The organism is Frigidibacter sp. ROC022, assembly GCF_024723735.1.
Taxonomy (GTDB): domain Bacteria; phylum Pseudomonadota; class Alphaproteobacteria; order Rhodobacterales; family Rhodobacteraceae; genus SLM-1.
Window position 1 is genome coordinate 1 of the sequence record NZ_JANQDU010000003.1, and the last position, 223,962, is coordinate 223,962.

212 protein-coding genes, 2 tRNA genes, 1 pseudogene and 1 riboswitch (1 of these 216 only partly in view) are annotated in these 223,962 nt (G+C 67.7%); of the genes and pseudogenes, 114 read left to right on the top strand and 101 right to left on the bottom strand.

Going from position 1 to position 223,962, the window contains the following annotated elements:
* Positions 1 to 4 precede the first annotated feature (4 nt).
* From NUW50_RS11765 to NUW50_RS11815, 11 genes are all read right to left on the bottom strand, one after another.
* Positions 5 to 466: a hypothetical protein gene (locus NUW50_RS11765; protein ID WP_258289331.1), complete on the bottom strand. Its 462-nt coding sequence runs from the start codon at positions 464 to 466 to the stop codon at positions 5 to 7.
* 622 nt (positions 467 to 1,088) lie between these two features.
* Entirely contained in the window at positions 1,089 to 3,410 is a 2,322-nt protein-coding gene (locus tag NUW50_RS11770; RefSeq protein ID WP_258289332.1) for a choice-of-anchor F family protein, read from the bottom strand.
* A gap of 198 nt (positions 3,411 to 3,608) precedes the next feature.
* Complete coding sequence (locus NUW50_RS11775) at positions 3,609 to 4,682, bottom strand: ABC transporter ATP-binding protein (RefSeq protein WP_258289333.1); 1,074 nt, start codon at positions 4,680 to 4,682, stop codon at positions 3,609 to 3,611.
* Positions 4,679 to 5,425, bottom strand: a complete 747-nt coding sequence (locus NUW50_RS11780; RefSeq protein WP_258289334.1) for a glycerophosphodiester phosphodiesterase family protein — start codon at positions 5,423 to 5,425, stop codon at positions 4,679 to 4,681. The genes NUW50_RS11775 and NUW50_RS11780 overlap by 4 nt, the downstream gene beginning before the upstream one ends.
* 10 nt (positions 5,426 to 5,435) lie before the next feature.
* On the bottom strand, positions 5,436 to 6,245 hold the full coding sequence (locus tag NUW50_RS11785; RefSeq protein WP_258289335.1) for a carbohydrate ABC transporter permease: 810 nt from the start codon (positions 6,243 to 6,245) through the stop codon (positions 5,436 to 5,438).
* A complete protein-coding gene (locus NUW50_RS11790; RefSeq protein ID WP_258289336.1) occupies positions 6,235 to 7,170 on the bottom strand; it encodes a carbohydrate ABC transporter permease in 936 nt (311 codons plus the stop codon). The genes NUW50_RS11785 and NUW50_RS11790 overlap by 11 nt, the downstream gene beginning before the upstream one ends.
* Positions 7,167 to 8,423, bottom strand: coding sequence for an ABC transporter substrate-binding protein (locus NUW50_RS11795; RefSeq protein ID WP_258289337.1), 1,257 nt, complete (start codon positions 8,421 to 8,423; stop codon positions 7,167 to 7,169). Before NUW50_RS11795 ends, NUW50_RS11790 begins: the two co-directional genes overlap by 4 nt.
* Before the next feature lie 155 nt (positions 8,424 to 8,578).
* Positions 8,579 to 11,626, bottom strand: coding sequence for an efflux RND transporter permease subunit (locus tag NUW50_RS11800; RefSeq protein WP_258289338.1), 3,048 nt, complete (start codon positions 11,624 to 11,626; stop codon positions 8,579 to 8,581).
* Positions 11,623 to 12,675, bottom strand: coding sequence for an efflux RND transporter periplasmic adaptor subunit (locus NUW50_RS11805; RefSeq protein ID WP_258289339.1), 1,053 nt, complete (start codon positions 12,673 to 12,675; stop codon positions 11,623 to 11,625). Before NUW50_RS11805 ends, NUW50_RS11800 begins: the two co-directional genes overlap by 4 nt.
* Positions 12,672 to 13,742 (bottom strand): efflux RND transporter periplasmic adaptor subunit, encoded by a 1,071-nt coding sequence (locus NUW50_RS11810; protein WP_258289340.1) that lies wholly within the window; start codon positions 13,740 to 13,742, stop codon positions 12,672 to 12,674. Before NUW50_RS11810 ends, NUW50_RS11805 begins: the two co-directional genes overlap by 4 nt.
* Before the next feature lie 190 nt (positions 13,743 to 13,932).
* Positions 13,933 to 14,838: a LysR family transcriptional regulator gene (locus NUW50_RS11815; protein WP_258289341.1), complete on the bottom strand. Its 906-nt coding sequence runs from the start codon at positions 14,836 to 14,838 to the stop codon at positions 13,933 to 13,935.
* A 173-nt stretch (positions 14,839 to 15,011) separates the two neighbouring features.
* Between NUW50_RS11815 and NUW50_RS11820 the strand changes: the two genes are divergently transcribed.
* The 9 genes from NUW50_RS11820 to NUW50_RS11860 all read left to right on the top strand — a co-directional run bounded on the left by NUW50_RS11820 (position 15,012) and on the right by NUW50_RS11860 (position 22,734).
* Positions 15,012 to 16,040 carry an ABC transporter substrate-binding protein gene (locus NUW50_RS11820; RefSeq protein ID WP_258289342.1) on the top strand — a complete coding sequence of 343 codons (1,029 nt, stop codon included), beginning with the start codon at positions 15,012 to 15,014 and terminating at the stop codon, positions 16,038 to 16,040.
* A gap of 5 nt (positions 16,041 to 16,045) precedes the next feature.
* Complete coding sequence (locus tag NUW50_RS11825) at positions 16,046 to 16,831, top strand: ABC transporter ATP-binding protein (RefSeq protein ID WP_258289343.1); 786 nt, start codon at positions 16,046 to 16,048, stop codon at positions 16,829 to 16,831.
* Positions 16,831 to 17,637: an ABC transporter permease gene (locus NUW50_RS11830; RefSeq protein WP_258289344.1), complete on the top strand. Its 807-nt coding sequence runs from the start codon at positions 16,831 to 16,833 to the stop codon at positions 17,635 to 17,637. Before NUW50_RS11825 ends, NUW50_RS11830 begins: the two co-directional genes overlap by 1 nt.
* 73 nt (positions 17,638 to 17,710) lie before the next feature.
* On the top strand, positions 17,711 to 19,075 hold the full coding sequence (locus NUW50_RS11835; protein ID WP_258289345.1) for an FAD-dependent oxidoreductase: 1,365 nt from the start codon (positions 17,711 to 17,713) through the stop codon (positions 19,073 to 19,075).
* Between the two features lie 2 nt (positions 19,076 to 19,077).
* The gene (locus NUW50_RS11840; RefSeq protein WP_258289346.1) at positions 19,078 to 20,253 is read left to right on the top strand and encodes a CaiB/BaiF CoA transferase family protein; all 1,176 of its coding nucleotides are present in this window, start codon (positions 19,078 to 19,080) and stop codon (positions 20,251 to 20,253) included.
* Positions 20,250 to 21,026 (top strand): enoyl-CoA hydratase-related protein, encoded by a 777-nt coding sequence (locus tag NUW50_RS11845; protein WP_258289347.1) that lies wholly within the window; start codon positions 20,250 to 20,252, stop codon positions 21,024 to 21,026. The genes NUW50_RS11840 and NUW50_RS11845 overlap by 4 nt, the downstream gene beginning before the upstream one ends.
* A 9-nt stretch (positions 21,027 to 21,035) precedes the next feature.
* On the top strand, positions 21,036 to 21,380 hold the full coding sequence (locus NUW50_RS11850) for an indolepyruvate ferredoxin oxidoreductase subunit alpha (protein ID WP_258289348.1): 345 nt from the start codon (positions 21,036 to 21,038) through the stop codon (positions 21,378 to 21,380).
* Between the two features lie 14 nt (positions 21,381 to 21,394).
* Positions 21,395 to 22,270, top strand: coding sequence for a dihydrodipicolinate synthase family protein (locus NUW50_RS11855; RefSeq protein ID WP_258289349.1), 876 nt, complete (start codon positions 21,395 to 21,397; stop codon positions 22,268 to 22,270).
* Entirely contained in the window at positions 22,270 to 22,734 is a 465-nt protein-coding gene (locus NUW50_RS11860; protein WP_258289350.1) for a deoxycytidylate deaminase, read from the top strand. Before NUW50_RS11855 ends, NUW50_RS11860 begins: the two co-directional genes overlap by 1 nt.
* Positions 22,735 to 22,753: 19 nt before the next feature.
* On the opposite strand, the gene NUW50_RS11865 is transcribed toward NUW50_RS11860, so the two are convergent.
* From NUW50_RS11865 to NUW50_RS11890, 6 genes are all read right to left on the bottom strand, one after another.
* On the bottom strand, positions 22,754 to 23,095 hold the full coding sequence (locus NUW50_RS11865) for a zinc ribbon domain-containing protein YjdM (RefSeq protein WP_258289351.1): 342 nt from the start codon (positions 23,093 to 23,095) through the stop codon (positions 22,754 to 22,756).
* Between the two features lie 66 nt (positions 23,096 to 23,161).
* Positions 23,162 to 24,439, bottom strand: a complete 1,278-nt coding sequence (locus NUW50_RS11870) for an amylo-alpha-1,6-glucosidase (RefSeq protein ID WP_258289352.1) — start codon at positions 24,437 to 24,439, stop codon at positions 23,162 to 23,164.
* Positions 24,440 to 24,458: 19 nt separating this feature from the next.
* Entirely contained in the window at positions 24,459 to 25,502 is a 1,044-nt protein-coding gene (locus tag NUW50_RS11875; RefSeq protein ID WP_258289353.1) for an ABC transporter ATP-binding protein, read from the bottom strand.
* Between the two features lie 33 nt (positions 25,503 to 25,535).
* Positions 25,536 to 26,375 (bottom strand): carbohydrate ABC transporter permease, encoded by an 840-nt coding sequence (locus NUW50_RS11880; RefSeq protein WP_258289354.1) that lies wholly within the window; start codon positions 26,373 to 26,375, stop codon positions 25,536 to 25,538.
* Positions 26,372 to 27,217: a carbohydrate ABC transporter permease gene (locus tag NUW50_RS11885; protein ID WP_258289355.1), complete on the bottom strand. Its 846-nt coding sequence runs from the start codon at positions 27,215 to 27,217 to the stop codon at positions 26,372 to 26,374. Before NUW50_RS11885 ends, NUW50_RS11880 begins: the two co-directional genes overlap by 4 nt.
* Positions 27,218 to 27,302: 85 nt before the next feature.
* Complete coding sequence (locus tag NUW50_RS11890; protein ID WP_258289356.1) at positions 27,303 to 28,571, bottom strand: ABC transporter substrate-binding protein; 1,269 nt, start codon at positions 28,569 to 28,571, stop codon at positions 27,303 to 27,305.
* Between the two features lie 312 nt (positions 28,572 to 28,883).
* Between NUW50_RS11890 and NUW50_RS11895 the strand changes: the two genes are divergently transcribed.
* Entirely contained in the window at positions 28,884 to 29,903 is a 1,020-nt protein-coding gene (locus NUW50_RS11895; RefSeq protein ID WP_258289357.1) for a LacI family DNA-binding transcriptional regulator, read from the top strand.
* 9 nt (positions 29,904 to 29,912) lie between these two features.
* Here the strand turns inward: NUW50_RS11895 and NUW50_RS11900 are convergent, their stop codons facing one another.
* Positions 29,913 to 30,371: a MarR family winged helix-turn-helix transcriptional regulator gene (locus tag NUW50_RS11900; RefSeq protein ID WP_258289358.1), complete on the bottom strand. Its 459-nt coding sequence runs from the start codon at positions 30,369 to 30,371 to the stop codon at positions 29,913 to 29,915.
* 142 nt (positions 30,372 to 30,513) lie between these two features.
* On the opposite strand from NUW50_RS11900, the gene NUW50_RS11905 reads away from it, so the two are divergent.
* The 13 genes from NUW50_RS11905 to NUW50_RS11965 all read left to right on the top strand — a co-directional run bounded on the left by NUW50_RS11905 (position 30,514) and on the right by NUW50_RS11965 (position 47,311).
* Positions 30,514 to 31,359 (top strand): FAD binding domain-containing protein, encoded by an 846-nt coding sequence (locus NUW50_RS11905; RefSeq protein WP_338001357.1) that lies wholly within the window; start codon positions 30,514 to 30,516, stop codon positions 31,357 to 31,359.
* Complete coding sequence (locus NUW50_RS11910; protein WP_258289359.1) at positions 31,356 to 34,091, top strand: molybdopterin-dependent oxidoreductase; 2,736 nt, start codon at positions 31,356 to 31,358, stop codon at positions 34,089 to 34,091. Before NUW50_RS11905 ends, NUW50_RS11910 begins: the two co-directional genes overlap by 4 nt.
* Before the next feature lie 238 nt (positions 34,092 to 34,329).
* Positions 34,330 to 35,766 (top strand): 6-hydroxynicotinate reductase, encoded by a 1,437-nt coding sequence (locus NUW50_RS11915; RefSeq protein WP_258289360.1) that lies wholly within the window; start codon positions 34,330 to 34,332, stop codon positions 35,764 to 35,766.
* Complete coding sequence (locus tag NUW50_RS11920) at positions 35,763 to 36,623, top strand: UPF0280 family protein (RefSeq protein WP_258289361.1); 861 nt, start codon at positions 35,763 to 35,765, stop codon at positions 36,621 to 36,623. The genes NUW50_RS11915 and NUW50_RS11920 overlap by 4 nt, the downstream gene beginning before the upstream one ends.
* On the top strand, positions 36,616 to 37,197 hold the full coding sequence (locus NUW50_RS11925; RefSeq protein ID WP_258289362.1) for an amino acid synthesis family protein: 582 nt from the start codon (positions 36,616 to 36,618) through the stop codon (positions 37,195 to 37,197). The genes NUW50_RS11920 and NUW50_RS11925 overlap by 8 nt, the downstream gene beginning before the upstream one ends.
* Complete coding sequence (locus tag NUW50_RS11930) at positions 37,194 to 38,531, top strand: hypothetical protein (RefSeq protein ID WP_258289363.1); 1,338 nt, start codon at positions 37,194 to 37,196, stop codon at positions 38,529 to 38,531. Before NUW50_RS11925 ends, NUW50_RS11930 begins: the two co-directional genes overlap by 4 nt.
* A 112-nt stretch (positions 38,532 to 38,643) precedes the next feature.
* Entirely contained in the window at positions 38,644 to 39,927 is a 1,284-nt protein-coding gene (locus NUW50_RS11935; protein ID WP_258289364.1) for an ABC transporter substrate-binding protein, read from the top strand.
* Positions 39,928 to 40,134: 207 nt separating this feature from the next.
* The gene (locus NUW50_RS11940) at positions 40,135 to 41,016 is read left to right on the top strand and encodes a branched-chain amino acid ABC transporter permease (protein ID WP_258289365.1); all 882 of its coding nucleotides are present in this window, start codon (positions 40,135 to 40,137) and stop codon (positions 41,014 to 41,016) included.
* Positions 41,013 to 41,957 (top strand): branched-chain amino acid ABC transporter permease, encoded by a 945-nt coding sequence (locus NUW50_RS11945; protein WP_258289366.1) that lies wholly within the window; start codon positions 41,013 to 41,015, stop codon positions 41,955 to 41,957. The genes NUW50_RS11940 and NUW50_RS11945 overlap by 4 nt, the downstream gene beginning before the upstream one ends.
* Positions 41,954 to 42,652, top strand: coding sequence for an ABC transporter ATP-binding protein (locus tag NUW50_RS11950; RefSeq protein ID WP_258290138.1), 699 nt, complete (start codon positions 41,954 to 41,956; stop codon positions 42,650 to 42,652). Before NUW50_RS11945 ends, NUW50_RS11950 begins: the two co-directional genes overlap by 4 nt.
* On the top strand, positions 42,652 to 43,347 hold the full coding sequence (locus NUW50_RS11955) for an ABC transporter ATP-binding protein (protein ID WP_258289367.1): 696 nt from the start codon (positions 42,652 to 42,654) through the stop codon (positions 43,345 to 43,347). The genes NUW50_RS11950 and NUW50_RS11955 overlap by 1 nt, the downstream gene beginning before the upstream one ends.
* Before the next feature lie 147 nt (positions 43,348 to 43,494).
* Positions 43,495 to 45,522 (top strand): hydantoinase/oxoprolinase family protein, encoded by a 2,028-nt coding sequence (locus NUW50_RS11960; RefSeq protein WP_258289368.1) that lies wholly within the window; start codon positions 43,495 to 43,497, stop codon positions 45,520 to 45,522.
* A gap of 88 nt (positions 45,523 to 45,610) precedes the next feature.
* Complete coding sequence (locus tag NUW50_RS11965; protein ID WP_258289369.1) at positions 45,611 to 47,311, top strand: hydantoinase B/oxoprolinase family protein; 1,701 nt, start codon at positions 45,611 to 45,613, stop codon at positions 47,309 to 47,311.
* Between the two features lie 298 nt (positions 47,312 to 47,609).
* On the opposite strand, the gene NUW50_RS11970 is transcribed toward NUW50_RS11965, so the two are convergent.
* The 10 genes from NUW50_RS11970 to NUW50_RS12015 all read right to left on the bottom strand — a co-directional run bounded on the left by NUW50_RS11970 (position 47,610) and on the right by NUW50_RS12015 (position 59,253).
* Positions 47,610 to 48,302, bottom strand: a complete 693-nt coding sequence (locus NUW50_RS11970) for a TetR/AcrR family transcriptional regulator (RefSeq protein ID WP_258289370.1) — start codon at positions 48,300 to 48,302, stop codon at positions 47,610 to 47,612.
* Positions 48,303 to 48,358: 56 nt separating this feature from the next.
* Entirely contained in the window at positions 48,359 to 49,171 is an 813-nt protein-coding gene (locus NUW50_RS11975) for a hypothetical protein (protein ID WP_258289371.1), read from the bottom strand.
* A complete protein-coding gene (locus NUW50_RS11980; RefSeq protein WP_258289372.1) occupies positions 49,168 to 49,560 on the bottom strand; it encodes a hypothetical protein in 393 nt (130 codons plus the stop codon). Before NUW50_RS11980 ends, NUW50_RS11975 begins: the two co-directional genes overlap by 4 nt.
* Before the next feature lie 236 nt (positions 49,561 to 49,796).
* On the bottom strand, positions 49,797 to 50,936 hold the full coding sequence (locus NUW50_RS11985; RefSeq protein WP_258289373.1) for a dynamin family protein: 1,140 nt from the start codon (positions 50,934 to 50,936) through the stop codon (positions 49,797 to 49,799).
* Positions 50,937 to 50,949: 13 nt separating this feature from the next.
* Positions 50,950 to 52,992: a dynamin family protein gene (locus NUW50_RS11990; RefSeq protein WP_258289374.1), complete on the bottom strand. Its 2,043-nt coding sequence runs from the start codon at positions 52,990 to 52,992 to the stop codon at positions 50,950 to 50,952.
* Positions 52,993 to 53,092: 100 nt separating this feature from the next.
* A complete protein-coding gene (locus NUW50_RS11995) occupies positions 53,093 to 54,355 on the bottom strand; it encodes a hypothetical protein (RefSeq protein WP_258289375.1) in 1,263 nt (420 codons plus the stop codon).
* Positions 54,352 to 55,365, bottom strand: a complete 1,014-nt coding sequence (locus tag NUW50_RS12000; RefSeq protein WP_258289376.1) for a PP2C family protein-serine/threonine phosphatase — start codon at positions 55,363 to 55,365, stop codon at positions 54,352 to 54,354. The genes NUW50_RS11995 and NUW50_RS12000 overlap by 4 nt, the downstream gene beginning before the upstream one ends.
* Entirely contained in the window at positions 55,349 to 56,476 is a 1,128-nt protein-coding gene (locus NUW50_RS12005) for an FHA domain-containing protein (RefSeq protein WP_258289377.1), read from the bottom strand. Before NUW50_RS12005 ends, NUW50_RS12000 begins: the two co-directional genes overlap by 17 nt.
* Before the next feature lie 19 nt (positions 56,477 to 56,495).
* Positions 56,496 to 57,767: a serine/threonine protein kinase gene (locus NUW50_RS12010; RefSeq protein WP_258289378.1), complete on the bottom strand. Its 1,272-nt coding sequence runs from the start codon at positions 57,765 to 57,767 to the stop codon at positions 56,496 to 56,498.
* 304 nt (positions 57,768 to 58,071) lie between these two features.
* Entirely contained in the window at positions 58,072 to 59,253 is a 1,182-nt protein-coding gene (locus NUW50_RS12015; RefSeq protein WP_258289379.1) for an alpha-D-ribose 1-methylphosphonate 5-triphosphate diphosphatase, read from the bottom strand.
* Between the two features lie 152 nt (positions 59,254 to 59,405).
* Here NUW50_RS12015 and NUW50_RS12020 point away from each other — a divergent pair, with 152 nt between their 5' ends.
* A complete protein-coding gene (locus NUW50_RS12020) occupies positions 59,406 to 60,086 on the top strand; it encodes a DUF1045 domain-containing protein (RefSeq protein WP_258289380.1) in 681 nt (226 codons plus the stop codon).
* Positions 60,087 to 60,229: 143 nt separating this feature from the next.
* Here NUW50_RS12020 and phnN read toward each other — a convergent pair whose 3' ends face one another.
* From phnN to phnG, 7 genes are all read right to left on the bottom strand, one after another.
* Positions 60,230 to 60,808: a phosphonate metabolism protein/1,5-bisphosphokinase (PRPP-forming) PhnN gene (gene phnN / locus NUW50_RS12025; protein ID WP_258289381.1), complete on the bottom strand. Its 579-nt coding sequence runs from the start codon at positions 60,806 to 60,808 to the stop codon at positions 60,230 to 60,232.
* On the bottom strand, positions 60,805 to 61,506 hold the full coding sequence (gene phnL, locus NUW50_RS12030; RefSeq protein ID WP_258289382.1) for a phosphonate C-P lyase system protein PhnL: 702 nt from the start codon (positions 61,504 to 61,506) through the stop codon (positions 60,805 to 60,807). The genes phnN and phnL overlap by 4 nt, the downstream gene beginning before the upstream one ends.
* A gap of 155 nt (positions 61,507 to 61,661) precedes the next feature.
* Positions 61,662 to 62,468: a phosphonate C-P lyase system protein PhnK gene (gene phnK, locus NUW50_RS12035; RefSeq protein ID WP_258289383.1), complete on the bottom strand. Its 807-nt coding sequence runs from the start codon at positions 62,466 to 62,468 to the stop codon at positions 61,662 to 61,664.
* On the bottom strand, positions 62,465 to 63,340 hold the full coding sequence (locus NUW50_RS12040) for an alpha-D-ribose 1-methylphosphonate 5-phosphate C-P-lyase PhnJ (protein ID WP_258289384.1): 876 nt from the start codon (positions 63,338 to 63,340) through the stop codon (positions 62,465 to 62,467). Before NUW50_RS12040 ends, phnK begins: the two co-directional genes overlap by 4 nt.
* Positions 63,337 to 64,455, bottom strand: coding sequence for a carbon-phosphorus lyase complex subunit PhnI (locus NUW50_RS12045; protein ID WP_258289385.1), 1,119 nt, complete (start codon positions 64,453 to 64,455; stop codon positions 63,337 to 63,339). Before NUW50_RS12045 ends, NUW50_RS12040 begins: the two co-directional genes overlap by 4 nt.
* Positions 64,455 to 65,021 (bottom strand): phosphonate C-P lyase system protein PhnH, encoded by a 567-nt coding sequence (gene phnH, locus NUW50_RS12050; protein ID WP_258289386.1) that lies wholly within the window; start codon positions 65,019 to 65,021, stop codon positions 64,455 to 64,457. Before phnH ends, NUW50_RS12045 begins: the two co-directional genes overlap by 1 nt.
* On the bottom strand, positions 65,018 to 65,485 hold the full coding sequence (gene phnG / locus NUW50_RS12055; RefSeq protein ID WP_258289387.1) for a phosphonate C-P lyase system protein PhnG: 468 nt from the start codon (positions 65,483 to 65,485) through the stop codon (positions 65,018 to 65,020). The genes phnH and phnG overlap by 4 nt, the downstream gene beginning before the upstream one ends.
* Positions 65,486 to 65,574: 89 nt before the next feature.
* Between phnG and phnF the strand changes: the two genes are divergently transcribed.
* Positions 65,575 to 66,321, top strand: a complete 747-nt coding sequence (gene phnF / locus NUW50_RS12060) for a phosphonate metabolism transcriptional regulator PhnF (protein ID WP_258289388.1) — start codon at positions 65,575 to 65,577, stop codon at positions 66,319 to 66,321.
* A 71-nt stretch (positions 66,322 to 66,392) separates the two neighbouring features.
* A complete protein-coding gene (locus NUW50_RS12065; protein ID WP_258289389.1) occupies positions 66,393 to 67,118 on the top strand; it encodes an NYN domain-containing protein in 726 nt (241 codons plus the stop codon).
* A 59-nt stretch (positions 67,119 to 67,177) separates the two neighbouring features.
* Here the strand turns inward: NUW50_RS12065 and NUW50_RS12070 are convergent, their stop codons facing one another.
* Positions 67,178 to 67,666: a bacterioferritin gene (locus tag NUW50_RS12070; RefSeq protein WP_258289390.1), complete on the bottom strand. Its 489-nt coding sequence runs from the start codon at positions 67,664 to 67,666 to the stop codon at positions 67,178 to 67,180.
* A gap of 336 nt (positions 67,667 to 68,002) precedes the next feature.
* Between NUW50_RS12070 and NUW50_RS12075 the strand changes: the two genes are divergently transcribed.
* Positions 68,003 to 71,062 (top strand): methyl-accepting chemotaxis protein, encoded by a 3,060-nt coding sequence (locus tag NUW50_RS12075; protein ID WP_258289391.1) that lies wholly within the window; start codon positions 68,003 to 68,005, stop codon positions 71,060 to 71,062.
* An 83-nt stretch (positions 71,063 to 71,145) separates the two neighbouring features.
* Here NUW50_RS12075 and NUW50_RS12080 read toward each other — a convergent pair whose 3' ends face one another.
* Genes NUW50_RS12080 through NUW50_RS21450 form a run of 7 tightly spaced genes read right to left on the bottom strand, consistent with a single transcriptional unit; the run spans position 71,146 to position 75,948 of the window.
* The gene (locus NUW50_RS12080; RefSeq protein ID WP_258289392.1) at positions 71,146 to 71,550 is read right to left on the bottom strand and encodes a hypothetical protein; all 405 of its coding nucleotides are present in this window, start codon (positions 71,548 to 71,550) and stop codon (positions 71,146 to 71,148) included.
* On the bottom strand, positions 71,547 to 71,933 hold the full coding sequence (locus NUW50_RS12085) for a response regulator (protein ID WP_258289393.1): 387 nt from the start codon (positions 71,931 to 71,933) through the stop codon (positions 71,547 to 71,549). Before NUW50_RS12085 ends, NUW50_RS12080 begins: the two co-directional genes overlap by 4 nt.
* Positions 71,934 to 71,968: 35 nt before the next feature.
* Complete coding sequence (locus tag NUW50_RS12090; RefSeq protein WP_258289394.1) at positions 71,969 to 72,811, bottom strand: CheR family methyltransferase; 843 nt, start codon at positions 72,809 to 72,811, stop codon at positions 71,969 to 71,971.
* A complete protein-coding gene (locus NUW50_RS12095; RefSeq protein WP_258289395.1) occupies positions 72,808 to 73,278 on the bottom strand; it encodes a chemotaxis protein CheW in 471 nt (156 codons plus the stop codon). Before NUW50_RS12095 ends, NUW50_RS12090 begins: the two co-directional genes overlap by 4 nt.
* A 4-nt stretch (positions 73,279 to 73,282) precedes the next feature.
* On the bottom strand, positions 73,283 to 75,301 hold the full coding sequence (locus NUW50_RS12100) for a chemotaxis protein CheA (protein ID WP_258289396.1): 2,019 nt from the start codon (positions 75,299 to 75,301) through the stop codon (positions 73,283 to 73,285).
* A complete protein-coding gene (locus NUW50_RS12105; protein WP_258289397.1) occupies positions 75,298 to 75,675 on the bottom strand; it encodes a response regulator in 378 nt (125 codons plus the stop codon). The genes NUW50_RS12100 and NUW50_RS12105 overlap by 4 nt, the downstream gene beginning before the upstream one ends.
* Before the next feature lie 9 nt (positions 75,676 to 75,684).
* Positions 75,685 to 75,948 (bottom strand): STAS domain-containing protein, encoded by a 264-nt coding sequence (locus tag NUW50_RS21450; RefSeq protein ID WP_258289398.1) that lies wholly within the window; start codon positions 75,946 to 75,948, stop codon positions 75,685 to 75,687.
* Positions 75,949 to 76,116: 168 nt separating this feature from the next.
* On the opposite strand from NUW50_RS21450, the gene NUW50_RS12115 reads away from it, so the two are divergent.
* Positions 76,117 to 77,361 carry a glycerate kinase type-2 family protein gene (locus tag NUW50_RS12115; protein WP_258289399.1) on the top strand — a complete coding sequence of 415 codons (1,245 nt, stop codon included), beginning with the start codon at positions 76,117 to 76,119 and terminating at the stop codon, positions 77,359 to 77,361.
* Here NUW50_RS12115 and NUW50_RS12120 read toward each other — a convergent pair.
* The 6 genes from NUW50_RS12120 to NUW50_RS12145 form a co-directional block, all read right to left on the bottom strand.
* Positions 77,358 to 77,888, bottom strand: coding sequence for a pyridoxamine 5'-phosphate oxidase family protein (locus NUW50_RS12120; RefSeq protein ID WP_258289400.1), 531 nt, complete (start codon positions 77,886 to 77,888; stop codon positions 77,358 to 77,360). The genes NUW50_RS12115 and NUW50_RS12120 overlap by 4 nt on opposite strands.
* A complete protein-coding gene (locus NUW50_RS12125) occupies positions 77,881 to 78,969 on the bottom strand; it encodes a lipocalin-like domain-containing protein (RefSeq protein WP_338001358.1) in 1,089 nt (362 codons plus the stop codon). The genes NUW50_RS12120 and NUW50_RS12125 overlap by 8 nt, the downstream gene beginning before the upstream one ends.
* Positions 78,959 to 81,367 (bottom strand): ABC transporter permease, encoded by a 2,409-nt coding sequence (locus NUW50_RS12130; protein WP_258289401.1) that lies wholly within the window; start codon positions 81,365 to 81,367, stop codon positions 78,959 to 78,961. Before NUW50_RS12130 ends, NUW50_RS12125 begins: the two co-directional genes overlap by 11 nt.
* Before the next feature lie 34 nt (positions 81,368 to 81,401).
* Positions 81,402 to 82,073 carry an ABC transporter ATP-binding protein gene (locus NUW50_RS12135; protein ID WP_258289402.1) on the bottom strand — a complete coding sequence of 224 codons (672 nt, stop codon included), beginning with the start codon at positions 82,071 to 82,073 and terminating at the stop codon, positions 81,402 to 81,404.
* Between the two features lie 56 nt (positions 82,074 to 82,129).
* Positions 82,130 to 82,567, bottom strand: coding sequence for a hypothetical protein (locus NUW50_RS12140; protein WP_258289403.1), 438 nt, complete (start codon positions 82,565 to 82,567; stop codon positions 82,130 to 82,132).
* Between the two features lie 102 nt (positions 82,568 to 82,669).
* Positions 82,670 to 83,182, bottom strand: coding sequence for a flavin reductase family protein (locus NUW50_RS12145; protein ID WP_443135110.1), 513 nt, complete (start codon positions 83,180 to 83,182; stop codon positions 82,670 to 82,672).
* A gap of 317 nt (positions 83,183 to 83,499) precedes the next feature.
* Between NUW50_RS12145 and NUW50_RS12150 the strand changes: the two genes are divergently transcribed.
* From NUW50_RS12150 to NUW50_RS12160, 3 genes are all read left to right on the top strand, one after another.
* Complete coding sequence (locus tag NUW50_RS12150) at positions 83,500 to 84,663, top strand: aromatic ring-hydroxylating oxygenase subunit alpha (protein WP_258289404.1); 1,164 nt, start codon at positions 83,500 to 83,502, stop codon at positions 84,661 to 84,663.
* Complete coding sequence (locus tag NUW50_RS12155) at positions 84,653 to 84,877, top strand: hypothetical protein (RefSeq protein WP_258289405.1); 225 nt, start codon at positions 84,653 to 84,655, stop codon at positions 84,875 to 84,877. The genes NUW50_RS12150 and NUW50_RS12155 overlap by 11 nt, the downstream gene beginning before the upstream one ends.
* A gap of 123 nt (positions 84,878 to 85,000) precedes the next feature.
* Entirely contained in the window at positions 85,001 to 87,409 is a 2,409-nt protein-coding gene (locus tag NUW50_RS12160; protein WP_258289406.1) for a GcvT family protein, read from the top strand.
* 105 nt (positions 87,410 to 87,514) lie between these two features.
* On the opposite strand, the gene NUW50_RS12165 is transcribed toward NUW50_RS12160, so the two are convergent.
* The 3 genes from NUW50_RS12165 to NUW50_RS12175 all read right to left on the bottom strand — a co-directional run bounded on the left by NUW50_RS12165 (position 87,515) and on the right by NUW50_RS12175 (position 90,400).
* Positions 87,515 to 87,853, bottom strand: a complete 339-nt coding sequence (locus tag NUW50_RS12165) for an ArsR/SmtB family transcription factor (RefSeq protein ID WP_258289407.1) — start codon at positions 87,851 to 87,853, stop codon at positions 87,515 to 87,517.
* On the bottom strand, positions 87,853 to 88,665 hold the full coding sequence (locus NUW50_RS12170) for a lytic murein transglycosylase (protein WP_258289408.1): 813 nt from the start codon (positions 88,663 to 88,665) through the stop codon (positions 87,853 to 87,855). Before NUW50_RS12170 ends, NUW50_RS12165 begins: the two co-directional genes overlap by 1 nt.
* Positions 88,666 to 88,774: 109 nt before the next feature.
* A complete protein-coding gene (locus tag NUW50_RS12175; RefSeq protein WP_258289409.1) occupies positions 88,775 to 90,400 on the bottom strand; it encodes an alpha-glucosidase in 1,626 nt (541 codons plus the stop codon).
* A gap of 412 nt (positions 90,401 to 90,812) precedes the next feature.
* Between NUW50_RS12175 and NUW50_RS12180 the strand changes: the two genes are divergently transcribed.
* Positions 90,813 to 91,787, top strand: a complete 975-nt coding sequence (locus NUW50_RS12180; protein WP_258289410.1) for a hypothetical protein — start codon at positions 90,813 to 90,815, stop codon at positions 91,785 to 91,787.
* A gap of 18 nt (positions 91,788 to 91,805) precedes the next feature.
* Here the strand turns inward: NUW50_RS12180 and NUW50_RS12185 are convergent, their stop codons facing one another.
* Positions 91,806 to 92,708: a LysR family transcriptional regulator gene (locus NUW50_RS12185; protein WP_258289411.1), complete on the bottom strand. Its 903-nt coding sequence runs from the start codon at positions 92,706 to 92,708 to the stop codon at positions 91,806 to 91,808.
* Positions 92,709 to 92,857: 149 nt separating this feature from the next.
* Here NUW50_RS12185 and NUW50_RS12190 point away from each other — a divergent pair, with 149 nt between their 5' ends.
* The 3 genes from NUW50_RS12190 (at position 92,858) to NUW50_RS21380 (ending at position 97,933) form a co-directional block, all read left to right on the top strand.
* A complete protein-coding gene (locus NUW50_RS12190) occupies positions 92,858 to 96,244 on the top strand; it encodes an indolepyruvate ferredoxin oxidoreductase family protein (protein ID WP_258289412.1) in 3,387 nt (1,128 codons plus the stop codon).
* An 82-nt stretch (positions 96,245 to 96,326) separates the two neighbouring features.
* Positions 96,327 to 96,914 (top strand): heme NO-binding domain-containing protein, encoded by a 588-nt coding sequence (locus NUW50_RS12195; RefSeq protein WP_258289413.1) that lies wholly within the window; start codon positions 96,327 to 96,329, stop codon positions 96,912 to 96,914.
* Entirely contained in the window at positions 96,911 to 97,933 is a 1,023-nt protein-coding gene (locus NUW50_RS21380; protein WP_275982104.1) for a GGDEF domain-containing protein, read from the top strand. The genes NUW50_RS12195 and NUW50_RS21380 overlap by 4 nt, the downstream gene beginning before the upstream one ends.
* 155 nt (positions 97,934 to 98,088) lie before the next feature.
* Here the strand turns inward: NUW50_RS21380 and NUW50_RS12205 are convergent.
* Positions 98,089 to 98,163 (bottom strand) — tRNA-Thr (locus NUW50_RS12205).
* A 264-nt stretch (positions 98,164 to 98,427) separates the two neighbouring features.
* Here NUW50_RS12205 and murA point away from each other — a divergent pair.
* The 11 genes and pseudogenes from murA to NUW50_RS12260 form a co-directional block, all read left to right on the top strand.
* Positions 98,428 to 99,699, top strand: a complete 1,272-nt coding sequence (gene murA / locus NUW50_RS12210) for a UDP-N-acetylglucosamine 1-carboxyvinyltransferase (protein ID WP_258289414.1) — start codon at positions 98,428 to 98,430, stop codon at positions 99,697 to 99,699.
* Positions 99,696 to 100,187: a DUF2948 family protein gene (locus tag NUW50_RS12215; RefSeq protein WP_258289415.1), complete on the top strand. Its 492-nt coding sequence runs from the start codon at positions 99,696 to 99,698 to the stop codon at positions 100,185 to 100,187. The genes murA and NUW50_RS12215 overlap by 4 nt, the downstream gene beginning before the upstream one ends.
* Positions 100,188 to 100,247: 60 nt before the next feature.
* Positions 100,248 to 101,552: a histidinol dehydrogenase gene (hisD, locus tag NUW50_RS12220; RefSeq protein WP_258289416.1), complete on the top strand. Its 1,305-nt coding sequence runs from the start codon at positions 100,248 to 100,250 to the stop codon at positions 101,550 to 101,552.
* A gap of 80 nt (positions 101,553 to 101,632) precedes the next feature.
* Positions 101,633 to 102,112: a UPF0262 family protein gene (locus NUW50_RS12225; protein ID WP_258289417.1), complete on the top strand. Its 480-nt coding sequence runs from the start codon at positions 101,633 to 101,635 to the stop codon at positions 102,110 to 102,112.
* A complete protein-coding gene (locus NUW50_RS12230) occupies positions 102,109 to 102,582 on the top strand; it encodes an arsenate-mycothiol transferase ArsC (protein ID WP_258290142.1) in 474 nt (157 codons plus the stop codon). The genes NUW50_RS12225 and NUW50_RS12230 overlap by 4 nt, the downstream gene beginning before the upstream one ends.
* Before the next feature lie 139 nt (positions 102,583 to 102,721).
* Positions 102,722 to 102,940, top strand: coding sequence for a translation initiation factor IF-1 (infA, locus tag NUW50_RS12235; protein ID WP_258289418.1), 219 nt, complete (start codon positions 102,722 to 102,724; stop codon positions 102,938 to 102,940).
* The gene (locus NUW50_RS12240) at positions 102,940 to 103,515 is read left to right on the top strand and encodes a Maf family protein (protein WP_258289419.1); all 576 of its coding nucleotides are present in this window, start codon (positions 102,940 to 102,942) and stop codon (positions 103,513 to 103,515) included. The genes infA and NUW50_RS12240 overlap by 1 nt, the downstream gene beginning before the upstream one ends.
* On the top strand, positions 103,516 to 104,553 hold the full coding sequence (locus NUW50_RS12245; protein ID WP_258289420.1) for a ribonuclease E/G: 1,038 nt from the start codon (positions 103,516 to 103,518) through the stop codon (positions 104,551 to 104,553).
* Positions 104,550 to 104,741, top strand: coding sequence for a DNA gyrase inhibitor YacG (gene yacG / locus NUW50_RS12250; protein WP_258289421.1), 192 nt, complete (start codon positions 104,550 to 104,552; stop codon positions 104,739 to 104,741). Before NUW50_RS12245 ends, yacG begins: the two co-directional genes overlap by 4 nt.
* 121 nt (positions 104,742 to 104,862) lie before the next feature.
* Positions 104,863 to 104,938 (top strand) — tRNA-Phe (locus NUW50_RS12255).
* A 119-nt stretch (positions 104,939 to 105,057) separates the two neighbouring features.
* Positions 105,058 to 105,452, top strand: a pseudogene (locus NUW50_RS12260) (transposase); the annotation flags it as partial.
* Here NUW50_RS12260 and NUW50_RS12265 read toward each other — a convergent pair.
* The 9 genes from NUW50_RS12265 to NUW50_RS12305 all read right to left on the bottom strand — a co-directional run bounded on the left by NUW50_RS12265 (position 105,447) and on the right by NUW50_RS12305 (position 114,431).
* Entirely contained in the window at positions 105,447 to 105,914 is a 468-nt protein-coding gene (locus NUW50_RS12265; RefSeq protein ID WP_258289422.1) for an SRPBCC family protein, read from the bottom strand. The pseudogene NUW50_RS12260 and the gene NUW50_RS12265 sit on opposite strands and share 6 nt — an antisense overlap.
* Before the next feature lie 154 nt (positions 105,915 to 106,068).
* Positions 106,069 to 106,872, bottom strand: coding sequence for an XdhC family protein (locus tag NUW50_RS12270; protein ID WP_338001359.1), 804 nt, complete (start codon positions 106,870 to 106,872; stop codon positions 106,069 to 106,071).
* Positions 106,863 to 108,041: a vWA domain-containing protein gene (locus NUW50_RS12275; RefSeq protein ID WP_258289423.1), complete on the bottom strand. Its 1,179-nt coding sequence runs from the start codon at positions 108,039 to 108,041 to the stop codon at positions 106,863 to 106,865. The genes NUW50_RS12270 and NUW50_RS12275 overlap by 10 nt, the downstream gene beginning before the upstream one ends.
* Positions 108,038 to 108,916 carry an AAA family ATPase gene (locus NUW50_RS12280; RefSeq protein ID WP_258289424.1) on the bottom strand — a complete coding sequence of 293 codons (879 nt, stop codon included), beginning with the start codon at positions 108,914 to 108,916 and terminating at the stop codon, positions 108,038 to 108,040. Before NUW50_RS12280 ends, NUW50_RS12275 begins: the two co-directional genes overlap by 4 nt.
* A 40-nt stretch (positions 108,917 to 108,956) precedes the next feature.
* On the bottom strand, positions 108,957 to 111,377 hold the full coding sequence (locus NUW50_RS12285; RefSeq protein ID WP_258289425.1) for an aerobic carbon-monoxide dehydrogenase large subunit: 2,421 nt from the start codon (positions 111,375 to 111,377) through the stop codon (positions 108,957 to 108,959).
* Positions 111,374 to 111,865, bottom strand: a complete 492-nt coding sequence (locus NUW50_RS12290; protein ID WP_258289426.1) for a (2Fe-2S)-binding protein — start codon at positions 111,863 to 111,865, stop codon at positions 111,374 to 111,376. The genes NUW50_RS12285 and NUW50_RS12290 overlap by 4 nt, the downstream gene beginning before the upstream one ends.
* Before the next feature lie 14 nt (positions 111,866 to 111,879).
* Positions 111,880 to 112,734: an FAD binding domain-containing protein gene (locus NUW50_RS12295; protein ID WP_258289427.1), complete on the bottom strand. Its 855-nt coding sequence runs from the start codon at positions 112,732 to 112,734 to the stop codon at positions 111,880 to 111,882.
* Positions 112,735 to 112,863: 129 nt separating this feature from the next.
* Positions 112,864 to 114,006 carry an MHYT domain-containing protein gene (locus NUW50_RS12300; RefSeq protein ID WP_258289428.1) on the bottom strand — a complete coding sequence of 381 codons (1,143 nt, stop codon included), beginning with the start codon at positions 114,004 to 114,006 and terminating at the stop codon, positions 112,864 to 112,866.
* Positions 113,997 to 114,431 (bottom strand): hypothetical protein, encoded by a 435-nt coding sequence (locus NUW50_RS12305; protein WP_258289429.1) that lies wholly within the window; start codon positions 114,429 to 114,431, stop codon positions 113,997 to 113,999. Before NUW50_RS12305 ends, NUW50_RS12300 begins: the two co-directional genes overlap by 10 nt.
* Positions 114,432 to 114,658: 227 nt before the next feature.
* On the opposite strand from NUW50_RS12305, the gene NUW50_RS12310 reads away from it, so the two are divergent.
* The 6 genes from NUW50_RS12310 (at position 114,659) to NUW50_RS12335 (ending at position 118,209) form a co-directional block, all read left to right on the top strand.
* Complete coding sequence (locus NUW50_RS12310; RefSeq protein ID WP_258289430.1) at positions 114,659 to 114,913, top strand: hypothetical protein; 255 nt, start codon at positions 114,659 to 114,661, stop codon at positions 114,911 to 114,913.
* Positions 114,910 to 115,221 carry a hypothetical protein gene (locus tag NUW50_RS12315; protein WP_258289431.1) on the top strand — a complete coding sequence of 104 codons (312 nt, stop codon included), beginning with the start codon at positions 114,910 to 114,912 and terminating at the stop codon, positions 115,219 to 115,221. The genes NUW50_RS12310 and NUW50_RS12315 overlap by 4 nt, the downstream gene beginning before the upstream one ends.
* A complete protein-coding gene (locus tag NUW50_RS12320) occupies positions 115,218 to 116,021 on the top strand; it encodes a CPBP family glutamic-type intramembrane protease (RefSeq protein WP_258289432.1) in 804 nt (267 codons plus the stop codon). Before NUW50_RS12315 ends, NUW50_RS12320 begins: the two co-directional genes overlap by 4 nt.
* Positions 116,012 to 116,404 (top strand): hypothetical protein, encoded by a 393-nt coding sequence (locus tag NUW50_RS12325; protein ID WP_258289433.1) that lies wholly within the window; start codon positions 116,012 to 116,014, stop codon positions 116,402 to 116,404. Before NUW50_RS12320 ends, NUW50_RS12325 begins: the two co-directional genes overlap by 10 nt.
* Positions 116,405 to 116,676: 272 nt before the next feature.
* On the top strand, positions 116,677 to 116,964 hold the full coding sequence (locus NUW50_RS12330; protein ID WP_258289434.1) for an SH3 domain-containing protein: 288 nt from the start codon (positions 116,677 to 116,679) through the stop codon (positions 116,962 to 116,964).
* A gap of 174 nt (positions 116,965 to 117,138) precedes the next feature.
* The gene (locus NUW50_RS12335) at positions 117,139 to 118,209 is read left to right on the top strand and encodes a succinylglutamate desuccinylase/aspartoacylase domain-containing protein (protein WP_258289435.1); all 1,071 of its coding nucleotides are present in this window, start codon (positions 117,139 to 117,141) and stop codon (positions 118,207 to 118,209) included.
* Positions 118,210 to 118,313: 104 nt separating this feature from the next.
* Here NUW50_RS12335 and NUW50_RS12340 read toward each other — a convergent pair whose 3' ends face one another.
* From NUW50_RS12340 to NUW50_RS12370, 7 genes are all read right to left on the bottom strand, one after another.
* The gene (locus NUW50_RS12340; protein ID WP_258289436.1) at positions 118,314 to 120,155 is read right to left on the bottom strand and encodes an ABC transporter permease; all 1,842 of its coding nucleotides are present in this window, start codon (positions 120,153 to 120,155) and stop codon (positions 118,314 to 118,316) included.
* Positions 120,145 to 121,269: an ABC transporter ATP-binding protein gene (locus NUW50_RS12345; protein WP_258289437.1), complete on the bottom strand. Its 1,125-nt coding sequence runs from the start codon at positions 121,267 to 121,269 to the stop codon at positions 120,145 to 120,147. Before NUW50_RS12345 ends, NUW50_RS12340 begins: the two co-directional genes overlap by 11 nt.
* A gap of 16 nt (positions 121,270 to 121,285) precedes the next feature.
* Positions 121,286 to 122,536 (bottom strand): ABC transporter substrate-binding protein, encoded by a 1,251-nt coding sequence (locus tag NUW50_RS12350; RefSeq protein WP_258289438.1) that lies wholly within the window; start codon positions 122,534 to 122,536, stop codon positions 121,286 to 121,288.
* A 351-nt stretch (positions 122,537 to 122,887) separates the two neighbouring features.
* A complete protein-coding gene (locus NUW50_RS12355) occupies positions 122,888 to 124,579 on the bottom strand; it encodes an ABC transporter permease (RefSeq protein WP_258289439.1) in 1,692 nt (563 codons plus the stop codon).
* The gene (locus tag NUW50_RS12360) at positions 124,576 to 125,682 is read right to left on the bottom strand and encodes an ABC transporter ATP-binding protein (protein WP_258289440.1); all 1,107 of its coding nucleotides are present in this window, start codon (positions 125,680 to 125,682) and stop codon (positions 124,576 to 124,578) included. The genes NUW50_RS12355 and NUW50_RS12360 overlap by 4 nt, the downstream gene beginning before the upstream one ends.
* The gene (locus NUW50_RS12365; RefSeq protein ID WP_258289441.1) at positions 125,679 to 126,686 is read right to left on the bottom strand and encodes a hypothetical protein; all 1,008 of its coding nucleotides are present in this window, start codon (positions 126,684 to 126,686) and stop codon (positions 125,679 to 125,681) included. Before NUW50_RS12365 ends, NUW50_RS12360 begins: the two co-directional genes overlap by 4 nt.
* Positions 126,687 to 126,759: 73 nt before the next feature.
* Positions 126,760 to 127,722 carry an extracellular solute-binding protein gene (locus NUW50_RS12370; RefSeq protein ID WP_258289442.1) on the bottom strand — a complete coding sequence of 321 codons (963 nt, stop codon included), beginning with the start codon at positions 127,720 to 127,722 and terminating at the stop codon, positions 126,760 to 126,762.
* Between the two features lie 149 nt (positions 127,723 to 127,871).
* Between NUW50_RS12370 and NUW50_RS12375 the strand changes: the two genes are divergently transcribed.
* On the top strand, positions 127,872 to 128,618 hold the full coding sequence (locus NUW50_RS12375; protein ID WP_258289443.1) for a glucosamine-6-phosphate deaminase: 747 nt from the start codon (positions 127,872 to 127,874) through the stop codon (positions 128,616 to 128,618).
* A 133-nt stretch (positions 128,619 to 128,751) separates the two neighbouring features.
* Here the strand turns inward: NUW50_RS12375 and NUW50_RS12380 are convergent, their stop codons facing one another.
* Positions 128,752 to 129,180 (bottom strand): MerR family transcriptional regulator, encoded by a 429-nt coding sequence (locus NUW50_RS12380; protein WP_258289444.1) that lies wholly within the window; start codon positions 129,178 to 129,180, stop codon positions 128,752 to 128,754.
* A 159-nt stretch (positions 129,181 to 129,339) separates the two neighbouring features.
* On the opposite strand from NUW50_RS12380, the gene NUW50_RS12385 reads away from it, so the two are divergent.
* Positions 129,340 to 131,538 carry a heavy metal translocating P-type ATPase gene (locus NUW50_RS12385; RefSeq protein ID WP_258289445.1) on the top strand — a complete coding sequence of 733 codons (2,199 nt, stop codon included), beginning with the start codon at positions 129,340 to 129,342 and terminating at the stop codon, positions 131,536 to 131,538.
* Between the two features lie 98 nt (positions 131,539 to 131,636).
* The gene (locus NUW50_RS12390; RefSeq protein ID WP_258289446.1) at positions 131,637 to 132,353 is read left to right on the top strand and encodes a DUF1003 domain-containing protein; all 717 of its coding nucleotides are present in this window, start codon (positions 131,637 to 131,639) and stop codon (positions 132,351 to 132,353) included.
* 123 nt (positions 132,354 to 132,476) lie between these two features.
* Here NUW50_RS12390 and NUW50_RS12395 read toward each other — a convergent pair whose 3' ends face one another.
* Positions 132,477 to 133,343 (bottom strand): MurR/RpiR family transcriptional regulator, encoded by an 867-nt coding sequence (locus tag NUW50_RS12395; RefSeq protein ID WP_258289447.1) that lies wholly within the window; start codon positions 133,341 to 133,343, stop codon positions 132,477 to 132,479.
* Between the two features lie 194 nt (positions 133,344 to 133,537).
* Between NUW50_RS12395 and NUW50_RS12400 the strand changes: the two genes are divergently transcribed.
* The 9 genes from NUW50_RS12400 to NUW50_RS12440 all read left to right on the top strand — a co-directional run bounded on the left by NUW50_RS12400 (position 133,538) and on the right by NUW50_RS12440 (position 142,115).
* Positions 133,538 to 134,302: an N-formylglutamate amidohydrolase gene (locus NUW50_RS12400; protein ID WP_258289448.1), complete on the top strand. Its 765-nt coding sequence runs from the start codon at positions 133,538 to 133,540 to the stop codon at positions 134,300 to 134,302.
* Complete coding sequence (locus NUW50_RS12405) at positions 134,302 to 134,808, top strand: TRAP transporter small permease subunit (protein ID WP_258289449.1); 507 nt, start codon at positions 134,302 to 134,304, stop codon at positions 134,806 to 134,808. Before NUW50_RS12400 ends, NUW50_RS12405 begins: the two co-directional genes overlap by 1 nt.
* On the top strand, positions 134,808 to 136,133 hold the full coding sequence (locus NUW50_RS12410; protein WP_258289450.1) for a TRAP transporter large permease: 1,326 nt from the start codon (positions 134,808 to 134,810) through the stop codon (positions 136,131 to 136,133). Before NUW50_RS12405 ends, NUW50_RS12410 begins: the two co-directional genes overlap by 1 nt.
* 47 nt (positions 136,134 to 136,180) lie before the next feature.
* Positions 136,181 to 137,212 carry a TRAP transporter substrate-binding protein gene (locus tag NUW50_RS12415; protein ID WP_258289451.1) on the top strand — a complete coding sequence of 344 codons (1,032 nt, stop codon included), beginning with the start codon at positions 136,181 to 136,183 and terminating at the stop codon, positions 137,210 to 137,212.
* Between the two features lie 64 nt (positions 137,213 to 137,276).
* Positions 137,277 to 138,641, top strand: coding sequence for a glutamine synthetase family protein (locus NUW50_RS12420; RefSeq protein ID WP_258289452.1), 1,365 nt, complete (start codon positions 137,277 to 137,279; stop codon positions 138,639 to 138,641).
* A gap of 96 nt (positions 138,642 to 138,737) precedes the next feature.
* A complete protein-coding gene (locus tag NUW50_RS12425) occupies positions 138,738 to 139,121 on the top strand; it encodes a VOC family protein (RefSeq protein ID WP_258289453.1) in 384 nt (127 codons plus the stop codon).
* Positions 139,118 to 140,503, top strand: a complete 1,386-nt coding sequence (locus NUW50_RS12430) for an aldehyde dehydrogenase family protein (protein ID WP_258289454.1) — start codon at positions 139,118 to 139,120, stop codon at positions 140,501 to 140,503. Before NUW50_RS12425 ends, NUW50_RS12430 begins: the two co-directional genes overlap by 4 nt.
* Positions 140,500 to 141,648: an iron-containing alcohol dehydrogenase gene (locus tag NUW50_RS12435; RefSeq protein ID WP_258289455.1), complete on the top strand. Its 1,149-nt coding sequence runs from the start codon at positions 140,500 to 140,502 to the stop codon at positions 141,646 to 141,648. The genes NUW50_RS12430 and NUW50_RS12435 overlap by 4 nt, the downstream gene beginning before the upstream one ends.
* A 278-nt stretch (positions 141,649 to 141,926) precedes the next feature.
* A complete protein-coding gene (locus NUW50_RS12440; RefSeq protein WP_258289456.1) occupies positions 141,927 to 142,115 on the top strand; it encodes a hypothetical protein in 189 nt (62 codons plus the stop codon).
* 26 nt (positions 142,116 to 142,141) lie between these two features.
* On the opposite strand, the gene NUW50_RS12445 is transcribed toward NUW50_RS12440, so the two are convergent.
* Positions 142,142 to 143,176, bottom strand: coding sequence for an aldo/keto reductase (locus NUW50_RS12445; RefSeq protein ID WP_258289457.1), 1,035 nt, complete (start codon positions 143,174 to 143,176; stop codon positions 142,142 to 142,144).
* 63 nt (positions 143,177 to 143,239) lie between these two features.
* Positions 143,240 to 144,022, bottom strand: a complete 783-nt coding sequence (gene truA, locus NUW50_RS12450) for a tRNA pseudouridine(38-40) synthase TruA (protein ID WP_258289458.1) — start codon at positions 144,020 to 144,022, stop codon at positions 143,240 to 143,242.
* A 199-nt stretch (positions 144,023 to 144,221) separates the two neighbouring features.
* On the opposite strand from truA, the gene NUW50_RS12455 reads away from it, so the two are divergent.
* The 4 genes from NUW50_RS12455 to NUW50_RS12470 all read left to right on the top strand — a co-directional run bounded on the left by NUW50_RS12455 (position 144,222) and on the right by NUW50_RS12470 (position 150,023).
* Complete coding sequence (locus tag NUW50_RS12455) at positions 144,222 to 145,607, top strand: YcjX family protein (RefSeq protein WP_258289459.1); 1,386 nt, start codon at positions 144,222 to 144,224, stop codon at positions 145,605 to 145,607.
* Entirely contained in the window at positions 145,604 to 146,128 is a 525-nt protein-coding gene (locus NUW50_RS12460; RefSeq protein ID WP_258289460.1) for a GNAT family N-acetyltransferase, read from the top strand. The genes NUW50_RS12455 and NUW50_RS12460 overlap by 4 nt, the downstream gene beginning before the upstream one ends.
* Positions 146,121 to 147,125: a YcjF family protein gene (locus NUW50_RS12465; RefSeq protein ID WP_258289461.1), complete on the top strand. Its 1,005-nt coding sequence runs from the start codon at positions 146,121 to 146,123 to the stop codon at positions 147,123 to 147,125. Before NUW50_RS12460 ends, NUW50_RS12465 begins: the two co-directional genes overlap by 8 nt.
* Positions 147,126 to 147,245: 120 nt before the next feature.
* Positions 147,246 to 150,023, top strand: a complete 2,778-nt coding sequence (locus tag NUW50_RS12470; protein WP_258289462.1) for a DUF2339 domain-containing protein — start codon at positions 147,246 to 147,248, stop codon at positions 150,021 to 150,023.
* A 52-nt stretch (positions 150,024 to 150,075) separates the two neighbouring features.
* Here the strand turns inward: NUW50_RS12470 and NUW50_RS12475 are convergent, their stop codons facing one another.
* The 6 genes from NUW50_RS12475 to NUW50_RS12500 form a co-directional block, all read right to left on the bottom strand.
* Positions 150,076 to 151,275 (bottom strand): FAD-dependent oxidoreductase, encoded by a 1,200-nt coding sequence (locus tag NUW50_RS12475; RefSeq protein WP_258289463.1) that lies wholly within the window; start codon positions 151,273 to 151,275, stop codon positions 150,076 to 150,078.
* Between the two features lie 20 nt (positions 151,276 to 151,295).
* Positions 151,296 to 151,748: a methylated-DNA--[protein]-cysteine S-methyltransferase gene (locus NUW50_RS12480; RefSeq protein WP_258289464.1), complete on the bottom strand. Its 453-nt coding sequence runs from the start codon at positions 151,746 to 151,748 to the stop codon at positions 151,296 to 151,298.
* Positions 151,749 to 151,855: 107 nt separating this feature from the next.
* The gene (gene ileS / locus NUW50_RS12485) at positions 151,856 to 154,786 is read right to left on the bottom strand and encodes an isoleucine--tRNA ligase (protein ID WP_258289465.1); all 2,931 of its coding nucleotides are present in this window, start codon (positions 154,784 to 154,786) and stop codon (positions 151,856 to 151,858) included.
* A 229-nt stretch (positions 154,787 to 155,015) separates the two neighbouring features.
* The gene (locus NUW50_RS12490) at positions 155,016 to 155,711 is read right to left on the bottom strand and encodes a CDP-alcohol phosphatidyltransferase family protein (protein ID WP_258289466.1); all 696 of its coding nucleotides are present in this window, start codon (positions 155,709 to 155,711) and stop codon (positions 155,016 to 155,018) included.
* A gap of 118 nt (positions 155,712 to 155,829) precedes the next feature.
* Positions 155,830 to 156,789, bottom strand: a complete 960-nt coding sequence (locus tag NUW50_RS12495; RefSeq protein ID WP_258289467.1) for a tyrosine recombinase XerC — start codon at positions 156,787 to 156,789, stop codon at positions 155,830 to 155,832.
* Entirely contained in the window at positions 156,777 to 157,484 is a 708-nt protein-coding gene (locus NUW50_RS12500; protein WP_258289468.1) for a DUF484 family protein, read from the bottom strand. Before NUW50_RS12500 ends, NUW50_RS12495 begins: the two co-directional genes overlap by 13 nt.
* Positions 157,485 to 157,706: 222 nt before the next feature.
* On the opposite strand from NUW50_RS12500, the gene NUW50_RS12505 reads away from it, so the two are divergent.
* From NUW50_RS12505 to NUW50_RS12515, 3 genes are all read left to right on the top strand, one after another.
* Positions 157,707 to 158,324 (top strand): class I SAM-dependent methyltransferase, encoded by a 618-nt coding sequence (locus NUW50_RS12505; RefSeq protein ID WP_258289469.1) that lies wholly within the window; start codon positions 157,707 to 157,709, stop codon positions 158,322 to 158,324.
* 164 nt (positions 158,325 to 158,488) lie between these two features.
* Positions 158,489 to 159,643 carry an ImmA/IrrE family metallo-endopeptidase gene (locus NUW50_RS12510; RefSeq protein ID WP_258289470.1) on the top strand — a complete coding sequence of 385 codons (1,155 nt, stop codon included), beginning with the start codon at positions 158,489 to 158,491 and terminating at the stop codon, positions 159,641 to 159,643.
* Positions 159,643 to 160,125 (top strand): DUF4411 family protein, encoded by a 483-nt coding sequence (locus tag NUW50_RS12515; protein WP_258289471.1) that lies wholly within the window; start codon positions 159,643 to 159,645, stop codon positions 160,123 to 160,125. The genes NUW50_RS12510 and NUW50_RS12515 overlap by 1 nt, the downstream gene beginning before the upstream one ends.
* A gap of 306 nt (positions 160,126 to 160,431) precedes the next feature.
* Here NUW50_RS12515 and fsa read toward each other — a convergent pair whose 3' ends face one another.
* Positions 160,432 to 161,085 (bottom strand): fructose-6-phosphate aldolase, encoded by a 654-nt coding sequence (gene fsa, locus NUW50_RS12520; protein ID WP_258289472.1) that lies wholly within the window; start codon positions 161,083 to 161,085, stop codon positions 160,432 to 160,434.
* Positions 161,086 to 161,163: 78 nt separating this feature from the next.
* On the opposite strand from fsa, the gene NUW50_RS12525 reads away from it, so the two are divergent.
* The 4 genes from NUW50_RS12525 (at position 161,164) to NUW50_RS12540 (ending at position 165,618) form a co-directional block, all read left to right on the top strand.
* Positions 161,164 to 163,356 carry a primosomal protein N' gene (locus NUW50_RS12525; protein ID WP_258289473.1) on the top strand — a complete coding sequence of 731 codons (2,193 nt, stop codon included), beginning with the start codon at positions 161,164 to 161,166 and terminating at the stop codon, positions 163,354 to 163,356.
* Positions 163,357 to 163,513: 157 nt separating this feature from the next.
* Positions 163,514 to 164,167 carry a peptide-methionine (S)-S-oxide reductase MsrA gene (gene msrA / locus NUW50_RS12530; RefSeq protein ID WP_258289474.1) on the top strand — a complete coding sequence of 218 codons (654 nt, stop codon included), beginning with the start codon at positions 163,514 to 163,516 and terminating at the stop codon, positions 164,165 to 164,167.
* Between the two features lie 77 nt (positions 164,168 to 164,244).
* Complete coding sequence (locus NUW50_RS12535; RefSeq protein ID WP_258289475.1) at positions 164,245 to 165,141, top strand: 50S ribosomal protein L11 methyltransferase; 897 nt, start codon at positions 164,245 to 164,247, stop codon at positions 165,139 to 165,141.
* A gap of 126 nt (positions 165,142 to 165,267) precedes the next feature.
* Entirely contained in the window at positions 165,268 to 165,618 is a 351-nt protein-coding gene (locus tag NUW50_RS12540) for a hypothetical protein (RefSeq protein ID WP_258289476.1), read from the top strand.
* A gap of 181 nt (positions 165,619 to 165,799) precedes the next feature.
* On the opposite strand, the gene NUW50_RS12545 is transcribed toward NUW50_RS12540, so the two are convergent.
* A complete protein-coding gene (locus NUW50_RS12545; RefSeq protein ID WP_258289477.1) occupies positions 165,800 to 166,009 on the bottom strand; it encodes a DUF1127 domain-containing protein in 210 nt (69 codons plus the stop codon).
* Between the two features lie 339 nt (positions 166,010 to 166,348).
* On the opposite strand from NUW50_RS12545, the gene ruvC reads away from it, so the two are divergent.
* The 13 genes from ruvC to ftsH all read left to right on the top strand — a co-directional run bounded on the left by ruvC (position 166,349) and on the right by ftsH (position 178,253).
* Positions 166,349 to 166,855 carry a crossover junction endodeoxyribonuclease RuvC gene (gene ruvC / locus NUW50_RS12550; protein ID WP_258289478.1) on the top strand — a complete coding sequence of 169 codons (507 nt, stop codon included), beginning with the start codon at positions 166,349 to 166,351 and terminating at the stop codon, positions 166,853 to 166,855.
* A gap of 10 nt (positions 166,856 to 166,865) precedes the next feature.
* Positions 166,866 to 167,537 (top strand): Holliday junction branch migration protein RuvA, encoded by a 672-nt coding sequence (gene ruvA / locus NUW50_RS12555; RefSeq protein WP_258289479.1) that lies wholly within the window; start codon positions 166,866 to 166,868, stop codon positions 167,535 to 167,537.
* A gap of 49 nt (positions 167,538 to 167,586) precedes the next feature.
* Positions 167,587 to 168,603: a Holliday junction branch migration DNA helicase RuvB gene (gene ruvB / locus NUW50_RS12560; protein ID WP_258289480.1), complete on the top strand. Its 1,017-nt coding sequence runs from the start codon at positions 167,587 to 167,589 to the stop codon at positions 168,601 to 168,603.
* Between the two features lie 76 nt (positions 168,604 to 168,679).
* Complete coding sequence (locus tag NUW50_RS12565) at positions 168,680 to 169,324, top strand: hypothetical protein (RefSeq protein ID WP_258289481.1); 645 nt, start codon at positions 168,680 to 168,682, stop codon at positions 169,322 to 169,324.
* On the top strand, positions 169,321 to 169,710 hold the full coding sequence (ybgC, locus tag NUW50_RS12570) for a tol-pal system-associated acyl-CoA thioesterase (protein ID WP_258289482.1): 390 nt from the start codon (positions 169,321 to 169,323) through the stop codon (positions 169,708 to 169,710). Before NUW50_RS12565 ends, ybgC begins: the two co-directional genes overlap by 4 nt.
* Positions 169,711 to 169,833: 123 nt before the next feature.
* A complete protein-coding gene (gene tolQ / locus NUW50_RS12575; RefSeq protein WP_258289483.1) occupies positions 169,834 to 170,529 on the top strand; it encodes a protein TolQ in 696 nt (231 codons plus the stop codon).
* Positions 170,530 to 170,532: 3 nt separating this feature from the next.
* Complete coding sequence (locus tag NUW50_RS12580) at positions 170,533 to 171,009, top strand: ExbD/TolR family protein (protein ID WP_258289484.1); 477 nt, start codon at positions 170,533 to 170,535, stop codon at positions 171,007 to 171,009.
* A 3-nt stretch (positions 171,010 to 171,012) separates the two neighbouring features.
* Positions 171,013 to 172,176: a cell envelope biogenesis protein TolA gene (locus tag NUW50_RS12585; protein ID WP_258289485.1), complete on the top strand. Its 1,164-nt coding sequence runs from the start codon at positions 171,013 to 171,015 to the stop codon at positions 172,174 to 172,176.
* A 100-nt stretch (positions 172,177 to 172,276) separates the two neighbouring features.
* Positions 172,277 to 173,617: a Tol-Pal system beta propeller repeat protein TolB gene (gene tolB, locus NUW50_RS12590; RefSeq protein WP_258289486.1), complete on the top strand. Its 1,341-nt coding sequence runs from the start codon at positions 172,277 to 172,279 to the stop codon at positions 173,615 to 173,617.
* Between the two features lie 88 nt (positions 173,618 to 173,705).
* Positions 173,706 to 174,212: a peptidoglycan-associated lipoprotein Pal gene (gene pal / locus NUW50_RS12595; protein WP_258289487.1), complete on the top strand. Its 507-nt coding sequence runs from the start codon at positions 173,706 to 173,708 to the stop codon at positions 174,210 to 174,212.
* Between the two features lie 7 nt (positions 174,213 to 174,219).
* A complete protein-coding gene (gene ybgF / locus NUW50_RS12600) occupies positions 174,220 to 175,032 on the top strand; it encodes a tol-pal system protein YbgF (RefSeq protein ID WP_258289488.1) in 813 nt (270 codons plus the stop codon).
* A 66-nt stretch (positions 175,033 to 175,098) separates the two neighbouring features.
* Complete coding sequence (gene tilS, locus NUW50_RS12605; protein WP_258289489.1) at positions 175,099 to 176,271, top strand: tRNA lysidine(34) synthetase TilS; 1,173 nt, start codon at positions 175,099 to 175,101, stop codon at positions 176,269 to 176,271.
* A gap of 68 nt (positions 176,272 to 176,339) precedes the next feature.
* On the top strand, positions 176,340 to 178,253 hold the full coding sequence (ftsH, locus tag NUW50_RS12610; protein ID WP_258289490.1) for an ATP-dependent zinc metalloprotease FtsH: 1,914 nt from the start codon (positions 176,340 to 176,342) through the stop codon (positions 178,251 to 178,253).
* Between the two features lie 89 nt (positions 178,254 to 178,342).
* Here the strand turns inward: ftsH and NUW50_RS12615 are convergent, their stop codons facing one another.
* The 4 genes from NUW50_RS12615 to NUW50_RS12630 all read right to left on the bottom strand — a co-directional run bounded on the left by NUW50_RS12615 (position 178,343) and on the right by NUW50_RS12630 (position 182,675).
* On the bottom strand, positions 178,343 to 179,521 hold the full coding sequence (locus NUW50_RS12615) for an NAD(P)/FAD-dependent oxidoreductase (protein ID WP_258289491.1): 1,179 nt from the start codon (positions 179,519 to 179,521) through the stop codon (positions 178,343 to 178,345).
* Between the two features lie 191 nt (positions 179,522 to 179,712).
* The gene (locus NUW50_RS12620) at positions 179,713 to 180,054 is read right to left on the bottom strand and encodes a DUF427 domain-containing protein (RefSeq protein ID WP_258289492.1); all 342 of its coding nucleotides are present in this window, start codon (positions 180,052 to 180,054) and stop codon (positions 179,713 to 179,715) included.
* 11 nt (positions 180,055 to 180,065) lie between these two features.
* Positions 180,066 to 181,859 (bottom strand): aminopeptidase P family protein, encoded by a 1,794-nt coding sequence (locus tag NUW50_RS12625; protein ID WP_258289493.1) that lies wholly within the window; start codon positions 181,857 to 181,859, stop codon positions 180,066 to 180,068.
* Positions 181,860 to 181,958: 99 nt separating this feature from the next.
* Positions 181,959 to 182,675, bottom strand: a complete 717-nt coding sequence (locus NUW50_RS12630; protein ID WP_258289494.1) for a glutathione S-transferase family protein — start codon at positions 182,673 to 182,675, stop codon at positions 181,959 to 181,961.
* A 146-nt stretch (positions 182,676 to 182,821) separates the two neighbouring features.
* Positions 182,822 to 182,899, top strand: a riboswitch (SAM riboswitch).
* Positions 182,900 to 182,931: 32 nt separating this feature from the next.
* Between NUW50_RS12630 and metZ the strand changes: the two genes are divergently transcribed.
* Positions 182,932 to 184,122, top strand: coding sequence for an O-succinylhomoserine sulfhydrylase (gene metZ / locus NUW50_RS12635; protein WP_258289495.1), 1,191 nt, complete (start codon positions 182,932 to 182,934; stop codon positions 184,120 to 184,122).
* 96 nt (positions 184,123 to 184,218) lie between these two features.
* Positions 184,219 to 185,331, top strand: a complete 1,113-nt coding sequence (folE2, locus tag NUW50_RS12640) for a GTP cyclohydrolase FolE2 (protein WP_258289496.1) — start codon at positions 184,219 to 184,221, stop codon at positions 185,329 to 185,331.
* 109 nt (positions 185,332 to 185,440) lie between these two features.
* On the opposite strand, the gene NUW50_RS12645 is transcribed toward folE2, so the two are convergent.
* A complete protein-coding gene (locus NUW50_RS12645; RefSeq protein ID WP_258289497.1) occupies positions 185,441 to 185,818 on the bottom strand; it encodes a hypothetical protein in 378 nt (125 codons plus the stop codon).
* A 203-nt stretch (positions 185,819 to 186,021) separates the two neighbouring features.
* Between NUW50_RS12645 and cobA the strand changes: the two genes are divergently transcribed.
* Both cobA and NUW50_RS12655 read left to right on the top strand, forming a co-directional pair.
* Positions 186,022 to 186,873, top strand: a complete 852-nt coding sequence (gene cobA, locus NUW50_RS12650; protein ID WP_258289498.1) for a uroporphyrinogen-III C-methyltransferase — start codon at positions 186,022 to 186,024, stop codon at positions 186,871 to 186,873.
* Positions 186,874 to 186,878: 5 nt separating this feature from the next.
* Positions 186,879 to 188,168: a cobyrinate a,c-diamide synthase gene (locus tag NUW50_RS12655; RefSeq protein ID WP_258290144.1), complete on the top strand. Its 1,290-nt coding sequence runs from the start codon at positions 186,879 to 186,881 to the stop codon at positions 188,166 to 188,168.
* 51 nt (positions 188,169 to 188,219) lie between these two features.
* Here the strand turns inward: NUW50_RS12655 and NUW50_RS12660 are convergent, their stop codons facing one another.
* The 5 genes from NUW50_RS12660 to NUW50_RS12680 form a co-directional block, all read right to left on the bottom strand.
* Positions 188,220 to 188,972 carry an ABC transporter permease gene (locus NUW50_RS12660; RefSeq protein ID WP_258289499.1) on the bottom strand — a complete coding sequence of 251 codons (753 nt, stop codon included), beginning with the start codon at positions 188,970 to 188,972 and terminating at the stop codon, positions 188,220 to 188,222.
* Positions 188,973 to 188,975: 3 nt separating this feature from the next.
* On the bottom strand, positions 188,976 to 189,776 hold the full coding sequence (locus NUW50_RS12665; protein ID WP_258289500.1) for an ABC transporter ATP-binding protein: 801 nt from the start codon (positions 189,774 to 189,776) through the stop codon (positions 188,976 to 188,978).
* Complete coding sequence (locus NUW50_RS12670) at positions 189,763 to 190,524, bottom strand: ABC transporter permease (protein ID WP_258289501.1); 762 nt, start codon at positions 190,522 to 190,524, stop codon at positions 189,763 to 189,765. Before NUW50_RS12670 ends, NUW50_RS12665 begins: the two co-directional genes overlap by 14 nt.
* A 76-nt stretch (positions 190,525 to 190,600) precedes the next feature.
* Positions 190,601 to 191,581, bottom strand: coding sequence for an ABC transporter substrate-binding protein (locus NUW50_RS12675; protein WP_258289502.1), 981 nt, complete (start codon positions 191,579 to 191,581; stop codon positions 190,601 to 190,603).
* Positions 191,582 to 191,666: 85 nt separating this feature from the next.
* Positions 191,667 to 192,341, bottom strand: coding sequence for a FadR/GntR family transcriptional regulator (locus NUW50_RS12680; protein ID WP_258289503.1), 675 nt, complete (start codon positions 192,339 to 192,341; stop codon positions 191,667 to 191,669).
* A gap of 183 nt (positions 192,342 to 192,524) precedes the next feature.
* Here NUW50_RS12680 and NUW50_RS12685 point away from each other — a divergent pair, with 183 nt between their 5' ends.
* From NUW50_RS12685 to NUW50_RS12695, 3 genes are all read left to right on the top strand, one after another.
* Entirely contained in the window at positions 192,525 to 193,211 is a 687-nt protein-coding gene (locus tag NUW50_RS12685; RefSeq protein ID WP_258289504.1) for a fumarylacetoacetate hydrolase family protein, read from the top strand.
* 99 nt (positions 193,212 to 193,310) lie between these two features.
* Entirely contained in the window at positions 193,311 to 194,846 is a 1,536-nt protein-coding gene (locus tag NUW50_RS12690; protein WP_258289505.1) for an acyl--CoA ligase, read from the top strand.
* Between the two features lie 18 nt (positions 194,847 to 194,864).
* On the top strand, positions 194,865 to 195,842 hold the full coding sequence (locus NUW50_RS12695; protein WP_258289506.1) for a 2-dehydropantoate 2-reductase: 978 nt from the start codon (positions 194,865 to 194,867) through the stop codon (positions 195,840 to 195,842).
* 29 nt (positions 195,843 to 195,871) lie between these two features.
* Here NUW50_RS12695 and NUW50_RS12700 read toward each other — a convergent pair whose 3' ends face one another.
* A complete protein-coding gene (locus NUW50_RS12700; RefSeq protein WP_258289507.1) occupies positions 195,872 to 197,083 on the bottom strand; it encodes a 2-isopropylmalate synthase in 1,212 nt (403 codons plus the stop codon).
* A 301-nt stretch (positions 197,084 to 197,384) separates the two neighbouring features.
* Between NUW50_RS12700 and NUW50_RS12705 the strand changes: the two genes are divergently transcribed.
* Positions 197,385 to 198,047: a GntR family transcriptional regulator gene (locus NUW50_RS12705; protein ID WP_258289508.1), complete on the top strand. Its 663-nt coding sequence runs from the start codon at positions 197,385 to 197,387 to the stop codon at positions 198,045 to 198,047.
* On the opposite strand, the gene NUW50_RS12710 is transcribed toward NUW50_RS12705, so the two are convergent.
* The 5 genes from NUW50_RS12710 to NUW50_RS12730 form a co-directional block, all read right to left on the bottom strand.
* Positions 198,044 to 198,910: a dioxygenase family protein gene (locus NUW50_RS12710; protein WP_258289509.1), complete on the bottom strand. Its 867-nt coding sequence runs from the start codon at positions 198,908 to 198,910 to the stop codon at positions 198,044 to 198,046. The two genes, NUW50_RS12705 and NUW50_RS12710, sit on opposite strands and share 4 nt — an antisense overlap.
* Before the next feature lie 10 nt (positions 198,911 to 198,920).
* Positions 198,921 to 200,228: a TRAP transporter large permease gene (locus NUW50_RS12715; RefSeq protein ID WP_258289510.1), complete on the bottom strand. Its 1,308-nt coding sequence runs from the start codon at positions 200,226 to 200,228 to the stop codon at positions 198,921 to 198,923.
* Positions 200,225 to 200,782 (bottom strand): TRAP transporter small permease subunit, encoded by a 558-nt coding sequence (locus NUW50_RS12720; RefSeq protein ID WP_258289511.1) that lies wholly within the window; start codon positions 200,780 to 200,782, stop codon positions 200,225 to 200,227. The genes NUW50_RS12715 and NUW50_RS12720 overlap by 4 nt, the downstream gene beginning before the upstream one ends.
* A gap of 29 nt (positions 200,783 to 200,811) precedes the next feature.
* Positions 200,812 to 201,885 carry a C4-dicarboxylate TRAP transporter substrate-binding protein gene (locus NUW50_RS12725; protein ID WP_258289512.1) on the bottom strand — a complete coding sequence of 358 codons (1,074 nt, stop codon included), beginning with the start codon at positions 201,883 to 201,885 and terminating at the stop codon, positions 200,812 to 200,814.
* Positions 201,886 to 202,094: 209 nt separating this feature from the next.
* Complete coding sequence (locus NUW50_RS12730; protein ID WP_258289513.1) at positions 202,095 to 202,760, bottom strand: malonic semialdehyde reductase; 666 nt, start codon at positions 202,758 to 202,760, stop codon at positions 202,095 to 202,097.
* Between the two features lie 199 nt (positions 202,761 to 202,959).
* On the opposite strand from NUW50_RS12730, the gene NUW50_RS12735 reads away from it, so the two are divergent.
* From NUW50_RS12735 to NUW50_RS12750, 4 genes are all read left to right on the top strand, one after another.
* Entirely contained in the window at positions 202,960 to 203,346 is a 387-nt protein-coding gene (locus NUW50_RS12735; RefSeq protein ID WP_258289514.1) for a YciI family protein, read from the top strand.
* Between the two features lie 12 nt (positions 203,347 to 203,358).
* Positions 203,359 to 204,603: a malonyl-CoA decarboxylase gene (locus NUW50_RS12740; RefSeq protein WP_258289515.1), complete on the top strand. Its 1,245-nt coding sequence runs from the start codon at positions 203,359 to 203,361 to the stop codon at positions 204,601 to 204,603.
* Between the two features lie 139 nt (positions 204,604 to 204,742).
* Positions 204,743 to 205,726, top strand: coding sequence for an NAD(P)-dependent oxidoreductase (locus NUW50_RS12745; protein WP_258289516.1), 984 nt, complete (start codon positions 204,743 to 204,745; stop codon positions 205,724 to 205,726).
* Between the two features lie 5 nt (positions 205,727 to 205,731).
* Positions 205,732 to 206,499, top strand: coding sequence for a class II aldolase and adducin N-terminal domain-containing protein (locus tag NUW50_RS12750; protein ID WP_258289517.1), 768 nt, complete (start codon positions 205,732 to 205,734; stop codon positions 206,497 to 206,499).
* Positions 206,500 to 206,649: 150 nt separating this feature from the next.
* Here NUW50_RS12750 and NUW50_RS12755 read toward each other — a convergent pair whose 3' ends face one another.
* Positions 206,650 to 208,092: an aldehyde dehydrogenase family protein gene (locus tag NUW50_RS12755; RefSeq protein WP_258289518.1), complete on the bottom strand. Its 1,443-nt coding sequence runs from the start codon at positions 208,090 to 208,092 to the stop codon at positions 206,650 to 206,652.
* A gap of 209 nt (positions 208,093 to 208,301) precedes the next feature.
* Here NUW50_RS12755 and NUW50_RS12760 point away from each other — a divergent pair, with 209 nt between their 5' ends.
* The 4 genes from NUW50_RS12760 (at position 208,302) to NUW50_RS12775 (ending at position 210,874) form a co-directional block, all read left to right on the top strand.
* A complete protein-coding gene (locus NUW50_RS12760; RefSeq protein WP_258289519.1) occupies positions 208,302 to 209,183 on the top strand; it encodes a LysR substrate-binding domain-containing protein in 882 nt (293 codons plus the stop codon).
* Between the two features lie 99 nt (positions 209,184 to 209,282).
* The gene (locus NUW50_RS12765) at positions 209,283 to 209,570 is read left to right on the top strand and encodes an ArsR/SmtB family transcription factor (protein WP_258289520.1); all 288 of its coding nucleotides are present in this window, start codon (positions 209,283 to 209,285) and stop codon (positions 209,568 to 209,570) included.
* Positions 209,567 to 210,625: a permease gene (locus NUW50_RS12770; protein WP_258289521.1), complete on the top strand. Its 1,059-nt coding sequence runs from the start codon at positions 209,567 to 209,569 to the stop codon at positions 210,623 to 210,625. Before NUW50_RS12765 ends, NUW50_RS12770 begins: the two co-directional genes overlap by 4 nt.
* A gap of 12 nt (positions 210,626 to 210,637) precedes the next feature.
* On the top strand, positions 210,638 to 210,874 hold the full coding sequence (locus NUW50_RS12775) for a thioredoxin family protein (RefSeq protein ID WP_258289522.1): 237 nt from the start codon (positions 210,638 to 210,640) through the stop codon (positions 210,872 to 210,874).
* A 63-nt stretch (positions 210,875 to 210,937) separates the two neighbouring features.
* Here NUW50_RS12775 and NUW50_RS12780 read toward each other — a convergent pair whose 3' ends face one another.
* Complete coding sequence (locus tag NUW50_RS12780; protein ID WP_258289523.1) at positions 210,938 to 211,435, bottom strand: AAA family ATPase; 498 nt, start codon at positions 211,433 to 211,435, stop codon at positions 210,938 to 210,940.
* Positions 211,436 to 211,644: 209 nt separating this feature from the next.
* Between NUW50_RS12780 and NUW50_RS12785 the strand changes: the two genes are divergently transcribed.
* Positions 211,645 to 212,052 (top strand): OsmC family protein, encoded by a 408-nt coding sequence (locus NUW50_RS12785; RefSeq protein WP_258289524.1) that lies wholly within the window; start codon positions 211,645 to 211,647, stop codon positions 212,050 to 212,052.
* A 22-nt stretch (positions 212,053 to 212,074) separates the two neighbouring features.
* Here NUW50_RS12785 and NUW50_RS12790 read toward each other — a convergent pair whose 3' ends face one another.
* Positions 212,075 to 214,603, bottom strand: coding sequence for a cation:proton antiporter (locus NUW50_RS12790; RefSeq protein ID WP_258289525.1), 2,529 nt, complete (start codon positions 214,601 to 214,603; stop codon positions 212,075 to 212,077).
* A gap of 337 nt (positions 214,604 to 214,940) precedes the next feature.
* Between NUW50_RS12790 and NUW50_RS12795 the strand changes: the two genes are divergently transcribed.
* The 9 genes from NUW50_RS12795 to NUW50_RS12835 all read left to right on the top strand — a co-directional run.
* On the top strand, positions 214,941 to 215,957 hold the full coding sequence (locus tag NUW50_RS12795; protein WP_258289526.1) for a YHYH protein: 1,017 nt from the start codon (positions 214,941 to 214,943) through the stop codon (positions 215,955 to 215,957).
* Positions 215,958 to 215,998: 41 nt separating this feature from the next.
* Positions 215,999 to 216,316 (top strand): hypothetical protein, encoded by a 318-nt coding sequence (locus NUW50_RS12800; RefSeq protein WP_258289527.1) that lies wholly within the window; start codon positions 215,999 to 216,001, stop codon positions 216,314 to 216,316.
* Between the two features lie 60 nt (positions 216,317 to 216,376).
* Positions 216,377 to 217,105 (top strand): hypothetical protein, encoded by a 729-nt coding sequence (locus NUW50_RS12805; protein WP_258289528.1) that lies wholly within the window; start codon positions 216,377 to 216,379, stop codon positions 217,103 to 217,105.
* A 40-nt stretch (positions 217,106 to 217,145) separates the two neighbouring features.
* On the top strand, positions 217,146 to 218,486 hold the full coding sequence (locus NUW50_RS12810) for a ferredoxin reductase family protein (RefSeq protein WP_258289529.1): 1,341 nt from the start codon (positions 217,146 to 217,148) through the stop codon (positions 218,484 to 218,486).
* A 72-nt stretch (positions 218,487 to 218,558) separates the two neighbouring features.
* The gene (locus NUW50_RS12815; RefSeq protein ID WP_258289530.1) at positions 218,559 to 219,779 is read left to right on the top strand and encodes an Lcl C-terminal domain-containing protein; all 1,221 of its coding nucleotides are present in this window, start codon (positions 218,559 to 218,561) and stop codon (positions 219,777 to 219,779) included.
* An 83-nt stretch (positions 219,780 to 219,862) separates the two neighbouring features.
* Positions 219,863 to 220,072 carry a 4Fe-4S dicluster domain-containing protein gene (locus NUW50_RS12820; RefSeq protein ID WP_258289531.1) on the top strand — a complete coding sequence of 70 codons (210 nt, stop codon included), beginning with the start codon at positions 219,863 to 219,865 and terminating at the stop codon, positions 220,070 to 220,072.
* Positions 220,073 to 220,075: 3 nt separating this feature from the next.
* Complete coding sequence (locus tag NUW50_RS12825; protein ID WP_258289532.1) at positions 220,076 to 220,753, top strand: ferric reductase-like transmembrane domain-containing protein; 678 nt, start codon at positions 220,076 to 220,078, stop codon at positions 220,751 to 220,753.
* Positions 220,750 to 222,501, top strand: a complete 1,752-nt coding sequence (locus tag NUW50_RS12830) for an FAD-dependent oxidoreductase (RefSeq protein WP_258289533.1) — start codon at positions 220,750 to 220,752, stop codon at positions 222,499 to 222,501. Before NUW50_RS12825 ends, NUW50_RS12830 begins: the two co-directional genes overlap by 4 nt.
* Positions 222,502 to 222,772: 271 nt before the next feature.
* On the top strand, positions 222,773 to 223,962 hold the 5' portion of the coding sequence (locus tag NUW50_RS12835; protein WP_258289534.1) for an MFS transporter. It continues 40 nt past the right edge of the window; only the first 1,190 of its 1,230 coding nucleotides appear in the window; it begins with the start codon at positions 222,773 to 222,775; its stop codon lies beyond the right edge, outside the window.

Genomic DNA, 223,962 nt, shown 5'->3' on the forward strand with positions numbered 1-223,962 from the left:
AGATCTACCCCTCAGGGCCGTGTGCGAGCCGATCAAGAAGTTTGCGGAGTGCTGAAGGATACGGCTGTTTCTTAAGGTTATGCAGCCCCTTCTTCAGTTCAGGGCATAAGCCGAGCAGCACAGCGGGATGGTGTGCACGCTCGCTTTCCGGAAGATCTTGGTTGGCCAGTGCTTTCTTGGCAGCCTTGCGGTCAGATTTGACCCATTCCTGAACTCGACCGAGAAGCCTACCCTCAGCATCGTGTGACTTTTGCGCGCTGCAGTAGACGTCCCGTGCGTCATCGAGCGAGATGCCATACACGTGACTGATCGTTGCTACCTGTTTGACCGCGTACCTTCGCTCCCGTCCTTGCTCAAATGTCAGTTTTGGCCCGGGCGCGAACTTGAACTCGCCACGGATTACAGCGGCCAGTCGCAGACTAATTTCCTGGCCAAATAGTCGCCCTTGCTCGATCAGTCTCGCCAAGCCCTCGGGTCCTTCCAGGTTCGGATACTGTAGCCAGGTTCGATCGATGGTTTGGAGATCACCCCATCGCTCTCGTTCAATCCGGACGGAGGAGCGCCATGGGTCTGTCGAATGGGGAAGCTCGCGGGCTATTAGCTCTAGTTGTGAACTCTCAGTAGGTTGTTCATCCTTCGGAATCCTCGGCTGTGGTTTGTCGATTGCAGCCTAACCCCGGATCGGATGAACAACCTACTGAGAGTTCACAACTAGATACAGACACCCGCCATCCCCGTACCGGCCGGCAGCTTCAATGCGATTGACCTTCGAAACCGTCAGTTTGCCGATCGGCATACAGCTACCATGATTGCTACCAAGAATATCGATAGCACCACCGGAACACGCAGGAAAGAGTGTGCATCTATGCCCTAAAGAAACTTGTGCGCGCCGCGACTGTAGGAACCTTCAGGAAACGCTGGAGTGCTTGATCTGCCAGACCTCGGCTCCACCAATTTCCCACCCAGATACGATTGATCGTCCGGGCAAGACCGCGCCTGTCGCGGTCTGTCCCGAAGTGGGGGCGGACGAGAATGCGCGGGGATTGCTCGCCGCGCAGTCTCTGGTTCCGGTGCTGCGGAGAGCGCTGTCAGAAGGTCATCTCGAACCCGACGCGGAGCGTGTGGCGCTCGTAGTCGTCATCGAACAGCGCACCGCGATACTCGATGCCGATGTTCGCGTTCTCGCCGATCTGCGCCTTCACCCCCGCGCCCAGGTCGAAATAGCCCGAGGAGGCGCCGTCGGCATAGGTGGTCCCGGTCAGCACCGAGCCGAAGCCGAAGGGCACCGCAAGGCTGCCGCTGTCCAGGATGGCATAGCCCGCGTGGCCGTAGAGCCGGACTCCGCCGGTCCGGGTCGGGATGTCGTAGCTGCCCTTGAGCGTCAGGCTGCCGTTCAGCACGTCGCTGCTGAACTTGTCCATGGTCACGTTGTAGAGCCCGGCCCCGGTCTCCGTGAAGCCATCGGCGCTGATGTGGTGCAGCTCGCCGGCGAAGGCCGGCCCGATCGACAGGGCGCCGAACCGCATCATCCATTCCGCCGAGGCGGCGACGAAGAAGTCCGAGGCGGTGTTGCTGGCCAGTGCGGTCGCGCTGATCCCGGCCGCGTCGATGGTGCGGGTGCTGTCGATGTCGCCGGTCTGGTAGCCGACCACGCCGCGCAGGGTCAGCCCGTTGTCGAGCTTGCGCTGGCCGAAGAACGCGCCGCCGAAATTGCGCGCCGAGAGGCTGCCGCGGTTGTCGTCGATCGTCGCGTCGGCCTCGCTGTAGCTGATCGCGAAGCCGGCCTCGATATCCGAACCGAGATCGGCAATCACGCCGGCGGTGGTGTTGAAGCCGTCGAAGGAATAGCCGATCGAATTGGCCGAGGTGCCGACCGTCCCGGTGCTTCCCGACATCGACAGGAAACCCTCCAGCCCATCGGCCAGGGCCCAGCGGGCCGCGCCGTCGTCCGGAGCGCCGTCACCGTTCTTGGTTGACAGGCCTGGCTGCGCGGGTCCGCCGAAGGCGACGCCCTTGCCCAGCGAGGTGCCGAAATACACGTTGCCGATGGTCTGCGAGCCCATCTCGTATTCCAGGTTCCGCTGCGCGCCCAGGAAGCTGTAGCCGATCCGTTCCAGCGCCTGTTGCTGTTCGGCTTCGGTCGGCAGCGCCATGATGTCGCTGATCGTGGTGAGATAGCCCGCATCCGCCCCCAGATAGGGAATGTTCGCGGCGTCGAGCGTGGCGGCCACGCCGAACTGATAGTCGGTGCCGGCGGCCGCGACGATCGGGAACAGCAGCGGGGTGATCCGGACGGTGAAGCCGCCAAGCGCGATGTCGCCCACGTCCAGCGAGAAGTTCAGGTTCAGGTTCGAGATATCCTCGATGCCGGCGACCTCCATGGCGTCGCTCGCCTGGATCAGCGCCATGATCTGGTCGGGAACCGCGACTCCCTGGGTCCCGGTATGGCCCAGATCGCCGACCGCGACGCCCAGTTCATCGGCCAGCGCCTGCAGGAACTCGGCCTGTTCGTCGATGCCGGCCGTGTCGGGATCGTCGGCGACATTGCCGTATTGCCACTCGTCGGCGCCGCTGTTGTACCAGGCGATGACCTTGGCTTCGGTGTCGGGGTCGCCATCCTGGTCCCAGAACACGCCATCGGGCAGCCGGCTGCGGTCCAGCAGGCCGTCCCCGAAGAGCGCCAGATGGTCGGCGTTGAAGAACACGCCGGTATCAAGTCGGGTGAGGTCGGCATTGGCGATCACCTCGAACCCCGCCCGGTCGGTGCTGAAGAAGCCGACGACGCCTTCCTGGCCGCCGTCACCGAACAGCCCGCCGGGGAAGAAGAACCGTTGCAGCGGGTTCTGCTCCAGATCGCCGGTCGAGACGGTCGGCCATTCCCCCGACTTGGAGGTGGCCGCGACGAGGTTGTCGAAGGACACGCCGTCGGCGCCCCCGGCCGCGACCGGCGTGAAATCGGCGCCGGAGCCGGTGCCCAGGACAAAGCTGAACCCGGCCACCCGGGCGCCGCTGAAGTTGGTCAGCTTGCCGTAGTTGAAATACTCGGTGACGCCGCCCGACGCGGCGGTCAGGAACATCATGTCGAATCCTGCCGGCCCCTGAAGCCAGGACTTCCAGCGCTTGCCGGTGCCCGAGGGGGAATCGCAGGTGTTGTCGTTGTTGGCCATCAGGCAGTTCTCCACGCCGGATGGCGAGAACCCGTTGGCCGAGGTGAAGTCGTCGTTGTTCAGCGTCCCGGTGACCGGCTTCAGCCCCGGCGCCACCACGTTTTCGCTTTCATCGATGTAGATGATGCCGTCACCGAAGGTGCCGTCGAAGCCCGTGATCTCGCCGCCGAACCCGGGGGAAGCCCCCAGAGTCGCTGACATGACCAGCGCGGTCGATGCATGCAGCATGCGTTTGGTCGTCATATCCGTCGTTCCCCTGGTTCAATTCGTTCGGACAACTCTGGGCGATGGCCGGGGGGCGGATTATGCGCCAGATCAAATTCATGAAAACAAATATGTTTTGCGGATCACGAAACAGCCGATTGCGGGTCCGATGCATCGCTCCGGGCCGGCGGGTCGTGACCCGGTCCGGTGCCTTGAAGACAGCTGGGCGGCGAGATGTCAGGCGATCACATTCGCCGCCTGCACCCGGCTGGCCGGGGCCCGCACCGGGGTCTCGATCCGGGCGCCGGTGGTCTGGTCGAAGCACAGCGCCTTGCCCGGATCGTGGGTGATCCAGACCGGCCCGGCCCCCGGCGGCAGCGCGCTGCGCGGCGCGGCCACGACCAGGCGGCCGGCATCGGTATCGCAATGCAGGACCAGCACCGCGCCGGTCATTTCCGACAGCGTCACCCGCCCGGCAATGGCGGGCCCGGCGGGGCGGCTGGCATGGACCGTCAGGGTTTCGGGTCTCAACCCGACGACGCAGCCCGAAGGGCCCTGCCAGCCCGGCAGGTCCATCGCCGGCAGCAGGTTGATCGGCGGCTGGCCCAGAAAGGCCGCCACAGCCTGGGTGGCCGGGCGGTCATAGATCGCCTCGGGCGTGTCGAATTGCAGCAGATGCCCGTCCATCATCACCGCGATCCGGTCGGCCAGGGTCAGCGCCTCGGTCTGGTCATGGGTGACGAAGATGATGGTGGCGCCGAGCTGTCGATGCAGGTCCTTGATCTCGGTGCGCATCTCGACCCGCAGCGCGTTGTCGAGGTTCGACAGGGGTTCGTCCATCAGGAAGGTCGAGCTGTCGCGGGCCATGGCGCGGCCCATCGCCACCCGCTGCCGCTGGCCGCCGGAGAGCGCGCCGGGCTTGCGGTCGAGATAGGGGCCGAGCTGCAGGGTCTGCGCCACGGCCTCGGCCCGGGCGATCCGTTCGCGCTTCGGCACCCGGCGCAGTTCCAGCCCGAAGCCGATGTTGTCGCGCACCGACATGTGCGGATAGAGCGCGTAGTTCTGGAAGATCATCGCGATGTCGCGGTCCTGCGGGGCCAGCTCGTTGGCGCGCCGGCCGGCGATGATGATCTCTCCCTGTTCGCAGGATTCCAGCCCCGCGATCAGCCGCAGCAGGGTCGATTTTCCGCAGCCGGAAGGGCCGACGATGACGATGAACTCGCCGTCGCGGATGTCCATCGAGACGTCGTGGAGCACCTGCGGCCCGCCGGGATAGGTCTTGCGGATGCGGTCGAGGGTGATCGCGCTCATGCCCCGGCCCCCCGATGGGCGCGGCGCAGGGCGATGGCCAGGCTGGGGCGGTCGGTGGTGAAGACCTTGACCCCGAGATCGAGCGCCTTGCCGATCCGAGCCGCGTCATGCGCCGCCCAGACCCCGAATTCCAGGCCCGCCGCCTGTGCCCCGGCCATCAGCGCCGCGTCGGCGGTATCGACATGCAGGCCGATCTCGGCCAGGTCCCGGCGCCGGGCAAGATCGAACAGCGCCGCGGGCCCAAGCTGGCGCAGGACCGGCGGGCTGACCAGCCAGAGCCTCGGCCGCGTCGTCTCGCTTCCCAGTTCGGTCAGCGTGTCGAGCAGGAAGGACGAGAAGACGGTGCGCTCCAGCATCCCTTCGCGCTTCAGCGTCGCGACCACTTCGGGCACGAAATCGCGATAGGCGAGGCCGTCGGCCCCGGGCTTGATCTCGCAGCGGAAGCCGACCCGGCCGGGCCGGAAGATCGCGCAGAGCTCGGCCAGCGAGATCGGGTGCCCGCCGGCGCCATAGTTTATGGTCGCAGCGCGGACCTCGGCCTCGGTCAGTTCGGCGATGGCGCCGCTGCGGTCGGTAGTGCGGTCCAGGGTCGGATCATGATGCACCATGATGGCGCCGTCTCGGGTCGGGTGCAGGTCGAATTCGACCTCTTCCAGCGCCATGGCGGCGGTGGCTGCAAATCCCTGCGGGGTCGAATCCCCGAACTCCAGGGTGCCGCCGCGATGCGATGCGATGCGGGTCATGTCTTGGTCCTCACTTCAATGCGCCCATGGTGATGCCGCGCACCAGGTGCCGTTCGATCAGCAGGAAGCCGGCCAGGACCGGCAGGATGGTGATGGTCGAGGCGGCCATGACCAGGGGCCAGTCCACCGCGCCTTCACCGGGGTTGAGCTTGTAGAGCCGGGCCAGCCCGATCTGCAGCGTGTAGAGATCCTCCCTGCCCACCGCGACCAGCGGCCAGATGTAGTTGTTCCACTCGCCGATGAAGATGAAGAGCCCCATCGACAGAATCGCCGGCCGGGCAATCGGCACGATCACCCGCCACAGCACCTGGATCGGGCGGGCGCCGTCCATGTAGGCGGCCTCGTCCAGCGCCCTGGGGATGCCCTTGATGTACTGCCGCAGGAAGAAGGCCGCGAAGCCGTTCGAGATCGCCGGCAGCACCAGCCCGGCATAGCTGTCCAGCAGCCCGACCCTGGCCAGCGACAGGTAGTTCGGGATCAGGGTGATGTGGCTGGGGATCATCAGCGTCGCCACGGTCGCGGCGAACATCAGGTTGCCGCCGGGAAAGTCGAACCGGGCAAAGGCGTAGGCCGCCATCGTCGCCAGGCTCAGCCCGATCAGCGTGACCAGGCCCGAGACGATCACGCTGTTCAGCAGGTAGCGGGCGAAGTCGTACTGGCCGATGGCGCGGATGAAATTGTCCAGGGTCGGGTCGAAACCGCCCTGGTAATAGCTCTGCGCGGTCTGGAACGAGACCGCGATGGAATAGAGCGCCGGCGACAGGAACAGCAGGCCGCCCAGCAGGGCGAGGGCGGCCAGCCAGCGGTTTTCACGAGCCATAGTGGATATTCCGTCCCAGGAAACGCGACTTGATCAGCGCCAGGGCGATCAGCAGCACGAAGAGCAGCACCGCCAGCGCCGACCCGGTGCCGATGTCGAACAGGGTGAAGCCGACCCGGAACAGCATGTTGACCAGCATGTCGGTGGCGCCGGCCGGTCCGCCATGGGTCATCACGTCGACGATGGTGAAGACCTGAAAGGCGTCGATGACCGAGATCACCAGCAGGAAATAGGTCGTCGGCATGACCAGCGGCAGGGTGACCCGGCGAAAGACATGCCGGCGCCGGCCTCCGTCGATCGCGGCGGCGTCATAGAGTTCCTGCGGGATCGCCTGCAGCCCGGCGATATAGATGATGATGTCGTAGCCGAGCTGTTTCCAGGTATTGACCAGGATCAGCACGAAGAGCGCCAGCTGCGGGTCCTGCAGCCACATGACCTTCGGCGCGCCCAGCAGTTGCAGCCCGGCGTTCATGAGCCCGTAATCGGTCGAGAAAATCCACGAGAAGACCACCGCGATGGCGACGGTCGAGGTCACCGAGGGCAGGAACAGGGCGCCGCGCAGGAAGCGCGAGGGCAGGGTCTCGCGCACCAGGTAGCTGGCGATGCCGAGCGCCAGCAGCAGCCGCAGCGGAACCGAGATCAGCGCAAAGACCGTGGTGACCTTCAGCGCGTTCCAGAACTCGTGCGAGGACAGCAGCAGCCGGTAGTTGTCCAGCCCGACGAAGGGCTTGTCGGGCGACAGGAAGTCCCACTCCCGGAAGCTCAGGTTCAGGCTGGCGGCGATCGGGATATAGGTGAAGGCGGCGATGAAGCCCATCAGCGGCAACACCATCAGATAGGGTGTCGCCCGGCGGCGCAGCCCGGCCCGGAACAGGCTGTGGCGGCCCCCGGAAGGGACCGCCGACGGATCGGTGAGGGTGCTCAATTTGTGCGCGCTTCTTCCTGGCGGGTCCGCTCGGCGAACGCGTCGAGGGTGTCCTGCACGCCGCGCTGGCCAAGCGCCATGGCCTGCCACATTTCGTATTCGGTGGCGCGCATCCAGGTGACGACCGGCGGGCGGGGCCGGCCCTTGGCGAAGGGCAACTGGTCGATGGCGACCCGGATGCCCGGCTTGGTCTTCAGCGCCTCGGCGGCCAGCGGTTGCTCGGCGGTGTGCTTGTTGATCGGCATGTAGCCGGTCACCGAGAACCAGAGCGCGTTCGATTCCGGCGAGGCGGCGTAGCTGATGAACTTGTAGGCGGCGTCCTGCACCTCTTTCTCGGAGGTCGAGAGGATGCCGATCCCGGCGCCCCCGATCGGCACCCGGCAGACCTTGTTGCAGGGCATCGGCCGCACCACGACATCGTCGCCCAGGGCCGAGATCGCCCCGCCGTAGTTGCCGGTGGAGTTCATCATCAGCCCGACCTTGCCGGCATAGAAGGCGTCGCGGCCGTTCTTCTCTTCGGTGACGCCGTCGGGCGAGGCGACCTTGGCCTCATGCACCAGCGAGGCCATCCAGTCGTAGGCTTCGACGGTGTTCGGCGCGTCGATCAGGATCTCCCCGGTGACCGAGTCGATCAGGTCGCTGTCGTTCGACATGATCAGGCCCCAGCGGGCGAACTGGCCCGGCGCGGCGATGCCCGTGATGCCCTGGTCGCCCAGCTTTTCGGTGATGGTCTTGGCGACGTTCAGCAGGTCGTCATAGGTCTTGAGCGGCGGTTCCTCGTCATAGCCGGCCTGCTCGAGGATCGCCTTATTGTAGTAGAGGACCGGGGTCGAGGAGTTGAACGGCACGATGTAGTTCTTGCCGTCATAGACCCCCACTTCACGGGCGAAATCGAAGAGATCGTCCTTCAGCGGATCGGCATCGAGATAGGGCGTCAGGTCCAGCAGCACGCCACGGTCCGCGAACAGGCCATAGCGGGTCACCTCCATGATCACCGCGTCCGGCGCCCGCCGGGCCGGGATCGCCGCCTGCAGCTTGGAGACGATGTCGTTGTAGTTGCCGACGTATTGGGCATCGATGTCGATCCCCGGATTGGCGGCTTCGAATTTCTCCACGATCTCGTTCAGCGCATCGCCCGATGCGCCGCTGAAGCTGTGCCAGAACTCGACCGTGACATCGGCCATTGCCGGTGCCGCGATCGAGCCGAGCGCAAGCGCCCCGGCCGCAATGACGGTTCTGTTCGAGTTTCTCATATCCTCGGCCCCCAAATGATGGATTGACGCAGCGCGGGAGGCGCTGTCGCCGCGAGTCTTTGGGGCGTGGATTTGGAGGTTGGGTGAAGCTTTCTTGAAGCTTTCGTGAAAACCGGCGGGTCCGCCGGCCCCGGCGGGGCCGGGGCCGGATGCGCCTATGCGTCGGGCGCGGGTTTCTTCACCCGGAACACGGCCAGGTAGAGCGCCGGCGCGAAGACCAGGGTGATCACGGTGCCGGCGATGATGCCGCCCATCATCGCATAGGCCATCGGACCCCAGAAGATCTGCCGCGAGATCGGGATCAGCGCCAGGCTGGCGGCGGCGGCGGTCAGCAGGATCGGCCGGGCCCGCGAGTCCGAGGCCTCGAAGACCGCATCCCAGGCCGAGCGGCCCTTTGCGCGCAGGGTCTCGATTTCATCGACCAGGATGATCGAGTTGCGCATCAGGATGCCGATCAGCGCCAGCGCGCCGAGGATCGCCACGAAGCCGAGCGGCGCGCCCGAGGGCAGCAGAGCCGCCACCACCCCGATCAGGCCCAGCGGGGCGACGCAGATCACCACGAAGGCGAGCCGGAAGCTCTGGGTCTGGATCATGATCAGAGTCAGCATGACCAGCAGCATCAGCGGGACCACGGCGATGATCGGCGCCTGGCTCTCGGCCGAGGATTCGACCGTGCCGCCGACCACGACCTGATAGCCCTCGGGCAGATCGGCGTTGAAGGCCGCGATCTGGTCGGAGAAATCGTCCACGATGGTCGCCGGCTGATCCGAGGTGCGGATCGCCGCCTTGACCGTGATGGTCGGCATCCGGTCGCGCTGATGGATCAGCGGCGCCTCGGTGTCATAGCTGAAGGTCGCGATCGAGCGCAGCGGGATGATCGCGTTGCCGGTGCCGGCCAGTTGCAACTCGCCCAGGGCCTGGACCGATTGCCGCGATTCGGCATCGCCCCGGGCCAGGATGTCGATCAGGTATTCCGAGTCCCTCAGCTGGGTGACGCTGGTTCCGTCATAGATCGCGTTCAGCGTGATGGCGATGTCCTGCGGGCTGATGCCCAGCTGGCGGGCCTTGTCCTGCAGGATGTCGACCCGAACCACCCGGGCCGGTTCGTTCCAGTCCATCACGATATCGTCCAGCCGGCTGTCGGTGGCGATCAGCGCGGTCAGGGCGCGGGCCTGGTCGCGCAGGGTCTCGGGGTCGGGGCCCGAGATGCGATACTGCACCGGACGCCCGACCGGCGGCCCGATCTCGAGCAGCTTCACGAAGATGTCGATGCCGGGGAACTCCCGTTCCGAAATCTCGTTCAGCTGCGCGCGCAGGGCGTCGCGCGCCTCGACCGAAGGTGTCTGGATGACGATCTGGCCGGTGTTGGGCCCCGGTGTCGGAACGTCATAGGCCAGCAGGAACCGGGGCGCACCGCGCCCGACATAGGAGGACCAGAACAGCACGTTCTCGTTGTCGTCCAGATAGGCCTCCATCCGGTCCATCTGCCGCGCGGTCTCGGTGATCGAGGCATTCTGCGGCAGGTTGAAGTCGACGATGAGTTCGGGGCGGTCGGAACTGGGGAAGAACTGGTTCTCGATGAACCGCATCCCGTAGAGCGAGACGCCGAACACCGCCACCGTGACCGTGATGGTGATCCAGCGGTGGTCCATCGCCCGGCGCAGCACCGCGTGGAAGACCCGCCGCATGGCACCCGGCTGTCCGTCATGGTGCTTCATGGTGGCGGGCAGGAAGGTCACGCCGAGGAGCGGCGCGAAGAGAACCGCGACGATCCAGGACACGATCAGCGAAATCAGGATGACGACGAAGAGCGAGAAGGTGAACTCGCCCGCGGCCGAGTTGTTGAGCCCCACCGGAATGAAGCCGGCGACGATGATCAGCGTGCCCGAGAGCATCGGAAAGGCGATCGAGGTCCATGCATAGGAGGCCGCCTTTGTCAGGGTCTCGCCCTTTTCCAGCCGGGTGATCATGGTCTCGATGGTGATCATCGCGTCATCGACCAGCAGCCCCAGGGCGATGATCAGAGCCCCCAGCGAGATCCGTTGCAGGGTGAAGCCGGTATATTGCATGATGGCGAAGGTGATCGCCAGCACCAGCGGAATGGTCAGCGACACGACCAGCCCGGCCCGCACGCCCAGTGACAGGAAGCTGACCGCCAAAACGATCAGGACCGCTTCCAGCAGCGCCCGCAGGAAATGCCCGACGGCCTCGTCCACCACATGCGGCTGGTCCGCGACCTGATGGATGTCGAGCCCGATCGGCAGCTTGGCCTGCGCCGCCGCGATCACCTCGTCCAGATGCTTGCCGAACTCGATGATGTTGGCGCCGTCCTTCATGCCCACCGAAAGGCCGACCGCTTCCTGCCCGTTGTAGCGGAACATGGTTTCGGGCGGGTCTTCGTAGCCGCGCTGGATGTCGGCCACGTCGGTGAGCCGGAAGAAGCGGTCGCCGACGCGGAGATTGATCTTCTCCAGGCTTTCGGCGCCCGAGAACTGTCCGCCGATGCGGACCAGGATCCGTTCCGGCCCGGCCTTGATCACGCCCGAGGGCACAATCGCGTTCTGTGCCGCCAGCGTCGCCTGCACCTGCTGTTGGTTCAGGCCCAATGCGGCCAGCCGCTGGGTCGAGAACTCCAGATAGATGACCTCGTCGCGCGTGCCGAAGATCTCGACCTTGCCGGAATCGTCCAGCGCCTGCACATCGCGCCGCACCTGTTCGGCATAGTCGCGGACCTCGCGCGGGGTGAACCCGTCGGAAGTGAAGGCGTAGATGTTGCCGAAGACATCGCCGAAACTGTCGTTGTAGACGAAGCCCGCGAATTCCGCGGGAAACTCGGAACGGATGTCCTCCATCATGTTGCGGACCCGCTGCCAGATGATCGGCAGTTCGGAGGATTTGGTCGTCGGCAGCAGCTCGACATAGACGATGCTCTGGCCCGGCCGGGTGACCGAACGGGTGAAGTCCAGCTCGTCCAGGTCCTCCAGCTTCTTCTCGATCCGGTCGGTGACCTGGGTCAGCGTTTCCTGCGTGTCGGCGCCGGGCAGGGCGGCCGAGACGATCATCGTCTTGATCGCGAAATTCGGGTCTTCCTCGCGGCCGATCTCGACATAGGCAAGGGCGCCCGCCACCAGCGAGACCAGCATGAAGAACCAGACCAGCGAACGGTGCCGCAGCGCCCAGTCGGACAGGTTGAAGCTCTTCATTCCGACACGCGCGGGCCGACAAGCTGCCCGTCCTCAACCAGGTGGATTCCATGGGTCAGAACCTCGTCGCCGGGGCTGAGCCCGTCGGTCACGATGACATAGGTCCCGACACGCTCGCCCAGGGTGACCTGGCGCAGGCCGACGGTATCGGTGGTGCGGTCGATCACCCAGACCGAGGCGGGTTCGAGCACCGCGGCGGCGGGCAGAAGGATGCCGCTGTCCGCGGCCAGTTCGGGCACCACATGGACCAGCGCGCCGAGGCGGAACCCGTCCGCCGCGTCCTGCAGCCGCAGGTGCACGCGCCGGGTCCGGGTCGTGCGTTCGGCGAGCGGGTCGATCCGGTCGGTGATCGCGGTGGCGGTGACGTCGGGGTTGGCGTCCAGTACGACCGTGAATTTCGTGCCCGGCTTCAGCAGCGCCGCGTCGCTTTCCGACAGGTCGATGACGACTTCGCGGGCGCCGGTGGCGGCCAGGCGCAGGACCGGCTCTCCGGCCGACAGCGTGGCGCCCGGCTCGGCGAATATCTGCGTCACCACGCCGTCGAAGGGCGCGGTCAGGGTCGCCAGGTTGCGCAGGTCGGTCGCCCGCGCCAGCGCCGCCTTGGCCTGTTCCACCGCCGCCTCGGCGGCCACCAGCGTCCGTTCGGCATCTTCCAGCCGGGTCTCGCTGCCGACCTCGCGGGCCAGCAGCTCGGCGGCCCGGTCGCGCGCATCGCTGGCCGATTGCCGCTGCGCCTCGGCGATGGTGACACTGGCTTCGGCCGAACGGAGATCGGCATCGAGATCCTCGGTGTCGATCCGGGCCAGCACGTCGCCCTCGGCCACCTGGTCGCCCAGATCGACGCCGCGTTCGACGATCGTTCCGATCAGGGGAAAGCCCAGGTCGGCCTCGCTGCTGGCGGTGACCGAGCCCACATAGGACAGCGGCAGGCCGGTCTGCTCTCCGACGATCACCGACATGACCGGACGTTTCACGGGCTCGGGCGCGGTGTCCTCGGCCAGAGCCGGCAGGGCGGCCAGGCAGGCCAGCAGGATCGCAAACGGTCTCATTCCGTCACCTCCACCTTCCGCACCTGTCGGTCGGGATACATCAGCTGTGCCCCGCGGGCGACGACCAGCGCGCCCTCTTCGAGCCCGCCGGACAGGACAATTCGGCCGTTCTCGTAGCGCTCGATCTGGATCGGGGTCAGCCTGACCCGCATCGTTTCGGGATCCACCTGCCAGACAGCGGGGCCGGCCGCGGTGGCGGAAATGGTGGTATAGGGCAGGGTGATGCGGTCGCTGGCGACCAGCGAGGCGGTGCCGCGCACGGCCTCGCCGAAGTTCAGCCCCTCGGGCGGGTCGGGAATGTAGATCGTCACCGCGACGGTGCCCGTCGCCGGATCGACAAGCGGCGAGATTCTCTCGACCGTGCCGGCGAACTGGACCTGCGGATCGTCGAGCCGGCTGAGCATGACCGTTCCGATCGGAATGTCGCCGGTCAGCAGCACCTCGGGCACGTCGAAGATCGCCTCGATCCCGGTATCCAGCGCCAGTTCAAAGAGCGGCTGCGCAGCGCCGACGACCTGGCCCGGCTCGGCGTTCCGCTGGGTGACTATGGCGGCGGCGGGGGCCAGAAGCTCGGTATCGGCGAGCGCCTTCCTGGCCTGGTCGAGCTCGGCCTGGGCCCGGGCCAGGGTGCCTTCCGCGACGCGCAGGGCATCGTCGGCGGCATCGCGGGCGGCGCGGGTGGTCGCGCCGCGCTCCAGCAGCGCCTCGGAGCGGGACAGGTCGGCGACCGCCTGACGGTGGTCGGCCTCGGCGGTCAGCAGGCCGGCCTCGGCGGCGCGCACCGCCTGTTCCTGCTGCACCGATTCCATCCGGGCAAGAAGATCACCCGCTGCCACCTGGTCGCCGACCTCGACCCGCACCTCGGCGATGCGCCCGCTGGCGGGAAAGGCGACCGGCAGGGTCTCGCGTGGTTGCAGTTCTCCGGTCAGCGAATAGTTGCGGATGTCGGGGGTGGCATGGGCGGTGACGATCTCGACGCCCAGCGGCTCCTGTGCCGTGGCCGGGCCCTGGCCGAGTGCCAGCAGCGCCACCGCGCCGGGCATCAGGGAACGGGCGACATGCCGCATCAGGCGTCGGACTGTGCGGGGCTTTTGAACCTGACCAATCAAGGGTTTCCTGCCTTTTCTTCGGGCATGTCGGCCTGGGGCCGCGAACAACGCTTGCCGTAGCGCAAGCCAGAGTGACACAACGGATGGCCGGGCAACTGTCAAGAGCGCCGTCGCGTCGATTCCCGGACGCGGAGCGGCGCCGGCCATCTCAGTTGTCCAGGCGCATCGGCGCCATGGTGCGCTGCACGGCGGCACAGAGCAGCCGCTTCGCCGGGTCGATGCCCTGGGTGGCCGAGACGAAGACCCCGATCCGGACATTGGTCAGGGTTTCCTGCATCAGGGGCACAAAGCAGAGTTCGCCGCGCATGATCTCATCGTAGAAGCCTATCTTGGTGTACAGCCCGATGCCCTGATTATCGAGGATCATCTGCTTGGCCAGGGTGAGCATGTTGGTGAAGATATGGGTCGACAGCGGCGAGGCCAGCGAGGCGATCGCCTGGTCGATGATCGAATTGCGCCCGCGCGCGTCGATGGTCCGCACCATCCGGTAGGGCGCGATATCGTCGATCCGCACGCTGCTGCGCCCGACCAGTGGATGATCGGGCCGGACCAGGATGCCGAAGGGCGCCGACTTTTCCGACAGGACCCGCGCGTCGGGGTGGGATTCGAAACTGAAGCTGATGCCGATGTCGGCACTGCCGTCGGCAACGGCCTGGATCACCTCGTCCGGCTGCGCCGTGGTCACCGAGATCGAGATGTCGGGGAAGGCGTCGCTGAATTTGCGAATCGCCTGCGGCAGGACGCTCAGCGCCACGGAATCGACCGTGTGGACGTTGATATGGCCGGTGCGCAGATCACGGGCGTCGTCGATCAGCACCTTGGCCCGGTTGTAGTCGTGCAGGGTGGTGCGGCAGTGCTCCAGCAGGATACCGCCGACGGCGGTCAGTTCGACGCCTTCCGGAGTGCGGGTGAACAGCGATACGCCCAGCTTGTCTTCGACGCTGAGGATCTTGCGGTTGACCGATGTCGAGGAAACATTGAGCACCAGGGCCGCCTTGCGGATCGACCCCTGGCGGGCGACCTCGTCGAAATATTTCAGGAAAATCGAGTGCATCTACCGGCCCCGGTGGTCCTGCACGGATCGGAGGGGTGATGCAAAAAATGCCTCACCGTTGGCAGGGGTTTATTCTTCTTGCATCGCCCCCGGTCACCGTAGAGTCAAGTATCAGGGCCACGTCAGAAGGGCCGCAGTCCCGAAAAACCCAATTCCGACTGGAGAGATAACCTATGACCCGCACGCCCGCTTCCCTTGACCGCCGCGCGTTCCTGACGGCCACCGGCGCCGCATTGGGCGGCACGATGATCGGTATCCGCCCCGGCCGCGCTCAAGACCTTTACGAAGTCCGGATGCAGCTTGGCTGGCTGGCATCGAACGGCATCCTCGGCGAAATCGCCGCCGACAAGATGGGCTTCTATGCCGACGAGGGGCTGAGCCTCGAGATCGTGCCCGGCGGGCCGAATATCGACGGCGTCGCCTCGGTCGCCTCGGGTCAGGCCAATCTGGGCTCGATCTCCTCCAGCCCCTCGCTGATGCTGGCCCGCTCGGCCGGGCTGCCGATCAAATGCATCGCGGTCGGCTATCAGCAGCACCCGTTCACCTATTTCTCGCTGAAGAAGAACCCGGTCCGCACGCCGCAGGACTTCATCGGCAAGAAGGTCGGAACCAACGGCACCGCGCGGATCCTGCTGCAGGCGCTGCTGGCGGCCAACAACATCCCCGAGGATCAGGTCGAGGTGCAGGTGATCGGCGCTGACATGTCGCCGCTGATGACCGGCCAGGTCGATGTCGTGACCGGCTGGAAGACCAACACCAGCGCGCTTGCGGTTCTGGGCGACCAGCGGGTCGATCTGTCGCTGTGGGATGCCGGGGTGCAACTCTACGCCAACCCCTATTACGTCAACGACTCGACGCTGGCCGATCACCCGGACAAGGTCGAGGCGATGCTGCGCGCCAGCGCCCGGGGCTGGGGCTATGTCCATGACAACCCCGAGAAAGCGGTGGAATACCTGCTGGAACGCTATCCCAACATGGACCGCGACAACGAAATGGCGACGGTCGATCTGGTGAATGCCTATTCCTTCGACGAGCACACCCGCGAAAACGGCTGGGGCACCATGACCAAGGAGAACTGGCAGCGGCAGATCGATACCTATGCGGCCCTGGGTCAGTTCCAGTCGGACCCGCCGAACGTCGATGACATCATGACGCTGTCGGTGCTGGAAGCGACCGCCGACGTCCGCCCGCACTACGGGTGAGCGAGATGACCGCGCAGGACACAATGCACGCGCCCGCCGCGGCCTCGCTGAAGGCAGCCTCGGTCCGGTTCGGGTCCTTCACCGCGATCGACAACCTGTCGCTCGAAATCGAGGCGGGATCGTTCTACACGATCCTCGGCCCCTCGGGCTGCGGCAAGTCGACGATGCTGCGGCTGGTGTCTGACCTGATACCGGCGGCGTCGGGCGAAGTGTCGATCTTCGGCAAGACGACCGAAGCGGCACGGCTTGCGCGGGAATTCGCCTTCGTGTTCCAGGACGCGACCCTGCTTCCGTGGCGCTCGGCGTTGAAGAACGTCGAGCTGCCGCTGGAAGTCGGCCGCAAGCGCGGGATCGAGCTTCCGGTCGGAAACCGCTCGCCGCGCGAACTGCTGGAACTGGTCGGGTTGAAGGGCCGCGAGAATGCCCTGCCGCACGAGCTTTCCGGCGGGATGCGGCAAAGGGTTGCCATCGCCCGGGCGCTGGTCTGCCAGCCGAAGCTGCTGCTGATGGACGAGCCCTTCGGCGCGCTGGACGAGATGACCCGCGACCACCTGAACCTGCAACTGCTGGAAATCTGGCGCGAGACCGGCACCACGATCCTCTTCGTCACCCATTCCATCGCCGAGGCGGTGTTCCTGGGGCAGAAGGTGGTGATGCTGGCCGCCCATCCCGGGCGGCTGCGCGAGGTCATCGACATCGACCTGCCCGAACCCCGCACCATCCCGATGCGCGACACCGCCGAGTTCACCCGCTATTCGGCGCGGCTGCGCGAACTTCTGGAGACATGCTGATGGCCGCTCTGGATACATTATCCCCGGACGCAGACTACGAAGAGGCCGAGCGCCGCGCCATCCGCCGCCGCCGCGTGGTTTCTGTCGCGGTGCCGGTGGGAACCGCGGTCGCGCTGATCCTGCTCTGGCAGGCCGGTGTCCGTTTCTTCGAAGTGCCGACCTATATCGCCCCGGCGCCCTCGGACGTGGCCGGCGCCTTCGTCGCCAAGTCCGACGTGCTGATCATGAACTTCTGGCCGACGCTGATCGAGGCCCTGTCCGGCTTCTTCGTCGGCAACATGGCGGCGATCCTGATTGCCATCGGCTTCGTCCACAGCCGCAACATCGAGCGCGCCTTCTTCCCGATCGCGGTCTTCGTCAACACGATCCCGATCCTGGCCATCGCGCCGATCCTGGTGCTGATCTTCGGCCCCGGCCTGACGGCCAAGGTGGTGATCGCGGCGTTGATCTGCTTCTTCCCGACCCTGGTGAACATGGTCCGCGGTCTGGAGTCCGTCAGCCCGCAGGCGCTGGAACTCGCGCGGATCCTCTCGGCCTCGAAAGCCGAGGTGTTCTGGAAGATCCGGCTGCCCTCGTCGCTGCCCTTCCTGTTCTCGGCCCTGCGCATCGCCGCGACGACATCGGTCATCGGTGCCATCGTCGGTGAATGGGTCGGCGCCGATCTGGGGCTGGGGGCGCTGATCATCGACTCGACCTTCAACTTCAACTCTCCGTTGCTCTACGCCACGGTCTTCATGTCCTCCGGTCTGTCGGTGCTGCTGTTCGCGGCCGTCGCCCTGACCGAGCGGCTGGTGATCCGCTGGTAGGAACTGTCCGTCCGTAACCGAAATCCGCGCGCCGTCCCGAAGGACGCGCCGCGCAACCGCAGGAGTTTGCCCGATGACCGAACGCAACACCGATCACGTCACGATGAAGAGCGAGCAGGTTCCGGTTGTCGCCGACACCGATGTGGTGGTCGTCGGCGCCGGCCCGGCCGGGGTCAGCGCCGCCGTCTCGGCGGCCCGCAACGGCTGCTCGGTCACGCTGCTGGAGCGCTATCACCACCTGGGCGGCATGGCCTCGGGCGGGATGGTCCTGGTGCTCGACGACATGGTGAACGAGGGCAACGAGGTCGTCACCACCGGGGTGGTCAACGAGTTCGTCGACCGGATGGCGGCCCAGGACGGCGCGGTGTTTCCGCCGCCCGAGGACTGCCTGACCAGCATGGAGATGTGGCAGAAGTGGTCCCGCTGGGGCTGCATCGACTTTCACAAGACCGGGCATCCGCAGCCGATCATCCATGCCGTCGCCTTCGATCCCGACGCCTGGAAGCGGGTCAGTCTCGACCTGGTGAAAGAGGCCAGTGTGAACCTGCGGCTGCATTCGTGGTTCTCGGACGCGCTGGTCGAGGATGGCCGCGTGACCGGTGTGGTCTGCCAGACCAAGCTCGGCCGCCAGGCGATCCGGGCGAAGATGGTCATCGACGCCAGCGGCGATCTGGATGTGGCCAGCGCCGCCGGGGCCGAGTTCATCCAGGGCCAGTATATCGTCACCACGGTGTTCCGGCTCTGCGACGTGGATACCGATGCGGCCGAGGCTTTCGAATATGCCAATCCCGAGGAATACAAGAAGCTCGACCGCCAGGCCCGGCGGATCATCGGCGGCGCATGGGGGATGTGGTGGCTGAAGACGCCGCTGCCGGGGATCGTCTGGTGCAACTGCCCGCATATGCCCGGCTACGACGGCCTGTCGCCCGAGGACATGGTGGCCGCCGAATACGAAGGCCGCGAGCGGATGATGAACCTGCTGGCCTTCGCCCGCGACAACATCCCGGGTTTCGAGAATGCCAAGATGCTGGGCGCCGCCGAGCAGATGGGCGTTCGCCAGACCCGGCTGCTGAAGGGTGAGTATGTCGTCACCAAGGACGACGTGAAGAGCCGCCGGCATTTCGCAGACAGTGTCTGCCGGGGCCGCGATTACTACACGCCCTACCGGGCGCTGCTGCCGAAGGGGGTCGACAACCTGATCGTCGCCGGACGGCATTACTCGGTCGAGAGCGAGGCCCAGAAGATGTCGCGCGAGATCCCGCCCTGCATGAGCCAGGGCGAGGCGGCCGGTGTTGCGGTGGCCCTGGCGCTGAATGCCGGCTCGGCGCTGCGCGACGTGGATGCCCGGGCGATCCAGAAACAGATGCGTGCGCAGGGTGCCGATCCGGGCGACGTGCCCTCGGCCAATGCGCTGGTGGAAGAGAAAGCGGAGGCCTGACCGTGACCATCGATATCAATACCCTGCCGCTGCACGGCACCCGCATCCTGGACTTCACCCAGGTCATGATGGGCCCCTGCGCGACCCAGGTACTGGCCGACTTCGGCGCCGATGTGATCAAGATCGAACGGCCCGGCGCCGGCGATCTGTCGCGCAACTTCTTCGGCGAACCCTCGGAAGAGGCGATGAACAACGCCGTCTTCGCCTCGCTGAACCGCAACAAGCGCTCGATCGAGATCGACACCAAGTCCGAGGCGGGCCGGCAGATGGTGCTGGACATGGTGCGCGAGGCCGATGTGGTGGTGGACAACTTCCGCGCCGGGGTGATGCAGCGGCTCGGCTTCGGCTACGAGGCGCTCTCGGCCATCAACCCGCGCATCATCTGCGCCTCGGGCACCGGCTACGGCGAGACCGGCCCCTATGCGCACAAGGGCGGCCAGGACGTGCTTGCCCAGGCGATGAGCGGCGTGATGGAGAAGACCCAGGACCCCTCGATCCCGAAGTCGATCTATCCGACGACGCTTTGCGACTACACCGCCGGAATGCATCTGGTGCAGGGCATCATGGCGGCGCTGTTGGCCCGCGAAAAGACCGGGCGCGGGCAGAAGGTCTCGGTCTCGCTCTACGACTCGATGCTGGCGATGCAGATGCAGGAAGCCGCGCAGTGGAACGCCCACGGCGAGGTGCTGAACTGGGCCGCGATGCCGCTGACCGGGGTGTTCGATACCACCGATGGCGCGGTCTGCCTGGTCGGAGCGTTCAAGTCGAACCCGCTGCGCGACATCTGTGCGGCGCTCGAGATCGACAACCTCGAGCCGGAATATCCGACCCTGGCGCATCAGCGGAAGGCCAAGTCGTTCCTGCAGCAGACCTTCCGCGAGCGGATCGCCACCAACACCACCGCCTATTGGCTGGAACGGCTGGAGGCGCAGGACCTGCTCTGCGCGCCGGTGCGCTCGCTCGGCGAGGCGCTGGAGGATCCGCAGACCGCGATGAACGGGATGCTGGTCGAGATCGAGCATCCGTTCCTGGGCCCGCTGACCCTGATCGGCAACCCGGTGCATCTGAGCGAGGCCCCGGTCGAGGTCCGGCACCTGCCGCCGAAACTGGGCGAGCATACCGAGGAGCTGATCCGCGAGTTCAACCTGAAGCCCGGCAACAGGAGCGCGGCGGAATGAGCGTTCTGTTCGATGTGAAGGACCATGTCGCGCGGGTGACGATCGACCGGCCCGAACGCATGAACGCCGTCGATCCGGCGACCGAGGTCGAACTGGAGCGGATCTGGACCGAGATCGAAGCCCGCGACGACATCCGCTGCATCGTGCTGACCGGTGCCGGGGACCGGGCCTTCAGCGCCGGGGCCGACATGAAGGCCGCCGGCGGGGCTTCGGGGCTCGATTACTGGGCCGGGCTGAACCCGAACGGCTTCGGCGGCATCGCGCTGCGCGAGAGCCTGACCGTGCCGGTGATCGCGCGGGTCAACGGGTTGGCGCTCGGCGGCGGAATGGAGATGGTGTTGGGCGCAGATATCGTCATCGCGGCCGAGACCGCCCGCTTCGGCCTGCCCGAGGCCAAGGTCGGCCGCCTGCCGCTGGATGGCGGCATGGTCGCGCTGCAACGGCTGATCCCGCGCAACATCGCTGCCGGACTGATGCTGACCGGGCGCATGCTCTCGGCCGCCGACGCGATGCAGTACGGGCTGGTCAATGCCGTCGCCCCCGCCAATGCGCTGGATGCCGAGGTCGATGCCTGGGTGGCCGATGTCCTGAGCTGCGCACCGCTTTCGGTCCGGGCGATCAAGGCCACCCTGCGCCAGACCGCGCATCTGACCGCGCGCGAGGCCCGTGCCCACAGCCACCCGGCGTTGATCGCGGCGCTGAACTCGGAGGATTCCGAGGAAGGAGTCACCGCCTTCCGCGAAAAGCGCGCCCCGGTCTGGCGCGGCAGATAGGCGGCTGAGATGGCGCTGGTCATCAAGAGCGAATGCATCGACGTCAAGGACGGCAGCTGCACGACGGTCTGCCCGGTGGATTGCATCTATGAAAGCGAGCGGATGTATTACATCCACCCGACCGAATGCATCGAATGCGGCCTGTGCGAAACCATCTGCCCGGTCGATGCGATCCGCTATGACGACGAGCTGGAACCGGGGGAGGCCGAATTCGCCCGGATCAATGCCGAGGCGTTCTTCGACGCCCTTGGCCAACTGACCGAACCAGGAGGCTGGTCCCGGGCCGACCCGCCGATGCCGGACCATCCGCGGATCGCCGACATCGCGCCGCGCTCCGGGCGCCAAACCAACTGAAGAAGGATCGACCCATGCAGGGCATCATTGCCGCCGTCCCCACCCCGATCGACGCCTCCGGGGCCCCGATCCGCGAGCTGTTTGTCGAACATTGCCGCTGGGCGCTGGCGAATGGCTGCGACGGGCTGAATGTCCTGGGCTCGACCGGCGAGGCCAATTCCTTCGACGGCGCGACCCGGGGGCGGGTGATGGGCTGGGCGGCGGAGGAACTTGGGGGCGAGCGGCTGATGGTCGGCACCGGCACCCCGTCTCTGGCCGAGACCGTGGCGCTGACAACCGAGGCCGACAGGCTGGGTTTCGCGGTGGCGCTGGTGTTGCCGCCCTACTACTACAAGCCCGCGACCGACGACGGTCTCTATCGCTGGTACATGGCGCTGCACGCGGCGCTCGGGGCGCGGCCGATCCGGCTCTACTTCTACAACTTTCCGCAGATGACCGGGATCGTGATCTCGCAATCGGTGATCGAACGCCTGCACCGCGCGGCACCGGAACGGTTCTGCGGGATCAAGGATTCCTCGGGCGATCTCGCCTATTGCCGCGGCATCGCTTCGGCGCTGCCGGGGTTCATCGTGCTGCCCAGTTCCGAGACATCCCTGCCCGAGGCCAGGAGTTCGGGGTTCGCTGGCTGCATCTCGGCCACCGTCAACCTTTCGGCACCGCTCTGCGGCCGGCTCTGGGCCGGCGAGACCGGGCTGGCCGACAGGATTGCCACGATCCGCGGCTCGGTCTCGGCGCAGCCGCTCATCCCGGCGATCAAGTATCTGGTCGGCCGGCGCAGTGGCGATCCCAGTTGGGAAGAGGTTCTGCCCCCCTTCACGGCCCTGACCGCCCAGGCGCGGGCGGCGCTGGACGCGATCGACCTGTCCCACGCCGACAGCGCGGTGGCGTGATGGCCGAGGAAACGCTCTGGACCCGCCGATTTCTCGACCTGGCCGATCTGATCGCCAGCTGGTCCGACGACCGCGACCGCCATGTTGGCGCGGTGATCGTCGGCGCGGCGCATGAGGTGCGGGCTTCGGGCTACAACGGCCTGCCGCGCGGCGTCGGCGGCCATGAGGATGCCCGATATGACCGGGCCAGCGGCGAGAAGTTCCACTGGGTCGAACATGCCGAGCGCAACGCGATCTACAATGCCGCCCGGGCCGGAACCGCGGTGGAGGGCTGCACGATCTACGTCAACCGCTTCCCCTGCGCCGATTGCGCCCGCGCCATCATCCAGAGCGGGATTGCCCGGGTCGTCTGCCCGCCGCGCCCGCAGAACGACGGCGCGCTGGACCACAGTTTCGTGGTCGCCGAAACGCTGCTGGCCGAGGCCGGCGTGGGGCTGAGCTTCTGCGAGGGGCGCGCCGAATAGGCAGGCCGGGCCGCCCGGGTCAGTCGGCCACCTTCTTGACGAACTGGGACTTCAGTCCCATCTGCCCGATCCCCGGCACCTTGCAGTCGATGTCATGATCGCCATCGACCAGCCGGATGCCGCGAACCTTGGTCCCGACCTTGAGCACCGTGGACGAGCCCTTGAGCTTCAGGTCCTTGATGACCGTCACGGTGTCGCCGTCCTTCAGGACATTGCCGACGCTGTCGCGCACCTCGGCGGCATCCTCGGACGCCGCATCGGGCGACCATTCATGGCCGCATTCGGGACAGATCAGCAGCGCGTCCATCTGATAGGTGTATGCGGAGTTGCATTCGGGGCAGGGGGGCAGGGTCTCGGTCATGGGTCCGCCTATAGTCGGCTGGCAGGCCGATGACCAGACAGGATCGACCGCCGCCGCCCGAAGCGCTCAGGCCGGGGCATCCCCGGCACCGGCATGGGTTTCGAGCATCTCGATCACCATCGCGGCGGTCCAGGTGAACTGCCCGCCGCCGCAGGGCTCGGCGGTGTTCGGGTCGTAATACTCGGCAAAGCCGCTCTGCCGGATCAGCCGCAGGCTGTCGGCCTTGATCCGGCCGGCGAGTTCCACCTGCCCGGCCTGCTCCAGCCCGTCGGCGATCATGTAGTTGACCACCAGCCAGACCGGCCCGCGCCAGTAGCGCAGGCTGTCGAACTCGGGCGTGGTGGGGTCGTGGCTGGGCACCAGGTAGCGGCAATGCTCGGCCAGCGACCCGATCCGGCGGGCAAGGGCCGCGACCCGCCCTGGGGGCAGCGGCGCGAAGGCCGCCAGAAGACCGCCGACCGAGGGGCTGTCGATCAGGCGGCCGATGCTCCGGTCGAGGCAGAGATACTGGCCGCGCGCGGCACTCCACAGGGTTTCCATCGCGGCGATCCCGCGCTCGGCCATGGCCCGCGACTCGGCCGCGATCCGCGGCTCTCCCAGTTCTTCGGCCAGGGCCGCCAGATCGGCGCAGGAGCGGATCAGGATCGCGTTGAACCCCGGATCGACGACCTGGAAGGGCGAGGCGTCATGCAGCGCGGCATTGTCCCAGCCGAGGCCGCGGAACCGCTGGACCAGCCAGATGTAGCGCTTGTATTGCTCGTCGGTCGGGCGATGCGCCGGGTCGGCATGGCTGGTGTCGCGGCGGTTGAACGGCAGCACGCCGTCGGTCGGCACCCGCTGGAAGGCGTCGTCCCAGTCAACTGAGTTGTCGCGCCCGGATTCCCAGGGGTGGATGATCGCCACCAGCCCGCTGTGCTGCGGATCGCGGCAGCGGAAGAACCACTGGTGCCAGGCATGGATGCGCGGCAGCAGCGCCCGCGCCCGCTCGGCCGCCAATGTCTTGTCCTGCGCCCGGTCGAAGATCCGCCGCACCGCAAAGCCGGCGACCGGCGGCTGGGTGATCCCCGAGGTCGGCACCTCGCGCCCGGTGTCCCAGACATCCGGCCCGGGATAATAGCCCTCGTCGCGCTGGTGGAAGATGATATGCGGCACCATCCCGTCGTCCCATTGATGGGCGAAGAGCGTGTCGATCTCGGTCCAGGCCCGGGGCTCGTCGAAATGCGCGAAGCCAAGCGCGCTCAGGGCGCTGTCCCAGTTCCACTGGAAGGGGTAGAGACCCTTGGTCGGAACGGTGTAGAAGCCGCGGTCGTTGTTGCGCAGCACCTGACGGGCTGTCTCGATCATGTCTTGTGTCATTGTGTTCTCAGGCAACCGCCAGGGTGGTTTCGGGGTCGAACCAGCGTATGCGGTCCGGTTGCGGGGCCAGGGTCAGGGTCTCGCCAGGGCGCACCTTCATGTCGCTGTCCAGGATGACCCGGAACAGCTTGCCTTCGACCTCGCAGGTCACCAGCAGATGCGCGCCCAGCGGTTCGACGACCTTGGCGAGCGCGGTCAGCCCCTGCTCTGCCGGTTGCATGTCCTCGGGCCGGATCGCGAATTGCAGCGCGGCCCTGTCGGCTTGCGGCCCGTCGAAGGTCTGGCCGGCGACGGTCCATCGTCCGGCACCCGCGGGCCGCGCCGGCAGGAAGTTCATCGGCGGATTGCCGATGAAGCTGGCCACGAATTCGGCGGACGGGTTGCGATAGACCTCGATCGGCGCCGCCGCCTGGATGATCTTGCCCTGGTGCATGACGCTGATCCGGTCGGCCATGCTCATCGCCTCGACCTGATCGTGGGTCACATAGATCGCCGTGGTCTTGCTGTCGGCCAGCACGCCCTTCAGCTCGGCCCGCATCTCCATCCGCAACAGCGCGTCGAGATTCGACAGCGGCTCGTCCATCAGGATCACGTCCGGCTCCATCGCCAGCGCCCGCGCCACCGCGACCCGCTGCCGCTGGCCGCCCGAAAGCTCGCCCGAATAGCGTTTCAGCAACTGCTCGATATGCATCAGCGTCGCGGTCTTCTCGACCCGGCGCGTCACCTCGTCATTGGGCAGTTTCTGCATCCGCAGCCCGAAGCCGATGTTCTCGAACACGGTCAGATGCGGAAAGACGGCATAGTTCTGGAACACCATCGCGATGCCGCGATCCTTGGGCGACAGGTGGTCGATCCGCCGGCCGCCGATCCAGACCTCGCCCGTCGTGGCGGTCTCCAGCCCGGCGATGATCCGCAGCAGGGTAGACTTCCCGCAGCCCGAGGCGCCGAGAAGCACCATGAACTCCTGATCCGCGATGGTCAGGTTGATGTCATGCAGCGCCTGATAGGCGCCGAAGATCTTGGCGACGTTCTTGATCTGGATTTCAGCCATAGCGCTGGTTCCTTTGACTGGCCGCCCCTCGCCTCAGCGGTTGGCGATGCCCCACATGGCGAAGAGGTATTTGCGCACCGCGAAGATGAAGATCAGCGCCGGCACGACGAGGATGAAGCCGCCGGCGAATTTCAGATGCAGCGGCGAGGTGTCGAGGTTCTGCAGCAGGAAGGCGGTCAGGGTCCGGTTCTCGATGGTCAGCACCGCGGCCGCAAAGACCTCGTTCCACGAGATGACGAAGGCAAAGATCGCGCTGGCCGCGATGCCGGGCAGGATCAGCGGCAGCACCACCTTGGTAAAGGCGGTCAGCCGGGTGCAGCCCAGCGTCCAGGCCGCCTCTTCCAGCTCGATCGGAATGCCCGAAAACAGCGAGAAGGTGATCAGCACCGCGAAGGGGATCGCCAGCGTGGTATGGACGATCGCCAGGCCGAAGGCGGTGTCGTCCAGCCCGGTGCGGATGAACAGCACCGCCAGCGGCAGCGCCAGAAGCGGCAGCGGAAAGGCCCGGGTCAGCAGGATCAGCAGCCGGAACAGCCCCTTGCCGCGAAACTCGAACCGCGACAGGGCATAGCCCGCCGGCGCCCCGATGACGATCGACATGACCATCGTCATGCCGGCGACGACCACCGAATTCTTCAGCGCCGTCAGGATGCCCGCGAAACCGGCAAAGAAGGTCAGGCTGCCCATGTCGAACTCTGGCAGGAAGGGTTTCGGAAAGCTGGTCACCGTCTCGGGAGAGGACAGGGTGTTGATCAGCAGGAAGTAGATCGGCACCAGCACCCAGGCGCAGAGAAAGACCACCGCCGAGACATAGAGAAACCGTGCCGACTTGCGGGTGTCGGCGCCCGGGGCGCTTGCGACGGCATCGGTCATATCGAGGCTCCTTTCGGGACCCGCAGCACGCGCAGGATGATCAGGGTGAAGCCGATCGAGATCCCCAGGATGATCAGCGCCATGGCGGCGGCGGCACGGCTGTTGAGCAGGTCGAACTGATAGGCATAGGTCTCGCCCATCAGCACCGGGAACAGGGTGCCGCCCAGTGCGGCGACCACGGCGAAAATCTCGAAGGCCAGGATCACGCGGAGCACCAACGCGGTCTGCAGGCTGGGCCGCAGCAGCGGCAGGGTGATGCGCAGGAAACGTTTCCAGGGCGAGGCGCCAAAGACCTCGGCCGCCTCGTAATATTCCTTGGGGATCAACCCGATGCCGGCCACCAGGATCACCAGCATGATCGCCGTCGCGCGCCAGATCTCGGCCAGGGCAATGGCCAGGAAGACCACACCGGGATGCTGGTAGGACAGCAGGTTCAGCGGTTTGTCGATGACCCCCAGCCCGTGCATCATCGAGTTCAGGAAGCCCGACTGATCGAAGATCGCCAGCCAGATGATCCCGGCGGCCAGATCGGAAATGCCCAGCGGAATCGTCCAGATGTAGAGCACCAGATCGCGGCCCTTGCCCATCTTGCTGACCATCGTGGCCATCAGCAGCGCCAGCGCCACCTGTATCGGCACCACCACCGCAGCCAGCAGCAGCGTGTTCTTCATCGAGATCGGGAATTTCCAGTGCGAGGTGACTTCGCGGAAATTGTCGAGCGTCAGCTCGGAGCCGTTGCTGAAGGCCTGCTGCGAGACAAGGATGAAGGGATAGAGAAAGAACAGGCACAGAAACAACGTGACCGGCAGGATCAGGACATAGGGCAATACCCGGGCGCTCATCTCTGTGCTCCTGACTGGCGCCGTGGCGCCGACTGCGATTTTGGGGGAGTCCGGGCCTTGTCGGCCCGGACAGGGTCAGTGGCGGTTACTCGACCGGGCAGGCGCCTTCCGAGGGCGCGTCAGGGGCCCAGCAGGGGGCGCCGGTCTCTTCCATGATCGCGGCCAGCTTGCCCTTCTCGTCGTCCAGCACCGCGCGGATGTCCTGGCGGGCCAGCACGATGCGCTCGAAGGCGTCGACGAAGACCCGGTTGAACTCGCCGCCCTTGTCGCCCAGGCCCGCGGGCAGCAGCCCGGGGTTGGCGTCGGGTGAGGCGCTCATCTTGGCGACGGCGGCCCCGGCAGCCTGCACCGAAGGCGGCAGGTCGTCGGGCAGCGCAACGTCAACGACCGGGAAGAAGTTGGTCGCGCGCAGCGTGGCGATCTGGGTTTCGGGGGCCAGCATGTATTTCACCAGGGCCTTGGCGGCCTCCATGTCGGGCGCGGTGCGCGGGATCGCGACCCCGGCGAGCACCGGCATGAAGCCCCGGCCGGCCGGACCGGCGGGGGCCGGGAAGGCGACGAAGTCATCCGGACGGTCATTGAAGGCCTGCGCCAGGCGCGAGGTGTGATCGAAGACGATCCAGGCATCGCCGGACAGGAGCTGTTCCTGCATGAACGAGAAATTGGTCGAGGCCGGGTTGGTATGTTCCCAGAGCTCGCGGAACTTCTCCCAGGCGACGACGGCGTCATCCGAGGCGAAGGTGCGGACCACGCCGTTGGTATAGGACGGATACAGATAGCCCTGGAAGAAGCGATGCTTCAGCCCCTTGGGGCCGGCGGGAAAGCCGAATTTCGGTTCGCCCGTCGCCTCGTGGACATTGGCCGCCCATTCGATCAGCTGGTCATAGGTCAGCGCGTCGATATCGGCCCCCTCCGGCAGATAGGGCAGCGCCTCCTTGTTGGCGGCCATGATGTAGCTGGCCTGCATCCAGGGGATGTAGAGCATCTTGTCGGTGCCCAGCATGGCCAGGGTGTTGAAGGTCTCGCTGGCGGAAGAGACGCCGAGGTCGCTCAGATCGACCAGGTCGTCGGGGCTCATCGCCGCGAAATCGCCATGCAGCCCGCCCAGCACGCCGATCGTGCCCGATCCGGATTGCAGCTCGGCGTTCAGGCGGGTCAGCCAGGGGCCGGCATCGTTCGGCTGGTAATCGACGCCTTGCCCGGCGCCGGCCAGGACCTGCTCGCGCATGGCCTGGCTTTCTTCCACCGGCTTGGCCTGGGTCGACCAGAACAGGACATCCGCCTGCGCCGCCATGGCCGTGCAGGAGAGGGCGACACCGGACGCAACGCCCGCGATCTTGGAGAATAGGGTCATGGTTCCTCCCGGAAGGTGAAGTTCGAACCCGGCCTCCCGCCGGACTCGTCGTCAGTTGGCCTTTTCCGCGCCGGGCACGGTGCGGCTTCGATGGATGGCGCGCCGGTCGGACTGTCCCCGGGACAGGCTGCGAATCCGGACACCTGATGCCTAAGTGTGATATAACGATATATCACGTGTCAACAGCATTTCTTCCGACGTTTTTGTCAAGAATGGGGGCAAATCGGGCTAGGATAGCAGTTCCCCGTTGCTTTCAAAGCCGATTTCGCGCAGTTTTTGCCTAATCGATATATCTGTCGAGCAGGGAGTCAGATGTCAGGCAAACCGACGTTGGGCACGGTCGCCAAACGGGCCGGTGTCTCGATTCCGACCGTCAGCCAGGTCCTGCGCGGCACTGGCCGCATTTCCGAACAGACCCGCGACAAGGTGCTGCGGGCAGCCAAGGATCTGCACTATGTGACCGACTCGCGCGCGGCCGCGATGCGTTCCGGCGAGAACCGGGAAATCGGCTTTGTTATCAACAACTTCCGGAACCCGTTCAATGCCGAGGTGGTGGGCGGCGTCGTCGATCTGCTCGAGGATGAAGGCTATATGGTCTCGATCCTCGACACCCGCGACGATGCCCGGCGCCAGAGCCGCCAGCTCGAAGCGGTGATTCGCCACGGCCGCGGCGGGCTGCTCTGGGTTCCGGCGCTGGACACGCCGGACGAGACCTTCGAGCTTCTGGCCGCGCACGGGATGCCGACCGTCACCTTCCTGCGCAAGGTGCGCCGCGACTTCGACCATGTCGGGATCCGCAATGCCGAGGCGACCGCCATCGCAACCGGCTATCTGGCCGATCTCGGGCACCGCAACATCGGTTATTTCGGCGGCACCGACATGACCATCGTCCGCAAGGAGCGGATCGAGGGCTATCGTCAGGCGGTCGCGGAACGGCAGCTCGGCCCCTGCGTGATCTGGGATTCCGAGGACAACAAGCTCGCCGGGCTGGATGCGATGCTGGCCCTGCACCAAGCCCATCCCGAAATCACCGCGGTGGTCTGCAACGGCGACATGGTGGCGCTCGGGGCCAGCCTGGCGCTGCTCCGGTCCGGCCTGCGCCCCGGGGCCGACATCTCGGTGATCGGCTTCGACGACATCCAGGATGCCGCCGTCGCGACCCCGCCGCTGACCACCATGGCGGTCTCGCCGCACCATTTGGGGCGCAAGTTGGCCCGGGTGTTGCTGGACCGGATCGAGGACCCGGGAATGCCGCTGACGGTTTCGGAAATCTCGGCCGAGCTCATCGTCCGCAAGACGACCGGCGCTCCGGTGCGGCCCGGCGGCGCCTGACCGGGCGGATCAGGTCAGCCGTGCCAGCAGGGCCAGCAGCCGGGCTTGTTCCGAGCGGTTGAGCGGCGCCAGGGTGCGGGCCGAGACTTCCAGCGCTTGGGCCTTCGTGGCGTCGAAGACCTCGGCGCCCTTTTCCGACAGCCGCACCGTCAGCCGGCGCCGGTCGTCGGGGTCGGCGGCGCTGGTCACCAGGCCCTGCGTCCGCAGCCGGTCGACCACGCCCTTGATCGTCGCGGCATCCATCGCCGTCTCGCGCCCCAGCCGGTTCTGCGACATCGGTCCCAGCTCGGCCAGCCGCGCCAGGGCGGCGAATTGCGTGGTGGTCAGCCCGGGGATCAAGGCGGCGAAGATCGACAGGTGCCGTTGCGTGGCGCGGCGCAGCAGATAGCCGATCTGCGCATCCAGCACATAGGCGGGGCGCGTGGCAGGGTCTTTCGGCAGGTCGAGTGGTTCGTCGGTATCGTCCACCCGAACGGGATAGCCTCCGGCGCCCCCGGCTGGCAAGTCCGATGCCCCGTCGCGACCCCGTTGACAGAGCCGCTGTCCCGGGCGCAGACTAATTTGCACGCAAACGAGTTTTTCCGGCACCGAAAGGGGACGCGCGCCCGCCATGCTGGACTTCAGCCGTCCTACGGCGTTGCCCGAAGCCCTGGCCCTGCTGGCCGAACACCGGCCGCTGATCCTGGCCGGCGGCACCGATCTGTTCCCCGCGACCGAGCGGGCGGGGTTGTCGGGCCGCGTGCTCTCGATCGACCGGATCGCCGGGCTTTGCGGCATCACCGAAACCGACGCGGGCCTGAGGATCGGCGCGGCGACGCCCTGGGCCGAGATCGCCCGGCATCCCGGCCCGCCCGGCTGGGCGGCGCTGGCCGAGGCGGCGGTCGAGGTCGGCGGCCGCCAGATTCAGAGCCGGGGCACCATCGGCGGCAATCTCTGCAATGCCTCGCCTGCGGCTGACGGGGTGCCGCCCCTGCTGGCCCTGGAGGCAGAGGTCGAACTGGCTTCGGCGCAGGCCACCCGGCGGCTGCCCCTGGCCGAATTCCTGACCGGCCCGCGCCGCACCGCCCTGCAGCCGGGCGAGCTGATGACCGCCATCCACCTGCCCGCCGACGCCCTGCGGGACCGCAGCCGGTTCCTGAAACTGGGTGCCCGCTCGCATCTGGTGATCTCGATCGCGATGGTCGCGGTGCGGGTCCGGGTCGGGGCCGGGCGGATCGCCGAGGCGGCGCTGGCGGTCGGCGCCTGCGGCCCGGTGGCGGCAAGGCTGCCGGAGGTCGAGGCGGCGCTGATCGGCGCGTCACCCGCCGAGGCACCCGACCGGATCGACCCTGCCACGGTGGCCGCGGCGCTGGCGCCGCTCGACGACATCCGCGCCACGGCCGCCTATCGCGGCGATGCCGCCGCGGTGCTCTTGCGCCGCGCTCTGGCCGATCTTCCGGACGAGGGGACGACATGAAGGATGCCGCCGCGCCGAGCCTGGCCTTCACCCTGAACGGTCAGCCCGTCAGCTTCGACGCCGATCCGCGCCGCCGGCTGTCGGACCTCTTGCGCGAAAGCGGCGCCTCGCGCGGGACCAAGGTCGGCTGCGACGCCGGCGATTGCGGCGCCTGCACGGTGCTGGTGGACGGCGCCCCGGTCTGCGCCTGCCTGACCGCCTGCGGCCAGGTCGAAGGGGCCGAGGTGCTGACCGTCGAGGGGCTGGCCGAGGCGGGCCGGCTCAGCCGGTTGCAATCCGCCTTTCTGCGTCATGGCGCGGCGCAATGCGGCATCTGCACGCCGGGGATGCTGGTCGCGGCCTCTGCGCTGCTGGCAGATGTGCCGCGCCCCAGCGAGGCGCAGGCGCAGGCGGCCCTGGGCGGCGTGCTCTGCCGCTGCACGGGTTATCGCAAGATCATCGCGGCGGTCTGCGATGCATGGCGCGAGGACGTGGCCGACCCGGCGCCGGAGCCCGGCGCGGCGGTCGGCGCCCGGCTGCGGCGGCTCGACGGGCCGGACAAGGTGACCGGGGCCGAGCGGTTCGGCGCCGACGACTGGCCCGAATCTGCGCTGCTTCTCAAGGCGGTGCGCAGCCCGCATCCTCATGCCCGGTTCCGCTTTGGCGATCTGGCGGAATTCGCGTCGCGGCCCGGCGTGGCGGTGGTGCTGACCGCCGCCGATGTTCCGGGCCGCAACCGGTTCGGCGTCATCCCGCCCTTTGCCGACCAGCCGGCACTGGCCGAAAGCCCGGCCCGGTTCCGGGGCGAGGCCGTGGCGCTGGTCGGGTTCGAGCCGGGCGCCGATCCGGACCTCACCGGGTTTCCGATCAGCTGGGAGGCGCTGCCCGATCTCTCCGACCCGGTCGCGGCGCAGGCCGAGGATGCACCGCTGCTTCACCACGACCGGCCCGGCAACCGGATGATCCGGGGCTACACGCGGCGTGGCGATGCGCGGGCGGCGCTGGCCGATTCGGCCTTCAGCGTGGAAGGCTGTTTCGAGACTCCCTTCATCGAGCACGCCTATATCGAGCCCGAGGCCGGATCGGCCTGGCTCGACGGCGATACGCTGGTGATCCGGGCCTGCACCCAGGCGCCGGTGATGGACCGCGACGATTGCGCCCTGGTGCTGGGTCTGCCGCCCGAGCGGGTGCGGATTCTGCCCACCGGGGTCGGCGGCGGCTTCGGCTCGAAGCTCGATCTCTCGGTGCAGCCGCTGCTCGGGCTGGCTGTGCTGAAGACCGGGCGGCCGGTGCGGATGGTCTATTCGCGGCGCGAGAGCCTGCAGGCATCGACCAAGCGCCACCCGTCGCGGATCACCGCGCGGATCGGCTGCGACGCCGAGGGCCATGTCACCGCGATGCAGTTTCACGGCATCTTCGACACCGGCGCCTATGCCAGCTGGGGACCGACGGTGGCGAACCGGGTGCCGGTCCATGCCTCGGGGCCCTACCGGACGCCGAACATCGAGGTCGAGGCCTGGGCAGTGCACACCAACGGCCCGGTCGCCGGCGCGTTCCGCGGCTTCGGCGTGCCGCAGGCGGCGATCGCGCAGGAACTGCTCTATGACCGGCTGGCCGATGCGGCGGGGCTGGACCGGCTGGAGTTCCGGCTGCGCAATGCCTTCCGCGACGGGGACACGACCGGATCCGGACAGGTGCTGGCCGCGACCGGAATCCATGACTGCCTGTCGGCATTGCGCGAACCCTGGACGAAGGCGCTGGCCGATGCGGCGCGGGCCAATGCGGCGGACGGCGGCGCGGCGCTGCGCGGCGTCGGCGTGGCCTCCTGCTGGTATGGCTGCGGCAATACCGCCTTGCCGAACCCGTCGACGATCCGGGTCGGGCTGACGGCGGCGGGGGAGCTGGTGCTGCATCAGGGCGCCACCGACATCGGCCAGGGTGCGAACACCGTCATCACCCAGATCTGCGCCGATGCGCTGGGGCTGCCGGTCTCGGACTTCCGGCGGATCGGACCCGACACGGCGCGGACTCCGGATGCCGGCAAGACCTCGGCCTCGCGGCAGACCTATGTCACCGGCCGCGCGGCGGCGGCGGCGGGGGCGGCGCTGCGCCGGGAGGTGTTGCGGCTGGCCAATGCCGGGGACGGGGCGCGGTTGCGGCTGGAGGATGGGGCGCTGATCGTCGAGGACGGCGCGGTGCGGCGGATCGAGCTGGCGGCGCTGCCCGAGGATGCGCGCGGCTACGCGCTGTCGGCGGAGGAAAGCTACGACCCGCCGACGCAGCCGCTGGACGCCGACGGGCAGGGGGTTCCCTATGCGGTCTACGGCTATGGCGCGCAGATGGTCGAGCTGGAGGTCGATCCGGCGCTGGGCAAGGTCCGGCTGCTGAACATCGTCGCGGCGCATGACCTGGGCCGGGCGATCAACCCGCTGCTGGCCGAGGGCCAGATCGAGGGCGGGATCGCGCAGGGCATCGGGCTGGCGATGATGGAGGAGTATCGCCCGGGGCGGACCGAGAACCTGCACGATTACCTGATCCCGACGATCGGCGACGTGCCGCCGGTGCGTTCGATCCTGATCGAGAAGCCGGACCCGGAGGGCCCTTTCGGAGCGCGGGGGCTGGGCGAGCATGTGCTGATCCCGACCGCCCCGGCGATCCTGAACGCGATCCGGCACGCCTCGGGGGCCGAGCTGACCCGGCTGCCGGCGCTGCCGCATCGGGTGCTGGCGGCGCTGCGGAGGGCCGGAAAATGAGCCGTTCAGCGGGTGTCCCCATGGGGACGGGGGGTCAAGTATTTGACCGGAAAAGAAAATCCATGGGGACGCCCGGCTTGGTTAACGAATTGTTCAGCACGGGCCGCCGCAGGCCGCGCCTGCGCCGTCCCGCGCGGGGGGCGCTGCCCCCCGCGACCCCCCGGGATATTTCCGAGGTAAAGCCGGGCCGCCGGGATGCGGGGGCGGCGTCCCGCGCCGGTGCGATGCGGGGGCGGCGATGAGCGAGAAAATCCGCTGCGATGCCTGCCCGATCATGTGCTATATCGCGCCGGGGCAGAGCGGCGCCTGCGACCGCTATGCCAACGAGGCGGGGCGGATCGTGCGCACCGATCCGGTGCTGATGCTGTCGCGCAGCCTGGAGGCGGGCGGCGCGGTGGTGCCCTTTGCCAGCGCCGACTGGCAGGACGGCATGTTGCCGGCGGATGCCTTCGTGACCGGGATCGGCGCCGGCACCACCTATCCCGACTACAAGCCGGCGCCCTTCATCGTGTCGTCGCAGGTCGCGGGCGCCGACATGGTCACGGTGGTGACCGAGGCGATCTTTTCCTATTGCGGGGTCAAGGTGAAGATCGACACCGACCGGCATCTCGGGCCCGAGGGCGCGGTGGTCCGGGCCGGCGGCGAGGCGGTGGGCCATGTCACCACCGCCGAATACGGCAGCCAGATGATGAGCCTTGGCGGGGTGTCGCATCTGACCGGGCATGGCAAGGCCGAGGGGCGGGTGACCTGCGCGACGCTGCTGGCGCTGTGCAACGGCGAGGCGGTGGAGCTGGAGATCGAGGGCGGCTCCGGCGTGGTGGTGCAGGCCGGCCGGCCGCCGGTGGTGGACGGGGTTCGGGAACGGCGGATGCGGGTCGGCTGCGGCAGCGCCACCATCGGCATGTTCGCCAGCCAGTGGCGCGGGCTGGTCGACGAGGTGGTGGTGGTGGACGATCACATCACCGGCGTGGTCAGCGAGCACCAGGCCGGCAAGGTGCTGGGCTGGGAGCCGACGGGAATCCGGATCCTCGGCCACCGCTCGACCCCGGGGCGGTATTTCCGGGTCTCGGAACCCGGGCTGGGCTGGGGCGGCACCCGGCTGACCGATCCGCTGCAGATGCTGGGGCCGTGGAACCCGAAGAAGGGCGCGCGACCGGGGCTGCGGCTGCTGATGGTCTCCACCACCGGCGAGGATCACGCCTATTACGAGCTCGACGCCGACCTGGTGCCGCAGCCGCGGCCGATGCCGGAGCAGCTGCGCGAGAGCGTCGGGATCATCGCCGAGAACTGCGAGCCGTCGCTGTGCTCGGTGCTCTTCGTCGGCGGCGCCGGCGGCTCGCTGCGGGCCGGGGTGACGCGCAACCCGGTGCGGCTGACCCGCTCGGTCCAGAGCCGCGAGACGCGGCTGACCTCGGGCGGGGCCGAGGTCTATGTCTGGCCCGGCGGCGGCATCACCTTCATGGTCGATGTGCTGGACCTGCCGGAGGGCGCCTTCGGCTATGTGCCGACCCCGGCGCTGGTGGCGCCGCTGGAGTTCACCCTGCCGCGGGCCGCCTATCTGGCGCTGGGCGGGCATGCCGAGGCGGTGCGCTCGGTGGAGGAGGTGACCCGGGACGGGGGCGAATATGCGACCGGGGCGCAGCTGGCGCGCTGGCCCGGGGCGGACCCGGAATGAGCGTGCAGGCGGCGATCCTGCCGGGCGGGCGGCTGCATCTGCAGCAGGGGCCGATCGACCTGGTGATCGAGGCGATGCCGCTGCGGGCCGGGCCGGCCGGGGCGGCGGCGGTCCGGGCGGCCTATGACCGGGCGCGGGACCGGTTCGACGGGTTGCTGCAGGGGCTGGCGGCGGAACTTCCGGCGCTGCGCAGCCCCGAGCCGCTGCCGCTGCAGGGGCCGGTGGCGCGGGTCATGGGCCGGGCGGTGGCGCCCTATCGGGCCGAGCGGGTGACTCCGATGGCCGCGGTCGCCGGGGCGGTGGCCGAGGCGGTGCTGGCGGCGCTGGTCGGCGATGGCGCCGGGCTGGGCCGGGCCTATGTGAACAACGGCGGCGACATCGCGCTGTGGCTGGGCGCGGGGCAGCGGCTGACCGCGGCGCTGGCGGGCAGCGCCGACCGGGTGACGGTCCGGCAGGCCGATGCGGTGCGGGGGATCGCCACTTCGGGCTGGCGCGGGCGGAGTTTCTCGCTGGGGATCGCGGATGCGGTGACGGTGCTGGCCGGGACCGCGGCGGCGGCGGATGTGGCGGCGACGATGATCGGCAACCGGGTCGATCTGCCGGGGCATCCGGCGATCCGCCGGCGGCCGGCCTGCACGCTGCAATGCGACAGCGATCTGGGGGCGCGGATGGTGACGGTGGCGGTCGGGCCGCTGCAGCGGGCCGAGGCCGAGGAGGCGCTGGCGGCGGGGGCCGGCTATGCCGAGGCGCTGTGCCGGCGCGGGCTGATTGCCGGGGCGGCGCTGATGGTGCAGGGTCGGCGGCGGATCGTCGGGCAGGCTCTGCTGACGAGGGAACCGGAGGAGACATATGGCTGAGTTCAGGCTGCGGAAGACGACGCTGGTGATCGAGGAGATCGCGCATGACGGCGGCCCGGCGCCGGAGAAGCCGCGGCTGCGCGGGGCGATCCTGGCGCTGGTGCAGAACCCCTTTGCCGGGCGCCATGTCGCGGATCTGCAGGGCGCGATGGATGACCTGAAGCCGCTGGGGCTGCAGATGAGCGCAAGGCTGATCGCGGCGCTGGGCGGCAAGGAGGCGGTCGACGGCTATGGCAAGGGCGCCATCGTCGGCAGCGCCGGCGAGATCGAGCATGGCGCGATGTGGCATGTGCCGGGCGGCTATTCGATGCGCGAGCATCTGGGCGAAAGCCGGGCGATCGTGCCCTCGGCGATGAAGGTGGGCGGGTTCGGCGACCAGCTGGACGTGCCGCTGGGCCATGTCAATGCGGCCTATGTGCGGAGCCATTTCGACGCGATGACGGTGGGGATGCCGGACGGGCCGCGGCCGGACGAGATCGTCTTCGTGCTGGCGATGGCCTGCGGCGGCCGGGTGCACAGCCGGATGGGCGGGCTGGAGGCCTGGCAGGTCAAGGGCGAGGACGGGTTGCGGTGACCGGCCCGGCCCGGACGCCCTGGCTGACGGCGGCGCTGGCCCTGGCGCTGGCGGGGCCGGCCCATGCCCATGCCTCGGAGCGGATGGTGATCCTGACCCTGCCGACCGGGCCTTTCCTGGTCGGGGCCGGGCTGGCGGTGTTGCTGGGCGTGGTCGCCGGCAGCCTGGGCGGGCGCCTGCCGGGCTTTGGCGCCCGGCGGCTGGCGGACTGGCCGGGCGAGGGCGTGGCGCTGAGCTGGCTGGGTTTCGCGGCGCTGCTGGGGCTGCTGGCCGCGGGCACCTGGGGCGATCGCGATCCGCTGGAGAACCCCCTGCCGCTGGTGCTGTGGCTGGGAATCTGGGTGGCGCTGGTGCTGGCGAGCTCGGTGCTGGGCGATCTCTGGCGGCCGATCGCGCCCTGGCGCGGGCCGGTGCGGCTGGTGCGGCGGCTGCTGGGGCGCCGGGGCGGGATCGGGCTGTCGCGGTTGGGTCACTGGCCGGCGGTGCTCGGGCTGCTGGCGTTCTCCTGGTTCGAGAATGTCTCGCTGGCGCCGTCGGACCCCTGGGTGCTGGCGCGGGTGGCGGGGCTCTACTGGCTGACGATCTTCCTGCTGGCGGTGGCGGAGGGCGAGGACTGGCTGGACCGGGGCGAGGCGCTGACCGCGTCCTTCGCGCTGTTCGCCAGGGTGGCGCCGCTGTGGCGCGACCGCGAGGACGGGCGCTCGGTGCTGAAGATCGGGCTGCCGGGGGCGCAGATCGTCGCCATGCCGGTGCTGAGCGCCGGGGAGGTCGGGCTGGTGACGCTGCTGATCACCAGTGTCACCTTCGACGGGCTCAGCGAGAGCTTCTGGTGGCTGGGCCGGATCGGGATCAACCCGCTGGAGTTTCCCGGGCGTTCGGCGGTGATGGGCATCCACTCGCTGGGGCTGGTGGTGGCCTGGGGGCTGGTCACGGCCTCGATCCTGGGGGCGGTGGCACTGGGCGGCGCCGGCCGGACGGTGCTGCTGAGCTTCCTGCCGATCTCGGCGGGCTATCATGTCGCGCATTACCTGGTCGCGCTGCTGAGCCAGGGGCAATACGGGATCGCGGCGCTGAACGATCCGCTGGGCCGCGGCTGGGCGCTGCTGGGACTGCCGGACCACTGGGCCTCGTTCGGCTTCCTCACCGACCGGGGCTGGGTCTGGGCGATCTGGGGGACCCAGTTCACCCTGATCCTGGGCGCGCATCTGCTGGCCGTGGTGCTGGCGCTGAAACTGGCCGGGCGGAAGCTGCGGGCGCATCTGCCGGTGACAGTGTTGATGATCGGCTATACGGTATTGGGGTTGTGGCTGCTTGCCACCCCGACGGCCGGGTGAGGCGGATGGCGACAACCGTGGACGAATCGTTTGTATGTCTACATTCTTTTTCCAAGGTCCGGGCGCCGTCGAATAGCCCAGGACTGCCAGCCAACAGTGGAGAACATCAGAGATGACCAAGCTTCTCGGGCTTCAACCGTCGCGGCGCTCGGTTCTGGGCGGCCTCGCCGCCAGCGCGGCCATGACCGGACTGGCCACAAGATTTGCACAGGCGCAGTCCTCGGCGCCGATCAAGCTGGGCTTCCAGCTGCACCGGACCGGCATCGGCGCCGCCTATGGCCGCTGGTACGAACGCACGGCCATGGCCGCGCTGGAGGTGGTCAACGCCGGCGGCGGGATCAACGGGCGGCCGGTGGAAATCCTGTTCGAGGATGACGGCACCGACCCGGCCCGCGGCGCGCAGGCGATCGACAAGCTGGTCAGCCAGGATGGCTGCGAACTGGTCTTCGGGCCGCTGTTCAGCCATGTCGTCGTCGGTTCGGCGCCGCGTGCGGGCGAGCTGAAGGTGCCCTATCTGGTCTGTTCCGAAGGCCACCATGTCGCCAGCGGCATTCTCAACCGCTGGACCCTGCAACCGGGCATCACCGATGTGAAGAGCCAGGTCCTGGCGATGGCGCCCTGGGTTTCCGACACGCTGGGCAAGAAGGTCACCATGATCTATCCGGACTACGCCTTCGGCTATGATCACCGCGACAATTTCGTGCCGGCGATGGCGGCGGCGGGCGGCGAGGTGGTGGCGCAGATCGCGATCCCGCCGACCGAGACCTCCTTCACCCGCTATTTCCCGCAGATCCCGCGCGACACCGACGTGATCTATCACGTCATGGTCGGCCCGGCGGTCCTGACCTTCGTCAAGGAACTGGGCGAGTTCTACGGCTCGGGCGCGCGGCCCGAGATCTTCGGCTTCATCGACTCGCTGGAAGCCGTCGACATGGCCTCGCCGGGGCTGGAATTCCTGGAGGGCACCCATTTCTGGGAAGGCGACTGCCGCTATCTGCAGGCCGATGCCACCGAGCACACCAAGGCCTATCGCGCCGCGGTGGGGATCGACGACAACGGCGCCTCGATCACGGATTCCAAGGAAGTCGCCACGGTGGCGCATATGTTCTCGGTCTGGGAGACGCTGTTCGTCATCAAGGCGGCGATGGAGACGGTGGACTATCAGGGCCCGGCCGACCGGCAGGCGCTGGTCGAGGCGGTCGAGGCGATGACGATCATGGCGGAATCGGCCGAGCATCCGCAGGGTGACAAGGTGTTCAACGGCAAGACCCACCAGGTCTTCGGGCATCAGAACATCTCGAAGGTCGAGGGTGGCCGGATGAACCGGGTCTACCGGACCGAGATCGCGCTCGGGGATTACCCGGACGAGGTCGATTACACCACGATGTCGTTCTGATCGCAGTGGCGGAAGGGTCGGGGGCCTGCGGGCCCCCGTTCGAGGGACCGGGCGCTTGTCTGAGCATAGCAGAATGATCCGGCGCCCCGGCGGGCGGTGGCGCGGCCCGTCGGGCGTTGCGCGCGTTTCGGGCGCGGGAGCCTCCGGCGGGAGTATTTTTGCCCCGAAGATGGCGGGCGCGCGGCGCCTTGCCGGAGGGGGCGCGCGGTGAGTTTCGGACCCTATCTGCTGCTGGCGGTGCTGGAGGGGCTGGTCTCTGCGGCGGTGCTGGCGCTGACCGCGGTCGGGCTGGGCCTGGTCTTCGGCGTGATGCGGGTGGTCAATGTCGCGCATGGGGCCTTCTTCATGCTGGGCGCGGTGATCGCCTGGATGGTGGCCGATGCGCTGCCCGGGCCGCCGGCGCTGGGCTTTGCCGCGGCGCTGGTGGTGGCGCCGCTGGCGGTTGCGGCGCTGGCCGCGGCGGTGGATTTCGGGGTGCTGAAACGGCTCGGCTATGATCCCGACGCGACGATCGTGGCGACGATCGGGGTGCTCTACATCGTCGAGCAGGCGGCGCTGAGCCTGTTCGGCCCCGATGCCCGGCCGGTGCAGGCGCCGTTCAACCTGCGCCTGCAACTGCCCTGGTTCGGCTATTCCGGCTACAAGCTGGCGGTGGTGGCGGCGGCGGTCGTGGTGCTGCTGGCGGTCTGGCTGGTGCTGTCGCGGAGCCGCGCCGGGCTGGTGATGCGGGCGACCCAGATCGACGGCGAGACGGCGCGGGCCTTCGGGATCGACACCGACCGGGTCTATGCCGGTGTCTTCGCGCTGGGCGCCGGGCTGGCGGCGCTGGCGGCGGTTCTGGTGGTGCCGATCCAGCAGGCCCATTACCTGATGGGCGGCGACCCGCTGCTGCTGAGTTTCATCGTGGTGATCATCGGCGGGCTCGGCAGCCTGCGCGGTACGGTGATCGCGGCGCTGCTGATCGGGGTCTCCGAGGGCGTGGTGTCGGTGTTCTTCTCGCCCACGCTGGCGAAGATCCTGGCGACGCTGCTGGTGGCGCTGGTGCTGGTGTTCCGGCCGCAGGGCCTGTTCGGGCGGCGTGCGGCATGAGCGATACCGGCCGCATCCTGTCGCTGCATCTGGCGGTTCTGGCGGCACTGCTGGGGCTGCATTTCGTGGCACCGCCCTATCACCATGCCAATCTGGCGCGGGTGATGGTGCTGGCGGTCTATGCGATGGGCTACAACATCGCCTTCGGCTATACCGGGCTGCTGTCGCTGGGCCATGCCTTGTTCTTCGCGGCGGGGCTCTACGGCACCGGGCTGACGATCCAGCTGGCCGGCTGGCCGGCGGGGCCGGCGCTGATCACCGGGCTGCTGGCGGGCGCTGCGGTGGCCGGCGGGCTGGGGCTGCTGGCGCTGCGGACGGCCGGGGTCTCGTTCATGATCGTGACCCTGATGTTCGCCCAGGCGGGCTATCTGACGATCCTCTATTTCACCGGCTACACGCGGGGCGAGGAGGGCTTTGTCCTGCCTGCCGCGGCGCGGAGCATCGGCGGGCTCGACCCGACCGGGGAGGCGGCGCGCTATCTGCTGGCGCTGGCCCTGTTCGCGGTGGCGCTGGCGGTGAATCTGGGGCTGGTGCGCTCGGGCCTCGGTCGGGTCATGGTGGCGATCCGCGAGAACGAGGAACGGAGCCGGATGCTGGGCTACGACCCGTTCCGGGTGAAGCTGGCGGCGCTGGCGATCTCGGGCCTCTACGCGGGCGCGGCGGGGGCGGCCTGGGGCTGGCTGTTCGGCTATGTGGGGGCCGGTTTCGCGACGATCCAGTATTCGATCCTGCCGCTGCTCTACGTGCTGCTGGGCGGCGCCGGGACGGTTCTCGGGCCGTTCCTGGGGGCGCTGGCGATGTTCTATCTGATCGACATCGCCTCGGGGCTGACCGACGCCTATCTGATGGTGGTCGGGGTGGCGCTGGTGGTGCTGGTGCTGTTCGCGCCGAAGGGGATCCTGGGCAGCCTGCGCGAGAGGTGGTTGCGATGGCTGCCGTGACCTTGCTGGACGCGCGCGGCCTGGTGCGGCATTTCGACGGGCTGAAGGCGGTGGACGGGGTCGATTTCGACCTGGCGCCGGGCGAGGTGCATGCGCTGATCGGGCCGAACGGGGCCGGCAAGACGACCTTCGTCGGCCTGCTGTCGGGCCGGGTCGCGGCGCAGGCCGGGACGATCCGCTTTGCCGGCGAGGACATCACCCGGCTGCCGGCGCATCGCCGGGTGCGGCGCGGGATCGCCTATACGTTCCAGATCACCTCGGTCTATGCCCGGCTGAGCCTGGCCGAGAATGTCGGCCTGGCGGTGCAGTCGCGCGGTGGCGACCGGCGCCGCGAGGTGCCCGAGGCGCTGGCGCGGGTCGGGCTGGAGGGCGAGGCCGGGACATTGGCGGGCAGGCTGAGCTATGGCCATCAGCGGCTGCTGGAAGTGGCCATGGGGCTGGCGCTGCATCCGCGGCTGCTGATCCTGGACGAGCCGACCCAGGGCCTGGCCGAAGGCGAGATCGCGGCCTTCAAGGAGCTGGTGGCGGGGCTGGCCCCGGCGACGACGGTGCTTCTGATCGAGCACAACATGGATGTGGTGATGGACCTGGCGCAGCGGATCACGGTGCTGAACTTCGGCAAGGTGCTGGCCCGTGGCTCGCCGCAGGAAATCCGGGCCGACAGGGCGGTGCAGGCCGCCTATCTGGGGGACTGATGCTGGAGATCGCCGATATCGCCGCCGGCTACGGCCCGGTGCGGGTGCTGGAGGGGCTGTCGCTGAAGGTGCCCGCCGGTCAGGTGACCTGCGTCATGGGCCGCAACGGCGCCGGAAAGTCGACCATGCTGAAGGCGGTGATGGGGCTGGTCCGGGTCGAGGCCGGAACGGTGGCGCTGGAGGGGCAGCGGATCGAGCGGCTGGAGGCCCACAGGGTGCCGGGGCTCGGCATCGGTTATGTGCCGCAGGGCCGGCGGCTGTTCGGCGACATGACGGTGGCCGAGAACATCGCCATCGGTCTGCGGACCCGGGGAAGGGGCGCCGCGACCCGCGAGCGGGTGCTCGACCTGTTCCCCCGGCTGCGCGAGCGGCTGGGCCAGCTGTCGCGCACGCTCTCGGGCGGCGAGCAGCAGATGCTGGCGGTGGCGCGGGCCCTGTGCCTGGAGCCGAAGCTGCTGATGCTGGACGAACCGACCGAGGGGCTGCAGCCCTCGATGATCGCGCTGATCCGCGAGGTGGTGCTGCGGCTGCGGGACGAGGGCGTGGCGGTGCTGCTGGTCGAGCAGCGCGTCGATGCGGTGCTGGCGATGGCCGACCGGGTGGCCTTCATGACCGGCGGCCATGTGGCCGAGGTGGTGCCGGCCCCGGGGCTGACGCCCGAGGCACCGCAATTCGTACGCTATGTGGGGGTCTGAGATGGGCCGGGTCGTCCAGTTTTCCGACCGCGGCGCTGCCGGATGCGGTGGCGGTCTCCGGCGGGGATATCTGGAAGGTGAAGCGGGATGCGGGCGCGCCGATGGCCGGGCGCGGGCCGGCGCGGCGACGGTTCGGGAGGGGCGCGGATGACCGGGCGGGTTGCGGGGGTCGATGTCGGGGGCACCTTCACCGACCTGCTGGTGGTCGACAGTGCCGGCGGCGCGGTGCGGCTGGCCAAGGTGCCGACGACGCTGCCCAATCAGGCGGGCGGGGTGCTGGCGGCCTTCGAGGCGGCGGGCGAGGATCTGGCGGGCATCGACCTGATCGTGCATGGCACCACGACCACCACCAACGCGGTGCTGGAGCGCAAGCTGGCGCGCTGCGGGCTGATCACCACCGAGGGCTTCCGCGACGTGCTGGAGCTGGGGCGGCGGACGAGGCCGCAGCCCTATGGCATGACCGGCAGCTTCACCCCGGTGATCCCGCGCGATCTGCGGCTGGAGGTGCCCGAGCGGATGGATGCCGGGGGCCGGGTGCTCACGCCGCTGGACGAGGGAGCGGTGCGGGCGGCGGTGGCGCGGCTGCTGGAGGCGGGTTGCGAGGCGCTGGTGATCCATTTCCTGCATGCCTATGCCAATCCGGCGCATGAGCTGGCGGCGCTGGAGATCGCGCGGGAGCTCTGGCCCAACGGCCATATCACCGCCGGGCATCAGCTGCTGAGCGAGAGCCGCGAATTCGAGCGCGGGGTGACGGCGGCGGTCAATGCCTCGGTCCAGCCGCTGCTGGAACGCTATGTCGCGCGGCTGGCCGGGCAGCTGGCCGAGCGCGGCTATGCCCAGGACCTGCTGGTGATGAACGGCAATGGCGGCATGGTTTCGGCCGACCGGGTGGCGCGCGAGGCGGTGAAATCGGTGATGTCGGGGCCGGCCTCGGGGGTGATGGCGGCGGTCGAGACCGGGCGCCGGGCCGGGCTGGGCAATCTGATCACCTATGACATGGGCGGCACCTCGACCGACGTGGCGTTGATCCGCGAGGGCCGGGCCCCGGTCTCGAACGAGATCGAGGTCGAATATGCGATGCCGATCCATGTGCCGATGGTCGATGTGCGGACCGTGGGCGCAGGCGGCGGCTCGATCGCCTGGGTCGATGCCGGCGGCATGTTGCGGGTCGGGCCGGAGAGCGCCGGAAGCGATCCGGGGCCGATCTGCTACGGGCGCGGCGGGACGCGGGTGACGATCTCGGACGCCAATCTGCTGCTCGGTCGGTTGCCGCCGGAGCGGTTCGGCGGCGGCATGCTGGAGCAGGTGCGGCAGGCCATGGCGGAGCAGATCGGCGGTCCGCTGGGGCTGGCGCCCGAGGCGGCGGCCGAGGCGGTGCTGCGGCTGGGCAACACCCATATGGCCGGGGCGATCCGGATGGTCTCGATCTCGATGGGCGCCGATCCGCGCGACTATGCGCTGTTCGCCTTCGGCGGCGCCGGGCCGCTGCATGCCCGCGACCTGGCGGCGGAACTGGCGATTCCGCGGGTGCTGTTGCCGGCGCGGCCCGGGATCACCAATGCGCTCGGCTGCGTGGTCGCCGATCTGCGGCATGACTTCGTGCGGACGCTGAACCGGCCGCTGGACAGCGTCGACATGGCGCTCGTGGCCGGGGTCATGGCGGAGCAGGAGGCGGAAGGGCGGCGGCTGATCGGCCGCGAGAAGGTCGCGGTGCCGGAGGTGACGGTCGAGTTCTCGGCGGACATGCAATTCGTCGGCCAGACCCATCTGCTGCGGGTGGCGCTGCCGGGCCGGGGCGTGACCCGCGACGAGATGCAGGCGCTGTTCGAGGCTGCCTATCATGCCCGGTTCCACGTCAGCCTGCCGACGATCCGGGCCAATCTGGTGAACCTGAACTGTTCGGTGATCGGGCGCCGGGCGCCGCTGGACCTGGGGCTGCTGATCGAGGCCGCGGGCCGGCGCGACAGCCTGGAGGCGGCGCGGAGCGGACGCCGCCGGGTCTGGTTCGGCGGCTGGGTCGAGACCCCGGTCTACTGGCGCGACCACCTGCCCGCCGGGGCCGGGCTGACCGGGCCGGCGGTGATCGAGCAGATGGATTGCACCACGGTGATCGCGCCGGGGGACCGGGTGGCGCAGGACCCGGACGGCAATCTGATCGTCGAGGTGGCGCGGTGAGCCGGTTTCGCCGCCTGCGGCGCCGACCGGGCGAGGGGCTCTGCCCCTCGCGCTCCCCGGAGTATTTGCAAGGCAAAGAGGGCAGGACATGAGCCTCGATCCGGTGACATTGGCGGTGATCCAGGCCGGGTTGCAGCAGGTCTGCGACGAGATGGATCTGACCTTCTCGCGGGCGGCCTTCTCGCCGGTGATCGCCGAGGCCGACGACCGCTCGGACGGGATCTACGGCGCCGAGGACGGGGCGCTGATCGCCCAGGGCGCGCGCGGGCTGCCGGTCTTTGTCGGGACGATGCAGTTCTCGACCCGCCATATCATCGAGCGGATCGCGCGGGGCGAGACAGGGGCGCCGGAGCCGGGCGACATCTATATCGTCAACGATCCCTATCTGGGCGGGACCCATCTGATGGATGTGCGTTTCGCCACGCCGTTCTGGCGCGACGGGAAGATCTTCTGCTGGCTGTCGAACACCGGGCATTGGCCCGATACCGGGGGGGCGGTGCCGGGCGGGTTCTCGGCCAGCGCGATCTCGGCCGAACAGGAGGGGCTGCGGCTGCCGCCGGTGAAGCTGTTCAAGAAGGGCGTGCTGGACCCGGAGATCTACCAGATCATTGCCTCGAACATCCGGGTCGCCGAGCAGCGGATCGGCGATGTGCAGGCCCAGGCCTCGGCGCTTCTGGTCGGGGCCGAGCGGTTGCGGGTGCTGCTGGACCGTTACGGCGACGCCACGGTGGCCGAGGCGATCGCCGAGATGCGGGCGCTGGCGGCGCGGCAGATGCGGGCGGCGGTGGCGCTGATCGGGCCGGGGCCCTGGGTCTCGGAGGCGGTGGTGGATTCGGACGGGGTGGTGGATGCCCCGCTGGTGATCCGTCTGCAGCTGCGGCGCGAGGGCGAGGCGCTGGTCTTCGACTTCGCCGGCAGCAGCGCGCCCTGCGCCGGGCCGATGAACTCGGTCCGGGCGACGACGCTGTCCTCGGTCTATCTGGCGATGCGGCATGTGTTTCCCGACGTGCCGCTGTCGGCGGGGGCCTTCGAGCCGCTGCGGGTGGTCGGGATCGAGGGAACCTTTCTGGACGCGCAATATCCGCGCCCGGTGTCGGGCTGTGCCGCCGAGGTCAGCCAGCGGATCGCCGAGGCGGTCTTTGCGGCGCTGGTCCAGGCGCTGCCCGACCGGGTGACGGCGGCGCCGGCGGGGACCAGCGGCAATTTCGGACTGGGCGGGCATGACCCGGAACGCGGCCGCGACTACGTGATGTACCAGATTTCCGGCGGCGGCTATGGCGGTTCGGCGCAGGGCGACGGGCTGTCGAATGGCTGCTCGACGATCGGGATTTCCAAGGCCCCGCCGGTGGAGATCATGGAGCAGAATTTTCCGGTGCTCTACCGGCGCTATGCCCTGCACGAGGGGTCGGGCGGGGCCGGGGCGCAGCGCGGCGGCTTCGGGCTGGATTACGAGGTCGAGCTGCTGCGCGGCACGGCGCGGGCCAGTTTCGTGATGGATCACGGCCGGGTCGGGCCGCAGGGCGCCCTGGGCGGCGCGGCGGGCGGGGTGAACCGGGTCGAGGTGATCCGCGCCGACGGCAGCGTGACGGTGCCCGAGCATCTGTCGAAGGCGCAGGACATTCCGATGGCGCCGGGCGACCGGGTGCGGGTGCGCACCCCCGGCGGCGGCGGCTATGGCGATCCGGCGCAACGCGATCCCGCCGCGGTGGCCGAGGACGTGCGGCTGGGCCGCTATTCCGAGGCCCGGGCGCGGGCGCTGTTTCCGGGCTGGACAGGCGATCCGGACTGAGACCGCGGGCCGGGCTCGGCGGCATTTCATTCGTCCGATTAGAACATGCGTTTGGCAGCGCCGGTGCAGGCGCTAGCATGGCCCGGTCGGCCGGGCGCCGAGACCCATGAAAGAGGCGGGAATGGCGAGGATCGCGGGGCGGATGGCGTGACGATGCATGGCAAGGTGAGCGATCTCGGCGCCGGGCGCTTGTCGAGTTCGGGGATGAAGAAATCGTGCAGCAGCGAGACGCCCTTGGTCACCGGCGGGTGGCCGGAGGCGATGGTGATCGACCAGTTGTCGGCGCCGGCCAGTCCGGTCAGGGCTCGGGGAAGGGGCGGAAGCCCCCCTGCACCGGGGCGACAATGCCGCCCACGACGAAACGCACCAATGCGTCGCGGGTTGCGGCGCGGTCGCTGATCGAACGCTTGCCCCGCGAAAGCGTCGCGATCCGGTCCCTGGAGCGGTCTTCGGTGGCGGTCAGGACGACGGTCGAGGCCATCAGCAGATAGCGCCATGTCATCTCGTTGGCGGGAATCTCGGGGCAGGCCAGGCTGAAGGCGGCGATGTAGTCGGCGGCCAGGGGGTTGAGATGGGTCTTCACGATCCGCTGCGTGGCCTCGCTGGGCGAGAGCCGGTGCAGCAGGATGAACCGCGCCATGAGCGTGCCCTGGGCGTCGTTGCCGTCGCCCAGATAGGGCTCCACGAAGGTCGAGACGATGGCCGTGAGTTCCGGCCGCTCGCCGCGCTCCCTGGCCTCGGCCAGCACGCCGGCCAGGTCGCGGCGGCGCTTTTCGGTGACCCGGGCCACGGCACGTTCGAAGACCGCTTCGGCCAGGTTCTCCTTGCTGCCGAAATGGTAGTTGACCGAGGCCAGGTTGACCTCGGCCGCCTGGGTGATCTGTCGGATCGAGGTGTCCTGCAACCCGTGTTCGGCGAACAGCGCCTCGGCGGTATCGAGGATCCGGCGGACGGTGCCGCGGTCGGAGTCGGGATCACGTTTCAAACTCATGTTCGATTGAGTGCGCGGGAAAGCCGCATGAGTCAAGCGTTGCGGTGCCGGGCCGGTCAGCCCGCCACGGCCCGCCATGCGTCGGTGATCTGGGGCAGCCGCTCTGCCGGGACCAGCAGGACCAGCGCCGTCGGGCCGTCCTGGGCGATGATCAGATTGCCGGAGTCGCCCTGCCGGCTGAGGACGGTGAAGCGCGGCCCGGCGGTCGGATCGGGGTCGGGCGCCAGCAGGTTGGCCCGGGTTTCGGCGGCAAAGCGGGTGAGCCGCGCCACCCCGTCCTGAGCGCCGCCCCATTTGTCGGCAGTCTTGTCCGAGACCTGCAGCCAGGCCAGGGCCAGCGGCGCGGCGGCGCTGTGGAACAGCTCCAGCGGCGGGCCGGCCGGCGGCGCCGCATCCAGCGTCAGGTCCCATGCGGCGGCCAGGGTGCTGGCCGCGGTTCCCAGCACTGCCGGGTTGCGGCCGCCGGGCAGTTCGGAACTCGATGCAAAGAGCCGCGTCGCCCCGTTCAGGACCGTCTCGAAGATCGTGCGGAGCTGCGCCATGCCCTGGGCATCCAGCGCGCCCAGCGGCTTGTCGATCAGGGTCTCGGCGCCGGGCAGCGTTTCCACCCCCTCCGGAACCGGCGGCCGCAGGGCCAGCAGGCGCCGGCCGTAGACATCGCAAAACAGCCGCAGGCCGGTGTCGGTGGTGAAGCCGAGCCGGCGCGCCAGAACGGTCTCGTCGATCTCGTTCAGCAGCGCCGCCAGCAGCCCTGTGCCGGAGCCGACCAGCCGCCCTTCGGCCATGATCGGGCCGGGCGCCGACGCCAGCCGGGTCAGCTTGCGCTCGATCCGGTGCAGGTCCTTGTCGTCGTCCCGGTCCTGGCTCATGTCTGCGCCTCGATCCCGGCGAGGGTCTGGCGCAGGGCGGTTTCCGCGGCGCCGAGGTCCATGGCGGTGCTGCCGATGCAGCAGAGCGCTTCGACCGGATCGGAGGCGGACCGCAGGAACAGGTAGCTTTGGCCGGCGGGCATCGCGATGGCGCGGTCGACCGGTGCGACCGCGGGATCGTCCGGGCCGGGGTGCAGAACCCGCACGGCGCTTTGGGCGGCGGCGCCGTTCAGCAGGTCGTTCGCCATGTCGCAGAGCCGGTCCAGCACTTCCTGCGCCGGGCGACGGGTGGCGCTGACGCAGAGCACCAGCCCGGCCGAGAGATCGGCGAAGGCAACGACGGAGCAGCCCGGGAGCGCTTCGCGCACCGTGTCGAGCTGATCGGTCATGCACCCGTAAGCCATACTGCCGCCTGTTCTTTCTGCTCTAGCCAACAACCGTTGCGGCGCGGGTCGGTTCCGGGGCGGGCCGCGCGCCGTCGACCTGCGCTAGCATGATGCCCGCCCGGCGCCAATGCCCGGCCGTCGAGGTCAGACTAGGGCTTTTGGCTTCCGATTTGAACGGGTTTGCGCGAGGCGGGCGACGATCCTGGCCGGGACGGTGCCTTTCGGTCCGGGGCCGGGCGCTAGCCACGCGGGCGGGGCGGGCGCCGGGTGGCACCGCTGGGCGCCACGCGGCGGGGCATGGCCACCAATGGCGCGGGCTCGGGGCTGTCGGCCGGCGCCGGTTCCGGGCCGGCCTGCATCTCGGGATGCGGGGCACCTTCGTCCGGCGGCGACACGACCCGCAGCCCGGTGGTCGGGCGCGGTGCCGGCGTGTGGTGCAGGGCGGCGCGCAGGGCGTCGCCGGGGTTGGGCGGGGTGAGGCCGTCGGGCTCCACCGCGCGCAGCATCGGCCGGCCGGGTCCGGGCTCGGCGTCCTCGGCGGGGGCCTCCTGCGGCATGTCCCCGGCCGGAGCGGGCGCCACGGCAACCTCCGGGCGCCGGACCCGTTCCAGCACGCCCTCGGTGCGCAGCCGCTGCTCGATCTCGCCGATCAGCTCCAGCAGCGCGTCCGAAAATGCCTCGCCGCCGCTGTCCGCCCATTTGCCGCTGTCGTCGCCTGCGGCCAGCGCCTGGGTCAGCGAGATCGGCAGCACGGCGCGGAACAGGCCGGCGGTCTCGCGGCTGGCGCGGTGCAGCACGCGGTCGCGGTCATGCTGGTTCAGCAGCTTGTCGAACCGGGTCACCAGAAGCAGGCTGCGCGGGCGCAGGCCCTCGGGCATCTCGTCCCAGACCGCCGCCTCGCTTTGCCGCCAGGCCTGGGTGGCATGGGTCAGCCAGATGACGCCGTCGGCCTCGTCGGCAGCGCGTTGCCAGACTTCGGGCGGCATGTTCGGATCGGAAATGCCGGGGGTGTCGATCAGATCGCAGACCTCCAGCACTTCGGTTTCCAGAAACAGCCGGATGAAGGCGGTGTCGTGCAGCGGCACCTCGTCCAGATGTTCGGGGTCCACCGGGTGCCGGTTGCCGGCCAGGTCCTCGCGCCAGGGCGCCGAGTCGCCATAGGCGATCCAGACCGGCGGCAGCTGCGTGGCCGTCACCTTGGTCGGCACCGCCGGGCGGCCCAGCATCAGGTTCATCAGCGTGCTCTTGCCGGCGGAGAACTCGCCCATCAGCGCGATCCGGGGTTTGCGGACCGGCATCTCTTCCCGCGTGTCGGGCGCGGCGTCGCCAGCCGGAGCGGTCTGGTTGGCCTGCGGGAAATCGTTGCTGTCATAGGTCATCGGCGGGGCTCCGTCATTCGGCAAAGGCGGCAAGGGCATCCTGGAGGCGATCCAGCTGCGCGGCCTTGCGGGTTGCGGCGTCGTCGGCCTCGGGTTCGCCGCCCGAGCGGTCGGCCAGGTTCATGATCAGGCTGCGTTGCGTGGCCAGGAAATCCTGCATGACCGAGTCGGCCTCGGTGCCGATCGATTGGACCAGCCCGGCCGACAGGTCATCGACCATCGGCTTGGTTTCAGCGGCGATCATGCCGGCGAAATCCTCGGCATAGGCGTCATAGCCGCGCCGGCGTTTCCACCAGCGGCGCCACCAGCTGCCCTTGAGATCGAGCGCGATGGTCTGGCCGATCTGCACCGGCGGAGGCACCCGCGGCGCGGTCGGCGGTTCGACGCGGAAGCCGTATTCGACATGGTCGAAGCCTTCGCGCCAGAGCGTGCCGAGGGTTTCGGCCAGCTCGTCATAGGCGGCCTGGACCTGACGGTGGGTATTGGCCGAGAAGACCTGATAGGCCGTGCGCAGCAGCATCCGCAGCGCCGAGGGGTCGTATTGCCAGACCTCGTTCTCGCCCCAGGTCTCCAGATGCCCGATCAGCGAGGCCGTGGCGCGGTCGAGGAAGCTGGCATGGGCCCGTTCGAGGCGGCGGTCGAATTCGGTCTCTATCCTGGAGAAGCGGTCGCGCAGATCGGCGCGGGCCGCGCTCTCGATCTGATCGAGCCGGGCCGCCAGCGTCTCGGCCGGCAGCCGGGCCTCGGTAGACTGGCCGTCGCCCTGGGGGCCGGTCACGGTGGCCCGCATGGCGCGCAGCAGGTTCTGCGCCTGGGCCGCGGCGCGGTTCATGGCTTCGGCGCCTTCGCCTTCGACGATCCGTTCGGACAGGGCGCGCATCAGCGTCGGCACGCCGGACAGTTCCCAGATCATCGATTCGGTCGAACTGCCGCGCTTGGCGGCCTTGGCGGCATGTTGGGCCCAGTTCACCAGTGCGTCGGCGCTGGCGCGGGCCATGCCCTTCAGCTCTCCGGTCAACGCCCGGTTCGCCCAATAGGCCGAGCCGAAAACGATCTGCGCGTTCTCCGGCCCCTGATGCGTGGCAAGGGTGGCGCGGATCGAGGCTTCGATCTCGGGCACCTGCTTGCCCGGGTCGGCCAGTTCGTCGATCCGGTTGACGAAGATCACCACTTCGCGGGACTTCACGTTCGAGATCAGCCGGACCAGCGCCAGATCGACATCCGACAGGGCCTGATGCGCCGACAGGACGACGACGCAGAGCCGGCTGTCGCGGATCGCCCGGATGGTGATCTGCTCGCGGATCATGAAGGTGTCGTTGACCCCCGGCGTGTCGCGGATGCAGAGACCCGTCGGCAGGTCGGGGCGCTCGATGAAAAGGTCGGCCGACTGGGTGATGTCGGCAAAGCGGCCCTGATTGCGGCTCGTATCGGTCTCGGTCTCGAAATCGTCGCCGAGGATCACGTAGCGCTCGATCAGCTGCCGGTCGAAATAGCCGTAGTCGTGTTGCTGGCTGAGCAGCATCTCGAAGCGGCGGCCCAGGCGGCGGCGCGATTTCTCGCGCATCTCGGTCAGCTGCGCGCGGACCTTTTCCAGTTCGTCCTCGGCCCCGGCGCGGGCGGCAAGCTCGCCGATCCGGCCGCCGCGGTTGAACAGCCGCTGCCAGTCATCCTCGCCGAAGAACTTGAAACGGGCCCGGGTGGCATCGGGAAAGCCGGCTGCCGAGAGATGCAGCGAGGTGACCACCGAGGTCCAGGGGTTCACGTCGGCGGGCAGGATGTCGGGCATCCCGGTCATCGCGTTGACCAGGCTGGTCTTGCCGGCCTTGACCTGACCGATCATGGTGACGCTCGGTTCCAGGGAATCCAGATGCGAGCTCAGCCGTTCGGCGACTTTCGAAGTCACCTCGTCGCCGATGTCGGCCAGCTTCTCCAGGGCATCGGTCAGCCGGTCGCGGCGCTCGGCAAAGTCTGACAGCGCTTCGATGCCGATCCGGGTCAGATAGGCGTTGGGCGGCGGCGTCAGGCCCGGCTCATTGGCTTTTTCGAGCGCGCTCATCACAAAATCCAATCTTCAATAGTCACATGAGGTCCGTCAGAATGGGCGGACGCGGGTTTCCGGCTTCCGGGCCGGCCGGAGAACAGGCGGATGGGAAGGGTCATGCGGCGATCCTCGTTTCAAGGTCGCGGCGCAGTTGCAGCAACAGGGTGACGGAATCGGCAGCCTGCGCCACCCCGCCTTCGCCCTGAAGCAGGACGATGGCGTCGGCGGTGTCGAGCACCAGGTCCGAGAGGTCGGGCACCCCGGCGGAGGACACCCGTTCGACGAGCGCCTCCATGGTCTCCATGCAATGTCCGAAGACCTTCGGCGCCGGCTTGGGGCCATAGCTGGGCAGGGCCTTGGACAGGTCGCGGGCGCGGTCGCGGAGCAGGGCGACGGCGGTGTTGCAGACCTGCGAGAGGTCGGGGACCGGGCCCTTTCCGGCGCTCGGCAGCGGCTTGGAGGTGGGTTTCGGATAGGGTTTCTGGCCGGCGGGCGGGGCGGAGCTGCGGCTGGGTCTGGCCGGCGCCGCGGCGCTGTCCGAGGGCGCCGCCGCGCGGTTGGCGGGGGCGTCCGAGCGTGCCGTCTGCTCCGGCGCTTCGGCCGCGGGAGCGGGGGCCCTGGCCGGCGTGCGGCCGGCGCTGGCCGGGGCGTAACGGTTCAGGAACAGCAGCGCATGGTCGAGATAGGCCCGGCGGCCGGCATCCGAACGGCGCTGCAACTCGGCCAGCAGGGTTCTTGCCCCCGCGGCCCCGTCTTCGCCGGGCGCGATGGTGAAGCTGCCGAGGAAATCGACGGCCGGGGCCAGAGGCGCTTCGGCCCGGGTCATGACGAGGTAGGAATTGTGGCGCAATCCCTCCGGGGCCGAGGCCCAGAGCGCGGCCTCCTCGCTGGTGAAGGCGCGGCTGCACCAGAGCGCGATATCGGTCTGCCGGGCGGCCCAGTTCATGGCGGCTTGCTGATCCGCGGCGGTGTCGTCGGCAGCGATACGCATCAGCGTCAGGTCGGTCAGCGCGGCATCGGTGGCGAAGATCTCGACCAGCGCCGGGTTGAGCAGGGCGATCTTGTGGAAGGGGGCCCCGCGCCAGCGTTTCTGGCTGCCGTCGGGCAGGGTGGCGCGGCTGATGTCGGATTCGCCCCGCGCCAGCGCCGTGGTGGGCAGCTCGATTCCCGGAGGCAGCAGGTCGCGGCCCAGAAGCAGGTTGATGATCCGGGTCTTGCCGGACTGCGGCAGGCCGAAGACCGTGACCCGGACCGCCGCGTCGATCCGGTCGCGCAGCGCCGCGCCGGCCTCGGCCACGGTGGCCCGCAGCCCGCCGTCGTCGAGCAGGCGCCGCAGCCTTTCGCGGATCGCTTCGGGGCTGTCGGGGGCCGTGGTCATTCCAGCGCCTCCCGGGTGTTGTCGCCCGAGCGCAGTCGGCGGGTCAGCGCCGTCAGCCCGGACCAGCGGGTGGTGGATTTCATCGCGGCGGGGGCATCGGCGGCCGTCCCGGGGCTCTCGGCCATCGTCGCCAGCAGGCCCTTCGCCTCCTGACCGGCCTTGCCGCGCGCAGCCTTGCGCCGCCCGAGCCGGCGCCGCGGCGCATGGGCCCGGCGCACGGCGCCGGCACGGCTTTGCAGCACCGCGAAGGAGACATTGTCCTGGTGCGGATCGGCCAGGGCCTGAACCGCCTCCAGGAGCACGCTGGCGATATCGGCGCTGGACATCGGGCCCAGCTCAGCCAGAAGCGCGGAGATCGCGTCATTCGAGAGGAACTGCAGCCCGTCGCTGGCCACCACGATGATGTCGTCGGGGCGCAGGGCGAAGGCGGTGTCGGGGCAGTCGGTGCGATCGACCTCGCGGCCCATCAGGACCGAGGTCAGGCAGTTGCGGTCGGGATGGGTGGCGCCGACCTCGGCATCCATCTGGCCGCTCTCGACCATGTAGTCGATCTGCGGCGCAAGCGAGTGATCCTCGTTCAGCTGGGTGAGCTTGCCGTCGCGCCAGAGGAACAGCGGCGAGTCGCCGACCGAAATCCAGTGCAGCGCATTGCCCTGGGCCACCAGGGCCACCAGCGTGGCGCCCATGCCCTCGGTGCCCGGATTGGCCGCAACATGCGCCGCGACGCATCGGTTGGCGGCATCGGCGGCATTGCGCAGGGTGTCGGTCAGGGTTTCCGGCGACTCCGCGAATCCGGCGCTGCGCAGCTTCAGATCGGCAAAGACCTCGGTCACCACGATGGTCGAGGCGACGTCGCCCGCGGCATGGCCGCCCATGCCGTCGGCCAGCACCACGAGGCCGATGTCGCTGCCCAGCGGCGCATCTATGGCCAGGGCATCCTCCTGGGTCTCGCGCTTGCCCAGCCAGACGGCCGAGGCGATGTCGAAGCCGGTCCTAGCCTGCGATTGCATTGGCATCACGCCCCGGTTCCTCGGTCCAGCTGAAGCCGTCGCCGCAGAGCGCCACGAATTTCAGGATGGTCTCGCCGATCCGGATCTTGTCGTTCGTGGCCAGTTCCTCGGTCGAGAGCACCGGACGGTCGTTCAGCCGCACCAGGTTCAGCTTGCCACCATGGCCGAGGTAGAAGCGGCCGACCTCGTCGTCATAGGCGATGGCGGCGTGGTTGTTGCGCGAGATCGACTGATCGCCGAAATCGAGCCGGATCGCCTGACCCTCGCCGCGGCCGATCTGGCTGACTCCGCCCTGCAGGGTGAAGCAGGTGCCACGGCCCGGACCCTCGATCACCACCACCCAGCCGGTCGGGAACTTGGTCGATCCGGTGGCGGGGGCGATGGCGTCGGTATCGAACGGGTCGCTCGGCACCGCGCCGGGGTTGTGGAAGCCCAGCAGCCGGGTCTTGACCCGCCCGGCGGGGCGCGGGTTCTGCCCCCGCGGCGGTTCGGCCGAGGTTTCGGGCTGAACGGGTTGGGTCGCGGGGCCGGGCGCCGGGGCCGCAGCCTGGGGCGCAGGTTGCGGGGCTGGCGCCGGTGCAGGTGCGACCTGGGCGGCGGGTTCGGGCCTGGGCCGTGCCCGGGCCTTGGCCGGGGCGGCGGCAGGCGCCTGGGCCGGCGCGGCGGGGCCGACATTCATTTCCCAGATTTTCGGCGGTGTCGCCGACTGCACGACCTTCACCCCGTCGGCCTGGGTGGCGCGGGCCGCGTTTCGCTGGGCGACGCGGTTCAGGATGTCGTCAACATCGACGCTGTCGACATGGTTGTGCGACGGTTCCGGCTTCTCGCGCTTCGGCGCGGCAGCCCGCGCGGCGGCGGCAGCCTTGACCGGCGGGCGGGCCGGGGCAGGATCGACATCGTCGAGCACGCCGAGGTCTTCCTCGTCGAGTTCGTCCTCGTCAAAGTCGTCTTCGTCGAAGTCGTCCTCGTCGAAATCGTCGTCGTCCCAGTCATCCGCATAGTCGGCATCCTCGGCGCCGGTCTCGAAGTCCAGGCGGTCGTCTTCCGCGTCATGGGCGGCAGCCCGGTCGGGGCGCGCCTTCCAGGCGATCAAATCCTTGATGAAGCTCATCTCGTCACCGTTCCTGTGTTCACTTCGAGAAAGAAATCCGGCGCCTGGCAAAGCGCCACAATGCCGCTGTCAACGGCAGTCCGAACTGGATTTTCCGCCGCGAGGCCCTGGCGGGCTTGGAGGCGGAGGCCGGGGCAGGCGCCGGGGGTTTCCGGCGCGCGGCGGCGCGTTTGGCCGCGGTCTTGGCCTTCGGTCTGGTCTTGGGTCCGGGCGAAGGCTGAGCCGCGGCCGGGGGCGGAGGTGGCGGAGCCTCTTCGGTGGCCTTGTCGGCCAGCACCGCCTGGTTGGTTTCCGCGACCAGACGGAAGATCGAATCCTCGACCGTCTTGTCGTGCTTGGCGCGGTCCAGTGCCGCGGCCCTTCGTTTCTCTTCGTGAATCTGCTCGATCCAGTCCTTTGCCGACTGCAGCCGGTTCTTCGGGAATATTTCCAGTGCCTGATTGATCGCGCTGACGAAGAAGCGGTCGAAGCGCTGATCGAAATCGGACAGCGGCACATAGGGGTCGGCGCGGCCCTCGGCCACGGCGGCGACCCGGGCCTGGCTGTCCGGCGGCGCATTGCCGGTGATCAGGTGATAGATCGTCGCGCCCAGGGCGTAGAGGTCGCTCGACGGCCCCTGCGGGCTGCCGGCCACATAGAATTCATAGGGGGAATAGCCATCCTTGACGGTGTGCATCGAGGACAGAACCCGGCTGGTCCGGATCGCCTCTTCGCGGGCGGCGCCAAAGTCGATCAGGATCGGCGACCCGGTCGAATCGATCAGCACGTTGTCCGGCGAGATGTCGCGGTGCAGGATGTCGCGGGCGTGGATATAGGCCACGGCGTCCAGCAGGGAGAGAAGGATCGACTTGATCTGCGGCGGCTCCAGCGGCTCGGTCTCGCCCTCGACGGTGGACAGCAGGTCATGCCCGCGGATAAGGTCGAGCGCCATGTAGGCGGTCTCGTTGTCCTCGAAGACCTGGTGCACGCCGACGATATTGGGATGATCCAGCTTGGCCAGCCGCCGCGCCTCGGTGCCGAACATCTTCACGATCGAGGCGAAGTCACCCTGGTTGCTGCGCGATCGCACCTGCACGGTGTTGGACCGCCGGAAGCACATCGACGAGGGGAAGCATTCCTTGATGACGACCATCCGGTCGAGGCTGTCCTTGGCCAGGTAGGTGATTCCGAAACCGCCCGAGGAGAGAAAGCCGACAATGGTGTACTGGCCGCGCAGCAATGTGGTGCCGGGCCTGAGCACGTCGGCATAGCCTTCGCGTCCTGCGGCTGGGTTTGAGAGGTCGCTCTTCATCTCATTTCCACTCGGCTGCTGGCGAACCCCGACGATCCGCCACTCGACAAACTTCCACCTTTATTCCCGCAGAATTCAGGCCGAAGAATGGTCCTTTTCGGACTTTCCAAGGTCGATTGTTTCTTCAATGGCAGGCTCCGACCCGGCTCTGTGGGACCGATCACGGAGATTAGGCCGCAAATGTGGCAGCAAACGGGCATGGGGCGGGAGCGCCCTGCGCAGGGCGCGTGGCGGGTCTGCGGGGGCCTTGTTCCGCGGGCTCGGGATGCCCCGGTGCCGGCCCGGCCGAGGTCCGCGGGAGCGGCTATCCGACCCGGCGACCCTGCACCCAGCAGCCGCGCAGCGCCGCGGCGCTACCGATCCGGGCGACCCGAATCACGTCGGCCCTGGCGCCTATGTCCAGATGACCGCGATCAGTCAGCCCGGCGGCCCGGCCCGGCGCCGAGGTCACCGTCGCCACGCCGCGCGCCAGATCACCCCAGAGGTCGCCCAGCATCAGACCCGCCGACAACAGCGCCGCCGGAACGTAATCGGACGAGACGATGTCCAGCAGTCCCTCCTGCGCCAGAGCCTCGGCGGCGACATTGCCGGAATGCGAGCCGCCGCGGATCAGGTTCGGCGCCCCCATCATCACCGCGATTCCCGCTGCCTTGCAGGCCTCGGCGGCCTCGGCGGTGGTCGGGAATTCGGCAAAGGCGACGCCGTGCGATTTCGAGACCCCGACCTGCGCGGCGGTGGTGTCGTCATGGCTGGCCAGCACCGCGCCATAGCGCCGCGCGGCGGCCACCGCGGCGGCCTCGTGCTCGGCCCCCAGCCTTTCGCGCATGGCCCGCTTGTCGGCGACATGGGCGACGAATTCCTCGGCGCTCAGCCCGTGCTTGCCGCGCACATAGGCTTCGAGCTTGGAGACATCGCGGAACTGCCGTTCGCCCGGGGTGTGATCCATGAGGCTGACGATGCCGACCCGGTCCTCGGGGCCGAACTTGGCCAGTTCCCCGGTCAGGGTTTCCGAGCAGATTTCGGCCCGCAGGTGCAGGAAATGGCTGATCCTCAATGCGCCCTGGCGGCGCAGGTCGAGGATCTCGTCGGCCAGCGGACGGGCGTATTCGCCGTAGCCGGTGTTGGAAAAGACGATCGAGCCGACGCGGAGCGCGTCGAAGACGGTGGTGATTCCGGTCGAGGCCAGTTCGGCGTCATGCGCGATGATCGCCGCCGCATGGGGCCAGTTGACGCCGGGGCGCGGCTGCATGTGGCGTTCGAGATTGTCGGTATGCAGCTCGATCAGGCCCGGCATCACCAGGTCGCCTTCGCAGTCCAGCGCGCCGCGGGGCAGCGCCGCGCCGCTTGCGATGTCGGCAATCCGGCCGTCCTTCAGCCGCAGCGACCCGGTGATGACCTCTCCGGGCAGGACCAGCCGGGCGTTGCCCAGCAGGACCTCTTCGGTCTGGGCGGCGGCGGGCTGCGGTTTCGTCTGGGGCGCGGTCATGGCTGGGGTCCGGGGACAAGGGGACGGGGCAGAGCGGGGCTCGGTTCGGGGCGTGGCGGATCGGCGGGCCGGCTTGACGCCGGCGGCGGGGCAGGGCGGTATGGCCCGGTTGTGACACACTGGTGCGACGGATGGCAGGCAGGACGGGCGGCATGGAGCGATATGCGATCTACTACACACCCGGACCGGGTGCCCTGGCCGAATTTGCCGCGGCCTGGCTGGGCTGGGACCCCGAGGCCGGGGTCGCGCCGGCGCATCCGGATGTGCCGGGCCTGCCGGCGCCGGTGGCCGAACTGACCGAGACGCCGCGCAGATACGGTTTCCACGGCACGCTCAAGGCGCCGTTCCGGCTGGCCGAGGGGTGCAGCAGGGAGGGTTTGCGCGACGAGCTGCTGTCCCTTGCCGCGCGGCTGGCGCCGGTCACGCTGCCGGGGTTGCGGTTGCAGCCGCTCGGCGGGTTCCTGGCGCTGGTGCCCGAGGGCACGCAGGATGCGCTGGCGGCGCTGGCGGGCACGGTGGTCCGGGCGCTGGACGGGTTCCGCAGGCCGCCGGATGCGGCCGAGATCGCCCGGCGCAATCCCGAGCGGCTGAGCCCGCGCCAGCGCGCCAATCTGGACCGCTGGGGCTATCCCTATGTGTTCGAGGACTTCCGCTTTCACCTGACCCTGACCGGCAATATCGGCGCCGAGGCGGTGGCGGCGACCGCCGCGGCGCTGGAGCCGGTGCTTGCGCCGTTGCTGCCGCGCCCGTTCCGGGTCGGCGAACTGAGCCTGTGTCATCAGTCCGAAGGACAAAGGTTCCGGGTGCTGGAACGGGTTCCGCTGGGCGGCTGAGGGCGGCGCGTCGCCGAAATCCTTGGCGCGTGAATCGGCGCCGGGGTGCAAGGCGAATTGGCCGGCCGCCGCACGGCCTGCGGCAGGGCAAGACCGGCGGACTTCCACTATGGCGGCAGGCACTCGCAAGGGGACGCTCTGCCTCATGACTGCGGCTCCGCCCCGATGGCGGCCAGCAGCCGTGCGATGCCCTGTTCCGGCTCGGCGTCATTGACCACCTCGCGCGCCTCGATCCCCGGCGGAAGCTCGAAACTGGCGCGCCGCAACCGCGCCTCGATCTCGGCGCGACCTTCGCGGCCCCGCGCCGCCAGCCGTTCGGCCAGCACCTCCGGCGGCGCCGTCAGCAGGATGACCCGCAGCGCCGGAAACCGCTCTCTGGCCGGGGCGAGGGCCGCCCGCGAGCCGTTGAACAGCACGTCGCGGCCCGCCGCAAGCGGGGCCAACTCGGCCCGTGGTATGCCGTAACGCAGCCCGTGCGCGGACCAGTCGAGCGCGAAGTCGCCGGCGGCCTTGCGGGCGGCGAATGCCTCGGGCGTCACGCCCTCGAACCGCTCGCCGCCAGCCGTCTCGGGGCGGGTGATGACCCGGCGCACCAGATGCAGATCGGGGCGCCGCGCCCGCGCGCCTTCCATCAGGGTGTCCTTGCCGACGCCCGAGGGCCCGACCACGGCGAAGAGCCGCCCCTGTGGTTTTCGATCTCTGGCGGGGGGCGGCAGGCTCATGCGGCAGAGCCCTCCGGGCGGGCGGCCCCGGGCGTGAAGTCGCCGACATCGACCAGCCGGTCGCAAACCTGTTCCCGCGCCGCCTCGTCATGGAAGATGCCGAGGATCGCCGAGCCGGCGGCCTTGGCCTCGGCAATCAGGGCGAGCACCACGGCGCGGTTGGCGGCGTCGAGGCTGGCGGTCGGCTCGTCGATCAGCAGCGCCGGGTAGCGATGGACGAAGCCGCGGGCCAGGTTCACCCGCTGCTGCTCGCCGCCCGAGAAGGTGGTGGGCGACAGGGCCCAGAGCCGCCGTGGGATGTTCAGCCGGGCCAGAAGGGCGCCGGCCCGGTCGCGGGCCTCGGTTTCAGCCGTGCCGAGTGCCAGCAGCGGTTCGGCCACGACATCCAGCGTCGGCACCCGGGGGATCACCCGCAGGAATTGCGAGACATAGCCCAGGGTCCGGCGGCGCAGGGCGAGGACCTGGCGCGGCTCGGCCCCGGTCAGTTCCAGTCCGCCGACCCTTATCCGGCCCGATACACTCAGGTAATTGCCCCAGATCATTCGCATCAGGGTGGACTTGCCGGCCCCCGACGCGCCGGTCAGCCCGACGTATTCGCCGGGCCGCACCCACAGGTGGGCGCCCTGCATCACCGGGATCGTCACGCCGCCCTGATTGTGCAGGGTGAAGCTCTTCGACAGGTTCTCGACCTCGATCATCGCAACGCGCCTTTCGGGATTGGTCCGGCTCCGGTCACGGCCACCTCCGCCAGCGAAAGTCCAGCCGGGGGCCGCCGGCAAGCGCATGGGCACCGTTCATCGCGGGCTCCGCTGTTGCGCCGGTCGGGGTGGAAAGGGGGCGGGTCCGGCGCATATCAGACCTGCAGCACCGACGAGACCAGCAACTGCGTATAGGCGGCCTGCGGATCGTCCAGCACCTGGTCGGTCAGGCCCTGTTCGATCACCCGGCCGTCCTTCATCACCATCAGCCGGTCGGCCAGCAGCCGCACCACGGCGAGGTCATGGGTGACGATGATGGCGCTGAGGCCCATCTGCCGGACCAGCCCGCGCAGAAGGTCGAGCAACCGCGCCTGCACGCTGACATCGAGCCCGCCGGTCGGCTCGTCCATGAAGACCAGCCGGGGATTGGTGACCAGGTTGCGGGCGATCTGCAACCGCTGCTGCATCCCGCCCGAGAACTGCCGGGGCCGGTCGTCGATCCGGTCGGCGGCGATCTCGACCCGGCCGAGCCAGTCGGCCGCCTCGGCGCGGATGTCGCCATAGTGCCGGGCGCCAACCGCCATCAGCCGTTCCCCGACATTGCCGCTCGCCGAGACCCCCATCCGCAGCCCGTCGCGCGGGTTCTGGTGGACGAAGGCCCAGTCGCCGCGCATCAGGCGGCGGCGTTGCGGCTCGGACATGGTCAGCGTGTCCTGCGGCCCCTCGGCCGTGTCGAAGATCACCTGGCCCCGGTCCGGCGCCAACTGGCCCGCCAGGCAGCCCAGCAGCGTCGATTTCCCCGATCCGCTCTCGCCGACGATGCCCAGCACCTCGCCGGGCCAGAGATCGAAGGAGACATCGGCGCAGCCGATCCGGCCGCCGTAGGACTTTCCCAGCCCTGCGACGCTCAGCAGCGGTCGGGCCGGGGCCGCCGGTTCGGCGAGGTTCCGGGCCGGGCTCATGCCGGTTCTCCCAGGCACCCGACATGGCCGGCAGCTCGGCGCCGGGTGCAGAAATCCGTGTCGGAGCACACGAACATCCGTCCCCCCCGATCATCGAGGATCACCTCGTCCAGATAACTGTCCGAGGCGCCGCAGAGATCGCAGTCATGCTCGGCCTTGGTGGCCTGGAACGGGTGGTCCTCGAAATCGAGGCTGACCACTTTCGTGTAGGGCGGCAGGGCGTAGATCCGCTGCTCGCGCCCGGCGCCGAAGAGTTGCAGCGCGGCGTTGTCCGAGAGTTTCGGATTGTCGAATTTCGGGATCGGTGACGGGTCCATCACATAGCGATCCCCGACCCTGACCGGATAGGCATAGGAGGTGGCGATGGCGCCGTGCCGGGCGATGTCCTCGTAAAGCTTCACATGCATCAGCCCGTAGTCTTCCAGCGCGTGCATCTTGCGGGTCTCGGTCTCGCGCGGTTCGAGAAAGCGCAGCGGTTCCGGGATCGGCACTTGATAGACGAGGATCTGGTCTTCGGTCAGCGGGGTCTCGGGAATCCGGTGCCGGGTCTGGATCAGGCTCGCCTCGGTGGTGGTCTCGGTGGTGGCAATCCCGGCGGTCCTTTCGAAGAACTTGCGGATCGAGACCGCGTTGGTGGTGTCGTCGGCGCCCTGGTCGATGACCTTCAGCCGGTCCTCGGGCACCAGACAGGCGGCGGTGACCTGCACCCCGCCGGTGCCCCAGCCGTAGGGCATCGGCATCTCGCGGCTGGCGAAGGGCACCTGATAGCCCGGCACCGCGACGCCCTTCAGGATCGCCCGGCGGATCATCCGCTTGGTGTCCTCGTCGAGATAGGCGAAGTTGTAGGGGCTGTCGCTGTCGCCGGGGCTCATTCGGCGGTCTCCTCCGCGGGGCTGTCCGCCCGCGCCGGCGCCGCCTGCGCCTCGGCCCTGAGCTTGCGGATCAGTTCCAGTTCGGACTGGAAATCGACGTAATGCGGCAGTTTGATATGTTCGAGGAACCCGGTCGCCTGCACGTTGTCGGCATGCATCAGCACGAATTCCTGATCCTGCGCCGGAACGCCCTGACCTTCCTCGCCCAACTCCTGCCAGCGCAGCGCCCGGTCCACCAGAGACAGCGAGATCGCCTTGCGCTCGGACTGGCCGAAGACCAGCCCGTAGCCCTTGGTGAACTGCGGCGGTTCGGTTTTCGAGCCCTGGAACTGGTTCACCGTCTCGCATTCGGTCAGCTCGATCTCGCCTACGGTCACCGCAAAGCCAAGCTCGGGGATCTCCATCTCGACCTCGACCATGCCGATCCGCAGCTCTCCGACAAAGGCATGGGTGCGGCCATAGCCCCGCTGGGTGGAATAGGCGAGCGAGAGCAGGAAGCCTTCGTCACCCCGGGTCAGCGCCTGCATCCGCAGCGCCCGGTCGGCGGGAAGCTGCATCGGGTTGCGGGTCAGGTCGCCGGGTTCGGCGTCCGAGGGCGCGTCGGTCTCGATCAGCCCGTCGCGGTTCAGGAACTCGGCGATATGCGGCATCGGCGCCGGGTCCACACTCGCCGGTTCGGGGGCTTCGGCGGCGGTTTCGGCCCCGCCTTCGGCCATCAGCTTGAAGTCGAGCAGGCGGTGCGTGTAGTCGAAGGTCGGCCCCAGCACCTGGCCGCCGGGCGCGTCCTTGAAGGTGGCCGAGATCCGGCGCAGGCAGGCCATTTTCCCGGTGTCCACCGGGCGCGAGGCGCCGAAGCGCGGCAGGGTGGTGCGATAGGCGCGGATCAGGAAGATCGCCTCGATCAGGTCGCCGCGGGCCTGCTTGATCGCCAGCGCCGCCAGGTCGGGATCGTAGAGCGAGCCTTCGGCCATGACCCGGTTCACCGCAAGCCGCAGCTGCTCGCGGATCTGGGCGACCGAGAGTTCCGCAATGGCGGTGTCTCCGCGCCGTTCCTCGGCCAGCAGGGCATGGGCGGCGTCGATGGCGCGTTCGCCCCCCTTGACGGCGACATACATCAGGCGGCCTCCACCTGGGTGGACCGAGGCAGGCCGGCAAGCCGTTCCCCGGCGGTCAGGAAGCAGTCCCAGCCCAGCGGGAACAGGTCGTGATTGGCGCGGAAGGCGGCGGTCTCGGGCAGCGAGAGCCGCGCCTGGCCCCGGATGCCGGGGCCGGACAGGCGGGCGCCATCGGGGGTGAGGTCTTCGACCTCCACGATCAGCGTGGCGGCGCGGTCGGGATAGTCCGGGGTGCCGATCCGGTAGCGATCGAGCGGCGCCAGGGCCGGCCAGGTGCCAAGGGCGAAGGCGGCGTCTTCGGCGCCGGTCAGGGGCGCGCCGCAGTGAAACCGGACCCAGTCGCGCAGCGCGGCACAGTCATGTGCGCCGGCCAGATGCAGCGGCGTGGTGGCGTCGGCCAGGGTTAGCAACAGCGCGGCGGCGGCGGGCGACAGCGGCGCCGGGCCGGCGGCGCCGGCAAGGGTCACGATGGTGCCGGGGCGCGACAGCGCCCGCAAGGCGCCGCGGAAGGCCCGCGCGGCATCGCGCGGCGGGTCGGCGAAGGCGCCGGTCAGGGCGACGGTCATGAATCCTCTCCCCGGACCATGGTGAAGAAATCGACCTTGGTGGCGGCGGCTTTGGCGGCCCGGTTGGCGCGGCGGGCGGCCTCTTCGGCGGCGAGCGGGTCGAGCACCTGCCGGCGGAGCCTCTCTGCCTCGGGCCCCTGCATCAGCGCGTCGAGCGCGGCGGCGCGCAGGGCGTGGCCCTTGTTGCGGCCCTGCACCTGCGCGTGCCCGACCGCGCCGGAGGCCAGGCGCAGCGAGCAGCGGGTGACAGTCATCTCGCCCAGGTTGAAGGCCGCGCCGGTGGCGCCAAGGCGGCCGCGCACCATGACGGTGCCGGTCTCGGGGCGGCGCAGGGGCTCATGCGCGGGCAGTTCGGGAAACAGGGCCGCGAGCCGTCGGGCCGGGGCGCGGGCGAGAAGCCCGATCCAGCCCTGGCGGGCGGCCTGGTCGGGGTCGGCGGGCGCGGCACTGGCGGCGGTAGACATCTTGGCAAGTTGTCCAGTGTTCTATACAACTAGACAAATTAGTAGCGGCCCCGCCGCCCCGACACAACACCCGATGAGGTGAACCCTTCATGACAGAGACCCGCGGCACGCCGCCGCGCACCGCGCTCTGGCGCTCGATCGCCGACACGCTGGGCGCCGAGATCGCCGCCGGGCATTGGCGCCCCGGCGACCGGCTGCCGACCGAGGCGCAGCTGTCGGCGCGGTTCTCGGTCAACCGCCACACGCTGCGCCGGGCGCTGGCGTCGCTGGCCGAGGCGGGGCTGGTGCGGACCCGGCGGGGCTCGGGCGTCTTCGTGGCGGCGCGGGCGGTGGCGGATTATCCGCTGGGCCGCCGGGTGCGGTTCCACCAGAACCTCGAGGCCGCGGGCCGGGTGCCCTCGCGGCGGATCGACCAGGTGGTGACGCGCCGCGCAGATGCCGGCGAGGCCGAGGCGCTGGCTCTGGCGCCGGGCGCGGAGGTGCATGTCGTGGAAGGCGTCTCGCTGGCCGATGGCGAGCCGCTGGCGGTCTTCCGGGCGGTGTTCCCGGCGGCGCGGTTCCCGAACCTGCCGAAGGTGGTGGGGGAAGTGGATTCGATCACAAGGGCGCTGGCCCGGATGGGGGTCGAGGACTACACCCGCGCGTCGACCCGGATGCTGGCCGAAACCGCCCCGGCGGTGCTGGCGGCACGGCTGGAACTGCGCGAGGGGGCGGCGATCCTGAAGACGGTGGCGGTGAATGTCGATGCAGAGGGGCGCCCGGTCGAATACGGCACCACCTGGTTCGCGGGCGAGCGTGTGGTGCTGAGCGTCACGCCAGAGGCCGGGGCAGGGTGAGATTCGGACAAACTATTGCCCTATAGCCGTTCTATCGTCCCGCGGGCGCGCAGGTTGTAACGGAGATGGGCATGTCGGCTCGGCGTATCGCGGTTCTGGTGGATGGGGACAATATCAGCGCCAGCCACGCGCCAAAGGTTCTGGCCGAGGCGGCGCGGTTGGGCCGGGTCGATATCGCCCGGGTCTATGCCGCCCTGAACCAACCCTCGGACTGGCTGCGGGCGCAGGGCTACCGGCTGCTGCACGCGGGCGCGGGCAAGAACGCCGCCGACCTGCTTCTCAGCATCGACGCCATGGAACTGGCCCTGGAGAGCGGGGTCGAATCCTTCGTGATTGCCTCGTCGGATGGCGACTTCACCCACCTTGCGCAGCGGCTGCGGGAGCGCGGGCTGCATGTGCTTGGCCTCGGCGAGAACAAAGCGCCGATGGGCTTCCGGCTGGCCTGCACCGAGTTCCACTGTCTCGAAGAAGGCGAGCCGAAGGCCGCGCCGCCCGCGGAGGAGAACCCGGCCGATTGCGCGGACCTCGATCTGAAGATCCGCAGCATGATTGCGCGGTACAGCACCAATGGCACCGGCATGCGGATTGCCGAACTCGGGCCCCAGATGCACCGGACTCACGCTGTCCGGATCAGCACCTTGCCCGAACGCACATGGCGCGCCTATCTGTCCAGCCGGCCGGCGCTCTACCAACTCGATCCGAAAAGCCCGGAGGCAAAGGTGCGCTTTCGGCCCGAGGGCTTCGCGGCGCTACAGTCCGCTGCGGTCCCGGCGACGACGGTGCAGCGCCGGGGCTGAGGGTGGGGGCAGCGCTTGCGCCGCCCTTCCGGTGTGCCGGAGCCTTTGCGTGGGCCGGCTCAGTCCTCTTCGGCTTCGCCGAGGGTGACGAACTTGCTGCTGTAGGTCGACTCGCCCAGCCGCTCGATCAGGTCGAGTTGCAGTTCCAGCCAGGCCTTGTGGCCCTCTTCGTCCAGGGCGATGGCCTCGAACACCTCGCGGGAGCCGATGTCGCCCAGTTCGTCGGCGGCCTTGGCGGCGCGGATATAGACCTCGATGGCCTCGATCTCGTCGGCCAGGTCGGTCTTGAACATGTCGACCAGCGAGTCCGCCTTGTGGATCGGCTTGGCCAGCGCCACCTGCGGCGTGCCCTTGAGGAACATGATCCGCTCGATGAAACGGTCGGAATGGCCCAGTTCCTCGGTCATCTCCTCGCGCATCTGGGCGGCGAGCTTGGTCAGGCCCCAGTCTTCCAGGACATGGGCGTGCAGCTGATACTGATGCGCCGCGCTCATTTCCATCTGCAGGGCGGTGTTCAGGTTCTGGATGGTTTGCTCATTGTCGGACATGTCTGTTCGCTCCTTTGGATACACCCCCGGTAATAGCCGATCCGGCGCGGGATGCGGGTGACATAGTCACCGGGAATCCGGATTGTCGCGACCGTGCCCATCCACGGATCAGCATTCGCCGCAGCCCGACCCCGCCGCCTGTCGCGCCGATCCCCCGGTTGGCCTGACGGGGTGCCGATGCGGCGGGTGACGATTTGGCGATGGATTGGGGAAGATCGCGTTTCGGACCCGGTTAAGGCGGCCTTTACCCGGTCTGGCCATAGTCGCGTTCCAGATCGCCCGCATTGCCGCGCCTGTCGGTGCCGCAGGTCCTTTCCATGAGCCGAAGGTTTCAGGATGAAGCTGAATGTCACCTCCATCGCCGTCCGCCTGCCCGTGATCGCGGCGCTGGCGATCCTCTTCGCCGGGGTCATTGCCACCGTCAGCTTCTTCGATGCCCGGGCGGCCCTGACCCAGCAGGTCGGGCTGCGGCTGGAAATGGCACTGGAGACCCGGGCGGTCCGGCTGCATGACTGGCTGCAGGAATTGCGCAGCGATGCGATCATGGCGGCGCATGCCCCGACGACGGTGACCGCGCTGCAGGCGCTGTCGGCGGGGTTCGACCGGGTCGAAGGCGACAGGGCGGCGACCCTGCGCAAGCTCTATGTCACCGACAACCGGTATCCGGCCGCGGAACGGTTCAAACTGGCCGGGGGCGGCGATGGCTCGGCCTATTCCAAGGCCCATGCCCGCTTTCACGGCCTGTTCCGGCAGCAGTTGGAACTGCGCGGCTATCACGACCTAGTCCTGTTCGACAGCCAGGGCGACCTGATCTATTCGGTGAAGAAGGAGCCGGACTTCGCGCAGGATTTTCGGCAGGCGCCGCTCCGCGACAGCGGCCTGGGCCGCGCCTATCGCAGGGCGATGGCGGCACCGGACCAAAGCCCGGTCTTTGTCGATTTCTCCCGCTACGGGCCGTCGAACGATGTCGCGGCGGCCTTCGTGGCGATCCGGGTCGAAGGGGCGGGCAACAAGCCGCTGGGCGTGCTGGCCTTCGAAGTCAATGTCGATCGGCTGAACGCGGCGATCAACGGCGCGGCGGGCCTGGCCGACAACGGGCGCGTGATCCTGATCGGCGCGGATGGTCTGCGGCGCAACTCCGATCCCGGCGGCGCGACCGGGGACAACCCGCTCGACCCCGTTGCCGACCGTCCGCAAGTGGCGGCGCTGCTGGCCGGGGGGGCGGGGTTCCTGGCCGACACGCTCGGCGGGAACGGCCAGAGGGTCATGGCTTCCTATGCCCGGCTGGATGAGCCCGGGCTGGACTGGGGCCTCGTGGTGGAAGAGGACCGGGCCGAGCTGATGGCGCCGGTGGCCCATCTGCGCGAACATGCGATCCTGCTGATGCTGGCGGCGGCGGTGGCGGCGGTGCTGATGGGCCTGGCCCTGGCGCGCAGCATCGTGCGGCCATTGCTGGGCATCGGCGCCGCGATGCGCCGGGTCGCCGATGGCGACTATCATGCCGAGGTGCCCTTTGTCCGGCGCCGCGACGAGATCGGTGCGATTGCCGCCGATCTGGAGGCCTGCCGGGCCCGGCTGGCCGATGCCGAAGAGGCGGCGCGGATGACCCTGTTCCAGAGCCAGGCCTTCGCCGAATCCTCGGTGCCGATGGTGATGGTCGATTCCCGGATGGTGGTGATTGCCCAGAACAAGGCTGCCGACCGGCTGTTCATGGACAATGTCGAGACGATGCGGCGGCTGATGCCCGATTACGACGCCCGGAACGCGGTCGGCATGTCGATGGACCTGTTCCACAGCGACCCCGCCGAACAGCGCCGCCTGTTCGCCGATCTCGACAACCTGCCGCTCAGCACCGATTTCGCCTTTGGCGAGATGCGGATCCGCCGCCATGTCACGGCGATCCTCGACAGCGCCGGAAACTACGCCGGCAACATCGTCGAGTTCTCCGATGTCCGCGAGGCCAAGCTGAACGCCTCGATCCTCGACGCGCTGCGGGCCAGCCAGGTGGTGATCGAATACGACAGCGACTTCCGGGTTCGCAAGGTCAACGCCAAGTTCGCCGAGGTCTTCGGCTATGGCGAGGAGGCGATCGGGATGAGCATCGAGGAGCTCTTCGGCGCCAGCGAGGATACCGTCGTCGCAAGAGAGCGGCTGGCCGAAGGCGAGGCGGTCAATCACAAGGTTCGCCGCAAGGGCCGGGATGGGCGCGACGTCTGGGTCGATGTGGCGATGAACCCGATCTTCGATGCCCGCGGCCGGCTCGACCAGGTGGTCGAGCTGAGCCACGACGTCAGCGAGATCGAGCGCCAGCGCCAGGCGGTCGAGGGCGAGCGCGAGAAGCAGGCGGCGGCGCAGAAACAGGTGGTGGACGACCTGCGGCGCGGGCTGGCGGCCCTGGCCGGCGGCAACCTGACCGAGATGCTCGAAACCCCGTTTTCGCCGGAATACGAACAGCTCCGCCACGATTTCAACGCCGCACTCGGCAAGCTCACCGATGTCATGCGGCAGCTGATCGCCATCACCGGCAGCATCAATGCCGGGGCGACCGAGATGTCGCAGGCCGCCGACGACTTGTCGCGCCGGACCGAGAACCAGGCCGCGACGCTGGAAGAGACCGCGGCGGCGATGGACCAGTTGACGGCCGGGGTCAAATCCGCCGCCGACGGCGCCGGAGAGGCCGACCGCGCGGTCCGCTCGGCCCGCGAGAATGCCACCGCCTCGGGCGAGGTCGTCTCGCAGGCGGTCGATGCGATGGGCGAGATCGAGAAAAGCTCGGACCAGATCAGCCAGATCATCGGCGTGATCGACGACATCGCCTTCCAGACCAATCTGCTGGCGCTGAATGCCGGGGTCGAGGCGGCACGGGCAGGGGAGGCCGGGCGCGGCTTTGCCGTGGTCGCCTCCGAGGTCCGGTCACTGGCGCAACGCTCATCGGAAGCGGCCCGCGAGATCAAGGCGCTGATCTCGGCCTCGTCGGGCCATGTCGAACGGGGGGTGACGCTGGTCGGCCAGGCCGGCGCGGCGCTGAACCAGATCGTCGAGAGCGTCGGCCATATCGCCGGGCTGGTGACGGACATCGCGGCCTCTTCGGCCGAGCAGTCGAACGGGCTGATCGAGATCAACACAGGCGTCACCCAGCTGGACGAGGTGACCCAGCAGAATGCCGCCATGGTCGAGGAAACCACCGCGGCCAGCCATTCGCTGCGGAACGAATCCGTCACGCTGAGCGAACTGGTGGCGCGGTTCCGGGTCCGCCCGGCCGAGGGGGCCGAGATCGTCACGATGCGCCGGGCGCCGAGACCCTCTGCCGGCACCGCCCTGTCCGAGGCGGCGAATCCGGGCGCCGGCGCGGGTCTCAGGAACGGGACGGAATGGGACGGCTGGGAAGAGTTCTGAGCCGGGCAGCGGGCGGATGCGGTTCTGGCCCGATGGCGGCAGGGCGCAGCGCGACCGGGGCTGACACCAGCCACCTGAGCGGCCTAGCTCTCCGGCCCGGGCCCGGGCCGGTCCGGGGGGTGGAACAGGCCCAGTTCATCCTGCTCTCGCGGGTCGGTCAGGTTGGGGGCCGTGCCGCCGCGCAGCCTCTCGGCCAGGTCCGAAAGCTGCACCGCCGCCCGAAACGCCGCCGGGTCCAGGTCGGCCCCGGACGGCACCGCGACGGCGGCGGCGGCCAGCAGGCGCGCGAAGTCATCGAGGCTCTGGCGCACGAGGTCGATGCCCTGAAGGTCATCGGCGGTGCCAGCAGGCAGGGCGTTCAACCCGCCCAGAACCTCGTGCAGCGCGGCTTCGGCGCGTTCGATGCGGGCCGAGAGCGCCAGCGACTCCTGTGCCAGGCGGTCGAGGACGGGGCCGAGCGCCAGTCCAGGCCGCTGCGGCGGGCTCATAGCCGGCCCACGACCCGCTCGATGCAATCCTTCAGCGATTGCGGGGTGAAGGGCTTGGTGATCAGGTTGTTCATGCCCAGTCGCTGCCCTTCGCTGACCATGGCGGCATCGGCCCGCCCGGTGATCAGGATGAAGCCCAGCCGGGCGGTGGCCGGCATGCTGCGCAGCTTGCGCAGCAGGGCCAGCCCGTCCATCCCCGGCATGTTGTAATCCGACAGCACCAGATGCACCGGCGTCTTGGCCAGGCTGCCCAGGGCATCCGCCGCATCGGGGCTTTCCAGGATATGCTTGATGCCCATCCATTCCAGCGCCTGAACGATCAGGCCGCGCGAGGTGGACATGTCATCGACGACCATGATCCGCAGGGTTTCGCGTAGCGCCATGGGTGGGCTCCTTCTGGATGCGGGGCGGGCCGGGCTCAGGCCCGACGCCGGTAGGTGGTGATGCCGACCGAGGTGAACCGCTCCGCGGCAGGGCCGGTCAGACGCTCGGAATGGCCGATGAAGAGATGGCCGGCGGGGGCCAGCAGCCCGGCGAAACCCTGCCAGATACGGTCCTGTGCGGGGCGGTCGAGATAGATCGTCACATTGCGGCAGAAGATCGCGTCGAAGGGCCCCCGCAGCGGCCATTGCCCGGCCAGGTTCAACTCTCGGAACCGGATCGGGGCGGCAAGCCCGGGCGCTGCCCGCGCCGTACCGTCGCCGAGCGGACGGAACCAGCGCCGGCGACGCGCCGCGCTCAGCCCGGTCAGCGCCTCGGCGCGATAGATCCCGTCGCGGGCCCGGGCCAGGATCGCCGGGTCCACATCCGAAGCCAGGATACGGATATCCAGCCCTGCCGCTTCGGGGCAGAGGTCAAGCAGTTCCATGGCGATCGAATAGGGCTCTTCCCCCGAAGCGCAGCCCGCCGACCAGAGCCGCAGCCGACCGCCGGCCCGGGCCCGCGCGATCAGCGGCGGCAGCACACGCCGGCGCAGGGTGTCGAAATGATGCGCCTCGCGGAAGAAGGCGGTGACATTGGTGGTCAGTGCCGAAACCATTTCCCGGCATTCCGTCGCTCCGGCCTCGCTGCCGAGCAGGGCCGCATAGGCGGCGAAGTCCGGCAGCCCCAGCTTTCTCAGCCGCCGGGCCAGCCGCGCCAGCACCAGGGAACGTTTGCCCTCGGACAGGGCGATGCCGGTTCGGGCCTGCAACAGGTCGGCGATGGCGCGGAAATCGGCGGCGCTCAACTCGGGCGGGACGCGGGCGAGGAGGGGGGTCATCCGACCTCCCGCGTCTTGCCATGCAGCAGGCTGTCCAGCGCGACCATCCGGATCATCCGGTCGCCCCGGGCAATCACCCCTTCGATCGTTCCCTGAAGTTCCGGACCGGCGATTTCGGGGGTTGGCTGGATTGCCGCGAGGGGGACCGTGAGGATGTCCGAGACCGCCTCGACCAGCAAGCCGACGGTCTGCGCACCGAGCCGGGCGATGATGATGACATGCCGCGCTGTCGGGCTGACCGGGCCGAGGCCAAGCCGTTGCGCGAGATCGACGATCGGCACCACCGCGCCGCGCAGGTTGATGACACCGCGAACATGATCGGGCGCATGTGGCAGGGCGGTGCTGGGTGTCCAGCCCCGGATTTCGCGCACCGACATGATATCCATGCAGAAATCCTGACCGGCGACGCGGAAGGTGACGAGTTCGCGCACATCGGGGTCGGCGGCCTGGGGCGGGGTTTCGGGCATCGGGCTACTCCGCGGCGATCCGGGGCCGGGCGGTCTCGGGCCCGGGGATGGCATTGGTGTCGAGGATCAGCGCGACCCGCCCGTCGCCCAGAACCGTCGCCGCCGCGATGCCGGGAACCGGGCCGTAGTTGCCTTCGAGGCTCTTGATGACGACCTGGCGCTGGTCCTGGATCGAGTCGACGGCCAGGGCGACGAAGCTGTCGTGACCGGTCTCGACCAGTACGATCGCCGCGTCGTCCAGACATGCGACCGGGCCGCGCAGGCCCAGCGACAGGCCGAGATCAACAACCGGCACATAGGCACCACGCAGCGCCATGACCCGGTCGATCGGACCCAGCGGCAGAACCTGGCCCGGCGCCGGGCGCAGCGTCTCGACAACGGCGCTGATCGGGATCACCAGGCGCTCGGCCCCGATCCCGACGATCAGGCCATCCAGAACCGCCAGCGTGAGCGGCAGCGAGATCGTGAAGCTGGTCCCGGCGCCGGGCGTCGAGAGGATGCCGACCCGGCCGCCCAGTTCGGCGATCGCGCTGCGCACCACGTCCAGCCCGACCCCGCGCCCGGAAAGTTCCGACAATTCGGCCGAGGTGGTGAAGCCCGGCAGAAACAGGAGTTTGTCGATCTCGGCGGCGGTCAGTTCGGCCTCTTCCGCGATCAGCCCGCGGCTGACGGCGAGTTGCCGGACCCGGGCGCGGTCGATGCCGCTGCCGTCATCGGTCACGGTGAGGATGACCCGGCCCGAGCGATGCTGCGCCGACAGCGTCACCGTGCCCCGGGCCGGCTTGCCCGCCCCGGTCCGGGTCGCGGCGGTCTCCAGCCCGTGATCGACGGCATTGCGGATCATGTGGGTCAGCGGATCGGCCAGCTTCTCGATCACCGTCTTGTCCACTTCGGTCATCTCGCCCTCGGTCAGCAGCCGCGCGTCCTTGCCCGAGGCGGCGGCGCATTCGCGCAGGATGCGGTGCATCCTGTCGAACAGCGGCTTGACCGGCTGCGCCCGGATCGCCATCACGCCTTCCTGGATATCGCGGCAGAGCTGAGCCAACTCGTCCAGCCCCAGACCGATGTCCGAACCGATCCCCGACAGCCCGGCGCTGTCGACCGCCTGGGCGAGCATCGCCTGATTGATGACCAGTTCGCCTGCCAGATTGATCAGCCGATCGACCCGGTCGAGATCGACCCGGATCGTCGGGCGCGGTCGGGCCGGTTTGCCTGTCGGGGAGGGCGGCGCCCTGTCGGGGGCGGCGTCGGAGTCGTCAGCCGATCCTTGCCTTGGGGGCGGCAAAGGCCGGATCTCCAGATCGCAGAGCCCTTCGACAAAGCCGAACACCGCCCGCACCGCCTCCTCTGCCTGGTCGGTCGCCAGGGTCAGCGTCCAGCTCAGATAGTTGCGGCGCCAGTCCAGATCATCCAGATCGGGCAGTGCCGTGGCATCCAGCGCGACCTCGAGCGATCCCAGGTCGGCAAGGTCGCGAAACAGCAGGGCGGTGTCATTGCCGTTGGCATAGAGCTCCGGATCGGGGCGGAACCGGATTTCGTAGCGTGTCTTTCCCGGGGCGGATTGCGCCGCCGGCGCGGGATCGGCTGCCGGATCGAGGGTCAGCGCAACCGGCGTGAAGGCGACCGCCGCATCGGTCTGCGAACCGCCGGACGCCGTTTCGAGGGCTGCCATCAGGGGGGCGCTGGTCCCGAGTTTCTCCGCATCTCCGCTGCGCGCCGCCGCCACCAGATCGGCCAGGTGGTCCCCGGCCTGCATCAGCAACCCGCACAACGCCGGATCGGCCGCGATCCTGCCCGCGCGCAACTGGTCCAGGGCGGTCTCGAACCCATGCGCGAACTGCACCAGGGTCTCCAGCCCGAAGGCTCCGGCGCCGCCCTTGATCGAATGCACCGCGCGAAACACCATGTTGATGGTTTCGGCATCGGCCGCGTCCTGCTCCAGCATGCGCAGACCGCCGGCCATCGACTCGAGCAGATCCTCGCATTCCTGGAAGAAGGTTTCGCGCAGGTCCGGCATGCTCATGCGGCGGCCCGTCCCGAGACACGGCGAATGGCGGCGACCAGCCGCGCTTCGTCGAAGGGTTTGACGATCCAGCCGCTGGCGCCCAGCTCGCGGGCCCGGGCCCTGAGGGCGGGCGCGCTTTCGGTGGTCAGCACCAGGATCGGCAGGCCCGGCCAGCCGGGATCGCTCCGCACCGCCGCGATGAAGCCGAATCCGTCGAGCCGGGGCATGTTGATGTCCGAGATGACGACATCGGGACGGCCGCTGGCCAGTTTTTCCAGCCCGTCGATCCCGTCTGCGGCCAGTGTCACCGCGAACCCTGCCGAGGTCAGCGCCATGTTCAGCATGCCGCGTATGGTGCGGGAATCGTCAACGGCAAGCACATGCAGGGCCATTACCTGTCCTCATCCCTCGAAGGTTTGCGGGTCGATGCCCAGGCGGGTCAGACCCGCGGTGAATTCGGCCGAGGGCCGGGTGACGCGGAACCCGGTCCCGCGTTTTCGGGCCGTGCGCCGCGCGGCGAGGATCAGCTGCGCCGCCAGGCCGCCCAGATGGCGGACGCCCGAGGCATTCAGCGAGATCGCCGGCCCGGCGCCCGCCAGCTGCTCCGCCAGCCGGCCGGTGGCCGGCAGGTCCAGGAACTCTTCCAGTATCAGCGTGGTTGCCACTGACCGTCCTCTCGTCCATTTTCCGACCGGCCACGGTCCCGGCGCAGGCGGAGGGACCGGGCCGGGCGCGGCGGACCCGTCGCAGCGGGCGGATGCCCAGGGTTCTGCCGCCGAAGGTTTAAGAATCGGTTGAGCCGGGCGCGGCCGGGCCGGGGAATCGGAGGGATCATGAAGGCGATGCGGGACAAGGCGCGGGCGCTCTTCGCGCTCGGCGTGCAGGCGGCGTTGCCGGAACCGGCCCTGGGCAAGGCGCTGAAGGAGCATCCGCTGCCGGGGGGGCGGGTGCATCTGCTGGCCCTGGGCAAGGCGGCGCCGGGGATGATGGCCGAGGCCCTGCGGCATCTGCCGGGGCCGCCCGCATCGGCGCTGGTGGTGACCACCGAGGGCAGTGCCGAGGCCGCCGGATCGGCGGCGTTGCCGGGGGTCGAGGTGCTGATCTCGGGCCATCCGGTTCCCGACGCGGCCGGAGAGGCCGCGGCGCGGCGGGTCGAGGCGATGCTGGCCGGGTTGACGCCCGCGGATCACCTGGTGGCGCTGATCTCGGGCGGAGGCTCGGCCCTGCTGCCGGCCCCGGCGGCGGGGATCACGCTCGACGACAAGGCCGAGGTCAACCGGCTGATGCTGGCCTCGGGGCTGGAGATCACCGAGATGAACCTGGTCCGCCAGCAGCTGTCGCGGCTGAAGGGTGGCGGGATGCTGCGGGCGGCGGGCTGTCCGGTGGTGTCCTATGTGCTGTCGGACGTGATCGGCGACGACCCGCGGGTGATCGCCTCGGGCCCGACGGTGGCGCCGATCGGCGACCGGGCCGGGGCGCGTGCGGTTCTGGAAGACGCGGGGCTCTGGGATCAGATCCCCGAGCCGGTGGCGGCGCTGTTGTCGGCCAGGGCCCCCGAGGCCCCGCCCTTGCCGCCGTCGGAATTGCATCTGGTCGGCTCGAACCGGATCAGCCTTGAAGCGATGGCGGCGGCGGAACCGGGGGCGCGGATCGTCTCGGACAGGTTGACCGGCGCGGTGGATCGGGCGGCCGAGGAAATCCTGCGCGCGGCGCGACGGGCCGAGCCGGGCGCGGTGCTGCTGTTCGGCGGCGAGACCACGGTGAAGGTGACCGGCGACGGGCTGGGGGGGCGCAACCAGGAACTGGCCCTGCGGGTGGCGATGCTGGGCCGCGACCTGGCCTTCGACTGGGTGCTGCTGTCGGGCGGGACCGATGGCCGCGACGGGCCGACCGACGCGGCGGGAGGGCTGGTCGATTCCAGCTCGGCGCGCCGGATGCGGGCTTTGGGGGTCGATCCGTTCCAGGCCCTGGCCCGGTCGGACAGCTATCACGCCCTGGCGGCCGATGGCGACCTGCTGATGACCGGGGCGACCGGCACCAATGTCGCGGACCTGCAGGTGTTCATAAAAGGCACCTAGGGCGCCAGCCACCGGCCGCGCCAGTCCTCGTCGCGCGCGAAGAGCGCCCGGCGGTCGCCCTGTCCACGCATCTGCACCATGTCGATGGCCTCGATCCGGCCGGTGATCTCGCCGAACCGGGCCAGCTCGGGCCGCCGGACATAGGCATCCGGTGCCGCGATCGGCCGGCCCGGCGGCGGCACCGTGCCATAGTTGCCGCGGGCCGCATCGGGCAGCGCCGCCCAGAGATCGGCGGCCCCGGTCCGCACCGAAAGCGTCACCCGCAGCCGCAGTTGCAGCCGCGCGGCGCGGTCCCAGATCAGCAGGGTGGCGCCGGGGCTGCGGGCAATCTCGGCCAGTTTCGGGCTTTGCAGATCGGCATGAAAGCCGACGCTTCCCGCCGCCCGGTCGGCGCGGCGCAGCATCACCACCCGCGCTTCGGCACCGCGTTCCGCGACCGTGGCCAGAACGGCTTCGCAGGGCAGATCGGAGAGCCGGGACCAGCAGGTCTCCAGCGCTTCGGCCAGGGCGGCGGCAGGGTCATTCATAGCCGGTCATCTCCAGATAGCCGATCCCGCCGGCGCTGCCCGAGACCCGCACCGGCCCTTCCCAATAGGGAAACAGCATCGGCATCCAGGCGTCGGGGCGGATGGCGCGCACCTCCAGATCCAATGCCGGAACCTCGGGGCGCGGATCGGCCAGCCGGACCCGCCAGCGCAGCGGCAGGCGATGACCGGCGACCTTGGCCCAGTCCAGCGGCTCGGCTCTGAAGGCGCCGTCGGGCAGGGGCGTGGCCCGGCCGTCCGGGGCGATCCAGGTGGCGGCGGTAAACCGGCTGGCGCCGCGCAGCACGAAGCCCATCAGCTTGGCGCCGCTGTCCAGCGACAGCGAGAACCAGTCCCAGCCGCTTTGATCCGCCGCCAGCGGTTCCGAGGACCATTCGCGGTCGAGCCAGGCGATGCCGGTCACCGGCAGGGCCCCGCCGCCTGTCTGCACCTCGCCCGCCGCCTTCAGGAAGGGTTGCGAGTAGTAATGGCTTGCCTGTCCCCCGGGCGACTTGACCGAATAGCCCGCATCCCCCTGCAGGACCAGCGGCCCGGTCGCGGTCAGGCCCAGGTCGAATGCGAAATCGCTGCCGCCGGCGCTGACCCGCATCCGGGTCTCGGGATCGCCGGTCAGCCGCCATTCGTCGATCCGGGCCTCGAGCCGCGTCGGTGCTTCGGTCAGGCGCACCCCGGCCTGACCGGGGCGGGCGAGGCGTTCGGCGCTCAGATGCCCTTCGGGACTGGCCAGGGCGGCATGGCCCATCCAGGCCTGTGCCCGCGGCTCCTCCGGGTCCAGTGCCGAGCGGAACAGCGTCCATTGCGCGCCCCAGTCGCGGCCCTGCGGGTCGGTGAGGTTGGCGGTCAGATACCACCATTCGATGCGAAAGCCGGGATGCGCGGCGTGGTCGCGGGGAAAGCGCAGCCGATAGCCGGGATCGGGCAGGGCAAAGCCGGTGCCGCCCTGTCCCAATCCGGCAAAGCCCTGCGCCTGAAGCCGTTGTGCCAGCAACAGGCCCAGCCCCGAGGCCAGCAGCGCCCGGCGCGTCGGCCGGCCCGGTCGCGGGAAGGAACGATCAGCGCTCACCGGCAAAGACCCTCAGCAGATCGGCGACCGGGCGGCGGGCCAGGCGCAGGGCGGGCAGGGTGGCGGCCAGCCCGGCCGCCAGCATGGCCCAAAGGAACAACCGCGCCAGGTCGGCGGGATAGAGGAACATCGGCAGCCGCCAGCCGAAGGCCTGCACATTGATCACCGCCAGCAGCGCCCAGGCCAGGGCCAGCCCCACCGGCAGCGCCATGCAGAAGGTCAGGGCCGCCAGGCCGAGGGCGCGGAGCACCTCGAGCGCCGCCAGCTGGCGCCGTCCCATCCCCATGGCCCAGACCGGCGCCAGTTGCGGCAACCGCATCCCCGACAGCGTGGTCAGCGCGGTCAGCATGGCAAATCCCGCCACCGCCAGCGTCAGCGCGTTGAGCGCGCCCGTGACCAGGAAGGTCCGCTCGAACACGCCCCGTGCGGCGGCCTTCTGCGTCGCCTGATCGGTGACGACGCCGGGCGGCAGATCGAAGGTCTCGGTCAGCGCCTTGCGCAGCGCCGGCGCGGTGCCGGGGGCCAGCCGCAGGCCGAAGCGCCGCCGGTCGGCGCCGGGGTAGAGCGTCACCAGCCGGTCCAGCGCCATCATCACCTGGCCGTTCGGGTTGCCATAGTCGGAATAGACCCCAAGCACCCGGGTCTCCCATCCCGGCAGCGACAGGGAGGCGCCCGGCGCCTTGTCCAGTCGCCGGGCCAGCTGCTCGTTGATCAGCACGCCCTCGCCCCTTGCCGCGCGGGTCCAGACCTCGGGCAGCGCCGAGAGCAGCGGCCAGCTCTGGCGATAGATCGGATCGTCGCGGAACCCGTAGAGCGAGACGGCAGCGCCCTCGGCGGTTGCGGCAATGCGCCAGACCGGCAGGACCGCCTCGACCCGCGGTTCCAGCCAGGCCTCCAGCCGTTCCGCCTCGGCGTCGTCCCGGGCGATGACATAGAGATCGGCGGCAAGCCTCTGGTCGAGCCAGCCGAGGAAGGTCTGCCGGAACGAGCCGACCATGGTGGAGACGCCGATATTGGCCGCCAGGGCCAGCATCAGCGCCATCAACGCCAGGCTGAGACCGGGAAGCTGCTGTCCGGTGTCGGCCCAGGCCCATTGCGCGAGCGGGCGGCGGGCCAGCCGGGCCCCCAGGGCCAGCGCCCGGCTCAGCAGGAAGGGCAACAGCGCCGCGGCGCCCAGCAGCAGCGCCGCCAGCCCGGCAAAGCCCCAGAGCAGCCCGGCGCCCAGCCCCGGCGCGACCCCCAGGGCCAGTGCGGCGACGGCCAGCAGCACCAGCCCTGCCAGGGCGCCCAGTCGCGCCAGCCGCCGGCCGGCGCGGGCCCAGGCCCTTGGCCGGGCCGGGGCCAGCAGCGGCAGCCGCGCCAGTTGCAGCAGCGCCCCGGCACCCGCCACCCAGGTGCCGCCCAGAGCCATGCCCAGCCCGGCCAGCCACCAGACCGGGCGTATCGTCAGGCTGCCCGAGACCTCGGCGCCATAGAGCCCGCGCAGGCTGGAGGCGACATCGGGCAGAAGCTGCGCCGCGATCCAGCCGCCCAGCACCACGCCGATGCCGCCGCCGATCAGCGCCAGAACGGTCAGCTCGGCGGCCAGCAGCGCCGCCAGAAGCCGCAGCGGCAGGCCCAGGGCGCGCAGGGTGCGGATCATCGGGCGCCGTTCCTCGAAGGCCAGGCCGATCGTGCCATGCACGACGAACAGCCCGACCGCAAAGGCCAGGAAGCCGAAGGCGGTCAGGTTGAGATGGAAGCTCTCGGTGAGCCGGCCCAGATCGGTGGATTCTGCGGCCGGCGACAGGCTGTAGGGGCCGAGGTCGGCCAGTGCGGCCTGGCGCAGCGGCTGCTCGGGCAGCAGGGTCAGCCGCGACAGCCGGCCGGGCCGGCCCAGCATCTCCGCCGCGGCCGTCACCTCGGTCACCAGCAGGCCCGGCGGCAGGCCGGGGGCGGCGATGGCCCCGATCTCGGCGGCGATGTCGGGCGCGGCATAGCGCGGCGCGGTGGCCGGCGTGGCGGTGCCATTGGCAACGGGCAGGCGGCTCAGGGTCTCCGGCGTCATCGCGGCGGGGCGCAGCGCCGCGGGGGCGGTCAGCGGATCGAGCCCCAGCAGCCGCAGGCTGCGGTCCCCGATCTGCACCCGGCCCTCGACCACCGGCGTCACCAGCCAGCCCCCGGCCCGCAGCGTGTAGAAATCCTCCATCGTCACGCCGCCCGCCCGGGTGATCTGCGGCAGCGCCGCGACCTGAACCTCTCCGGCCGCCCTGGCATAGCTGGCGCGGGCCTCGGCGTTGATCGCCTGCACGCCGGTCCAGAGCGCCGTCGCCAGCGCCAGGCCGGTGATCAGCGCCGCCAGTTGCAGCCGACGCCGCCGCCAGTGCGAGACCAGGGCCCGGAACGCCGCGCCGATCATCAGGCAGGCCGCCGGGGCAGGGGCCGCAGGGGCCTCATGCGATCCGGCCCTTCGAGAGCACCAGCTCGCGGTCCAGCCGCGCCGCCAGCCGGCTGGAATGGGTGACCATCAGCAGCCCGGCGCCGATCTCGGCGGTCAGTTCCAGCATCACGGTCAGGACCGCGTCGCCGGTTGCCTCGTCGAGATTGCCGGTCGGCTCGTCGGCAAGGATCAGCCGGGGCCGCGCCGCCAGTGTCCGGGCCAGCGCCGCGCGCTGCTGCTGGCCGCCCGACAGTGCCTCGGGGAACTTCCCCAGCTGCGCCGCGATGCCCAGCCGCTCGGCCAGCCCGGCCAGCGCCTCGGGGCTCGGCGACCGCCCGGCCAGCCGGGCGTGAAAGGCGATGTTGTCGGCAACGCTCAGCGAGGGGATCAGGTTGAACTGCTGGAACACCAGCCCCACGGTGGTGCGGCGAAACCGCGCCGCCTGCGGTTCGTTCAGCGCTGTCACCTCGATGCCGTCGAGCTGGACCGAGCCGCTGTCGGCGGGTTCCAGCGCCCCGATCACATGCAGCAGCGTGGATTTGCCCGAGCCGCTTTCGCCGCGCAGCGCCAGCGTCTCGCCCTCGGCCAGGTCGAGCGCCACCCCGTCGAGAACCTGCAGACGTGCCTCGGCGGGGCCATCCCCCGCCGCGTCGAAACTCTTCCGCAGATCGCGTATCTTCAGCATGGGCCAGAACTAGGCGGTTTCGCCCGCCAGTCCCAGAGCCGATTTGCCGCGCCGGATCAGCCCATACGGGTGCATTGCATCTCGGCGGTGTAGAAGGCGCCGCTGCCGGGGTTCTGGCCCTGCGACTGGCGATAGATCGTGCCCGGCCCGGTCGGCGCGCCCTCGAAGACCAGGATGCCATGCGTCCCGCGGGTGTGAATCCGCAGCCGGACCCACATGCCGTTTTCGGTCGGTCCGGCGATCCAGTCGCCGGGGCCCTCGAAGGGCTGGACCGAGTTCTGCAGGTTCGGGTTGTAGACGGCGCCGCGAGCATAGAGGCCGCCGTCCGGGTTCACGACCAGTTCGGCTTCATAGCCATAGGGTTGCAGGCCCTGCTCGTAGAGCCCGAGCGAACAGGACCAGTTGCCCGTGGGATCGAAGCTCTGTGCGGCGGCCGGTTCGGGCTGGAAGGCGCCTGCAAGAATGGCGAGCGCGGCGATTGCATTGCGGATCATGTCTTGGTCTCCCTTCACTGGTTGACCGAACCTTGCCCGTCCCGGCCCCCCTGACAATCAAAACCTGGAGAGGACCGGTTTCATGACGGCACTTGTCATCCCTCAGGCCCGAAAACTGCCATAATGGCCGCCCAGAAAGACGAGTGGCGCACCCTCGCGCACCACCGCGCGGGTGACGCGGCCGACCAGAATCAGGTGGTCGCCGCCGTCATGTGCGGCTTCGGCGCGACAGTCGAACCGGGCCAGACAGTCGGGCAGAACCGGCAACCCGCCCTCTCCCTTGCCCCAGACCATGCCCTCGGGGGCGTGGCCGTGGCGGACGAAATGGCGGCAAAGATCGGCTTGCTCCGCATCCAGGATATGGATCGCATAGCCCGCCGCCCCGGCGAAGACCTCGAACCGGCGCGAGGCGCGGGCCGGCGACCAGAGCACCAGCGGCGGGTCGAGCGACACCGAGGCGAAACTGTTGGCGGTGATCCCGACCGGACCCTTGGCGCCCTGCGCTGTCACCACCGTGACCCCGGTCGCAAAGCGGCCGAGCGCATGGCGGAAGTCATGCACCGTCTCGGGGCCGGGGGTGAAGCCCAGCGGGGTTTCGGGGTCGGGACCGGTCACCGGCGAAGACCGCTGCACGGCGTCCGGCATCGCCCGACCGCACGGCCATCGACCGCGTGCCTCCGTCCGGCAAGCCGTTTTCCTGGTTCGCGCCACATGGGACAGACGTCGCAGAAGGCGCCGCCGAGGTCCAGAGCATCCGGGGAACCGCCGCCGAAATCCGGCGCCGGCCCGCCGTTCTGCCGGCCGGGATTTGCCGGGCGGTGGCGCCCGATGTCGCGCTTGCGACATCCGGTGTCGGGGATGTCGATGCCGGCGCCCCGATGCGGGGGGCATCCTGACCCCAGGCCGGAAGGGTCCGGCCGGAGGGTTCGGCCATGGCATTGCAAGACCTGAGCGACGTTCTGACCCCGCTGGCGGCGGCCCGCGGATTGCCGAATGCGCATTACACCGACGATGCGACCTTTGCGCTGGAACGCCGGCGGCTGCTGTTCGACAACTGGTCCGGCATCGGCTTTGCCAAGGACATCCCCGAGCCGGGAGATGCCAGGCCGATCGAGTTTCTGGGCATTCCCTTGCTCGCCCTGCGGACCCGGGCCGGGGCGGTGAAGGTGTTCCAGAACACCTGCCGGCATCGCGGCATGATCCTGGTCGAGTCCCCGAAGAAGCTCGGCGGGGTGATCCGCTGCCCCTATCATTCCTGGTGCTACTCGCTGGAGGGTCGGCTCGTCACCACGCCGCATGTCGGCGGGCCGGGGCGGAACACGGCGCCGGGGATCGAGCGTGACGGGCTCGGCCTGATCGAGATCCGTTCCCATGTCTGGCGCGACGTGATCTTCGTCAATGTCACCGGGACCGCGCCGGAGTTCGCGAGGCATGCCGCCGAGGCGATCCGGCGCTGGTCCGATTTCGAGGGCAAGCCGCTGTATCACGCGGGCGCCGACAGCAGCTTTGCCTTCGATGCCGCCTGCAACTGGAAGCTGGCGGTCGAGAACTATTGCGAAAGCTATCACCTGCCCTGGGTGCACCCGGGCCTGAACAGCTATTCGCGGCTGGAGGATCACTATCACATCGAAGAGCCAGGCTGCTTCTCGGGGCAGGGCACCTCGGTCTATCGACAGCTGGCCGGGGAGGGGGCGCGGCGCTTTCCCGATTTCGACGGATTGTCCGGAAGATGGGATACCGCGGCCGAATATGTCGCGCTCTATCCCAATGTGCTGTTCGGCACCCATCGGGACCATGCCTTCGCGATCATCCTCGACCCCGTGGCCAAGGACCGCACCGTCGAGCGCGTCGAGCTCTACTATGCCCAACCAGAGGCGCTGGAGCCGGAATTCGCGGCGCTGCGGGCCCGGAATGCCGAGCTATGGAAGAACGTCTTTGCCGAGGACATCTTCGTTGTCGAGGGGATGCAGAAGGGCCGGCGCGGGCCCTATTTCGACGGCGGCAGGTTCAGCCCGGCGATGGACGGGCCGACGCATCTGTTTCACAAATGGGTGGCGTCGCGGTTGACCGAGGGCGACATGACGGATGCCCGATGATCTGGATGACGCGTTGCTGGCCGCCCATGCCGCCGCCGACAAGGTGGCGCTGATGCGGCTCTACGCCCGGGCGGGCGATTTGCGGGCGGCCTCGGGGCGCGCGGCGGCGGCCTGTTTCTTCTGGACCCAGGCCTATGTCTGGGCGCTGGATGCCGGGGCGTCCGAGGCGGCCGAGCTGCGCCGCCGGCTGCGGGCGCATGGGGCCGAGGAATGAGGCGGGCGCAGGCCCCGGGGGAGGGTCTCCGCGGTGGCGGCGGGACGAATTGGACGGCGTCGGAAGGCGCCGGAATGGCCGGGCTCTGGCCCGGCCGGAACAGGCAAGGAACGGAGTAGGACGATGCAGACGACAGCGCGTGTGGTGGTGATCGGTGGCGGGGTGGTGGGCTGTTCGGTGCTCTACCACCTGACCAAGCTGGGCTGGTCCGACGTGATGCTGATCGAACGTTCGGAACTGACCAGTGGCAGCACCTGGCACGCGGCGGGCGGGTTTCACACGCTGAACTCCGACACCAACATGGCCGCCCTGCAGGGCTACACGATCCGGCTCTACCGGGAACTCGAGGAATTGACCGGCCTTTCCTGCGGGCTGCACCATGTCGGCGGGGTGACCATCGCCACCACCCGCGACCGGATGGACTATCTGACCGCCGAACGGGCCAAGCACCGCTACATGGGGCTGGATACCGAGATCATCGGGCCCGAGGAAATCTCGAAACTGTCGCCGATCACCGATGTGACCGGGGTGATCGGCGGGCTCTACGATCCGCTCGATGGCCATCTCGACCCTTCCGGCACCACCCATGCCTATGCCGCGGCGGCGCGCAAGGGCGGCGCGACGATCGTGCTGCGCAACCGGGTGACGGGCCTGACCCAGACCGCCGAGGGTTGGGACGTGATCACCGAACAGGGCACGGTGAAGGCCGAGCATGTCGTCAACGCGGCCGGGCTCTGGGCCCGCGAGGTCGGGCGGATGGCCGGGGTCTATCTGCCGCTGCATCCGATGGAGCACCAGTATTTCCTCACCGACGACCTGCCCGAGGTCTACAACCACGGTTCCGAGCTGCCGCATATGATGGACCCGGGCGGCGAGACCTATCTGCGCCAGGAGGGGCGCGGGCTCTGCATCGGCATCTATGAACAGAAGGCGGTGCCCTGGGCGGTCGACGGCACCCCCTGGGATTTCGGCCACGAGTTGCTGAACAACGATCTGGACCGGGTGGCGGAACCGCTGGAGGCCGCGTTCAGGCGCTATCCGGTGCTGGCCCGGGCCGGGATGAAGAAGATCATCAACGGGCCGTTCACCTTTGCCCCCGACGGCAATCCGCTGGTCGGGCCGGTGCCGGGCAAGCCCGGGCTCTGGTCGGCCTGCGCGGTCATGGCAGGGTTCAGCCAGGGCGGCGGGGTCGGCAAGGCGCTGTCGGAATGGATGGTGCATGGCGAGGCCGAGAACGATGTCTACGCGATGGACGTCGCCCGTTTCGGCGACTGGACCGGGCCGGACTGGACCCGGCTGAAAGTCACCGAGAACTACCAGCGCCGGTTCTCGATCACCTATCCGAACGAGGAACTCCCGGCAGGCCGGCCGCTGGAAACGACGCCGGCCTGGGGCATCTGGGAGGCGCAGCGCGCGGTCTGGGGCCAGGGCTACGGCATGGAGCATGTCAACTATTTCGCGCCCGAGGGCGAACCCCGGCTCGAGACCGGCACCTTCCGCCGCTCGAACGCCTTCGGCCCGACCGGTGACGAATGCCGGGCGGTGCGCGAGGCGGTCGGGATCAACGAGATCCACAATTTCGGCAAATACCTGGTCGAGGGGCCGGAGGCGGTCGGCTGGCTGAACCGGATCATGGCCAACCGGGTGCCGGAGCAGGGCCGCATCGCGCTGACCCCAATGCTGTCGCCCTCGGGCGCGATCATCGGCGATTTCACCATGGCCCGGCTGGGCGAGGAGCAGGTGCAGCTCACCGCCAGCTATTCGGCGCAGAATTTCCACCTGCGCTGGTTCTGGGCGCATCAGGACAAGGGCGTCTCGATCCGCAACGTCTCGAAGGAACGGCTCGGCTTCCAGATCGCCGGCAAACATGCCAGGGAGGTGCTGGCGGCGGCCACCGGGGCGGATGTCTCGAACGCGGCCTTCCCCTTCCTGCATGTCCGGCAGATGTCGATCGGGCATGTGCCGGTGACGGTGGCGCGGGTCAGCTATACCGGCGATCTGGGCTACGAGATCTATTGCGCCAGGGACCATCAGGTGGCGCTCTATCACCTGCTGGCCGAGGCCGGGGCGCCCTTCGGGATGAAGCCCTTCGGGATGCGGGCGATGATGTCGCTGCGGCTGGAGAAGAGCTTCGGCAGCTGGATGCGGGAATACCGGCCCGACTACACGCCGGCCGAAACCGGGCTGGACCGGTTCATCGCCTGGAAGAAGAACGACTTCATCGGCCGCGACGCGGTACTGAGGCAGCGCGAGACTCCGCCGGACCGCCGGCTGACGACCTTCATCGTCGATGCCGATGACGGCGACGTGGTGGCCGACGAGCCGATCTTCGACGGCGAGGAGGTGCTGGGTTTCTGCACCTCGGGCGGCTACGCGCATTGGGCCGGGAAATCGGTGGCCCTGGGGTTCCTGCCGCGGGCGCGGATTGCCGAAGGGGCGGAGTTCACCATCGAGATCCTCGGCCAGCGCCGCAGGGCCGTGGTGCAGACCCGGCCGCTGTTCGACCCGGATGGCAGCCGGATGCGGGGCTAGGTTTCGTCCCGGGCTGCGCCCGGGCCGATCCGCGGGGGGCTCTGCCCCCCGGACCCCCCGGGATATTTTCAAGGTAAAGCCGGTGCGGCACCCGGCTGCGGCGGCTCAGCAGGGCGCGCAATAGAGCTCGTAGAGGGTGGCGATCACCCGGCGGACATTGTCGTCGGCCAGGGCGTAATACACCGCCTTGCCGTCGCGCCGCGCCTGGACCAGCCCTTCCTCGCGCAGCCGCGCCAGCTGCTGCGAGACGGCGGCCTGGCGGGCGTCGAGCAGGGCTTCCAGTTCGGTCACGTTGCGCTCGCCCTGGCCGAGATGGCACAGGAGCATCAGCCGCTGCGGATGCGCCAGCGCCTTCAGCAGCGCTGCGGCGCGGGCGGCGCTGGCCTCCATCCGGGCGATGTCGATGCCGGCGGGCGCGGGATGGGTGGCCGGTGCCTCTGCCATCAGCGGTCGATCCGCGCCGCGGCCAGCGCGATCGCCTGCTGATAGACCGTGGCCGCGTTCCATTCGTTCAGCACCTTGAAGTTCGGCTCGCCCTGCTGATAGCCGGCGCCGGGCTTCCAGCCCTTCTTGCGCAGGTAGTTGGCGGTCGAGGCCAGGGCGTCGGCCTGATCGTAGAAATTCACCTTGCCGTCGCCATCGGCATCGACCCCGTAGCGCAGGGCATTGCCGGGCAGGAACTGGGTGTGGCCCAGTTCGCCATGGAAGGCGCCGAGCTGATCGGGCGAGAGCATGCCGCGATCGACCATCACCAGCGCCGCCAGGGCATGCGGGGTGAAGAAATCGCTGCGGCGGCAGTCATAGGCCACGGTCAGGATCGACGAGACCACCGGCACCGAGCCCATGTTGGCGCCGAAGCCGGTCTCCATCCCGTGGATCGCCAGCAGCACCCCCGCGGGCACGCCATAGGCGCGTTCGAGACTGTCGTAGAAAGCCGGGCTGCGGGCCTTGCGCTTGCGGGCGCCATTGGCGAAGCCGTCCAGCGAGCCGAGCCGGATCCGGATGAAGTCGTCGAGCTCGTATCTGACGCCCTTCTGGTTGCGGTCGGCATGGATGGTCTTGCTGGAATAGCGGGCCCCGGCCAGGGCCTGCAGCCCGCGCTTGCCGACCCCCCGGGCCCGGGCCTCGGCGGCGAAATCGGCCTTCCAGGCATTGAACCCGGCGGCATTGTTGCCGCAGCGGGCGGCTTGGGCCGGGGCGGCAAATGCGCTGGCCGAAATCGCCAGGGCCCCGAGGGCAAGAAGAATGCGACGCATCTGGAAAATGTCCTTTCAAGGCTCGGAAATCGTCTGCGCCCTGTCTCAGTATCGCAAGCAGGGGGGCATCGCCAAGCCACTTTGCCGGTCGGCGCCGGACCGGGGCGGCTCAGGCCATGGTCACCTCTGGGGCGTGCGGCCCCGTGCCTTGCAGCCAGGCATGGCCGCTGCCGGGCAGCGCCAGGACGCCATCGGACAGGCTGGCGCGGCCGGGGCCGGCCAGTTCGGCCGCGCCGGCGATCCGCAGCCGCTGCGGCCGGGGCGAGAGGTTGAACAGGCAGGTCAGCCGTTGGCCGTCCGCCTCGCGGTGAAAGCCCAGCACCGGTTCGGGCAGGTCGAGGAACCGGGTGCCGCCGCGGCGCAGCGCCTCGGACCCGCGCCGGAAGGCCAGCGTCGCGCGATAGGCGGCCAGAACCGAGTCATTCGCCGCCTCCTGCGCCGCCACGTTGCGCGCCAGCTGCGGCGGCTTGATGGGCAGCCAGGGCGTCCCGCTGGTGAACCCGCCGCTGGCCGAGCCGTCCCAGACCATCGGGGTCCGGCAGCCGTCGCGGCCCTTGTAGTCGGGCCAGAACTTGAAGCCCGGCGGGTCGGTCAACTCGTCGTAGAGGATATCGGTCTCGGTCTGGCCCAGCTCTTCGCCCTGATAGAGACCGATCGTGCCCTCGAAGGAGGCCAGCATCGCGATCGCCAGCCGCGCCACCGCGTCCTCGGAGGTTCCGTGGCCGGCCCAGCGGCTGACATGGCGCGGCACGTCATGGTTCGAGAACGACCAGCAGGGCCAGCCGTCCGGGGCCGCGTCGAAGAAAGTCTCGATCCGGCTGCGGAAATGCCGCGCCGTGAACTCGGGCCCCAGCATGTCGAAACTGTAGGCCATGTGCAGCCGGTCGTCGCCCTTGGTGTACTCGGCCATGATCCCGACCGAGCGGCGGGCGTCATCGCCGATCTCGCCCACCATGGCGCGGTCGGCATATGAATCGGTCAGCGCCCGGAGCCGTTGCAGGAAGGCGATGTTCTCGGGCCGGCTCTTGGAATAGACATGCTCCTGCATGTCGTAGGGGTTCACCGCCGGCAGCGGATCGTCGCGCCTGGCGGGCGGGTTCGGGCGCAGCTCAGGATCGTGGAAAAAATAGTTCACCGTATCCAGCCGGAATCCGTCGACGCCCCGATCCAGCCAGAAGCGCATCGCCGCGATCATCGCGTCCTGCACGTCCCGGTTGTGGAAGTTGAGGTCGGGCTGGCTGGCCAGGAAGTTGTGCAGGTAGTACTGCCGCCGCCGCGGCTCCCATTCCCAGGCCGATCCGCCGAAGACCGAGGGCCAGTTGTTCGGCGGCATCCCGTCGGCGCCGGGATCGGCCCAGACATACCAGTCGGCCTTCGGATTGTCGCGGCTGGCGCGGCTTTCGACGAACCAGGGGTGCTGGTCCGACGAATGGCTGATCACCTGGTCGATGATGACCTTCAGCCCCAGGGCATGGGCGCGGTCCAGCAGCGCGTCGAAATCGGCCAGGGTGCCGAACAGCGGGTCGATGTCGCGATAATCCGACACGTCATAGCCCATGTCGGCCATCGGCGAGGTAAAGACCGGGCTGAGCCAGACCGCATCGGCGCCAAGCGCCGCGATATGGTCGAGCCGCCGGGTGATCCCCGGCAGATCGCCGACCCCGTCGCCGTTGTCATCCTGAAACGACCGCGGATAGACCTGATAGATCACCGCGCCACGCCACCAGTCCTGCATCTTGCCTCCGTTCTCCGGCCCGGCCCGGAGTCTGGCCGCATCGCCGGCGAAAATCCATTCAACATCCCGCCCGGGTCAAAAAAAAGGCCGAGCATGAAGCTCGGCCAAAGTCCAACAGGGAGGTATGAAACCGCCTAGAGTTTCCTCAACCAGCGGCTTCGATGAGGGATTTATGGGCGCGGTCGGGTCAGATCAAGCGATTCCTCCCAAACAGTCAGCAATGCCGTCATGCGCCTGATGCATGGCTGACGGCTGTCGGGCGGCGCGCGATCCGGGGCCTGGCAGGGCATCGTGGCTGGTAGGGAATTCTAGACCTTACCCGGGGCCGCCACATTCCCTAGGGTAATCGAGACGATTTTCTCAAGAATACCTGACGGACCGATTCATCGAATTCACAAGAGAGGCACGACCCATGGACCTGGAAACGGCAAAGGCGATCATCGAAAGCCGGGTGGTGCAGAAATATCTCGAGCAGGTGGATACGGATGCCGAGGCCGCGCTCGACACGCTCGATGCCAACGTCAAGCTGCTGAAGACCTATCCGCCGGCGATGGTCTCGCAATACAAGAAGGACGGCACCGCGCTCGACAAGGCATGGGGCGTGTTCAACCAGGAGGTGAACAGCATCACCTTCGGCAAGGCGCGCGACGGCAAGGCCGCCATGGCCGCCTACAGCAAATACATCCTGACGCTGGAAGTGCTCGAAGCACAGAACGTGCGCTATTCGGCCTATATCGGCGCCAAGGTCGCCGAGCTGGTTGCGGCGCTGCTGAAGCTGGTGATCGAGATCACCAAGAAGATGCGCGAGAAGTTCAAGGAGCTTCTGGTCGAGCTTAAGGCGCTTGAGGCACTGCTCAAGAAGGCCAAGAAGGACGTGAAGGGCGCCGAGGCGCAGCGGATCATCAACGTCGGCATCACCGCCGTGTCGCTCTGCATCCCGGCGGTCGGGCTGGGGGCGGGGATCGCCATCGCGGTCGGGACCTTCACGGTGCAGACGATCATCGATTCGCAGCTCGGGCCGGGCAGTCCCGGCGCCATGGGGTCGCTGAACAATGCCGTCGGCGACACCATCGGCCTGCCCAAGCAGGTCAAACCGAAATTCGCCAAGCTGGGCGGCGCGGCCACCGGCCTCATTGCCCTGAAGATGGACAGCGACGAGGTGGCGGACGCGAAACGGATCGTCACCGAGGTCCAGAAGCGGATGAAGAAGGTGCAGGCCCTGCTGAAGACGCTGGACGGGTTCCTCAGCAAGGATGTCGGTTTCATCGAGAAGGCCGAGATGGCGATGCTCAAGGCGATGGATGCGGCCGAGCGTGGCGCCAAGCTCTATCGCTCGCAGGCCCAGGTGCGCAAAGGCCTGCTGAAGGAACTGGCAAAGATCAAATAGGGCCGGGCCGGCCCTCGGTCACGGGGTTTCCTCGCGCAGCTTCCTGCGGTGCGCGATGATCTCGTCGGCGACGAAATCGCGAAACGCGGTGACCCGCTTCGACTGCCGGAGTTCCTCGGGGTAGGCTAGGAACACCGGCACCTCGGTCGATTCGATCTGCGGCAGCACCCGTTTCAGATTCGGGAAATCCTCGGTCAGATAGTCGGGCAGCACCCCGACCCCAAGGCTCGACAGCACCGCCTGCAGGACCCCGAAATAGTTGTTCACGGTCAGGGTCGACGGGATGTCATGGGCCATCAGCTCCTGGACCAGATTGGCGCCGGCCTGCACCTGGAAGGCCCCGGCGTGCTGGCAGATCAGCCGATGCGCGGCCAGATCCTCCAGCTGCTCGGGCACGCCGCGTTCCGACAGGTATTCCTCGGTCGCGTAGAGCCGCATCCGGATGTTCATCAACCGGCGCCGGATCAGGTCGGCCTGGCTCGGCTCCTTCATCCGGATCGCCACGTCGGCCTCGCGCATCGGCAGGTCCAGCACCCGTTCATCCAGGATCAGGTCGATCTTCAGGTTCGGATACTTGGCATAGAGCGCCGACAGCCGGGGGGCCAGCCACAGTGTCCCGAAGCCGGTGGTGGTGGTGACCCTCAGTTCACCGAAGACCTCTTCCTCGCTGTCCCGTATGCGCGCCGCGGCGGTGTCGAGCCGCTTGATCATCGCATTGGTGGCCTCGAACAGAAGTTCGCCCTGCTCGGTGAGAATCAGTCCCCGGGCATGGCGGTGGAAGAGCGTGGTGTTCAGGCTCTCCTCCAGGGCGCGAATCTGCCGCGACACGGCCGATTGCGACAGGTGCAGCGTGTCGCCGGCATGGGTCAGGGACCCGGCGTCCGCCACCGCATGAAATATTCTGAGCTTGTCCCAATCCATCGGGTATCAATCCTGTCGCGATCACTGTCATATTTGAACATGCCTTACCCATAGCACATGGGGCGATGCAAACACTGACATTACTGGATTTTGAGTTTGTGGGTCAACAAATCTGACCTATACTGTGCGCATCCAGGGGAGGAGTTGGCATGACAGTTCCCGAGGTTTCGCTGCACGACCGGTTCGACCTCTCCAAGTCGCCGGTGCTCTTGAACGGTACCCAGGCGCTGGTGCGGCTGATGCTGATGCAGAAGGCCCGCGATCGTGCCGGGGGGCTGAATACCGCGGGCTATGTCACCGGCTATCGCGGCTCGCCCCTCGGTGCCGTGGACATGGTCATGGCCCGGGCCGAGCGTGACCTGAGCGCCGCCGACGTGCTGTTCCAGCCCGGCCTGAACGAGGATCTCGCCGCCACCGCGCTCTGGGGCACCCAGCAGGCCGAATTGCGCGGCGAGGGGCGTTTCGATGGCGTCTTCGGTCTCTGGTACGGCAAGGGGCCGGGGGTGGACCGCTCGGGCGACGTGATGCGGCATGCCAACATGGCCGGCACCTCGCCGCATGGTGGCGTCGTGATGTGCATGGGCGACGATCACACCGGCGAAAGCTCGACGGTGCTGCACCAGTCCGACTGGGCGCTTGTCGATGCCTATATGCCGGTGCTCTCACCTGCCGGCGTGCAGGAGATTCTCGACTACGGGCTCTATGGTTTTGCGCTGTCGCGCTTCTCCGGTCTCTGGGCCGGGCTGAAGCTCATGAAGGACACGGTCGAGGTCACATCGGTGGTCGATGGCAATCCCGACCGGATGCAGTTCGTCACCCCCGATTTCCCGATGCCCGAGGGCGGGCTGTCGATCCGGCTGGGGGACGAGCGGATCGCGCAGGAGGAACGGCTGGTCGAACACAAGCGCTTCGCCGCCGAGGCCTTCGCCCGCGCCAACCGGATCGACCGGCGCGTGGCCGGCAAGCCGGGGGCGAGAATCGGCCTGGTCGCGGCGGGGAAGAACTGGCTCGACCTGGTGCATGCGCTGTCGCTTCTGGGAATCGACGATGCCGAGGCCGAGCGGCTGGGGATCACCACCTACAAGGTCGGGCAGGTCTGGCCGCTCGACATGACCTCGTTCCACGAATGGGCCGAAGGGCTGGAACTGATCGTCGTCGTCGAGGAAAAGCGCAAGCTGATCGAGGTGCAGGTCAAGGAGGCGCTGTTCGACGATCCGCACCGCCGGGTCTATGGCGGGATGAAGAACGGCAAGGAACTCTTCCCGGTGCATTTCGCGCTCGACCCGATCCGGATCGCGGAAGCCCTGGGCCGGATCCTGGATGAGGAAGGCTGCGGATCGGCCCGCATGAAGAGCAAGCTGCAAGTCATTGACGACGCTAAGAAAGCCGACAATGCGCCCGAGATCGCGGCGCGGCTGCCCTATTTCTGCTCCGGCTGTCCGCACAACACCTCGACCAAACTGCCCGAAGGCAGCCGCGCCTATGCCGGGATCGGTTGCCATTTCATGGTGCAATGGATGGACCGCGAAACCGTGGGCTTCACCCATATGGGCGGCGAAGGTGCGAACTGGATCGGCGAGGCGCCGTTCTCGACCCGCGGGCATGTGTTCCAGAACATCGGCGACGGAACCTACAACCACTCCGGCGTGCAGGCGATCCGGGCGGCGATTGCTGCTGGAACAACAATTACTTACAAGATACTCTTCAACGATGCCGTGGCGATGACCGGCGGCCAGGGCAACGATGGCGGACTGACCGCCGAACGGATCGCCGCCGAGATGCGGGCGATGGGCGTCGAGCATCTGGCGGTGGTCTATGACGACAAGGAAGACATCGACCCGGCCCGCTTCCCGGTCCGGCCCGTGCCCCGCGACCAGTTGATGGAGGTGCAGGAGAAATTCAGCAAGGTCAAAGGCGTATCGGTCATTCTTTATGTTCAGACCTGCGCCGCGGAAAAGCGCCGACGGCGCAAGAAGGGCACCTTCCCGGATATCGACAAGCGGGTCTGGATCAACACCGATGTCTGCGAAGGCTGTGGCGATTGCGGGGTGCAGTCGAACTGCGTCTCGATCACCCCGGTCGAGACCGAATTCGGCACCAAGCGGGCCATCGACCAATCTTCCTGCAACAAGGATTTCTCTTGTCTGAAAGGCTTTTGCCCCTCGTTCCTCACCCTGGACGGGGCGCAGGTGAAAAAGGCGGCGACGGTCGATCTGGACCTCGGCCATCTGCCCGAGCCGGAGCTTCCCGCGATCGCCGGGACCCATAACACCGTCATCACCGGCGTCGGCGGCACCGGCGTGGTGACCATCGGTGCCGTCATGGCAATGGCGGCGCATCTCGATGGCAAGGGCGTCGGAATGATGGAAATGGCCGGGCTGGCGCAGAAGGGCGGCGCGGTGCATCTGCATTGCCGGATCGCCGAGGCGCCGGAGGACATCAGCGCGATCCGGGTTGCGGTGGGCGAGGCCGATACGCTGATCGGTGGCGATCTGGTGGTCTCGGCCGGCGCCAAGACCCTGGGCCTGATGGCGCCGGGCAAGGCCGGGGCGGTGGTCAACGCGCATGAGACGATCACCGGGGACTTCACCCGGAACCGCGATTTCCGGCTGCCGGGGGACCAGCTGCGGCTGGCCCTGCAGGCCCGGCTGCGCGACGGGCTGGTGCTGGTCGATTCCTCGGAACTGGCGCGCCGGGTGCAGGGCGACTCGATCTTTTCCAACATGATCCTGCTGGGCGCCGCCTGGCAGCGCGGGCTGGTGCCGCTCAGCGGCGACGCGATCCGGCAGGCGGTGCGGCTGAACGGGGCCGCGGTCGAGGGCAATCTGCGTGCCTTCGAGATCGGCCGCTGGGTGGCGCTGGACCCCGAGGCGGCGGCGCGGCTGGCCACGGGCGAGGTCGTGCAGGCGCCGCCGACACCCGAGCAGCAAATCGCCAGGCGGCGGGCGCATGTCGCGGCCTACCAGAACGAGGCGCTGGCCCGGCGCTACATGGCGCTGGTCGAACGGTTCAGCGATCCGGCGCTGCGGCTGGGGGTGGCCAGGGGCTATCACAAGCTGCTGACCTACAAGGATGAATACGAGGTTGCCCGGCTGCATCTGGACTCGGCCGCGCAGGTTGCCGAGGCCTTCGAGGGCGTCACGAAGATGACCTTCCACCTGGCGCCGCCGGTCCTTGGCGGGAAGGCCGCGGACGGGCGGCCGAAGAAACGCGCCTTCGGCCCCTGGGTGCTGCACCTGTTCCGGGTCCTGGCGGCGCTGAAGCCGCTGCGCGGCACCTGGGCCGACCCGTTCGGGCGCAGTGCCGAGCGCCGCGCCGAGCGGGCGCTGATCGCCGAATACGAGGCCGATATGGATGCGCTCCTGCAGATGCTCCCCGACGTTCCGGCGAAGCTGGCGCTGGAGCTTGCCGAATTGCCGCTGGAGATCCGCGGTTTCGGCCCGGTGAAGGCCGAGGCGATCGCCAAGGCGGCCCGGCGGCGTGCGGCGCTCTGGACGCAGATCCGCAAGGGCCCGTCGCAGCTGGCCGCCGAATAGGCGGGGGCGCAGGCCAACGGGCGTTCAGAGGTTGTTAACCGGACGGGCCTAGGCTCCGGGCGACAATAGCCGGAGGATGGCCATGCACGGCCTCATCAATCGCTCGATCCAGGTCTTCCTGACCGAGACCTATGGAGAGCGGGCCTGGCTGGCCGTGGCGCGCGGGTCGGGGGCCGAGATCGCCGATTTCGAATCGATGCAGAGCTATGACGATGCGGTCACCGGGATGATCCTCGCGGCGGCCGAGCGGGTGCTGCAGAAGCCGCGTGCCCGGATACTCGAGGACATCGGCACATGGCTGATCGCCAAGCGCCAGCCGGACACGGTGCGGCGGCTGCTGCGCTTCGGCGGCGTGGATTTCGTCGAATTCCTGTATTCGCTGGATGACCTGCCGGGCCGGGTGCGGCTGGCGGTCAATGACCTCGATCTGCCGGCGATGGAGCTCGAAGAGCATGCGCCCTTCACCTACACGTTGACCCTGCGCGGCGGCCCGCCGGGGTTTGGCCAGGTCCTGCAGGGGCTGTTGCAGGCGATGGCCGACGACTACGGCGCATTGGCGGTGATCGAGCAGACGGCGGCGCGGCCGGGGCTGGAAGTGCTGCGCATCCAGCTGTTCCAGACCGATTACGCCCTGGGCCGCGGGTTCCAGCTGCAAGCGCCGGCGTCATGAACGCGATGATCCCCGACGCGGTGCTGCTGCCGGCCAAGGCCTGCGACCGGCTGATGCCGATGCACATGATCGTCGCGGCCAGCGGCCATATCCTGCATGCCGGGCCGACCTTGCAGAAGCTGGTGCCCGCGGGATTGCAGGGAAAGCGCTTGCTGGAGCTGTTTGAATCCCGGCGGCCCAGAAGCCCCGAGCGTATCGAGGATCTTGCCGCGACTCCGGGGGGACGGCTGCGGTTCGTCCTGCGCGACGGTAGCCGGACCCAGCTGATGGGGCTGGCCCTGCCCCTGAACAAGGGGCGGCTGTTCATCAACCTGTCCTTCGGGATTTCGGTGGTCGATGCCATCGCCCATCACGCCTTGACGGCCGCCGATTTCGCGCCCACCGACCCGACGATCGAGATGCTCTATCTTGTCGAGGCCAAGGCGGCGGTGATGGCCGAGAGCCAGAAACTGAACGAGCGTCTGAAGGAGGCCAAGCGCGAGGCCGAGGCGCAGGCGCTGACCGATACGCTAACCGGTCTGGGCAACCGGCGCGCCATGGATGAGGCGCTGGCCCGGCAGCTGGCCCGTGGCGAAAGCTTCGGGCTGATGCATCTGGACCTGGATTACTTCAAGGATGTCAATGACACGCTGGGCCATGCGGCGGGCGACCATGTGCTGACCGAGGTGGCCAAGGTGCTGCGCGAAGTGACCCGGGCGCAGGATGTCGTGGCGCGGGTCGGGGGCGATGAATTCGTGCTGCTGATCCGTGGCGTCGTGGCGTCCGAGGTGCTCATGGACCTGGGCCGAAGGCTGATCGCCGGGCTGGAGCGACCGATTGCCTGGCAGCGCCGGCACTGCCGGATTTCCGGCTCGATCGGGATCACCACGACCGACCGCTATCCACGCCCGGATGCCGACCGGATGCTCTGGGACGCCGACGAGGCGCTCTACGCCTCGAAGCGCGGCGGCCGGGCGACGGTGACCATGGCCGAGGTTCCGGCCGCCATCGGCCGCGCATCGCGGCGCAAGCGGGGCTGAGCCGGGCCGGGCGCCCTGCGATTGCAATTCGATTTTCCCGACGGCGCTGCGGGGCCGCCTTGCCGGCAGGGGACGGGGCCGACATGGTGGCGGATTGGCCCCGGATCGGCACGTCTGGCCGTCCTTGCAGGGCTTTCGAACAGGTCGGGGATTTCTGGTGCTGCCGGACAGGATTGAACTGTCGACCTCTCCCTTACCAAGGGAGTGCTCTACCACTGAGCTACGGCAGCGCCGGAAGTGGCGGCTGATTAGACGCATTCTTTCCACCGCGCAAGCGCATTCTGGCCATCGGCCGCACGGCGTTTCTTGTTCAGGGGGCGGGGTTCCTGTATCAGATCGGGCCATGGAGCAGAAATCCGGCAAACCGGGCCAGGACCGGCCTGTCTCCAGCCGCGAAGAGCGGCTGAAGGCCGCGTTGAAGGCGAATATCGCCCGGCGCAAGGCACAGGCGAAGGCACGCAAGAAACCGGCAGAAAAATAAAAGGGTCAGGCGGATGGATTCGATTTTGGTCAAGGGCAACGGGGCATTGTCCGGGGTGATTCCGATTGCCGGAGCCAAGAACGCCTGCCTGACGCTGATGCCGGCGACGTTGCTTTCGGAAGAACCGCTGACCCTGACCAACGCGCCGCGGCTGGCCGATGTGCGGATGATGACGACGCTGCTGCAATCGCTGGGCGCCGAGGTCACCTCGATGAGCCAGGGCCAGGTGCTGGCGATGTCGAGCCATGACATCTCGAACCTGACCGCCGACTACGACATCGTCCGCAAGATGCGCGCCTCGATTCTGGTGCTGGGGCCGCTGCTGGCCCGCTTTGGTCAGGCGGTGGTCTCGCTGCCCGGCGGCTGTGCGATCGGCGCCCGGCCGGTGGACCTGCATCTGCAGGCGCTGGAGGCCCTGGGCGCCAGGCTCGACCTGCGGGACGGCTATGTGCATGCCTCGGTGCCCGGCGGGCGGCTGAAGGGCGCGGTGATCGACTTTCCGCTGGTTTCGGTCGGCGCCACCGAGAATGCGCTGATGGCGGCGGTTCTGGCCAAGGGCACGACCGAGATCCGGAATGCCGCGCGCGAGCCCGAGATCGTCGATCTGGCTCATTGCCTGCAGAAGATGGGGGCGCAGATCGAGGGCGAAGGCACATCGACGCTGACCATCCAGGGCGTGGACCGGCTGTGCGGCGCCACGCATCCCGTGGTCACCGACCGGATCGAGCTGGGCACCTACATGCTGGCCCCGGCGATCTGCGGTGGCGAGGTGGAACTGCTGGGCGGCCGGCTCGACCTTGTGGCGGCCTTCGCGGAAAAGCTGGACGCGGCGGGAATCCAGGTCTCGGAAACCGTGCGGGGGCTGAAGGTCAGCCGCGGCGGCAACCGGGTGAAAGCGGTGGATGTCGTCACCGCGCCGTTCCCCGGATTCCCCACCGATCTTCAGGCCCAGATGATGGCGCTGATGTGTACCGCGGAAGGGGTTTCGGTGCTGGAAGAGCGGATCTTCGAGAACCGTTTCATGCATGCGCCGGAACTGATGCGGATGGGCGCCCGGATCGAGGTGCATGGCGGCACCGCCACGGTGACCGGCGTGCCGAGGCTGAAGGGGGCGCCGGTGATGGCGACCGACCTGCGCGCCTCGATCTCGCTGATCCTGGCCGGCCTGGCCGCCGAGGGCGAGACCGTGGTCAGCCGGGTCTATCACCTGGACCGGGGCTATGAGCGGGTCGAGGAGAAACTGTCGGCCGTCGGGGCCAAGATCGAGCGGATTCGCGGCGAATGAGCGACAAGGTGCCACAGGACGACGCCCGGTTCGAGGATGGCGGCGAGGCGCCGCTGCGACTTCGCGCCCTTGATACCGAAGACCTCGCGATCATCTCGGCGCTGTGTCAGGACGCGGTGTTCCCCGGCTCGGAAATGGTCTGGCAGTCCCGGCAACGCCGCTTTGCACTGCTCTTGAACCGGTTCCGCTGGGAGGACCAGCCGAAGGCGGCGCTGCGGCGGCGGCCGGTGGAGCGGGTGCAGTCGGTGCTGGCCATCGAGGATGTCGGCAAGGTCCGCTCGCAGGGGCTGAGCCGTGACGCCGACACGATCTATTCGCTGCTGGCGCTGCAGTTCGAGCCGACCGAGGACGGCATGGGCGTGCTGACCCTGACACTGGCCGGCGACGGGGCCATCGCGCTGGAGGTCGAGACCCTGGAGGTCACGCTGAAGGACGTGACCCGGCCCTATATCGACCCGGCCCGGCGCGCGCCCAGCCACCCGGACTGATCCGCCCGCCTTGAGCCCGGTGCCGCCCGCCGCTATGTGATGCGCGAACAGGGGGTGCCGATGCCGGTCATGCTTTCCACCACGGATGTCGATTTCGAAGCGCGGTTCACCCGGCTTCTGGGCGCCAAGCGCGAGGACAGCCCGGATGTGGACGACATCGTTGCCGGGATCATCGCCGATGTGCGGAGTCGCGGCGATGCGGCGCTGATCGAGTTGACGCAGAAGTTCGACCGGCTGAGCCTGACGCCCGGGACGCTGGCCTTTTCCCCGGCCGAGATCGAGGCCGAATGCGCCAGGGTCGGCGCCGAGGATCGCGCGGCGCTGGAACTCGCCGCCGACCGGATCCGCGCCTATCATCAGCGCCAGATGCCGCAGGACGAGAGCTGGACCGAAGACAGCGGCGCGATGCTGGGCTGGCGCTGGACTGCGGTGTCGGCGGCCGGGCTCTATGTGCCGGGCGGGTTGGCCTCTTATCCGTCCTCGGTGCTGATGAACGCGATTCCGGCCAAGGTGGCCGGGGTCGGGCGGCTGGCCATCGCGGTGCCGACGCCGGAGGGCGCGACCAATCCGCTGGTGCTGATGGCGGCGCGGATCGCCGGGGTGGACGAGATTTACCGGATCGGCGGGGCGCAGGCGATCGCGGCGCTGGCCTATGGCACCGAGAGCATCCGCCCGGTGGACAAGATCACAGGTCCGGGCAATGCCTTTGTGGCCGCCGCCAAGCGCCGGGTCTTCGGCAAGGTCGGGATCGACATGATCGCGGGACCATCCGAGATCCTGGTCATCGCCGACCGCGACAACGACCCGGACTGGATCGCGCTGGACCTGCTGAGCCAGGCCGAGCATGACGAAAGCGCGCAGGCGCTGCTGATCACCGACGATGCCGCCTTCGGGCAACGGGTGGCGGCGGCGGTCGAAGCGCGGTTGCAGTCCCTGGACCGGCGCGCGATCGCCTCGGCCAGCTGGCGCGATTTCGGCGCGGTCATCGCGGTGCGCGATCTTGACGAGGCCGCGGCGCTGGCCGACCGGATCGCGCCCGAACACCTGGAACTGCTGACCGCCGAACCCGAGGCGCTGGCCGCCCGTATCTCGCACGCCGGGGCGATCTTCCTGGGCGCCTGGACGCCCGAGGCGATCGGCGATTATGTCGGTGGCCCGAACCATGTGCTGCCCACCGCACGCTCGGCCCGGTTCTCGTCCGGCCTATCGGTGCTGGATTTCCTGAAACGCACCACCCTGGCCCGGATGACCCCCGAGGCGCTGTCCCGGATCGGTCCCTCGGCCGAGCGGCTGGCGCAATCGGAAAGCCTGATGGCGCATGGCCAGTCGGTGCGGGCGCGGCTGGACGGGCTGAACAAGCGGTAGGCCGCCGCGCGGAGAAGCGCAATTGCGGCAGGCGGCGGGCTGCGTTACCCCTGCAGTGTTCCAGCCGAAGGTGCCCGCCCGTGACCCGCATCAGCCATATCGAGATCGACGACAGCGGCCTGCCACCTCCGACCCCGGAGATCGAGCAGGAGCGACGGGTGGCGATCTTCGACCTGCTCGAAGACAATTCCTTCACCCTGCCGGCGCGCGACGGCCAGCAGCCTCCGCCCGGGCCGTTTCATCTGGGGCTGGCGATCCGCGAACGGCGGCTGGTCTTCGACATCCGCACCGAGTCCGCCGAGCCGGTTGCCGAGTTCCACCTCTCGCTGGGCCCGTTCCGGCAGGTGGTGAAGGACTATTTCCAGATCTGCGAAAGCTATTTCGAGGCGGTGAAGCGCCTGCCGCCCGGCCAGATCGAGGCGATCGACATGGCCCGGCGCGGCATCCACAACGAGGGTGCCCGGCTGGTGCAGGAGCGGCTCGAAGGCAAGGTGACGCTCGACGCCGATACCGCACGCCGCCTGTTCACCCTGATCTGCGTGCTCCATTGGGGAGCCTGACCGTGTCCCTGCCGCAAAGCGTGCTGTTCTGTTGCGACCACAACGCCGTGCGCTCGCCGATGGCGGAAGGGATGATGAAGCGGTTCTACGGAACCGAATGCTACGTGCAGTCGGCCGGCGTGCACAACGACATCGAGATCGACGGTTTCGCGGTGGCGGTCTGCGCCGAACTGGGGATCGAACTGGCCCGGCACCGGGCGCGCTCCTTCGACGAGATGAACAACTGGGGCGACGATCTTTCGGCCTTCGACCTGATCGTCGCGCTGTCTCCGGCCTCGCAGCGTCATGCGCTGGAGCTGACCCGGCTCTATCACCTCAAGGTCGAGTACTGGCCGGTGCTGGACCCGACCGGCCTGGGCGAGACCCGCGAGGCCAAATTGCAGGCCTATCGGCTGACACGCGACCAGATCAGGGAGCGGATGCTGGCCCGTTTCGGCCCGGCGACGGTCGAGGGCGAGGACGGCGCCTGAACCGGGCCGGATGGGCCCGGATTGGTGCCAGGCCGCGGCGGAATGCGGGGAACCTCCTTTACGGGCCTTGTCTTGCAGGAATTTTCGGCGCATATGCAGCATCGCCCGCGCTTTCTGCGGGCCTCGAAACGGAGTGACCATGGCCAAGGAAGATATTCTTGAGTTTACCGGCGTCGTGAAGGAACTCCTGCCCAACGCGACGTTCAAGGTCGAACTTGAGAATGGCCATGAACTGATCGCGACGATGGCAGGCAAGATGCGCAAGAACCGGATCCGGGTTCTGGCCGGCGACAAGGTACAGGTGGAAATGACCCCCTACGACCTGTCGAAGGGTCGGATCAACTACCGCTTCCGCTGATGCGACTTGTCCTGGGGTCCGGGTCTCCCCGGCGGCGCGAGCTGCTGGGTCAACTGGGCCTGACCCCGGACGAAATCCGGGCACCCGACATCGACGAGACACCGCTGAAGGGCGAATTGCCGCGCCCTTATTGTCAGCGCATGGCCCGTGAAAAGGCCGAGGCGCTGCCCTGTGCCGCCGATGAGGTGATCCTGACCGCCGACACCACCGTGGCCCTGGGCCGCCGGATACTGGGCAAGCCCGCCGATGCCGGCGAGGCGGCCGAATTCCTGCTGGCCATGTCGGGCCGCCGGCACCGGGTGGTCACGGCGATCGCGGTCAAGACCGCGACCCGGCTCTGGGAGCGGGACGTTGTCACCTCGGTCAAGTTCAAGCGGCTCTCGGATGCCGAGATTTCCGCCTATATCCGGTCCGGCGACTGGCAGGGCAAGGCGGGCGGCTATGCCATTCAGGGCCCCGCGGGGGCCTTCATCCCCTGGATCGGGGGCAGCTATACTGCTGTGATGGGCCTGCCGGTGGCCGAAACCGCGACTTTGCTGGTGGCCGCCGGGCTGCCGCTGTTCGGGGGTGTGTGAGTGAAGGGGATCGTCATCGCCCTGGACTGGATCGACGGGCGCGAGGTCGCGGTCCTGCTGCGCGACGGGCGGCTCGACGACCTGCTGGTCGAATTGCCCGATGCGCCGCCCGCCCCGGGCGCCATCTTTCGCGCCATTGCCGATCGGCCGCTGAAGGGCCAGGGCGCCATGCTGATGCGGTTGCCCGATGGCAAGTCGGCCTTCCTGCGCGACTCGGTCGGGCTGAAGCCGGGGCAGGCGGCCCTGGTCCAGGTGACCTCCTATGTCGAGGCCGAAAAGGCGGTGCCGGTCACCGCCAAGGTGCTGTTCAAGAGCCGCTACGTGATCGTCACGCCCGAGGCGCCGGGGCTGAATGTCTCGCGCCGGGTGAAGGACGATGAACGCCGGGTCGAACTGCTGGACCTGGCCGAGGCCGGCATGGCCGGCAGCGGGATGGGGCTTATCCTGCGCTCCGAGGCCGAGACCGGCGACGATGCCGCGATTGCCGAGGATATCGCCCTGACCCGCGAACTGGCCGAAAAGGTCGTCGCCGATGCCGATGGCGACGCGCCGGAGCTGCTGCTCGACGGGCCGGGGCCGCATCTGGCCGGCTGGCGCGACTGGCCGGCGCCGGACATGCTGGACGAGGAACCCGGCAGCTTTGCCCGGCACGGGGTGGCCGATCTGCTCGACGGGTTGCGCAGCGATTCGGTGCCGCTCGGTGGTGGCGCCCATGCCTGGATCGAGCCGACCCGGGCGCTGGTGGCGGTGGATGTGAACACCGGCGCCGATGGCAGCCTGGCGGCGGGGCTGAAGGCCAACCTGGCGCTGGCCCGCGACCTGCCGCGCCAGTTGCGGCTGCGCGGGCTGGGCGGCCAGATCACCCTGGACCTGGCGCCGATGCCGAAGAAGGACCGCCCGGCCTTCGAGGGCCACCTGCGCGCCGCCTTCAAGACCGACCCGGTGGACACCGCGCTGGCTGGCTGGACGCCGCTGGGCCATTACGAGTTGCAAAGGAAGCGGGAAAGGCTGCAGATCCCGCGTGATCTGATCCCATGACGACTGCCGCGACCCTCTGCCCGATCTGCGGCCGCCCGACGATCGAGGACTACCGCCCGTTCTGTTCGCGCCGCTGCGCCGATGTCGATCTGCGCCACTGGCTGACCGGCAGCTACGCGATCCCCGCGGTCGAGGATGACGACCCCGACGAAGAGGACGAGGTCGATCCGCGCCGGCGCCTGAACTGACCGGACACCGCCACGGCGGATTTTGCGTGTGACGGGGCGATTTTGGCGGGTTCGGGCACTGGACAGGACCCAAGGCTTGGTCTAGGACATCGCAGCCTGGGTGGCAGCGCCACCCGCCGGGGCCCAGATAGCTCAGTTGGTAGAGCAACGGATTGAAAATCCGTGTGTCGGTGGTTCGAATCCGCCTCTGGGCACCACTCAACTCCCTATCCTTGACTAAACCCGAAATCATACGGACCTTGCCGCCGGTTTGACCCCGCTTCCAGGCGCAGGACCCGTTAGGTTTCCTGCGGGCGGAGCGACCTGTTGGTTCGCGGGTGGCACAAACGGCGGGCTGAATTCAAAGATGCATGCGGTTTGCGACAGCGAGGGACGCCTTTCCGACCGCCGGGCAGGTCAGTGACTTCGCCGGAGCGGCGGCCCTTCTGGGCGGCCTACCGACAGCGCAGCGGCTGCTCGGAGATCGGGGCTGCGATGCCGACTGGTGCCGTGAGCCCCGCGGCACAGGGGGATCAGGGCCGGCATCCCCGGCCGCAAGCCGAGCAAGGTTCCCGTGAAACACGACAAGCGCCGCAACAAACCTCGCAACCGGATCGAAATCAGGTTCGGCAGGCTCAAGGACTGGCGGCGCGTTGCCAGCTCTACGGCCGATGCCCGAAGGTCTCCCTCTCGGCCATCACTCTCGCCGCTACCCTCAGCTACGGGCTATGACTCCTGACCCTGGAGCGGATGCTTCTCGTCCACGATTTCCGCGAAGCGCGAAAAGAACTTTCCGGCCAGTTTCTTGGCCGTGCTGGTCATGAGGCGGCTACCCAATTGGGCGATCTTTCCGCCGATGTCCGCCTTTGCCGTGTATTTCAGAAGCGTCTCACCCTCGACATCCTCGAGCGTGACATCGGCGCCGCCCTTGGCAAAGCCCGCGACGCCGCCGTTGCCAGAGCCGGTCAGCGAAAACCGATGCGGTGCGCCGGCGGTGTCCAGGGTCACATCACCGCTGAACCTGGCCTTGACCGGCCCCACCTTGAGCACGACTTTCGCCTCGAGTTCCGTATCGGAATGCTTGGTCAGCTCTTCGCAGCCGGGGATGCACTCCTGAAGGATCGCGGGATCGTTGAGGGCGGCATAGACCACGGCGACAGGTGCCTTGATGTGAATCTCGTCGTTCAGTTCCAAGAGGTGTTTCCTTCAACAGCAGGGGAATTTGATCCGGGCCAGGGCCTCGGCTTGTGACGGGGTCAGTCCGGGAAAGAGACGCCTGAACAGCGAGGCCGGGCGGTCGGCTGCTGTCGTGGATTCCCGGTGCGCTTCCGGCTCCGGCGGGCGGGTGTCAGCGGCCGGTTTCATCGGAGCCTCCCTTGGAGCGTTGCAGGGAACGGCGTTTCAGCACGACTTCGGAAAGGATGGACAAGGCGATCTCGTCCGGCGTGATGGCCCCGATATCGAGACCGGCGGGCGATTTGACCCGGTCCAGTGCGTCCTGCGGGACGCCGGCCGCGACCAGCCGGGCCGCCAGGGTGGTGAACTTGCGGCGGCTTCCGACGAAAGCGGCAAATCTGGGCGCGGCGGTGACGCTGGCCCGCAGAGCGGCTTCGTCGCCCTTGCCCTGCGTCGCGATGATGACGAAATGCCGGCCCTGCGTGTCGGCGGCGAAGTCATTCGCCCCTTCGGCGCAATGGGTCACGACAAAGTCGAATCGGTCGGCGAGCCCGACAAGCGCATGGGCCACCGGTCCGTTGCCGCAGACGATCAGCTCCGATCGCGGCAAAACCGGTTCGACAAAGATGTCCATCGAGCCTTTCGAAGGGCAACCGTTGCGGGCGAACTGAATTCCTTCGCGGGTTTCCCCGGCCTTCAGGCCCTCGGCGGCAAGGATTTCTTCCGGGCGCAACGAAACGAACTGGGTGCTGCCCTCGCCGAGGGCGGTTTTCGCGGCCTTGCTGACCGCGGAACGGATGCAACCGCCCCCGACCCAGCCTTCGACGATCGTGCCGTCCGCCGTGATGATCGCCTTTGCGCCCGGCTTGGCCGATGTCGCATTGACCGTGCGCACCACCGTGGCAATGGCAAAGGGCTCACTCGCGGCCCGCAGGGATGCGGCGCGTCTGTCGAATGCGTGATCACTCATACCCATGCGAGCTCTCCTTCAAGTGCGGCCAGGCTTTCAAGCGTGTTTGCGGCGGCGAAGACATCGAGAAAGGGCAGGGCGGCCGCCATGCCGGCGGCGACCGGGGCATAGTTCTTCCAGCCCTTGAGCGGGTTCAGCCAGACGATCCGGCAACCGCGGCGCTTGATCTCGCGCAGGGCGCCGGCCAGCCCGGCGGGCGGGTCTGTATCGTATCCATCCGAGAGGATGATCACCACGCTGCGGCCCGAGACGAACCGCCGGGCATAAGTGCGGGCGAAGACCTGCAGGTTGGTTCCGATCTTCGAGCCGCCGCCAAAGCCGTCGGCCATCAGCGTGAGCCGGTTCAAGGCGCGCAGCGGATCGTCGTCGCGAAGCGCGCCGGTGATCCGGACCAGTCGGGTGTGAAACAGATAGGCATCGGCAGTGGTCTCGGCACGGATGAGCCCGGCCAGAAAGGCCAGGAACACCCGGGAGTAGACCGTCATGGAACCGGACACGTCGCAGAGGGCCGTGATCTGCACCGGCCGATCCGGTCGTCGCTTGCGCGGCAGCAGCATCGGTTCACCGCCGGTGGACAGGCTCTGGCGCACGACCTTGCGAAAGTCGATCCGGGCGCCCTTCTGTGCCGCGGTCCGGCGCCGTGACCGGCGGTCGCGCATTGCGGCGGCCAGTCGGCGGGCGACCTCCTCGGCCTGCCGGATGTCCTGCGGCGACACCAGTTCGCGCATGTCCTTTTTCATCAGGTTCTGCACGCCGCTGGCGATCAGGCGGCCCTCGCCGCCAGTCTCGGCCTCTCCGTCGCCCCGGCCGGGGCTGTCGATCTTGCCGGCGCCCGCGGATTTCTGCCCCTCCAGCGCCTGGCTGCTGCGGGTGTTCCGGGGCCGGTCCCGGCCGGACTTGTCGATCTTCTCGCGTACCCGTCCCGCGGTGCGCCAGTAGCTGTCGAACAGCATTGCAAAACGCTTTGCCTCATCCTCGTTGCCGGTACAGACCGATTTCAGTGCAAGCTGAGCCTCGCCGATGTCACCGGCCTGAACATGACTCAGCGCCTGCACGGCGGCCTGGGCTTCGGCCACGCCGATGGCGAAACCGTGGTCGCGCAGATGGCCGATGAAGCCTGTTACCCGGGCGGTCACCCCCGGATCCCGGGCTGCGAATCTGGTGATCATGCTCATGCCGCTTTCCCGGCAAGACGTTGCGCAACCTCGATCGGGGTGTTGGCCCGATCACTTTGCGTCTTGAGCAGGGTGACAAGGGTGGCGCGCAGGATTTCGGGATCGTCGTTCAGATCGTTGAGGCCAAGACCGGCCAGTGCGGCCGCGAAATCCAGCATCTCGGCGATGCCCGGCACCTTTTCGAGTTCCTCCTTGCGCAGGGCCTGCACAAAGCCGACGACCTGGGCCGCAAGCCGCGCGTCGATGCCGGGGCAGCGCGCGGAGAGGATCGCCAGTTCGGTCTTGCGGTCGGGATATTCGACATAGGCATAGATGCAGCGCCGCCGCAGCGCATCCGACAGGTCCCGGGTGCCGTTCGAGGTCAGGATCACATGCGGCCGCGACAGGGCCGACAGGGTGCCGAGTTCCGGGATGGAAATCTGGAAATCCGACAGGACTTCCAGCAGATAGGCTTCGAACTCCTGATCGGCGCGGTCGATCTCGTCGATCAGCAGGACGGGGGACGTCTCTTGCCGGATCGCCTGCAAGAGCGGGCGTTGCAGCAGGAAGTCTTCCGAGAAGATGCGGTCTTCGACGATCTTTCCGGTCTTGCCGTCTTCGGCGGCGGCGCGGATCGCCAGAAGCTGCCGCTGGTAGTTCCATTCATAGATGGCATGCGCCGCGTCCAGTCCCTCGTAGCATTGCAGCCGGATCAACATCGTTTCCAGCGCGCCGGAGAGGGCGCGCGCGACCTCGGTCTTGCCGACGCCGGCAGCGCCCTCCAGAAGCAACGGGCGACCCAGTTGCAGGGAGATATGCAAGGCCATGGCCAGATCAGGGGAGGCGATATACCCCTGATCCGCCAGTTGGTCCGTGAGTTCGTTCCAGGTTTTCATGATCGGTGACCGTGGCGGTGCCGGCCGCCCGGCATGCCCTTCAACCATGCAAGCCAAGATCATTGGCGATCGTCCAGATGCGCCATTGATCGTGCGGCATGTGTGATTGCTTCAGGCCGAAGGGCCGGAAGGCATCGTGCACCGCGTTGGAAAACGCCGGGACGCCACCGACATTGGGACTTTCGCCGACGCCTTTGGCCCCGATCGGATGGTGCGGGCTGGGGGTTTCGGTGAAATCGGTCGTGTAGGTCGGCGTTTCCCACGACGTCGGCAGGAAGAAGTCCATCAGGGTGCCGGTCTTCACGTTGCCGATCTCGTCATAGGCCAGCTCTTGTCCCATGGCGATGGCATAGGCTTCGGTCGCGCCGCCATGCACCTGACCTTCGATGATCATCGGGTTGATCCGGGTGCCGCAATCGTCCAGCGCATAGAAATGGCGGATTTCGTGAACGCCGGTATCCACGTCGATCTCCATCACGCAGATATAGGCGCCGAACGGGTAGGTCATGTTCGGCGGATCATAGTAGCTGACCGCCTCGAGCCCGGGTTCCACGCCCGGAATCTCCTGATGGTAGGACGCGTAGGCGATCTCGGTCATGGTCTTGAACTGTTCGGGGGCGCCCTTCACGACAAAGCGGTCGATGTCCCATTCCAGGTCGCCGTCATGCACTTCCAGCAGATAGGCCGCGATCATCTGCGCCTTGGCCCGGATCTTGCGCCCCGCCATCGCCGCCGCCGCGCCGGCCACCGGGGTCGAGCGCGACCCGTAGGTGCCCAGACCGTAGGGGGCGGTGTCGGTATCGCCTTCCTCGATCGTGATGCTGTCGGCCGAGATGCCGATTTCGCTTGCCAGGATTTGGGCAAAGGTCGTGGCATGGCCCTGGCCCTGGGAAATCGTGCCCAGTCGCGCAATTGCGGAGCCGGTCGGGTGAATGCGGATTTCGCAGCTGTCGAACATGCCCATCCCGAGGATGTCGCAGTTCTTGACCGGGCCGGCACCGACGATCTCGGTGAAGAAACTCAGGCCGACGCCAAGCAGTTTTCGGGTTTCGCCGCGCTTGAAGGCTGCGACCCTTTCGGCCTGCTCCTTGCGCAGGCCGTCGTAATCGACGGCCTTCAGCGCCTTTTCCCAGGCGGTGTGATAATCGCCCGAGTCATATTCCCAGCCCAGAGCGGAGTCATAGGGGAACTGCTCTTTCCGGATGAAGTTGATCCGGCGTAGCTCGGCCGCATCCATGTTCAGCTTGATCGCCAGAACCTCGATCATACGCTCGATGAAATAGGCTGCCTCGGTCACACGGAACGAGCATCGGTAGGAGACGCCACCGGGCGCCTTGTTGGTATAGACGCCGTCCACCCCGAGATAGGCCACCGGGATGTCATAGGAGCCTGTGCAGATGCTCATGAACCCGGCCGGGAACTTCGTCGGGTCGGCGCAGGCATCGAAGGCGCCGTGATCTGCCGTGACATGGCAGTGCAGGCCGGTGATCCTGCCGTCCTTGGTGGCACTGATCCTGCCCTTCATCCAGTAGTCACGGGCAAAGGCCGTCGCCATCAGGTTGTCCATCCGGTCCTCGACCCATTTCACCGGGCGTCCGGTGACGATGGAGGCGACGATCGAGCAGACATAGCCGGGATAGACGCCGACCTTGTTGCCGAAACCGCCGCCGATATCCGGCGAGACCACGCGGATGTTGTGCTCTTCGATGCCCGAAAGCAGCGACGCGACCGTTCGCACCACATGCGGAGCCTGAAAGGTGCCGAACAGCGTCAGCTTGCCGTTCACCTTGTCCATCGAAGCGACGCAGCCGCAGGTTTCGAGCGGGCATGGGTGGGTGCGGTGGTAATAGACGGTTTCCTCGGCCACCACGTCGGCGTTGGCGATGACCTCGTCGGTCGCGGCCTCGTCCCCGATCTCCCATAGGAAGATATGGTTGTGGTGCTTCCGCTTGCCATGCGCGCCGGACTCCTGCCCGGCCAGATCCTCGCGCAGCACCGGGGCATCGGGGGCCATGGCGACCTTGGCATCGGTCAGAACCGGCAGTTCTTCATATTCGACTTCGACCAGATCAATGGCATCCGCGTTGATATAGCGGTTCTCGGCCACCACGAAGGCAACTTCCTGCCCTTGGAACAGCACCTTGCCGTCGGCCAGGACCATCTGCTTGTCACCGGCCAGGGTCGGCATCCAGTGCAGGCCCAGAGGCTCGAGATCCTTGGCTGTCAGCACGGCGATGACGCCCGGAAGGGCCATGGCCGCATCGATGTTGATCGACTTGATCCGGGCATGGGCATAGGGCGAGCGCACGAAGTCGCCGAACAGCATGCCCGGCATCTTGATGTCGTCGACGTAATTTCCCTTGCCCTGGGTGAACCGCACGTCTTCGACGCGCTTGCGCGAGACGCCGAGACCTTTGAGCTTGGCGGAGCGTTCCACGCGTGTGGGGGTCTGGTCGTTCATTCTGCCGCCTCCTTGGCTGCATTCATCTCACTTGCCGCGGCCAGGATCGCCTTGACGATGTTCTGGTATCCGGTGCAGCGGCACAGGTTTCCGGCCATGCCAAAGCGCACTTCTTCCGCGGTCGGGGTCGGGTTTTCCTGAAGCAATCGGTGGGCACGGGTGATCATGCCCGGCGTGCAGAACCCGCATTGCAGCCCGTGATGCTCACGGAACGCATTTTGCAGCACGTTCATCTCGCCCAGCGGCGACAGGCCCTCGATCGTCGTGACTTCGGCGCCATCCGCCTGCGCCGCAAAGACCGTGCAGGATTTGACCGACTTGCCGTTCATTTCCACAGTGCAGGCGCCGCAATGCGAGGTTTCGCAGCCGATATGCGGGCCGGTGATGTTCAGCTTTTCCCGCAGAACGTGAATCAGCAGTTCGCGCGGTTCGACCCGCAGCTCTTCCGCCTGGCCGTTGACCGTCAATTTGAGATGCATTTTGCTCATGCTCGTTTTCCCCATTACGCGCTGGCGATCGCGCGGGTGATCGCGCGTTTGATGACAATGCCGGCGACATGCATCTTGAAGGCCACGGGGCCGCGATTGTCCTCGGTCGGGTTGATATTCGCCAAGGCCGCCGTGACAGCACTTGCGATGTCTTCGGTATCGCAGCGGGTGCCGGTCAGCGCCGCGCCGGCCGACCTGGACCAGATCGGCGTATCGGAGAGGTTGGTCATCGCGATCGAGGCGGAACGGCAGGTCCCGCCGTCCATCTCGATCAGCGCCGCACAGGCCGCGGTGGCGTAGTCACCGATCTTCCGTTTCTGCTTTTCATAGGCGTGGCCGCCTTTCGGGACATCGAAGGTGACCGAGACGACCAGCTCGTCATCCTCGCAAGCGGTGACATAGGCACCTTCGTAAAAGTCGCGCGCCTTTACATTGCGGGTGCCGTTCGGCCCGGCGAGTCCGAGCGTTGCGTCGAGGCATTGCATCAGGCCGGGCATGTCGTTGGCCGGATCGCCATTGGCAATGTTGCCGCCGATGGTGCCGCAGTATCGCACCTGGGGATCGGCGATCTGCAAGGCGGCCTCGCGCAGCAACGGGACCGACGCAGCCAGCCTTGCGTTGTCGATCAGCATGTGCTGGGTGACCATCGCGCCGATGGTGACCTTGCCTTCCGCAATGCTCACCGCCTTCAACTCGGCGATGTCCTGCAGGTCGACCAGATGCGTGACGGCTGCCATGCGCAGCTTCATCATCGGGATCAGGCTGTGACCGCCTGCCAATACCCGCGCTTCGTCTCCCTGTGCCTGCAAGATTCCGACTGCGGATTTCACATCCGCAGGACGGTGGTATTCAAACGCTGATGGTATCATTGGCGTCCTCCCAAACTGCCCGAGTCTTCAGGAGGAAGCCTTGAGGGATGGGCGGGCAAAGCGGGTGTGCCAAAGCACCACCTGCGCCAGCTACTTCACGAACTGCGATTTACGTGCACGAGCGACGCTCTAGACAAGACCGAGTGCCGCCCGCACCTCGCCCATGCGCGACCGGCTGACGGGGACCGGGTTCAAACCCGGGCTGGTGGCGAACAGGCAAACACCGGTGTCCTTCTTTCGTTCGAAGCTTGTGACATGCTCGGGGTTGATCAGGTAGCTGCGATGGCAGCGAATGAAGTTCGCAAGCTCGAGCCTCGTCTCGGCATCCGAGATCGACCAGGGCGAGAACAGCTTCTCGGTCCCGGTGTAGAGAATGCAATAGTGTCCTTCGGCCCGGAGCGCGGCAATCTCGGCGGGACGGACGAACTGGATCTGCCCATCCTTTTGATAGGGAACCGACGGCGAGAACGGCCGGTTTGGGGACTGCTCGGGTTTGGCGGGGGCAGGCGGGCTTTCCTGGATGTCCGGAAAGGGGGCATCGATGGCTTCGGGATGCCGCGGCGCTGCCGGGAAGAACGTGACACCCAACAGCAGGAATGCGCCGCAGATCACGAAAGCGATCAAGGTCACGATCATCGCCAAGGTCGAGTTGTCGATCACGGTCGTCAGTGGATCGGTCGTGACCGCCGGCAAGAAATTCGTGCCCGCCATGGACAGGTAGTGAACCAGACAGACGGCGATGCCGAAGGTCAGGGTCCCCAGAACAATGTTGCGCCGGGTCCGTTCGCTATAGGCGATGCTGAACGAGATGATCCCCAGCCCGACAGAAGCTGCCAGGGCCAGCAGGACGCCAAAGGGTGTATAGACGGCCACGCACAGCTGCATTCCGGACATGCCGACATAATGCATGACCGAGATCCCGAGGCCCGCGATCGTTCCCGCAATGACGGTGCTCGATCGTGTGCGGACCCGAAAATGCATGACCAGCAGTGCGACCCCCATGATGAGAATGGCCACCAATGCGGAGATCATCGTGGTCAGTGCATCATAGTAGAACAGGATCGGCAGGCGAAGGCCGAGCATCGCGACGAAATGCATGGCCCAGATCCCGCCCCCAAGGGCAACTGACGCCATCGCGATCCGTTGCTTGCGTTGGGTCTCGGGCAGGCTGGAGACGCCCCGCGTCAGGGCCAGGCCGGTGAAGCTGGCCATCAGCGAGACGGCAAAGGATGCCAGAACCAGCGGCAGATTGAGCGAATAGTCTAGAAACACTTCGCTCCCTCCCACAGCGCGACTTGCATGGATTGTGTGGCCTGCCTACCGCTCGCCGATTCAAACACCCAGGCAACCATCACGCCCGGCCGTCCGGCCAATGGCCTCTGTTCGTCGCATGTGCAGCCATCAGGTTGCCGTGCAGCTGCCTTGTTCAGTTTCCACTGTCTGGACTCAAAGGGAGACAGGATGCCCTTGTCGTTGTGTGTGCGCTCCGGATTGTAGAGGAACTCGAGGCATTTGAACACGCCCCGCCTGGCGGCACCGCGCAGGGGGGCCGAGCCTGCAAACAGATGTGGGCAGGCTCGGGCGGCTGCATCCCGGTCGCTCATTGTCGCCGGCCGCCAGAAGTCATGCAACGTGAGGAACACCGCAAAGAACGTCCAGGAAAGGCAAATCGGGACAAACTCGGCAACCCGTCTCACCTCGCATGCTCCAAATGTGCCGCGACCGTCATCCCGGACGCGAGGTGGCAGCATCCAATCATTCGGATTCTCTGATCGTGATCAAGGCGCGCCCTGCCGATACGCCGGATGAATCGGTTCAGTACACTTGGGGACAATTGAGCCGCGGCGGGCCGCCCCACCAGATGTCGCGAGACACCGGGAAGTCGTCCCGCCAGGAGCCTGCAGGGCCTGCCATGAGAGTTCGCTTGTTTCTCATTCTGGTGTTTCTGACGATTGCGGTCGCCGCCCTTGCATCGTGGCGGCAGTCTGACCGGCGTGCCGACCGCGAGGAAATGGATCGCCTGATCGCGCTGCAGCCCTCCGCACCGCCGGTCTCGAAGAACGTGGCGCGGTTCACCCTGGCGACCCATGTGGAGGCGGGCAACATGTTTGGAACTGACGACTATTTCCCCTTCTTCATCGCCGATGTGTCGTCCATCTCATGCCCGGGTGCGGAATGATGCGCCACGCCGGGAAGATGCTGGCCCGGGGGCTGTTGATCGGGCTGACCTTGACGGTTGCGATGCCAATAGCGAGCCGCGCCCGGCAGACGGGTGAGGCCATCCTCGCCGCGCAACTGGACGCGCTGCCGGACATCTTCACTCAGCACAACCATGTGCCCGGCGCCTCGACGGAGCCGCCTCTTCATATTCACGCGCAACGCCCCGCCGCGGACGGCGCGCTGCCCTTTTCGGGCGATCCGCCGGGGCTTCGGATCGGCGGGCGCGTACTGGCAGGAGGCGACCGCCTGAGGGGCCGGGCGGGATGAGCGGTTCTGCCTACCGGCCTTTCGCTTTTTTCGGCGCCACGATCTTGTGGACGTGGGCGTTCTGGCTGGCGCTGGCCGTCTCGGGGTTGGAGGCTTGGGAGAGCCCGGGGCGCTGGCTGGTCTATGCGGGTGGGACCGGGCCGCTTGTCATGGGGCTCTGGTTTCAGCACCGCCATAGCGGCGCACGGGGGCTTCGCGACCTGTGGGTCAGATTGATCGATCCACGTTTCGCGCCGCTCTGGCTTTGGGCGACGGCACTCCTGCTGATCCCGGCATTGTCGCTGATGGCGCATTTCGTGCTTTGGCTCGGTGGCGCGCCGGAACCGGTTCTTGCGCTGCCACGGGACAGCTGGGCCGCCACGCTCGACCTTGCCGTGTTCCTGTTTCTGCTCGGCCCGCTGCCAGAGGAAATCGGCTGGCGCGGCTACGGGCTCGATGCCCTGCTGGCAAGGGTCTCGCCACTTGCGGCCGCGGGTCTTCTGGGCCTTGGCTGGGGGGCGTGGCACCTGCCGCTCTTTGCGGTCCCGGGCTACTATGACGCGTTCGACGGACCGCCTGTGCTCTGGCTGTTCCTTTGGTCGATCCTGATGAAGTCGATCCTGATGACATGGGGCTACCTTGTCTCGAACCGATCGCTTCTGCTGATGGTGGTCTTCCATTTCATGATCAACGCCACCGGCGAGGTGATCCCAATGCCGGCAGATGCCGAAGCCGTCTTTCAACTTCTTCTGACCGTGGTCACCGTGCTTGCGGCCGTCCGGCTCTGGCGCATAGGACGGAGGCAGAGCCCATGTGGATAGCGACCTTCGGATACGGCCTCGCCACGCTCGCGCTGGCCACCAGCCTTGGCATGATCGCCCTCGGCCGCCGCTGGCAGGCCATCGAGGCGTCTGCCTATGGCGGCGCCCGGCGACCGGTCTGGTTCTGGGCCGCCGCTGCCGGGCTTCTTGCAATCTGGGCGCTTGCAACCCGGGACTTTGCAGCGTCGGACCGCAGCTGGGCCGGGTGGACGCTGATTGCCGGTGTGCCGCTTGTCTGGGCGCTGAAGGCAGCAGCGTTGGTCTTCAACCCCAAGGGGCGCAAGACCGTGTCCGGGATCGACACCGACATGGGCTGGCGGCGGATCGGGCTGGCGCGTCTGCCGATCGTTTTCGTGCTGGTTGCTCTGACAGCCCTCGCGTGAGCTTTCACCCCGGCGAGAGAGCCGGCATGTCCGCGCGTGTCAATGGCCCGGGGATCGGAACGAAGGATGGCACGTCGAAGGCGTCTCTTCAGGGCTCCAGCCGTGCAGCGGACGGCCTTGTCGGACCCCGGCGCGGCGGGCTGTCCGGTATGGGGAATCCGGTCGGAGGCGGTGGCTAGGGGCTCGACCATCACCCCGAAATCGTGATCTTGCTTCCCTGTCCAGTCCCGCAAAGGAAGGCATCCAGAATGCGAAACGATCAAGGCAGGAAAATGAGCCGAACCGCCGTGGGCGCCCTGCTCGCGCTCGCACTCGTCGCGGGCTGCGGTGTCGGCGCAGGAGGCCGAACGGTGGTCCGGGGCGCCGGTCCTGACGACCTCCTGAAGCTGCGCGCCGGGCCGGGGCTTGGCTACAGGGTGATCCTGGGCCTGCCGGACGGCACGGCTCTGATACGCCGCGATTGCGTGACCGAGGTGGGGCAGTTGTGGTGCCGGGTCGCATTGGCCGACGCGCCCGCGATCACCGGCTTCGTTTCCGCCGACTACATTTCCATGCCCTGACCCTGGCGCGGCGCCGGCGGCCCATCGGGCCTGAAGCAGGGTCCGCCGCCCGGGATATTGCGCCAGTCACGTTCCGGCCATCGCCTTGGCACTGCATCAGGCGGCGGCTCGCCGGTCGAGTTGACAAATCGTATACCGTATGCGCGTTTGGTGGTGACTCTGGGAGCGAGAGACATGGGCAATCCGGAAGCGGGAACATCGCGGATTCACAATCCGATCGACTTCGGCAAGACGGGCCGGCAGGCAGGGCATCTGCAACTGCCGCCCGACCCGACGACCGGGAGCGCGGGAGAGCGCGTGCCGATCGTCTGCATCGCGAACGGCTCGGGGCCGACCGTCCTCGTCTCGGCCGGCAATCACGGCGACGAATATGCCGGGCAACTCGCGGCCCTCCGCCTGATCCGCGACATCGAGCCGGCGCAGGTCTCGGGCCGGATCATCGTCGTTCCGATCATCTCGACCGAGGCATCGCGGGCGAACACCCGGCTGTGGCCGTCGGGCGCGAATTTCAACCGCTCGTTCCCCGGCAACCCCGACGGACCGGTGATCGAGCAACTGGCGCATTTCTTCTCTGCGGTCCTGTTCCCCGAGGCGGATGTCGTCATCGACATGCATTCGTCCGGGCGCGACGGCTGGATCGAGCCGTGCTCGCACATGTGCGTCCCGAAGGACCCGGTGCAGCGCAAGGCGATGCTCGAGGCGATGGAGATGTGGAACTCGGATTTCCACTTCTTCTACACCTCGGCGGGGAACTATCTTCCCAACGAGGCCGAGCGTCAGGGCAAGATCGTGGTCACGACCGAATTCGGCGGCGGCACCCGCATTCCCGTCGCGGTGCAGGCGCTCGCCTGGAACGGCCTCGTCAATGTCCTGCGTCATGTCGGCGTGCTCGAAGGCGAGGTGGTCACCCGCGCCTCGCTGGGGCTTCCCCCGCCGATATTCGTCGATTGCCGCTATGACAATGGCAGTGTGGGGGAGGCTGTCAGCGGATTGATGGACTTCATCAAGGCGCCGGTCGCGGGGCTTCTGGAAGTCCTGGTCGAAACCGGCACCCCGGTGGCCGAAGGGCAGCCGATCGGCCGCATCTGGTCGCATCTGGATCCGACGCGACAGCCGGTGGACATCACGTCGCCGTTCGAGGGCTATCTCATGGGAATGAAGACCCTCCCGGTGGTCGAGCAGGGGCAGAGCCTCGCGCTGATCGGCCGTCAGGTCGACCGCAGCGACGTGCTTGCCAAGGGATGACGGCCCGCCTGAAGGCGTGGAGATGTGCCGTCTGCCAGGGCTGCCCGAAGGTCGCCGTTCCGGGCGGGGCGGGGAGCCGCCGGTTCTGGCGGCCCCCCCGGCAGTCATGCGCCTGCGTTGGAGGCCAGACTTCGCGCACCGGCCAGGTGGGCCACAAGCCGCACCAGCACATTCGCCAGGACGATGACCAGCACGAGGAGCAGCGCGACGGCCCCGGAGTGCTGTGGCATGTTCTGCTCCTGGTAGTAGAAGATGACACCGGTCACCACCATGTTGCTGGGTGACAGCAGCAGCACGATCAGGGACAGCTCCCGCATTGCCGTGATGAAGGTCAGCAGCATGCCCGAGATCAGGCCGCTGGCGGACAGCGGCATGATGATGCGGACCAGCCTCTTGAACCAGCCCATTCCCAGAACCCGCGCCGCTTCCTCCAGCGACCTGTCGATCTGCAGCATCGCCGCGATTCCGGTGCGCGAGGTGAAGGGCAGGTTCTTCACCACGGTGATCAGCACAAGAATGGCGAAGGTTCCGTAAAGCGCCGGGATCGGCCCGAGCGGGGTGGAGAACATGCCGATATAGATTGCGCCCAGGGCGATCGACGGGAAGATGTAGGGCGCGAAGGCAATGGATTCCAGCCAGCGCGACAGCCGCGTTCCCCGGCCGCGGACGACCGCATAGCCGACGAGCAGCCCGACGAAGCCGTTGAACAGCGCCGCCGAGACGCCGAGCTTCAGGCTGTTGCCGAGCGCGTTCAGGATGCCGTCGTTCAGCAGAACCCCGGGTTCGCCATAGGCGAGGTTCGTGTTGCCCTGTCCGATCCAGAAATAGGTAGTCAGGTTGTCCAGGCTGTAGTCCCCGGGAAGCAGGATCAGGGATTCCCAAAGCAGGATCGTCAGCGGCAGCAGGACCGAGGCCAGAACGAATACCCAGACCAGAATGGTCAGCGGCACCCGCCACAGGCCGAGGTTGATCTCGCGCCGCCGGAAGCCCTTGCCGGTCATGGTGACAAAGCTCTTGCGGACCCCGATGATCCGGCTGTTGATCCAGATGAAGCTGACCGCAATCACGATCAGCACCAGCGCAAGAACGAAGGCATCGCCGTTGTTGCGGGCGTTGATCGAGTTGTAGATCTGGGTCGAGAAGGTGAAGAACCGCACCGGCAGGCCCAGAAGCGCCGGCACCCCGAAGGTGCCGAGAATGCGGATGAAGGTCAGGACCACCGCCGAGCCGAGCGCCGGCAGAAGAAGCGGCAGGGTGATCCGGGAAAGCCGCTGCCAACGTCCCATCCCCGAGATCGCCCCGGCCTCCTCAAGTTCGGAATCGACCGTCGCCAGCGCACCCGACATCAGCAGATAGGCATAGGCGAAATAATGCAGCGACAGCGTCACCACGATCGGGAAGAAACCGTAGGACACCCAGTCCGGAGGCTGGAAGCCGAGAAGCCCCGCGGCCAACCCTTCCGACCCGCCGATCCGGTCGTTCTTGAACAGGGCCAGCCAGGCCAGAGCGATCACCCAGGAGGGCATCATGTAGGGCACGACGATAAGCGTCCCGAGCGGTCCCTTGAAATGGACATTGGTCCTGACCAGCAGCCAGGCCAGAAGCGACCCCAGGCTGACGGCCACTGCCGTGACGGTCACGCCGATGGCGAGACTGTTCAGCAGCGGGCGATAGAACAATGCCTTCGAGATCGGGCTGACGAAGACCCGCTCGAGGTGGAACAGCGAGAACGATCCGACCTCGCCATCCGGATGATAGGCAAGGTCATAGGGCTGAAGGCTCAGCGCGTCGCGGATGATCTCCAGCAGCGGCCCCAGCACCAGAAAGGCAAGGGCCACCAGACAGATGACGCCGATGACCATGTCCGGCCGATTGGCGATCCTGTAGGCCTGAAAGCGCAGCACTGCGCCGATCCGGCCCGTCCCGCTCACACGATCACCCGACATCGGCACCGGCCACCTTGCTGGACGTCCGTATGTTCTTCCCCGTCGCCGGGTCGAAGAAGTTCACGCTTGCGGGGTCGAAGTCGATCCACAGGGCAATCCCCGGCTCCAGCCGCACGAACCCCGTCTGCACAAGGCTGAGGCGGCTGTCGCCGGCCGCGACCTGGAGGATCGTGGTCGATCCGGTCGGCTGGGCGTTGTCCAGCCGGACTTCCTGCCAGCCGTCGCGCTTCTCGGTCGAGAGCAGGATGCTTTCGGGGCGCACCGAGGCGACGAGCCGGCGCGAGGCCGAGCCGGCAGCGGCGTCGGCCGGTATGCGGATGCCCTTGCCCTGCAGGACGACCGTGCCGCCCGCCTCCGTCAGCTCACCCTCGATCAGGTTGATCCGGGGCTCGCCGATGAACTCGGCCACCAGCAGGTTCGTCGGGTGGTGATAGATGTCATAGGGCGCCCCGATCTGGACGATGCTTCCCTGATCCATCACGACCACCGTATCCGAGAGGGTCAGCGCCTCGGCCTGGTCATGGGTGACGTAGACCGTCGTCGATCCCAGTTCGCGATGCAGCCGAAGCAACTCGGCCCGCATTTCCAGGCGGAGCTTGGCATCCAGGTTCGACAGCGGCTCGTCCATCAGCAGGATCGGCGGCTGCGAGGCGATCATCCGCGCCACCGCGACCCGTTGCTGCTGGCCGCCCGAAAGCTCGGACGGATAGCGCTTCCTGAAGGCGGACATCTGGACCGAGTCCAGGGCCCTGGTCGTGCGCTCGTCGATCTCCGCCCGGCTCAGACCCTTGTTCTGCAACGGCTGAAGAATGTTCTTCTCGACCGTCATGTGCGGCCAGAGCGCGTAGCTTTGAAAGATGAGACCCAGATTGCGTTTCTCGGGGGGCACGATGACGCCCTTCTGGCGTGAGAATACCACCTGATCGTCAAAGCGGATCTCGCCGTCGTCCGGTTCCTCCAACCCCGCGATTGCCCGCAGGGTTGTGGTCTTGCCGCAGCCGGACGGGCCGAGGATGGTCAGGAACTCGCCCGGCCGGACGACGAGGTCCATGTCATGGACCACCGTCTCCCGGCCATAGGCTTTCCTGATGCCCGAAAGCCGAATTTCCTTCACGTGTTCTTCCGCTTCGTCAAAGGCTGGAGAACAGCAGCCAGAAATCCCGCAGCTTCGGGCCCTCGCTCTGCATGAAGTCGGCGGAAACGGTCCAGCCCTTCATCTCGTCCCAGATCTCGCCACCCGGGGGCAGCGGCACGTCGCTGCGCGGGCTGACCGAGCCGGGATCGTAATAGGGCGCCAGACCCTGCAGCAGCTCCATGCTCTTGCCTTCCTTGAAGGGCGGGGTCAGCACCGTGTCCTTGTTCAGTTCGAGACTGCCCAGAAGATAGGCCGTCATCAGCTTGGCGGCATTCGGGTGCGGTGCCCGCGCGGCAATCGCGGTGAAGGTCGGGTAGACCCATTTCGACGCCGGATCGAGATCGGTGAAGATGGCATTCACGAAGCCGTCCGACTGGTTCTTGCTGATGTAGGTCATGTAGGCAAAGCCGATCAGCGGCTTCTCCTGGCCCGGTGTGCCGGTCGCCTCGACTAGCTTCGACCCGGACTTGAAGATCACCAGGTCATTTGCCAGCAGCCGGGCAAAGAACTCGTAGCCGGCATCCGGCACGCCATCGGTCAGTTCGATGTCCTTGCCGGCATAGCGCTTGTAGGCCGCCGCCATTTCGTCGGCATGCTGGACGATCGTCGCGACACCCATGAAGGTCGAGCCCGAGGTCATCGGGTCGATGATGGCCACCCGGCCCTTGTACTCTGGCTCCGTCAGTTCCCAGATGTTGCTGATCGGCGGCCCGTCGGGATTGGCCTCGGTGTTGTAGTAGATCACGATGGCCTCGTTGATCCGCACCAGAAGCGGTTCCCGGTTCTCTTCCGGAATGCGGTCCACATAGGCCTGGGGCACATAGTTGTAGATCATGCCGCCGGCCAGCATCTCGTTGATCACCACGCCGGAATTGCCGGTGGTGACGATATCGGCGTTGTAGATGCCGGCTTCCTGTTCGCGGATCGTCTTTTCGACGGTCTTGACCGAACCGAGATCGAAGACCGAGACCTTGATTTCGGGGTAGAGCGCATTGAAGGGCTCGACCAGTTCGGCGATGCGGCCCGAGGCAGAGTAGATGACGACCTCTCCCTCTTCCTTGGCCTTTTCAACGATGGCATCCCAGTTTTCCGCCTCGGGCGCATAGGGCCCCAGTTCGGCGGCCTTCAGCCAGGCCTCGACCTCGGGCGAGGCGGCCTGCGAAACGGCCAGTGTTGGTGACGCCATCAAGGCGGCAAACAGGATCGCCTTGGCGGACCCCCCGATCTTACCCATGAATCCTGACATTCAATTCTCCTCCCTTCAAAGAATATCTTGCCGCCGAATTCGCCCTCCCGACGATCCGCGGCACCTGTCCCCTGCCATTAGTGCGGAGCAAACCGGACCTTGTCAAAGCAAACCGGACGGGCCGGGGGGCCGATGCGAACCCGGGTCACCCGGCGCATCAGAGCGTCTCGGCCCGGCGGCAGGCCCGGCCGGTCGTCCCGACCTTCGGGGCAATGAGCCCGCCTTCGGTCGGATTGCCTGCGAACTGTGCGGTGCCGTTCGTCCATGGGCCCTTGATCCATTCTTCCAGTTGGCGCGAGACCGATTCACGTTTCGCCCCGGGCCGAGGTTCGGGGCCTCGCCCGGTGCAGGTCAGGAAAACAGCTCGGACATCGATTTGCCGATCACCCGGGTCGCGGTCAGCACCAGGAGCAGCGTCACGAGGATGGTGACAGAGCCGATGGCCGCGGCCGCGGCGATCTCCTGGCTTTCGAGCCGCTCGTAGATGGCGATGGACACGGTCTTCCAGCGCGCCGAATAGAGCATGATCGTGGTGCTCATCTCGGAGATCAGCGTGGTGAAGACGATGATGGCGCCGGCGAGAATGCCCGGCGCGATCAGCGGCACGGTGATCTTGCGCATGGTGGTGCTCCACCCTGCGCCGGCGATGGTTGAGGCCTCTTCCATCTTGAGGTCGAGCTGCGAAACGGCCGCCACCACCGAACGATAGATATAGGCGATGCGACGGACGAAATAGGCGATGACCAGGATCGCTGCAGTGCCGGTCAGCGCGATCGGGCCGCTGTTGTAGGTGACCAGCAGGGCGACGCCGGTGACGATGCCGGGCAGGACGAAGGGCAGCATGATGGTCAGATCCAGCGCCCACTTGCCGGGGAAGGTCTTGCGCTCGGCGATATAGCCCGTCAGCGTGCCGAAGATGACGCAGACGACGGTGGCGATGGCGGCCAGCATCAGGCTGTTCTGCATCGGCTCGACGATCCGGCTGAAGATGTAGCGGTAGTTGTCGAGCCCGTATTCCAGGGGCCATCTGGTCCCCGGCCATTTCTCGGCGAAGGAGGTGAAGATCACCACCGCCTGCGGCAGGAGCGCCACCGCCAGCAGGCCCCAGACATAGAGGTTCGCCACGATGCGGATGCCGCGCCCGGTCTGCAGCGCCGCACGCCGGGTGGTGCTGCCCACGGTGATGAAGCGGCGCTTGCGGTTGATCCGCAGCAGCAGCACGATCGCGATCAGCGTGATGGCGACGTTGACCAGGGCGATGGCCGAGGCCGCGTTCAGGTTGAAGTAGCCGTGGATCTGGAAATACATCAGCGTCGAGAGCACATAGACCTCGCCACCGAGGACCGCCGGGATGCCGAATTCGCCCAGGGCCTCGATCAGCACGATCATCGCGCCCGCCAGCATCGGCGGGATCGCCAGCGGCAGGACCACCGTGCGCAGGATGCGCCAGCGCGAGGCGCCCATGACGCGGGCGCTTTCTTCCAGATGCGGATCGACGGCGGTCAATGCGCCCTGCACGAACAGGAAGACATAGGTGAAATTCGCCAGCACCATCGCCAGGATGACGCCGAAGAACCCGTAGATCGGCGGCATCTGGAAGCCGAACCAGTCGCGCAGATACTGGCTGACGATGCCGCTGCGGCCGAACAGGATCACCCAGGAATAGGCGCCGACGAAGGGCGGCGATATCAGCGGGATGATCGACAGCGACATGATGAGCGGCTTGAACGGCATCTGCACCCGGGCCACGAAATAGGCGGCGGGGACCGCGACGATGGTCGATAGGACGGTGACGGCGAGGCCGATGATGATGGTGTTGATCAGTGCCGTCTGATACTGCGCCGAGGTCCAGAACCGGGTGAAGTTCTCGAAGGTGGCGTTGCCGAAGGCAAACCTCTCGCCGCTCGGGGCGAAGCTGTTCAGCAGCGTGGTGCCGATCGGAAAGAGAAGGAAGGCCACCAGCACGAAGAGGGTCAGCCCTCCGGCGACCCAGGGGGCGATGTTGCGGCGGCGGCGGGGCTTGGTCGGGACGGCGGCAGTCATTTTGTGGCCTTTCGGAAGACCATGCCGTCCTTGGCGGGTCCGAAGCGCACTGCATCCCCCTCGGACACGCCGGGCGCGAAGGCCGGCAGATCGACGATGACATCACTGCGCGCCTGATCGCTCTCGATCAGGTAGCGCACGAAGGTGCCGAGGAACTGGATGCGGGTGGCGCGGCCCTCGAAGCCGGTGTCGCCGGTCCTCTCGCTCGCGGCGACCAGCCACATCTTTTCCGGACGGCACATCATCAGCGCATCGGTGCGGTCGAACCACTCGTCCTCGTCCACCGTCTGCACCACCGGCAATCCGCCGAATCTCGCGCCGTTCGGGGCCACGACCGCGTCCCCGTCCAGCGTCACCAGAAAGAAGTTCGCCTTGCCGATGAAGTCGGCCACGAAGACCGAGGTCGGGTGGGTGTAGATTTCGTAGGGCGCGCCCAGTTGCATCAGGCGCCCCTTCGAGAACACCGCGATCCGGTCCGAGATCGCCATCGCCTCTTCCTGGTCGTGGGTGACGTAGAGCGCCATCACCCCCAGGGTTTTCTGCAGCCGCCGAATCTCGTCCCGCATCTCGACGCGCAGCTTGGCGTCCAGGTTGGCCAGCGGTTCGTCCAGAAGCAGGATGTCGGGCCGGTAGACCAGCGCCCGCCCGATCGAGACCCGCTGCTGCTGGCCGCCGGACAGGTCCGCCGGATGGCGTTTCTCCAGACCGTCGAGACGCAGCATCGCCAGGGTCTCGGTCACCCGCTCGCGGATCAGCGTCTCAGGGGCTTTGCGCAGCCGCATTCCGTAGGCCACGTTCTCGAAGACGGTCATGTGCGGAAACAGGGCGTAGGACTGGAACACCATGCCGATGTTGCGCTCGAAGGCGTTCTTGCGGCGGAAGTCCTCACCATCGAGAAGAAGGTCCCCCGAGGTGACGGTCTCCAGCCCGGCGATCATCCGCAGCGTCGTCGTCTTGCCGCATCCCGAGGGGCCGAGCATGGTGAAGAAGGTGTTGCCCTCGATCTCGAAATTGACATCGCGGACGGCGGTGGTCGGACCCTCGGGGGTCTGGAAGACCTTGGTGAGGTCTTTCACGGTCAGGGATTTTGGAGTCTGGGTCACGGGCTGAAGGTCCGGTTTGCGATCAGGATGCTGCGGTCGTCGCCAAAGGTCGTGGCAGTGCGGCCCTTGGTGCTGAGATGGGTGTCGATGCGGTCCGGGTCGGTGGCGTCGGCGCGGGCCAGCGCGGCCTCCCACGCGGCAATGCCGGTGGTCTCCGGCAGCACGGGATAGCCGTCGGACGCCAGTTCCAGCGTTTCCACGTCGGCCAGGTCGAGATCGGTCCACCGTGTCGCCGATGAGGGGTCGCCATGGCCGTCCAGCGACACCGCGTCGAAGGTTTCGGGCGACTGCCGGACGCCTTCCAGGCCCACGCGAAGCAGCCTGTCGATCAGGGCGAGGTCGTCCCCGCAGGCCGCCCGTACCGCCGGATCACTGCGCACGGCATCGCAGATCGTCTCGGCGTCTTCCGCCCGGAACGGCTGCGGCAGTGCCCCCGAGGCGGGGCCGGTCACGATCACCTGCCGGGCCAGCGGGCGGATTGTGTCGGCCTCCAGCCCGCGTCCGGCGAGGATGCCCCAAGCGACCGAACGGGCCTTCGACAACACGGTGTCGCCGGGGAAGGAATGGCCCAGCACCTCCTTGCCATTGATGCGGATGGTGCAGTCGCCCAGAGCCACCAGGCGGATTGCCGGCCCGGCGATCAGCGCCGCCGAGAAGGCCGCGCGGAAGCGGTGGCGGCCCGAGGCCACGTCCTCTTCCGACAGGTTCAGGCGGGAATAGACCGCGGCGATGGCGGCATTGAGCCGGCCGACCAGTTCGATCGGGTCGGGCAGTTCGGTGAAGCTGCCCGCGGCGGCGATGGCCAGCGCCTCGGCCACGGCTTCAGAGGCAAGCCGGCCACCGGTGGCGGATCGGCCCAGCCGGTCGTCATAGCGATGGCCGCCGATATCGGTTGCGCCATCGACGACGGCAAGCAGCCGTCCCGGGATCGCGGCGATGCGGTCCTCGTTGGTCTCCGGTGCGGCCGGGTTCTTGGCGCAGGTGAAGGCTTCGATGTGGTTCAAGAGAGGGAATCCGTCAGGGGTCGGGCCGCCCCGGAAACACCGGGACAGCCCATTCGGGTCGATTATGGCAGCGTTACTTGTTGAACAGGGCGTCGAACTTCGCGAGGTTCTCGTCCCGATCGGCTGCCGCCTTGTTGGCGTCGTAGGGGAAGGTCGGGATATCGGCGGTCGGGGCCAACCCGTCAGGTGCCGCGACATCCTTGCGGACCGAGCGGCGGTTCGTCGAGGCGACCAGCTCATGCGCCTCTTTCGAGTTCGCAAAGTCGAGGAACAGCTTCGCGTTCTCGGGGTTCGGCCCGCCCTTGATGATGCCCGACGCATCGAAGCGCAGCCCGGTGCCGTCCTCGGGATAGATGATGGTGACGGGGAAGCCATCGTCCATCATCGTCTTGACGTTCACCTCACCGGTGATGCCGATCTCGATCTCGCCGCGACCGACATCCTGGAACACGCTCTGCGACGAGGTGACGAAGCGGGCGTTGTCCATCACCTTCTCGGCCATGTCCCAGCCGTAAAGCTGCAGCATCTGGGCCAGCTGTGCATAGGCGGAACCCGAAAGCGACGGGTTCGCCATCACCAGCTTGTCCTTGTACATCGGATCGGCGAGCGCCTCCCAGGTCCGGGGATACTGATCCTCGGACAGAAGGTTCGTGTTCACGATGAAGGCCTGAAGCGGCATCGAGCAGCCGTAGAAGGAATGGTCCGGCGCGACCACATCCTCGCTGAAATTCGCGAGTTCGGTGCTGTCGTAGGGCTCGAAGAGGCCCGGATTCGACAGGAACGCCTCGCTCGAGGCGCAAAGGATGACGTCACCTTGCGGATTGTCCTTTTCCGCCCCCATGCGGGTGAACAGTTCGCCGACCCCGGCATTGATCGCCGAGATGTTGATCGACGGATATTTTTCGCGGAAGGCGTCGATGACCAGTTCGCCCGCGTCGCCGGCGGGATTGTAGATCACCAGATTGCCGTCCTGCGCAGAGGCCATCGGGCCGAAAATGGTTGCGGCAGCAAAGGCCACAGCTAGTTTCAGTTTCATGTCTCTCTCCCTGTTCGAAAGTCGACGCAATGAACTGCGACACCCGGAGTTTTGAAGATTCGGACGCTCTTTGCAACCGGTTGCGAAACCGCTAGTGAGATTTCGTCCCCAAAGCGGGAACCGGCTCGAAGTTACAGGGAGGGAGTAGGTTGCACACTCGAATTCACGACTCGAAAGACGCACTGGGCAGGGCGGCCGCGGCCTGCGGAGCAGAAGAAATCAAGGCTGCCATCGCGCAGAAAGGGGCGGCTGCGATCGTCGTCGCCACCGGCGCCAGCCAGTTCGATACGCTGGCGCATCTGGTGACCGCCGATCTGGACTGGTCGAAGGTGACGGCGTTCCATCTGGACGAATATGTGGGCATCTCTCCCGACCATCCCGCCAGTTTCCGCCGGTATCTGCGCGAACGGTTCGTGGACAAGCTTCCCGCGCTCGGGCAATTCGTGGAGATCGCCGGCGATGCCGCCGACCTTCAGGCCGAAGTCGCGCGCCTCGGCAACCTGATCGCGGGCGTCGAGATCGACGTGTGCTTCGCGGGTATCGGTGAGAATGGCCATCTGGCGTTCAACGATCCGCCCGCCGATTTCGAGACAGAGGCGGCGTATCTGGTGGTGGAACTCGACGAGGCCTGCCGCAGGCAGCAGATGGGCGAAGGCTGGTTCGCCACGCTGGACGAGGTTCCGGGGCAGGCAATCTCGATGAGCATTCGTCAGATGATGAAGAGCCGCCGGCTGGTGCTGTCGGTCCCCGATAGCCGCAAGGCGCAGGCGGTGAAGGCGTCGCTGGAAGGGTCGGTAACCCCCGATGTGCCGGCCTCGATGGTCCAGCGGCATGGCGATGTCTGGCTCCACCTCGACGGGCCGTCAGCGTCGCTGCTGCAGAACGGGGGGCGCTGAACCGGCGCAGCCCCGCCGCAACGCAAGTCGCTGCGCCTGCGATTCGCGGTGAGGTCGCCTCGGGGCGCCATCTGTCCTGCCGAAGAAGGGCGGCCGGTGTCGCGTGACCCGCCGCCCGTCGCTTGCCCGTGGCTCACAGGTTCCCGCTGCCATGGTCCATCAGGCATTCGCCATGGTCGCGGAGCACTTCCAGCACCCGGCATTCCGACACCGCGCCGCCAGAGCATTCGCCGATCATCCTGCGCAGTTCCCGTCGCAGGGCTTCCAGCCGGACCAGCCGGGCCTCGACGGCGCGCAGATGTTTCTGGGCGATGGCATCGATGTCGGTGCAGGGCTGGCCGGGGTTGTCCGACAGGGTGAGCAACTCGCGGATCGCGTCCAGCGAAAAGCCCAGGTCGCGGGCGTGGCGGATGAAGGACAGCCGGTCGAGCGCGGCGCCGGAATAGCGGCGCTGGCCGCCTTCGGTGCGCTCCGGTTCGGGCATCAGGCCGATCTGCTCGTAATAACGGATCGTCTGCACCTTGCTTCCGGTGCGTTTGGCCAAGGTTCCGATCGTCAGCACGGGACTCTCCTGAGGTTCCCGTCAATCTAGGTCTCCCGCGGCGTCCGGGCAATTGGCGGTGCGGGACGCCCTTTGGGAAGAATTTGCGGGAATGCTCTTGAACCTACAGCCGCTGTAGCTCCTATCTGGCTTGTCGATATGGAGAACAGGACGGACGGGATGGATACCCTGGCGACCGATACCCTGGAGTGGCGCGTGACGGGCATGGACTGCGGGTCCTGCGCGGCCAAGGTTCGTGGCGCGGTCGAGCGGCTGCCGGGGGTCTCCGAGGTGGATGTGGCGCTGATGGCCGAGCGCATGCGGTTGCGGCTGGATTCGGGGCAGACCACGCCGGCGCAGATCGAGAGGGCGGTGCGCGGCCTCGGCTTCGGAATCGCCCCGAAAGGCGCGGCGCCGGAGCGGCCCAGGGGCGGGTTCGTCCTTCCGGACGGGGCCTTTCCCGCCGGAAGCGGTGCCGTTGCGGCGGACCCGCCGGCAGAGCCACCGCCACGCCCCGATGCCTGGTATCGCAGGTCGAAGGGCAGGATGCTGCTGGGCACCGGCGCTCTGCTGGCGCTGGCCTGGGGGATCGAACTGAGCATCGGCGGGCCGGTCGCGCATATGGGCTTCGTGGTGGCGACGCTTCTGGGCGTTGCGCCGGTGGCCTGGAAAGCGGCAAGGCTGGCCCGCGCCGGGATGCCCTTCACCATCGAGATGCTGATGGCCATCGCCGCGCTCGGGGCGCTGATCATCGGCGCCGCGGGCGAGGCGGCGCTCGTCGTGTTCCTGTTCTCTCTCGGCGAGGTGCTGGAAGGCGTCGCGGCGGGCAAGGCGCGCGACGGGATTCGCGCCCTCACCGATCTGGTGCCGAGGGTGGCGCGGGTCGAGGTCGGGCCACGCATCCGCGAGATTCCGGCGGCGCAGCTGGTCATCGGCCAGATCGTGCAGGTCCGGCCGGGCGACCGGATTCCGGCCGACGGGATCGTGGTCGCGGGTATTTCCGGCGTCGATGAAAGCCCGGTGACGGGCGAAAGCGTGCCGCGGCTGAAGGAACCCGGCGCCGAGGTCTTCGCCGGTTCGATCAATGCCGAGGCCGAACTGCGGATCAGGGTCAGCCGCAAGGCCAGCGACAACACCATCGCGCGGATCGTCCGGCTGGTGGAAGAGGCCGAAAGCGCCCGTGCCCCGACCGAGCGCTTCATCGAGCGGTTCAGCCGCTACTACATGCCCGCCGTGGTCGGCGCCGCGGCGCTTGTGGCGGTGCTGCCGCCGCTGCTGGCCGGCGGGGTCTGGGAGGTCTGGGTCTACCGCGGCCTCGCGCTGCTGCTGATCGGCTGTCCCTGTGCGCTGGTGATCTCGGTGCCGGCCTCGATTGCCTCGGCTCTCTCCGCCGGGGCCAGGCATGGGCTGCTGGTCAAGGGCGGCGCGGTGATCGAGGCGGCGGCAGAGACCCGCCTGGTGGCCTTCGACAAGACCGGGACCCTGACCGAGGGCAACCCGCAGGTGACCCGTGTGGTCGCGGTTTCGGGCAGCGAAGCCGAGGTCCTGCGTGTCGCCGCCGCCGTCGAATCCGCCGCAAGCCATCCTCTGGCCCGCGCCATCGTCGCCCGGGCCCGCGACGAGGGGCTCGACTGGTCCGGCGTGCGCGATGCCGGCGCGATCCCGGGCAAGGGCGCCTTCGCCACGCTCGACGGCACCCGCTGGACGGTCGGCGCGCCGCGTCTGGCCGAATCGGCGGGGGTCATGACCGGGGCGGCGCAGGCGCAGGTCGATGCGCTCGAGGCCGAGGGCAGAACCGTGGTCACGGTCTTTGCCCCCGACCGCCTGCTCGGGTTGCTGGCGCTGCGTGACGAAGCGCGGGGCGATGCGGCGGCGGCGGTTGCCGACCTGGCCCGGATGGGGGTCGCCAGCGTCATGCTGACCGGGGACAACGCCCGGACCGGGGCCGCGATCGCGGCGCAGCTGGGCCTGTCGCACCAGGCCGGGTTGCTGCCCGAGGACAAGGTCGCCGCGCTCGAGCGGCTGAAGGCCGAGGCGCGGGTGATGATGGTGGGCGACGGGATCAACGATGCTCCGGCACTGGCCACGGCGCATGTCGGGATCGCCATGGGCGCCGGCACCGATGTCGCGCTCGAAACGGCAGACGGGGCGCTGCTGCGCAACCGGGTCGCCGACGTGCCGGCGCTGCTGCGACTGTCGCGGGCGGCGATGACCAACATCCGCCAGAACGTGGCCATCGCCCTGGGCCTGAAGGCGGTGTTCCTGGTCACCACGGTTCTGGGGGTGACGGGGCTCTGGATCGCGATCCTGGCCGATACCGGCGCGACGGTTCTGGTCACGCTGAACGCGCTGCGCCTGCTCGGGTTCCGCCCGGGCTGAGCGGCGCCGGCGCGGGGCGCCGCAGTGGACAGGGCGCGCGTCTTGCGCTCAACTGCTGCGAGGGTCCGCCGCGCCGGGCCGAAGGGGGACGCGACCGCATGACCACGACCGCCAAGCCCGCCCGCCGCAAATCCGGCACCTGTCATGTCTGCGGTCGGGACTTCCCGCGCGACCGGCTGCGGCCCTGGATTTCGGTGCGCCCCGGCGTTTCGGCGACGATCGAGGCCGCCGCGCCCGGCTGGGCCGACGGCAAGCAGATCTGCCTGGATGATCTTGGCCGTTATCGCAGGCTCTATGTCGAACAGCTGCTGGAGCAGGAACGGGGCGAGCTGGGCGAACTCGACCGGCAGGTGCTCGACAGTCTCGGCTCGGGCGAACTCGTCTCGCAGAACACCCAGGAGGTGATCGACGAGGCTGCAACCTTCGGCGACCGGATGGCCGACAAGGTTGCCAGTTTCGGCGGCAGCTGGCGCTTCATCGGGCTTTTCGTCGCGGTGCTGGTGGTCTGGATGGGGATCAATATCGTCGGGCTGCTGCGGGCGCCCTTCGATCCTTACCCGTTCATCCTGCTGAACCTGCTGCTCTCCAGCCTCGCCGCCTTTCAGGCGCCGGTCATCATGATGAGCCAGCGCCGGCAAGAGACCAAGGACCGGCTGCGGGCCGAAAACGACTATCGAGTCAACCTGAAGGCCGAGCTGGAAATCCGCCAGTTGCACGAAAAGATCGACCACCAGCTGGCGCATCAATGGGAACGGCTGGCCGAGTTGCAGCAGATCCAGATCGAGATGCTGGATGAACGGAACGGGCGGCGATAGGGCGGGCCGGTTGATCGCATGGAACAGTGGCCGCCTTGCGGGGGCGGGTCGGTCGCAGCCGGGCCAGCGGGGCCGGGGCAACAGATCGCATGGGCCCTGGCGGCCTCCCGGCCGCTACACTCCCTACCGCCCGCGCCGGAACAGCCGGCTCTTGGCCAGCAACCCCTCCAGCCGGGTCATCCGCTCGACCGTCGCCTCCGGGGTCAGTGCCTGCACCGCCGCCAGCAGGGTCTCGACCAGCACCGTGACGACGGATGTCGAATCCCAGGCGCTCGGCGCCTCGACATGGGCGGCGAACCGGTGCCGGGCATGGGTCGCGGCGGGCGAGACCCATTGATCGGTGACCAGCACCACTTCGGCGCCTTCGCCGGCGGCCAGTTCCACCAGGTTCAGCACCGCGTTCTCGTAGCGGCGGATGTCGAAGGCGACCAGCACGTCGCCCTTCTTCAGGTCCAGCATCGCCGGCGGCCAGGCGGTCGCGGCATCGGGAATCAGCGTCACGCCGCGGCGAATCAGGCTGAGATGGGTGACGAGGTAATCGGCGGTGGCATGGGTGATCCGGCCGCCGACCGCATAGACCTGCCGGGCCGGATCGGCCAGCAGCGCCGCGGCGGCATCGAATTCGGCAGGGTCGATCTGCGCCAGCGTGGCTTGCAGATTGCCAAGCACCGCGTCGGCGAAACGGTTCAGGATATGGGTCTGCGGCGCCCCCGCGGCCCAGCGGTCATGCTTGGCCAGCGGCGAGAGCAGCGCCGCTTCGACCTCGTCCCGCAGGGCCGCCTGAAAGTCGGGATAACCCTTGAACCCCACCTTCTGCACCAGCCGCACCACCGTCGGCGTCGAGACCCCGGCCGCCTTGGCCAGCGCGGTGATCGAGGCCAGTCCCGCCACCGGATGGTTGCGGCGCAGATGCGCGGTCAGGGTGCGCTCGGCCGGCGACAGGTTCGAGAAGGCCGCGGTCAGCCGTTCCAGGGTGGTCGGTTCGGTCATGCCCGGTTCACCGGGGGCAGGGCAGGGTCGCGGGAAGACTCGGTCATTGCATAAATTCCGGGCAGGGCGGGCCTCTCCTGCCATTGCAGCCAGCATGCGCCCGAAACGATCATAACAGCTTTCCGCAGGCGGGAAAGATATTGACAGAAGCCGCCCCGGCAGGTCAGCCTTGGCGCAATCATGAAAGGATCGGGATGCCAGCGGGGGCGACAGTCGGGTTGGAGAACGCGGGGGCGGCCGGGCCCTGGCTGCTGGTCTGCGAACATGCATCCAATGCCTTTCCCGACCCCTGGGGCGATCTGGGGCTGAGCCCCGAGGCGCAGGAAGCGCATATCGCCTGGGACCCCGGCGCCCTGCCGGTGGCGCGCGGCCTGGCGCAGGCGCTGGATGCGCCGCTGGTGGCGGGCAGCGTCTCGCGGCTGATCTATGACCTGAACCGGCCGCCGCATGTGCCGGGCGCGATGACCGAACGTTCGGAAGTCTGGGACATCCCCGGCAACCGCAACCTGACGCCTGCCGCAAGGCTGGCCCGGACCGAGGCGGTCTATCTGCCGTTCCATGCCGCCGTCTCGGCGCAGGTCGCCGGCGCCCTGGCGCAGGGGCGGCATCCGGTTCTGGCGACGATCCACAGTTTCACGCCGACCTGGCACGGTCGGCCCCGGTCGGTGGAACTGGGCATCATCCATGACGCCGACCCGGCGCTGGCGCTGGCGGTGGTCGAGGCCGCGCGGCGCCTGACGGGGCTGCGCGTCGCGCTGAACGATCCCTATTCCGCCGCCGATGGTGTCACCCACAGCCTGCGCCTGCATGCCACCCCCTACGGTCTGCCGAACGTGATGATCGAGATCCGAAACGACCTGATCGCCACCCCCGAAACCCAGGCGGAGATGGCCGCGAAACTGGCCCGGGTGCTGGACGAGGCGCTGGCCGCCATCCATCCGCGGGAAGGAGTCGCCTGATGCCGGGCTGGATCAAGGCCTATGTGCGGATCGTCGAGCGGATCAACTACCGCGTCGGCCGCATGGCCATGTATATCCTGTTCGTGATGATGGGCGTCCTGATCTGGTCATCGCTGTCCAAGATCACGCCTCTGCCGGCGAACTGGACGCTGGAAACCGCGCAATTCGCCATGGTCGCCTATTACATGCTGGGCGGTCCCTATTCGCTGCAGCTCGATTCGAATGTCCGGATGGACCTGCTCTACCACCGCTGGTCGGACCGGACCCGGGCCTGGGTCGATGCCTTCTCGGTCTTCGCGCTGCTGTTCTACCTCGGCGTGCTGCTCTATGGCGCGATCGAGAGCACCAGCTATTCGATCACCTATGGAGAGCGGAGCCCGACCGCCTGGCGGCCCTATATCGCGCCGATCAAGATCGTCATGTGCGTCGGCATCTTCCTGATGCTGTTGCAGTCCATTGCCTTTTTCTTCCGCGACGTTGCCAAGATCCGCGGCGAGGAGATTTGATGTCCTACGATATGATCGCCATCCTGATGTTCAGCTCGATGATGCTGATGATGGCGACGGGCCAGCGGGTCTTCGGTGCAATCGGCTTTGTCGCGGTCGCGGCGGCGATCCCGCTCTGGGGGGTCGGCGGTTCCGATCTGGGCTTCTCGGCGGCGATGAAGCTGATGAAGTGGTATCCGCTGCTGACCCTGCCGATGTTCATCTTCATGGGCTATGTGCTCAGCGAGAGCCGGCTGGCCGACGACCTCTACCGGATGTTCCACGTCTGGTTCGGGGCGGTGCCGGGCGGGCTGGCGATCGGCACCATCTTCCTGATGGTGGTGATCTCGGCGATGAACGGGCTCTCGGTCGCCGGCATGGCCATCGGCGCCACGATCGCGCTGCCGGAACTGCTGAAACGCGGCTATGACAAACGCATGGTCACCGGGGTGATCCAGGCCGGCTCCTCGCTGGGCATCCTGATCCCGCCCTCGGTGGTGCTGGTGCTCTACGCGATGATCGCCCGGCAACCGGTCAGCCAGCTGTGGTTGGCGGGGGTCTTTCCCGGCCTGCTGATGGCAACCCTCTTCGTCGGCTACATCTGGCTGCGCTGCCGGATCAGCCCCGAACTCGGCCCGGTGCTGGATGCCGAGGAACGCGCGGCGATTCCGCGGGCCGAGAAGATCCGCCTGCTCTCGGCCGGGATCCTGCCGCTGGCGATCTTCCTGGTGATGATGGTGCCCTTCGTGACCGGCTATACCTCGCTGGTCGAAAGCTCGGTCATCGGGGCGCTGGCAGCGGTCTTCGCCGCGGTGATCAAGCGCCGCTTCACCCGCGAGGTGTTCGAGGTGACCACGCGCGAGACCCTGGCGGTCTCCTGCATGTTCATGTGGATCATCCTGGCGGCGCTGGCCTTCGGCGCCGTGTTCGACGGTCTCGGCGCGGTCAAGGCGATCGAGGGCTTCTTCGTCGATCGCCTCGGGCTGTCGGCCTGGGAAATCCTGATCCTGATGCAGCTGAGCTATCTGGTCATGGGCACCTTCCTGGACGATACCGCGATGCTGGTCATCGTGGCGCCGCTCTATGTGCCGCTGGTCGGTGCGCTCGGCTTCGACCTGATCTGGTATGGCGTGCTCTACACCATCACCTGCCAGATCGCCTACATGACGCCGCCCTTCGGCTACAACCTGTTCCTGATGCGCGCCATGGCGCCGCCCGAAATCTCGATCATCGACATCTACCGTTCGATCATTCCCTTTGTCGGGGTGATGATCGTGGCCCTGCTGGTGGTGATCGCCTTCCCGCAAATCGCGCTGTGGCTGCCGCAGCACGTCAACGCCAGATAACACGACCTCCGGCGCACGGGGGCTCACAACCAACCAGGAGAGAAGTCATGACTACAAGACGCAAGTTCCTCGCCGCCGGCGCTGCTGCCGTCCCCGGCGCCCTCGCCGCGCCCGCGGTTCTGGCCCAGTCGCCGATCAAGTGGCGGCTCCAGACCTATGCCGGCCCGGCGCTCGGGGTCGAGGTCATAGACACCTGCATCAAGCAGTTCAACGAGATCGCCCAGGGCCAGATGGAAATCGAGCTGTTCTATGCCGACCAGCTTGTCCCGACCGGAGAGCTGTTCCGCGCCATGCAGAAGGGCACCATCGATGCGGTGCAGTCCGACGACGACTCGATGGCCTCGCCCACCGAGGTGACGGTGTTCGGCGGCTACTTCCCGCTCGGTCTGCGCTACTCGCTGGACGTTCCGGCCCTGTTCAACCACTGGGGGCTCGATGAAATCTGGAAGGAAGAATACGCCAAGGTCGGGGTCAGGCACATCTCGGCCGGGTCCTGGGATCCCTGCAACTTCGCGACCCAGAAGCCGATCACCACGCTGAAGGATCTCGAGGGGCTGCGGATCTTCACCTTCCCGACCGCCGGCCGATTCCTGTCGCGCTTCGGTGTCGTGCCGGTGACGCTGCCCTGGGAAGACGCCGAGGTCGCCCTGCAGACCGGCGAGCTGGACGGCATCGCCTGGTCGGGGATCACCGAGGACTATACCTCGGGCTGGGCCAACGTGACCAAGTACTTCCTGACCAACAACATCTCGGGTGCCTGGATCGGCCATTTCTTCGCCAACATGGATCGCTGGAACGAGCTGCCGGACCATCTGAAGACGCTCATGGAGGTCTGCTTCAACTCGTCCCACTATCATCGCCAGCACTGGTACTGGAACGGCGAGGCCAGCCTGCGGGTCAACGAGACCAAGCTGGAATCGACCACGATCCCGGATGCCGAATGGGCCCAGGTCGAGGACGAGGCGCAGAAGTTCTGGGACGAAATCGCCGCGGAAAGCCCGCTGAAGAAGAAGATCGTCGACATCTTCAAGTCCTATAACGAAACCATGGTCAAAGCCGGCAAACCCTATCGTTACTGAGTGCCGACCAGATCACCATCCGGGCGCGGCCTTCGGGCCGCGCCCATCGTAGAGGAGCCTATCCATGCCCGCCAACCTGACCTTCGACGCTCTGCAAGCCGCCGTTGACGCGGGTGAGATCGACACCGTTCTGACCTGCATCGTCGACATGCAGGGCCGCCTGATGGGCAAGCGTTTCCACGCCCGCCATTTCGTCGATGGCGGCTACGAGGAAACCCACGGCTGCAACTACCTGCTGGCCACCGATCTCGAGATGGCGACGGTTCAGGGCTACAAGGCCACCTCATGGGAGGCGGGCTATGGCGACTATGTTCACAAGCCCGACCTTTCCACCCTGCGCCTCGTGCCCTGGCTGCCCGGCACCGCCATGGTGATGTGCGACGTTCTCGACCATCACACCCATGCCGAGATTCCGCACAGCCCGCGCACCGTGCTCAAGACCCAGGTCGCCCGCGCCAAGGCATTGGGCTTCGACGTGATGATGGCGACCGAACTGGAATTCATGCTCTTCACCGAGAGCTACGACACCCTGAACGATCGCGGCTATACCGGGCTGCAGACCCTCAGCCGCTACAACATCGACTACTCGATCCTCGGCACGACCAAGGAAGAGGGCATGATGCGGGCGCTGCGCAACGGGCTCTACGGCGCCGGCATCCCGGTCGAGAACTCGAAGGGCGAGGCCGAGGCCGGGCAGGAAGAAATCAACATCAAGTATTCCGACGCGATGGACACGGCGGACATGCATGTGATCGTCAAGAACGCGGTCAAGGAGATCGCCCACAGTCATGGGCTGGCCGCGACCTTCATGGCGAAATACGCCACCGACCGGGCCGGATCGTCGAGCCATATCCACCAGTCGCTGTGGCAGGACGGCAAGCCCGCCTTCCTCGACAAGGACGCTCCGCACGGCATGTCGGCGCTGATGCGCAGCTATGTCGCCGGGCTGCTCAGGCATGCCGACGCGACCACGGCATTCCTGGCGCCCTATATCAACAGCTACAAGCGCTTCACCACCGGCATGTTCGCGCCCACCAAGGCGGTCTGGTCCACCGACAACCGCACCGCCGGCTACCGGGTCTGCGGCGAGGGGACCAAGGGCGTGCGGATCGAGTGCCGGGTCGGCGGTGCCGATCTGAACCCCTATCTCGCCATGGCCGCGCAGCTGGCCGCCGGGCTCGACGGGATCGAGAACGGGCTGGAACTGGAACCGGAACTCTCGGGCGACATGTATGGCCACGAAGGCATCCGCGAAGTGCCCAAGACCCTGCGCGCCGCCGCCGAGGCGCTGGCCGGCTCCGAGATGCTGCGCAAGGCATTCGGCCCGGATGTGGTGGATCACTACCACCATGCCGCACTCTGGGAGATCGCCGAGAACGACCGGGTCGTCACCGACTGGGACGTGAAGCGCGGATTCGAGCGGGCTTGATCCGATGCCGGACTCCGCGCCTGTCCGCTTCGCGCCGCTGGTCGCCGCCGGCTACCTGGCCGGGGCGCCGGCCACCCTTGCCGAAGCCCCGACGCCATGATCGAGGCGATCGACCATGTCGTGCTCACCGTCCGCGATCCCGACGCCGCGGCGGCCTTCTATGCGCGGGTGCTGGGCATGGAGCCGCTGACCTTTGCCGGAAACCGTCGCGCGGTCCGCTTTGGCGGGCAGAAGATCAACCTGCAACGGCTGGGCGACGAGACCCGCAACCATGCGACAATCGGCTCCGGCGATCTGTGCCTTCTGACCCGCTGGCCGACGTCGCAAACGCTGGCGCATCTGGCCGCGGAAGGCGTAGAGGTGGTCGAAGGCCCGGTGCGAAAATCCGGCGCGCGCGGGACGATCACCTCGGTCTATTTCCGCGACCCGGACGGCAACCTGATCGAGATAAGCCGCTATGGCGGCGAGGAGGACCAATGACCCAAATTCAATGCGTCTCGCCGGTCAACGGCGAAGTCTATGTCACCCGCGAAAGCCTCTCGGCCGAGGCGGCCCGCGCCGCCGTCGCCCGCGCCCGCGCCGCACAGGCCGGCTGGGCCGCGCGGCCGCTGGATGAACGGATCGCGCTGGTCATGGCCGGTGTCGCGGCTCTGGGCGACGAGAGCGATGCCATCGTCGAGGAACTGGCCTGGCAGATGGGCCGTCCGACCCGCTATGGCGGCGAATTCGGCGGCATCAACGAACGCGCCAGCTACATGGCCAAGATCGCGCCCGAGTCGCTCGCCCCGCTGGTCACCGAGGATTCGGACCGCTTCGAGCGCCGGATCGAATGGGCGCCGCAGGGCGTCGTCTTTGTCATCGCGCCCTGGAACTACCCCTATCTGACCGCGCTCAACACCATCGTGCCGGCCCTTATCGCCGGCAACGCGGTGATCCTCAAGCATGCCAGCCAGACCCTTCTGGTGGGCGAGCGGCTGGAAGAGGCGATGCACAAGGGCGGAGTGCCGAAGGAGATATTCCAGAACCTGGTGCTGGACCATGCCGTCACCGAGACCCTGATCGGCGAGCGCAGCTTCGGCTTCATCAACTTCACCGGCTCGGTGCGCGGCGGTCAGGCGATCGAGCGGGCCGCGGCGGGCACCTTCACCGGGCTCGGGCTGGAACTGGGCGGCAAGGACCCCGGCTATGTCATGGCCGATGCCGATGTCGACTGGGCCGTCGATACCCTGATGGACGGCGCGATGTTCAACGCCGGGCAATGCTGCTGCGGCATCGAGCGGATCTATGTCCATCAGAGCCTGTTCGACGAATTCGTCGAGAAATCCGTGGACTGGGTGAACAAGCTCAAGCTCGGCAACCCGTTCGACGCCGACAGCACCCTGGGTCCGATGGCCAACAAGCGCTTTGCGCAGCTGGTCCGCGAGCAGACCGCCGAGGCCATCGCCGCCGGCGCCCGGCCGCTGATCGAGAAACAGAACTTCCCGGCCGATGACGGCGGCGCCTATCTGATGCCGCAGATCCTCGTCGACGTGGACCATTCGATGCGGGTGATGCGGGAAGAGAGCTTCGGCCCGGTGGTCGGCATCATGCCGGTCAGGGACGATGCCGAGGCGATCGAGCTGATGAACGACTCGCCCTATGGCCTGACCGCCTCGATCTGGACCGCCGACCCCGAGAAGGCCTATGCCATCGGCACGCAGGTCGAGACCGGCACCGTGTTCCTGAACCGGGCCGATTACGTCGATCCGTCGGTCTGCTGGACCGGCTGCAAGGACACCGGCCGCGGCGGCGCGATGTCCGTCCTCGGCTACCGCTCGGTCACACGGCCGCGCTCCTACCACTTCCGCAAGGTGAAAGCATGACCACACTCCGCGCCAACTGGTCCTACCCGACCGCCGTCCGCTTCGGTGCCGGGCGGATTTCCGAACTGCCCGAGGCCTGCGCGGCGGCGGGCATGAAACGCCCGCTGCTGGTCACCGACAAGGCGCTGGCCAGCCTGCCGATCACCGCCAACGCGCTCGACATCCTCGACGCCGCCGGGCTGGGCCGGGCGGTGTTCTCCGAGGTCGATCCGAACCCGAACGAGATCAACATGGCCGCCGGTATCGCCGTCTACAAGGAGGGCGGGCATGACGGGGTGATCTGCTTCGGCGGCGGCTCGGCGCTGGACCTCGGCAAGATGATCGCCTTCATGAAGGGCCAGAGCCGCCCGGTCTGGGATTTCGAGGACATCGGCGACTGGTGGACCCGCGCCGATGCCGCGGCCATCGCGCCGATCATCGCGGTGCCGACCACCGCCGGCACCGGGTCGGAAGTGGGCCGCGCCGGGGTGCTGACCAACAGCGAAACCCATGTGAAGAAGATCATCTTCCACCCGAAACTGCTGCCCGCGGTGACGATCTGCGACCCGGAACTGACCGTGGGCATGCCGCGCTTCATCACCGCCGGCACCGGGATGGACGCCTTCGCCCATTGTCTCGAGGCCTTTTCCTCGCCCTTCTATCACCCGATGAGCCAGGGCATCGCGCTGGAAGGAATGCGGCTGGTGGTCGAGAACCTGCCCCGCGTCTATGCCGACGGCAGCGACATCGAGGCCCGCGCCCATATGATGAGCGCCGCGGCCATGGGGGCGGTCGCCTTCCAGAAGGGGCTCGGCGCGATCCATGCGCTCAGCCACCCGGTCGGTGCTGTCTACAACACCCATCACGGCACCACCAATGCCGTGGTGATGCCGATGGTGCTCACCTTCAACCGCGACAGGATCGAGGACCGGATCGGCCGCGCCGCCGATTACCTCGGCATTCCCGAAGGGTTCAACGGCTTCTACGAACATGTCCTGATCATGCGCGAGGAACTGGAGATCCCGAAGACCCTCTCGGCGCTCGGCGTCACCGAGGATCGCCTGGACGATCTGACCGACATGGCCCTGCAAGACCCGTCCTGCGGCGGCAACCCGGTGGAGATGACCAAGGAAAACACCCGGGCCCTGTTCCAGAGCTGCCTCTGACCCGGAAGCCCCGGCCCGGCAGCCGGGCCGGGGCTTTGCGATGTTCATCAGCCCGCCGTAACAGCGCGACAGGCAACGTCGCGGCCGAAGTGTCCGGGCAGCGCCGTGCCGCCCAGGGCCGGGAAGGTCGCCGACAGAGCCATAAGGCTGGTCACGCCGTCCACCACCGCGTCAGGCTCGGACCCCGGACGATCAACGGCACCCTGCGCCGACCTGATAACCGGGCCTTGCCGAGTGTTTCTGCGATGCAGCAATTTCGGACGGCACGGGTAGACCAATTGGTCCATCTCTTCGACCTGATGGCCGATCCCGGGGAGCGGAAGAACCTCTGGAACGATCCCGCCTTGGCCGGGGTGAAATCGGCGCTGAAGGACCGGATGCTGACCTGGCATATCGACAGCGCGTTCCACACCCGCGACGCGCGGCGGCGGATCGTGTCGTCACCCGGGGACAAGCCCTGGCAATAGGGCCGCAGCCCGGTCGGCGCCGCGCTTCAGCCCGGCACCGGCGCCTCGGCGCGGATCAGCCCTTCGGTCTTGAGATCGGACCAGAGCGCATCCGGAATCGCCGCGTCCAGCACCGCGACATTGGCGGCGACTTCCTCGGCGGTCATGGCGCCGGGGATGACGGTCTTGACCGCCGGGTGGTGCAGCGGAAACTGGAGCGCGGCCTCGATCAGCCGGACCCCGTGGGCACGGCAGACCGACTCGATCCGCGCCACCCGGTCCAGCACCTCGGGCGGGGCATCGGCATAGTTGTATTTCGCCCCCGGCACCGGCCCGGTGGCCAGGATGCCCGAGTTGTAGGGCCCGCCCAGGATGATCCCCACGTCGCGCTTCTCGCAAAGCGGCAGGAAGCTGTCGAGCGCCTCCTGCTCCAGCAGCGTGTAGCGCCCGGCCAGCAGGAAACCATCCCAGTCGGCCAGCCCCAGCAGGGTCTCGCAGACCTGCCATTCGTTCACCCCGGCGCCGATGGCGGCGATCTCTCCTGCCGCCCGCAACTCGCTCAGCGCCCGGTAGCCGCCCTGGTCGAACAGCTCCCGCACCCGGGCGTCCGAGGCCTCGCGCGAGCCCTGGCTGAAGGCGTCCACGTCATGCACGAGCAGGATATCGGCATTGGCGATGTCCAGCCGCTCGCGGCTCGCCTCGTAGCTCCGCATCACCCCGTCATAGGAATAGTCGAAGACGATCCGCTTCTGCGGCACATCGACGAAAGCCTCGGGCGTCACCTCCTCGGGGGCGCAGTCCAGCAGCAGCCGGCCGATCTTCGTCGAGAGCACCAGATTGTCGCGGCCGAAGCGGGCCACGGCGGCTCCGACCCGCATCTCCGAGCGTCCCAGCCCGTATTGCGGCGCGGTGTCGAAATAGCGGATGCCGGCATCCCAGGCGGCTTGCAGGGTGGCCTGCGCCTGATCCTCGGTGATGGCGCGGTAGAGATTGCCCAGTCCGGCGCCACCGAATCCCATCCGGGTCAGCGGCACGGGGCGGGCGGTCCGGGCGTTCAGCGGGGCGGTATCTGCAACAGGCATGGCGGGTCTCCGGTTGGGCAGGGGATGGGTAGCGGCTGACGCGGCGGCTCGCAAGCCGGGGACTCAGCGCTGCCCGGTCCCCGCGAAGGGATCGGCGGGGTAGACGACACGGGTCAGGAACAGCCCGTCGGGGGGCGCCACCGGGCCGCAGGCAGAGCGGTCGCACGCCGCCAGCGCGGCGCCGATCCGGGCCTCGGGCCAGGCCCCGGCGCCGACCCGCTCCAGCGAGCCGACGATCGAGCGGACCTGGTTGTGCAGGAAGCTGCGGGCCCGGAGATGGACCAGTATCTCGCGCCCGCCCGGCAGTTCCCGCGCCTCGATCCGCAGCTCGTCCATGGTCTTCACCGGCGAGGCCGCCTGACACATGGTCGAACGGAAGGTGGTGAAGTCATGCCGCCCCACAAGCGCCAGCGCCGCGCGCTGCATCGCCGCGATGTCGAGCCGCGCCCGCACCTGCCAGGCCAGCCCGGCATCATGGGTCAGCGGCGCGCGGCGGTTGGCGATCCGGTAGGTATAGCGCCGCTCGATGGCCGAAAAGCGGGCATGGAACGCGTCCGGCACCTGCGCCGCGGCCAGCACCGCCACCGGATGCGGCCGCAGATGTGCGTTCAGCGCCTCGGAGAGCCGGAACGGGTCCCAGTCGCGGGCCAGATCGACATGCGCCACCTGGCCGCTGGCATGGACGCCGGCATCGGTGCGTCCGGCCCCGGTGGTCTTCGGGGCCTCGGGGTCGAGCCGTTGCAGCGCGGCCTCGATCGCGCCCTGGACCGAGGGCTGCCCGTCCTGGCGCTGCCAGCCCCGGAACGGGCCGCCGTGGTAGTCGATCAGAAGCGCATAACGGGGCATGGCGGCTGGATAGAACGGGCATCAGGCCTTGTCCATCGCTGCCCCGCGATCCCGGCCGGGCCGGGCGGGGGCGGGCGAAACCGCAGCGTCATCGGCCCGTCGGACCTTTCGCCGCGCCGCCGCGCCGCATATGTTGCGGCCAGCAGCAGGAAAACCGGGCAGGGACAGGCATTTGGGACTCGGCGACTTGGCAGACCGGATGACGCGCGGCGTCGAAAGCGCCACCGGGGCGCTGTCCGAAGCGTTGTTCGAGCCGGTCATCCGGCTTGGCGTCACCGGGATTTCGCAGGCCGGCAAGACGGTGTTCATCACCTCGCTGGTGGCCAACCTGCTGGACCGGGGCCGGATGCCGCAGCTTGTCGCCAATGCCGAGGGCCGCATCGTCTCGGCCTATCTGCAACCGCAGCCCGACGACACCCTGCCGCGCTTCGAATACGAAACCCATCTCGCCGCCGTGACCGCGCCGGAACCGCGCTGGCCGGCCTCGACCACCGCCCTGTCGGAACTGCGCCTGTCGTTGCGGATCCGGCCGGCGGGCCTGCTCGCCGGGCTGAAGGGGCCGCGCACCGTCCATATCGACATCGTGGACTATCCCGGCGAATGGCTGCTCGACCTCGGGCTGATGGACAAGAGCTACGAGGCCTGGACGGCCGAGGCGCTGGACCGGTCGCGCAGCCGCCCGGGCGGGGCCGAGTTCCTGGCCGAGGCCGCCGACATCGACGCCGCCGCCCCGCATGACGAGGCCACCGCCCGCCGCCTGACCGACATCTTCACCGAGCATCTCGCCGTGACCCGTTCGGCCGGGTTCTCGGACTGCTCGCCGGGCCGTTTCCTGATGCCGGGGGCGCTGGAAGGCTCTCCGGTGCTGACCTTCGTGCCCCTGTCCAGGCCCGCCGAAACCCCGCGCGGCTGTCTCTGGCGCGAGATGCAGCGGCGCTACGAGGCCTATCGCCAGCGTGTCGTCAAACCCTTCTTCCGCGATCACCTGTCGCGGATCGACCGGCAGATCGTGCTGGCCGACGTGCTGGGGGCGATCCATTCCGGCCCGCGGGCCTTCGAGGATCTGCGCCGGACCATGGCCGGGATTCTCACCGCCTTCCGCCCGGGCCGGAACGGCTTCTTCCGCGAATTGCTGCTGGGTCGGCGGGTCGAGCGGATACTCTTCGCCGCGACCAAGGCCGACCACCTGCACCACAGCATGCATCCGCGGCTGACGGCGGTGATGCAGGCGCTGGTTGACGAGGCGCGGCGCCGGGCCGATTTCGCCGGGGCCGGAACCTCGGCCATGTCGCTGGCGTCGATCCGCGCCACGGTCGAGGAAACCCGCCAGCACCAGGGCCAGACGCTCGACCTCGTGCGCGGTACGCTGGAGAACGGCAAGCAGGCGGCCTTCTGGCCCGGCGATCTGCCCGAGGACGTCTCGCGGCTGATGTCGCCGGCCCGCGAGGGCGCAACCGAATGGCTGGACGGCGATTTCGGCGCGATGCGGTTCCGCCCGGCGACGCAGGGGCTGAAGCCGGGCGAAGGCCCGCCGCATATCCGGCTCGACCGGGCCGTCGAATTCCTGATCGGGGACCTGCTGTGATCCGCGCCGCGGTCCTGGCCCTGACCCGGCCACGTCTCCGCGCCGCTCCGGCGCCGGTCCTGCGCCCGGCGGTCGAGGCCGACGCGACGCCGCTGGCGGCGATCCTGTCGGGCTGGATCGACGCCACGCCCTGGATGCCGCGGCTGCACAGCCATGCCGAGGAACGCGAGTTCCTGCGGCATCTGATCCGCGAAATGCAGGTGACGGTGGCCGAGACCGGCGGCCGTTCGCCCCGGCCCTGCGGGTTCCTGGCCCGGCGCGAGGGCTTCATCCATGCGCTCTATCTGGCGCCGCAGGCGCGGCGGCAGGGGCTGGGCCGGCGGCTGCTGGATGCCGCTAAGGCCGAGCGCCCGGCGCTGGAGCTCTGGGCCTTCCAGGCCAATACACCGGCCCGCGCCTTCTACCGGGCGCAGGGCTTTGCCGAGGTCGAACTGGGCGACGGGCGCGGCAATGACGAGGGGCTGCCGGATGTCCGGCTGAACTGGCGGCGGGCCGAAGCAGAGGAGGCGGGGCATGGCTGAACGCAAGGGACCGGTCGTCATCGACATCGACCCGGAGGACGATGCCGCCCCGGTCACCCCGGCCACGGCACCGCCGGTGCCGGAGGTCGAAGGGCCCGAAGGCCAGGCGGCGATGCAGCGGCTGGCGGCACTGGCCGGACGGCGGCCCTCGGTCCTGGGGCGCTGGTTCTGGCGCCTGGCCTCGGCCATCGTCGGCTTCGCGGTCTCGCTCTGGGCCTGGAATTTCGTCACCGGCCTGCTCGCCTCTCATCCGGTCCTGGGCGGCATCGCCGCGCTGCTGATCGGCGCCTTCGTTCTGGTCTGCCTGGCGCTGGCGCTGCGCGAATGGGCGGCCTTCGCCCGGCTCGGACGGCTCGACCGGGTCCATCGCGCCGCCGATGCGGCCGTCGGCTCGGGCGACCTGCGGGCCGCGCGCGCGGTGGCGGCACAGGTCTCTGCGCTCTATGCCGGACGGGAGGATCTGGCCTGGGCCCGCGACCGGATCAGGACACGCGGCGACGAGGTGCTGGATGCCGACGGCCTGCTCGGCATGGTCGAGACCGAGCTGCTGGCGCCGCTGGACCAGACCGCGAGGGCCGAGGTCGAAGCGGCGGCGCGGCAGTTGGCGGTGGTGACGGCGGTGGTGCCGCTGGCGCTGGCCGATGTGGTGACGGCGCTGGTCTCGAACCTCAGGATGATCCGGCGCATCGCCGAGATCTACGGCGGCCGCGCCGGCACCTTCGGCAGCTGGCGGCTGGTCCGCACCGTCTTCGCGCATCTGGTGGCCACCGGCGCCGTGGCGGTGGGCGACGACCTGATCCAGTCGGTGGCCGGCGGCGGGCTGGTCTCGAAGCTCTCGCGGCGGTTCGGCGAAGGCGTGGTCAACGCCGCCCTGACCGCCCGGGTCGGCATCGCCGCGATCGAGGTCTGCCGCCCGATGCCGTTCCGCATGGCCCGCAAGCCCACCACCAGCGGCATGACCCAGCGGGCGCTGACGGGCCTGTTCGGGCGCAGCTAGGGCCGGGGCCGCCGCCCGGCCCAGATGCCCTGACGACACAGCGCCGGCCGGGTGCGGCTTTCCCGACTATGCCGGGGCCACAGCTCACGATACCTTCGCGCAAAACACGAAGGGACAGCCGTGCTGGATTTCATCTTCGGGCTGGTGTTGGCCCTGGCTCTGGCCGGGCTTGCGCTGCTGATCGGGCTGGTCATCTGGGCGGCAGGGTTGAGCCGTCGGGTCGGCCGGCTGGAAGCCCGGCTGGTCGAGGCGGTCCGGGCCGCGCAGGCCGATACCTCCGCCGTCGCTGCGCAACCCGACATCAGTGCACCCGCCGACCCGGATCGGGCAGGGCCCGCGGGCGAGGTCGCCGCCGATGCCGACGCCCAGGCCGATGCCGGAGCGGAGGACGAAACCGCACCGTCCCGCAAGCTGCCCTGGCCGGCGCTCGAACCGGCGCTGGCCGCGGCGCAGGCCGTCGGGCCGACGGGGCCGGTGCCCAGTGCCGACGAGCTTGTCGCGCAGGACAAGGCGATTGTCTTCACCAGCGACCGCATCACCGATCTCGGCAACTGGATCCGGGCCAACTGGGTCTATGTGATCTCGGCCGTCTCGCTGGCGCTGGCCGGGGTCTATTTCGTGCTCTACGGGATCGAGAAGGGCCTGCTGCCGCCCTCGGCCCGGGTTCTGGCCGCCCTGGGGCTGGGCCTGGCCCTGATCGTGCTGGGCGAATGGCTGCGCCGCCGGTATTCGCCGGGCGGCGCCACCGCCTTCCTGCCCGCGACCTTCGCGGGCGCCGGGCTGGTCTCGATGTTCGCCGCTGTCCTGGCGGCGCGGCAGCTCTACGGGCTGATCGGGGCCGAGGCCGGGCTGGCCGGATTGCTGGCGGTGGCGGCGGGCGCGGTGCTGCTGGGCTGGTTCCACGGGCCCTTCCTGACCGCCTTCGGCCTGATCGGCGCCTCGGTGGCGCCCTTCGTCGTCGGTGGGTCCAGCGACACGCCCTATTGGCTCTACCCCTGGTTTCTCGTCATCGCCGCCACCGGCCTGGCCGTCGATGCGATGCGCCGTTGGGCCTGGATTTCGGTGCTGGCGCTGGTCCTCGGCTATGGCGGGCTGCTCTTCGTCCTGTCGGGGGTCGGCGGCCCGGGCTATTTCGGCCTGTCGCTGGCGGTCCTGGCGCTGCTGACCCTTGTGCTGCCCGAGATGCACCTGGCGCCGCAGCAACAGGGGCCGACCATCACCGAGACCCTGCTGCGCGGCGGCAAGGGCGCCTGGCCGGGCTTTCCGGTGCGGCTGGCGGGGGGCGCGGTGCTGGCCTCCAGCGCCGGGCTGCTGCTGTTGCCCGCGGGCTCGGTGGCCGACAGCCAGATGGCGCTGTTCTGCCTGACCGGCCTGGGACTGGCGCTGATCCTCTGGGCCAGCCGCGCCCCGGGGCTGGCCGATCTGGCGGCGCTGCCGGTGGCGGCCTTCCTGCTGCGGCTGGCGCTCGAAGGGGGCGCGCGGCTGCCCTTGGCGCGGGACTTCGCCGATCAGGCGATCGCGCTGCGGCTGCCCGAAAGCGCCGCGCCCTGGACCATGATCCTGCTGCTGGGCCTCGCCGTGGCGCTGTCGCTGGCCCTGGCCTGGCGCAGCGGAACAGAGCCAGGGCGGCGGGCGTTCTGGGCCGCCGGCGCCGCGCTGACCGCACCGATGGCGGCGGCCGGGCTGGAGCTTCTGTGGAACCCGCGCGCGGTGACCGGCGCCTATCCCTGGGCGCTTCAGGTCATGGCGGTCGCGGCGCTGATGGCGGTGCTGGCCGAGCGTTTCGCGCGCGCCGATGCCGGCGACCGCCGCCGCGCCGCCTATGCGGTGCTCTCCTGCCTGTCGCTGATCGCGCTGGCGCTGTTCATCGTGGTGACCAAGGCGGCGCTGACCGTGGCGCTGGCGGTGCTCCTGGTCAGCGCGGCGCTGCTCGACCGCCGTTTCCGGCTGCCCGAAATGGGCTGGTTCATCCAGGTCGGCGTGCTGGTCCTCGGCTGGCGCCTGCTGGTCGATCCGGGGCTCGGCTGGGCCGTGGACGCCCCGCTCTGGGAGGTCTCGCTGGCCTTCCTCGGGGCGCTGGCCGGTCTGGCCGGCGCCTGGGTCCTGCTGCCCGAAGAGCGTCCGGCGCCGAAGCTGCTGCTGGAAAGCGGCTTTGTCTCGGCGGCGGCGCTGTTCGTCAACGTGCTGCTGGTGCGCTGGCTGGAGGGGCGACCCGCCGTGCAGGACCACTGGGCCATCTCGCTGAACGCGCTGCCCTGGCTGATCGTGGCGCTGGTGCAGCTCTGGCGGCAGAGCCTGGGCGGCTGGCTGCGCTGGCTGCGTCTCGGGCTGGCGGCGGTGGCCGGGCTGCTCTGGGCCGCGCCGATGGCGGTGGCGGTGTTCCTGACCAGCCCGCTTTCCGAGGGCCGGGTGCAGGGGCCGGTGGTCCTCGACACGCTGATGCTGAGCTACCTGCTGCCCGGCGCGGTGCTGCTGGCCGGGCTGCGGCTGGCGCCCTGGCGCTGGCTGCGCTGGTTGATGGCGGGGCTCGGCGGCGCGCTGGCGGTCTTCTATGCGGCGCTGGAGATCCGGCGCTGGTTCCAGGGACCGGTGCTGTCGCATCCCGGCGTCACCCAGGGAGAGCTCTATGCCTACACGGTGGCGATGATGCTGGGGGCCGCCGTGCTCCTGTTCCGCGCCCTGCAGACCGGCTCGCCGCAACGCCGCTGGGTGGCGATGGGCCTGATCGCGCTGACCGTGGCCAAGGTCTTCCTTCTGGATGCCGCCGGGCTGTCGGGGCTGATGCGGGTGGTCTCCTTCCTGCTGCTCGGCCTGGCCCTGGCCGGGGTCGCCTTCCTCAACCGCTGGGCCGCCGCACGCGAGGCGCCGCCCGACGCGGGCGAAGACGCCGGGTCCTGAAGGGCGCGAAGGCCGGCGCCCCGGGGGGGCGGGTCGGGCGCCGCGCCCGCCTTCAGGGAAACGCCACCCCGGCCAGCGGCGGGATCAGATCGCCGCAGACCAGCCGGTTCAGCACCCGGGGCAGGGGCCAGAGCCGCGACAGCGGCATCAGCCCGCGATCCCGCAACACCGGCAACAGAAGACTGTCCGACTGGTACTGCGGCGTGAACAGCACCGAGAAGGTCTGGTACAGCCGCACATGCCAGCGCCGCATCCGGGCATAGAGCGCCAGCGCCTCGGCCCCTTCGGCCGCCTCCAGCGCCAGCACCAGCGCCAGCGCATCCAGCAGCGCCATGTTCGCCCCCTGGCCCAGCTGCGGCGAGGCCCGGTGCGCCGCGTCGCCCAGATAGGCGATCCGATCCCCGACCGGGCGGCGCAGCGTGCCATGGCCATAGCTGGCGGGCAGCATCTGCCCGGCCTCGGTGATCGTCTCCAGAAACGGCGCGTAGCCGGGCCAGAGCGCCCCGGCCTCGGCCTTCCAGGCGACCGGATCGCAGGCCGCCCACCCCGCCAGCGCCGGCCGCGGCATCGACCAGAAGATCGCCGCAAGCGGGGTCGGATCGCCCGGCAACCGGCCCAGCGGCAGCACTCCCGCCATCCGGCTGGCCTTCCGGTAGCATTGCGTCAGCTCGGTCGGCGACAGATCGGTGCCGCCCGGCCCGGGCCAGGGCACCGTTCCCCAGATCGCGCCATAGGGCAGGGGCCGCGCGACCAGCGGCGACAGGGTCGAGCGCGCCCCGCTGCAATCGAGCACCAGGTCGAAGGGCCCGAGCCTCCCGGCCACGGTCTCCAGCCACCGGCCTGTCCCGCCCGGTGGCGCGGCCCGGACCTCGGCCCCGGGCCGGAGCGCGACCCCCGCGGTCCGCGCCGCCTGCCAGAGACAGTCGAACAGCGCCGCCCGGTGGATCGCCAGCCCGAAGAAATCGCGGCCCTTCAGCCGGTAATGCACATCCAGCACCTGCCGGCCGCTGTCGGCCTCATGGCCCCGCATTCGGTGGATCGGATTGCCCAGGGCCCGCGCCGCATCGCCGGCCCCCATCCGGTCCAGCACCGCCAGCCCGACGGGCTGGATCACCAGCCCCGAGCCCACCGGCATGGGCGTCTCGAACCGGTCGGCCACCGTCACCCGATGCCCGGCCCGCGCCAGCAAGGCCGCCGCCGCCAGCCCGGCCACCCCGGCCCCCGCTATCCCGATGTCGATTCGCGCCGTCATGCCGCCTGACCCCGCCCGCCTCAGATCAGCAGCGAGGCCGCCCCCTCGTGTTTCAGAAGCGCCACCTTGGTCTCGATCCCGCCGGGGGCCGAGAACCCGCCCAGGTTGCCGGTTCCCGTCACCCGGTGACAGGGCACGATGATCGGGATCGGATTGCCGCCGCAGAGCTTGCCCGCCGCCTGTGCCGAAAGGCCGAGCTTCCGGGCCATCTCGCCGTAGGTCCGGGTCTCGCCGAAGGGGATGCCGCACAGTTCGGTGCAGAACCGCCGCTGCGCCGGGCTGGCCCTGGGCGACAGCGGCAGGTCGAAGCTGGTCAGCCGATGCGCGAAATAGGCCTGCAACTGCCGCGCCGCCTCGACCAGCAGCGGGGTCTCGTCACGGGCTCCGTCGCGCCAGAAGGTCTCGACCAGAGCGCCGTCTTCCTCGATCAGGGTGATCGGCCCGAAAGGGGTCTGGGTGGACAGAGCAGCCATGCCGCCAGACTGCGCCGGGCGCCAGCGCCGCGCAAGCGCCCGCAGCGGCTTTACCTTGGAAATATCCCGGGGGGGGATCGGGGGGGCAGAGCCCCCCCTTGGGCCGTCTAGCCCTGGCTCAGCGCCTCGTCGCAGCGCCCGCAGACCCCGGCATGTCTGTGGCTGCCCACATCCGGCAGGATCTTCCAGCAACGCTGGCATTTCTCGCCCTCGGCGCGCTCGAAGATGACGCCGACCCCGGTCACATCCGGCAGCCGGAAGGCTTCCGCCGGCGAGGGATCGGCACTCAGCCGCAGGCCCGAGGTGATGCAGATGTCGTCGAAGGCCACGCTCTTCAGCGCCGCCAGCACCTCGGGGTCCTCGACATGCACCACCGGCGCCGCTTCCAGGCTGGCGCCGATCTCCTTGGCGCTGCGCTGCACTTCCAGCGCCGCCGTCACCGTGCGCCGCGCCCGCCGCACCTGCTCCCATTTCGCCGCCAGCCCGGCATCGGCCCAGTCCGCGGGCGTTTCGGGGAAGTCCTGCAGATGGACCGAGGCATCCTCGCCCGGGAAGCGCTCCAGCCAGACCTCTTCCATGGTGAAGACCAGGATCGGCGCCAGCCAGGTCGTCAGCCGGTGGAACAGCAGGTCCAGCACGGTCCGCGCCGCGCGCCGCCGCGCGGTATCGCCGTCGCAGTAGAGCGCATCCTTGCGGATGTCGAAATAGAAGGCCGAGAGATCGGAGGTGGCGAAATCGAACAGGCTGCGGAACACGCCCTGGAAATCGTAGCGGGCATAGCCGTCGCGCACCACGCGGTCCAGTTCCGCCAGCCGGTGCAGCACCCAGCGTTCCAGTTCCGGCATCTCCTCGGGCGCCACCCGGTCGGCTTCGGTGAAGCTCGACAGCGCCCCCAGCAGGAAGCGCATCGTGTTGCGCAGCCGCCGGTAGCCGTCCGCGGTGCCCTTCAGGATTTCCGGCCCGATCCGCTGGTCGGCGGTGTAATCCGACTGCGCCACCCAGAGCCGCAGGATGTCGGCACCATATTGCTCGATCACCTTCTGCGGCACGATGGTGTTGCCGATCGACTTGGACATCTTCATGCCCTTCTCGTCCAGCGTGAAGCCGTGCGTCACCACCGCCCGGTAGGGCGCCCGGCCCAGGGTGCCGCAGGCCTGCAGCATCGAGCTGTGGAACCAGCCGCGATGCTGGTCGGTGCCTTCCATGTAGACATCCGCGATCCCGTCCTCGGTGCCGTCGGCGCGGTCGCGCAGCACGAAGGCATGCGTCGATCCGGAATCGAACCAGACATCGAGAATGTCGAAGACCTGTTCATAATCCGACGCGTCGGCGCGGCCTTCCAGGACCTTTTCCTTGAATCCTTGCACATACCAGACATCGGCGCCTTCGGCCTCGAAGGCCTCGACGATCCGCCTGTTGACCTCGGCATCGCGCAGCAGGAAGTCGGGGTCTTCCGGCCGGGCCCCCTTCTTGACGAAACAGGTCAGCGGCACGCCCCAGGCGCGCTGCCGGCTCAGCACCCAGTCGGGCCGCGCCTCGATCATCGAGTGCAGCCGGTTGCGACCGGTCTTCGGGGTCCAGCTCACCAGCTCGTCGATGCTGGTCAGCGCCCGCTCGCGGATGGTCTTGCCGTAGGTGTCCTGGCCGTCGCCGACCGGCCTGTCGATCGCGGCGAACCATTGCGGCGTGTTGCGATAGATCACCGGCGCTTTCGAGCGCCAGCTGTGCGGGTAGCTGTGCTTGATCTTGCCGCGCGCCAGCAGCCCGCCGACCTCGGCCAGCTTGGCGATCACGGCGGCATTGGCATCGCCTTCCCAGTCGCCCTTCTTCGCGGCCTCGCGCAGGATGCGCTTGCCGCCGAAGAACGGCATGTCGTCGCGGAACGAGCCGTCGGGCATCACGTTGTAGGTGATGACCTCGGCCAGCATCCCGAGATCGCGGTAGAGCTCGTATTCCTCCAGCCCGTGGCTCGGCGCGCAATGGACAAAGCCGGTGCCCTCGTCATCGGTGACGAAATCGGCGGCACGGAAATCGCGCGGGTCGTCCCATTCGCCGTTGGCGCCTTCGACCCCGGCCAGCGGATGGATCAGGGACAGCCCGCCGAATTCCGAGGTCGGCACGTCCCGGACCTTGCGCCACTGATCCTCGCCCAGCCGGGCCTTCGCGAAAGTCTGTTCGGCCAGCTTGTTGGCAAGGATGTATCGCTCGCCGACCTGCGCCCAGCATTCCTCCGGCGTCGCGGTGACCTCGTAGAGGCCATAGCCATAGTCGGCCCCGAACACGACCGCCTTGTTGGACGGGATCGTCCAGGGCGTGGTGGTCCAGATGACGACATAGGCATCGGTCAGGTCATTGCCGCCCTGCGCCGGAGCGACCTTGAACTTCACCCAGACGGTCGGGCTTTCCTTGTCGTGATACTCGACCTCGGCCTCGGCCAGCGCGGTCTGCTCGACCGGCGACCACATCACCGGCTTCGAGCCTTGGTAGAGCGTCCCGTTCATCAGGAATTTCTGGAACTCCTCGGCGATCACCGCCTCGGCGTGGAAATCCATCGTCAGATAGGGATCGGCCCAGTTGCCGGTGACGCCCAGGCGCTTGAACTCCTCGCGCTGGATATCGACCCAGCCCTCGGCGAATTTCCGGCACTCCTGGCGGAAATCGACCACCGGCACCGCATCCTTGTCCAGCCCCTTGGCGCGGTACTGCTCTTCGATCTTCCACTCGATCGGCAGCCCGTGGCAGTCCCAGCCCGGGACATAGCGGCTGTCGTAGCCCATCATCTGCCGCGAGCGCACGATCATGTCCTTGATCGTCTTGTTCAGTGCATGGCCGATATGGAGATGCCCGTTGGCATAGGGAGGTCCGTCATGCAGGACAAAGGACGGCCGGCCGGTCTTTTCCCGCAGCCGGTCATAGATGCCGATCCGTTCCCACCGCTCCAGCCAGCCCGGTTCGCGGGCCGGAAGGCCGGCACGCATCGGGAAATCGGTTTTCGGCAGGTTCAGGGTGGATTTGTAGTCGGGCGTTTCGGCGCACATGTCTGGCGTCCTTTGGCAGAAAGGTCAGCGTGGTCTTAGGGGAGGGGCGGCGCGGGGTCCAGACGCCTTGATCCGGCGGGGGTCAGGCCGCCGGGGGGCTAATTCGCGCAGGATGAGATATGCCGGACATGGCGGCGATATAACGGCGGCGGCGGCGAGGGTAAAGGGTGCGGTCCGCAGCCGGGGCGGTTGCCGGCGGCGGCGGTGCCCATACCGACCGGTGGCGGCCCTACAGCTCTTCCCGGTAGATCAATTGCTGCAATATCCCGGCCGAAACCAGATAGAGCGAGGTCACCAGCATCCCCAGATGCGCCCAGCTCTGCGGCGGGAAATTGCCCCAGGCCGACCAGGTGGCGAAGATCACCCAGGCCAGCGCCATCGGCAGGGTGACGATCCGCCAGCGCTCGGTCCGGACCGGATGGACGAACTTGAAGTTGACGAACATCGTCGCCGCCAGGACCACGATGATCGCCAGCGTCACCGGATGCGGCGGCTTCAGGGCAAACAGCACCAGCACCACCATGTTCCAGCAGGCGGGGAAGCCGGCAAAGGAAAAGTCCTTTGTCTTCATGCGGGTATCGCAGAAATAGACCACCGAGGCATAGGTGATGACGATGATGGCGATCCAGCCGGGCCAGCCCGGCAGCAGGCCGGACTTGAACAGCGCATAGGCCGGGATGAAGACATAGGTCAGATAGTCGATGATCATGTCCAGAAGCACGCCGTCATAGGTCGGCCAGTTCTTCTTGACGTCGTAGCGCCGGGCCAGCGGGCCGTCGATCCCGTCAACCACCAGCGCCACCACCAGCCAGAGGAACATCAGGCTCCACTCGCGGTCCACCGCCGCCAGCAGGGCGAGCATGGCAAAGACCGCTCCCGAAGCGGTGAGCAGATGGACGAGAAGGGCTTTGTAGCGCAACGGCATTGGCGAGTTGTGGCCAAAATCGCCTCCTGGTGCAACCGGGGGCGGGCCGGTCTCTGCCGGGGTGCGGGATTGCGGGCACAGGCGGGGAGGGCGGACCGGGCTTTCCGGCCCGCGCGACTCAGGCGCGGGGATGCGCGGCGTCGTAGACCTCCATCAGCCGGGCGGTATCGACGGCGGTATAGGCCTGGGTCGTGGACAGCGAGGCATGGCCCAGCAGGTCCTGGATCGCCCGCAGGTCGCCACCCGCCGCCAGCAGATGGGTGGCGAAGCTGTGCCGCATCGCATGCGGCGTCGCGGTGGCGGGCAGGCCCAGTTGCAGGCGCGAGACCTCCATCGCCTTCTGGATCAGCCGCGGCGACAGCGCCCCGCCGCGCACGCCGCGGAACAGCGGCGCCTCGGGCGTCAGGTCATGCGGGCAGAGCCGGACATAGTCGGCCACCGCCTGCCGCGCCGCCGGGATCACCGGCACTAGCCGCTCCTTGCCGCCTTTGCCGGTGATCCGCAGCACCTCGGGCAAGGGATGCGCGGCGCCGGTCAGGCCCAGGGCCTCGGAAATCCGCAGGCCGCAGCCCCAGAGCAGCGTCACCACCGCCAGGTCGCGGGCCGCCACCCAGGGCTCGGCGGGCTGCATCTCGACCCGGTCCAGCATCGCCCGCGCCGCCGCGACATCCAGCGGCCGGGGCAGGGGCTTGGAAAACTTCGGACTGCGCGCCTGCAGCACGGCGGTCGCCTCGACCCCCTCGCGCTCGGCCAGCCAGCCGGTGAAGCCCTTCACCGCCGACAGCGCCCGCGCCAGCGACCGGGCCGATACGCCCCGGGCCCGCTCATGCGCCATCCAGGCCCGCAGGTCGGCGGTGCCCACCTTCAGCACCGGCCCCAGCCCCGAGGGCGCGCCGAAATGTCCGGTCAGGAAGGCCAGATAGCCCAGCACGTCGCGGCGATAGGCCTCGATGGTCCTCGGCGCCCGCCCGCCCATGGCCGAGAGCTGCTCCAGCCAGCGATCCAGCGCCGTGCGCAGGGCCGGCGAGATGGTCAGCGCCGCCTGCGCCGACCCGGCGGCGGGGCTCAGTCCAGCCATTTCCGCATCATGCGCTCGAAGACATCGCCGAAGAAGGCCAGCAGGTCAGTCCCGTGCGAGGCGCGGAACTGATGCGGGTCCTCGGCCCCCAGCACCAGCATCCCCGGCAGCCGGCCCCGGCCCAGGTCCAGCCGCAGGCAGGCTTCCGAGCGGATCCATCCGGTCGCCGAACCGAAGATCACCTCGGTCTCGGGCGAGACCTGGCGCAGCGTCACGTTGCGCACCGGCACCTCGCGGCCATAGGTCAGATAGGTGTGGATGAAGCCCGGCTCGGCGGTCACCAGCACATCGCCCATCCGCGTCACCGCCGGATCGTCGCCCTCCTGGAAGGTTTCCAGCACCAGCTTGATGCAATCCACCTGCAGCGTCGCCGCGATGTCGCCGCCCAGGTCGGTCAGGAAGGTCTCGAAATCCGGCGACTCCAGCAGCCGCAGCACCGCGCGATGCACCGCATTGGTGCCGGCTAGGTTCTCGTAGGCCGCCGCGATGACCGAGCGGTGGGTGTCCTCCAGCCGGTCGAGCCGCTGCTCCAGCCGTTCCATCGCGATGCCGCGCAGATCGACGACATTGCCGCCCATGGCGCGCTCGTTGGCGGCGATCAGGGCGCGCATCACGTCCAGGTCGGACAGGATGACGTCGGGGTCGGCAATGATCTTCTCGCGGAAATCATCGCCCAGAAGGGCGGTCTGGGTCATTCTCGTGCTCGCTGCCTCTCTCGGTGCCGGGCGTTGGCCGCCCGGTCGGATCGTCTTGCCCCGTTTTGCCCGTCCGGCGCGGTCGAGGTCCAGAGCTTTTGCCCCCCGCCGCAGAGGCCCCGGGGCAAGGTTGCGCAGGGGACACAGGGCCGGGGCTGGCGCCGGGGCCGGCAGCCGCTATGCTGATCCCGGCCGCAACAGCCCGGCCGAACGGAGGCTCCCTTGGCCACATCGCCCCGCATCTGGAACTGGATCGCCCGCCGCTACGCCCGCCAGCCGGTGCCCGATGCCGCCGCCTATCAGCGCAAGCTCGACCAGACCCGCGCCCTGCTGGCCCCCGACATGACGCTGCTGGAATTCGGCTGCGGCACCGGCACCACGGCGCTGCACCACGCCCCGCATGTCGCCCGCATCGACGCCATCGACTTTGCCGAGGGGATGATCGCCATCGCCCGCGAAAAGGCCGCGGCCGCCGGGGCCGGCAATCTCCGCTTCGAGGTCGCGACGATCGAGGACTGGCCGGCCCCCGACGCCAGCTACGACATGGTGCTGGGGATGAGCATCCTGCACCTGCTGGCCGAGCGGCGGGCGGTGCTGGCCCGGGTGCATGCGCTGCTGAAACCCGGCGGGCGCTTCCTGTCGAGCACGGTCTGCATTTCCGACATGGGCCGCCTGCCCCGGCTTCTCGCCCCGGTGCTGCGCGGCCTGGGGCTGATCCCGGTCGCCAGCCTGGCCGGCGAGACCCTGCTGGCCGAGATCACCGCCGCCGGATTCGAGATCGAGGACCACTGGCGCCCCGGCCCGGGCAAGCCGATGTTCGTGGTGGCGCGGAGGGGGTAGGGGGCTGTAGGTCGGACAAGTTACATCGGACATTTGGTGCAAGTCACATGCAAGCAACACGTGGGATATGGCAGACACAGTCATCAAATGTGAACTGTCGCATAATTTACTCTGTCTTAACTTTGTGCGCACTCTTTTGAGAAGGAGCTAAAGGGAGGTCATGGATGGCACGGGTCGAGATTGCCCCGGACGTGCTTCGGTGGGCGCGTGAGCGCTCCGACCTGACTGTGAGTAGGTTGGCCAAGAAGTTCAAAGGCTACCCGGAGTGGGAGGCTGGACATGGCGGCCCAACATTCAGTCAACTGGACTCTTTGGCAAGTTTTCTACATGTTCCTATGGGCATGTTTTTTCTGAAGGCGCCGCCTGAAGAACGTCTGACCCTTCCTGACTTCAGGAAGATGCCCGATTCGCCATTTGAACGGCCAACCCCCGACCTGTTGGATACAATCAGGGAGTGCAAGCGCCGACAAAGCTGGTATCGAGATTACGCCCGAAATTCGGGACTGGGTCCACTGAAATTCGTCGGCTCCGCCAGTTTAACCAATGATCCTGGAGCGGTTGCAGCGCAAGTCAGGGCTACTATTGGTCTCGAAGTTGGTCAGCGGTCTGTCGCGCCCAACTGGACTGAGTTTCTCAGAGGTTTTATACGAGCAACCCAAGAGGTTCGCATTCTCGTTATGGTGAATGGGGTGGTCGGCAACAACACAAGGAGGCCCCTTGACCCGCGCGAATTTCGAGGTTTTGCTATTGCAGATCCGATTGCGCCACTAGTTTTCATTAATGGAGCTGACACTAAGGCGGCTCAGATTTTTTCGCTAGCGCATGAGGTCGCACATATTTGGTTGGGTGAGAGTGGCGTAAGTCGAATTAAAGTCAATTCACTTTCGCATGACAACCGTGTTGAGGCATGGTGTAACAAAGTCGCGGCTGAAATCCTTGTCCCTATGGAGCAACTTGCAAGAACGCAAAATTTGGAAAACTACGAAGTTTCGATGTACGAAGTTGCTCGAAAATTCAGAGTTAGCACTCTCGTTGCTTTGAGGCGCATTCATGAAGCAGGTGCTATAGATCGAGCGACCTTTGATTTCGCATACCAGGAAGAGCTTGAGCGGGTACTAAATCATGAGAGAAGTTCCGGCGGATCTGGGGGAAATTTTTATAATACAATCAATGCGCGTGTCGATAGGCGCTTTGCTGAGGCAGTCATTTGTTCTACCATTGAGGGCAGAACCTTAGTCGGTGATGCCTTGAACCTATTGAGCATAAAAAACACCGGCACCTTGAAGCGTGAAGCGCAAGTATTGGGTTACTCGTTTTGATGTATTTGTTTGATACCAATGCATTCTTGACGCCCGCAAATACGTACTATGCTTTTGATATTTGTGGCGGATACTGGGATTGGATACTGGAGGCCGCAACTGCCGGTGAGGTTTCTAGCATCGATATGGTGAAACGCGAGTTGAGACGAAAGGATGACCAGATTCGGAATTGGATTGATATTCACGCTAGCGCGGTCTTTCAAAGTGAAACAACTTCGGATGCGAAGAAGATGAAAGAAATTGCAGCATGGGCTGTCGGTGGGAAGTATACCCCGGAAGCTCAAGCTGAATTTCTTAGCAAGGCCGATTCAATGCTGGTAGCAAGGGCGATGAATTGTGACGGTACGGTAGTTACTCTAGAGATATCTGAGCCGAGGCGACAAAATCGAGTCAAGGTTCCGGATGCGTGTAGGGCCCATGGCGTGAAACATATTACACCATACGAATTGCTGCGAAAGAAGGGCGTCAGGCTCATCAAGTAGGGCTGAATGGGGTTAAGTCGAAAATCCCTATTCACGGTGTTCGAAATTGGGTTGGATAGCGAGAACTTGAGTCGTCAATTGTGGCTGGTAGAAGTCACGGACGTTGGCACAAATCTGGCCTAATGTCTGCCCCCCCCCCAACAACCCAAAAGGCACCTGCAAATGGAGTCTCTTGGAGCGGTCTTAACATCAACCCCTTAACCCCCCATTAACCAAAACAGGCGTCCCCAGAGGAACGCCTGCAAAATCAATCACTTGACCCCCCGTCCCCATGGGGACGCCCGGAATCGGGGCGGAAATCCGGCCTCAGAGGATCTTCTGGCCGGTCTTTTCCCAGTCCTTCAGGAACTGCGCCAGCCCCTTGTCGGTCAGCGGGTGGCCGGCCATCGCCTTGATCACGTTCGGCGGCGCGGTGGCCACGTCGGCGCCGATCTTCGCCGCCTCGGACATGTGGTTGGCCGAGCGGATCGAGGCGGCCAGGATCTGGGTCTCGAAGCCGTAGTTGTCATAGATGATCCGGATGTCCGAGATCAGCTCCAGCCCGTCGATGTTCATGTCGTCCAGCCGCCCGATGAAGGGCGAGATGAAGGTCGCCCCCGCCTTCGCCGCCAGCAGCGCCTGGTTGGCCGAGAAGCAGAGCGTGACGTTGACCATCCGGCCTTCGTCGGTCAGAACCTTGCAGGCCTTGAGTCCCGCCCAGGTCAGGGGCACCTTCACCGCGATGTTCTCGGCGATCCCGGCCAGCTTGCGCCCCTCGGCGATCATCGCATCGGCGTCCACCGCCACCACCTCGGCCGAGACAGGGCCCTCGACGATGGAGCAGATTTCCTTGGTCACCTCCAGGATATCCCGGCCCGACTTCAGGATCAGCGACGGGTTGGTGGTGACGCCATCGACCATGCCCAGGTCATGCAGCTCGCGGATTGCATCGACATCCGCGGTATCGACAAAGAATTTCATTGGACCGCTCCTTGGGGTTTGCGTTGGCCCTTCCTCTAGCGCATGGGGGCACGGCCTGAAAGGGTCGTGCATGCGGAAATGAGCGCCGGGTTCCATGCCGCGGGAGAGCTGGTCGCGGTGCTGACGACCGAACCGCTGGACCGTCTGCTCGACTACAAGGCGCCGCAGGGCGGTTGCTTCGACGGTGCATTTGTCGAAGTGCCGCTGGGTCCGCGCAAGGTGCTCGGTGTCGTCTGGGGCCCGGGCAAAGGTGATTTCGACCACAACCGCGTGCGCCCCGTGATCCGCGTCCTCGACGCCGCCCCCATGACCCCGGCGATGCGCGAGTTCCTCGGCCGCGTCGCCGATTACACCCTGACCCCGATGTCCGCGATGCTGCGCCTGGCAACCCGCTCTCCGGGCCTTGGCGATCCGCCGGCGATGCGTACGGTCTACCGGCTTGGCAACGCCGCCCCGCCGCGCCTGACCGATGCCCGAAAGCGGGTGCTGGAGGTGTTGTCGGACTATGCCGGCCTGTCCTTTACGCTTGGCGAACTGGCGGCGCAGGCCGGTGTGTCGTCGGGAGTCGTCAAGGGGCTCGTGGCCTCCGGCGCGGTGCTGGAAGAGGCCTCGCCGCGCGACCTGCCCTATCCCCGGCTCGACCCCGACCTGGGCGGCAAGCCGCTGAACGAGGAACAGGCGGCGGCGGTCGCGGTGCTGGCCGGGGGCATCGGGAAAGGCGTCTATGGCACCACCCTGCTGCAGGGTGTCACCGGTTCGGGCAAGACCGAGGTCTATCTCGAGGCGGTCGCCGCTACCCTGCGGCAGCGACGCCAGGCGCTGGTGCTGCTGCCCGAGATCGCGCTGACCGCCGAGTTCCTGGACCGGGTCGAGGCGCGGTTCGGCGCCCGGCCGGCCGAATGGCACTCCGGCATCACCCTGACCGAGCGCCGGCGGGTCTGGCGCATGGTGGGCGAGGGTGGCGCCGAACTGGTGGTCGGGGCGCGCTCGGCGCTGTTCCTGCCGTTCCGCGATCTGGGGCTGATCGTCGTCGATGAGGAGCATGACTCCTCCTACAAGCAGGAAGACGGGGTGCTCTACTCGGCGCGCGACATGGCGGTGCTGCGGGCCTCGCTCTGCTCGGCGCAGGTGGTGCTGGCCTCGGCGACGCCGAGCCTGGAAAGCTGGGCCAATGCCGAAGCCGGGAAATATCGCCGGGTGATCCTGACGTCGCGCTTCGGGGACTCGGTGCTGCCCGAGATGCGGGCGATCGACATGCGGGAAGAGAACCTGCCGAGCAACCGCTGGATCTCGGAACGGATGGTGGCCGAGGTGGCGGCGCGGGTGGCGGCGGGAGAGCAGGCGCTGCTGTTCCTGAACCGGCGCGGCTATGCGCCGGTGACGCTGTGCCGGGCCTGCGGTCAGCAGATCGCCTGTCAGCATTGCGACGCGCGGATGGTCGAGCACCGGTTCCTGAAACGGCTGATGTGCCACCAATGCGGCGAGACGATCCCGATCCCGACGGAATGCCCGTCGTGCAAGGTCGAGGGCAAGCTGGCGGCGCTCGGGCCCGGGGTCGAGCGGCTGGCGGAGGAGGTCCATGCCCGCTTCCCCGAGGCCCGGGTGGCGGTGCTGTCCTCGGATCTCTTCGGTTCGGCGCGGGCGCTGAAGGAGCAGATCCTGGCGATTGCCGAGGGCGGGGCCGATATCATCATCGGCACCCAGCTGGTCGCCAAGGGGCACAACTTTCCGTTGCTGACCCTGGTCGGGGTGATCGACGCCGATCTCGGGCTGCAGGGCAGCGATCTGCGGGCGGCAGAGCGGACCTTCCAGCTGATGCGGCAGGTGGCGGGCCGGGCCGGGCGCCACGACAAGCCGGGCCTGGCGCTGTTGCAGACCTGGCAGCCCGAGCATCCGGTGATCCGGGCGATCCTGGGCGGCGACGAAGAAAGCTTCTGGCGTGCCGAGGCCGAGGAGCGCCGCCAGGCCGGGGTGCCGCCCTATGGGCGGATGGCGGGGATCGTGATCTCGGCGCCCGAGGTGGGGCAGGCTTTCGACCTCGGCCACCATTTGGCGCGCAATGCGGCACCGCTGCATCGGATCGGGGCGCAGGTCTTTGGTCCCGCCGCGGCACCGATTGCGCGGATCCGGGGCCGGCATCGGGTGCGGCTGCTGGTCAAGGCGGCCAAGGGCGCACCGCTGCAGGCGGCCTTGTCCGACTGGGTGGGGCCGGTGAAACTGCCGAACGGGGTGCGGTTGGCGATCGATATCGACCCGCAGAGCTTCTACTGAGCCACCGTGTCCGGACGCGGCCGGGGAGCTTCCGGCGGGCGTATTCCGGACCCGAAGGCGGGGCCAGTGCCGGGCGGCGGCGAAAGTGATGCATCGCCCCTCGCCGGATCGTCCGGGCGCGCCTATATTCGGGAGCGAGCCACAAGGAGACCCGCCGATGCTGTCCTCGCTGTTCGGAACCAAGAGCCGTATGGTCGATCCCGCCGAGGCGTTGCCGGGACGGGCCGAGCCGATCCCGACCGCCACCACCCATTTCGTCACCGGGGCGCCGCTGCGCCAGACGGTGCCCGAGGGCCAGGAGCAGGCGATCTTCGCGATGGGCTGTTTCTGGGGCGTCGAGCGGATCTTCTGGACCCAGCCCGGCGTCACCGCGACCATGGTCGGCTATACCGCCGGCTTCACCCCGAACCCGACCTATCAGGAGGTCTGTTCGGGCCGGACCGGCCATACCGAGGCGGTGCGGGTGTATTATGATCCGCAGGTCACGAGCTACGAGGCCTTGCTGAAGCTGTTCTGGGAGAACCACGATCCGACCCAGGGGATGCGGCAGGGCAATGACGCGGGCACCCAGTATCGCAGCGGCATCTATACCGTCTCGGACGCCCAGGCCGAGGCCGCGGCGGCCAGCCGCCGCGCTTTCGCGCCGCGGCTGAAGGCGGCGGGGCTTGGCGAGATCACCACCGAGATCGCGCCCGCCGGGCCGTTCTACATGGCCGAGGACTATCACCAGCAGTATCTGGCCAAGAACCCGGACGGCTATTGCGGCATCGGCGGCACCGGGGTGAGCTGCCCGATCGGCGTCGCGGTCTGAGCCGGGCCGGCGGCGCGCGGCCCCTGTCGTTTTCCGGGGCGGCAGGGTATGGCACGCAAAACGACCGGAGCTTCGCCATGACGACCTATTCCGCCTTCACCTCGCTTGCCCCGCAATCCCGTGCCGAGGCCCTGGGCGAGGCGCTGGAAGCACTCGACCCGGCGCCCGAGGCGATCGGGGTGATCGAGGTCGAGGATGGCTCGGGCGACTGGGAAGTCGCGGCCTATTTCACCGAGCCGCCGGACCGGGCCGGGCTGGCACTGCTGGCGACGGTGCATGGCGCGGCGGATTTCGTGGTTTCGGAACTTCCCGAGACCGATTGGGTCGCCCATGTCCGGCGCGAGCTGAAGCCGGTCGAGGCGGGGCGGTTCTATGTCTATGGCAGCCATGATGCCGACAAGGTGCCCGAGGGCCGTATCGCGCTGCTGATCGAGGCGGCGATGGCATTCGGCACCGGGCATCACGGCACCACGCTGGGCTGCCTGCGGGCGCTGGACGGGCTGGCCGACGAGGGTCTGCAGCCGGCGCGGGTGGCCGATGTGGGCTGCGGCACCGCGGTGCTGGCGATGGCGGCGGCGCGGCTCTGGCCCGGGGCCGAGGTGCTGGCCTCGGACATCGACGCCCAGGCAGTGGCGGTGGCCGAGGCGAACCTGGCCGCGAACGGGCTGACCGGGCGGGTCGCCTGTGTCGAGGCGGCGGGGTTCGGTCATCCGGATCTGGCGGCGGGCGGCTTTGACCTGATCTTCGCCAACATCCTGAAGGGGCCGCTGATCGAACTGGCCCCGGCGCTGGCCAGGGCGAATCGGGTCGGCGCGGCGGGCGGCAAACAAGGCGGTGGCGTGGCGATCCTGTCGGGCCTGCTCACCAGCCAGGCCGATGAGGTGCGGGACCATTATCTCGCGCAGGGCTACAGTCGCTGCGATCGCGCCGATATTGGTGACTGGACGACGCTAATCCTTCGTGCAACCCCGTGAAATTGCTTGGATAATTCCGCCAGTTCGTCACATTTGCCCAAGTTCTGCCACATTTGGGCAGCTTTATGACATCAACAGGGCGGGGGGCCTGTAACGATGGGACGCAAGACCAAGATGAGTACCGTGATGACTGCCACGACCAACAAGGATTTCCACAATCGCGTGAAGCGGCTGCAAAAGCGGCGCAAGTCGTCGCTGACCGCCGGTTACCTGATGTCGGACAATCTGGACGGCTATGCCGTGGCCCGGGTGCGCCGGGTGGAGCGGCGCTCGACGCTGAAGGGGCTGGTCATGGTGCTGGCGCTGGTGGTCGCTTCCAAATCGGTGATGGTCGCCGCGATCGGCCAGGATGCCTATGACGCGAACATCGCCCGGCTGGCGCAGGGCACGGCGTCCGAGAAGATGGCTGCCTTCACGATGCAGGCCGACCCGCTGACCAGCGCGCTGGCCGCCCGGATCGCGCCGCTGCTGGACTGATCCGACAATCGAATCCCCGCGGGGCCGTCAGTCCCTCTGACACGCCCGCGAGAAAAGGCCGCGCAAGTCCCTGCGCGGTCTTTTTCCGTTTCCGGGCTGCGCTGACGAAAAGGACCGCGCCCGGTGCGGAGCGCGGTCCTGATCGCGTTCGGTGCCCCAGCCGGGGACCGTGCGTTTAACCTTAGCGGCGGAAGCTGCCGTTGGCGATGTGGTCGATGTCGCCGCGGCACAGGCCGATGTCGTCCAGCTCGTGGTCCGACAGCCGTTCGAGCGCCCTGCGGGTGATGCGGGCCTCGTTCCAGGCGGCCAGACGGCCGAGAGCGGTGGAAATCAAGGACGGACGCCCCGCGGAAGCGAGGCCTGCCGTCCGGGTCGTTTCGAAAAATGCCATCGAAGTGTCCTCAGATTCAGGGTTGCTGCACTCTTTTTGAGCGCTCGGCGGACTTAGTCGGATCGCCATGCCCGGACAAGCTCTGCGAATGCATGGCCATGTTGCGTTTCTTGCATGGGTCTAACATATTGAAAGATAATAATTTTCAGCAACTCCGGCCGCTCGGGGACTGTCGCATTTCTGCAACGCAGCATCCGCGATGTCGCAAATGCAGAATCCGCGGCTCCGGCGCTTCGCTGTGGCCCGTGTTCCTGTTTCGTGCTAGCCTTCTGCTCAATCAACCGGCAAACTGCCGGAAACGGGCCGGAAACCGGCGATTTGGCGGACGAGGCGAGCAGAATGCAGGTGATCGGGATTGATCCGGGGTTGCGATTCCTCGGTTGGGGGGTGATCGCGGTGTCGGGTTCCCGGTTGAGCCATGTCGGCAACGGCGTGATTCTCTCGGGCGAGGGGACGCTGGCCGAGCGGCTCTGCCGCCTTCATGCCGGACTGACCGAGATCGTGGCGCGGTTCGCGCCGGATCAGGCGGCCGTCGAACAGACCTTCGTGAACAAGGACGGCGCCGCGACGATGAAGCTGGCCCAGGCGCGGGGGGTCGCGCTGCTGGTGCCGGCGCAGGCCGGGTTGCCGGTTGCGGAATATGCACCGAACGCGGTGAAGAAGGCGGTGGTCGGGGTCGGCCATGCCGCCAAGGCACAGATCAACCATATGGTGCGGATGCAGTTGCCGGGCGTCGAACTGGCCGGGCCGGATTCGGCGGATGCCCTGGCGGTCGCGATCTGCCACGCGCATCATGCGGCGACCGGCGACCGCTATGCGGCGGCGCTGGCCAGGGCGCGGGCGTGAGGGGCGGGACATGATCGGACGATTGGCGGGACGGATCGAGCATCGCGGCAGCGACCATGTGCTGATCGACGTGCGCGGGGTCGGCTATGTCGTTCAGGTCTCCGAGCGGACCCTGGCCGCGCTGCCGCCGGTGGGGCAGGCGGCGGCACTCTGGACCGAGTTGCTGGTGCGCGAGGATGCGCTGACGCTGGTGGGCTTTCCGACCCTGCAGGAAAAGGAATGGCACCGGCTGCTGATGACGGTGCAGGGAGTCGGATCGAAGGCGGCGATGGCGATCCTGGGGACGCTGGGGCCGGAGGGGGTCGGCCGGGCCCTGGCGATCGGCGACTGGGCGGCGATCAAGGCGGCGCCGGGCGTCGGGCCGAAGATCGCGCAGCGGGTGGTCATGGAGCTGAAGGACAAGGCGCATGTGGTGATGGCCCTGGGCGCGGCCGCGGAGCCGGCGGCCCCGGCGCCCGACGATGCGGTGATCGAGGCCGAGCCTGCCGCACCGGCGGCCCCGCGTGCTGCTCCGGCAGCCGGTGCCCCGGCCCAGTCCGAGGCGCTGTCGGCGCTGACCAATCTTGGCTATGGTCCGTCCGAGGCGGCCTCGGCCGTGGCCCGGGCCGCGGGTGATCTGCCGGGGGCCGAGACACCGGCGCTGATCCGGGCAGCGCTGAAACTGCTGGCACCGAAGGGATGAGGGTGGTTCTTGAGATGACGTCACGGCGCGACACCCGGGGAAGCGGCCGATGACCCCCGATCCGACTCTGCGCCCCGAACCGCTGCCCGGCGACGACCGTGCCATGCGGCCGCAGCTTCTGGACGATTTCGTCGGTCAGGCCGAGGCACGGGCCAATCTGCGGGTCTTCATCGAGAGCGCCAAGCAGCGCGGCCAGGCGATGGACCACACGCTGTTCCACGGCCCGCCCGGGCTGGGCAAGACCACGCTGGCGCAGATCATGGCCCGCGAACTGGGGGTGAACTTCCGGATGACCTCGGGCCCGGTTCTGGCGCGGCCCGGCGACCTGGCGGCGATCCTGACCAATCTGGAAGCCCGCGACGTGCTGTTCATCGACGAGATCCACCGGCTGAACCCGGTGGTGGAAGAGGTGCTCTATCCGGCGCTGGAGGATTTCGAGCTCGACCTGGTGATTGGCGAGGGGCCTGCGGCGCGGACCGTGCGGATCGAGCTGCAGCCCTTCACCCTGGTCGGCGCCACGACGCGGCTGGGCCTGCTGACCACGCCGCTGCGCGACCGTTTCGGCATCCCGACCCGGCTGGAATTCTACACGATCCCGGAACTGACCCAGATCGTCGCGCGGGGCGCCGGGCTGCTGGGAATCGAGGCCGAGCCCGAGGGCATTGCCGAGATCGCCCGCCGGGCCCGCGGCACGCCGCGGATCGCCGGGCGGCTTCTGCGCCGGGTGGTGGATTTCGCGCTGGTCGAGGGCGACGGGCGGCTGACCCGGGAACTGGCGGATTCGGCGCTGACCCGGCTGGGGGTCGATCACCTGGGGCTGGACGGGGCCGACCGGCGCTATCTCTCGCTGATCGCCGAGAACTATCAGGGTGGGCCGGTCGGGGCCGAGACCCTGTCGGCGGCGCTGTCGGAAAGCCGCGATGCGATCGAAGAGGTGATCGAGCCGTTCCTGCTGCAGCAAGGGCTGATCCAGCGCAGTCCGCGCGGCCGGTTGCTGGCGCAGAAGGCCTGGACGCATCTGGGGCTGGACGCGCCACGCCGCCAAGGGGTGCTGTTCGACGAATAGGGCGGGGCGTTCCGGTTGCAGCCCCGCCGCCCAGCCCCTAGCCTTGGCCACCGCTACCGCAATTTCTCGAGGCGCCATGACACCGGACGAGGTCGAAGCCATGTTCACCCGCAGCGACGGGCAATTCGCCTTTGCCCGTTGGGCGCGGCCGGTCGCGCCGGTGATCTTCGGTCTTGCCGACGAGGCGATGCCGGCGGTGAAGGGGGCGCTGGAACTGGTGGCGGCGGTGGCCGGGCGCGGGCTGGCCGAGACCGATCCGGAACTGGGCGCCAATTTCCTGGTCTTCTTCCTGCAGGACTGGGACGAGCTGCGCGGGGTGCCCGGCATCGACGATCTGCTGCCCGATCTGCCCGGACTGCTGGAGCGGCTCTCTGCGGCGGAGGCGGCCCGCTATCGCAGCTTCCGTTTCGAACCCTCGGGGGCGATCAAGGCGCATTTCAGCTTTCTGCGGCTCGATGCCGCGACCCGGGCGTTGCCGGCCGAGGCGGTCGGCCTGTCGCTGGCCCTGCAGGGGATGCTGCTGTGGTCGGACACAGCCTTCGACAGCAGCTCGCCGCTGGCCGAGTTGCCGGATGACGGCGGCACGATCCTGCGCCCCGAGATCGCCAACCTGCTGCGCGCCGCCTATGATCCGGTGCTGCCCGATACCGGCAGCGACCCTGCGCTGGCGCTGCGCCTGCAGGCCCGGGCCAGCCTGGGCGTCGGGGCGGTGCCGCAATGAGCCATCAATTCGATCTCAGGGTCTATTACGAAGACACCGACCTGGCGGGGATCGTCTATTACGCCAATTACCTGAAGTTCATCGAACGCGCCCGGACCGAGTTCATCCGCGGCCTGGGCATCGACCAGAAGGCCTTGAAGGCCGGTCAGGGGATCGTCTTCGCGGTGCGCCGGGTCGAGGCCGACTATCTGACGCCGGCCCGTTTCGACGACCGGCTTCAGGTTCGCACCGAGGTCGAGGCGGTCACCGGGGCGCGGGTGATCCTGCAGCAGGACATCTGGCGCGAGGCGACACAGGTCTTCGGCGCCCGGGTGACGCTGGTGGCGCTGACCGCGAGCGGCCATCCGGCCCGCATTCCGGCGGAACTCCGCCTGCGGCTGGGCTGAACCGGCGCCGGAGGGGGCACTTCTGCGGCATCTGACGCGGATGTGTTGGCGTTCCCCCTGCTTATGCGATAGAATCCGGGTTAATGAGGCCGCCTGAAGACGGCCCGGGCAGAGAGCAGGTATATGGGAACGGATGTCTTACCAGCCGCGGCGGAGATCGATTTCTCCTTCCTGGCACTTTTTCTTCGCGCCACAGTGACCGTGAAACTGGTGATGATCCTGCTGATCATCGCCTCGTTCTGGTCCTGGGCCATCATCATCACCAAGCTGATCGCCTATCGCCGGGCGCGCGGCGAGAGCGGGGTCTTCGACCGGGCCTTCTGGTCGGGCGAGCCGCTGGACGAGCTGTTCGACACGATCGGACCCGAGCCGAGCGGCGCCTCGCAGAAGATCTTCGCCAGCGGAATGCTGGAATGGCGCCGCAGCCACAAGCAGGACGGCGGGCTGATTGCCGGGGCGCAGGCGCGGATCGACCGCTCGATGGATGTCGCGATCGCCAAGGAGGCGGAAGGGCTGAACCGCGGCCTGCCGTTCCTGGCCACGGTCGGGTCCACCGCGCCCTTCGTCGGCCTGTTCGGCACGGTCTGGGGCATCAAGCATGCCTTCGAACAGATCGCGATCAGCCAGAACACCAACCTGGCCGTGGTGGCGCCGGGCATCGCCGAGGCGCTGCTGGCGACGGGGCTCGGCCTGCTGGCGGCGATCCCGGCGGTGGTGTTCTACAACAAGCTCTCCTCGGACAGCGACCACATCGTCGGCGGTTACGAGGCCTTTGCCGACGAATTCGCCACCATCCTCTCGCGCCAGCTGGACGCCTGAGCCATGGCGGGTGCGGCGATGAAGGCGGGCAGCAAGCGGCGGGGCCGGGGCGGACGCCGGCGCGGCAAGACGGCGGTGATGGGAGAGATCAACATCACCCCGATGGTGGACGTGATGCTGGTGCTGCTGATCATCTTCATGGTGGCGGCACCGCTGCTGACGGTCGGGGTTCCGGTGGAACTGCCCAAGACCGCCGCGGCGCCGCTGCCGACCGAGCAGGAGGAACCGCTGACGGTGACGCTGACCGCCGATGGCGAATTGCTGATCATGAAGACCGTGACCGACCGCGCCGAGCTGATCCCCAAGCTGCGGGCCATCGCCGCCGAGCGGGCCAATGACAAGCTGTTCCTGCGGGCCGATGGCGCGATTCCCTATGCGGATGTGATGGAGGTCATGGGCGCGCTGAATGCCGGCGGGTTCCGCAACATCGGTCTGGTGACCGATGGCGGCGGGCCGAAGCTGGACGGGCGGGACGGCTGATCCTTGCGCACCGGGATCTATATCTCCGGGATCGGGCATCTCGGCCTGATCGTCTGGATCCTGTTCGGCGGGCTGTTCCTGCGTTCGCATGACGTGCCGGAACCGGCCGTGGCCGAGGTCTCGGTGATTTCCGAAGAGGAATTCGCGGCGCTGACCGCACCGGCCGAGAGCCCGACCTTCGCGGCCGAGCCCGAGGCTCCGACGCCGCCGACCCCGGACGCCAATCCCGACAAGGGCCCGGCGCCCGAGACCCTGCCCGAAAGCCCGGCCGCTCCCGAGCCGCCGCAGGCCGAGACGCCGCCCGAACCGGCGCCGGTTCCCGAAACGCCGCCCGAGCCGGCGCCGACGCCGGATGTCGCGCCAAGCCCGCCGCAACCGGCGGTGCCGGAACCTCCGGCCCCCGATCCGGGCACCCCGGATGCCGATGCGGCGCCGGATACCTCGCCGAAGCCCAAGCCCTCGCCCCGGATCGCCGAGCCGGCCCCGGAAGCGCCGCCCGATGCGGTGATCGCCGATGCGCCCAGCCCCGAGGTGACGCCGAGCCCCGATCCGGTGGACGATCCGCCGCCGGTGGTGGAAGAGCCGAAACCCGCCGAGGCCCCGCCCGAAGCGGCGCCCGAGATCGTGACCGAGGCGGAAAAACCGACCTATGCGCCGACCACCTCGATGCGGCCGAAGACCCGGCCGGCGAGGCTGGCCGAGGCTGCCGCAGAGCCGGAGACGCCGGAGCCCGCCACCCCTGAGCCGCCGAAGCCGGACGCGGTCGAAGCGGCGCTGGCCGAGGCCCTGGGCGGCGACGACGGCGCCGGTGGCGAGGCGGATACACGCCCCGAGCTGCCCTCGGGCCCGCCGCTGACCGCGGGCGAAAAGGGCGATTTCGCCCTTGCCGTGCGCAAGTGCTGGGTCGTCGACCAAGGGTCGGAAGCGGCCAGTGTCACGGTCGACGTCGCCTTCCAACTGAACCAGGACGGGACGGTTGTAGCCAGTTCGCTGAAGATGGTCCGCGCTACGGAGGGGTCCGAGGCCGCGATCCGTGCCGCCTACGAGGCTGCCCGCCGCGCGGTGCTGCGCTGCGGTGCCACCGGCTATGACCTGCCGCCCGAGAAATACGCCCAGTGGCGCGAAGTCGAGATTTCCTTCAACCCCGAAAAGATGCGTCTGAAATGACAGGTCCGAACCGCAGAAACCGCCCGGCAGAACCCGGCCAGATGCAACCGGCAGCGCTTCCATACGTTGAATTTTGCTCCAAACCGGAGAATAAGAACCAATGACCCTGACCCGCGTTCCCTTCGTCCGCGCCGCCGCAGTCGCGCTTGCGCTTCTTGCTCCGGCAGTTGCCGCAGAGGCGCAGAACGGCCCCCTGCGCATCGAGATCACCGAAGGCGTGATCGAGCCGCTGCCGATCGCGATCCCCGATTTCGTCGCCGAGACGCCGGCCGCCGCCGAGATGGCGCAGCAGATCGCCCGGCTGGTCGCGGCCGACCTGGTCGGCACCGGCCTGTTCCGCGAAGTGCCGAAGGATGCCTATATCTCGCGCATCACCTCCTTCGACAGCCCGGTGCAATATGCCGACTGGAAGGCGATCAACGCGACCGGGCTGATCACCGGCGCGGTCGGACTCGGCACCGACGGGCGGCTGGTGGTCAAGTTCCGCCTGCATGACGTGTTCTCGGACACCCAGCTGGGCGAGGGGCTGCAGTTCGCCGGCACCACCAGTTCGTGGCGGCGCATGGCGCACAAGGTCGCGGATGCCGTCTACAGCCGGATCACCGGCGAGGGCGGCTATTTCGACAGCCGGGTCGTCTTCGTTGCCGAGACCGGCCCCAAGGGCAACCGCAAGAAGCGGCTGGCGATCATGGATTACGACGGCGCCAACGTGCAGTACCTGACCGACAGTTCGGCGATCGTGCTGGCTCCGCGCTTCTCTCCGACCGGGGATCGGGTGCTCTATACCTCCTACGAATCCGGCAGCCCGCAGATCATGATGATCGACGTGGCCTCGGTCGGGCGCCGGACGCTGCTTCCGGCGGGCGAGGGGATGAGCGTGGCGCCCTCGTTCTCGCCCGACGGCAACCGGGTGGTGTTCTCGATCGCGCGGGGCGGCAACTCCGATCTCTACATTCTCGACATCAACAGCGGCGTGCAGACACGGCTGACGGATGCGCCCTCGATCGAGACCGCGCCGTCGTTCTCGCCCGATGGCCGATTCGTGGTGTTCGAGAGCGACCGCTCGGGCAGCCAGCAACTCTACATCATGCCGGCCAGCGGCGGCGAGGCGCGGCGGATTTCCAACGGTGCCGGGCGCTATGGCACCCCGGTCTGGTCGCCGCGCGGAGACCTGATCGCCTTTACCAAACAGAACAAGGGCCGGTTTCACATCGGCGTGATGCGCACCGACGGGTCCGAAGAGCGGCTGCTGACGGCATCGTTCCTCGACGAGGGGCCGAGTTGGGCGCCGAACGGTCGCGTGATCATGTTTTCCCGTGAAAGTCAGGGGGAAAACGGGGCTCCGGCGCTCTATTCGGTGGATATCTCGGGACGCAATACCAAGCGGGTGCCGACCGAGACCTTCGCCTCGGACCCGGCCTGGTCGCCGTTGCTGCCCTGAGCCAATCCGGATTTCCAGACCGCTTCGGAAGTGTTAAGGTCGGCGCAATCGAGCCAACGACAAAGAACCAAGAAATGGACGGTATCTGATGAATTCTTTCTTCAAGGCAGTGCTTCTGATCGGCGTCATGGGACTTGCCGCCTGTACCAATCCCGACCGTTACGGTGCGGGCGGGCCGGGGGGCGCCGGCGGCATCGACAGTTCGGGTCTCGGGGCCAACGACCCGGACAGCCCGGCCTATTTCCAGCAGACCATCGGCGACAAGGTGCATTTCGCTGTCGATCAGCACACGCTCACGGCAGAGGCCCAGGCGACGCTGGCGCGGCAGGCGGAATGGCTGATCGGCCATCCTTCCTATTCGGCGCTGATCGAGGGCCATGCCGACGAGCAGGGCACAAGGATCTACAACATCAACCTGGGTGAGCGGCGTGCCAACGCGGTGCGCGAATTCCTGATCTCGCGCGGGGTTGCGGGCAACCGGATCACCACCATTTCCTACGGCAAGGAACGCCCGCTGGCGCTCTGTTCGCAGGAAAGCTGCTATGCGCAGAACCGTCGCGCGGTGACGGTCATCACAGCAGGCGCCGGGGTCTGATCCGGCCATGCTGCGCGCTGCCCTGCTGAGCCTTGCTCTTGTGCTGCCTGCGCCGGTCCTGGCGCAGTCAGCCGAGAGTCTCGCCGACATCCGCACCGAACTCGGCGGCCTCGGTGCCGAAATGGCCCGGTTGCGGGCCGAGCTGGTGGCCGGCAGCGGCGGCGGAAGCGGCATCGTCGCGGGAAGTGCCCTGGACCGCATGAACGCGATGGAAGAGGAACTTTCGCGGCTGACCGCCAAGACGGAGCAGCTCGAGATCCGGATCCAGAAGATCGTCGCGGATGGCACCAACCGGATCGGCGATCTGGAATTCCGGCTTTGCGAGCTGGAGCCGAACTGCGATATCTCGACGCTGGGCACCACGCCGCCGCTCGGCGGCGAGGAGGCAGGCGCGGGGCCGGTGGTGGCTCCGCAGCCCGAAGCCGGGGCGGAACTGGCGATCGGCGAGAAATCGGACTTCGATCGGGCGAAGGAGGCCTTCGACTCCGGTAGCTTTCGCAGCGCCGCGGACCTCTTTGCATCCTTTGCCGAGACCTACCCGGGCTCGCCCCTAGGCGGCGAGGCCAGCTTCTATCGCGGCGAGGCACTGATGGCGCTTGGCGAGACATCGCGGGCGGCACGGGCCTGGCTGGAAAGCTTCCAGAATGCGCCGGCCGGCCCCCATGCGGCGGAAGCGCTGCTGAAACTGGGGCTGGCGCTGAACACCCTCGGCCAGCGGCAGGAAAGCTGCGTGACCCTGGGCGAGGTGCCGAACCGCTATCCCGGCACCGACGCGGCGAACCAGGCGGTGCAGGCGCGCACCACCATGGGCTGCGAGTGACGCCTTGGGAATAGCCTGACCCTCTCCGGTTTCGACAGCCTTCCCGCGCCGGGCACCCCCCTGGCGGTGGCGGTATCGGGCGGCAGCGACTCGCTGGCCCTGCTGCATCTGCTGGCCGACCGCGGTCCAGAGCGTCTGCTGGCGCTGACCGTCGATCATCGTCTTCGCCCGGAAGCCGCCGAAGAGGCCGTGACGGTGGGGCGCATCGCGGCAGGTTTGGGCGTGGCGCATCGGGTGCTGCGGTGGGAAGGCTGGGACGGCAGCGGCAACACCCAGGACCAGGCGCGCCGGGCCCGCTATCGGCTGCTGGCCGAAGCCTGCGCAGAGGCCGGGATCGCCGATGTCGCGTTGGGCCATACCCGTGACGACAATGTCGAGACCTTCTTTCTGGGCCTGACCCGCGGGGCGGGGCTCGACGGGCTGTCGGGGATGCGGCACAGGTTCACGCGGGACGGGGTGACTTTCCATCGGCCCTTGCTCGACACCGGCCGGGCGGCGCTACGGGACGAGTTGGTCCGGCGGGGTGTGACCTGGGCGGATGACCCTTCGAACGACGACCCGGGCTACGAGCGGGTGCGCATCCGGCAGGCGCTGGCCGGGCTGGACCTCGACCCGGCGACCGTGGCGCGGTCGATCGGGAATCTCCACGCCACCCGCCGCGACCTGGGCATCGAACTGCTGGAGCGGCTTTGCGGGGCCTATTGGCTGGACCACGGCGACCTCGTCATCGACCGCGACCGGTTCGAGGCTCTCAGCCCCGAGTTCCGCCGCCGCACCCTGGCCGCCGCGCTGCGCTATATCTCGGGCAGCGACTACCCGCCGCGCGGCGCCGATCTGATGCGGCTGGTGACGCGGGACTGGCGGCAGGGCGCCGCGACGCTGCACGGCTGCATCCTGTTCCCCGGCCCCGACGGGCTGCGGATCAGCCGCGAGTATTCGGCGGTCCGCGATCTGACCTGCGCCTCGACCGAGATCTGGGACAATCGCTGGCGCTTCACCGGCAGCCACCGGCCCGGTCGCATCCTGCGCGCGCTCGGCCCCGACGGGCTGGCGCAGGTGCGCGACCGGACCCCGTCCAGCCAGCCGCATCACGCGGTGCTGGCCTCGCCCTCGGCCTGGCACGGTGAGCGGCTTGTTGCCGCACCGATGGTCTCGGGGCGGCTGGATGAGCCCGAAAATCTGCAATTGACGCCGCGGGAAGACATTTTCCGCTTCGAAGCGGCCATATTATCGCATTGAACACGGGCGTCTGATCCCTATGTTATGCTACAATCGGCAAACGCATCCGCCGCGGTTGGGAGAATGACTTGGGCAACGCACGCAATATCGCCTTCTGGGTGGTCCTGTTCCTGCTGATTCTGGCGCTGTTCAACCTGTTCTCGAACGGAACCGGTACGTTGAGCAGCAACACGGTCAGCTATTCGGAATTCGTCAAGGCGGTGAATGACGGGAATGTCGCCTCGGTCGATCTCGACGGCGAGCAGGTGATGTTCCGCGGTGTCGACAACAAGACCTACGTCACGATCAAGCCCGACGACGCCAAGCTGACCGATTTCCTGATCGAGAAGAACATCCCGGTGAAGGCGCAGAGGCAGGAGCAATCGGGCCTGTCCTCGATCATCATGACCTTCCTGCCGTTCCTGATCCTGATCGGGGTCTGGATCTATTTCATGAACCGGATGCAGGGCGGCGGCAAAGGCGGGGCCATGGGCTTCGGCAAGTCGCGGGCCAAGCTGCTGACAGAGAAGCATGGCCGGGTGACCTTCGACGATGTCGCGGGCATCGACGAGGCCAAGGAAGAACTGGAGGAGATCGTCGAGTTCCTCCGCAACCCGCAGAAGTTCAGCCGCCTAGGGGGCAAGATCCCCAAGGGTGCGCTGCTGGTCGGCCCGCCGGGCACCGGTAAGACCCTGCTGGCCCGCGCCATTGCGGGTGAGGCCGGGGTGCCGTTCTTCACCATTTCCGGATCGGACTTCGTGGAGATGTTCGTCGGTGTCGGCGCCAGCCGCGTCCGCGACATGTTCGAACAGGCCAAGAAGAGCGCGCCCTGCATCGTCTTCATCGACGAGATCGATGCCGTCGGCCGGTCGCGCGGCGTCGGCTATGGCGGCGGCAATGACGAGCGCGAGCAGACCCTGAACCAGCTGCTGGTCGAGATGGACGGTTTCGAGGCCAACGAAGGCGTGATCATCATCGCCGCGACCAACCGGCCCGATGTTCTGGACCCGGCGCTGCTGCGTCCCGGTCGTTTCGACCGCCAGATCACCGTGCCGAACCCGGACATCAAGGGCCGCGAGAAGATCCTCTCGGTCCATGCCCGCAAGGTTCCGCTGGGGCCGAATGTCGATCTGCGCGTCATCGCCCGCGGCACGCCCGGGTTCTCGGGCGCCGACCTTGCCAACCTGGTGAACGAGGCGGCGCTGATGGCGGCCCGGATCGGGCGGCGCTTCGTGACGCTCGAGGATTTCGAACAGGCCAAGGACAAGGTCATGATGGGGCCGGAACGGCGCTCGATGGTCATGACCGAGGAAGAGAAGAAGCTGACGGCCTATCACGAGGCCGGCCATGCCATCGTCGGCCTGCATGTGCCGCAGCATGATCCGGTCCACAAGGTGACGATCATCCCGCGCGGCCGCGCCCTGGGGGTGACCTTCTATCTGCCCGAGCGGGACAAGCTGTCGATGACGCGCGAATCGGCGCTGTCGCGGCTGGCCTCGACCATGGGCGGCAAGGCGGCCGAGGAACTGGTGTTCGGCAACGAGAACGTGACCAACGGCGCCTCGTCCGACATCCAGCAGGTGACCCGGCTGGCCATGGCCATGGTCAGCCAGTGGGGCATGTCCGACAAGCTGGGCAACATCAATTATACCTCGACGCAAGAGAGTTTCCTTGGCAGCCAGAGCCAGTTCAACGCCTCGGAGGAAAGCCGCGAGATCATTGACCAGGAGGTCCGGCGGCTGGTGGACGAGGGGTTCGACCGTGCCAAGGCGATTCTCAGGGAGAACTGGGACGAGCTGGAAAACCTGGCCCAGGGCCTGCTGGAATACGAGACGCTGACCGGCGAGGACATGATGCGGGTGATCCGCGGCGAGAAGCCGAAATCGGACGACGACGATTCCGGGTCCTCGGAAGCCGAGACGCCCTCGACCCTGACCGCGCTGCCGAAGACCAAGGCCAAGCCGCCAAAGTCGGGCGGAATGGAGCCGGAACCCTCGACCTGAACCGGGTCGGAGCCACAGGAACGGGGCCATGGACAGACAGTCCGTGGCCCTTTTCATCGGGCGGCTGCGTCAGAGCCCCCGCCGCGATCTCAGATGACTGCCAGTTCGCACAGCGGCTTGCCCGCCGCGATCCGCGCATAGCTCAGGTCCGACAGGTCCAGCGTCGCCCAGCGGCCCTGGGTGATCCATTCGGCGATGCCGCGGCCCATCGCCGGGGCCTGTTGCAGGCCGTGGCCGGAAAAACCGTTGACGAAGAGGAAGTTCTCCACCCGGTCATGCGGCCCGACCACGGCGTTCTGATCGAGCGTGTTGTAGGCGTAGTGCCCGGCCCAGACCCGGCGCAGGCGGATCGCCTCGAAGCTGGGGATGCGGGCGGCGATTGCGGGCCAGACCATCTCTTCCCACAGCGTGTGGTCGATGTCGAAATCGTCGGGGTCCACCGGCCCGTCCTCGACGGGTTTGCATCCCGCCATGTAGCCGGTGCCATCGGTGCGGACATGGACGCCGGAGGGGTCCACGGTCAGCGGCAGGTCGCGGGGCAGGGGGCGTTCGGCGTCGAAGACATAGGTGTAGCGCTTGCGCGGTTCGACCGGAAGTTGCAGCCCGGCCATGGCAGCAACCCGCGCCGCCCGCGGACCGGCCGCGTTGACCAGCCAGTCGCAGCCGACCCGGCTGCCGTCGGTCAGCCCCACCGAGGCGACCCGGTCGCCCGCAAGCGTCACCTCGCCGACCTCGCCCTGCCGGAACTCCACGCCCTGCCGCCGCGCCGATCTGCGCCAGTGGTCGAAGATCGCGGCGCCATCGAAATAGCCCTCGTCCCGGGTGCCGAGGCTGCACAGGTGAATGCCTGAAAGATCGTAGAACGGATAGGCCGCCTGCACCTCTTCCGGCGTCATCAGCACCGTTCCGGCGCCGAGCCCCGCCTGAAGCGCCTGCGCCCGCGCCAGATTGGCCGCGGCCGCTTCCGACCCGGCAAGATAGAGATAGCCAAATTCCTGCAGGCGGGGTTGCGGTGCCTCGGGGTCATCGGCGAGGGCGCGGAAGTTCCGCACCACCTCGGCACCGTAGAGCGAGATGCGGATATTCACCTCGGTGGTGAATTGCTGGCGGATGCAGGAATTGCTGTGGCTGGTCGAGGCGTCCTCATAGCTGGGATCGCGTTCGACGATCAGGATGCGCTGTCCCGGAACCCCGGCGCGAAGCAGGTGCCACGCCACCGACGAACCCATCATCGCGCCGCCGACGATCACCACGTCATAGTGCTGCATGGCCACCTCTCATGCCCCGAACCGGCGCTGAACCTATGGCGGCAATCCGGCCTCGTCCAGCGCTGGCGTGCAGGCGATCGCGATAGGGCAGAGAAGTGAATCCATCCGCAGAAAGGGGGCCCGCAATCGAAGCGGCGCCGATTGCCGAAATCCCACCCGCCGCGCCGGTATCGGCGGCCAGGGGCCGGAGCTCAGACCTTCTCGACCGTCACCTTGTCGGCCGCGAAGGCCAGGTGGCCGGCAATCGCCTCCATCCCCGGCTTCGGCGTTTCATAGGACCAGGCGACGTTCTCCAGGACGCCGCTCTTGCCGTGGATCGAATAATAGGTGGCCTCGCCCTTCCGCGGGTCGGTCGTGGTCTTGTCGGTCTTGCCGAAGAAGGCCATCGCCATGTCGTCGCGGGGAAAGTAGATCACCGGCGCAAGATCGCCTTCGGCCAGCGACAGCGCATTGCGGCTTTCGCCCAGCACCGCACCCAGGGCGCGCACCACCCACTGCCCCCCGGCGGGGGTGATCGTGATATGGTCTGCCATTCTGCCCTCCCTCAGAGCGGCGCGCAGGCGCGCACCAACCAGTCGCGGACCTCGGGTTGCACCCGATCCGCCAGTGCCGCCAGCGTATCCCGGTGATAGGCGTCGATCCAACCCCTTTCCTCTGCCGTCAGCTCTGCCGTGACGATCAGCCGCCGGTCGATCGGCACGAAGGTCAGGGTGCGGAAGTGCAGCATTTCGCGGTGCGCGTCGCCGCCGGGCAACGCCGGGGCGGGCTCGACGGCGAGCAGGTTCTCGATCCGGATGCCGAAGGCGCCCTCGCGGTAGTAGCCCGGCTCGTTCGACAGGATCATCCCCGGCTCCAGCGGCACGTCGGACAGCCGGCTGAGCCGCGCCGGGCCTTCGTGGACCGAGAGATAGACCCCTACACCATGCCCGGTGCCATGGTCATAGTCCTGCCCGGCCAGCCAGAGCGGCGCCCGCGCCAGCGTGTCGAGATGCGCCCCGGCGACGCCTTTCGGAAAGCGGATGCGCGACATCGCGATCATGCCCTTCAGCACCCGGGTGAAGCAGAGCTTCTCCTCGTCCCCGACCTCGCCGACCGCCACGGTCCGGGTGATGTCGGTCGTGCCGTCGAGATACTGCCCGCCGCTGTCGATCAGCAGCAGTTCGCCGGGCTTCACCGGGCGGTTGGTGGCCTCGGTCACACGGTAGTGGATGATCGCCCCATTCGGTCCGGCGCCGCAGATCGTGTCGAAGGAGATGTCCTGCAGGGCGTTGGTGGCCCGCCGGAAGCCTTCCAGCGCCTCGACCACGGCGATTTCGGTGAGGCCGCCGCCGGGCGCCTCGCGATCGAGCCAGCAGAGGAAGGCCGCCATCGCGGCGCCGTCGCGCAGATGCGCCTCGGCGGTGCCGGCGAGTTCGGCCCCTGTCTTGCGGGCCTTGGGCAGCACGCAGGGGTCGGCGCCCCAGACCGGCTGCGCCAGCAGGTCCGAGACCGCCAGAGGCGCCAGCGACTTGTCTACCCGGACCTTGCCGGTCTGCGCCTTCAACGCCTCGGGGAATGCATCGCGGTCATGCAGCCGCACCGCGCCTTCCGGATGTGTCCCGAGGTCCAGGTCGCGGCCGCTGGTCAGGAACAGATCGACGGTTCCGTCGGCGTGGAGCAGGGCGAAGGCCAGCGGCACAGGCACTTTCGGGATGTCCTCGCCACGGATGTTCAGCAGCCAGGCGATGCTGTCGGGCATCGTCAGCGCCGCCGCCGCGTGGCCGGCCCCGGCCAGTTCGGCGCCCAGCCTCTGCCGTTTCGATGTGGCGCTCTCGCCGGCATTGGCCACGGGCCAGGGCCGGACCCTGCCGGCGGGCAGGGGCGGCTGATCGGGCCAGACGCGATCCACCAGGTTGTCGCTGGCGCGCAGCTCGATTCCGCTGCCGTCGAGTTTCTCGCGCAGTTTCTCCACTTCGGCGGCGGTGTGCAGCCAGGGGTCGAAGCCGATGGTGCCCCCGCCGGGCAGCGCCTCGATCAGCCAGTCGGCCAGCCCGGTTTCCGGCCATGCGACCGGGGTGAAGACCTCAAGCGCCACCTCGGCCTTGACCTGTACCCGGTAGCGGCCATCGACGAAGACCCCGGCGCGGTCGGCCAGCACGGCGCAGAAACCGGCGGAACCGGTAAAGCCGGTCAGCCAGGCCAGCCGGGCGTCATGCGCCGGAACATATTCGCCCTGATGCGGATCGGCGCGCGGCACCAGAAAGCCGTCGAGTCCGGCGCCCGCGATCTCGGCACGCAGCGCGGCCAGCCGGGGCGGGCCCTGATCGGGGCGGGTGGTGGCATCGAAGGTCTGGAACAAGGTCGAGGTCCTTTCAGGGGCGCGGGGGCGCATCCGCGCCGGATGGCGCCGTGGCATCGTCAATGGCAAGGCCGGGGTCGGCCCTGCCACTGGCGCCTGTCAGCCCTTTTGCCCGAACAGGATTTTCTGCGATTCCTTCTGCTCGTCCGGGTCCGGCTTGCGGTCGCGGACTTCGGCGGCGACATTGCGGCCGGCCTGTACGCCGGGCCGCGCCGCGATGGTGTCGAGCCAGCGCTTCATGTTGGGCTTGTCCTCCAGCGTCTGCTGCTGGCCTTCCCAGAGCGAGGCCCAGGGCCAGATCGCCATGTCGGCGATCGAGAAGAAGTCCCCGGCGACGAATTCGTTCTTGCCAAGCTGGGTGTCGAGCACCCGGTAGAGCCGCCCGGTCTCGTTCCGGTAGCGTTCCTTGGCATAGGGCAGGTCGTTCGGCGGGTCCATCGAGGGCGCGTATTTCAGGAAGTGATGCGCCTGTCCGGCCATCGGTCCCACACCGCCCATCTGCCACATCAGCCACTGGTCGACGGCAATGCGGTCGCGCTCGGTCGGGCCGCCGAACTTGCCGGTCTTGCGCGCCAGGTATTGCAGGATCGCGCCGGACTCGAAGATCGAGATCGGTTTCCCGTCCGGCCCGTCGGGATCGACGATGGCGGGCATCCGGTTGTTCGGCGCGATGGCCAGGAACTCGGGTCGGAACTGCTCACCCTTGCCGATGTTCACCAGGTGCAGATTGTAGGGCAGATCCATCTCGTGCAGGGCGATGGTGACTTTCCAGCCATTCGGGGTGGGCCAGTAGTGCAGGTCGATCGGTTGGGTCATGGGAAGGCTCCTGTTGCAGGCACAACATGGGCTTTTGCGGGCCGAGGGCAAGGGGGGAGTGGTTCGGGCGGGGCGGCGGCCCGGCCCGCCGCGCCCCGGGAAACGGCCGGGGATGTCGGCTTGACCGGCCCACACCCGCGCGTTATCCCCTCGGTCGTGGCGATTTGTTACCGGATTGCGGGCCACGTTAAACATGCCGCTAAAGAGGTCGGGCTTTTGTCCCTCCTTCCGGTCATGACAGATCAAGGAGTGGCGCATGGCCAAGAAACCCCTATCCCCCGACTGGACTCCCCGGACCCGCGCGGTCCATGCCGGCACCCGCCGGTCCGGCTATGGCGAGGTGTCCGAGGCGCTGTTCCTGACCCAAGGCTTCGTCTACGACAGCGCCGAGGCCGCCGAAGCGCGCTTCGTCAAGGCCGGCGAGGACGAGTTCATCTATGCCCGTTACGGCAACCCGACAGTGCGGATGTTCGAAGACCGGATCGCCGCGCTGGAGGGCTGCGAGGATGCCTTTGCCACCGCCAGCGGCATGGCAGCGGTCAATGCGGCGCTGATGGCGCCGCTGAAGGCGGGAGACCATGTCGTGTCGTCGCGGGCGCTGTTCGGCTCCTGCCTCTATATCCTTGAGGACATTCTGGGCCGTTTCGGGGTCGAGGTCACGCTGGTCGATGGCCGCGACCTGGCGGCCTGGAAGGCGGCGATCCGGCCCGACACCCGGCTGGTCTTCTTCGAGGCGCTGTCCAACCCTGCGCTGGAGGTGATCGACATCGCCGCCGTGGCCGAGCTGGCCCATGCGGCCGGGGCACTGGTGGTCTGCGACAATGCCATGGCCTCGCCGGTATTCTCCTCGGCCCGCGCCGCCGGCGCCGATCTGGTGGTCTATTCGACGACCAAGCATGTCGATGGCCAGGGCCGTTGTCTGGGCGGGGTGGTGCTGGGCAGCAGGGAGCTGATCCGCAAGACCATCGAACCCTATGTCAAGCATACCGGCGGGGCGATGTCGCCGTTCAATGCCTGGGTGGCCCTGAAGGGGCTAGAGACGCTGGACCTGCGGGTCCGGGCACAGGCCGCGACGGCGCAGAAGATCGCCGAGGCGCTGGAGGGCCATCCGAAGCTGGATCGGGTGATCTATCCGGGTCTGCCCAGCCACCCGCAGGCGGCGCTGGCGGCCCGGCAGATGGGGGCCGGCGGCACAGTGCTGGGCATCGACGTGAAAGGCGGCAAGGAGGCCTGTTTCGCCGTGCTCGACCGGCTGAAGCTCTTCACGATCTCGAACAATTTCGCCGATGCCAAGTCGATCGTGACCCATCCGGCCACGACCACGCATCAGCGTCTGCCGGCAGAAAAGAAAGAGCTTCTCGGGATCACGCCCGGTCTGGTCCGGGTGTCCTGCGGACTGGAGGATGGCGAGGACCTGTTGCGCGACCTCCTTGCTGCTCTGGACTGATCCGTTTCCCCCTGCCGGGCGTATTCCCAAGGGAAAGACTTGGATTTACCCGCGATCCGCCTATCTTGGGGGAAACGCGCGACAGGGGGGCAGGCCATGAACATTCATCCGGGCTCGGCAGAGGACACGCCGTCACGGGAAGAGGCGGCCAGGGCCTTGGCCCTGTTGACCCGCTGGGCCGAAACCGCGACCGTGACCGAGGTGGCGACGCTGCACCCCGCCATCGCCCGCTTGCTGCCCGGTCAGGAGGTGCAGAACTATCCGGCGCTTCTGCGCGCCTACCCCGAGGACTTCACTGCCGACGAGGTCTACCGCGCCACGCTGCCCGACCTTCAGAACGGCCCCGAGAGTCTGATCAAGGGCGCGAAGACCGCAATCCAGCATGTCGGGATTTCCAACTTCCGGTTGCCGATCCGCTTTGCCAGCCGTGACGCGGCGCAGAACGGCGGGTTCCTGACGCTGGAGACCTCGGTCACCGGCACCGTCAGCCTGGAGGCCGAGAAGAAGGGCATCAACATGAGCCGCATCATGCGCTCGTTCTATGCCCATGCCGAAAAGACATTCTCCTTTGCCACGATCGCCGCGGCACTGGACGACTACATGCGCGACCTGGGCAGTTTCGACGCCCGCATCCAGATGCGGTTCTCGTTCCCGGTGCGGCGCGAGTCGCTGCGCTCGGGCCTGTCGGGCTATCAGTATTACGACATCGCGCTGGAACTGGTCGAACGCGACGGTCGGCGCAAGAAGATCGTCCATCTCGACTATGTCTATTCCTCGACCTGCCCCTGCTCGCTGGAACTGTCGGAACATGCGCGGCAGTTCCGCGGCCAGCTGGCGACGCCGCATTCGCAGCGTTCGGTGGCGCGGATCTCGGTCGAGGTGGTGGACCCGGAATGCCTCTGGTTCGAGGATCTGATCGACCTCTGCCGCCAGGCGGTGCCGACCGAGACCCAGGTGATGGTCAAGCGCGAGGACGAGCAGGCCTTTGCCGAGCTCAACGCCGCCAATCCGATCTTTGTCGAGGACGCGGCGCGGCTCTTTGCCGGGGCGCTGCTGGCCGAGCCGCGGGTCGGCGATTTCCGGGTCGTGGCCAGCCATCAGGAAAGCCTGCATTCGCATGACGCCGTCTCGGTGCTGACCGAGGGACCGACCTTTGCCAGCGAAAGCCTGGACCCGAAGCTGTTCAACTCGCTGTTCCACGTCGGCTGAGGGCGATCACGGTTCTTCGGTGACGACCCGATGGAGCGGCAGACCCTGCCAGGCGTCGGCGTGCAGCTAGAACTGGTCCATGGATGTCTCGACCCGCACCGGCGCCTGCTCAGCCCTCGGGCTTGGGCGTCGGCGTGTCGGCCGGGGCGGTCACCGGGCGGTCGGGCGCCGGAGCGCCCGGGTCGGGTTTCTGCAGGTTGCTCCAGACCACCGCCCCGACGATCACCAGCCCGAGCGCCAGTTCCAGCAGCAGCGGCCCTCGCGCCAGCCAGCGCGGCCAGCCGGGCTTTACCTGTCGGGCCATGAAGAAACAGAGCGCCGCCAGGATGATCGCCAACAGCTGCAACTGCAGGAACATGGCCAGCCGGTTGAGTCCCCGGGTCATGCCGAAATCGCTGGACGCGGTCAGCATCGGCGCCAGAACCGAGGCCGCGGCCAGCACCACCCAGAGGGCAAGGATCGTCCAGACCAGTCCTTGGCGCCCCATCTCTCCCCCTCGCAACAGCCTCACCCGTGAAAAAGCTAGCAGCGGGTTGGGGCTCTGCCTAGCCTGACGCGGAAATTGCCCCCGCCGGGCACCCGCGATCCGGTGCCAGTCCGGGGTTTCGACGGCCACGGCGCGGCGAGAGCCGGCCGGAGGCGTCAAATCAGCCCCTTTTGCCGGTCCGGGCGGCGGGCCATAGTGCGGCCATGACCGACTCGCTGCCGCCTCTCTCCTGGCCCGAACTCGCACCCGGATGGGTCTGGCTGGCTGGTGCCGGGCCGGGCGATCCGGGGCTGCTGACGTTGCACGCTCTGAACGGGCTGCGGCAGGCGGATGTGATCGTGCATGATGCGCTGGTCGGGCCGGATATCCTGTCCTGGGCGCCGCAGGCCGAGAAGATCTATGCCGGCAAGCGCGGCGGCAAGCCCTCGGCCAAGCAGCGCGACATCTCGCTGCAACTGGTCGAGCTGTCCCGCGCCGGGCGAAGGGTGCTGCGGCTGAAGGGTGGCGATCCCTTTGTCTTCGGGCGCGGCGGGGAAGAGGCGCAGACCCTGATCCAGCATGGTGTGCCGGTGCGGATCATTCCGGGCATTTCGGCGGGGATCGGCGGGCTGGCCTATGCCGGCATCCCGGTGACGCATCGCGACGTGAACCAGTCGGTGACCTTCATCACCGGGCATGACCAGTCGGGCGAGACCCCGGGCTCGCTGAACTGGCAGGCGATCTCGGACGGGTCGCAGGTGCTGGTGATCTACATGGGGATGAAGCATATCGCCCAGATCGCGGCGGCGCTGCTGGCGGCGGGCCGGCCGGCGTCCGAGCCGGTGGCGGTGGTGGTCGATGCAACCCTACCCGGCGAGAAGGTTCTGGAGACCACGCTGGGCGGGCTGGTCGCCGATCTGGCGGGGTCGGGGCTGGAGCCCCCGGCGATCATCTGTGTCGGGCGGGCGGTGCTGATGCGGCAGGTGCTGGACTGGCAGGCGCTGGCGCGCGGGGCGGCGCCGCGCGATCTCGATCCTCTGGGACGGGACGCGGCGCAGGCGCAGGAAACCGGGTGAGCGCCATGCCGCCGCGTGGGGCCGCGGGGTGCGGACTGATCCTGGCGGCGCCGGGCTCGGGCGCGGGCAAGACCACGGTGACGCTGGGCCTGTTGCGCGCGCTCCGCCAGCGCGGCCTGTCGGTGCGGGGCGCCAAATCCGGCCCGGACTATATCGACCCGCGCTTCCATCAGGCCGCCACCGGGCAGCCGTGCCCCAATCTCGACGCCTGGGCGATGTCGCCCGAACGCCTGCGGGCACTGGCCGCCGGGCCGGGGCTGCTGCTGATCGAGGGCGCCATGGGCCTCTTCGACGGTGCGCCGCCGGAGGGCCGGGGCGCCACCGCCGATCTGGCGCGGCAGTTGCGGTTGCCGGTGGTGCTGGTGGTCGATGCCGCCCGCATGGCTCAGTCGGTGGCGCCGCTGGTCGCGGGGTTTGCCGCCCATGATCCCGAGGTCCGGGTCGCCGGGCTGATCCTGAACCGGGTCGGCTCTGCCCGTCATGAGGCGATGCTGCGCCGCGCGCTGGCGCCGCTGGGCCTGCCGGTGCTGGGGGCGTTGCCGCGGGCCGAGGGGCTGGGCCATCCGTCGCGGCACCTGGGCCTGGTGCAGGCTGCCGAACGTTCGGACCTGGAGGAATTTCTCGATCGTGCGGCGCAGGCGGTTGTCTCGGCGCTGGACCTCGACGCGCTGCTGGCGCTGGCCGAAGCGTTGCCCGAGCCCGTGCGGGGGCCGCGCTGCCCGCCCCCGGCGCAGCGGATCGCAGTGGCCGAGGATGCCGCCTTCGCCTTTGCCTATCCGCATCTGCTGGCCGATTGGCGGGCGGCTGGGGCCGAGCTGGCGGCCTTTTCACCGCTGGCCGACGAGCCGCCGCCGCCGGCCGATCTGGTGCTGCTGCCCGGCGGCTATCCCGAGCTGCACGCCGGCCGGCTTGCCGCGGCCGCGAGCTTTCGCGCCGGAATGCTGGCCGCCGCCGGCCGGGCCGAGGTCTATGGTGAATGCGGCGGCTACATGGTGCTGGGCGAAGGGTTGATCGACGCGCAGGGAACCCGGCACCGGATGCTGGGACTGCTGGGTCTGGAGACCTCTTTCGCGGCCCGGCGCCTGCATCTGGGTTATCGCCGGCTGCATGCCGAGGCGGGCCCCTTCGCGGGCAACTGGGTGGGGCACGAGTTTCACTATGCGACCACGCTGAAGGCCGAGGGCGCGGCGCTGTTCAGTGCCCGGGATGCGGAAGGCACCGCGCTGGCGCCGATGGGGCTGCGTGCCGGGCGGGTCTCGGGCTCCTTCGCGCATCTGATCGAACCGCAGGGCTGAGGCCCCGGCGGGCTCGATCAGACCTTCACCACGAAGATGCCGGGGTGCCGTTCACCGCTTGGCCGCGTAATAGGCGACCTTGCGTTCGAGATAGGCGAGGAACTCGGAAATCGAGAAGGCGAGGGCGAAGAGAACCAGAAGAACCGCCCAGAAATGCGCCATCAGGAAGTTGGCGGAATAGAGCTCGAACAAGGCGCCGAAGCCGACGATGGAAATCAGGAGCTGCCCGATGATCACCCCTTTCACGGCACGGATGATCCCGATCCGCACGCCGCCCAGGATCTCGGGCAGGGCGGCCCAGAAATAGATCTTGAAGAAGGCATCCACCGGTGACGCCCCGAAGGAATGTGCCATTTCGACCAGCGACCGGTTGATCTGCCGCACCCCGGCCCGCGAGTTCAGGATGATGATCCAGATCGCGAACAGCGCGGTGGTGATGATGATCGCCTTCATCCCGAAGCCGAACAGGACCATCAGCACCGGGACCAGCGCCGTCAGCGGCGCGCTCAGAAACATGTTCGCCCAGGGCAGGAGCAGCTCGTCCAGCAGGCGGCTTCGCCCCATCAGGATCCCCAGCGGGACGCCGATGACGATGGCGGCGAAGACACCCCCGGAAAAGGCATAGGCCGTTTCGGACAGCGCCTTGATGAAGGGCGGGGTGCCGATGATCGCCACCAGCGTGCGCAGCACCTCGGACAGTGGCGGCACGAAGAAGGTCAGCTCTGCCCGGCCGACGATTTCCCACAGCAGACCCCAGATGAGCAGCGAAGACAGTCCTGGAAGGCGATAGCCGAAGACGTACATGTTCTACTCCACGTAACTGCGCAGGGACGCCCAGATATTGTCAACGATATCGAGGTATTCCGGGTCGCGCCGGATGTTGTCGATCCCCTTGTTACGGAACCCGGAGGGGCGGATGACCTCGGACACCCGGCTGGGTCGCGGCAGCAGGATGGCGATCTGGTCAGAGACATAGACCGCTTCCTCGATCGAATGGGTGACGAAGATGAAGGTCTTGTTCTCGTTCTGCACCAGCGACAGGAGGTCTTCCTGGAACTTCCGGCGGGTCTGTTCGTCCACCGCCGAGAAGGGCTCGTCCATCAACAGCACCTGGGCATCGACCGACAGGGCGCGGGCCAGCCCGACCCGCTGGCGCATGCCGCCGGACAGCTCGTGCGGGTAGCTTTGTTCGAACCCGGCCAGCCCGACATCCTTGATGTATTTCTCGGCCCGCGCTTCCCGTTCCGACCGGGCGACGCCGCGCAGTTCGAGACCGAAGGCCACGTTGCGCAGCACCGTTGCCCAGGGCAGCAGCGCGAAGTCCTGAAAGACGAAGGCGCGATTGGGGCCCGGGCCGGTGACGGCCTTGCCGTTGACCTCGACCTCGCCCGATGTCGTCTTGAGCAACCCGGCGATGATCTTCAGCAGCGTGGTCTTGCCGCAGCCCGAAGGGCCGAGCAGAGAGGTGAGCTGGCCGCGCGGAAACTCGAGCGTCAGGTCCTTCAACGCCTCCACCGCGCCGTAGTTCTTCGTGATGTTGCGGGCGGAGACGGCAATCTCGGTCGGGGTGTTTTCCACCGGCGTGAGCACTCGCTTAGTCTGAGACATAGCCAAGGTCGTTTCCTTTGAAGAGGAGTTTTTCAGCCATTTCCAAGAGGTTCAGGAACAGAACCGCCAGAGCGATGATCGAGAATATCGCGGCGTACATGGTCGGATAGTCCGCGATGGAACGGCTGAAGGTGATGATGTCGCCGACGCCGGTCGGGGTGATCTTGAGCTCGGCCAGGATCGCACCGATGAAACCGGCGGAAACGCCCAGTCGCAGCCCGGCGAAGATCAGCGGCGAGGCGGCCGGGATGATGATCTTCAGCAACATGTCGGTGCGGCTGCCCAGGAACGACCGGCACATTTCCATGATCGACTCGGGCGTGTGACGCACCGCGCCGGCGGTGTTGAGAACGATCACCGGCATGGCCATGATGCAGACCACGAAGACCTTGGATGTCAGGCCGATGCCATAGGCCATCACCAGAAGCGGGATCAGCGCCGCCAGTGGCGCCGACTGCATGACGATGAAGATCGGCGATACCAGCCAGTCGAAGAACTTGCTCAGCCCGATCCAGAGGCCCAGGCCGATCCCGAGAACGGTGGAGATCGCCACCCCGACGATCAGCGGTTCCAGTGTCTCGGCATAGGCGGTGAACAGGGTGCCATCGAGCGCCAGCCGGAACAGGGCGATCATCGAGTCGATGAAGGTGGGGAAGGCATAGCTGACCGGAATGCGCCCCGCGATCTCCCAAGCGCCGAAGATGATGACGCCGGACAGGAGTTTCAGAAGAAAGGAACGTTTCAGCATCACGGGGGTCTCGCAAATCCGGAACGGAAGGCAGGCGCCACCGGGCCCGGAAAGGCCCGGCGGCATCGGTCACTGGCTATTTCATCCCCGCGTCGAGCGGGGCGAGATACCAGAAGTCCTCGATATTGAGGGTCGAGGGGTCGCCCTCCAGCTGACCGGCCGCTGAATACCACTCCATGTCGGCCATCGCCGCCTTGCGCCCGCCGCCGTTGACGTCATAGAGCCCGGCCGCCACGGCATCGGCATAGAACCCGTCCAGTTCATCGAGGATCTCGGCCGGAAGCTGGCCGATCGGGCCATCCGGGTTGGTTTCGCGCCGGATGATCGTCGGGTCTTCGGCCATGTCGTGATAGACGCTCAGCAGCGCATTCACGAAGATCTGGACCTGTTCCTCGTTGTTCTGGATCCAGTCCAGGTTTCCGAACAGGGCTTCGTCGCTGGCTTCCACGTCGAACATCTCGAGCACGTTGAAGCGGTCGGCCGCCGGGCCGCGCATCAGCTTGTTGGTGTTCGACAGGTCGATGATGGTCGCATCGGCCTGGCCACCCAGCAGGGCCGCCACCCGGTTCGACGAGCCCGGCACATAGGACCGTTCGCCGAACTTGATGCCGATCCGGTCCTCGATCACGTTGGCGATGGAGTCGGTGCCGCCGCCGCGCGAGTGCAGCAGGATCGGCTGGCCGTCGAGGTCCTTGAGCGTGCTGTACGCCTTGGTGGTCACCGGGAAGAATTTCAGCTTCGACAGCTGGAAGATGATCCGGATCGGGGCGCGGGACCGTTGCATGGCGGCATAGGGCGTCCCGAAACCGATATCCATCTGGCCGCTCAGAACCGCCTGGATCGCCAGTTCCTCGTCCGAGAAGGCGGTCCACTCATAGTCCAGCCCGTTGGCCTTGGCGCGATCGAGGGCGACGAAGAAGGCCGCCAGCTCGTCCGAAGGCGTTTCGGCCAGCGCGATCTTGATCGTGTCCGCCTGGGCCGTCGCGGGCATCAGAAAGCCCCCGGCCACCATGGCGGCTGCCAAGAACGACTTGGTCTTGCGTAGGAACTTTTCCATGTTTCTCCTCCCTGAGAAAACAGTCTGGTTTCGAGTATCTCTGGCCGCGCGGATTTTCCGTCTTCGCCCGGATACGTTCTGCTGCTCAGATCTCCCCAAACAGCCGCGCGGAGACCGAACCGATGTGCCGGCGCATCGCGTCATGCGCGCCGGCCGGGTCCCGCGCGGCGATGGCCCGGGCGATTGCCGCGTGTTCTTCGAAACTGCTGTGTGACCGCGGCGGCTGCCGGGTGCTGCGGGTCACGTTGCCCCAGGCGACCGCCCGCTGAACCTGGCTCAACTGGTCGAACAGGGCGGCCAGCAGCATGTTGTCCGCGGCGGCGGCGATGGCGTGGTGGAATGCGTCGTCCTGGGCCTCGTAGCCGGCCCAGTCCCCGGCCTCCTCGGCCCCTTCCTTTGCCTGCATGATCCGGTTCAGCGCCTCGCTCGAGGCATTGATCGCGGCTTCGCGGGCGATGGCCGGCTCGATGCACAGGCGGGCCCGCATCATCTTGACCGGGGTCAGCTGGCGGCTGATGTCGGTCAGCGAGGCGCTCTGCTTCTCGTCCCTCTCGGGGGCCAGGAAGGTGCCCTTGCCGACATGGCGCCAGATCGCGCCTTCGCGCTCCAGCTCGTCCAGCGCCCGGCGCAGCGTGTTGCGGGTCATGCCGAGTGCGCCGATCAGCTCCCGCTCGGCCGGGAGCCGGTCGCCCGGCGCATAGTTCCCGGCGGAAATGAACTCTCTCAACGTATCGACGCTGACTTCGCGGCTCGCGAGCATTGGTTCACCAATCCTGTAGATTCCGGTCGCTTGGACGACCAATCCGGCCAAGAACTGCCCAACTATTGCAGATCAATTCGGAATCGCAACAAAAAAGTCGATGTTTTTTCCAAGAGGGGAGATTGATCGATTTTGGCTTGCGATCTATCAAGGCTGGAAACGAATCAAACCACGGAGAAACCGATGCCGCACTATGCCATTGAAGCGCCGCAGGCCCCGGGCTTGGCGATCGAGGGAACCGACGCCCTGTTCCCGGTTCGCAGGGTATATTGCATCGGGCGGAACTACGCGGCCCATGCGATCGAAATGGGTCATGACCCGGATCGCGAGCCGCCGTTCTTCTTCCAGAAGAATCCCGACAACCTAGACCCGTCGGGAAGCTTTCCCTATCCGCCGCATTCGTCGGATGTGCACCATGAGGTGGAAATGGCCGTCGCCCTGAAGAGCGGCGGGACGAACATCCCGGTCGACTCCGCGCTGGACCATGTCTTTGGCTATGCCCTGTCGCTGGACATGACCCGCCGCGACCTTCAGAGCGAGGCCAAGAAGCTGGGTCGTCCTTGGGAGATCGGCAAGGCCTTCGAACGCTCGGCGCCGATCGGGCCGATCCATCGCGCCAGCGACACCGGTCATCTCGACCGGGGGCGCATCGCGCTGACGTTGAACGGCGAGGTCAGGCAGGAGGGCGACCTGAACCAGATGATCTGGAAGGTGCCCGAGATGATCTCGTACCTTTCGGAGTATTTCGAACTCGCGCCGGGGGACGTGATCCTGTCGGGGACCCCTTCCGGCGTCGGCCCGGTGCAGAGGGGCGACGTGATGGAAGTGTCCGTCGAGGGCCTGGGAAAGATGGCCGTGAAAGTGGTCTGACCCGCTTTGGGGTCATCGTGCCGCCGGAGCCTTGATTTGCGGCCGGAGCAGGGTGGCCCGGTCGGACCGCATCCCTTTGACCACTCGAAGGAGCCTGCCATGACCCGGACCATCGCTGCCTTGATTGCCCGCCACGAGTCCGGGCGCCCCGCGATCGGAGCGCCGGATCGCGGCTGGATGACCTATGGCGCGCTGCGCCGTCTGAGCGCGGATGTCGCGGCATCGCTGCGGTCCCTCGGCATCGGCCGCGCGGATCGGGTCGCGATCGTGCTGCCCAACGGTCCCGAGATGGCCACCGCCTTTGTCTGCATTGCGCAGTGCGCAACGACCGCGCCGCTGAACCCCGCCTATCGTCGGGAGGAGTACGAGTTCTATCTGGAGGACCTGCGGGCCAGGGCGCTTGTGGTGGCGGCGGATTATGACGGCCCGGCGCTGGCCGCCGCCGACAGGTTCGGCGTGGCGGTTCTCCGATTGACCCCGGAACCGACCGGCCCTGCCGGCGCGTTCACCCTGACCGCCGAGGCCAGCGCCGGAGCGTGCGACGCCGCCGCGCCGGGCGAGGATGACGTCGCGCTGATCCTGCACACCTCCGGCACCACCTCGCGGCCCAAGATCGTGCCGCTTCTGCAGTCGAATGTGGTCATGTCGGCCAACAACGTGAAGGACGCGCTGGCGCTGACGCCGGATGACCGCTGCCTGAACGTGATGCCCCTGTTCCACATCCACGGGCTGATCGCGGCGGTTTCGGCCTCTCTGGCCGCGGGCGGTCAGGTCTGGTGTGCGCCCGGGTTCAATGCCCTGCGCTTCTTTGCCCAGCTGGATGATGCACGGCCCAGCTGGTTCACCGCGGTGCCGACCATGCATCAGGCGATCCTGACCCGGGCCGAGCGCAACAGGGAGGTGATCGACCGGGCCGGACTGCGCTTCCTGCGCTCATCCTCGTCGTCGCTTCCGGCGCCGGTGATGGCCAGGCTGGTCGAGACCTTCCGGGCGCCGGTGATCGAGGCCTACGGCATGACCGAGGCGGCGCATCAGATGTGCTGCAACCCGTTGCCGCCCGGGGTTCAGAAGCCGGGATCGGTCGGGATTGCCGCAGGTCCGGATGTGCGGATCGCGGATGAGGACCGCGACGAGCTGCTGGCCACGGGAGAGACCGGCGAGGTGGTCATCAGCGGCCCGAACGTGACCCCGGGATACGAGGGCAACCCGAAGGCCAATGCCGAGGCGTTCTTCGACGCGGAGGGAAAGCGATGGTTCCGCACCGGCGATCAGGGCGCGTTCGACGCCGATGGCTATCTGTCGCTGACCGGCCGGCTGAAGGAAATCATCAATCGCGGCGGCGAGAAGATCAGCCCGCTGGAGGTCGATGCCGTGCTGCTGGGCCACCCGGAGATCGCGCAGATCGTCTGTTTTGCCGTGCCGCATCCGAAGCTGGGCGAGGATATTGCCGCCGCTGCGGTTCTCAGGGAAGGTTCGGTGCTTGGCGAAAGCGATATCCGCGCCTATGCCGCCGAGCATCTGGCCGACTACAAGGTGCCACGCAGGGTGGTGATTCTCGATGAAATCCCCAAGGGGGCGACCGGAAAGATCCAGCGCATCAGCATGGCCGAGAAGCTCGGCCTTGCCGGCGCATAGGTTGGGGAGCGCCCGGCGATGAAGATATGTGTGTTCGGTGCCGGCGCGATCGGCGGCTACATGGGGGCCAAGCTGGCGCAGGCGGGGGCCGATGTGAGCTTGGTCGCGCGCGGCCCGCATCTGGCAGCCATGCAGGCGCATGGGCTGACCCTGATCGAAGCCGATGGCAGGCGGACCTCGGTGCCGGTCTCGGCCGCCGAGGATCCGGCGGAGTTCGGCCCCCAGGATTATCTTGTCGTCACGCTCAAGGCCCATTCGGTGCCGCCGCTGGTCGCCCGGATGCAGCCCCTGATCGGCGCCGATACGACCATCGTCAGCGGCGTGAACGGCGTGCCCTGGTGGTATTTCCACGGTGTCGGCGGTGATCTTGAGGGCACCCGGCTGGCCTCGGTCGATCCCGGCGACGCGCAGTGGAACGGTTTCGGCCCCGAGAGAGTGCTGGGCTGCGTGGTCTATCCTGCCGTCGAGGTGATCGCGCCCGGCGTGATCCGGCATATCGAGGGCAACCGGTTTTCGCTGGGTGAACCGGACGGGTCGAAGTCGGACCGCGCCCTGGCGCTGTCCGCGGCGCTGACCGCGGCAGGGCTGAAGGCGCCGGTGCGCCCGCGCATCCGCGACGAGATCTGGGTCAAGCTCTGGGGCAACCTGTCGTTCAATCCGATCTCGGCGCTGACCCATGCGACGCTGGATGTGCTCTGCACCGATCCCGGCACCCGCGCGGTCGCGCGCGGGATGATGCTCGAAGCGCAGGAGATCGCCGAGAAACTGGGGGTGAAGTTCCCCATCGACGTGGATCGCCGGATCGACGGCGGCGCGGCCGTGGGGGCGCATCGCACCTCGATGCTGCAAGACCTCGACCTCGGTCGTCCGATGGAGATCGATGCGCTGGTTGCCTCGGTGCAGGAACTGGGCCGGCTGACGGGCACCGAAACGCCCACCATCGACACGGTCCTGGCCCTGATCCGCCTGCGCGCGAGAACGGCGGGCCTCTACTAGCCTGCCGCGCGGTCGCGGGGGCCGGGCGGCTATGCCGCCCGCACGTTCGCGACGATGGCCTTGAACTGGTCGTCATCCAGGATGCTGCGCAGGGCGATGCCTTTCTGCTTCACCTGGCCGAGAATTTCGGCAAGCTCGTCCTCGGTGGCCTCGCCAAGGCCCAGTTGCTCGAGCTTGTAGACGATCGAGGCCTTGCCGCTCTTCTTGCCCAGCACGACTTCGCCCGAGCGCCCGGTCAGGGCCGGATGGGTGCCGAACATCACCAGCGGGTCATGCATCACATACTGGATGCCGATCCCGGACTCTCGGATGAAGTTGCCCGAACCGAGCACCGGCTTGTTCCGCGCGATCGGGACGTTGGACAGCTCCGCCAGCAGGTCGCCGAGTTCGGGGAGCTTGTCGAGCCGATAGCCGGTCTCGTATCCGTAGAGCAGGTCCAGCCCCAGCATCAGCTCTTCCAGCGCGGCATTGCCGGTGCGCTCGCCCAGGCCGTTTCCGCAGCTGTGGACCACCTCGGCTCCGGCGGTCACGGCGGCGAGTTCGGTGGCCACGCCCATGCCGAAGTCGTTATGCGTGTGAATCTCGATCGGAAGGCCGGTCATGCCCTTGACCCACCGGACCATGTATTTGATGGCTTCCGGTGTGGCGCATCCCATCGTGTCGACGATGCCGATCGAGTCGGGCGGCGACTCGGCCATGATCCCCTTGCAGAGGTTTTCCAGGTCCTGCGGGCGGGCGCGGGTGGTGTCATAGGGAAAGAACACAGCGTACAGCCCCTGTTCGCGGGCGTAGTTGATGACATCGCGGCTCTTCCGGAACACGTCTTCCCAACTCCAGCCGAACTGGGTGACGAGCTTCGGGTAGCCGATCGGCACCTCGATGATCACGCCGTGCGCGCCGCATTCCAGCGCCATGTCGATGTCCTGCTTGAGCGCACGGGCAAAGGTGAAAATCCGCGCCTTCAGCCCGAGCTTCGATATCTGCTTGATCGCCTCGGCGTCCTGCGGGGAAACGGCCGGCATGCCGGCTTCGATCCGGTCGACCCCGATTTCGTCCATCTTGCTGGCAATCCGGATCTTGTCGTCGATCGAAAACACCACACCGGGGGTCTGCTCACCGTCGCGCAGGGTCGCGTCATGGATCTGGACTTTCGGCGGAAGCGCGAGTTCCTTGCGGACTTCGGGAATGAAATTGTACGGGCTGACCCAGTATTTTCCCTCTTCAAAGTGGTTCTCGCGCATGGGTTTTCTCTCCGCCGGCTGGTTCGTCCCGGCTGGAGTTTTCGCATATATTTTGACTATGAACAATAAAAAACCTACTTTTTATCCAGATTGGCCGGGCTATCGCTCTTTTCTGCCGTGCTCCTGATCCGGAGGGGCCCGGGGCGCGGGCAGGGGGTGCCGCGGTTTTTCGTTTGCCAGGGGCCGGTTGTTCCGCAGTCGAACGGTCCTGACCGTGGCAGAGGGGCGTGTGTCCTCTTCGGTGAGCGTGCTAATATCGATATTATTTGAAGTCGCGCGGCGCTGCGGCTAGAAATGTGCCATGACACAGGAATCCAAGCCCCAGGGCTCCACGCAGTCGTCGACCCAACGTGCCTATCTTGATCTGCGATCCGCGATCATCATGGGGAAAATCCCGCCCGGCGAACGGCTGAAGGTCGAGACCCTGAAGGAAGTGCTGTCGACCGGGGCCTCGCCGGTCCGCGAGGCGCTGAGCCTGCTCACCTCGGACCAGCTGGTGGAGCGGATCGACCAGCGCGGGTTCCGCGTCGCCCAGACCAACCGGGCCCAGTTCCAGGAAATCCTGAACCTCCGCTGCGAGCTAGAAGACATGGCGCTGCGCCAAAGCATCTCGACCGGGGATCGGGACTGGGAAGACGCGCTGGTTCTGGCGCATCACCACATGACCCGCACCGACCGCAGCGATACCACCGCCTTCGAGGAGCGCCACAAGGAATTCCACATGGCGCTGCTGAAGGCCTGCAACTCGCCGATCCTGCTGCGGTTCTGCGGGCAGCTCTACGACCTGAACGTCCGCTACCGTTATCTGGCGGGCACATCGAAGTCCTACGGTCTGCGGGATGTGGCCGCCGAGCATCGCGCCATTCTCGACGCCGCCGTTCAGCGCCAGGTCGACAAGGCGTCGGAGCTGCTGATGGAGCATTACCGCAAGACCGGCGAGTTCCTGGCGGAACTGATCTCCTAGGCCTTCGACAGCACAAAATCGAACTCGACCCGGGAATAGGCGTCCGGCACCTTGCCCGACAGGGCGAAGCCTTCGGGAAAGCTGCCGGCGGGCTGCTCGACATAGGTCATGACAAGATCGTCGCGCACCCCGAAGACGGTGTCCTGATCGAGATAGGGGTCGTCATCGGGAAAGACCTCGGTCACGAGGGTCCGGAAGCCCTCTGCCGTGACGATGTAATGCAGATGGGATGGCCGCCAGGGATGGCGCCCGGCGGCGTCGAGGATCTGCCCCACCGGGCCGTCATTCGGGACCGTGTAGCTGACCGGGCGGACGGTGGTGAAGGCATAGCGCCCGTTCTCGTCAGCCGTCATCAGCGCATGGAAGGAGTGGATGTCCTGGTCGGGGTCCTGGCTGGAATACATCCCGTTCGGGGCGGTCTGCCAGATGTCGAGCTTCGCGCCGCCGACGGGGTTGCCGTCGGTGTCCCGCACATGGCCTTCGACCAGCAGCACCTGGCCTTCGAAGTCGCGCTTCATGTCGCCGCCGATCGGAAGTGGCGGCGGGTTCGAGACATGGAAGGGGCCGAGCACGGACGAGCTGGTCGCGCCGGGAACCGAATGCAGCATGTCGACCAGTGACGACAGCCCCATGACGTCGGACAGCAGGACGAACTCGTTCCGCTCCGGGTCGGTGATCCGGCCGGCCCATTCCAGCGCTTCGAGCCCCTTGCGCCATTCGGCATGGGTCAGCCTGGTCTCGCGGGCGAAGTCGTGCAGATGCCGGGCCAGTGATGTCAGGACCTCGCGCACGCGCGGGTCGGTGTCGGGTCCGAAATAGCTGGTGAAGACATCGGTTATGTTGTCCGGGGTGACTGTGCGCACGGGGATACTCCTAGTTCAGGATGGCGAGGCTGAGCATCGGGAAGCGGATCAGCAGGATCAGCACGACCAGCATGACCGCCGCGAAAGGCAGTGCACCGAGAAAGACATCCTTCAGGGTGATCCGGTCATCGTTCAGGGTCGCCTTGATGACAAAGCACGAGATGCCCAGCGGTGGTGTCAGAAGCCCGATCTCGGCGCCGACGACGGTGACGATGCCGAACCAGATCAGCGACAGGCCCATCGGTTCGATCAGCGGCAGGAACAGCGGTACGACGATCAGGATGATCGACGAGGTGTCGAGCAGCGTGCCGAGAAACAGCATCAGCACGACATAGAGCAGCATGACCGTGAAGTAGCTGCCGTGGCCCTCGGCCAGCAGGGCGCCCAGTTCGTTCGGAACGCCGGCAAGCCCCAGCATCCGGCTGTAGATCGAGGCCGCCGTGATCAGGAACAGGATCGCCGCCGTGATGTGGCCTGTCTCAAGCAATGCCGCCCAGAATACCTTCAGGGTCATTCGCCGCCGGAACAGGGCAATGACCAGCCCGACGAGAGAGCCGGCCGCGCCCGCCTCGACCGCGGTCAGCCAGCCGGTGTAGATCCCGCCCAGAACGATGGTGATCAGCCCGAGGACCGGCAATGTCTTTGCGGCGATCTCGCCCCAGGGCAGGGCGCGGATGTCGTCGGCCTCCCGGCCTCCGACGAAACCCGGCGTGAACCGGCCCATCAGGAAGATCGCGCCGACGAAGGCGCAGGCAAGCATCAGGCCCGGAACGACCCCGGCAAGGAACATGTCGCCGACCGATTGCTCGGCAACGAAGGAATAGATGATCAGCATCGCCGAAGGCGGAATGATCATGCCCAGCACCGAGGAACCGGCCACCACCCCGACCGCAAAGCGCGGGTTGTAGTCGAGGTCGAGCATCTGCGGCACCGAGACCTTGGAAAACACCGAGGCCGAGGCGATCGACGACCCGGTGACGGCGGCAAACACCGCATTGGCGCCGACGGTGGCCATGCCGATTCCGCCCTTCACCCGCCGGAAACCGGAACTCATCACCTCATAGACATCGCCGCCGAGTCCGGCCTTTGCGACGATCAATCCCATGAAGGTGAACAGCGGCACCGTCGCGAAGGTGTATTCCATCACGCTGTCGCTCAGCGCGACCTTCAGCAGGTTCATCGCCAGGGTGAAATTGTCCCGCATCAGCCAGATCGAGACGAAGGACACGACCCCGAGCGCAATCGGGATGTAGAGCCCCAGGTAGATCAGTACGACGATGGCCACGACCGACATCAGGCCGATCTCGATCGGAGTCATTGCGCGTCCTTGTGTTCGGGCGCCCGGATCATTTCCGGCTTGTGTGCCGGCGACAGGATCTTGAGCAGGAAGATGAGCGCGCAGAGCGCGGCACTGAGGAAGATCACCAGCTTGATCGGCCACCAGGGCGCCGTGAAGACGCCCGGCACGCCGAAATAGTTCTGTGTCTCCCACATCTTGGTGAACTCGGGCCAGATGGCGATCGCGATCAGGGTCATGAAGACGGCCGAGACCGTTTCGATCACATGGGTCAGGATCGCCGCCACGCGCGGGGCCCGCTGGCCGATGATCACCAGGAAACCGTCCGAGCGGGTCAGCCGGTCCACCCGCACGACATCGGGCAGTTGCAGGAAGACGATGAGCACCATCGAGAACTGCACCACCTCGACGGCGCCCAGGAAGGGCGCATGAAACACGCTTCGCGCCACCACGTCGAAGCAGACCACTCCGACCAGCATCATCACCACCAGCGTTCCGGCGACATTGGCCGAAACCGCGATCCGTCTTGTCAGCAGCGAAAGGACGCCAACTGCACGTCTGAACAGGGCACGCATCTTGTCAGCGTCCTTCCGGTCTTGCTGCCTTACTCGGCGGCCCAGTTGCGCACGCCGGTATAGCCGTCCGCCTCGAGCTTCCCGAGATAGGCCTTTAGCATCTCGGTGCCGGGCTGGCCGCTCTGGTCGAGTTCGGCGGCCCATTCGGCTGCGATGTTGGGCATCGCCTCGGCCCAGGCGGCGCGATCCGCGGCGCTCAGGGCGACGATGGTGCCGCCCGCGGCGACATAGGCATCGCGGCTGGCCTTGGCCTTGTCCATCGCGATTCCGGCGATGTGGTCACGATAGAGCACCGCGACCTCTTCCAGAACGCCCTTCACCTCGTCGGGAAGGCTGTTCCAGTAATCCGCGTTCACGGTCACGGTCTTGGTGTTGACGGCCCCGAAATCGACTTCCAGCATGTAGGGGGCCACTTCGGCGATCTTGAAGGTCTCGGCCGCTTCCGGCCAGAGCATCGCCTGATCGACCAGACCGGTCTGCAGCATGTTGTAGAAATCGGTCAGGCCGCCGCGAACGCCGGCCGCACCGGAAATCCCTTCGAGATAGCGCAGGTTCATCCCGGCGCCGGCGACCTTCTTGCCTTCGATATCGGCAATGCCGGCAACCGGGGTGGCGCTGAACAGCTGATAGGTGTCGAGCACGACGCCGGTGGCCAGATAGACTTGGTTCTGGGCGGCGAATTCGGCCTGCATCGACGGGAACTCGTGGGCGATCTCGTCAACCGCCTTGGCCACCGCACGGGCGTCGGCCGCGACGAAGGGTGTCACCGCCGAGATCGCCTGGCTGGGCAGCTTGGACGAATGGAAGATCGTGGTGACGATGCCGATGTCGCCCAGTCCCAGCTGGATGCCTTCGAGAACGCCCTTGGGCTTCACGATCGCACCGCCATAGCTTTCCTGCCAGTCCATCGCGTAGTTGCCGGTTTCGGCAAGGCGCTTGTCGACCTCGGGAATGAAGAAGTTGGTGAACTCCTCCACCCACATCGACCGGGCCGGATAGCCGTCGATGACCACGGCCTTGATCGTTTCGGTCGCGAAGACCGGGGCGGCCACCAGCCCCGACATGAGGGCACCGAGTGCCGATCCTTTCCACCAAACGTTCATTCTTTCCTCCCTTGAAAGTTGTCGTCCCGTTCGAAGCTCAGGCCTGTCGCCCGTTGACCTCCGATTGCATCTCTGCGGCCCGTTGGGCTGCGGTGACGGCCGCGTCGCTCCCGCGCGCCCGGTTCCGGCCCGTGGCCCGGGTCCGCCATGGGGGCCGGGCCGCGGCGCCGTTTGTCCGGTTTGTTCCCCGTCGTCGTGTCATCTGCCGCTCATGCGAATGAACACACCTCCTCGAACCGGAACCGGGGAAGCTTCTGGAACAGCGCGCTTTCATCGGCGTAGCCGATGTTGCACAGGAAGTTCGATTTCAGCGTCGTCCCGGCAAAGAACTCCTCGTCGACGGTCGCGTTGGTGAAGCCGGACATCGCGCCGACATCCAGTCCGACCGCCCGTGCCGCAATCATGAAATAGGCGCCCTGCAGGGTGCCGTTGCGAAAGGCGGTGGTCTCGCTGTGCCCGGGCTTGCCCTCGAAATGGGGCCGTCGATCCTCGTGCGGGAACAGGAACGGCAGCTTGCGCCAGAATTCCAGGTCGTAGGCGATGATCGCGGTCACCGGGGCGGCCATCATCTTGTCGATGTTCTTGGCCTTTAGAGACCTCGCCAGCCGCTCCTTGGCCTCGGGCGTCCGGACAAAGACGAACCGCGCCGGGCAGCAGTTCATGCTGGTCGGGCCGGAAATCGTGATCTCGTAGATGGTTCGCAGGAGTTCGTCCGGGACGGGTTCGTCCTTCCACGCGTAATGTGACCGCGCGTCTCGCAGGATCAGGTCGATCGAGGCGTCATCCAGACGGGGCAGGCGGTTCTTCAGGGCGCGGAACGCCGCCTGGGCTTCCGCCCTTGCTGTCTGCAATGCTGCGCCTGTCAGTCCATTCATGTCGATCTGCCGTGTCTTGTTTCCTGGCCAAGCCCGCAGTCCGGGCCGTTCGGCCGCACTGTCGGGCCCTTTCGCTGCCCGCTCTTCCGAACGCGCGAAAGGACCGCCGTATCCTGTTCATTCTTCTTGTTTGACTACGTTTTGGGGTCTTGTCAAATAAAATCGATATTTCTAGACTTGCGGGGATACGGAGGCGAAAATGGTCAAATGGACGGAATACGAGCAGACTGCCAGGGGACGTGGCGCGCTGGCGCTGGAGTTGTACCTGGTCGACTCGGTGCCCGCCGGCAGCCCGGAGGCCGTGAAGGACAACCTGCCTTCGCATCTCGAATACCAAAGGGAGATGGAGACGCGCGGGGCTCTCGTTCTGGCCGGGCCGACGTCCGACCTCTCGGGGGACGAGATGCAGGGCAGGGGGCTGATCGTCTATCGCGCCGCCTCCATGGACGAGGCACGGGAAATGGCCAGCGCCGACCCGATGCACAAGAGCGGTGCGCGCGAATTCACCCTGCGCAAGTGGCTGGTGAACGAGGGCAGCCTGTCCCTGTCCGTCGGCCTGTCCACCGGACGCGCCGTCCTTTCATGATCGCGAGGCAAGATGCCGGCATCCAATTCGCTCGGGGAGCTGCTTTCGACCATCTTCGAAAGACGCCCCTTTTCGCGTGTCGAGCAGGACAACCGCTCGGCCGCGGACCTGTGCCGGGCTCTGCTGTCGCAAAAGACCGAACTGACCGGCGTGCAGATCGCCGCCCTGCTGCTGGACCGGTACAAGGGCTTTGACGCCGAACAGAAGCTGGAGTTCTTCCGGCTGCTCAACGACGAGTTCGACATCGACCGGGCGGCGATCGCAGGGCTGGCAAAGGCCTATGCCGACGATCCTTCGTCCGAAAACTACGCACGGTTCTCGGCCGGGGCAGAGCCGAGACGGCAGGAACTGTTTCGCCGCCTGAACGAGGTGCCCGGCGCGACGGCCGAACTGGTCGGGATGCGGGCCGACCTTCTCGGCTTCCTGAAGTCCGAACCGCTGCTCGCCCGCGTGGATCAGGATTTCCTTCACCTGCTGAGAAGCTGGTTCAATCGCGGCTTTCTGGTCCTGCGCCAGATCACCTGGGGCAGCCCGGCCTCGATCCTGGAAAAGGTCATTGCCTACGAGGCGGTGCATGAAATCCGGACATGGGACGACCTGCGCCAGCGGTTGCAGCCCGTGGACCGGCGCTGCTTTGCATTCTTCCACCCCGCGATGCCGGACGATCCGCTGATCTTCGTCGAGATCGCTCTGGTGAGCGGGGTTCCCGCCTCGATCCAGGAACTGCTTTCGGGCGACCGCAAGGTGCTGCGCGACGACGAGGCCGACACGGCGGTCTTCTACTCCATCTCCAATTGCCAGAAGGGGCTTGCGGGTGTCTCCTTCGGCAATTCGCTCATCAAGCAGGTGGCGCGTGATCTGGCCCGGGACCTTCCCAACGTGAAGTCCTTTGTCACCCTGTCGCCGATCCCGGGCCTGGTGCGATGGCTGACGCGCGAGGACAGGCTGGCGCAGGCCGACGACCCGACCATGCTGCGACGGCTGGCCGCGCAGTATCTGGTTCAGGAAAAGACCGGGGACGGGCGACCCCTGGATCCGGTCGCCAGATTCCACCTGGCCAACGGCGCCCAGATCCACGCCATCCATGCCGACGCCGACATTTCCGAGAACGGGCTCGCCCAGTCCCGGGGGGTGATGGTCAACTACCTGTATGACCTCGGCCGGATTTCGCGAAATCTCCAGCAATTCGCGGAATCCGGGGCCGTCGCGGCCTCGTCTGCGGTCCGGACCCTGGCCAGGCAGGCTTCGAAAGGCTGAGATTCGGTCCGCCGCCGGCGGTCTTGCCCGTCAGCAGAACTGCCCCATTGGGTCAAATCGCATTGCTTTACTGGGCCTGCGATCTGCCGCAGCCTTGCGCGGGCATGTTGCGATCCACGACAAGAGGGCAGTTCTCCGGATGAAAATCGGCTTTATCGGACTTGGCAATGTCGGCGCGAAGCTGGCGGGAAGCCTGTTGCGGAACGGTTTCGACCTGACCGTGCATGACCTGGACCCGGAGCGGGTGGCCGCCTTTGTCGCCCGTGGCGCCAGCGCCACCCCCGGCCCGCTGGAGATGATGCGGGATTGCGACGCGGTGATCACCTGCCTGCCGTCGCCGGCGGCCTCGGCCGCGGTGGTCGAGGAGATGCTGCCCGCAGTGGATGCCGGCAAGATCTGGATGGAGATGTCGACCACCGACGCGGGCGAGGTCAAGCGGCTGGCGGCGCTGGTCCGGGAACATGGCGGGGCGGCGATCGAATGCCCCGTCTCGGGCGGCTGCCACCGCGCCGACACCGGCAATATCTCGATCTTTGCGGGCTGCGACCGCGCCACCTTCGACCGGATGCTGCCGGTGCTGACGACCCTGGGCCGCCGGATTCTGCATACCGGCGAGATCGGCACCGCCTCGACCCTGAAGGTGATGACCAACTACCTGGCGACCGCCAACTTGCTGACCTGCTGCGAGGCGCTGGTGACGATGAAAGCCGCCGGGCTGGACCTGAACACCACCTACGAGGCGATGAAGATCTCGTCCGGCACCTCCTTCGTGCACGAGACCGAAAGCCAGCTGATCCTGAACGGCTCGCGCGACGTCTCCTTCACGATGGACCTGGTGAAGAAGGATATCGGTCTGTTCCAGAAGATCGCCGATCAGGCCGGGGTTCCGCTGGAGATCAGCCCGCTTCTGGTCGAGATATTCGATGACGGCATCGCCCGCTTTGGCGAACGCGAACTGTCGCCCAACATCATACGGCGCCTGGAAGAGGCCACCGGGCTGAGCATCACCGCCCCCGGTTTCCTCGCGGAACTGGTTGATGACGAGCCCGAGGAACCGGGTTACGAGGTCATCCCGACCGGTCTCGATGCCGCCGCGAAGAGCCCCGCCATGGCCGAGGAATGAGCCCGATGCAGACCACCACCGCCGACCGGTCCAGCAAGTCCAACATGGACCACTGGAACCTCCGCGCCGATCTGGCCGCAGCCTTCCGCTGGGCGGCGCGGCTGAACATGCATGAGGCGGTGGCGAACCACTTCAGCGTCGCGGTCAATGCCTCGGGGACAAGGTTCCTGATCAATCCCAACCAGATGCATTTCGCGCGCATCAAGGCGTCGGACCTGCTGCTGCTGGATGCCGAGGACCCGTCGGCGCTGGACGCGCCGAACGCGCCCGACCCGACCGCCTGGGGCCTGCATGCGGCGATCCACCGGACCTGCCCGCATGCCCGCTGCGTGATGCACACCCATTCGATCTGGGCCACCGTTCTGGCCTGCCTGGCCGACAGCACGCTGCCGCCGATCGACCAGAACACCGCGACCTTCTACAACCGCTACCTGGTGGATGACGCTTTCGGCGGGCTGGCCTTCGAGGCCGAGGGGCTGCGCTGCGCGTCGATGCTCTCCGACCCGGCCAGGAAGGTCATGATCATGGGCAATCACGGAGTCCTGGTGGTGGGCGACAGCGTCGCCGACACCTGGAACCGGCTGTTCTACTTCGAGCGTGCGGCCGAAACCTATGTCCGCGCATTGCAGACCGGCCAGTCGCTGCGGGTCCTAAGCCCCGAGATCGCCGAGAAGACGGCGCGGGAACTGGAGGACTATCCCGGCCAGGCCGATGCGCATCTGCGTGAACTGCGCGCGATCCTGGACGACGAGAACGATCCCTACGCGACCTGACCCTTCATCCTTTCGCAGAGGACGAAACGGCGACGACGGAAGCGATACGCGAGTATCGGGACGGGGCTTCGTGCCCGGCCTGTCCGGCGAAGGCACCGAATTCCTAGGTGTCATTGGCTGCGGCGCGCCGCGGCCCCCAGTCGCTCGCGCTCAGGCCACGAAGGGTGGCCGGACCTTCATCTCCAGGTAGTCCTCCAGCCCGAAGCGGCCACCTTCGCGGCCGTTGCCGGACTGCCTGAAGCCGCCGAAGGGCGAGCCGTAATCGGCATCGCGCCCGTTGATATGGATGCCACCGGCCCGCAGCCGCCGGGCGACGCGGATCGCGCGATCCTCGCTTCCGGTCTGGATATAGGCGGCCAGGCCGTAGTCGGTGTCATTGGCCAGCGCGATCGCCTCTTCCTCGCTGTCGAAAGGCGTCATCGCCAGAACCGGGCCGAAGATCTCCTCGCGCCAGATGGCCATGTCGGGGGAGACATCGCAGAACACCGTCGGGCGCACGAACCAGCCGCCTTGCAGCCTTTCGGGCAGGCCATCGGGACGCCCGGGACCACCGGCGAGCAACCGGGCGCCGTCGTCCAGCCCCTTGCGGATCATCGTCTGCACCCGGTCATACTGCAGCCGGTCGAACAGCGGCCCGATATGGTCGCCTTCCTCGGCGGGATCGCCGACCGGCTGCGCCTCGGCCGCGGCGCGGGCGATTTCCAGCGCCCGGTCATAGACACTTCGTTCCACCAGCATGCGCGTCGGCGCATCGCAGGACTGGCCGGTGTTGTAGAAACAGGCCGCGACCCCTTCGGTCACACGGGCGTCCAGGTCACAATCGGCAAAGACGAGGTTCGGCGACTTGCCGCCCAGTTCCAGCGTCACCCGCTTGATGGTCGCCGCGGCATCCCGCGACACCGCGCTGCCGGCGCGGGTCGAGCCGGTGAAGGACATCATCGCCACGTCCGGGTGCCGCGACAGCGCCGCGCCGACGGTCGGGCCCTCGCCATGAACCAGGTTGAACACCCCGGCGGGGAAACCCGCCTCGTGCACCATCTCGGCATAGATCTGCGCCGAGAGCGGCGTATGTTCCGAGGGTTTCAGAACGCAAGTCGCGCCGGTCGCCAGCACCGGCACCACTTTCAGCGCGATCTGATTGATCGGCCAGTTCCAGGGCGTGATCAGCCCGCAGACGCCGATCGGCTCGCGGCTGAGGATATCGCCGTTGGGCAGGGTCTCTTCCTCGTCCAGCGCTTCCAGCGCGGCGATGAAACCCTCCAGATGGCCCAGCCCGGAATAGGCCTGCACCTCGCGCGCCATGGTGGCGGGAGCGCCCATTTCCGCGCTGATCGCCCGGCCCAGATCGTCGAGCCGGGCGCGTGTGATCCCGGCCAGCCGGCGCAGCAGTGCCAGCCGCTCGGGTTTCGGGGTCAGTGAATAGCTTTCGAAGGCGGTGCGTGCGGCGGCGACGGCACGGTCGACATCCTCGGCATTGCCGAGCGTCAGCGTTCCGATCCGCGCATTGGTCGAGGGGGTCAGGATCGGCATCGTCCGGGTGCCAGAGGGCGCGACCCAGGCCCCGCCGATGTAGAATCTGTCTGCGGTGATCATCTCTGTCTTCCCCTTCGGCCATCACAAGCTGCCGGACACCCGCCGGATGCAAGGCGCCGGCGCTGTTGTCATTCGTCGCACAATGGGGCAGCAGGCAGCCGGGAATGCAAACGACGATATTGACCGCTCAGGCCCCATTCATCTTCGGGCAACCGGCCGGCCGCGGTCCGGAAGCCCTTGGGCATTGTTCGGGAAGGAACCGTGACAACATGCGCCGACTGCCCCATGTCACCTGGCTGCGGTCGTTCGAGGCCGCCGCGCGTCACAGCTCCTTCAGCGCCGCCGCCGACGAGTTGCACCTGACCCCGGCGGCGGTCAGCCAGCAGATCCGGCTACTGGAACGGCATCTGGGTATCCAGCTGTTCAAGCGCCTGGCCAAGGGGGTCGAACTGACCGACCTCGGTCAGGCCTATGCCCTGCCGATCCGGAAGTCCTTTCTCGAGATGCAGACGGCGACGGACGGGCTGTTCAGCGACAGGCGCAAGTCGCGTCTCCGGGTCCGGTCCTCGATCTCTTTCGCGGCGCTGATCCTGGCGCCACGGCTGAACGGCTTCCGCCGACTGTATCCGGAAGTCGAGATCGAACTGTCGACGACGGTCTGGGCCGACCGGATGAGCGATGCCAGCATCGATCTCGACATCCGCTATGGCGAGGGAGACTGGCCGGAGCACAGCATCCACCCCCTGCCGATCGCGGCGGAGACCATCGTCTGCCATCCGGATTACGCCGGGACGCTGACCGGTGCGCCGCCGGCCGAAGCGCTTTGCGCGGCCGACATCGTGCAGATCGTCGGTTCGGAAACCGACTGGGACCGGATGCTGGACCGGTTCGGCGCCGACCGGCCGCGACCGTCGCACTGGATGAAGGCGGACTCCTCGTTGATCGCCCTGCAGATCCTCGGCGGCGGCCATGGCTGCGCCATCATCAGCCGCAGCTTCGCCAGGCATGATCTGGAGGTGGGCCGGCTGGTCGCGCCTTTCGGGGTGGAGATTCCGATGGGCCAGAGTTTCTACCTCGTCGAGCGGGATGATCTGGGCTCCCGGCCCGATGCCGGCGCGTTCATCGACTGGATTCGGGACGAGCAGCTCTAGGGCGGATGCAAGGAGCGCGGGGCAGGGCGCATGGCGCCATGCCGTTGCCGGCTGACATGGATCAAGGCGCATATGCGCCCGGGCGCATATCTATCCTGCATGCAAGAGATTCTCACCGCCCTCACCGACCCGACACGCCGCGCCGCACTCGCGCTGCTCTGGCGCGGTGGCGAACACTGTGTCTGCGAGTTGATGGCCAGGCTCGGCACCAGCCAGAGCCGGATGTCGCGGCACATGAAGGTGCTGCGCGAGGCCGGTCTGGTGCTGGACCGGCGCGACGCGCAATGGGTGCGCTATCGCCGCAATCCGGAACTCGCGCCGGAACTGGCTGCCGTCATCGACGCGGTGCTGGCCGCGGAACGCAAATCTGAAAGGAAGGTCGCATGACCACCGAAACCCATGCCCCGATGCCGCATCGCGCGGCGCCGGACTGGCTCTGGTATCTTGGCGTGCCCGTCGCGGGTGTCCTGCTCTACCTGCTCTACGGTCAGTTGATCCCGATCTCGGAATGGCTGACCGGCCTGTTCCCGGTGGCGCGCGACAGCCACACCGGTGAGGCGATCGCCTTCTTTACCTATGACGTGCCCAAGGTGCTGCTGCTCCTGACCGGGATCGTCTTTGTGACCGGCGTGCTTCGCAGCTGGTTCAGCCCCGAGAAGACCCGCGCGCTGCTTGCCGGCAAGCGCCAGATCTGGGGCTATCCGCTGGCTGCCGCCCTGGGCGTGCTGACACCTTTCTGTTCCTGCTCCTCGGTGCCGCTGTTCATCGGTTTCGTCTCGGCAGGGATTCCGCTGGGTGTGACCTTCTCCTTCCTGATCGCCGGGCCGATGGTCGGGCCGGTGGGGCTGGGGCTGCTCTATGGCCTCGTCGGCTGGAAGATCGCCACGATCTACCTTGTCTTCGGTTTCACCATCGCCACCGTTTCGGGCTGGGTGCTGGGCCGCTTCGGGCTTGAGAAATACCTTCAGGACTGGGTGCGCGAGTTGAATGCCGGCCCAGTGGGCGACCTGCCCGAAGAGCGGCTGACCCTGGTGGACCGGCTGAAGATCGGGCTGGAACAGGTGCGCGAGATCGTCGGCAAGGTCTGGATCTGGGTGCTGGTCGGCATCGGCATCGGCGCCGCGATCCATGGCTATGTGCCCGAAGCGGTGATGCTGAAGATCATGGGCGGCGAGGCCTGGTGGTCGGTTCCGGCAGCGGTGGTCGTGGGCGTGCCGATGTATACCAACGCGGCCGGGGTGATCCCCATCGTCGAGGCGCTGCTGGGCAAGGGCGCGGCCCTTGGCACGACCCTGGCCTTCATGATGTCGGTGATCGCGCTCAGCCTGCCCGAGATGGTCATCCTCAAGCAGGTGCTGACCTACCGGCTGATCGCCATCTTCATCGCGGTTGTCGCGGCGGGCATCCTCGCCACCGGCTTCCTTTTCAATTTCCTGCTCTGAAAGGACATCCTCATGAAAACCGTCAAGGTCTACGGCCCCGGCTGCAAGCGCTGCGAAGCCACCGAAGCCATGGTCAAGGAAGCCGCCGCCCGGCTCGGTATCGAGGTCGCGGTCGAAAAGATCACCGATGCCAAATCCATCGCCGTGGCGGGGGTGATGTCGACGCCGGGCCTCTCGGTCGATGGCAAACTGGTCCATGCCGGCGGCCTGCCCGACGCGGCCAAACTCGACGGCTGGCTGACCGCATGACAGGGTCTGCCGCCCCATCGGCGGGTTTGCCTGCGGATTGTGGGGGCTGGGGCGCGGCGGGAGTCAGCCGTTGTCGCCATGGACAACGATATTGAAGTCCTCCTCAGGCGAGGGGGCGACGAAATGGCGAGAGAACTGGCGGAATTGCTCCTCGGTCGCCGCGAAGGGATGATCACCTTGCGCGTTGCGCGCCCGCAGCCGGGCCAGGCAGACCTCGTCGGGCGGGTTCAGGACATGAAGCTGATGCGCGGCGGCGGTCCGGTCGAGGATGCTGCGCATCCATTTTCGGCTTTCGACGGTGTTCGCAGGAAAGTCTAGGACCACCGAAACCTCCGCGTTCAACAGGGATACGACATGCGGCCCCATGACTTGCTGCAAACTGGCGGCACATCGCACATAGTCACGGGCAGTGGTCATCCGATCGGCAAAGAGCGCGCCCAGCCATTCGTCCTCGGCCAGCAGGACGGTGCGGTCCTGACGTCCGAGCCGGGCCGCCAGAGTGGATTTTCCGGCGGCGATCTTTCCGCAGAGCATATGCAGGACGGGGGAGGCGGAGGACATTGTTGAATTCCATGTTCAGCTCTGCGGGGGCCAGCCCGGCCGAGTAATCGAACAGCCGTTGTGCCCCTCGGGGCAGGGTTTTAGCGCCCGGCCGGCGGCAGACAAGCCCCGGGGGCCGGTTTTGTCGACGGCATGCATCGCTTCGATGCACGGGCGCGCGCTGCCCCTGCGGCACGAATTGCCATGATGATACCGTTCAAGGAGTGTGAATGATGCTGGAATACAAGATCACCGCCCGTCGGATCGACAGCCACGGGTCCGAGGCGCGGGCCAAGTCGGCGCGGATCGTGCTCGACACCGACATGGCCGGGCGCGACGACGCGTTCAACCCGGCCGAGATGCTGCTGGCCAGCCTTGCCGCCTGCATGCTGAAGGGTGCCGAACGGGTGGCGCCGATGCTGGAATTCGACCTGCGCGGCATGGAGATCAGCCTGCACGGGGTCCGGCAGGACAGCCCGCCGAAGATGGTCCGCATCGACTACGAGATCACCGTCGATACCGACGAATCCGACCAGCGGCTCGACCTGCTGCATCGCAACCTGCGAAAATACGGCACGATCTCCAACACGCTGGCCGAGGCGACCGAACTGGTGGGCACGATCCGGCGGGCGGGCTGACACCCGGACCATGGCGCGCGGATCAGGTCGGAGAGGTTCCGGGCCCGTCCCCGTTGTCCGGCGACAGGGTCGAGGACGGAATCCCGCGTTTCTCGGCACTGGCGCGGACGGCCTCCTGCAGGGCCGCGCTGCGGTCGAGCAGCCGGCGGAACCGTGCTTCGTCAAGCACCAGGAGCGTCGAGGGGGCGATGGCCCGAACCTCGGCGCGGCGCGGCTTGTTCATCAGGATCGCCATCTGTCCGAACATCTCGCCCCGGCCCAGCCGCCAGGTTTGCCCCGCGCTTTCCAGCTCGACGGCGCCCGAGGCGATGAAGAACACGCTTCTGGCCGCCACGTCCTTGCGGATCACCAGATCGCCGGCGTTGACATACCGGGTCTGAAGCGCCCGGCCCAGCCGTTTCAGGGCCGCATCGTCCAGTTCGGCGAAGACCGGGAACTGCCGGACAAGCTCGGTCCGCTGCAATGCGATGTCGAGGCCCGGGCGCTCCTCGGCGGCGGCGCGGCGGGCCTGCAGGCCCCGGATCAGCGCGGTGTAGACCTCGGCCCCGATCAGCCCGTCTTCCCGCATCGCCGCGTATTCGCGTTCTTCCAGCCGCAGTGCCGTGCGGCGGATGAAGCGCCGCTCCAGTTCCTCGGCATAGCCCGGGTATTGCAGCCGCAGGCCTTCGAGCGCCGTCTCCACCGCCTCGATCCTGCGTGACAGCAGCTCGCGCAGCAGCTCCGCCACCCGGCGTCCGTGGATCCGGCGGATCCGCCCGTCGATGAAGGTGCCGAGATCACGCAGGATCAGCCGCTGCGACAGCAGAAGCTCGAACCGGTCGGCGGTCAGCCGGGCCAGCGGGGCCGAGAGGCCGAGCCGGCGGTGCAGAAGATCGGCGGCCCGGAAGGCCCGGCCATAGGCGACGCTGCGCCGCGCCGCGCGCTGGTATCCGCTGCGGCCGCCGGTGCGCGCCCCCTCGATCAGCCGGTCGGCATCGGACAGCACCTGTTCGGCCATTCCCGCCGAGATCGTCCGCTCCCGCACCCGGACAAGGATGCTGTCGCGTTCATGCCCGGCCAGCGCGATCAGCCCGAGCGTCACGCGGTCGCGGTCGAGGATGTCGGCGCTTTCCTCGGCATCCTTCACCGCCACGTCCAGCCGGGCCCCGAAGTCCTTGGCCTCGGAACGCACGATGTCGCGGCTCAGGTCGTAGTTCTCGGTCGTGGTCGCCACGTCCTCGCGCACCGTCTGCAGGGCGACGGCGACGACCTGCCGCGACAGGGCTTCGTCGATGGGGGACAGCCGGTCGAGCCCGAGCCAGCCGATCATCGAACGAAGCGTGGTGCCCTGAACGAACAGGGTGAAGAGCGTGAAGCCGGTGGCGAGGATGCCGACAAGGCGCTTGGTCTCGGCCGGGACCCGGAAGCTCTCGGTCACGGCGAGGGCCAGCGCCAGCGTCACCGCGCCGCGCAGCCCGCCCCAGAGGATCGCCACCCGGTAGCGCGGTTCGATCGCCGGCGAGACCCGCAGCAGCGTCAGCAGCGGCAGCAGCCCGAACAGGATGATCGCCCGCGCGACGATGGCGGCCAGGATCACCACGCCGACCAGGGCGACATCCGCGGCCCGAACCTCTTCGAGAAGCCGCGGGATCAGCAGCGCGGCCAGAATGAAGATCAGCGCCCCGGCCCAATGTGCCAGCATCCCCCACAGTTCCCGCAGGTTCTTCCAGGTCTGCGGCGACAGCCGGCCCGGCCCGGTCAGGTTCAGCGTCAGCCCCGCGACGACGACGGCGATGACACCCGAGGCGCCGACGCTCTGTTCGGCCCCGATATAGGCCAGATAGGGCAGGGAGATCGAGATCGAGAGCTGGGCCAGTTCATGGCGGCTGAACAGCGCCATGACCCAGACAGCGATCCGGGCCGACAGCCAGCCGGTGAACGCACCTCCGGCAATCAGCACCGGGAACCGGGCCAGCGCGTCGCGCAGGCTCGGGTCCGGCACCCCGAGCATCACGAAGCCCATGAACAGGCCGAAGATCGCGATCGCCGCGGCGTCGTTCAGCAGGCTTTCGCCTTCGATGATCCGGGCCAGCCGGCGCGGCGCCGAGATCGAGCGAAAGATCGAGACCACCGCCGAAGGGTCGGTGGTGGACACGATGGCCCCGATCAGCAGGCAGGCCGCCAGGGGCAGGGCGCTGACCCAGTACAGGGCATAGCCGACGCTGAGCGTGGCGATGACGACCGCCACCACCGCCAGCATCAGGATCGGCACCCAGTCGTCCAGCATCCGGCGCAGGTTCATCCCCAGGGTCGCCTGGAACAGCAGCGTCGGCAGGAAGACATACAGGAAGACATTCGACCGGATCGGCAGGCCGAGGATCGCCTCGGCCACCGGGTTCAGCGCATCCGTCAGATCGGTGCGGAGAAAGAAGATCGCACCGGCGCCGATGAGCACGCCGAGCATCGCCAGGATCACGCTGTAGGGCAGGCGCAACCGCGCCGCCAGCGGCTCGGCCGCGCCGATGACGAAGAAAAGCGATGCAATGACCGTCGTGACGACAACAATATCCATGGGGTTGAAATACCACAAAATTCAGGCGGGGCATGGTCAAAGTTGGGGCCTGTGATCGCAACGGGTCCGATTTTTCGGGCCTGCGCGGCCGCCCATGCCCCGACGATCCCTGCCAGCCGTTCCCTTGCCGCGCGCCCTGCTCCGGCACATGCCGCCGCAACAGGGCCGGAGGAACCCCGAGAGGCCAGCCGCCGGCGCGTTTCCGCCGGACGGGACCGGCGTTGTTGAGGAAGGCATGGAAGCCGGGCCGAATGATTTGTATGCTAATAGTTAATATGCTAGTGGTATCGGGACCGCAAGTCCGGACATTCTTGCCGCCATATCCGAGGGGACCTTCATGACCGCAAAAGCACCTGCCCATTCAGGCCTGGCCCTGGCCACGCTTGCCCTGCTGACTGCCGGGCCGGCCCTTGCACATTCCGACGATTCCGGCCTTGCCGCGATCGCGGAGTTCTTCGAGACGGCCGATGTCGTGGCCGGCCCCGATCTGGTTGATTGCACCCTGTCCGGCGGCACCGAAACGACCTGCTTCTCGATCACCGTCCGCCCGGACCCCAAGACCTACACGCCCGGGCCCTGGTGCCCGACCAATGTCTCGGATGGGGCCGAAGCCGGCGGCATCTGGTTCCTGGAGGGCGAAGCCGTCGATGTGGACGGCGCCTTCATCGCCAGCCTGGCCGAGGTCTATGGCGACTCGAACTGGCAGTTGTTCGATCCCGAGACCGGGGCCGTCCGCTATACAGGCACCCTGGAAGCCTGCGAGGCGGCGGCGCGCCCGGATGTCGATCCGGCCTATCGGAACTACTGCGTGCAATGCCTGCCGGAATACATGCCGGAAGATACCTCGGTCACCTATGTCATCCCGCTGCATGCGGTCCCCGCCGAGCGGCCGTCGCCGACCAACCTGGGCGGGGCGGGCCTTGCCCGGAACGGAGTGCGGCTTGACGGTCCGGCGCCTGTCGATGCGATCCTCGGAGCCTACACCATCGCGCCCTTCGACGATTGCGGCGGCCATGTGAACACTCATGTCGGCTATCACTACCACGCCGTGACCGATTGCCTCTCCGATGCGGCGGCGGAACTGGACGGGGCCGGGGAGGCGGCGATCCACGGCGGCCAGATCGGCATCGCGATGGATGGCCATGCGATCTTTCCGCACCTGCTGGCCGATGGCTCGGCTCCCGAGGGGCTGGACGAATGTTACGGGCACGAAGCCGAGGGCCTGACCTACCATTACCATGCCGGGGCTGCGGGCTCGAACCAGATTCTTGGCTGCCTCGCGGCGGAAACCGGCTGCACGCTCGTAGAAGGACAGACGACCTGTGATGCCAGCGGTCGCCCGCCGCGCCCCTGAGAGTCGCGGCCAACCCGAAATGCTGCCGGAGACCATCCGAAATGACCCTGAACCACCTCCCCCTGCCGTCGGTCGCACTGGCCGCGTTGCTGGCCCTGCCTCTGGCCGCGACTGCAGATGACGGCGGCGGGACCGTCCCGCCCGAACCGGCGCAGGCCGAGGCACCGCCTCCAGGTGGCCCACAGGGCGGCCCGCCGCCGCGCGAGGCATTCGAAGCCTGCGAAGCCAGGGTCGAGAACGACAGCTGTTCGGTCACGGGTCCGGAGGGCACGAAACTGGACGGTGCCTGCCGGCTGCCACTGCAAGGTCGGGATGACGCAATGCTCTGCGTCCCCGACGGCGCGGGACCCAGGGGCTGACCCAACTCAGGCCCCGTTTCTGCCAAGAGGCGATAGCGCGACGTGACCCCGAATATCCACATGGAAAAGTCCCAAGGCGGCCTTCCCGATCCGAACGCGCTGGCGCGGGTCGGCCGCGCGGCGCTGATCATCGCCGTGCTCTGGCTGGTCTCCAGCCAAGGCTACTACATGCTGGTCGCGCAGCTCGGTCTGGAGAACGGCTATGACGGGGCGCCGGTGCTGTTCACGGCCTATTATCTGGGCTGGGCGGCGTTGTCCCTGTGGCTGTTCCGGGGCCTGTTCACCGAGGCGCTGAGCCACCGGACGGCGGCGCGCGAGGGGCTGGTGATGCTTCCCATCCTCGCCGGTTTCGCGCTTTTCGTGGTCTATGTCCTTCCGTTGCTGCCCAGCGTGTCGAAACTGCGCGCACCGTCCGAAGCGCCCGATTTCATGTTCGCCTCGGCCTGGTACTACCTGCCGAAATCCGCCGATATCCTGTTCCAGCAGGTATTGGCCGCCGGGCTGATCCTGACCGCCGCCCGGGCCGGTTTCGGCCTCATGCGGATCGCGATCGGCATGGCGCTGGCCTTTGGCGGATTCCATCTGCTGCTGGCCTTCGACGGATATACCCCGACCTATGTCACCCGCTTCACCCTGTCGGCGACCGCCTTCGGGGCGCTGCTCCCCTATCTCTACCTGCGGGTCAACAACGGCTTCCGCTGGGCCTATTCCCTGCACTGGGGGTTCTACGCGCTCGATGCCACGCTGACCCATTTCCTTCTTGCGGCCCCGCCATGGGCCCAGAGCTGACCAAGGCGCATTGCGCGAGAACTCAACCAGGACAAGTGACGTGAAGACCATCAAGACCAGTTTCTGGGCCCTGTTGTTCGGCCTTTCCCTTCTCTGGCTGGCGACCAGCCTGCCGCTTCCCGAAACCCTGAACGTGATCACCATCCGCAACCTGCTGATGCAGTATTCCGGTGTTCTGGCCATCGGCGCGATGAGCGTGGCGATGATCCAGGCGGCCCGCTGGGGCTGGGTGGACAGGTGGCTGAACGGGCTCGACAAGTCCTATCGTCTGCACAAGTGGCTCGGGATCACCGCGCTGGTCGTGGCCGTCGCACACTGGGTCTTTGCCAATGGTCCGAAATGGGCCGTGTCTCTGGGTCTGATGGAGGCGCCCGAGCGGCGGCGACCGACCGGCGACGCGCCCGAACTGGGCGCGATCCGGGAATTCCTCAACAGCCAGCGCGGCACCGCCGAGATGCTGGGCGAATGGGCGTTCTACGCCGCGGTCGTGCTGATCGCCGCCGCATTGATCAAGCGGATTCCCTACCGGTTCTTCGCCTCGACCCACACGTTGCTGGCGGTCGTCTATCTGGTGCTGGTCTTCCACGGGATCGTCCTGCTGGATGTCGGGGCCTGGACGCAGCCGCTCGGCATCGTGGTGGCGCTGCTGATGGCCGGAGGCGTCGTGACCGCCGTGCTGGCCCTGACCCGGCAGATCGGCCGCCGCCGCCGGGTCGGCGGGAAGATCACCTCGGTGCTCAAGATCCCGTCGATGAAAGTGACGGAAGCCGAAATCACCCTCGACGCGGCCTGGCCGGGCCACAAGGCGGGGCAGTTTGCCTTCGTCTCCTTCGATCGCAAGGAGGGCAAGCACCCCTTCACCATCGCCTCGGCCTGGGACCCGGCCACCCGGTCCATCACCTTCATCAGCAAGGGTCTGGGCGACTACACCGAGCGTCTGCCCGAGAAGCTGGCCGTGGGGGACGAGGTCACGGTCGAAGGGCCCTATGGGCGCTTTACCTTCGAGGACGGAAAGGACCGGCAGATCTGGATCGGGGCAGGGATCGGCATCACGCCCTTTATCGCCCGGCTGAAGCATATGGCGGCGACACCCGATGGCAGGCAGGTCGATCTGTTCCACTGCGTGCCCGAAATCGCTCCCGAGGCCCGTGACCTGCTCGCCCGGGACGTCGCGGCGGCCGATGTCGATCTGCACCTGATGATCGACAGCCGGGACGGGCTGCTCACCGGCGCGCGCCTGCGGGAGATGCTGCCGGACTGGGCCTCGGCCAGCATCTGGTTCTGCGGACCGGCGGCCTTCGGCGCCGCGCTGCGCAAGGACCTGATCGCGCACGGTCTGCGTTCCGGCGCGTTTCACCAGGAACTCTTCAACATGCGCTGAGCGCCGCCGCCACCGGCGGCAGCGCATCACGACACGCAATCAATCGAACGAAAGACCGCAAAGGAACCAGACATGAGCCTTCACCAACGGATTGCAGCGGTCGGTCGCGCGACCCTGATCCCCGGAATGGTCGTCTGTGCCGCCCAGGCGAGCGCTGCCGAACGGACCAGCTACACTCTTGTCGATACGATGCAGGACAAGTGCTTCGATGTCGCGGGAGCCGCCATCGATTGCCCCGCCGAGGGCGCAGCCCTCTATGGCCAGGACGCGCAGCACCCGCGCCTTGCGGCGTCCTATACCGACAATGGCGATGGCACCGTGACCGACGACAACACCGGCCTGGTCTGGCAGCAGACGCCCGGGAACGACCGCCTGCAATACGCCGACGCGATCGGCTATTGCGAGGCGCTGGAACTGGGCGGCCTGACCGACTGGCGGCTTCCCGCGATCAAGGAGCTCTATTCACTGGCCGACTTCCGCGGCGAGCTTCTGAAACCGGAAGAGGGCAGCCCGACGCCCTATCTCGATACCGCGGTCTTCGACTTCGACTATCCCGAGGGCCAGATGGTCTTTGCCGGCCAGTACTGGAGCAGCACGCTCTACCTGAAGGGCCCGATCATCAATGGTCGCAACCAGGGCGCCTTCGGCTTCAACTTCGCCGACGGTCATATCAAGGCCTATGGCACCGGGCTTGATTTCTACACCGGCGGACCCTCGACGAGCAGCGGGCTTTCGACCGGGGACAAGGCGCCCGGAAACTTCGTGCGCTGCGTCAGCGGCGCGGCGAATGTCTATGGCGTCAACGAGTTCGCGGACAACGGGGACGGCACCATCACGGATTTGGCCACCGGCCGGATGTGGCAACAGGCCGATGACGGCACCCGCCGCGAATGGGCCGAGGCGCTTGCCTATTGCGAGGCGCTCGACCTGGGCGGCCATCAGGATTGGTATCTGCCGAACTCCAAGGAACTGCAGAGCATCGTCGATTACGACAAGACCGGCTTTCCGGCCATCGACGAGGCCTTCTTCGGCATCACCCGGGATTCCGAGACGCTCGACTATTGGACCAGCACCACCTTCGGGGACATCAAGAGCCATGCCAATGTCATCGTGTTCGGCAAGGCGCTGAGCAAGGCGGGCGACCAGACCGACTATGTCGATTGGCACGGTGCCGGCGCGCAACGCTCGTCGATCAAGACGCTGACCGGACAAGAGTTGACGGACGAAGACCTGTGTTCGGTGAATGCCTGCGACGTAGACCGTCCGGACAATCTGGTGCGCTGCGTGCGTTAGCGCGGCTCCAACCCCGGTGAATGCGGGAGGGCATTCGCAGCGGGCATCCTGCCCATGTTCCGAAAGCAAAGGACACCAAGCCCATGACGATCAAGAGTATCAATGGCTGCATCGGTTGCGAGGAATGCGTCAAGTCCTGCCCCTGCGACGTGCTCCGGATGGAGCACGGCAAGGCGGTGATCGCCTATCCCGCCGATTGCCAGATCTGCCACCTGTGCCGGATGTATTGCCCCGTCGACGCGATCGAGATGGCGCCCGAGAAATCCATTCCCGTCGTTCTTCCCTGGGGCTGAGAGATGAAGCTATCCGCAAGAACCTACGCGATCGTCACCGCGCTGGCCGTCTTTGTCGGCCTGCCGCTGTTGCTCTATGGGCTGGGGGATGCCCCGCGCCGCTCGGTCCTGAAGGAGGCGCTGTCGCTGCTGACGCTGCTGGCCTTCACGATGATGCTGGGCCAGTTCTTCCTGGCGCGCAGCAATGAAACCCTGCTCGGCCTGTTCAAGCCACCGCAGATCCAGAAGGTTCACAAGGTCATTGCCTACACGGCGATCGGCGTGATCTTCCTGCACCCGGCATTCATCGTGCTGCCGCGCTATCTGGAGGGCGGGATCAGGCCCTGGGATGCGTTCTGGATCATGGTGACCGATTTCGGCAACCTGGGTATCGTGCTGGGCCTCGCGGCCTGGGTCGTGATGGTGGTGCTGGGCATCACCGTGTTCTTCCGCCGGAAACTGATCCCGCACTTCACCCTGCGCTATCGCGGCTGGCGGTATTTCCACGGCGGGCTGGCAGTCTCGTTCACCGTGCTGGCCCTGTGGCATTCGATCGCCCTGGGCCGACATACCGACATCGCGATGTCGGTCTTCTTCCTCACCCTGGCACTGCTCGGCTTCGCGATGCTGGCGCGGCTCTATCTGGGCGGGCAGCCGGGAAAACCCCGCAGCCAACCGATGTCAGAAGGAGCCCCGACATGAGCGCCGCCGATGAAACCGCCCCGACCCGCCGCGCGTTCCTGGCCCTGTCCGGTGCGACCGGCGGGCTGGCCGCGCTCGGGATGGCCGCCTGGGGGCAGAACAATGTCGAGTTCGACCCGGACGCCGTCACCAACACCGACCATGCCACCGATGTTCTGGTGATCGGCGGCGGCATGGCCGGGCTGTTCGCCGCGGTGAAGGCGCATGATGCGGGGGCCGCCACGATGATCGTCTCGAAAGGGCGGCTCGGCTCGTCGGGGCTGACGCCCTTCGGCAAGGGCTTCTTCGTCTTCGACCCCGCGACCGAGACCGGCACCATCGACGATTTCGTCGAGACCGTCTCGCGCTCGGCCCTGGGCACAAACAACCCGGTCTATACACGGCAGCTGGCCGAACACTCGCTGGACCGCGCGAAAGAGCTGCGCGACTGGGGGTTCTTCGACCAGACCCTGGCCAACCGTCCCTTCATGCGGCCGATCGAGGACCGCGGGATCCCGCTTCTGGAACGGGTGGTGGTGACCCATCTGATCAAGGAAGACGGGCGGATCGCCGGGGCTGCGGGCTTTCGCGTCGATGCCGAGGAGACCGTGACCATAAGGGCCAGGACGGTCATCCTCTGCACCGGGGCAGGGGGCTTCAAGCCCAGCGGCTTCCCGGTCTGCGACCTGACCCATGACGGCACGGTGATGGCCTATCGGATCGGCGCCAAGGTCACCGGCAAGGAATGGAACGACGGCCATACCACCCGGTCGGTCAACCCCGCCGCCTGTTTCGACGGCTGGGGCGACATGTTCGAGCGGGTGCCTTCGACCAACGGTGTCGAGGTGCATCACGATCTCGGCGTCGATCTGAACTACCGCGCCTATGTGACCGGCAATCCGGTCGCGGGCGGGCCGGGGTCGCAGGCGCCGGAGGAAGAGGTGGCGGGTGGGCCCTATGTTCCCGAGGAGTTTCAACGCAGCTTCGCGCCCCCGGATGGTGCGGCCGATGGCGCGGGCGGCGCGCCGGGAGGTCCGCCCCCGGGTGACGGCGGCGGTCCCGGCGCACCGCCGCCCGGCTTCGCCCCGAGCGCGAATGTCGGCGGCGCCTCGGCGGGAATGGCGATCCACAAGTCGGAAGGGCTGGTGCCCTTCGACGACCGCTGCGCCTCGAACATTCCCGGTCTCTATGCCGCGGGCGATGCATTGGGCAGCCATATGGCCGGCGGCATCTATACCCAGATCGGCTCGTCCCTGGCCGGGTCGGCGGTGCAGGGCGCCATCGCGGGCGAGGCCGCCGCTGCCTATGCCGCCTCGGTCGCGGCCCCGGTCATCTCCGATGCGCGGCTGGTCGAGATCACCGGCGAAATCCTGGCTCCGCTGCGGCGCGAGACGGGCTACGGCCCGGCCTGGGTCACCCAGACACTGCAAGGCGTGATGATCCCGAACTTCGTGCTCTACATCAAGAAGGGCACGATGATGCAGGCGGCGCTGGCCTATGTCGAGGAGTTGCGCGACCACCACGCGCCGATGCTGCGGGCGGCCAACATGCACGAGTTGCGGCTGGCCTGGGAGACGCGCAACATGATCCTGAGCGCCGAGATGAAACTGCGCGCCTCACTGTTCCGCACCGAAAGCCGGTGCAGCCATTTCAGGCTGGATTACCCGGAGGTCGATGATGAGAACTGGCGCGCCTGGATCAACATTTCTCGCGGCGCCGATGGCAGCATGCAGCTTGAAAAGCAGCCCTTCGGCAGCTGGCCGGTGTGATGGGGCCGGGGGCTTCGGTGGGCGAGGCGTCGGGGTGGCGAAGCGCCGCACCCGCCGCCTGCACCCGATCCGGGCCCACTGGCGAGAAGGCCCGGGCCAGGGCGGTTCGAAGACCCGCGCGGCCGTGCCGGCAAGGGGATATCCGCCTGCACCGGCGCCCGATGACGCGAGAGTTCGGCGGCCGGACCCCCAGAACGCCCCCGCGACACGGGTGCAGGCCGGCGCCGCGGCAGGGCTTTTCTTCCCCCGAAACCGGCGCTAGGGCTGCCGCATGACCGCCGAGACCCTCCAGACCGCCCCCGCCCCCGATGATCGTCGTGCCCGCCACAACGTGGCCGTGCTGGTGGCCGCGCAGGCGATGCTGGGCGCCCAGATGCCGATGATCTTCATCATCGGAGGCCTGGCCGGGCAGACCCTGTCGCCCAACCCCTGCTTTGCCACCCTGCCGATCTCGATGATCGTCCTGGGCTCGATGCTGACGGCCAACCCGATGTCCTGGGTGATGCAGCGCTTCGGCCGCAGGGCCGGGTTCTGGCTCGGCTCGCTGGGCGGAATGCTGGGCGCGCTGATCGGCGCCACGGCGCTCTATGGCGACAGCTTCGGGCTTTATCTCGTGGGCTCGCTGCTGACCGGCATCTACATGTCCGCGCAGGGCTTCTATCGCTTCGCCGCCGCCGATACCGCCTCGGACGCCTTCCGGCCCAAGGCGATTTCCTATGTCATGGCGGGCGGGCTGATTTCGGCGTTGATCGGGCCGCAACTGGCGAAGTTGACCACCGATATCCTGCCGGTGCCTTTTCTGGGCACCTATCTGACCATCGGGGCGCTGAACCTGATCGGGGTGGCGCTGTTCTTCTTCATCGACATTCCGACCCCGCCGGTCCCCGAGCATGACGCGCCGCGCGGGCGCAGCCGCTGGGAACTGATCCGCACCCCGCGCATCGCGGTGGCGGTAATCGTGGGCATGGTCAGCTATGCGCTGATGAACCTGGTGATGACCTCGACGCCACTGGCGGTGGTCGGCTGTGGCTTTGGCCAGGCGCGGGCGGCGGATGTCGTCTCGGCGCATGTGCTGGCGATGTTCGTGCCCTCCTTCTTCACCGGCCATGTGATCGCCCGGATCGGGGTCGAACGGGTGATGGCCCTGGGCCTGCTGATCCTGCTCGGCGCCGGCTTCATCGGCCTGGCGGGTGTCGGGCTGACCAATTTCTTCGGCGCCCTGGTGCTGCTGGGCATCGGCTGGAACTTCGGCTTCATCGGTGCGACCACCATGCTGGCCGGGGCGCATCGGCCAGAGGAACGCGGCCGGATTCAGGGCATGAACGACATGATCGTCTTCGGCTGCGTGACACTGGCCTCGCTGGCTTCGGGCGGGCTGATGAACTGCTCCGGCGGATCGCCGCAGCAGGGCTGGGTCGCGGTCAATCTGGCGATGATCCCGTTGCTGGCACTGGCCGGCGG

Bases quoted from the DNA above. Each gene is read 5' to 3' on its own strand.
- NUW50_RS11770 (WP_258289332.1), bottom strand. From the start codon at position 3,410: ATGACGACCAAACGCATGCTGCATGCATCGACCGCGCTGGTCATGTCA.
- NUW50_RS11775 (WP_258289333.1), bottom strand. From the start codon at position 4,682: ATGAGCGCGATCACCCTCGACCGCATCCGCAAGACCTATCCCGGCGGG.
- NUW50_RS11780 (WP_258289334.1), bottom strand. From the start codon at position 5,425: ATGACCCGCATCGCATCGCATCGCGGCGGCACCCTGGAGTTCGGGGAT.
- NUW50_RS11785 (WP_258289335.1), bottom strand. From the start codon at position 6,245: ATGGCTCGTGAAAACCGCTGGCTGGCCGCCCTCGCCCTGCTGGGCGGC.
- NUW50_RS11795 (WP_258289337.1), bottom strand. From the start codon at position 8,423: ATGAGAAACTCGAACAGAACCGTCATTGCGGCCGGGGCGCTTGCGCTC.
- NUW50_RS11800 (WP_258289338.1), bottom strand. From the start codon at position 11,626: ATGAAGAGCTTCAACCTGTCCGACTGGGCGCTGCGGCACCGTTCGCTG.
- NUW50_RS11805 (WP_258289339.1), bottom strand. From the start codon at position 12,675: ATGAGACCGTTTGCGATCCTGCTGGCCTGCCTGGCCGCCCTGCCGGCT.
- NUW50_RS11810 (WP_258289340.1), bottom strand. From the start codon at position 13,742: ATGCGGCATGTCGCCCGTTCCCTGATGCCCGGCGCGGTGGCGCTGCTG.
- NUW50_RS11815 (WP_258289341.1), bottom strand. From the start codon at position 14,838: ATGCACTCGATTTTCCTGAAATATTTCGACGAGGTCGCCCGCCAGGGG.
- NUW50_RS11820 (WP_258289342.1), top strand. From the start codon at position 15,012: ATGACCCGCACGCCCGCTTCCCTTGACCGCCGCGCGTTCCTGACGGCC.
- NUW50_RS11825 (WP_258289343.1), top strand. From the start codon at position 16,046: ATGACCGCGCAGGACACAATGCACGCGCCCGCCGCGGCCTCGCTGAAG.
- NUW50_RS11830 (WP_258289344.1), top strand. From the start codon at position 16,831: ATGGCCGCTCTGGATACATTATCCCCGGACGCAGACTACGAAGAGGCC.
- NUW50_RS11835 (WP_258289345.1), top strand. From the start codon at position 17,711: ATGACCGAACGCAACACCGATCACGTCACGATGAAGAGCGAGCAGGTT.
- NUW50_RS11845 (WP_258289347.1), top strand. From the start codon at position 20,250: ATGAGCGTTCTGTTCGATGTGAAGGACCATGTCGCGCGGGTGACGATC.
- NUW50_RS11850 (WP_258289348.1), top strand. From the start codon at position 21,036: ATGGCGCTGGTCATCAAGAGCGAATGCATCGACGTCAAGGACGGCAGC.
- NUW50_RS11855 (WP_258289349.1), top strand. From the start codon at position 21,395: ATGCAGGGCATCATTGCCGCCGTCCCCACCCCGATCGACGCCTCCGGG.
- NUW50_RS11860 (WP_258289350.1), top strand. From the start codon at position 22,270: ATGGCCGAGGAAACGCTCTGGACCCGCCGATTTCTCGACCTGGCCGAT.
- NUW50_RS11865 (WP_258289351.1), bottom strand. From the start codon at position 23,095: ATGACCGAGACCCTGCCCCCCTGCCCCGAATGCAACTCCGCATACACC.
- NUW50_RS11870 (WP_258289352.1), bottom strand. From the start codon at position 24,439: ATGATCGAGACAGCCCGTCAGGTGCTGCGCAACAACGACCGCGGCTTC.
- NUW50_RS11875 (WP_258289353.1), bottom strand. From the start codon at position 25,502: ATGGCTGAAATCCAGATCAAGAACGTCGCCAAGATCTTCGGCGCCTAT.
- NUW50_RS11880 (WP_258289354.1), bottom strand. From the start codon at position 26,375: ATGACCGATGCCGTCGCAAGCGCCCCGGGCGCCGACACCCGCAAGTCG.
- NUW50_RS11885 (WP_258289355.1), bottom strand. From the start codon at position 27,217: ATGAGCGCCCGGGTATTGCCCTATGTCCTGATCCTGCCGGTCACGTTG.
- NUW50_RS11890 (WP_258289356.1), bottom strand. From the start codon at position 28,571: ATGACCCTATTCTCCAAGATCGCGGGCGTTGCGTCCGGTGTCGCCCTC.
- NUW50_RS11895 (WP_258289357.1), top strand. From the start codon at position 28,884: ATGTCAGGCAAACCGACGTTGGGCACGGTCGCCAAACGGGCCGGTGTC.
- NUW50_RS11905 (WP_338001357.1), top strand. From the start codon at position 30,514: ATGCTGGACTTCAGCCGTCCTACGGCGTTGCCCGAAGCCCTGGCCCTG.
- NUW50_RS11910 (WP_258289359.1), top strand. From the start codon at position 31,356: ATGAAGGATGCCGCCGCGCCGAGCCTGGCCTTCACCCTGAACGGTCAG.
- NUW50_RS11915 (WP_258289360.1), top strand. From the start codon at position 34,330: ATGAGCGAGAAAATCCGCTGCGATGCCTGCCCGATCATGTGCTATATC.
- NUW50_RS11920 (WP_258289361.1), top strand. From the start codon at position 35,763: ATGAGCGTGCAGGCGGCGATCCTGCCGGGCGGGCGGCTGCATCTGCAG.
- NUW50_RS11925 (WP_258289362.1), top strand. From the start codon at position 36,616: ATGGCTGAGTTCAGGCTGCGGAAGACGACGCTGGTGATCGAGGAGATC.
- NUW50_RS11935 (WP_258289364.1), top strand. From the start codon at position 38,644: ATGACCAAGCTTCTCGGGCTTCAACCGTCGCGGCGCTCGGTTCTGGGC.
- NUW50_RS11945 (WP_258289366.1), top strand. From the start codon at position 41,013: ATGAGCGATACCGGCCGCATCCTGTCGCTGCATCTGGCGGTTCTGGCG.
- NUW50_RS11955 (WP_258289367.1), top strand. From the start codon at position 42,652: ATGCTGGAGATCGCCGATATCGCCGCCGGCTACGGCCCGGTGCGGGTG.
- NUW50_RS11960 (WP_258289368.1), top strand. From the start codon at position 43,495: ATGACCGGGCGGGTTGCGGGGGTCGATGTCGGGGGCACCTTCACCGAC.
- NUW50_RS11965 (WP_258289369.1), top strand. From the start codon at position 45,611: ATGAGCCTCGATCCGGTGACATTGGCGGTGATCCAGGCCGGGTTGCAG.
- NUW50_RS11970 (WP_258289370.1), bottom strand. From the start codon at position 48,302: ATGAGTTTGAAACGTGATCCCGACTCCGACCGCGGCACCGTCCGCCGG.
- NUW50_RS11975 (WP_258289371.1), bottom strand. From the start codon at position 49,171: ATGAGCCAGGACCGGGACGACGACAAGGACCTGCACCGGATCGAGCGC.
- NUW50_RS11980 (WP_258289372.1), bottom strand. From the start codon at position 49,560: ATGACCGATCAGCTCGACACGGTGCGCGAAGCGCTCCCGGGCTGCTCC.
- NUW50_RS11985 (WP_258289373.1), bottom strand. From the start codon at position 50,936: ATGACCTATGACAGCAACGATTTCCCGCAGGCCAACCAGACCGCTCCG.
- NUW50_RS11990 (WP_258289374.1), bottom strand. From the start codon at position 52,992: ATGAGCGCGCTCGAAAAAGCCAATGAGCCGGGCCTGACGCCGCCGCCC.
- NUW50_RS11995 (WP_258289375.1), bottom strand. From the start codon at position 54,355: ATGACCACGGCCCCCGACAGCCCCGAAGCGATCCGCGAAAGGCTGCGG.
- NUW50_RS12000 (WP_258289376.1), bottom strand. From the start codon at position 55,365: ATGCAATCGCAGGCTAGGACCGGCTTCGACATCGCCTCGGCCGTCTGG.
- NUW50_RS12005 (WP_258289377.1), bottom strand. From the start codon at position 56,476: ATGAGCTTCATCAAGGATTTGATCGCCTGGAAGGCGCGCCCCGACCGG.
- NUW50_RS12010 (WP_258289378.1), bottom strand. From the start codon at position 57,767: ATGAAGAGCGACCTCTCAAACCCAGCCGCAGGACGCGAAGGCTATGCC.
- NUW50_RS12015 (WP_258289379.1), bottom strand. From the start codon at position 59,253: ATGACCGCGCCCCAGACGAAACCGCAGCCCGCCGCCGCCCAGACCGAA.
- NUW50_RS12020 (WP_258289380.1), top strand. From the start codon at position 59,406: ATGGAGCGATATGCGATCTACTACACACCCGGACCGGGTGCCCTGGCC.
- phnN (WP_258289381.1), bottom strand. From the start codon at position 60,808: ATGAGCCTGCCGCCCCCCGCCAGAGATCGAAAACCACAGGGGCGGCTC.
- phnL (WP_258289382.1), bottom strand. From the start codon at position 61,506: ATGATCGAGGTCGAGAACCTGTCGAAGAGCTTCACCCTGCACAATCAG.
- phnK (WP_258289383.1), bottom strand. From the start codon at position 62,468: ATGAGCCCGGCCCGGAACCTCGCCGAACCGGCGGCCCCGGCCCGACCG.
- NUW50_RS12040 (WP_258289384.1), bottom strand. From the start codon at position 63,340: ATGAGCCCCGGCGACAGCGACAGCCCCTACAACTTCGCCTATCTCGAC.
- NUW50_RS12045 (WP_258289385.1), bottom strand. From the start codon at position 64,455: ATGTATGTCGCCGTCAAGGGGGGCGAACGCGCCATCGACGCCGCCCAT.
- phnH (WP_258289386.1), bottom strand. From the start codon at position 65,021: ATGACCGTCGCCCTGACCGGCGCCTTCGCCGACCCGCCGCGCGATGCC.
- phnG (WP_258289387.1), bottom strand. From the start codon at position 65,485: ATGTCTACCGCCGCCAGTGCCGCGCCCGCCGACCCCGACCAGGCCGCC.
- phnF (WP_258289388.1), top strand. From the start codon at position 65,575: ATGACAGAGACCCGCGGCACGCCGCCGCGCACCGCGCTCTGGCGCTCG.
- NUW50_RS12065 (WP_258289389.1), top strand. From the start codon at position 66,393: ATGTCGGCTCGGCGTATCGCGGTTCTGGTGGATGGGGACAATATCAGC.
- NUW50_RS12070 (WP_258289390.1), bottom strand. From the start codon at position 67,666: ATGTCCGACAATGAGCAAACCATCCAGAACCTGAACACCGCCCTGCAG.
- NUW50_RS12075 (WP_258289391.1), top strand. From the start codon at position 68,003: ATGAAGCTGAATGTCACCTCCATCGCCGTCCGCCTGCCCGTGATCGCG.
- NUW50_RS12080 (WP_258289392.1), bottom strand. From the start codon at position 71,550: ATGAGCCCGCCGCAGCGGCCTGGACTGGCGCTCGGCCCCGTCCTCGAC.
- NUW50_RS12085 (WP_258289393.1), bottom strand. From the start codon at position 71,933: ATGGCGCTACGCGAAACCCTGCGGATCATGGTCGTCGATGACATGTCC.
- NUW50_RS12090 (WP_258289394.1), bottom strand. From the start codon at position 72,811: ATGACCCCCCTCCTCGCCCGCGTCCCGCCCGAGTTGAGCGCCGCCGAT.
- NUW50_RS12095 (WP_258289395.1), bottom strand. From the start codon at position 73,278: ATGCCCGAAACCCCGCCCCAGGCCGCCGACCCCGATGTGCGCGAACTC.
- NUW50_RS12100 (WP_258289396.1), bottom strand. From the start codon at position 75,301: ATGAGCATGCCGGACCTGCGCGAAACCTTCTTCCAGGAATGCGAGGAT.
- NUW50_RS12105 (WP_258289397.1), bottom strand. From the start codon at position 75,675: ATGGCCCTGCATGTGCTTGCCGTTGACGATTCCCGCACCATACGCGGC.
- NUW50_RS12115 (WP_258289399.1), top strand. From the start codon at position 76,117: ATGAAGGCGATGCGGGACAAGGCGCGGGCGCTCTTCGCGCTCGGCGTG.
- NUW50_RS12120 (WP_258289400.1), bottom strand. From the start codon at position 77,888: ATGAATGACCCTGCCGCCGCCCTGGCCGAAGCGCTGGAGACCTGCTGG.
- NUW50_RS12130 (WP_258289401.1), bottom strand. From the start codon at position 81,367: ATGATCGGCGCGGCGTTCCGGGCCCTGGTCTCGCACTGGCGGCGGCGT.
- NUW50_RS12135 (WP_258289402.1), bottom strand. From the start codon at position 82,073: ATGCTGAAGATACGCGATCTGCGGAAGAGTTTCGACGCGGCGGGGGAT.
- NUW50_RS12140 (WP_258289403.1), bottom strand. From the start codon at position 82,567: ATGATCCGCAATGCAATCGCCGCGCTCGCCATTCTTGCAGGCGCCTTC.
- NUW50_RS12150 (WP_258289404.1), top strand. From the start codon at position 83,500: ATGGCATTGCAAGACCTGAGCGACGTTCTGACCCCGCTGGCGGCGGCC.
- NUW50_RS12155 (WP_258289405.1), top strand. From the start codon at position 84,653: ATGCCCGATGATCTGGATGACGCGTTGCTGGCCGCCCATGCCGCCGCC.
- NUW50_RS12160 (WP_258289406.1), top strand. From the start codon at position 85,001: ATGCAGACGACAGCGCGTGTGGTGGTGATCGGTGGCGGGGTGGTGGGC.
- NUW50_RS12165 (WP_258289407.1), bottom strand. From the start codon at position 87,853: ATGGCAGAGGCACCGGCCACCCATCCCGCGCCCGCCGGCATCGACATC.
- NUW50_RS12170 (WP_258289408.1), bottom strand. From the start codon at position 88,665: ATGCGTCGCATTCTTCTTGCCCTCGGGGCCCTGGCGATTTCGGCCAGC.
- NUW50_RS12175 (WP_258289409.1), bottom strand. From the start codon at position 90,400: ATGCAGGACTGGTGGCGTGGCGCGGTGATCTATCAGGTCTATCCGCGG.
- NUW50_RS12180 (WP_258289410.1), top strand. From the start codon at position 90,813: ATGGACCTGGAAACGGCAAAGGCGATCATCGAAAGCCGGGTGGTGCAG.
- NUW50_RS12185 (WP_258289411.1), bottom strand. From the start codon at position 92,708: ATGGATTGGGACAAGCTCAGAATATTTCATGCGGTGGCGGACGCCGGG.
- NUW50_RS12190 (WP_258289412.1), top strand. From the start codon at position 92,858: ATGACAGTTCCCGAGGTTTCGCTGCACGACCGGTTCGACCTCTCCAAG.
- NUW50_RS12195 (WP_258289413.1), top strand. From the start codon at position 96,327: ATGCACGGCCTCATCAATCGCTCGATCCAGGTCTTCCTGACCGAGACC.
- NUW50_RS21380 (WP_275982104.1), top strand. From the start codon at position 96,911: ATGAACGCGATGATCCCCGACGCGGTGCTGCTGCCGGCCAAGGCCTGC.
- murA (WP_258289414.1), top strand. From the start codon at position 98,428: ATGGATTCGATTTTGGTCAAGGGCAACGGGGCATTGTCCGGGGTGATT.
- NUW50_RS12215 (WP_258289415.1), top strand. From the start codon at position 99,696: ATGAGCGACAAGGTGCCACAGGACGACGCCCGGTTCGAGGATGGCGGC.
- hisD (WP_258289416.1), top strand. From the start codon at position 100,248: ATGCCGGTCATGCTTTCCACCACGGATGTCGATTTCGAAGCGCGGTTC.
- infA (WP_258289418.1), top strand. From the start codon at position 102,722: ATGGCCAAGGAAGATATTCTTGAGTTTACCGGCGTCGTGAAGGAACTC.
- NUW50_RS12240 (WP_258289419.1), top strand. From the start codon at position 102,940: ATGCGACTTGTCCTGGGGTCCGGGTCTCCCCGGCGGCGCGAGCTGCTG.
- yacG (WP_258289421.1), top strand. From the start codon at position 104,550: ATGACGACTGCCGCGACCCTCTGCCCGATCTGCGGCCGCCCGACGATC.
- NUW50_RS12270 (WP_338001359.1), bottom strand. From the start codon at position 106,872: ATGGGTATGAGTGATCACGCATTCGACAGACGCGCCGCATCCCTGCGG.
- NUW50_RS12275 (WP_258289423.1), bottom strand. From the start codon at position 108,041: ATGAGCATGATCACCAGATTCGCAGCCCGGGATCCGGGGGTGACCGCC.
- NUW50_RS12280 (WP_258289424.1), bottom strand. From the start codon at position 108,916: ATGAAAACCTGGAACGAACTCACGGACCAACTGGCGGATCAGGGGTAT.
- NUW50_RS12285 (WP_258289425.1), bottom strand. From the start codon at position 111,377: ATGAACGACCAGACCCCCACACGCGTGGAACGCTCCGCCAAGCTCAAA.
- NUW50_RS12290 (WP_258289426.1), bottom strand. From the start codon at position 111,865: ATGAGCAAAATGCATCTCAAATTGACGGTCAACGGCCAGGCGGAAGAG.
- NUW50_RS12295 (WP_258289427.1), bottom strand. From the start codon at position 112,734: ATGATACCATCAGCGTTTGAATACCACCGTCCTGCGGATGTGAAATCC.
- NUW50_RS12315 (WP_258289431.1), top strand. From the start codon at position 114,910: ATGATGCGCCACGCCGGGAAGATGCTGGCCCGGGGGCTGTTGATCGGG.
- NUW50_RS12320 (WP_258289432.1), top strand. From the start codon at position 115,218: ATGAGCGGTTCTGCCTACCGGCCTTTCGCTTTTTTCGGCGCCACGATC.
- NUW50_RS12325 (WP_258289433.1), top strand. From the start codon at position 116,012: ATGTGGATAGCGACCTTCGGATACGGCCTCGCCACGCTCGCGCTGGCC.
- NUW50_RS12330 (WP_258289434.1), top strand. From the start codon at position 116,677: ATGAGCCGAACCGCCGTGGGCGCCCTGCTCGCGCTCGCACTCGTCGCG.
- NUW50_RS12335 (WP_258289435.1), top strand. From the start codon at position 117,139: ATGGGCAATCCGGAAGCGGGAACATCGCGGATTCACAATCCGATCGAC.
- NUW50_RS12340 (WP_258289436.1), bottom strand. From the start codon at position 120,155: ATGTCGGGTGATCGTGTGAGCGGGACGGGCCGGATCGGCGCAGTGCTG.
- NUW50_RS12350 (WP_258289438.1), bottom strand. From the start codon at position 122,536: ATGTCAGGATTCATGGGTAAGATCGGGGGGTCCGCCAAGGCGATCCTG.
- NUW50_RS12355 (WP_258289439.1), bottom strand. From the start codon at position 124,579: ATGACTGCCGCCGTCCCGACCAAGCCCCGCCGCCGCCGCAACATCGCC.
- NUW50_RS12370 (WP_258289442.1), bottom strand. From the start codon at position 127,722: ATGAAACTGAAACTAGCTGTGGCCTTTGCTGCCGCAACCATTTTCGGC.
- NUW50_RS12385 (WP_258289445.1), top strand. From the start codon at position 129,340: ATGGATACCCTGGCGACCGATACCCTGGAGTGGCGCGTGACGGGCATG.
- NUW50_RS12390 (WP_258289446.1), top strand. From the start codon at position 131,637: ATGACCACGACCGCCAAGCCCGCCCGCCGCAAATCCGGCACCTGTCAT.
- NUW50_RS12395 (WP_258289447.1), bottom strand. From the start codon at position 133,343: ATGACCGAACCGACCACCCTGGAACGGCTGACCGCGGCCTTCTCGAAC.
- NUW50_RS12400 (WP_258289448.1), top strand. From the start codon at position 133,538: ATGCCAGCGGGGGCGACAGTCGGGTTGGAGAACGCGGGGGCGGCCGGG.
- NUW50_RS12405 (WP_258289449.1), top strand. From the start codon at position 134,302: ATGCCGGGCTGGATCAAGGCCTATGTGCGGATCGTCGAGCGGATCAAC.
- NUW50_RS12410 (WP_258289450.1), top strand. From the start codon at position 134,808: ATGTCCTACGATATGATCGCCATCCTGATGTTCAGCTCGATGATGCTG.
- NUW50_RS12415 (WP_258289451.1), top strand. From the start codon at position 136,181: ATGACTACAAGACGCAAGTTCCTCGCCGCCGGCGCTGCTGCCGTCCCC.
- NUW50_RS12420 (WP_258289452.1), top strand. From the start codon at position 137,277: ATGCCCGCCAACCTGACCTTCGACGCTCTGCAAGCCGCCGTTGACGCG.
- NUW50_RS12425 (WP_258289453.1), top strand. From the start codon at position 138,738: ATGATCGAGGCGATCGACCATGTCGTGCTCACCGTCCGCGATCCCGAC.
- NUW50_RS12430 (WP_258289454.1), top strand. From the start codon at position 139,118: ATGACCCAAATTCAATGCGTCTCGCCGGTCAACGGCGAAGTCTATGTC.
- NUW50_RS12435 (WP_258289455.1), top strand. From the start codon at position 140,500: ATGACCACACTCCGCGCCAACTGGTCCTACCCGACCGCCGTCCGCTTC.
- NUW50_RS12445 (WP_258289457.1), bottom strand. From the start codon at position 143,176: ATGCCTGTTGCAGATACCGCCCCGCTGAACGCCCGGACCGCCCGCCCC.
- truA (WP_258289458.1), bottom strand. From the start codon at position 144,022: ATGCCCCGTTATGCGCTTCTGATCGACTACCACGGCGGCCCGTTCCGG.
- NUW50_RS12455 (WP_258289459.1), top strand. From the start codon at position 144,222: ATGACGCGCGGCGTCGAAAGCGCCACCGGGGCGCTGTCCGAAGCGTTG.
- NUW50_RS12465 (WP_258289461.1), top strand. From the start codon at position 146,121: ATGGCTGAACGCAAGGGACCGGTCGTCATCGACATCGACCCGGAGGAC.
- NUW50_RS12475 (WP_258289463.1), bottom strand. From the start codon at position 151,275: ATGACGGCGCGAATCGACATCGGGATAGCGGGGGCCGGGGTGGCCGGG.
- NUW50_RS12480 (WP_258289464.1), bottom strand. From the start codon at position 151,748: ATGGCTGCTCTGTCCACCCAGACCCCTTTCGGGCCGATCACCCTGATC.
- ileS (WP_258289465.1), bottom strand. From the start codon at position 154,786: ATGTGCGCCGAAACGCCCGACTACAAATCCACCCTGAACCTGCCGAAA.
- NUW50_RS12490 (WP_258289466.1), bottom strand. From the start codon at position 155,711: ATGCCGTTGCGCTACAAAGCCCTTCTCGTCCATCTGCTCACCGCTTCG.
- NUW50_RS12495 (WP_258289467.1), bottom strand. From the start codon at position 156,789: ATGGCTGGACTGAGCCCCGCCGCCGGGTCGGCGCAGGCGGCGCTGACC.
- NUW50_RS12500 (WP_258289468.1), bottom strand. From the start codon at position 157,484: ATGACCCAGACCGCCCTTCTGGGCGATGATTTCCGCGAGAAGATCATT.
- NUW50_RS12510 (WP_258289470.1), top strand. From the start codon at position 158,489: ATGGCACGGGTCGAGATTGCCCCGGACGTGCTTCGGTGGGCGCGTGAG.
- NUW50_RS12515 (WP_258289471.1), top strand. From the start codon at position 159,643: ATGTATTTGTTTGATACCAATGCATTCTTGACGCCCGCAAATACGTAC.
- fsa (WP_258289472.1), bottom strand. From the start codon at position 161,085: ATGAAATTCTTTGTCGATACCGCGGATGTCGATGCAATCCGCGAGCTG.
- NUW50_RS12525 (WP_258289473.1), top strand. From the start codon at position 161,164: ATGAGCGCCGGGTTCCATGCCGCGGGAGAGCTGGTCGCGGTGCTGACG.
- msrA (WP_258289474.1), top strand. From the start codon at position 163,514: ATGCTGTCCTCGCTGTTCGGAACCAAGAGCCGTATGGTCGATCCCGCC.
- NUW50_RS12535 (WP_258289475.1), top strand. From the start codon at position 164,245: ATGACGACCTATTCCGCCTTCACCTCGCTTGCCCCGCAATCCCGTGCC.
- NUW50_RS12540 (WP_258289476.1), top strand. From the start codon at position 165,268: ATGACTGCCACGACCAACAAGGATTTCCACAATCGCGTGAAGCGGCTG.
- NUW50_RS12545 (WP_258289477.1), bottom strand. From the start codon at position 166,009: ATGGCATTTTTCGAAACGACCCGGACGGCAGGCCTCGCTTCCGCGGGG.
- ruvC (WP_258289478.1), top strand. From the start codon at position 166,349: ATGCAGGTGATCGGGATTGATCCGGGGTTGCGATTCCTCGGTTGGGGG.
- ruvA (WP_258289479.1), top strand. From the start codon at position 166,866: ATGATCGGACGATTGGCGGGACGGATCGAGCATCGCGGCAGCGACCAT.
- ruvB (WP_258289480.1), top strand. From the start codon at position 167,587: ATGACCCCCGATCCGACTCTGCGCCCCGAACCGCTGCCCGGCGACGAC.
- NUW50_RS12565 (WP_258289481.1), top strand. From the start codon at position 168,680: ATGACACCGGACGAGGTCGAAGCCATGTTCACCCGCAGCGACGGGCAA.
- ybgC (WP_258289482.1), top strand. From the start codon at position 169,321: ATGAGCCATCAATTCGATCTCAGGGTCTATTACGAAGACACCGACCTG.
- tolQ (WP_258289483.1), top strand. From the start codon at position 169,834: ATGGGAACGGATGTCTTACCAGCCGCGGCGGAGATCGATTTCTCCTTC.
- NUW50_RS12580 (WP_258289484.1), top strand. From the start codon at position 170,533: ATGGCGGGTGCGGCGATGAAGGCGGGCAGCAAGCGGCGGGGCCGGGGC.
- tolB (WP_258289486.1), top strand. From the start codon at position 172,277: ATGACCCTGACCCGCGTTCCCTTCGTCCGCGCCGCCGCAGTCGCGCTT.
- pal (WP_258289487.1), top strand. From the start codon at position 173,706: ATGAATTCTTTCTTCAAGGCAGTGCTTCTGATCGGCGTCATGGGACTT.
- ybgF (WP_258289488.1), top strand. From the start codon at position 174,220: ATGCTGCGCGCTGCCCTGCTGAGCCTTGCTCTTGTGCTGCCTGCGCCG.
- NUW50_RS12615 (WP_258289491.1), bottom strand. From the start codon at position 179,521: ATGCAGCACTATGACGTGGTGATCGTCGGCGGCGCGATGATGGGTTCG.
- NUW50_RS12620 (WP_258289492.1), bottom strand. From the start codon at position 180,054: ATGGCAGACCATATCACGATCACCCCCGCCGGGGGGCAGTGGGTGGTG.
- NUW50_RS12630 (WP_258289494.1), bottom strand. From the start codon at position 182,675: ATGACCCAACCGATCGACCTGCACTACTGGCCCACCCCGAATGGCTGG.
- metZ (WP_258289495.1), top strand. From the start codon at position 182,932: ATGGCCAAGAAACCCCTATCCCCCGACTGGACTCCCCGGACCCGCGCG.
- folE2 (WP_258289496.1), top strand. From the start codon at position 184,219: ATGAACATTCATCCGGGCTCGGCAGAGGACACGCCGTCACGGGAAGAG.
- NUW50_RS12645 (WP_258289497.1), bottom strand. From the start codon at position 185,818: ATGGGGCGCCAAGGACTGGTCTGGACGATCCTTGCCCTCTGGGTGGTG.
- cobA (WP_258289498.1), top strand. From the start codon at position 186,022: ATGACCGACTCGCTGCCGCCTCTCTCCTGGCCCGAACTCGCACCCGGA.
- NUW50_RS12655 (WP_258290144.1), top strand. From the start codon at position 186,879: ATGCCGCCGCGTGGGGCCGCGGGGTGCGGACTGATCCTGGCGGCGCCG.
- NUW50_RS12660 (WP_258289499.1), bottom strand. From the start codon at position 188,972: ATGTACGTCTTCGGCTATCGCCTTCCAGGACTGTCTTCGCTGCTCATC.
- NUW50_RS12665 (WP_258289500.1), bottom strand. From the start codon at position 189,776: ATGTCTCAGACTAAGCGAGTGCTCACGCCGGTGGAAAACACCCCGACC.
- NUW50_RS12670 (WP_258289501.1), bottom strand. From the start codon at position 190,524: ATGCTGAAACGTTCCTTTCTTCTGAAACTCCTGTCCGGCGTCATCATC.
- NUW50_RS12675 (WP_258289502.1), bottom strand. From the start codon at position 191,581: ATGGAAAAGTTCCTACGCAAGACCAAGTCGTTCTTGGCAGCCGCCATG.
- NUW50_RS12680 (WP_258289503.1), bottom strand. From the start codon at position 192,341: ATGCTCGCGAGCCGCGAAGTCAGCGTCGATACGTTGAGAGAGTTCATT.
- NUW50_RS12685 (WP_258289504.1), top strand. From the start codon at position 192,525: ATGCCGCACTATGCCATTGAAGCGCCGCAGGCCCCGGGCTTGGCGATC.
- NUW50_RS12690 (WP_258289505.1), top strand. From the start codon at position 193,311: ATGACCCGGACCATCGCTGCCTTGATTGCCCGCCACGAGTCCGGGCGC.
- NUW50_RS12695 (WP_258289506.1), top strand. From the start codon at position 194,865: ATGAAGATATGTGTGTTCGGTGCCGGCGCGATCGGCGGCTACATGGGG.
- NUW50_RS12700 (WP_258289507.1), bottom strand. From the start codon at position 197,083: ATGCGCGAGAACCACTTTGAAGAGGGAAAATACTGGGTCAGCCCGTAC.
- NUW50_RS12705 (WP_258289508.1), top strand. From the start codon at position 197,385: ATGACACAGGAATCCAAGCCCCAGGGCTCCACGCAGTCGTCGACCCAA.
- NUW50_RS12715 (WP_258289510.1), bottom strand. From the start codon at position 200,228: ATGACTCCGATCGAGATCGGCCTGATGTCGGTCGTGGCCATCGTCGTA.
- NUW50_RS12720 (WP_258289511.1), bottom strand. From the start codon at position 200,782: ATGCGTGCCCTGTTCAGACGTGCAGTTGGCGTCCTTTCGCTGCTGACA.
- NUW50_RS12725 (WP_258289512.1), bottom strand. From the start codon at position 201,885: ATGAACGTTTGGTGGAAAGGATCGGCACTCGGTGCCCTCATGTCGGGG.
- NUW50_RS12730 (WP_258289513.1), bottom strand. From the start codon at position 202,760: ATGAATGGACTGACAGGCGCAGCATTGCAGACAGCAAGGGCGGAAGCC.
- NUW50_RS12735 (WP_258289514.1), top strand. From the start codon at position 202,960: ATGGTCAAATGGACGGAATACGAGCAGACTGCCAGGGGACGTGGCGCG.
- NUW50_RS12740 (WP_258289515.1), top strand. From the start codon at position 203,359: ATGCCGGCATCCAATTCGCTCGGGGAGCTGCTTTCGACCATCTTCGAA.
- NUW50_RS12745 (WP_258289516.1), top strand. From the start codon at position 204,743: ATGAAAATCGGCTTTATCGGACTTGGCAATGTCGGCGCGAAGCTGGCG.
- NUW50_RS12750 (WP_258289517.1), top strand. From the start codon at position 205,732: ATGCAGACCACCACCGCCGACCGGTCCAGCAAGTCCAACATGGACCAC.
- NUW50_RS12755 (WP_258289518.1), bottom strand. From the start codon at position 208,092: ATGATCACCGCAGACAGATTCTACATCGGCGGGGCCTGGGTCGCGCCC.
- NUW50_RS12760 (WP_258289519.1), top strand. From the start codon at position 208,302: ATGCGCCGACTGCCCCATGTCACCTGGCTGCGGTCGTTCGAGGCCGCC.
- NUW50_RS12765 (WP_258289520.1), top strand. From the start codon at position 209,283: ATGCAAGAGATTCTCACCGCCCTCACCGACCCGACACGCCGCGCCGCA.
- NUW50_RS12770 (WP_258289521.1), top strand. From the start codon at position 209,567: ATGACCACCGAAACCCATGCCCCGATGCCGCATCGCGCGGCGCCGGAC.
- NUW50_RS12775 (WP_258289522.1), top strand. From the start codon at position 210,638: ATGAAAACCGTCAAGGTCTACGGCCCCGGCTGCAAGCGCTGCGAAGCC.
- NUW50_RS12780 (WP_258289523.1), bottom strand. From the start codon at position 211,435: ATGTCCTCCGCCTCCCCCGTCCTGCATATGCTCTGCGGAAAGATCGCC.
- NUW50_RS12785 (WP_258289524.1), top strand. From the start codon at position 211,645: ATGATGCTGGAATACAAGATCACCGCCCGTCGGATCGACAGCCACGGG.
- NUW50_RS12790 (WP_258289525.1), bottom strand. From the start codon at position 214,603: ATGGATATTGTTGTCGTCACGACGGTCATTGCATCGCTTTTCTTCGTC.
- NUW50_RS12795 (WP_258289526.1), top strand. From the start codon at position 214,941: ATGACCGCAAAAGCACCTGCCCATTCAGGCCTGGCCCTGGCCACGCTT.
- NUW50_RS12800 (WP_258289527.1), top strand. From the start codon at position 215,999: ATGACCCTGAACCACCTCCCCCTGCCGTCGGTCGCACTGGCCGCGTTG.
- NUW50_RS12805 (WP_258289528.1), top strand. From the start codon at position 216,377: ATGGAAAAGTCCCAAGGCGGCCTTCCCGATCCGAACGCGCTGGCGCGG.
- NUW50_RS12815 (WP_258289530.1), top strand. From the start codon at position 218,559: ATGAGCCTTCACCAACGGATTGCAGCGGTCGGTCGCGCGACCCTGATC.
- NUW50_RS12820 (WP_258289531.1), top strand. From the start codon at position 219,863: ATGACGATCAAGAGTATCAATGGCTGCATCGGTTGCGAGGAATGCGTC.
- NUW50_RS12825 (WP_258289532.1), top strand. From the start codon at position 220,076: ATGAAGCTATCCGCAAGAACCTACGCGATCGTCACCGCGCTGGCCGTC.
- NUW50_RS12830 (WP_258289533.1), top strand. From the start codon at position 220,750: ATGAGCGCCGCCGATGAAACCGCCCCGACCCGCCGCGCGTTCCTGGCC.